Raw genomic sequence first — 210904 nt, forward strand, 5'->3', positions numbered from 1 at the left:
CAAGGAATTGACCAATCCAGATGAAATCTTCCTCGTAGTGGATGCTATGACGGGGCAGGATGCTGTCAATGTTGCTCAAAGCTTTAATGAACAGCTTGGAGTAACGGGTGTTATTTTAACGAAGCTTGATGGTGATACGCGCGGAGGAGCTGCTTTATCTATTCGTGCGGTAACTGAAAAGCCCATTAAGTTTGCTGGGATGGGCGAAAAGTTAGACGCTCTTGAGCCTTTCCATCCGGAGAGAATGGCTTCTCGGATCCTGGGCATGGGTGACGTACTGACGCTCATTGAAAAAGCACAAACAAACGTCGACGAAGAAAAGGCAAAAGAGTTAGAGCAAAAAATGCGGACGATGTCCTTCACGTTTGATGATTTCCTTGAACAGCTTGGTCAAGTTCGCTCCATGGGCCCATTAGATGAAATTATTAAAATGCTTCCCGGGGCTAATAAAATTAAAGGGTTAAGTAATGTCCAAGTAGATGAAAAGCAAATTTCTCATATTGAAGCGATTATTCAATCGATGACAAGCGAGGAAAAACAACATCCGGAAATTATTAGTTCCGGCCGTAAAAAACGGATTGCTAGGGGAAGCGGAACGTCCATCCAGGAAGTGAACCGTCTTTTGAAGCAATTTGAAGAAATGAAGAAGATGATGAAGCAAATGTCCGGCATTCAGCAAAAAGGCAAGAAAAAAGGAATGCCGTTCAAATTCCCATTTATGTAAGAAAAGCGGAAGCGGCCTGATCAGCCCGATAGGAGGTTGGAGGGCTCGACAAGGAGTCGTTCCTCAGACTCCGGCAGAGAGACCGAAACTGCCGTACGGGCTGGCCGCTGCAGCTGGACAAAGAAAAGCAAATTCCGCTTTTTCATCGCAACAAAATAAAATGTAAAGAAAAAAACCTTTACAAACAACCTGATTATTTGTTATTATTTTATCTTGTGTAAAACTATTCGGAGGTGCTTTAAAAATGGCAGTAAAAATTCGTTTAAAACGCATGGGTTCTAAAAGAGCTCCATTCTATCGTATTGTAGTAGCAGATTCTCGTTCTCCACGTGATGGACGTCAAATCGAAACAGTTGGAACATACAATCCAATTTCTCAACCAGCAGAAGTGAAAATCGATGAAGAGCTAGCATTAAAATGGCTTCAAAACGGTGCAAAACCTTCTGACACAGTGCGCAACCTTTTCTCTAAACAAGGCATTATGGAAAAATTCCACAATGCTAAAGTTAGTAAATAAGAGAAATGGAACAGTTAATCTTAGCAATTGTTAAACCACTTGTCGACTACCCTGAACAAGTCGCCGTGGAGGAGAAAGCGGAAGAAAGCAAGATTGTGTATCGTCTATCTCTTCATTCGGAAGACATTGGAAAAGTCATCGGGAAGCATGGCCGGATTGCTAAGGCCGTTCGAACTATTATAACAGCGGCGGCCAACGCCGCCCATCAGAAAAAAGTGTATGTAGAAATAGCCGAATAGGGAGGGATAACCTCCCTTTTTTCATATAAATTTTTAACAAGAAAAGCGGAGCCGACTGCTTTGGGGCGACAAGCATAAGACGAATGGCGAAGTGGCGTTCTTCAGCCACACAGCCAGATCGGCTTATGACCTCGAGCCCCAGGGAGGCGAAGCTGGACAACAAGAAAAGCGGAAGGCGCTCGCTCAGCACGATAGCGGATTGGAGCTCTCGACAAGGAGTCGTGCCCCAGACTCCGACAGAGAGACCGAAACCACCGTATGGGCTGGCCGCTGCAGCTAGATAGAAGAAAAGCGGAAGCGGTCCGATTAGCCCGATAGGAGGTTGGAGGGCTCGACAAGGAGTCGTTCTTCAGACTCCGACAGAGAGACCGAAACCACCGTATGGGCTGGCCGCTGCAGCTAGATAGAAGAAAAGCGGAAGCGGTCCGATTAGCCCGATAGGAGGTTGGAGGGCTCGACAAGGAGTCGTTCTTCAGACTCCGACAGAGAGACCGAAACCACCGTATGGGCTGGCCGCTGCAGCTAGATAAAGATAAAGAGAAACAAAGGCTAAAGGCGCGACATCGTGTCGCAGCGCCCTCACTAGCACGTCGTGTGTATCGAAGCGGAAGTATCTGGCATAGAAAGGAAGGCGAAGGCATGCAGATTTTGCAGACAGTAGTCGTGAAACAAGTATTAACAGAGACACTGAAACAATCGTTGCTTTCATCTTATCAGGATAAAAAAAGCCAGCTTGAAAAAGAATATGAGCAATTACGCTTTGAATTGAAAAAAACAGAAAGACAGCAAAAAAGCAGCCATCAGGAGAAAGCCAGCTTTTTTCAAAAAGAGATGGAGCAGCGGCGGCAAAAGATGGAGAACTTGGAATTTCAACAAAGCCAATTAGATATTCTTCCTCTTGGCAGTGAGTTAAAAGAAAAAGAAGTACAAGCGCTGATCGATGTAAGCATCGGTGACCGCTGGGAAGAAACAGAAAAAACAATCGTCATCAAAGATGGCATTGTTGTGGAGATTCGTTAGAGGTGAATCAAGAATGGAAAAATGGTTTAACGTAGGAAAAATTGTTAACACACATGGAATCCGCGGTGAAGTGAGAGTGATTTCGCGAACAGACTTTCCTGATGAACGATACACAGTAGGCAATACACTGTACTTGTTTATGCCTGGCGAAATGGAAGGCAAGCCACTTATTGTAGCATCCCACCGTAAGCACAAGTCATTTGATTTACTTACCTTTGAAGGGTTTGACGGTTTAAATAGGGTCGAGCCATTTAAGGGCGGACTGCTTAAAATAAAAGAGTCACAGCTTGGAGAACTGAATGAAGGCGAATATTACTTTCATGAAATCATTGGTTGTGTAGTCAAAACTATAGAGGAAGAAGAAATCGGAAAAGTAACTGAAATTCTGACACCAGGAGCCAATGATGTCTGGGTCGTTAAAGGGAAGAATGGAAAGGACTATTATATCCCGTACATTGAACAGATTGTAAAGAAAGTAGATATCAAAGAAAAACTCATCTTTATTGAACCAATGGAAGGATTATTATCATGATGAAGATTGATATTCTTTCTCTTTTTCCTGAGATGTTTGAAGGTGTTCTTCACTCTTCCATATTAAAAAAAGCAGCTGAAAAAGGAAAAGTGGAATACAATGTGATCAATTTTCGGGAGTATGCGGAGGGGAAGCATAAGACGGTTGATGACTATCCATATGGGGGCGGGGCAGGAATGGTACTAAAACCGCAGCCTGTATTCGACGCTGTAGAACAGGCAAAGGCATCTTCCCCTTCGCCAGCTCCACGTGTTATTTTAATGTGTCCGCAGGGAGAACGCTATTCACAAAAGAAGGCGGAGGAACTAGCAGCAGAGAAGCACCTTATTTTTATTTGTGGTCATTATGAAGGATATGATGAGCGGATCCGCGAGCAGCTCGTCACAGACGAAATTTCCATTGGCGATTTTGTTTTAACAGGTGGTGAACTAGCCGCCATGGTCATTACAGACAGTGTCGTCCGTCTCTTGCCCGACGTATTAGGCAACGAGGAGTCTCCTGTACTTGACTCCTTTTCATCAGGGCTGCTTGAGCATCCACATTATACGAGACCGGCTGAATTTCGCGGTTTGAAAGTGCCGGACGTTCTGCTTTCTGGAAACCATCGATTAATCGAGGAGTGGAGAGAGCAAGAGTCCTTACGCCGGACGTGGGAACGACGCCCGGATTTGCTAGAGGATTATCCTTTATCAAATCAGCAGAAAAAATGGTTAACAGAGTGGGAAAAAGAAAGAGATTCTTGATTTGTTGTTTTAAATGTGATAAAATTTTTTCGTGGTTTGTGACAAGGTCCAAGCCCATTACAACGGTGTTCCGCTGCGACTTTATAAAAAGTTGTATTGAGCATCGGTTAGAAGGAGAGGAATAATATGCACAAATTGATTCAAGAACTTACTAAGGAACAACTTCGCACAGATCTTCCAGCTTTCCGTCCTGGAGACACAGTACGCGTACACGTAAAAGTTGTTGAGGGTACACGTGAGCGTATCCAGGTATTTGAAGGGGTTGTCATTAAGCGTCGCGGCGGTGGAGTAAGCGAAACATTTACAGTTCGCAAAATCTCTTACGGCGTAGGCGTTGAACGTACTTTCCCGCTTCACACACCGAAGATCGAAAAGATCGAAGTAACTCGCCGTGGTAAAGTTCGTCGTGCTAAATTGTACTACTTGCGTAACCTTCGCGGTAAAGCAGCTCGTATTAAAGAAATTCGTTAATAATAGTTATGTTGTGAGAGGAGCTTGGAGACAAGCTCCTTTTTCAAATGAAAGAGTTCCTTGCTTTTCTCAATGATGCCCAAAATGATATGATAGTGACATACTAAATTAGGTGGTGACGAATTTGGCAAAGGAAAAAAATGAATTCTGGGAGTGGACAAAAGCTTTTTTGATAGCCATCGGGCTGGCAGCAATCATTCGATACTTTATTATTGCACCCATCGTTGTCGATGGAGAGTCAATGATGCCAACCTTAAATGACGGGGACTGGATGATTGTCAATAAATTAGGAGAACCTCAACGTTTTGATATCGTTGTATTTCATGCCCCTGAACATAAAGATTACATAAAGCGTGTGATTGGTCTTCCGGGTGATAAGGTGGAGTATAAAGATGATAAACTATATATTAACGGGAAATATTATAAAGAGCCTTATTTAGACGAATATAAAGAGCAAGAACCGGGACCGCTTACGCCTGACTTTACCTTACAGGATATTACAGGAGAGGAAACGGTGCCTAAAGGAGAGATCTTTGTACTCGGAGATAATCGCCTGTACAGCAAAGACAGCCGCCATATTGGAACCATCAAGATTGACGAGGTAGTAGGCGATACGAGTGTTGTCTTCTGGCCGTTAAATAAAATACGACTAGTGGATTAAAAGTGTATCTAGGATAGAACGGAGGTGGAAGCTGTGACAATTCAATGGTTTCCCGGCCATATGGCTAAGGCAAGAAGGGAAGTAACAGAAAAACTAAAGCTAGTAGACATCATTTTTGAATTAGTTGATGCTCGCCTGCCGATTTCTTCTCGAAACCCGATGATTGATGAAATCATTCAACAAAAGCCTAGGCTTGTCCTTTTAAATAAAGCCGATATGGCAGATCCAGCGGTCACAAACCGTTGGCTGGCGTATTTTAAAAAAGAAGGTATTCCGGCTTTAGCTATTAATTCCCATGCCGGCAGTGGTCTTGCAGCTATTCACAAAGCAGCGAAGGAAATTTTAAAAGAAAAATTTGACCGCATGAAATCAAGAGGTATAAAGCCAAGGGCTATTCGGGCCATGATCGTCGGAATCCCAAACGTAGGAAAATCTACGCTAATCAATCGATTGGCTAAAAAAAATATCGCCAAAACGGGCAACATGCCTGGCGTAACAAAAGCTCAGCAGTGGATTAAAGCAGGAAAAGAGATGGAGCTTCTTGATACACCCGGTATTCTCTGGCCGAAATTCGAAGACGAGGAAACAGGTTATAAGCTTGCTTTAACAGGAGCTATTAAGGATACGATCCTTAATTTACAAGATGTAGCTGTTTTTGCTCTTCGTTTTTTAGAAACTCGCTACCCGGATCGTCTACAAGAACGGTACGATCTTGATGAGATCCCAGAGGACGTCATCGATCTTTTTAATGCCATCGGCAAACTGCGTGGCTGCTATGCTGGACGTGGTGAAATTGATTATGATAAAACAACGGATGTTATTATCCGCGATGTCCGGGGAGAAAAACTTGGAAAACTAACATTTGACTTTCCGGATGAACAAACTAATTAACAGCGATGAAGGCCCTATTCTAGGGTCTTTATTTTATTTGAAAAAGGCCGATATAAGAAGAAAAGCGAAGACTGTCTAATTAGTTCAATAGAGAATTAGAGTGCTGAGGAGTTAGTTCATACCATTGGATTTTGAAAATGAGGAAGCATGAAATTTTTTATATAGAAACAATATGTGCAAAATTCAAATGATATATTAAATAGTTAGCCAATTAAGTGAATAAAAGGAGTTCATCATGTCCGATTCAGTAAGTGCTATTAAAAATGAGTTGAAAAAAATTAATACAGAAGATCATCCGCAGTTTCAAGAATGGCTGAAAGATCCCCGGAAAGGAGTTCAGCAGGCTATTTCCCAATGGTACCGTCTGCAGAACAAGCGAAAGCAAGAGCAATTACACTATGAACAAATGCTCGAAGAAGAGCGGAAGCTTATGGAGCAGGGGATACATTACATAGCGGGAATCGATGAAGTAGGGAGAGGACCGCTCGCGGGACCGGTTGTAGCAGCAGCGGTTGTACTGCCAAAAGACCTCGAATTGTTAGGCATTAATGATTCAAAAAAGCTCAGCAAGACGAAAAGAGAATATTTTTATAACGAAATAATGGAAAACGCAGACGTAGGTATTGGAATCATTACTGCTTCAGAAATAGATGAAATCAATATTTACAAGGCGACAAAAAGAGCCATGCAAGCTGCTATCGCAGGTCTTTCACAAACACCGGAACATTTACTGATTGATGCGATGAAACTGCCTGCACCAATCCCGCAGACGTCTATTATTAAGGGGGATGCCAAAAGTGTATCTATCGCAGCAGCCTCTATTGTCGCAAAGGTAACGAGGGACCGGTTAATGATGGAGTACGCTCATCGTTATCCGCAATATGCTTTTGAAAAAAATATGGGATACGGTACAGCAGAACATTTGGAGGGACTGAATGCGAGCGGCCCGTGTGAGATTCACCGAAAAAGTTTTTCTCCGATCAAAGAAATGGAACAGCAAAAGAAAAAGTAACGGAGGTGAATAACGTGATTATTCAGCAAGCAGCATTAGCACAAGGTCTGATTGGCAAAGAGAAAACAGCGCAATTACGAGAAGGAGAAATATTTCCTGCTAAAGTTGTCAAGATGCTGCCGAATGGGATGGCTGAACTTTCAACTGGAACGACAACGATGATTGCCAAACTGGAAGTCCCTCTTCAATCAGGGGAACGATATTGGTTCCGGGTCACATCAACGAATGAAGGGGTACAGCTGCAGGTAATTACATCCCCAATGGCGTTATCCGAAAGTATAGCAAAGATGGCCAAGGACTTGTTGCTACAGTTATCGTTGCCGCTAACAAAAGAGAATAAAGCGTTTGTGGAAATGATGATGAAAGAAAAAATTCCTTTAACGAAGGAATTGATTGTTAAAGCAGGGGAGTGGCTGGCAAAGGCACCACTAACGGAAGGATTACAAGTCATCAAAATGATGGCCAAGCTATCTTTGCCAATGACTAAAGATGTGTTTCAGCCTTTGGTGACAGCTCATTCTCCAGCGCCGCTTAGCCAATTAACCGAGGTGCTGGCTGCGAAGCTTCAGCAAATGGAACGGCCTCCAGCCTCGGCCGCTGCCTTAACAAAGTTATTGCAAGAATGGCAGACGCCGCTGGAAAAACATACGACTCAGAAAATCATGGCTGAAGTGATGAAGCAGCTATTTTTGCCGGAAAAAATGTCGGTTTCTAAGGAAGCAGCTTTGGATTTAGTTAAATCGTGGGGAATTATACCGGAGACCGCAGAAACCATAGAGGAGTCTCTTGTTCAAATCATGCGTCAATGGAAGAGAAGAGAAGGGGTCCAGGCGGAAGCAGCAAACCAGCTGCCTTCCAGTCCTAAAGAGGTGCCTTTAAAAGAAGCGCTTAGCTCATTGATCCAGCAGCCAATGAGCAAAGAGTCTTTGCAGAAATTAGAACAGGTACTGTCTACTCATGCGAGAGCAGCGGGAAAAACGGATATTGAGCCTTTGCTTGCTGAAATTAAGACGTTAGTGGACGCTCTCAAGGGCAAGGACCTTAACAATAAACAGTTAGCTGCTATTTTCAAAACTGCGGCTAAAGTGAGCATTCAACACGATCAGCCCCAGGAAGCAATTCGTCAATTGTCCTCCCTCTTTAACAAAGAAGCAGAGGAATTGATCCGTGTCGTTAAAAATGAAACAGCCACTCTTCACGCTTCGCCATTAGCATCGCTTTCGAAAAAGGATATCCTTTTTCAACAAATTGTTCTCGCTTTGGAAAATGATCGGCCGTTTCCTCTAACAGCTAAAGAAGCTCATTCTATCATCAAAGATACCTTTCAATTATTAGGAGTAGATTTAGAAGGAAAACTCGGGTCAAGTAAGCCTGTGGAAGCTGAATTAGAGAAAATGATAAAGCCGCAGCTTCTCCGCCTTCTTAGCGAGAATATACCTGTTCACGTGAGAGAGTCTGCTGAACAATTGCTAGGACGAATGAATGTCCAGCCTCTGTTGTCTACAGAAAATGGGCCACTGCAGCAGTTAATTATGCAGGTGCCGATGAATTTATTCGGGTTTCATACGGAGATGACCTTACAATGGTCAGGAAAAAAAACAGAGGACGGCAAGCTTGATTCCAACTTTTGCCGAGTGCTATTTTATTTAGAACTCGAGCATATAAAAGAAACGGTTATTGATATGCAGGTGCAAAACCGAGTCATTCAATTACAAGTATTTAACGGGACACCGGGATTAAAAGCGGCTGCTGCTGCTCTGATACCTGCTTTAAAAACAGGCATAGAAGAAAAGGGATATCAACTATCCAGTGTGCAGTTTAAGCAACCGCAAAAAAACAAGCAGCCTGCACTTGTAAGAGCAATGGAAGCGCCGTCTTATGAGGGAGTGGACATCCGGATATGAATAAAGAGGCGAAGAGAAAACAGGCGGCAGCGCTCTCTTACCGCCCGGAAAAGAACCAATCACCGGTATTGATTGCCAAAGGGAAAGGAAAAGTAGCCGATAATATTCTTGAAAAGGCCAAAGAACATAATATTCCTATTCAAGAGGACCCGAGTCTTGTCGAACTGTTAGGAAAGCTGGAAATTAACGAATCGATTCCAGAAGAGCTATATCAGGTGGTAGCGGAAGTATTTGCCTTCATTTATAGATTGGACCAATCGAAAAAATAAGTGAATGAGGTTTATCATATGAGGGCAGGGTATTGTATAGAAGGGACTGCGAAAGAACAACCATTTTTTCCATAAAAAGCGCTTACGAACGCTTAAATAATTGCAAAATTCTATAAAAAAGCCGAACAATAACAAAATTAAGTTCAACATCTAGACAGAAATTCCGATCTTATATACAATGGAAACGCAGTCTACTTTTTTTGAGATTGATAGGAGGATGGAGTATGAATATCCATGAGTATCAAGGTAAAGAAATCCTCAGAAGTTACGGGGTAGCCGTTCCAAACGGTAAAGTTGCTTTTTCAGTAGAAGAAGCAGTTGAAGCAGCAAAACAACTTGGCACGGACGTTTGTGTCGTAAAAGCGCAAATTCATGCAGGCGGCCGCGGAAAAGCGGGCGGAGTTAAAGTTGCAAAAAATATTGATGAAGTGCGTACATATGCTGAAGAAATTTTAGGTAAAACGCTTGTCACTCATCAAACTGGTCCAGAAGGTAAAGAAGTCAAGCGTTTATTGATCGAAGAAGGCTGCGATATTCAAAAAGAATATTATGTAGGTCTTGTTCTAGACCGTGCTACTTCTCAAGTCGTATTAATGGCTTCAGAAGAAGGCGGAACGGAAATTGAAGAAGTAGCGGAAGCGACTCCGGAGAAAATTTTCAAAGAGTATATCGATCCAGTAACTGGCTTAATGCCTTACCAAGCTCGTCGTATTGCTTTCAACATTAACATTCCAGCAGAGCTTGTAAACAAAGCAGTTAAATTCATGATGGGGCTTTACACAGCATTTATTGAGAAAGATGCTTCTATCGCTGAAATTAACCCGCTTGTTGTAACAGGTGATGGCAATGTTATGGCTCTTGATGCGAAAATCAACTTTGATTCTAACGCATTATATCGCCATAAAGACATTATGGAATACCGCGATCTAGAAGAAGAAGATCCAAAAGAGATCGAAGCTTCTAAATATGATTTAAGCTATATCTCTCTTGACGGCAACATTGGCTGTATGGTTAATGGGGCAGGCCTTGCTATGGCAACAATGGATATTATTAAACATTACGGCGGCGATCCGGCTAACTTCCTTGATGTTGGCGGCGGCGCGACAGCTGAAAAAGTAACAGAAGCATTTAAAATTATTCTTTCCGATGAAAACGTTAAAGGAATCTTCGTTAACATTTTCGGTGGAATCATGAAGTGTGACATCATTGCTACTGGTGTAGTAGAAGCAGCGAAGCAAGTTGGCTTATCTGTACCACTTGTTGTTCGCTTAGAAGGAACAAACGTTGAGTTAGGTAAGAAAATCTTAAGTGAATCTGATATCGACATTGTTGCAGCTGAGTCTATGGCTGACGGCGCACAAAAAATCGTTGAGCTTGTAAGCAAATAATCCCGGAGTTGACCAGAGAAAGGCAGGTATAGGCATGAGTGTATTTGTTAATAAAGACACAAAAGTAATCGTTCAAGGTATTACTGGTAAAACAGCTCTTTTCCATACAAAACAAATGCTAGAATACGGTACAAAAATCGTTGGTGGTACATCACCTGGTAAAGGTGGAACAGAAGTAGAAGGTGTACCAGTGTTTAATACTGTTAGTGATGCAGTAAAAGCTACAGGTGCGAATGCTTCTGTAATTTATGTTCCGGCTCCATTCGCTGCAGATGCAATTGTAGAAGCAGTAGATGCAGAACTTGAACTTGTTATCTGTATTACTGAACACATTCCAGTATTAGATATGGTAAAAGTAAAGCGTTACATGCAAGGTAAGAAAACTCGTTTAGTTGGACCAAACTGCCCAGGAGTCATTACACCTGGTGAGTGTAAAATTGGTATCATGCCTGGTTACATTCACACAAAAGGACACGTTGGCGTTGTGTCCCGTTCCGGTACATTGACTTATGAAGCAGTACATCAATTGTCACAAGCTGGAATTGGCCAGTCAACAGCTGTTGGTATTGGTGGAGACCCAGTAAACGGTACGGATTTTATTGATGTATTAAAAGCATTCAATGAAGATCCAGAAACAAAAGCGGTTATTATGATCGGTGAAATCGGCGGAACAGCTGAAGAAGAAGCAGCACAATGGGTAAAGGCAAATATGACAAAACCTGTTGTTGGCTTTATTGGCGGCCGTACAGCACCTCCAGGAAAACGCATGGGCCATGCTGGTGCGATTATTTCTGGCGGAAAAGGAACAGCTGACGAAAAAATCCGTGTTATGAACGAATGCGGCATTAAAGTAGCTGAAACTCCATCTGTTATGGGCGAAACATTGATCGAAGTCATCAAAGAAAAGGGCATTTATGACGAGTGTAAAACTCATTAATTTTGCCTGACTATACAACGAAGAGACTGTCCCGAAAGCAGTAAAAAAGGCATTCGGGACAGTCTTTTTTATAGTTGATAGAAGGGCCGAGGAACATTCATTATTAATAGCGTTTTTTATGAAAAGGAGGAACTAAAGCTGGATCTATTAACAAAGAAAATTATTCATTTGCAACACTGCCGCGGTATTGGTTGGAAAGCAATTTATCTGCTTTTGAAACAAGAGAGTGATCTTAAAAACCTTTATCAATATTCCTCTGCGTATCTCTCCAACACACTTGCCATTCCTTCCTCACAATCTGCCGCTGTTGTGGAACAGTTAAGAGAACAGATAATCCAGCCGTTGATTAGTAAATATGAAAGCCAGGGGATCGTGGCTATCCCTATTTATAGCCCTTTTTATCCCGCCCTCTTAAAAACATTGCCTCAGCCTCCTTGGATTCTTTATGCAGCGGGGAACCCGGCTTTGCTTACTCGAGAACGAAAAGTGGCCATCGTAGGGGCACGAAAAGCAAATGAGTATGGACATAAGTCCGTGCGATTATTAGTGCCAAGCCTTATTCAGAATGACTGTGTCGTCGTCAGTGGGCTTGCCAAAGGAATAGATACTTTTGCTCACGAGGAAGCGTTGGCTAACAAAGGAGAAACAATAGCTGTCATAGCGGGAGGCTTTCAACACTTGTACCCTAGAGAGAACATTCCTTTAGCACAAAAAATTATAAAATCGGGTCTGCTTTTATCGGAATATCCACCGGATACAAAGCCGGAAAGATGGCACTTTCCTGCTAGAAACCGAATTATTAGCGGATTATCAGTTGGTTCTGTTATAGTACAAGCGGGAAAGAAAAGCGGCTCGTTAATTACTGCTTACTGTGCTTTAGAGCAAGGGAGGGAAGTTTTTTGTGTGCCGGGAAGAATCGACGATCCGTTGTCTCAAGGAACGAATGAATTAATCAGCGAGGGAGCAAAGTTAGTGCAGACAAGCGAAGATATTTTATCAGAAATTATGTAATAATGAAGGGAAATGTTAAAGAAAAGTCAAACGATTTTCCTTCTTTTATAAAAAAAAGGTTGCTTTTATTCGCAAACTGTATTAAATTTTGCAAAAGAATCAATGAAATAAAAGGATAAAAAATACTTTTAGTGAATAGAGAAAAACAAATAGAAAAACATAATTAAAACACCAATTGATTGACAATTGTCATCAAACCGGCTAATAATGTGTGTTACATCTATTTATTTTCACCTCTAGGGGGAGGTTTATGCATGTCAGAATACTTAGTAATAGTCGAGTCCCCTGCAAAAGCGAAAACAATCGAACGTTATTTGGGGAAAAAATATAAAGTAAAAGCATCCATGGGGCATGTACGCGACTTGCCTAAAAGCCAGATGGGTGTTGATATAGAAAATAACTATGAACCGAAATATATTACCATTCGCGGAAAAGGGCCAGTATTGAAGGAATTAAAGACAGCTGCTAAAAAGGCCAAAAAAATCTATCTGGCAGCTGACCCTGATAGAGAAGGGGAAGCGATCGCCTGGCATTTAGCTCATAGTTTAGATCTGGATACGTCATCCGATTGCCGTGTCGTCTTTAATGAAATTACGAAAGATGCGATTAAGGAATCCTTCAAGCATCCACGACCAATTAATATGGATCTTGTCGACGCTCAGCAAGCACGCCGTATTTTAGACCGGCTAGTCGGTTACAATATCAGTCCGCTTCTTTGGAAGAAAGTAAAGAAAGGACTAAGTGCGGGACGTGTGCAGTCAGTTGCTTTGCGGCTTATTATTGACCGTGAGAAAGAGATTAATCAATTTACGCCGGAAGAATACTGGACGATTGAAGCACAATTTTTAAAAGGAACAGAGTCCTTCTCGGCATCATTTTATGGAAAAAACGGAAAGAAAACAGCCTTAAAATCGGAAGAAGAAGTAAAAGAGATTCTGTCAGCTATTAAGGGAAATCACTTTGAAATCGCGAGTGTCACAAAGAAAGAGAGAAGAAGAAATCCTGCATTGCCATTTACGACTTCTTCGCTTCAACAGGAAGCAGCTCGTAAGCTGAACTTCCGGGCAAAGAAAACGATGATGCTCGCCCAGCAATTATACGAGGGAATTGATCTTGGCAAAGAAGGAACAGTCGGATTGATTACGTATATGAGAACAGACTCTACAAGGGTTTCAGAGATTGCCCAAAAAGAGGCTCGTGAATTTATCGAATCTGTCCATGGGAAAGAATATACGAAAGAGGCAGAGGCAAAAGCGAAAAAAGAGAAAAAAGCAGCCAATGCCCAGGATGCACATGAAGCCATTCGACCGACCAGTGTGCTAAAAGAACCTAGTATGTTAAAAGAATTTTTGTCACGGGACCAACTCAGACTCTATAAGCTCATATGGGAACGCTTCCTTGCTAGCCAAATGTCAGCAGCCATTATAGATACGGTTAGTACAGATCTTGCAAACGGTGAGATTACGTTTCGAGCTACCGGTTCGAAAGTGAAATTCCAAGGGTTTATGAAAGTATATATAGAAGGATCGGATGACGGTCAGGAAGAGAAAGAAAAGCAGCTGCCTAGTCTAGAGAAAGGGGAAAACGTTCAAACAGAAACAATTGATCCAAAGCAGCACTTTACTCAGCCGCCACCCCGCTACACAGAAGCACGACTCGTCAAAACACTTGAGGAGCTTGGTATTGGCCGTCCGTCTACCTTCGCCCCTACGCTCGATACGATTCAAAAACGCGGTTATGTAGCTCTTGATAATAAGAGATTTATCCCAACAGAACTAGGTGAGATTGTCCATGAGCTAATGGTGGAGTTCTTTTCAGATATTATTGACGTGGAGTTCACGGCAAAAATGGAAAAAGACTTAGACAATGTAGAAGATGGACAAGTTGAATGGGTAGAAGTCATCGATGAATTTTACCAAGGATTTGAGAAGCACTTAGTCAAAGCAGAAGAAGAAATGGAAAAGGTAGAAATTAAAGACGAGCCGGCAGGAGAAGATTGCGAAAACTGCGGCAGCCCAATGGTTTTTAAAATGGGCCGTTACGGAAAGTTTATGGCTTGCAGTAATTTTCCTGATTGCCGAAATACAAAGGCGATTGTAAAAGAAATCGGTGTGAAATGTCCAAAGTGTAATGAAGGAAATATAATAGAAAGAAAAAGTAAGAAACGGCGAATTTTTTATGGGTGCGATCGTTTTCCAGAATGTGACTTTTTATCGTGGGATAAACCAATTGAACGAAAATGTCCAAAATGTGAACAGATGCTCGTCGAGAAAAAATTGAAAAAAGGCGTGCAAATTCAATGCACAGGATGCGATTATAAGGAAGAAACACAAGTGTAAAAGCGGGATATCCCCGCTTTTTTACTTGTTTTCGCACATAATACTTTTTTTATGCGAACGTCTGTTGTACAATGCTTTAGGGACATAGATGTACGTACCATTATTTATGAGGAGGCTGAAAACAATGGAACCAGTCGTTAATGTGATCGGAGCAGGCCTAGCCGGAAGTGAAGCAGCATTTCAAATTGCTGAACGGGGTATAAAGGTACGTCTATTTGAAATGCGGCCAGTTAAACAAACACCGGCTCATCATACAGATAAATTTGCTGAGCTTGTCTGCAGCAATTCATTACGGGCGAATGCACTTACGAATGCTGTCGGCGTATTAAAAGAAGAAATGAGAACATTGAATTCAGTGATCATTTCTGCTGCTGATCATTGTTCTGTTCCAGCGGGAGGAGCTCTTGCTGTTGACCGCCACGAGTTTGCTGGTCAGGTAACAGAACGGGTGAAAAATCATCCGAATGTGACGGTATTTAATGAAGAGGTAACGGAGATTCCTGAAGGGATTACCGTAATTGCGACAGGTCCGCTGACGAGTGCAGCGTTATCTGAAAAGCTGAAAGAATTAACGGGAGAGGATTATTTATATTTTTATGACGCTGCGGCTCCTATTATTGAAAAAGACAGCATAGATATGAATAAAGCCTATTTAAAATCCCGTTACGATAAGGGAGAAGCTGCTTACTTAAACTGTCCGATGACAGAAGAGGAATTTGATAAGTTTTATGAAGCGCTTATTTCAGCAGAAACTGTTCCCCTCAAAGAATTCGAAAAAGAAATTTTCTTTGAAGGCTGTATGCCAGTAGAAGTGTTGGCAAGCCGTGGGAAAAAGACATTGCTATTTGGGCCAATGAAGCCTGTAGGATTGGAAGATCCTAAAACGGGCAAAAGACCTTATGCAGTTGTACAATTGCGACAAGACGATGCAGCAGGAACGCTTTATAATATCGTCGGTTTTCAAACACATTTAAAATGGGGTCCGCAAAAAGAGGTCTTGCAGTTGATTCCTGGTCTTGAACAAGCAGAAATTGTTCGTTACGGTGTGATGCATCGCAATACCTTTATTAATTCACCAAAAGTATTGAATCCAACTTATCAGTTTAAAGAACGCAATCAGTTATTTTTTGCCGGTCAAATGACAGGTGTGGAAGGTTATGTGGAGTCGGCAGCGAGCGGTTTAATTGCGGGGATAAATGCTGCACGCCTGGCATTAGGAAAAGATCCGGTAGTGGTTCCGCCAGAAACAGCCATTGGCAGCATGGCTCATTACATTACAACAACAAACGCCAAGAACTTTCAACCAATGAATGCTAATTTTGGTTTGTTTCCTGATCTCCCGGTTAAAATAAGGAATAAGAAAGAAAGATATGAAGCTCATGCTCAACGGGCATTAGAAACAATTCAAACTTTTGTGAAAAGTTTGTAAACTTTCTTGCAAGGGCTGCTTGATTATGATAAGATTTAGTAGCCCTAAGGGGGTGTGTAAATGTCTGAACCTTTTAATAAGTATTTACAACGTTTCATTGAGTTCCTGCGGGTTGAAAAACACTATTCAGATTATACGGTACAATTTTATCGATACGATATTGAAGAATTCTTTAAGTTCACTAGTGAGCAAAGCATTGAGGACTTAAAAGAAATAGAATATTTAGATGCACGGTTGTATTTAACAACATTGCATGACCAACAATTGTCCCGTGCTACTATCGCTAGACGGGTTTCTAGCATGCGCAGTTTTTTTCGCTTTTTATCTAGAGAAAAGGTTATAACGGAAAATCCCTTTGCGCTCGTGCAGCAGTCAAAAGGTGGAAAGAAGCTCCCCTCCTTTTTTTATGAAGAAGAGATGGAAGAGCTTTTTGCTGTGTGTGAAGGAGAGGATCCTTTAGATATTCGTAATAGAGCCATCCTTGAGCTGCTCTATGCAACAGGCATTCGGGTAAGTGAATGCACAGGAATTGAGATGAAACATATTGATTTTGATTTTTCCGTGTTACTTATTAAAGGAAAAGGGAATAAAGAGAGATACGTGCCTTTCGGAAGCTTTGCTCTTGAAGCAATCGAGCGATACATAGCAACTGCGAGAAAATTCTTAATGAAGTCGACAGACCATCACTCTTTTTTATTCGTTAATCATCGTGGCAAACCGCTGACTTCGAGAGGCATCCGGCACATCTTAACAACGTTGATTGAGAAAGCTTCTTTGACAAGGAAAATTCACCCTCATATGCTGCGGCATACATTTGCCACTCATTTGCTGAATAATGGAGCGGATTTACGGACAGTGCAAGAACTGCTTGGGCATGATCATCTTTCTTCTACGCAAGTGTATACTCATGTCACAAAAGAACATTTAAGAAAGACGTATTTAACTCATCATCCCCGTGCGTAAGTAAAGGAGGAATCAAGATTTATGGATCAATTTCATGCTACTACCATTTTTGCTGTGCAGCATAAAGGCGGGTGTGCGATGGCCGGAGATGGACAAGTGACATTTGGAAATGCGGTCGTGATGAAACACACAGCTAGAAAAGTACGCAAGCTATTTAATGGAAAGGTACTGGCGGGCTTTGCAGGATCTGTTGCCGATGCCTTCACGCTGTTTGAACTGTTTGAAACGAGACTTGAAGAATACAACGGCAACCTGCAGCGTGCAGCGGTAGAGCTTGCGAAAGAATGGCGTTCTGACAAAGTGTTGCGCCGTTTAGAAGCTATGCTGATCGTTATGGACCAATCCAATATTCTGCTCGTCTCTGGAACAGGTGAAGTTATTGAACCGGATGACGGCATTTTAGCGATCGGCTCCGGCGGAAACTTTGCGCTCGCTGCAGGCCGTGCTTTGAAAACTTATTCAGGGGATCATTTGTCTGCACGGGAAATTGCCAAGGCTGCTCTAGAGATTGCCGGAGAAATATGTGTCTATACGAATGATCAGATTATCGTTGAAGAACTTTAGTAAAGGAGTGAAGAAGCTTGGAAAATAAATCATTGCAATTGACACCAAGACAAATTGTAGAACGACTTGACCAATATATTGTTGGTCAGAGAGAGGCTAAAAAAGCGGTTGCTGTTGCTTTGCGTAATCGCTATCGACGCAGTTTGTTAAGTGATCAAATTCGGGATGAAGTGATCCCGAAAAATATATTGATGATCGGACCGACAGGGGTCGGGAAAACAGAAATTGCCCGCCGTGTTGCGAAGCTTTCAGGCGCGCCCTTTATTAAAGTAGAAGCAACCAAATTCACAGAAGTCGGTTACGTTGGCCGGGATGTAGAATCGATGGTTCGTGACTTAGCAGAGACGTCTGTAAGGATTGTGAAAGAAGAGAGAATACAGTCTGTACAAGAGCCGGCAAGAGAAGCGGCTAATCGGCGGCTCGTTGAATTGCTTGTTCCGTCAAGAAAAAAAGCAAATAATATGAAGAACCCATTTGAAATGTTATTTGGCGGCGGTGGACAGGAACAACCGAGTCAAGAGGATTCTTATGAAGAAACTTCTATTCGCGAACAGAGAAAGCTTGTAGCGGATAAGCTGGCGCGCGGCGATATGGAAGAAGAAGTCGTTACGATTGAGGTAGAGGAACAGCCGCCTTCTATGTTTGACATGTTCCAAGGATCAGGGATGGAGCAAATGGGCATGAGCATGCAGGATGCACTTGGCGGATTGTTACCGAAAAAGAAGAAAAAGAGAAAATTATCGGTGCGTGAAGCACGAGAAGCGTTGACAAATGAAGAAGCTCAAAAGCTCATTGATATGGATGATGTGACACAAGAAGCTGTTAGACGCGCTGAGCAGACGGGGATTATTTTCATTGATGAAATTGATAAGATAGCCGCTAAAGGTGCCGCCTCCTCATCAGCTAGTGTTTCAAGAGAAGGTGTGCAGCGCGATATTCTGCCGATTGTTGAGGGCTCAACGGTTGTGACCAAATATGGTTCGTTAAAAACAGATCATGTATTATTTATCGCGGCTGGGGCTTTTCATATGTCAAAACCGTCTGACCTTATTCCGGAATTACAAGGCCGCTTTCCGATTCGTGTAGAACTTGGAAAGCTGTCGGTAGAAGATTTTGTTCGTATTTTAGTGGAGCCGGATAATGCGTTAATAAAACAATATATTGCTTTATTAGAAACAGAAGGTATAGAAATTGAATTTTCTGACGATGCTATTAAAAGAATAGCAGAAATTGCCTTTGAAGTGAATCAAAGCACAGATAATATCGGTGCGCGCCGTCTCCATACGATTATGGAAAAACTGCTCGAGGATCTATCATTCGAAGCGCCTGATATTACAATGGAGAAAATAACGATTACCCCGCAATACGTGAATGAAAAGCTAGAAGCTATTTCACGCGATAAAGATGTAAGCCAGTTTATCTTATAAAGTTTTAATCAGATGGATAGAAGGGTACAACAGGAATTAAATGAATTAGTTTAAAATGAGAAAAATAAAAGCATTGATCGGTAAAAGGAAGACCAGTCATTGTAGGAGGATTTAATCATGAATTTGTTAGAAAAAACTAGAAAAATTAACAAGCTGCTTCAAGATGCGGCGGGCAAGCATGTCAACTTTAAAGAAATGGCAGAATCCCTGTCAGGTCTCATTGAAGCGAACGTGTATGTTGTTAGCCGTCGAGGCAAGTTGCTTGGCTTTGGAGTAAACCAGCAAATTGAAAATGAGCGAATGAAAAAAATGCTCGCTGAAAGGCAATTTCCTGAAGAGTACACAAAAAATCTATTTAATTTGGAAGACACCTCTTCAAATCTTGGTGTCGATAGTGAATACACTGCCTTTCCGGTTGAGAATAAAGAACTGTTTAGAAATGGCCATACTACTATCGTACCGATTAAAGGAGCAGGTGAGCGTCTTGGCACGCTAGTTCTTGCCCGTTTAGAAGAGAAGTTCCACGATGAGGATTTAATTTTAGCAGAATATGGTGCTACTGTCGTAGGGATGGAGATTCTTCGTGAAAAAACAGAAGAAATTGAAGAAGAGGCAAGAAGCAAAGCGGTTGTCCAAATGGCCATTAGCTCTCTTTCGTACAGTGAGTTAGAAGCAATTGAGCACATTTTTGAAGAGTTAGACGGAAAAGAAGGTTTACTCGTTGCTTCAAAAATTGCTGATCGTGTAGGGATTACTCGTTCTGTTATTGTGAATGCGCTGCGGAAATTGGAGAGTGCTGGCGTAATTGAGTCTCGTTCACTAGGGATGAAAGGCACATATATCAAAGTGTTAAACGATAAATTTTTAGTGGAATTGGAAAAGCTAAAATCAAATTAAAGTAATAATAAAGCAAAAACCACCTGTTTTCGACAGGTGGTTTTTTGTTGTTTTTTGTCAAAATAGGAAGTTTGTCATTTGCTTCTTGTTGTGGAATTGTGATTAAATGTGTGGGAACGAATTCTAATTGTTCTATTATATGAGTCTTTAAGCCTATATTTGTCATTTTAGTTAAAATTTTATTAATTTATTCGCAAAACCGTAATCTTTCGTGAAATTTAGACAGGATTTATGTTATAGTTTCTAACATGAGATTGAAAATAAAGAGAGTTAGGGCAAAAGATGCTTTCTCTTTAAAATAAAGGAAATAGAGGAAAAAATGTTTCAAAACGTGTTTATAAGAGAAAATATTATTAATATATGTAGACGGAGTGGTGATAAATGAAGATATTTTCAGGTTCATTCAGCAATCTTGAAAAGGGATTAGATTATTCGGCATTAAAGCAAAAAGTAATCGCTAATAATATCGCAAATGCTGATACACCGAATTATAAATCGAAAGATGTCAGCTTTAAGGAGATTTTTGACGAAACAAAGGCTAATGAATTAACTGCTCACCGTACTGACTCTCGTCATTTTTCCTTCCATTCAAGTGCAAGCCATCCCGCTATTATGACGAATCGTAACCTTTCCTTTAATCAGAATGGAAACAGTGTCGATGTAGATAAAGAGATGGCAGATCTTGCCACAAACCAAATTTATTATAACGCTCTTGCTGATCGGATAAGCGGTAAATTTACTTCTCTTTCAAACATTATTAAAGGAGGAAGATAAAAGTGTCCATGTTCCATAGTATGAACACGACTTCATCAGCTTTGACCGCCCAACGACTACGAATGGATGTTGTTTCTTCCAACATGGCCAATATGGATTCAACCCGTGCCCGTCAGATAAATGGGGAGTGGCAGCCGTATCGACGGAAATCTGTCGTTTTCCAACCTCAACAGAGCGGGTTTTCTTCGTATTTGAATCAGGCAATGGGAAGAGAAAATAGTAGGGCAGGAAGCGGAGTTAAGGTCACAAAGATTATCGATGATAACGTGACACCTTTTAAAATGGTGTATGATCCAACCCATCCGGATGCCAATGAAGAAGGGTATGTGCAAATGCCTAACGTTGATCCATTGCGTGAGATGGTAGATTTGATGGCCGCTACCCGTTCCTACGAGGCGAATGTAACGGTATTTAACGCTTCTAAATCCATGATGACAAAGGCTCTAGAGATTGGTAAGTAAAGGAGATAAATAAATGGCTATTCAATCTATTCAAGGAGTAACACCTTTTTTTAAAACAGAGAGGGCTGAAATGAAGCCGGAGGCAACACCTTATAAGGCGCAGCAAAACTTTGCCCACTTTTTGAAAGAGTCACTTAATCAAGTCAGCCAGGCAGAGGCGCAGTCTAATAACTTAACTAATAAATTGATTCGTGGAGAAGATGTTGATCTTCACCAAGTATTAATTGCAGGGCAAAAAGCAAATATAGCTATGCAATTAACAATGGAAGTACGCAACAAAGCGGTGGAAGCTTATCAGGAAGTTATGAGAATGCAAATGTAAAAGCAGAAAGATAGAAACACCCTTTGAATTAGAAGCAACTTAACCGGGGGATTGTGATGAATGAAACGATACGCCAACAATTAACGAGAATAAGAGAATATTGGAGTAGCCGGACGAAAAGGCAAAAGTGGATAGGAATTGGTTCCTTTTTGTTATTCGTGATCGCTATTAGTGCTCTTGTTCTATTTATGACAAGGGAGACGATGGTACCCCTTTACAGCGACCTTTCACCTACAGAAGTAGGAGCGATAAAAGAAAATTTAGATGGCCGGGGAATCAAGTATGAAATTACTGAAGGAGGAACCGGGATATTAGTTCCTGAAGAAACCGTAGATTCATTAAAGGTAGATTTGGCAGCTGAGGGACTACCTAAGTCAGGAAGCATTGATTATGGATTTTTTAGTGAAAATGCTGGCTTTGGGATGACCGACAATGAATTTAACATTTTAAAGCTCGATGCCATGCAGACTGAACTTGCTCACTTGATAACAGGGATTGAGGGAGTAAAAGATGCGAAGGTCATGATTAATCTTCCCGAAAAAGATGTATTCGTGAGAGACGATGGAGAAAAAGCTTCAGCGTCCGTCGTATTGAACACTGAGCCTGGATATCAGTTTGATGAAAAACAAATTCGAGCACTTTATCATCTCGTCTCGAAAACTGTGCCGAACTTGCCACCTGAGAATATTGTTATTATGAATCAAAATTTTGAGTATTATGACCAGCAGGGTGGCGGCAGTTCTTTATCTGGCAATGAGATGGTTCAACAAATGGAAATCAAAAAAAATGTTGAGCGGGATATTCAGCGCCAAGTTCAGAGTATGCTTGGGACACTTATGGGACAGGACAAGGTTGTAGTATCCGTCACTGCGGATATCGATTTTACTCAGGAAAATAGAGAAGAGAACCTCGTTACTCCTGTCGATGAAGAAAAGATGCAAGGAATTCAGATTAGTGCTCAGCGAATTACCGAAACCTTTACGGGGGATAAGGCGGCGGCGGGCGGTGTTCCCCAAGGAGAAGACCCGGCTGATTCACAAGGCTCCACTTATATGGAGGGAGCAGGTGGTTCCGGAGATTATGAACGTTCAGAGGAAACGATTAATAACGAAGTAAATCGTATTCGAAAGAAAATTAAAGAAAGTCCTTATAAGATTCGTGATTTAGGCATTCAAGTGATGGTTGAGCCTCCAAAAGCTAACAACCCGGATTCATTGCCTCAAGAGCGGGTGGATGATATCCAGCAAATGCTTGGTACGATTGTCCGCACATCCATAGATAAAGGGTATAACCAACAGTTAACGGATCAGGATTTAGAGCAAAAAATTGCCGTTTCTGTTCAGCCGTTTAAAGGCAAAGTGACATTTGATGAGGAAAAGCAATCGAGTATCCCTTGGTGGGTATATGTGATTGGAGCGGTACTGCTCATTGTTATCGGAATTTTAGTCTTCCTTATTTTACGTGCTCGTCGCCGAGAAGAGGAAGAGGAATTCGAAGAGGAAATGGACCCAGTTGAAACACTTGAAGATATTAATGAAATTGAAACAGAAGCGTCAGCCCGCAGAAAGCAGTTGGAGAAGATGGCGAAAGAGAAACCTGAAGAATTCGCTAAGCTCCTTCGATCCTGGTTATCGGAAGAATAAGAATCGATTATGTAAAGATAAGCATGTGCTGAATAGGAGGAGTTTATGATGGCTGTGAGAGAAAAAAAATTAACAGGAAAACAAAAAGCGGCCATTCTTCTTATTTCCCTCGGCCCGGACGTATCTGCTTCTGTTTATAAGCATTTATCGGAAGAAGAGATCGAACGGCTCACTTTGGAAATATCAGGAGTGAAAAAAGTCGATGCTGAGGCGAAAGAGGAAGTGTTTGAAGAGTTTCATAATATCGCGCTGGCCCAAGATTATATCACACAAGGCGGCATTGGGTATGCCAAGACAGTTCTTGAAAAAGCGCTCGGCAAAGATCAAGCACAGAACATTATTAATAGACTCACGTCTTCCTTACAGGTTAGACCTTTTGATTTTGCACGCAGAGCAGAAGCAAGCCAGATTTTAAATTTTATTCAAAATGAACACCCACAAACGATCGCTTTAATTCTTTCTTACTTAGATCCACAGCAGGCAGGTCAGATTCTTTCTGAACTGCCTCAAGATGTGCAGGCGGATATTGCTAGGAGAATTGCTATTATGGATAGTACCTCTCCCGAGATTATCAATGAAGTAGAGGCCATTCTGGAGCGAAAGCTAAGTGCTACCGTTACACAAGATTACACGCAAACAGGCGGAGTAGAAGCAGTCGTAGAGGTATTGAATGGTGTCGACCGGGCAACAGAAAAAACGATTCTGGACTCTCTGGAAATTCAGGATCCTGAACTCGCTGAAGAGATTAAAAAGCGGATGTTTGTCTTTGAAGACATCGTCACATTGGATAATCGTTCTATTCAGCGCGTCATTCGTGATTGTGAGAACGAAGATCTATTGCTGTCGTTAAAAGTATCCAGTGAGGATGTAAAAGAGGTTGTCTTCCGAAATATGTCGACGCGGATGGTAGAAACCTTCAAGGAAGAAATGGAATTTATGGGTCCTGTGCGGCTGCGTGATGTAGAAGAGGCACAGTCCCGAATTGTAAGTACAATCCGGAGACTTGAAGAAGCTGGTGAAATTATTATAGCCCGCGGTGGAGGGGATGACATTATTGTCTAGAATTATCAAATCCTACCGGGCCGAACGTACGAGCGAAACGAATAAAGAAATCAAAGTAAAGGTGTTTCACTCCCCGCCTCCCGATTTAGATCAGGGAGAAGGGCTGTCAAATCAAACAGTTTATTTTGAGGAAGACAAAAAAAGGATATTGGAAGAGGCTGAGGCAGCAGCTCGCGATATGATTGCTCAAGCGGAACAGCAACGACGAGAAATCGAACAAGCGATAGAAAGCGAAAAGCAATCGTGGGAGGCAGAGAAGCAAGCGTTAGTTGAACAAGCTTATGAAGAAGGATTTCAGGCTGGTCAAGCCCAAGGACGTAAAGCAGGATACGATGACTATATAGAGTTGATTGAGACAGCAAAAGAAGCGGTGGAATGTTCAAAAAAAGAGTATGAAATGAATGTTCAGCGATCTGAAAAACTCATACTCGATATTGCCATAAAGTCAGCTGAAAGGATTACTAGCCAAAAACTCCAAGAAGACGAGCAAACCTTCTTAACGATGATCAAGCAAGCGCTAAAAGATATGCCAGACCAGAAAGAAATCCAAATACACGTTCATCCGGCACACTATTCGTTTGTCGTTAGTCAAAAAGAAGAAATAGATGCCATGTTTCCAATTGATACACTTTGTTATATTTATCCGAATGAAAAGCTGGAGGAAGACGGCTGCTACATTGAAACGAGTCATGGCCGGATCGAAATCGGACTTGATAGCCAGTTGCAGCAGTTAAGAAAACAACTATTTGAACTTCTTGAAGGTGAAGAACATTGAAGCTATCCAAGTTAGCTCAAAAAATTAGCAGTCTTGATACGTATAAGCGGTATGGACGTATAAAGCGGGTAGTTGGTTTAATGATTGAATCACAAGGTCCAAAATCGTCCATTGGCGATGTTTGTCTTATCTATCCAAACGGAGCAGCTAAAGATCAGATCATCCATGCAGAAGTGATCGGCTTTAAAGATGAAATGGTCATTTTAATGCCCTACAGCGATATAAGCGATATTTCACCGGGAAGCCTTGTGGAATCTTTAGGGCACCCTTTAGCTATTAAAGTTGGCCCTTCGCTGATTGGAAAAGTAGTCGATTCAATGGGAAATCCAATGGATGGAACTTCTCTTCCGAAAACACTTACTTCTGTTGGAACAGAGCAAAGTCCGCCTAATCCCCTTACCCGGCCGCCCATTCATGACCGGCTAGAAGTAGGTGTACGGGCGATTGATAGTATGTTAACCGTTGGAAAGGGACAGCGGATTGGCATTTTTGCGGGAAGCGGTGTTGGCAAAAGCACCCTGCTTGGCATGATTGCCCGCAATACAAAAGCGGATTTAAATGTGATTGCCTTAATTGGAGAGCGCGGGAGAGAAGTAAGGGAATTTATCGAACGCGACCTTGGCCCGGAAGGACGTTCTCGCTCAATTGTTGTTGCAGCTACATCCGATCAGCCAGCCTTAATGAGAATCAAAGGCGCCTTTACAGCGACGGCTATTGCTGAATATTTCAGAGATAAAGGCCTAAATGTCATGTTAATGATGGATTCTGTTACAAGGGTGGCGATGGCGCAGCGGGAAGTTGGGCTAGCAGTCGGAGAACCACCGGCAACGAAAGGTTACACACCTTCCGTATTTGCCATCATGCCGAAGCTGCTAGAACGGACTGGCACAAACGAGTTAGGCACAATTACAGCTTTTTATACAGTGCTCGTCGATGGGGATGACATGAATGAGCCCATTGCTGACGCAGTCAGAGGGATATTAGATGGGCATATTGTCCTTGATCGGGCGCTTGCTAATAAAGGACAGTATCCGGCGATTAACGTGTTAAAAAGTGTGAGCCGGCTAATGAGTCATTTAGCAACGGAAGAACACAAGCAAGCCGCTATTCAAATTAGAGACATGATGAGCACATATTTAAATTCTGAAGATCTCATTAATATTGGTGCTTACAAAAAAGGCTCATCGGCTGAAATAGACCGCGCTATTGAATATTATCCAAAGATCATTTCTTATTTAAAACAGCGGACAGATGAAAAAATTTCCCTAGAAGAAAGCGTAGTATCTCTTATTCAGTTAGCTGAAAGGGGAGAATATTAAACATGGTGTATCATTATAAATTCCAAAAAATACTGCAGCTGAAAGAACGTGAAAAGGAAGAAACACAAACTCTTTATAACGAATCGTTAAAGCAATTCGAAGAAGCAGCTGAGAAGTTATATTCTTTATTAAAGAAAAAAGAAAGTTTGATTGATTTTCAGGAAACAAAAATGGTTAGCGGCTTTTCGATCCATGAAATTCAGCACTACCAGCTTTTTGTTTCTAATCTAGAGCAAACGATTCACTATCAGCAGCAAGTAGTCATAAATGCCCGCAGTAAAATGCAATGGCATGAGCAGCAGCTGCAAGAGAAAAATATAGAAGTAAAAAAATACGAAAAAATAAAAGAAAAAGACTTTGAGAAGTTCAAAGAAAGCTTGTTGGAAGAGGAAAGTAAACAAATGGATGAAATTTCAGCCATTCAATTTATGAACCGTGGAAAATAGGTGAGGGTCTTGGCAAAGAAAAAGAAAAAAGAAGAATTCGTGGAAATAGAAGAAGAGAAAGGATATGGCGTATTTCAATGGATTCTTTTTGTTCTTGTAATTCCATTGCTGTTTGCCATTACGGTTGCCTTGATCGTAATGACTGTAGCGGGTGTAAATGTATTTGAGAAAGCAAAAGAAATAGGAGAACATGTCCCCGTCGTTTCCAAGCTCATAGACGATGGAGGAAACAATGAGGGCGGCCAAACAGACAAGGAAAAGGTCGTTTCGCTTCAAGCGGAAATAAAAAATAAAGAAGCAAAGATAGAACAGCTTGAAAAAAAGCTAAAGACGTCCGATAAAAAAACGGAAGACCTGTTAACAGAGAAAGACCGCTTAGAAATCGAAATAGAGAAATTACGGCAGCAAGGAGATACGGCTGATACAGCTAAAGAGCAGCAGAACGGTGAAAATAAGAAGTTAAGCGACACATATGAAGCAATGGCACCGAAAAATATTGCCAGCATTTTAGTCAATTTGTCTGATAATGAAGCAGTGAAAATTTTAACAGAAATGAGTACAGAAAAGCAGGCGGCTGTTTTAGAGAAGCTTCCTCCGGACAAAGCTGCTAAATACACGAAAATACTTTCAGGCGCTTCCTAGTGGCCGATGATTATAAGAGCAGGGGGATGGCAAGATCGTGATGCAATTAGTAAATGCGCTCTCAGCCCAAACGAATAGACAGCCAACACCAGTCAATGAGCAGGCTGCCTCGACAGGGGATTTTAAAACAATCCTTACTGGACAGCAAAGCAGCACTCCGGTTGAAGAAACCACTGTCAACCCGACACAGACTAGGCTTATGGAAGAAAAGCAAATTGTTGAAGCAACCGGTTTAGAAGGTTTGTTAAATATACCAGAAGCGATTAAATTGATCGCTAAAGAATGGATGGCTGATGGAAAGCAGCCTTCTTTTGAAGAGCTCGCTGCCTTTTTAGGGATGAGTACAGAACAGCTGCAAAAGAGCATCCAAGATTTAACGGACCAGCTTACAGCTTTGGCTAGTACGGAAAAAGCGGGAGCTCTTCCGGTGGAGTCTGCAAAGACAGTCCAAAGCGAGGTACAGAAAGAAGATCCGCCGATTGAATTAGTCGGAGAAGAAGGAATGAATGCCTTATTGCAGGCAATTCAACTATTGGCAGCTGTTCCTTCGAAGGAATGGCCAACGCTTGAAGAAAAGGCTGTGCAAACTGTTTTACAGGCAGGGAAGCTGTGGCAGCTGCTAGGTGAAAAAGCAGATAGTCAAACAAAAGACCTTGCCTCACAAGCGGTATTGAAAACAATGATGAAAGAAGTGGCTGGCAAGTTAGAGAAACTGCTGGCACAGCCGCAATCAGATAACCGGGCAGCCATTTTACAAAAAGCTTTTCAAAGTTTTTTGCAGCCATCAGCAAGCAATACAAAGTTATCCTCTGCTCATCAGTCTAGTACTCCTCAACAAGAATTGATGGATAAGCTAACAGACGGACAAGCAGTACAAAAAACTATAGCTTTATTGCCTGGGAAAGAAGGAACGACGCACATTCAACCATTTTTTCATCCGCTGGGCCGTACGGAAACTTTTTCAATGAGTGTTCAAACAAATCCACGGCCGATGAACATGGAGCAATTTATGGAAAAGTTTTCGCAAATTCTTGGGAACTCTAATTTAGTGAAAATGCCAAATGGGACAAAGCTGCTGTTAAGACTGTATCCCGAGCAGCTCGGAAGCTTGCGCATTGAGCTGCTGCAGCAAAATGGCGTCATGACAGCGAAAATCCTATCTTCCACTCCTGCGGTAAAAGAGCTGTTTGAACAGCATGTAAGCAGCCTAAAGCATGCCTTTAGCCAGCAAAATGTTGCGGTCGATAAAATCGAATTAACATTCAGTCAGGCAGAACCGCAGAAGTTTGATCGTCAGCAACAGCAACAGCACGAGCAATCCCGTCAGCCACAACAGGAAGCAAAATCTCAGGAAACGGATGACGAGCCAACGGAAAACTTTCAAGACTTATTATTAAACATGGAGGTTTAACAACCTATGGCTAAAATTGATCCCAGCTTATACTTAGCAAACAACAAGCAGCAGCCGAAAACAGGAAATAGTGCACTGGGGAAAGATGAGTTCTTAAAGATTTTAATGACACAGCTGCAAAATCAGGATCCGCTCAGCCCGATGGAGGATAAAGATTTTATCGCTCAGATGGCCACATTTTCATCCTTAGAACAAATGACCAACATGGCTACTTCTTTTGATAAATTTTTGCAAATGCAGCAGGCTTCCCAGATGATCAGCTATAATTCGTTCGTTGGCAAAGAAGTGACCTGGCATAAAATTGTGGGAAACAGCGACCCGAACGCTGAACCAGAAGTACAGACAGGAACAGGGACGATCGCTTCCGTTCAGTTTAAAGGAAATGGCGTTCAATTTTTAATGACAGACGGAACGATATTAGAACCGGCTAATATTTCAGAAGTGAAGGGCGGCAGCGGAGCCGGCAGCAGCCATTCACTTGTCGATGCCAGCCATTTGATTGGGCATAAAGTCACCTGGAATAAAGAGGGAGCCGACCAAACAGCCACCGTTCAATCCGTTTCAATGAAGGACGGTGCCATCTGGCTGCAATTAGATAATGGGGAAAAAGTCAGCCCTTCTTCTTTGACGAAAATTGAAAAATAGTCGCTGCCATTTTTTTAAATAAAAACGACAAATTTCACAAAAAAGACCTAATCAAACCGGCCTATGAGCCGATAATAATCAAGAAGCAAGAGGATGGTCAGTCCATTGAAAATAACGAATTGGGTTTGTAAAAGAAGCCCATTCGAAAGGGGAAAAAATAATCAATGCTACGTTCAATGTACTCAGGAATCAGCGGAATGAAAGGCTTTCAAAATAAATTAGATGTTATTGGTAATAATATTGCTAACGTTAATACATTTGGATTTAAAAAAGGCCGTGTTACCTTTAAGGATATGGTGAGTCAGCAGATTTCTGGAGCTAGTGCGCCGGGAACAGCCCGTGGAGGAACAAACCCTAAGCAAGTAGGTCTTGGGGGGCAACTAAGTGCGATAGATACAATTCATACGCAAGGGAGTTTGCAAACAACAGCCAGACCTCTAGATCTATCTATTTCAGGTGACGGATTCTTTTTTGTACAAGACGGCACTGGTGCAACAACGAATGAATATCTTACAAGAGCAGGAAACTTCTATTTAGATAAAACTGGGCAGATTGTTAACTCTGATGGATATTATTTACTTGGAGATACAGTTGATAGTAGCGGTGCTTTGACAGGAACCGCAGGGCGACTCACAATACCCAGTACCGCAAAAAGTTTTAGTATTGGTGCGGATGGTAAAGTAACTTATGTAGAGGAAGGTAGCAGTACACCAAAATTAGCAGGTCAAATTCTTCTTGCCAAAGTAGCGAACCCTGATGGTTTAGAAAAGTTGGGTAATAACCTTTATCAAGTAACTAATAATTCTGGTGATATTGAAACAGCAGACAATAAATTAATTGGAAACGTTCCTGGTACAAAGGGAGCCGGCACAATCGTCTCCGGCACACTAGAAATGTCCAACGTGGACCTTTCTGAAGAGTTCACAGAAATGATCGTGGCGCAGCGTGGATTCCAGGCGAATACGCGTATTATTACGACGTCGGATGAAATTCTTCAGGAGCTTGTGAATCTGAAACGGTAATAGCTGATTTGTAAATGAAGGGGGTGTCAGGGTTGGAGCTGCCGCTTCAACCCTGAAAATCTATTGATTAGTGTAACGAGATTAAATGGCAAGTCGTTTTCGCTGAATGCTCTTTATATTGAAACAATTGAGAGTTTCCCTGATACAACGATTACACTTTCGAATGGAAAGAAATATATTGTGCGCGAGTCGGAGGAAGAGGTAAGAAAGCGGCTGGAGGAGTTTTATCGCCGGGTGCACGTATTAGGGAAAATGGAGCAAGGAGAGATGAAGAGTGGAGACTGAAGCGAAAGCCGGAAAAGGGAATAACAAGCTGCTTACCGTGATGATCGTCATGTTAGCAGTCATTTTATTGATCGGCACCGTAGCAATTATCATTATCTTAAAGTCTTCTAAAGAGGGCAGTGCAAAAGAGCCTGATATTGATGAGGTCATTGAGTCCTCCGTAGATATTCCGGAAATGACGACGAATCTTGCGTCGGATGACTATATCCGCATCTCATTTAAAATTCAGACAGACAGTAAAAAAGCGCAAGAGGAACTAACAAAGCGTGATTTCCAAGCAAAGAATATTATTATTGAAGAGCTTTCTGAAATGAAATCGCAGGATTTAAAAGGGAAAAAAGGAAAAGAACAATTGACAAATCGGCTAAAAGATCAGTTAAATGAAATTATGCAGGATGGAGAAGTGCTTGACGTTTATATCACCTCTTATATTATCCAGTAATACATGACAATTTATTTGATGGAGGTGACAGCATGCCGGGAGAGGTTTTATCGCAAAATGAAATAGATGCCTTGCTGTCCGCTCTTTCTACAGGAGAAATGAATGCGGATGAACTGAAGAAAGAAGAGCAGGAGAAAAGAGTTAAAACTTACGACTTTAAGAGAGCCCTCCGCTTTTCAAAAGACCAAATTCGCAGCTTAACGCGGATGCATGATAATTTTGCTCGAATCTTAACGACTTTTTTTTCTGCTCAGCTGCGGACGTTCGTACAGATTTCAGTCGCATCAACGGATCAAGTCCCTTATGAAGAATTCATCCGCTCTATTCCCAATATGACGGTGTTAAACGTCTTTGAAGTGCCGCCGCTTGATGGGCACGTTCTGATGGAAGTGAACCCCAATATTGCCTACGCTGTTTTAGATCGATTACTTGGCGGCCGCGGAGCAAGTGTTCATAGCGTTGAGGGATTAACGGAAATAGAAACAAAGATTATGTCTAATATATTTGAACGGGCGTTCGAGAATTACCGTGAGGCCTGGGCGAATCTTATGGATATTGATCCACTTATGACAAATTTTGAAGTAAATCCACAATTTTTGCAGATGGTATCTCCGAATGAAACGGTAGTTGTGATATCATTAGATACAACAATCGGTGAAACGACAGGCATGATTAATATTTGTATACCTCACGTCGTTTTAGAGCCAGTTATTCCCAAGCTTTCTGTCCATTATTGGATGCAAAATCCGGACAAAAAAGAAAGACAGCCAGGGGAGTATGAAAATTTACAACGACGAATTCAAAAAGCAGAGGTTCCTATTATAGCTGAACTTGGCGGTACTACTATTATGATAGAGGACTTTTTGGCGCTTGCTAACGGTGATGTCATTGAACTGGAAAAAAGTATTAATGAACCGCTCATCGTAAAAGTGAGCGACATTCCAAAATTTACCGCGCAACCTGGAAAAATGAATAAAAAAATAGCCATTCAAATTCTTGATGATTTCAAGGGGGGAGATGAGGACAATGGGTGACGGCATGCTTTCTCAAGAAGAAATAGACGCCTTGTTAAGAGGTACAGCAGATATAAATGAGGAAAGCGATCATACAATGGAGGCAGCCGCTGCATCGGCTACAGAAATGTATGTAGACTCTTTTGAGCAGGATACCCTCGGCGAAATCGGTAACATTTCATTTGGGAGCTCAGCTACGGCACTTTCTAGTTTGTTAAATCAGAAAGTGGAAATTACAACGCCAACAGTTAGTGTTATCGATCGTCAAAATCTAAAGGATGAATTTCCTCATCCATATGTAGCAATTGAAGTAGAGTATACAGAGGGATTTACAGGGGCGACTAATCTGCTCGTTATTAAACAATCAGATGCAGCCATTATTGCTGACTTAATGCTCGGAGGCGACGGGACCAACCCTGATGAAAACTTAGGAGAGATCCAATTAAGCGCCGTACAGGAAGCAATGAATCAGATGATGGGTTCGGCTGCAACCTCTATGTCAACGATTTTTAATAAGCGTGTTGATATTTCTCCGCCTTCGATCGGTTTAATGGATTTGAATGTAGGGAAAGGCGAAGATGCACTAAAAGAACAAGAACTGCTTGTGAAAATCTCTTTCCGTTTAACGATTGGTGATCTGATTGATTCTAATATTATGCAGCTTGTTCCCTTAGAGTTTGCTAAAGGGCTTGTTCATGAATTAATGAATCCTTCTGTCGAAGAAGCGCCTGCACCGGAAACAGCGAAGGAGCCTGAAGCTCAGCCGGAGCCGGCTCAAACGGTGAATCAGCAATCGACAGCTCCAGCTTCATCTGCTCCGACTCAGCATAATAGCCAGCCGCCTGCACAGACAAATGGACAAGCAGCGAATGCCTCTGTTCAGCAGCCGCCTGTCAATGTTCAGCCTGCTTCTTTTGCTTCGTTTGAACCACCACCACTACAGGAGCATGAAAAACGTAATTTAAGCATGCTGTTGGATATACCGCTGCAAGTAACGGTAGAGTTGGGAAGAACGAATCGATCGGTAAAAGATATTCTGGATTTAACAGCAGGTTCTATTATCGAGCTGGATAAACTAGCTGGTGAACCGGTTGATATCCTTGTCAACAGCCGATTAGTAGCTAAGGGAGAGGTAGTTGTCATTGAAGAGAATTTCGGCGTTCGCATTACAGATATTTTAAGTCAGAGCGACCGTCTAAGAAACTTAAATTAATTTTATTCTGGGGGTTAGTAACGATGGGAAATCGTATTCTAGTTGTGGATGATGCTGCATTCATGCGCATGATGATTAAAGACATTCTCACAAAAAACGGATTTGAAGTAGTGGGAGAAGCCTCTGATGGGGCGCAAGCTGTTGAGAAATACAAAGAATTAAAACCGGATTTAGTTACAATGGATATTACGATGCCTGAAAAAGATGGCATCTCCGCTTTAAAAGAAATTAAGGCAGATGATCCAAATGCTAGAATTATTATGTGTTCAGCCATGGGTCAGCAGTCAATGGTTATTGATGCGATTCAGGCGGGGGCAAAAGACTTTATCGTAAAGCCTTTCCAGCCGGATCGTGTTATTGAAGCAATTTCCAAAACATTAGCATAAAAGCTTAAGAAGGTGCGTTATTTGATCAAACAACTTTTTAAGCCTTTCGCTTTGATCCTCTTCAGTATGGCTCTGTTTGCAGGCAATGTTTCTGTTGCGCAAGCAGAGCCATTTGACAATAATGTGAAAGACTGTTTAGAAAGTCCTAAAAAGTGTGGACAGGAAACAGAACAGCCGAAGGTGGAAAAGCAAGGCAAACAAAATCAACAAATAGAAACAGGGACAGCGGTTGGCGTGACGATTTGGGACTTTTTAAAAATGATAGGAGCGCTCATTTTTGTTCTTGCCCTTATTTATTTTATACTGCGCTTCGTCAATCAAAAAAGCCGTTCTTACCAGCAAACAAAATTAATTCAGCATTTAGGAGGTACACCACTTGGAGGGAACCGCTCGATTCAATTGGTAAAAATAGGAGAGAGGGTTCTAATTCTCGGAGTGGGGGAGAATATTCAACTGCTTCAAGAGATTGACGATGAGGAGGAACGATCCCGTTTTGTTGATCACTATAGCAATCAAATGGAGCAAATGCTGCAGCCACAGGATATTATGACGAAACTAATCAGTAAATGGAAAGGCCAAGAAACACAAAAAAGCGAGAAGCAGGATCCTTTTAAACAAGTATTTGAGAATAAACTGAGTGAGATAAAACAATCGCGCAAGCAGGCCATTTCAAAAATGAACGACAGGGAGAAGAAGCAAGATGAATGAGTTTATGGAGTTTTTCAACAATAGTTCTCCTGATAATGTATCTGCGTCGGTCAAACTTTTTCTCTTACTGACGGTGTTATCGATTGCTCCTAGCATTTTGATTATGATGACATGTTTTACGCGGATCATTATCGTATTGTCTTTCGTAAGGTCGGCGCTCGCAACTCAACAAATGCCGCCGACACAAGTATTGCTTGGGCTTGCGTTGTTTTTAACTTTCTTTATTATGGCTCCTGTATTTCAACAAATAAATGATGAGGCACTTACCCCGTTATTTAATGAAGAAATTAACCTTGAACAGGCATATGACAAAGCAAGTGTACCGCTAAAAGAGTTTATGAGTGAACAGACGAGGCAAAAAGATTTAGAGCTGTTTCTAAACTATTCAGGAGCAGAACGGCCGAAAACCGTCGAAGATATTCCTTTAACCTCTCTTGTTCCGGCGTTTGCTTTAAGTGAAATTAAAACCGCTTTTCAAATTGGCTTCATGGTCTTTATCCCGTTTCTCGTAATCGACATGGTTGTCGCTAGTATTCTAATGTCGATGGGGATGATGATGCTTCCGCCAGTGATGATTTCTCTGCCTTTTAAAATTTTGCTATTTGTTCTTGTAGACGGTTGGTATTTAGTCATTCAATCCTTGCTGAAAAGCTTTTAAGTAGGTGGAATAATGAATTCTGAAATGGTCATTTCTTTAGCTGAGAAAGGTGTTTACACAACGATCATCGTTTGTGGCCCGCTTCTTATAATTGCCCTCGTCGTTGGTCTTGCGGTTAGTATCTTTCAGGCGACGACTCAAATTCAAGAGCAGACGCTTGCTTTTATTCCGAAAATTGTCGCCGTTTTAATAGGTCTTATCTTTTTCGGACCCTGGATGCTCAGTAAAATGCTTTCTTATACGCTTGATATGTTTACGAATTTAACAAGATTTGTAGGTTGATTGAATGGAAGAAATAATACCTGATTTTTCTGTCTTACTATTAATTATCGTCCGTGTTTCAACTTTCTTTATAACGGTTCCGTTATTTTCACATCGGACTATACCAGCCATGCACCGGATCGGGTTTGCTGTTCTGCTTTCCTGGACGATGTACTATACGATAGATGCAGGTCCTCTTGAAATTGATGGCGAGTACTTTTTGTTAATTTTAAAGGAAGCGCTTGTCGGCCTGCTCATTGGCTTAGCAGCGTATATTATGATAGCTGCTATCCAAATCGCAGGAGGGCTGATCGATTTTCAGATGGGGTTTGCTATCGCCAATGTAATCGATCCGCAAACAGGAGCGCAAAGTCCGCTCATGGGGCAATACCTTTACATGTTTGCCTTATTATTGTTGCTTGCACTCAATGGCCACCATTTAATACTAGACGGCATTTTTTATAGCTATCAATACATTCCTGTTGATCAGGTATCACTTCACTTTGGCAACGGAAGTCTCGCTGGATATGTAAGCCGTGCCTTCACTTCCATGTTTTTGATTGCTTTTCAAATGGCCATGCCCGTTGTAGCAACATTATTTTTAGTCGATGTGGCCCTTGGAGTAGTAGCAAGAACGGTGCCGCAGCTTAATATATTTGTTGTTGGCTTCCCGATTAAAATAGGAGTTGCTTTTGTTGTTATGGGAGTGGTCATTGGACTGATGTTTACGATGTTTCAAAAGCTATTTGAACTGATGCTTTATACGATGCGTGACGTAATGACATTACTAGGGGGCACATAAAGTGGAGAAATTGCGGTTAGACCTCCAATTTTTTGCCGGAGAGAAGACAGAAAAAGCGACCCCGAAAAAAAAGCAGGATGCCCGTAAAAAAGGACAAGTTGCGAAAAGTCAGGATGTCACAACAGCGATCAGTCTTCTATCGTTGTTCGGTTTCTTATTCATTGGCTCTTCCTTTATTGGAAAAGAAATTCTTCATTTATTTAAGCATTCACTTCAATATTACCTTACTATGCCAGTGACAGAGTCTAATCTTAAAGTAATTGTTCTTGAAATTATGGGACAGCTTGTCTATATATTAGGACCGGTTATGCTCGTGGCTCTTCTAGCAGGGATGGCGGCGAACTTTTTACAAGTAGGTTTTTTGGTAACAGGAGAGCCGCTGAAGCTAAAGCTCGAGAAGTTAGATCCTATTAAAGGATTTAAGCGAATTTTTGCTGTTAGAGCATTAGTAGAATTATTAAAATCGCTGTTAAAAATTACTTTTGTTGGCGCCATTACCTTTTTTATCTTATGGTCCAATATTGAAGAGGTCATAAAGCTCTCGTTTAAGTCCGTTGCCGATGGATTAAGGACTGTGGGGGTGTTAACGCTGCAAATGGGAGCAGCCGCTTCAGCCGCCCTTCTTTTTCTGGCACTGCTGGATTTTTTATATCAAAAGTATGATTTTGAAAAAAGCATTCGTATGTCAAAGCAGGACATTAAAGATGAATACAAAAACATAGAAGGCGATCCGCTGATCAAGTCAAAAATTAAACAGCGGCAAAGGGAAATGGCGATGAGCCGCATGATGCAGGAAGTGCCGCAGGCCGACGTTGTCATTACAAACCCAACTCATTATGCAATCGCTTTAAAATATGATGAAAAAGAGGCTGATGCACCGGTAGTCGTAGCAAAAGGAGTCGACTACTTAGCTCAGAAAATTAAGTATGTGGCTGGCGAAAATGAAGTAGAGCTGATTGAAAACAGACCGTTGGCAAGAGCACTTTACGATCAAGCAGAGGTCGGCCAGCCAATCCCAGAAGAGTTTTTCAAAGCAGTGGCTGAGATTTTGGCTTATGTTTATCGTCTGAAAAATAAATTGTAAGTTTTGTTGTTAGGAGAGAGAGTAATGAAAGCAAGAGACATCTCCGTATTGCTAAGTGTCATTTTAATAGTAGCGATGCTAATTATTCCGCTGCCGTCATGGCTGCTAAGTGTGTTAATTATTATCAATATTTCTCTTGCGCTTTTAGTGCTGCTCATTTCAATGAATATGAGAGAAGCATTGGAGTTCTCTGTATTTCCATCTTTGCTTTTGTTATTAACATTATTTCGACTGGGGCTAAATGTGTCAACGACGCGTTCTATCTTGAGCAAAGGGGAAGCTGGCGGCGTTGTTGAGACATTTGGGACATTCGTCGTCGGCGGAAATATCGTCGTTGGAATGGTTGTCTTTCTTATTTTAATTATTATCCAGTTTATCGTTATTACAAAAGGATCAGAACGGGTATCTGAAGTAGCAGCCCGCTTTACGCTTGATGCGATGCCCGGGAAACAAATGAGTATTGATGCTGATTTGAATGCGGGTATGATTTCAGAGCAGGAAGCGAGAGAAAGACGGGAAAAAGTCAGCCGTGAATCCGACTTTTACGGAGCAATGGACGGTGCGACAAAATTCGTTAAAGGGGATGCGATCGCAGGTATCATCATCGTGATCATCAACTTAATTTTCGGGATGATTATCGGTGTCGTTCAGCAAGGACTTCCAGCTGCCGAAGCCGCCGCTCGTTATTCACTGTTAACAGTCGGTGATGGAATTGTCTCTCAAGTGCCTGCTCTTTTAATTTCAACAGCAACAGGAATTGTGGTGACACGTGCCGCTTCAACAGGAAATCTTGGAGAAGACATTATGTCACAGCTTCTTGCTTTTCCCGTGATGCTTTATGTGGCAGGCGGTACGATATTCTTGCTTGGTATCGCGACACCTATCAATGATGTGTTAACGATTCCTATTGCTGGTGCCCTCGCTTTTGGCGGCTATATGCTGCAGCGTACACCAAAAAAAGAAGAAGTGGACATATTCGAAGCGGAAGAAGAAATGGAGACAGAGGAATTGAAGAGTCCGGAGAGCGTCGTGAACTTGTTAAATATTGATCCAATTGAGTTTGAGTTTGGCTATGGGCTCATTCCACTAGCTGATGCTAGCCAAGGTGGAGATTTGCTCGACCGGGTCGTGATGATCCGCCGCCAGCTTGCGATTGAATTAGGGCTTGTCATTCCGGTTGTCCGCATACGAGATAATATTCAACTGCAGCCAAATGAATATCGAATTAAAATCAAAGGCAGCGTTATGGCCTCAGGTGAATTACTGCTCGATCATTATCTTGCTATGAGTCCTGGAGAAGATGATGACACAATTGAAGGCATCGATACGATTGAGCCGTCCTTTGGCTTGCCGGCAAAATGGATTACGGAAGAAATGAAAGAACAAGCAGAGATTTTAGGATATACAGTCGTCGATCCGCCGAGCGTCGTCTCTACTCATTTAACGGAAGTCATTAAAGCTAACGCTTATGAGCTGCTCGGCCGTCAGGAAACACAGCAGCTTATTGATCATTTAAAAGAATCTTATCCGATTTTAGTAGATGAAGTAACGCCTAATCCTTTAACAGTAGGGGAAGTTCAAAAGGTATTGGCTAAATTGTTAAAAGAAAATATTTCGATTAGAAATTTGCCAATCATCTTTGAAACGCTAGCCGATTTTGGGAAAATGACGTCTGATACAGATCTGTTAACAGAATATGTGCGTCAGGCACTGGCAAGACAAATCACAGGGCAATATGCCGAGACAGGAGAACCATTAAGAGTTATTACACTGTCAGGGCAAGTAGAAAAGCGGGTAGCGGACAGCGTTCAACAGACGGAGCACGGAAACTTTTTATCACTTGATCCGACTGATTCCCAGCGAATATTAGAAGCGATGGCAGCTCAGGTAGAACAAGTTTCGTTTATGCAGCAGGCACCGATTATTTTATGCTCGCCTGCCATCCGCATGTACGTAAGGCAGCTTGCTGAGCGGTATTTCCCGCAATTGCCAATCTTATCTTATAATGAACTAGAGCCTAATGTTGAAGTTCAAAGCGTAGGGGTGGTGAACTTAGATTGAAAGTGAAAAAATACACGGCATCATCCATGCCAGAAGCAATGAAGAAAATTCGCGCTGAACTTGGAGAACAGGCCGTACTTCTACAATCGAAAACCGTATATACTAGAGGCTTTTTAGGATTATTTAAAAAGAAATTGATCGAAGTGGTAGCGGCGATTGATCCTAATCCACCGCAAGAAGCGATTCGGTTAAAGGAAGCAGTCACGCCTGCTGTTGCAAACAGCAGGCCCCCTCTTCAGTCTAAGACAGAAAAAAATAGCGAAGAGATGCTGAAAAAGGAATTAAATGAACTAAAGGAGATCGTAAAACAATTCTCTAGAGTAGATCATTTATCACTAGATGCTTATCCGGATGAGCTTAAGCTGCCAATTGTAAAATTAAAAAAACAAGAGGTAGCGGATCCGCTGATTACAGAATTAAAGCAAGTCCTTTTAGAAAAGTGGAAGCAAGTAAAAGGACAGGTTAGCGAAGACATAGTTGATGAATGGAGCAGGGAGTGGCTTATTGAAAAAATTAAGCCTTTGCAGCATGAACAGCTGCCTCTTCCGAAAAAGTTTGTGAACATTGTGGGGCCGACTGGTGTAGGAAAGACAACAACACTCGCAAAGATCGCTGCGGAAAGTGTATTGGAAAAAAAACTTAAGGCAGCTTTTATCACGACTGACACCTATAGAATTGCCGCAATTGAACAGTTGAAAACATATGCGGATTTATTGAAAGTACCTGTAGAAGTAGCGTATCAACCAGCTGACATTCAGCAGGCCATTGAAAAATTTAAAGATTATGATGTTGTTTATATTGATACAGCAGGCCGCAATTATTTAGAAGAACAATTTATTAAAGAGTTAAGAGTGATGATTCCTTTTGAAAAAATGGAAAATTATTTAGTCTTATCGCTCACTTCAAAAGAGCAGGATATTCATGCGGTAATCCGGCAATTTTCAGCTGTGCCTATCCATCAGTTTATTTTCACAAAGATGGACGAGACAACGAGTCATGGGGCAATTATAAATGTCATGTGCCAATATGGAAAGGGCGCAGCTTTTCTAGCTAATGGGCAAAATGTACCGGACGATTTGGTCCATCCTGAACCTGAAACAATCGCTGATATTATTTTTGGTGATCGCCTATGACAAATCATGATCAAGCAGCAGAACTACGGAAAAGATTGAACCGGCTGGCAGGAAGAAGAGCTAAGACAATAGCCGTAGTGAGTGGAAAAGGCGGAGTAGGAAAATCAAATATTTCGTTAAATTTTGCGATTGAGTTAACCCAAAATGGTAAAAAAGTGCTAATATTTGATATGGATATAGGGATGGGAAACATCCATGTATTGACGGGACAGTCAGCAGTGTATTCTATTGCTGACTTTTTTGAAAAGGGTCTTTCGCTTGAAGAGCTAGTGTACAAAGACAGTGAAGGCATTTCCTATATTTTAGGAGGGTCCGGTCTTAGTCAATTAATTGAGTGGGACGAAAGTCATCTAAGCCGGTGGCTAAATGATGTGGAGGAACTCCAGCAGCAATATGATTTTTTATTATTTGATATGGGGGCCGGAGCAACAAAGGAAGCGCTCAATATTCTGATGTCAGTAGACGATATAATAGTTGTTACGACTCCTGAGCCGACTGCGATTACGGATGCTTATTCCATGATGAAATACATCCATACTCATGGCGGAGAAAATGCTTTCTATCTTTTATGCAACCGGGCAGATTCAGAGAGGGAAGGACAAGAAGCCGCAAAACGTCTGCAGCAAGCGGTCCACAAGTTTTTAGGAAAAGAAAGCTTTGAATTGGGGGTACTTCCTGAAAGTACAGTTGTAAAAAAAGCTGTCAGCGCACAGACTCCCTTTCTTACTGCTTATCCGAATGCCAAAATTTCCAAGGCATTACAGGAGGCGGTAAGAATATATAGACAGGGACAAGGAGAGTCATTGAATCAATCAGAAACAGCTAGCTTTATATCTAAGCTTCGTCATTTCTTTGTGAAAGGCAGGCGCTAATAATGAGAGAGAAAAAAGTCATCGTCGTTGATGACTCTGCATTTATGAGAAAATTGATTACTGAATTTTTGTCTTTACACCCTGAGCTAGAAGTTGTAGCGACCGCCCGAAATGGCAAAGACGCGATTGAAAAAATTAAAGAATTTAAGCCAGATGTAGTGACGATGGATGTAGAAATGCCCGAGATGGGTGGGCTTGATGCCCTAGGTTATATTATGGAGAACATGCCAACTCCCATTGTGATGCTGTCGAGTTTAACCGGGACAGGTGCAGAGACCACTTTTCAGGCAATGGAAAAAGGAGCCGTTGATTTCATTAAAAAACCTTCAGGGACGATTTCACTTGACCTTCATAGAATTAAAGATGAATTGATTGAAAAAGTACTAGCTGCGAGCAAAGCGAATTTACGTTCCGTGACTTCGGCTGTGCATCCTGTTACTCAAATTCCAGCAGTGCAGAATAAAAAAGATAGGAAACCCGTCAGTAACAGAAAACGAGAAAATGAGCAAAGTCTTGTAGTGATAGGGACGTCAACAGGAGGACCTCGAGCTCTTCAAAAAGTGTTGACTAAGCTGCCGGAGAATTTAGACGCGCCGGTTCTTGTTGTTCAGCATATGCCGCCGGGATTTACAAAATCTTTGGCTGAAAGGCTGGATTCCTTGTGCGCTATTCATGTTAAGGAAGCTGAAAACGGAGAGGTTCTGCAAAAAGGAGTTGCTTATATCTGTCCAGGAAACTTTCATTTAAAAGTGAAGAAAATGGAAGCGATGCTCACCGTGCACCTTGATCAATCACCTCCCATCAGCGGACATCGTCCAGCAGTTGACGTAATGTTTGAATCTGTCAGCAAAGTGACAGGCCTCCATAAGGTTGCTGTTATTATGACTGGGATGGGAGCAGATGGGGCAAACGGGCTAATTAAGCTAAAAGAAGCAGGAAATGTGCAGGCAATTGCAGAGTCTGAAGAGTCATGTGTCGTATTTGGAATGCCACGAGCCGCTATTGCTACCCGCTTGGTGGATTGTACAGTTCCCGTGGAACATATTGCTGAAAAAATTTTAGAGTATATAGGATAGAAAGGGTGAGTGGCTGATGGAAGTGAATCAATATTTAGAAGTTTTTATTGATGAAAGCAAGGAGCACTTGCAGGCGATCAATGAAAACTTGTTATTATTGGAAAAGAATCCAGAGGATCTTGCAATTGTTAATGAAATTTTCCGATCTGCCCATACGTTAAAAGGAATGTCTGCCACGATGGGGTATGAGGATCTCGCTAACTTAACGCATAAAATGGAAAATGTTCTTGATGCGATTCGTAATCACAAGCTTCACGTTACGGCTGATATTTTAGATGTAGTTTTTGCTTCGATTGATGATTTAGAAGCGATGGTGCAGGATATTGCTGCTGGCGGTACAGGTAAGCGGGATGTATCAGACATCGTTGACAAGCTTTTGAAGATTGAAAATGGAGAAACGGCAAATAGCACCGCAGCTTCTGCACAAATAGAAGCCTCTCCTTCCGTCAGTCCTTCCTCTACTGTAAAGTATGATGAATTTGAATACACAGTCATTCAGCAGTCGAAGGAGCAAGGTTTTAATTGTTTAGAAGTGGCTGTAGAACTGCGGGCCGATTGTGTACTTAAGGCAGCTCGTGTATTCATGGTATTTGAAGTACTAGAAAAATGCGGAGAAGTGATTAAGTCAACACCTTCTACCGAAGAGCTTGAAGCAGAGCAGTTTGATGAACGTTTTGTGGTAACACTGATTACACAAGAGCCGGCCGAGGATATTGAGAGCAAGGTGAAAAAGGTCTCGGAAGTTGAACGGGTAACAGTGACTGAGTTTATTGCGCAGCCGTTGGAAACGGAAGAAGCAGAAAGAGAAGTAGCGGCCGCTGCTGCACCGGCACCACCAATGCCAACGGCAATTCCTGAAAAAACAGAAAAGAAAGAAGAGCCAAAGCAGGGGAAACAACAGGCTGTTTCAAACAAAACCATTCGTGTAAATATTGAGCGGCTTGATATTCTAATGAATTTATTTGAAGAGCTCGTTATTGACAGAGGGCGTTTAGAACAAATTTCAGGTGAGCTTAATAATCCGGAGTTAAATGAAACAGTCGAAAGAATGTCTAGAATTTCAGGTGATCTGCAGACGATTATTCTTAATATGCGAATGGTGCCGGTAGAAACGGTATTTAACCGTTTCCCCCGAATGGTACGCCAGCTAGCACGTGATTTGAATAAAAAGATTAATTTAGAAATCATTGGTGCTGAAACAGAGTTGGATCGAACAGTTATTGATGAAATTGGTGATCCGCTTGTTCACTTAATCCGCAATGCGATCGATCATGGAATTGAAACACCTGAAGAACGTAAAGCGAAAGGCAAATCCGAAGAAGGCACTGTTAAGCTCAAAGCCTATCATAGCGGAAATCATGTCTTCATTGAAATTGAAGATGATGGAGCAGGTATTAACAAAGAAAAAGTCCTTCATAAAGCACTTGCAAAGGGTGTAGTGACAGAAGAGCAAGCAGCCTCTATGTCAGATAATCAAATTTATGAATTAATTCTAGCTTCTGGCTTTTCAACTGCTGACAAGATATCTGACATTTCTGGACGCGGTGTAGGCTTGGATGTAGTAAAAACAACCATTGAGTCTCTCGGCGGCTCAATTGGCATCGAAGCGGCCGAAGGAGCTGGTTCAGTCTTCCTTATTCAACTGCCGCTGACTCTGTCCATTATCTCAGTCATGCTAGTAGAAGTAGAAAAAGAAAAATATGCGATTCCGCTATCCTCTATTATTGAGACGGCAATTGTTAAAAAAGAAGACGTTTTAAATGCTCATACACAGCAGGTCATTGATTTCCGAGGAAAGATTGTACCGCTCGTCTTTTTAGAACGCATCTTTGAAGTACCGAAGGAAAATCTGGAAGATGATTTTTACTCTATTGTGATTGTACGCAAAGGGGATAAAATGGCTGGTTTAGTCGTTGATTCCTTTATTGGTCAGCAGGAAGTCGTGCTAAAGTCACTGGGAAATTATTTATCAAATGTGTTTGCTATTTCAGGCGCAACTATTCTTGGGGATGGACAAGTCGCTTTGATCGTAGACTGCAACGCCTTAATAAAATAATGAGTAAATTAAGAAAAGGAGGTCAAACAAATGAGTGAAATCACAGCTCCGTCCATGATCAAAGTGATTGCTTTTCAATTAATGGATAAAGAATATGCGTTTCCTGTCCACCAAGTCCAAGGCATTGAAAAGTTGATACACATTACACGCGTACCAGGGACTGTTCCTTTTATTAAAGGAGTGATCAATCTACGAGGAGTTGTAACGCCAATTATCGATTTGCGTAAGCGATTCGGCTTGCCAGAGAAAGAGTATGACGAACAAACAAGAATTATTATTGCATCTTCTGATGATATTGAAGTTGGCCTCGTTGTAGATAGTGCAAATGATGTTCTGGATATTCCTAAAAGCATTATCGAGCCTCAGCCTGACATTGTGGGGGCCGTGGAAGCAGAATATATTACAGGTGTCGCCAAGCTTGAAAAAAGACTGCTGATTTTATTAAATTTAGAGAGAGTTTTTAAGTAGAGGCAGAGATTATGAATTATATAGAAAAGATTAATACAACCCACTTAGATATATTAAAAGAATTCGGTAATATCGGTGCTGGACATGCTGCTACGGCCCTTTCTACTTTATTAAATAAGCAGATTGACATGAAAGTTCCAAGCGCCCGCATCGTCTCCTTCAACGATATGATGGAAATGGCGGGCGGAGCGGAACAGGAAGTTGTTAGTGTAAGTTTGAGAATCGAAGGCGAAGTCACAGGTAACATGTTTTTTGTGCTCTCTTTACAGCAAGCAGAAAGCTTTATTAGTAACATGACGGGCAATCCAGCTTTTTCTTTTAAGGGAGCGGGAGAGCAAAGTATTGGATTATCCGCTATGCAGGAACTAGGAAACATTCTATCCGGCTCTTATTTATCAGCGCTTGGAGACTTTACTCACCTGCAGATCTATCCTTCCGTACCAGAGCTTGCGATCGATATGTTTGGTGCTATTATTAGCTACGGGCTTGTTGAGTCTTCCCAATATGGAGATTATGCAATTGTCATCGAAACTATTTTAAAGGAAGTAGAAGCAGGGCATACGGATGAAATGAAAGGGCATTTTTTCCTGCTTCCAGATCCCGTGTCATTTGGACCAATATTTGAGGCTCTTGGAGTCGGTTTACATGAGTAGCACTAGTCAAATAGTAAAAGTAGGAATTGCCGATTTAAATATTGTCCGTCCGCCTCATGTGATCCGTACATCGGGACTTGGGTCTTGTGTAGGGGTCGTTATTTACGATGAACGGGCATCAGTCGCCGGGATGGTACACGTTATGCTGCCAGATTCAGCGCTTGCCAAATCTGGTCATATCAACAAGGCCAAATATGCAGACACAGGCATTAATGAATTAATCGCCTTGTTGAAATTAGAGGGAGCCCAGGTCTATAGGTTAAAAGCTAAGATTGCTGGTGGTGCCCAAATGTTTCAATTCAGTTCACAAAACAGCTCCTTCAAAATTGGGCCGAGGAATGTAGAAGCTGTGAAACAAATGCTGCAAACACACAATATACCGATTGTAGCTGAAGATGTCGGCGGGAATAGCGGCCGTACGATTGAATTTGATCCACATAGTTGTGAGCTTCAAATCAGAACAGTCAATAAAGGAAGTCACATTATTTAAGCAGGACATTCGTATGTCCCTTCAGGCTGTTGACAAACGCTCGCTTTCAATCAACCTGAATGTTGAAAATAGACTCTTCCTATAATCTTTTGGGGACATATAAATGTCCCTTTTTCTCTATTTTTAAAATTTATTTGCGTTCTGGCGGTATTTTCTAATAAAATGTGGAAGATAAAGAATAAATAGTCTGACCGTCTTTTTCAGAAAAACTTCTCTGAGAGGTCAATCCGAGGAGGAGAAACGTCAAATATGGCCAAACAGAATAGATATGATGAACAAAAGCTGTGGGCTGCTTGGAAAGCATCAGAGGATCCAGAGGCAGGAAATTTGCTTGTGGAGAAATACATGCCGCTCGTATCTTTCCATTCTCAACGAATCGCCGCAAGCTTGCCGAAAAGTGTGAATAAGGAAGATATTAAAAGTCTTGGCTTGATGGGTTTATACGATGCGTTGAAAAAATTTGATCCGGCTCGTGATTTAAAGTTTGATACGTATGCTTCTTTTCGTATTCGCGGTGCTATCTTAGATGGACTTCGAAAAGAAGACTGGCTGCCGAGAGGAACGAGAGAAAAGGCGAAAAAAATTGAAGCGAAAATTGAAGAGCTAGAACAAAAGCATCTTCGGAGAATTACCGCAGCAGAAGTAGCAGAACAGCTTGATATTCCAGAAGAAGAAGTACATCAGACGATGACAGAGCATTTGTTTTCCAATGTTCTGTCAATGGACGAACAAGTGCATGACAATGAAGACTCAGAAGGAAAGAGTTTTGTTTTAAAAGATGACAAAGCAGATTTGCCCGAGGATGTGCTCGTTAAGGGTGAGCTTGTTCAGGAGTTGACAGGAGAAATTGCTAAGCTGTCAGAGAAAGAACAACTCGTACTCAGCTTATTTTATCATGAGGAATTAACATTAACTGAAATCGGTGAGGTTATGAATCTCTCAACCTCAAGAATTTCACAAATTCACTCAAAAGCGTTATTTAAGTTAAAGAATCAACTTATAAAGATTAATGGCCCTGTACATTAAAGAAAACGTTCTACTCGTAAGGAGATCTAATGGCTACTCTATTTATTTTTATTTCATTTATACTTAATGCTGTTGCTCTTTTTGCAATTATTCTACTGTTTATGAGACAAAATCGATTATATGAAATAAAAAAGCAGCAAGAGAAGCTGGTAGCAGATATGGAAGAAATGATGAATGCTTATTTGCTGGAAATGAAAGAAGAGAACGAGAAGTTAATCAAAGAGCTTTCAGTCTCACAGACAGTGCAGGGCTCTGCTCCAGATAGCAAACGCTCTGTTGCGAAAACTGTCGAAGAGACTAATTTGGACACACGGCTGCAAGAAGAGTCTTTGTCGATTGCTGTTCCTTCCATGCAGCGGGTCCGGGCTGCCAAAGTGTATAGCATGACAAGTAAAACGCCGGAGGAAGTCGAAAAGAAACAAGCTGAAGAAAAAGAGATGCTGCCGAATCAACAAGAAAAGCCTGACGATATCTTTTCATTAAAAGATCAGGGGCTGAGCGTAGAAGAGATTGCTCAAAAATTAAATAAAGGAAAGACAGAAGTAGAATTAGCATTGAAATTTGCCGATGCTGGCAAAAATAGTTGATTGCATTGCCAGGCTGTGGTATATTTACTAACGGTGTTATCACACACGCTCGCGGATTTGTTCAGATGGTGCTGTCTAGCAGGCAGTTTCTGATCAAAAATGATGGGAGCGGAGGGAAAATTAAAAACCATTAGGAGGAACCAAAACATGTCAGTTATTTCAATGAAGCAATTGCTTGAAGCTGGTGTTCACTTCGGCCATCAAACACGCCGTTGGAACCCAAAAATGAAAAAATATATTTTCCAGGAGCGTAATGGAATTTATATTATCGATCTTCAAAAAACAGTAAGAAAAGTTGAAGAAGCGTATAAGTTTGTAAGAGAATTAGCTGAAAACGGCGGAAAAGTTCTTTTCGTTGGAACAAAAAAACAAGCTCAAGAGTCTGTGAAAGAAGAAGCAGAACGTTCAGGAATGTACTATGTAAACCAACGCTGGTTAGGTGGTACATTAACAAACTTCTCAACTATCCAAAAACGTGTGCAGCGCTTGAAAAACATCGAAAAGATGGAAGAAGATGGCACATTTGACGTACTTCCTAAAAAAGAAGTTGTACAATTGAAAAAAGAGCACGAACGCTTAGTGAAATTCCTTGGTGGAATTAGAGATATGAAAGATCTGCCTGATGCACTTTTCATTATCGATCCTCGCAAAGAGCGTATTGCTGTTGCGGAAGCTCGCAAATTAAATATTCCAATCGTTGGTATCGTTGATACAAACTGTGATCCGGATGAAATCGATTATGTGATTCCGGCAAACGATGATGCGATCCGCGCTGTTAAACTTTTAACAGGCAAAATGGCTGATGCGATCCTTGAAGCGAAACAAGGAGAAGAAACAGCAGAAGCAGAAGAAACAGTAGAAGTTGAAGAAACAGCAGCTGCTGAGTAAAAGTTGATAAAAAGGTGATAAGTAGACCTTCTCTTATCACCTTTTTTTAGAAAGAAAAAAGTAAAATTGTGTATCATAAAGAAGCATATGACTCAAAGGAGGAAATGAATTATGGCAATTACTGCTCAAATGGTTAAAGAACTGCGTGAAAAAACTGGCGCTGGCATGATGGATTGTAAAAAAGCGCTAACAGAAACTGATGGCGATATGGAAAAAGCAATTGATTTCCTTCGTGAAAAAGGAATGGCTAAGGCTGCGAAAAAATCTGATCGTATCGCTGCTGAAGGAACAACTTTCATTAAAAGCGAAGGCAACAACGCTGTTATTTTAGAAGTAAACTCAGAAACAGATTTCGTAGCAAAAAACGAAGGCTTCCAAGCACTTGTAAAAGAATTAGCTGACCATTTGTTAGCTAAAAAGCCTGCAAATGTTGAAGAAGCACTTGAGCAAAAAATGGACAACGGCCAAACAGTTGGCGACTTCATCAACGAAGCAATTGCGAAAATTGGTGAAAAGTTAACTCTTCGCCGTTTTGAAATTAAAACAAAAAGCGACAATGGCGCTTTCGGTGAATACCTTCACATGGGCGGCCGTATCGGCGTTTTAACTGTTCTTGAAGGAACAACAGATGCAAGCGTAGCAAAAGACGTAGCGATGCATGCAGCTGCTCTAAATCCTAAATACATCTCTCGTGATGCCGTTTCCGAAGAAGAAGTAGCTCGTGAGCGTGAAGTATTGACACAACAAGCTCTAAATGAAGGCAAGCCTGAAAACATCGTAGCAAAAATGGTTGAAGGCCGTATTGGCAAATTCTTCGAAGAAATTTGCTTAGTAGACCAATCATTTGTTAAAAACCCAGATGAAAAGGTAGGCAAGTTTGTTCAATCTAAAGGCGCAGAAATCACGGATCTTGTGCGCTATGAAGTGGGCGAAGGCCTTGAAAAGCGTCAAGATAACTTTGCTGAAGAAGTAATGAATCAAGTGAAAAAATAATTCTTTTCCATTCTTATGAATAGAAAGAAATTGTTATTGTTAGATGGGGATCCCTTGCCGGTTATTGGTGAGGGATTTCATCTAGAGTTTGGCAATTTTCCACAAGGTTAAAGCCGAGGCAAACCAATAACCATACATACGGAGGTTTACATGAGCGTTCCAAAATATAAACGTGTAGTATTAAAGTTAAGCGGGGAAGCACTGGCAGGCGAAGCTGGATTTGGCATCAACCCAGCAGTTATTAAGTCAATTGCTGAACAGGTAAAAGAAATTGCCGAACTTGACGTAGAGGTAGCGGTCGTAGTAGGCGGCGGTAACATTTGGAGAGGGAAAATTGGCAGTGAAATGGGCATGGATCGTGCAACAGCAGATTATATGGGCATGCTTGCTACAGTGATGAATTCAATGGCTTTACAGGATAGCCTAGAACAGCTTGGCATCGAAACGCGTGTCCAAACGTCCATTGAGATGCGACAGGTAGCAGAACCTTATATTCGTCGTCGTGCGATTCGTCATCTTGAAAAGAAGAGAGTCGTTATTTTTGCTGCCGGAACGGGTAATCCATACTTCTCTACGGATACTACAGCAGCGCTGCGTGCAGCTGAAATTGAAGCAGAAGTGATTTTAATGGCGAAAAACAACGTAGATGGTGTTTATTCCGCTGATCCGCGTGTTGATAAACAGGCAGTTAAATATGACAAGCTTTCCTATCTCGATGTGATTAAACAAGGACTTGCTGTCATGGATTCTACTGCATCCTCTTTATGCATGGACAATGACATACCGCTGATCGTATTCTCTATTACAGAAAGCGGCAATATTAAACGAGCTGTAATGGGCGAAAATATTGGAACAATTGTGAGGGGGAAAGAATAATGGCAAATCAAACAATTGAGCAGATGAAGGAAAGAATGTCAAAAGCGATTCAAGCGTATACGAGAGAGTTAGCTTCTATTCGTGCCGGACGTGCGAATGCTTCTTTGTTAGACCGTATAACAGTAGACTATTATGGGGCTCCAACGCCTATTAACCAGCTTGCTTCTGTTTCTATACCGGAAGCTCGTCTTCTTGTCATTCAGCCTTATGACAAAACAGCAATGGGTGACATTGAGAAAGCAATCTTAAAGTCGGATCTTGGATTGACTCCGTCGAATGACGGGTCTGTTATCCGTCTTGCTTTTCCAGCTTTAACAGAAGAACGAAGAAAAGAATTGGCGAAACTTGTTAAAAAAGAAGCGGAAGATGCAAAAGTAGCGATCCGTAATGTTCGCCGCGATGCGAATGAAGAATTGAAAAAAGCAGAAAAAGCTGGTGACATTACTGAAGATGAGCTTCGCAGCCTGACAGATGATGTTCAAAAGCAAACAGATGATTTTATTAGTAAAATTGACAGCATTGCTAAAGATAAAGAAAAAGAAATTATGGAAGTTTAATGTATGAACCCTCTTCGTTGCAAGAGGGTTTCTTTTTTTGAGCTGAATAAAAAAATACATCCAATTCTACGAAGTAATCAATGAGTAATTTTGGTATTATAATAGGTAATGATTTATTTATAATTTGGTGATGCTACATCGTGGAGGATATTTTATGATCAATAAAAAGAAATTATGGAAGACAACAGATAACCATAATGCTGAAGATCGAATAGAAACAATTAAAAAAGAACCTGTTCCGGAACATGTTGCCATTATTATGGATGGCAACGGCAGATGGGCGAAGAAAAGAGCTTTGCCTAGGATTGCTGGACACCATGAAGGAATGAAGACGGTTAAAAGAATCACGAAACTAGCTAACAAGCTCGGTGTAAAGGTGTTAACGCTCTATGCATTTTCTACAGAAAATTGGAAACGGCCGAAACATGAAGTCGATTTTCTTATGAAATTACCAGAGGAATTTCTCGGCACCTTTTTGCCGGAGCTCATTGAAGAAAATGTTCAAGTACAAATGATGGGTGAGCAAAGCCAGATTCCGAAGCATACGTTGAGTGCTGTAGAAAAGGCGATGGAAAAAACACGTGATAATGATGGCTTAATATTAAACTTTGCTTTAAATTACGGAAGCCGCGCGGAAATTTTAACGGCTGTAAAAAATATTATCCGTGATGCAAAAGATGATATACTATTAGAGGAAAATTTAAACGAAGAGCTCTTTTCTCGCTATCTTATGACGAAGCATTTGAAAGATCCGGATTTGCTGATTCGGACGAGTGGGGAAATTCGCTTGAGCAATTTTATGCTTTGGCAGCTGGCCTATACAGAGTTTTGGTTTACGGATGTGAACTGGCCAGACTTTAAAGAAAATCATTTGCTCGAAGCGATAGAAGTTTTTCAGCGGCGCTCACGCCGGTTTGGCGGTTTGTCGTAACATCATCAGGATTAGAGTTAGGAGTATGAGAGATGAAACAACGTATAATAACCGCTGTTATTGCTGCGGCAGCATTTTTGCCGATTGTGCTTTATGGCGGGTGGCCTTTTATTATATTGGCTTATGTAATGGCCATTATTGGCTTAATCGAAGCATTGAAAATGAAAAAAATTGCTCCTGCTTCAATGCCTGGGCTGCTTTCTATTTTGCTGCTTTGTATCGTATTGATGCCGGAACGCTTAACCAATACGATTGAACAGCTGGGCTATGATAAGCTGCAGCTTGTTACTTTATTTGTATTGCTGCTTTTGGCGTACACTGTTATTTCTAAAAATAGGTTCCATTTTGAGGAAGCCGGATTTACGGTTTTAGCTGCCATGTATGTCGGCTTCGGTTTTTACTATTTTATCGAAACGAGAGAGGCGGGGGCCATATTTGTCTTTTTTGCCCTTCTTATTACGTGGGCAACCGACTCTGGTGCTTATTTTGTAGGCCGGTCTTTAGGGAAACGCAAACTTTGGCCAGAAATCAGTCCGAAAAAGACAGTAGAGGGATCTATTGGCGGTGTGGTGATCGCCATTGCCGTGGCTTTGATTATTGCATTACTCACTGATATGAATATCCCTTTGCCTAAGCTATTAATTGCTACTGCTGTATTATCTGTCTTTGGACAGCTTGGTGATCTGGCAGAGTCGGCTTTAAAGCGTCACTACGGAGTAAAGGATTCAGGAACGCTGCTGCCAGGCCATGGAGGTATTTTAGACCGGACAGATAGCTGGCTGTTTGTTTTCCCGCTTGTTCACTTACTGCATCTAGTGTGATAGCAGAGTTTGTTTGAGGAGATGAAAGAGATGAAGAAATTAAGTCTTTTAGGTGCAACTGGCTCCATCGGTCGTCAGACATTAGATGTGATCCAACAGCATCGTGAGGACTTCTCATTGGCTGCTTTTTCAGCTGGCCGGAACATAGAAGAAACGAGAAAGATTATTCGCGATTTTCAGCCTAAGTTAGTATCAGTAGAACTTCGAGAGGACGCAGAAAAGCTAAAAGCAGAATTTCCCTCCTTGAAAGTGATGTATGGAGAAGAAGGCCTTGTTGAAACGGCTGTTTTTGAAGAAACTGATATACTAGTGAACGCCGTTCTTGGCAGCGTCGGCCTGCGTCCAACTTTACAAGCAATCGAGGCAGGCAAAAAAATTGCGATTGCGAACAAAGAAACGCTTGTGACGGCGGGGCATCTCGTCATGGCAGCCGCACAGAAACATAACGTCGAGCTTTTGCCTGTAGACAGCGAGCATTCAGCTATATTTCAATGTTTGCAGGGAGAGAAAGAAAAAAATATTGAGCGGCTCATTTTAACCGCTTCAGGCGGCAGTTTTCGCGACCGTACACGGGAAGAGTTAAAGGATGTAACGGTACAAGAAGCATTAAACCACCCAAATTGGTCAATGGGAGCAAAAATTACCATTGATTCGGCTACAATGATGAATAAGGGGCTGGAAGTGATTGAAGCTCATTGGCTTTTTCATTTGCCATATGAACAAATTGATGTTATTTTACATCGAGAAAGTATTATTCATTCGATGGTCGAATTTCACGACAGTTCGGTAATTGCCCAGCTTGGCACTCCTGATATGCGTGTACCGATTCAATATGCGCTCTCTTATCCAGATCGGCTGCCGCTGCCTACTGCCCGGCGTTTGAACTTGCTGGAAGCAGGCCAGCTTCATTTTCAGCCGATGGACCAAGAGAGATTTCGGATGCTTGCACTCGCTTATCAAGCGGGCAAGGCTGGAGGCACAGTTCCAACTGTGCTGAATGCTGCTAATGAAGCGGCGGTTGCTGCTTTTCTTGACGGGAAGATTACCTTTCTGCAAATTGATGAAATGGTAGAACGGGCTCTTGAAAAACATCAGTCTATTTCACAACCTGACTTAGAAACCATTCAGCAAACCGACAAAGAAACACGAAACTTCGTCCACTCACTTTTATAAAAAAGGTGGTTATTTATATTGAATACTGTTATAGCGTTTATCGTTATATTTGGCGCCCTCGTTTTTTTTCATGAGTTAGGCCATTTTATCTTTGCCAAGAGGGCTGGGATTCTCTGCCGAGAGTTCGCTATTGGCTTCGGCCCAAAGGTCTTCGCTCATAAAAAAGGAGAAACTATTTATACGCTTCGCCTTCTTCCATTAGGAGGATATGTCCGCATGGCTGGTGAAGATCCGGAGATGGCTGATTTAAAGGCGGGTCATCGTATCGGTGTTCTGTTCAATGAACAGGAGGAAATCGTTAAAATTATTGTCACTGGTAAAGATCGCTATCCCGAAGCACGGGTGATTGAGGTAGAGACAGCAGACCTGGAACATCAGCTTGTTATCAGAGGTTACGAAGATGGGGAAGAAGAACTGAAAACCTTCCCGATCCACCGCGAAGCTGTTATGTTAGAAGACGGAATTGAAAGCCAAATCGCCCCGTGGGATCGACAATTTGCTTCGAAAACACTCGGTCAGCGTTCTATGGCGATCTTTGCCGGTCCGCTCTTTAACTTCATTTTAGCCTTTGTCGTGTTCATTTTAATCGCTATCATGCAGGGAATGCCGACGAATGAGCCTGAGCTTGGCAAGCTGACCTCTGATGGAGCGGCTAAGGAAGCTGGATTAATGGAAGGCGACAAAGTTATCAGCATTAATGGACAAGGCGTAGCGAGCTGGAATGACATCGTCACGATTATTCAAAAGAATCCACAGTCTGAAATTGCCTTTACAGTAGAAAGAGACGGAAAAACGCTGGATATTCCGGTGACTCCGCAAGTACGTGAAGTGGAAAATCAAAAGATTGGTGTTATCGGTGTGCATAGTCCGGTAGAGAAATCCTTCTTCGGCTCCATTGCATACGGAGCGAAAGAAACTTATTTCTGGACGGTGGAGATTGTTCGATTGCTCGGCAAGCTTGTTACCGGACAATTTTCCATTGATATGCTTTCCGGCCCTGTCGGTATTTATGTATCGACTGATACTGTAGCTAAGTCAGGTATTATGAACTTGATGAAGTGGGCAGGTGTGTTAAGCATAAACTTAGGTATTATGAATTTATTACCGCTTCCAGCATTGGATGGTGGCCGCTTGCTATTTTTCCTTGTAGAAGCGTTAAGAGGCAAGCCGATTGACCGTCAAAAAGAAGGAATGGTCCATTTTGTTGGATTTGCCTTGCTGATGCTTTTAATGATCGTTGTGACATGGAATGATATTCAACGATTCTTTTTACAATAAACTAGTCTGAGGTGTATGTGATGAAACAAAGCCAAACGTTAATCCCTACTTTAAGAGAGGTACCGGCTGATGCAGATGTAAAAAGCCATCAGCTATTGTTAAAAGCAGGATTTATCCGTCAAAATGCCAGCGGAGTGTACAGCTATTTACCGCTTGGCAAAAAGGTATTACGCAAGGTAGAAGAAATTGTTCGTGAAGAAATGGATAATGCGGGAGCGGCAGAATTGTTAATGCCTGCATTGCAGCAAGCAGAATTATGGCAGGAATCTGGACGCTGGTATACGTATGGACCAGAGTTAATGCGCTTGAAAGACCGGCATGAACGGGAATTTGCCCTCGGTGCAACGCATGAAGAGGTCATTACAAGCTTAGTTCGTGATGAAGTGAAATCGTACAAGCGTTTGCCATTAACATTGTATCAAATCCAAACAAAATTCCGTGACGAAAAGCGGCCGCGCTTCGGCTTATTGCGTGGAAGAGAGTTTGTGATGAAGGATGCTTATTCTTTCCATACATCGCATGAAAGCCTGGGAGAAGTGTACGACCGGATGTATACCGCTTATTCAAATGTATTTCGCCGCTGTAGCTTAGACTTCCGGGCAGTTATTGCAGATTCAGGGGCAATGGGCGGTAAAGACACCCACGAATTCATGGTGCTTTCTGAAATTGGTGAAGATACGATTGCTTACTCAGATTCATCTGATTATGCGGCTAATATTGAAATGGCACCAGTCGTGACAACGTATGAAAAGAGTGGAGAAGTAGAACGCGAGATTGAAAAAGTGGCTACCCCAGATGCTAAAACAATCAGCAGCGTAGCAGAACTTTTAAATGTTTCTGCAGAGCAATGTTTAAAAACGCTTCTCTTTAAAGTGGACGGTGAGTATGTTGTTGTTCTCGTTCGTGGAGACCACGAAGTGAATGAAATTAAATTGAAAAATTTATTCCAGGCAGATGTCGTTGAGCTTGCTGAGCACGAGGAAGTCAATGAAGTACTTGGCTGCACAATTGGTTCACTTGGTCCAGTCCATGCAAAAGAAGGCGTAAAAATTATCGCGGATCATGCTGTAAAAGCCATTACGAATGGCGTGTGTGGAGCAAACGAAGAAGGCTTCCATTTTATCAACGTCAATGCGGAAAAAGATTACCGTGTCGATCAATATGCCGACCTGCGCTTTATTCAAGAAGGCGATTTGTCTCCAGATGGAAAAGGCAGAATTAAATTTGCTAAAGGGATCGAAGTCGGCCATATCTTCAAATTAGGAACTCGTTACAGTGAAGCGATGAATGCCACATACCTTGATGAGAATGGCCGTACACAACCAATGATCATGGGCTGTTATGGAATCGGCGTGTCCCGGACATTGGCTGCGGTAGCAGAACAGTTTAACGATGAACAAGGATTTATTTGGCCTAAGGCACTGTCTCCTTTTGACGTTCATCTCGTGCCGATCAATATGAAGGATGAGAGTCAGCGTACACTTGCCGAAGAGCTGTATAGTCTGCTTCGGGAAAATCGTTATGATGTATTGATGGATGATCGTGCTGAACGTCCAGGTGTAAAGTTTGCTGACAGTGACTTAATTGGGCTGCCGATTCGGGTAACCGTTGGTAAAAAGGCAGCAGAGGGAATTGTCGAGGTAAAGGTTCGTAAAACAGGTGAAGTATTAGAGGTTCAGAGAAATGAGCTTGCAGCCAAGCTGCATGAGATTTTCCAAACCATCTAATCATCATTTTGCTAGGAGAAAGCAATAGTATATAAATGATAGCTTCCCTGACGGTGGTTAAAAGAGAACAAAGTCTGTAAAGACATTGGCAATGGAGGCGAAGTCTTTTCAGTAACGCCAGGCTAGTTGAGCATGTTTGCCTTTCGGGTGGGAAACCTGTTGACAAGCAAAATGGCCAAGTCGATTAGACGTTCTCCATACAGATGAGCGGTGAAGAAAGTAAGTATTTTTCTAATTGTTTGAAGGCACCTAAAACAGGTGCCTTTTTCTTTCTGATTTTCTGTTAAAATAGAAGAGAACAATAAATTGGGAGGCATGTAAATGAGTGAAGAATCCCAGGGAAGACGACAGCGGTTCCAATTGCTCTTACAGCAATTGAAATTAACGGAAGACGCAGTCGTTCGACATTTTGAGGGAGCTGAGATTGCAAAATTAACGGTGGAGCGGCAAACACAACGCTGGCATTTTTCTTTTGTCACAGAAAGCATTATTCCGTGTCCATTGTTAAAAACTTTTGCCAATGCACTAGATATGGCATTTAAAGAAATTGCACACGTTTCGTTTTCCATAAAAGTGAGAAATGCAGCTCTCACAGAAGAGTTGATTAGTGACTATTGGACTTTTTGTATTAGCCAGCTCGAAGGTATCTCTCCTCCGATGCTTGCCTTGTTAAGTGGGCGTCCGCCTGTTGTGAAAGGAAATAAAGTAATCGTCACGGTCGGCAATGATGCGGAAGGCATGACGTTAAAAAATAAATACGGTGACTGGGTTTGCCGTACCTATCAAAATTATGGTTTTCCTCCGCTTATGTTTGATATAGCGGTTACAGAGAAAGAAACGAATGATGAGTTTCAACAGTTTTTAGAAGCTAAACAAAAAGAAGACGCTGAAAGAGCCATGCAGGCGGTTGCTGAAATGCAGAAGCGGGAAGAGAATGCAGGAGAAGAGGCAGAGACTGCTAGTGGTCCGCTTATGATCGGGTTAACGATTAAAGACGATGCCGAATTTAAAAAGCTGGAAGAAATTCAAGATGAAGAACGCCGGATCGCGATTGAAGGCTATGTGTTCGATGCCGAAACGAAAGAGCTTCGAAGCGGCCGTACGCTGTTGACGTTCAAAATTACCGATTATACCGATTCTATATTAGTTAAAATGTTTTCTCGTGATAAAGAGGATGCCGCTCTTTTCGGCCGCTTGAAAAAAGGCATGTGGGTCAGAGCGAGAGGGACTGTACAAAACGATACGTTTGTCCGCGATCTTGTTATGATTGCTAATGACGTAAATGAAATCGCCCCTGTTATGCGCCAGGATACGGCTCCTGAAGGGGAAAAGCGCGTCGAGCTTCATTTGCATACACCGATGAGCCAAATGGATGCTGTGTCGCCAATTGGTAATTTGGTCGCCCAGGCAGCTAAATGGGGACACAAGGCTATTGCCGTTACGGATCATGCGGTTGTCCAATCATTTCCAGATGCGTTCAGTGCAGGTAAAAAGCATGGAATAAAAATATTATATGGTCTTGAAGCAAACTTGGTAGACGATGGGGTGCCGATCGCCTACAATGACGTTCACCGCTTGCTTGCGGAGGAAACATATGTTGTGTTTGACGTAGAAACGACAGGGTTGTCAGCCGTTTATGACACGATTATTGAATTGGCTGCGGTTAAAATTAAAGATGGGGAAATTATTGACCGCTTTGAATCCTTTGCTAATCCGCATCATCCTCTTTCTGCAACGACTATTAATCTGACAGGGATTACGGACGATCTCGTTCAAAATGCGCCTGAAGTAGAAGAGGTACTAAAGAAATTTAAAGATTGGACAGGGGATGCCATTCTCGTCGCTCATAATGCTTCTTTTGATATGGGCTTTTTAGATGCTGGCTATGTCCGGTATAACCTTGGCAAGTCTTCGAATCCAGTCATTGACACGCTGGAATTGGCCCGTTTTTTGTACCCTGTGATGAAAAACCACAGGCTGAATACGCTGGCGAAAAAGTTCGATGTAGAACTCACTCAGCATCACCGGGCGATTTACGATGCTGAAGCGACAGGCTATTTGTTTTTGAGAATGCTAAAAGATGCGAATGAAAAAGGAATTACGTATCATGATGAGCTAAACACCCATATGGGAGACGGCGGTGCCTACAAAAGAGCTCGTCCTTATCACTGCACCATCCTCGCAAAAGATGATATAGGTTTAAAGAATTTGTTTAAGCTCGTTTCCATCTCACATATTGATTATTTTTACCGTGTGCCGAGAATTCCAAGGTCCGTGTTGCAAAAGCATCGAGAGGGACTGATTATCGGTTCTGGCTGTGACAAAGGTGAAGTATTCGAGAGCATGATGCAAAAAGGGATGGAGCAGGCGGAAAAAGCGGCTAAGTTTTATGATTATCTTGAGGTTCATCCAAAAGAAGTATATAGCCACTTGCTTGAATTAGAGCTTGTTCGTGATAACCAGGCACTCGAAGACATTATCAAAAAAATTGTGGAGCTTGGAGAAAGAATGAAGCTGCCTGTAGTAGCTACGGGTAATGTTCACTATTTAAATCCAACCGATAAAATTCACCGTAAAATCTTGATCAGCTCTCAAGGGGGAGCGAATCCGCTTAACCGCCACGAATTGCCTGATGTCCACTTCCGGACGACAAATGAAATGTTGGATGCATTTAGCTTTCTAGGAAAAGAGACAGCAGAAAAAATCGTCATTGAGAATCCGAATGCTCTTGCAGATCAAATGGCCGAAATTAAGCCCATTAAGGATGATCTGTACACACCAAAGATTGAAGGGGCCGATGAAGAGATCCGGAAGATGAGCTACGACAGAGCAAGAAGCATTTACGGTGAAGAATTGCCGGAAATCGTTGAAGCGCGGTTAGAGAAAGAGTTAAAGAGCATCATCGGCCATGGGTTCGCTGTTATTTATCTCATTTCTCATAAACTCGTAAAAAAATCTTTGGATGATGGTTACCTTGTCGGTTCACGGGGATCAGTCGGTTCTTCCTTTGTCGCGACTATGACGGAGATTACAGAAGTAAATCCGCTGCCGCCGCATTATGTGTGTCCGAAATGCCGAAAGTCAGAGTTTTTCAATGATGGTTCGGTCGGTTCAGGCTTTGACTTGCCTGATAAAAATTGTCCGGATTGTGACATCAGGTATACAAAAGATGGACATGATATTCCGTTTGAAACGTTCCTTGGTTTTAAGGGGGATAAGGTGCCAGATATTGACCTGAACTTTTCTGGTGAATACCAGCCGATTGCCCACAACTATACGAAGGTGCTGTTTGGGGAAGAGTATGTCTATCGTGCGGGAACAATCGGCACAGTAGCGGATAAAACAGCCTTCGGCTATGTAAAGGGTTATGCAGGAGATAATAATTTGCAGCTGCGGGGAGCGGAGGTAGACCGCCTGGCAAAAGGATGTACTGGCGTAAAACGGACGACAGGTCAGCATCCCGGTGGTATTATCGTTGTCCCTGATTATATGGACATTTTTGATTTTTCACCGATTCAATACCCTGCGGATAGTGACAAATCAGAATGGAAAACGACACACTTTGACTTCCACTCTATCCACGATAATTTGTTAAAGCTCGATATCCTCGGGCACGATGATCCGACGGTTATTCGGATGTTACAGGATTTATCCGGCATCGATCCGAAAACCATCCCGACGGATGATCCGGAAGTAATGAAAATATTTAGCGGTACCGAATCATTAGGTGTGACAGAAGAACAAATTATGTGCAAGACCGGAACACTGGGTATTCCTGAATTTGGAACACGTTTCGTGCGGCAAATGCTTGAAGATACAAAACCGACAACGTTTTCTGAGCTTGTGCAGATTTCAGGGCTCTCTCACGGTACAGACGTGTGGCTCGGAAACGCTCAAGAACTCATTCATAATGGCATTTGCGAATTAAGTGAGGTAATCGGCTGTCGGGATGATATCATGGTATATTTAATCTACCAGGGGCTCGATCCGGCTTTTGCTTTTAAAATTATGGAATCTGTCCGAAAAGGTAAAGGATTAACGGCTGAAATGGAAGAGGAAATGCGGGACAAAAAAGTACCGGAATGGTATATCGATTCATGTAAAAAAATTAAGTACATGTTCCCGAAGGCGCACGCGGCCGCTTACGTATTAATGGCTGTGCGGATTGCTTACTTTAAAGTCCATTTGCCGCTTCTCTACTATGCTGCTTACTTTACTGTACGGGCAGAAGACTTTGATATTGATTCGATGGTAAAAGGATCAGCAGCTATTCGGTCTCTTATCGAGGAAATTAACGCTAAAGGCTTGGAAGCTTCTCCTAAAGAGAAAAGCTTGCTGACAGTATTAGAGTTGGCGCTTGAGATGTGTGAACGCGGCTTTACCTTCCAAAAAGTAGATCTATACCGCTCGAGTGCTGATCAATTTGTCATTGACGGCGACTCACTGATCCCGCCTTTTAACTCTATACCAGGACTGGGTACGAATGCGGCTTATAACATCGTAAAAGCCCGGGAGGAAGGGGAATTCTTGTCAAAAGAAGACTTGCAGCAACGCGGGAAAGTATCTAAAACGATTATCGAGTATTTAGACAATCATGGCTGTCTCGCCTCCCTGCCTGATCAAAATCAGCTCTCGCTTTTTTAAGGAGAATGGGCGCCCGGTTGCATAAAATAAAGGGATATGGTATATTTTTAATGGAAATACTAATTGATAACTCTCTTTGAAAGAGTGGGGCATCCCCACTCTTTCGTGTTTGTAAAGGAGTTTCATTCTTGGTCAGGGATTTTATTCAACCAGGGGGTATATATGAGCAAAGTAGTTGAAACAGTTGAACAGTTAGTAACACCAATTACTGAAGAGCTGGACTTAGAACTGGTCGATATCGAATATGTGAAGGAAGGAAAGAACTGGTTCCTTCGCGTTTACATTGACAAAGAAACAGGAGTAGATATTGAGGAGTGTGGAATGGTCAGTGAGCGGCTAAGTGAAAAGCTGGATGAGACAGATCCTATTCCTTATAACTACTTTTTGGAAGTTTCTTCTCCGGGTGCGGAACGTCCGCTTAAAAAAATCCGGGATTATGAACGTGCGGTTGGAAAGCGTGTGCACGTTAAAACATACGAACCGATGGACGGAGAAAAAACATTTGAAGGCACTTTGCTGTCGTTTGAACAAGAAGAGCTTGTGATTGAGTACTTAGTTAAAACGAGAAAAAAGCAAGTGACCATTCCGCTGGAAAAAATAGCGAAAGCTCGTCTGGCTGTCTCCTTTTCTTAAGGGAAAGTGAGTACAGCCGAGCTTTCGGCACACTCGTTTGACGTAACGAAGTAAAGCTGACAGTTTATTATTATGTAAGGGGGCGGAAAGTCCGATGAGCACTGAACTGTATGATGCTCTTTTATATTTGGAAAAAGAAAAAGGGATCGAACGCAATTTAATTATTGAGGCGATCGAAGCGGCACTTGTCTCTGCTTATAAACGAAATTTCAATCAAGCACAAAATGTCCGTGTGGATTTAAATCTTGAGACAGGAACGATGCGTGTTTTTGCCCGTAAAGAAGTGGTAGATGAGGTATTCGATTCCCGCCTTGAGATCGCTGAAGCGGATGCTCGCGAAATCAACCCGTCTTATGAATTGGGGGACATTGTTGAACTTGAAGTAACACCAAAGGATTTCGGCCGTATTGCTGCGCAAACAGCTAAGCAGGTTGTGACTCAACGTGTAAGAGAAGCAGAAAGAGGCATTATTTACTCGGAGTTTATTGACCGCGAAGAAGATATCATGACAGGAATTGTCCAGCGGCAAGACTCCCGCTTTATCTACGTTAGTCTTGGTAAAATCGAGGCGCTTTTACCGCTTTCTGAGCAAATGCCCAATGAAAGCTATAAACCCCATGACCGTATAAAAGTGTACATCACAAAAGTGGAGCGGACAACGAAAGGCCCACAAATCTTTGTCTCACGAACTCATCCAGGCTTGTTAAAGCGGTTATTTGAAATTGAAGTGCCAGAAATTTTTGATGGTACAGTAGAAATTCGTTCGGTTTCCCGAGAAGCAGGCGATCGTTCTAAAATTTCTGTATATGCAGAAAACCCTGAAGTCGATCCGGTTGGCGCTTGCGTAGGGCCAAAAGGAAGCCGTGTACAGGCGATTGTCAATGAATTGAAAGGTGAAAAGATTGATATCGTAAAATGGTCGGAAGATCCGGTCGTCTTCGTTGCCAATGCTTTAAGCCCGTCAAAAGTCGTTGATGTACAAGTTGATGAAGAGGCAAAAGCGACAACTGTTATCGTTCCAGACTATCAATTGTCTCTTGCTATTGGCAAGCGGGGACAAAATGCCCGTCTGGCCGCAAAATTAACAGGTTGGAAGATTGATATTAAGAGTGAAACAGACGCCCGGGAAGCTGGAATTTATCCTCGTGACCACGCGGCATCTCCTGTTGAAGACGAAGGTGCTTATGACTTTTCCTCCGAAGAAATTGAATAAGAGGTGAAGAAAATGACCCGCCCAAAAAAGATTCCATTAAGAAAATGTGTCGCTACAGGTGAAATGAAGGCAAAAAAAGAAATGGTCCGTGTAGTACGCTCAAAAGAAGGAGAAGTGTCAGTGGATGTAACCGGAAAAAAATCCGGCCGCGGCGCGTATGTATCAAAAACAAAAGAAGCTGTGGAATTGGCAAAAAACAAAGGCATTTTATCAAGACAATTAAATGCCGATGTGCCAGACAGTATATTTGAAGAGCTCCTCTCTTATGTAGAAAAGGAGACGAACTAGTTGATGAATGAACCTCAGTGGGCAAAACTGCTGGGATTAGCCAACAGAGCACGCAAAATTATCTCAGGCGAAGAGCTGACAGTAAAGGAAATTCAAAAAGGCCGGGCAAAGCTGGTTCTGCTTTCAGCGGACGCATCACCCAACACAAAGAAAAAAGTACAGGACAAAGCAGCCTATTATCAAGTACCGCTAAGGTGGGTTGATAATCGGCAAGTCCTTGGCCAGGCCATTGGCAAAGAGGCGAGGGTAGTCGTAGCTGTTGTAGACGCAGGGTTTGCTAAAAAGCTTTCCACTCTCCTCGATCATACTATGCGGGGGTGAACATATGAGTAAGCAAAGAGTACATGAATATGCAAAAGAAAAAAACGTGTCAAGTAAAGTAGTCATTGAAAAACTCAAAGAGTTGAATGTAGAAGTCTCTAACCATATGACTGTTATTGACGAGGGGGCTATACAAAAATTGGAAAAATCTTTCGGAAACACAAATAACCAAACTAAATCTAATCCATCTAAACCAAATAAGCCGGCTAAGCCAGGAAACAAAGGGCCAGGTGGACAGAAAAATTCTCAGCAAAAAGGATTTAATCAAGGAAAAGGGAACAATAAAAATCAAGGGAGAGGCAAGCAACAAGGAAACAAACAGCGACAAGCAAAGCCAGTTGCTGCTCCACAGCCGCCAAAGGTAAAAGAACTCCCTGAAAAAATTACGTTCTCAGGCTCATTGACAGTTTCAGAATTGGCCAAGAAACTACATCGAGAGCCATCTGAAATCATCAAAAAGCTGTTTATGCTAGGAGTAATGGCAACGATTAACCAAGAGCTTGACAAAGATGCGATTGAGCTCATAGCAAGCGAATACGGCGTAGAAGTAGAAGAAGAAATTTTAATTGATAAAGCAGATTTAGAAGTTTACTTTGAAGAAGCAAATGAGGAAAGCGAGAAAACAGAACGGCCGGCTGTTGTAACGATCATGGGGCATGTTGACCACGGAAAAACAACCCTGCTTGATTCGATTCGCCATACGAAGGTAACCGAAGGAGAAGCTGGGGGAATTACTCAGCATATCGGTGCTTACCAAATTGAGGTCAATGACAAGAAGATCACTTTCCTCGATACGCCTGGACATGCGGCGTTTACAACGATGCGTGCCCGCGGAGCGAAAATTACAGACATTACGATCCTTGTTGTGGCAGCAGATGATGGCGTTATGCCGCAAACAATCGAAGCGATCAATCATGCGAAAGCGGCTGAAGTGCCGATTATCGTAGCGGTGAATAAAATCGACAAGCCGACAGCTAATCCGGATCGAGTCATGCAGGAATTAACGGAGCAAGGGCTTGTTCCAGAAGCGTGGGGCGGCGATACGATCTTTGTTCCTCTTTCCGCGAAAACAGGAGAAGGTATTGAACAGCTTCTTGAAATGATTCTGCTTGTAGCGGAAGTAGCGGAACTTGAAGCTAATCCGAACCGCCGGGCAATCGGTACAGTGATTGAGGCCGAGCTTGATAAAGGCCGAGGCTCTGTTGCTACACTGCTTGTGCAAAACGGCACATTAAACATCGGAGATCCTATTGTTGTCGGAAATACATTTGGCCGTGTCCGGGCAATGGTAAATGATCTTGGACGTCGTATTAAAACTGCAGGTCCTTCTACTCCAATTGAAATTACCGGCTTAAATGACGTTCCATTAGCTGGAGATCGCTTTGTTGTATTTGAAGATGAAAAAACAGCAAGACAAATTGGTGAAGCCCGTGCTCAGGAAGCATTACAAGCACAGCGCAGCGAGAAATCTCGCGTTAGCCTTGATAATTTGTTTGAACATATGAAACAAGGGGAAATGAAAGACTTAAATATCGTTTTAAAAGCTGACGTTCAAGGGTCACTTGAAGCGGTTGCGGCAGCTCTTCAAAAACTAGAAGTAGAAGGCGTAAATGTGAAAATTATTCATACCGGAGTCGGTGCGATTACTGAGTCCGATATTATTCTCGCTTCTGCATCGAATGCCATTGTGATCGGTTTTAACGTTCGTCCAGATGTGAATGCGAAACGGGCAGCTGAGACAGAAGAGGTTGATGTTCGTCTGCATCGCATTATCTACAAAGTAATTGAAGAGATCGAGGCAGCCATGAAAGGTATGCTCGATCCTGAGTTCCAAGAAAAAATTATTGGCCAGGCAGAAGTGCGCCAAACATTTAAAGTGTCCAAAGTGGGAACCATTGCTGGTTCTTATGTAACAGAAGGAAAAATTACCCGCGATAGCGGTGTTCGCTTAATCCGTGATGGCATTGTTATTTTTGAAGGGGAAGTCGATGCGCTTAAACGCTTTAAAGATGACGCGAAGGAAGTCAGCCAAGGTTATGAGTGCGGCATTACGATTAAAAACTTCAATGATGTGAAAGAGGGCGACATTATCGAAGCCTTTATCGAGGAAGAAATTGAGCGTAAATGATTGGTTATGCTGAGGTAGAATATTTAATTTATGACTCGCACTCCTTAAAGGAAAAGCGGGCAGTGCTGCAGCGTACTGTGACGCGTTTAAAGCAAAAATTAAATGTTTCCGTGGCAGAAATTGATCATCAAGATGTTTGGCAGCGTACGAAACTAGCTGTTGTCACTGTCGCTTCGTCTAGAAAAGCGGCGGAAAGGGAGCTGGCGAATGCCTTGCATTTTCTTGACTCTTTCCCTGAGTGGGAACGGCTCGCTGTTTCCTATGAATGGCTATAGTGAGGTGAGAAGAATGAGTCTTCGTTCAAATCGTGTCGGTGAGCAAATGAAAAAAGAGCTGACGGATATATTAAACCGGAGAGTAAAAGATCCGCGCATTGGCTTTATTACCGTAACAGACGTTGAAGTGACAGGTGATCTTCAACAAGCAACGGTATATATTACGGTGTTGGGCAACGAAGAAGAGCGCGAGGGTACTTTGAAAGCTTTAACGAAAGCAAAAGGTTTTATTCGTTCGGAAGTTGGTCAGAGAATTCGTCTGCGTAAAACTCCGGAGCTGCTCTTTGAAATGGATGAATCGATCGAATACGGCAACCGTATCGATACGTTGTTAAGAGAAATTAACAGCCCTTCCACAGACCACTGATAAATAAGAAGGATCATAAGGTTCTGTCCTCTTCAGTGAATGCAATATAGACGTTTCCTGCTCTATATTCATTTTCTCTTAAGAGGTCAGAGCCTTTTTATGCCTGAAAAAGGAGCGAATCTGTATGGATGGAATACTTCCACTTTGGAAAGAAAAGGGGATGACCTCCCATGACTGCGTATTTAAAGTACGGAAAATTTTAAAAATGAAAAAGGTCGGACATACCGGGACGCTTGATCCCGATGTGGAAGGCGTATTGCCTATTTGTCTTGGGCGGGCAACGAAGCTTGCAGAGTACATTATGAATTCAGGGAAGGTATACGAAGGGGAGGTCACAATTGGCTTTTCTACGACTACTGAAGATGCTTCAGGTGAAATCTTAGAACAACAGCCAGTTCAATCAAGCATTTCGCGAGCAAACATTTTGTCTGTACTGCAATCGCTCACAGGTGAAATTACGCAAACGCCTCCCATGTATTCCGCTGTGAAAGTAAATGGCAAACGCCTGTATGAATATGCTCGTCAAGGAATTGAAGTAGAAAGGCCTTCTAGAAAGGTAACGATCCATGAGCTGGAGTTGTTAGATGATCGAGAATCGTTTGCGGGAGAAACGATTCAATTTTCCTTCCGGGCGGCTTGCAGCAAAGGGACCTATATCCGAACACTGGCCGTGATGATCGGTGAACGGCTTGGCTATCCAGCGCACATGTCAAAGCTTGTCCGTACTTCATCCGGGGGGTTTAGTGAAAAGCAATGTGTCACGTTAGATGAACTTCGGCAGCTTCAAGAAAAGGAAGCAGTCTCTTCTATCCTTCAGCCACTTGAAAGGGGAGTCGATCATTTGCCGAAATGGACAATAAATGATACATTAGCAAAGAAAGTGATGAACGGCTCGGTGTTGGATATTCCGGCTAGCTGGCCTGAACATGCAAAAGAAGCAGCAGTGTTTGAAGAAGGAACTTTACTGGCGATTTACAAGCTGCATCCCGATAAAATGGGAAAAGTAAAGCCTGTTAAAGTATTAGCTGATTGACAGGAGGACAGGTGAAAACGGTGAAAGTGTATATGTTGCATCATCCCCATAACTTAGAGAAAAGCGATTTGCCTCCTTTAGTGATGGCTCTTGGTTTTTTTGATGGAGTCCATACCGGGCACCAGCAAGTGATTCGTGCGGCGGTAGAAAAAGCAAGGGATCAAGGCATAAAAAGTGCGGTGATGACGTTTGATCCTCATCCGTCCGTCGTTCTTGGAAATACACATAAACAAATAAAGTACATTACCCCAATTGATGAGAAAATCAAAAGAATAGAAGCTTTAGAAGTGGACTGCTTATTCATTGTTCGGTTTACTTCTGATTTTGCGGCACTTGAGCCGCAGCAATTCGTGGATGACTATATTATTGGTCTTCACGTGCAGCATGTGGTGGCCGGTTTTGACTATACATATGGGCGATTAGGGAAAGGAACAATGGAAACGATGCCTTTTCACTCACGTGATGTATTTACGTCAACGACAGTAAATAAATGGGAATGTGATGAAGAAAAAGTCAGTTCCACGAAAATTCGCCGGCTGCTTAGCGAAGGGGATGTCGACGCGGCGGCTCGTCTGCTCGGAAGGCCCTACGAAGTAAAAGGAACTGTGATTCATGGTGATAAGCGCGGCCGTAAAATCGGGTTTCCTACTGCCAACGTCGAGGTGGAGGAAGATTATGTAATTCCTGAAAGCGGCGTTTACGCGGTGAAATTGAAAGTCAAGGAAGAATGGCATAACGGCGTTTGTAACATTGGTTATCGGCCGACCTTTAAGAATCCTGATGAGCGCAGTCTATCAGTGGAAGTCCATATCTTTGATTTTGAGCGTTCGATATACGGAGAAGAAGTGGCGGTCAAGTGGTATACCCGGCTTCGCGGTGAGCAGAAATTTAATGGCATTGAGGCTCTCGTTTCTCAAATTAACAAAGATAAGCAGGCTGCTGTCGCTTATTTTGCAGAAGAGAAGTAAAGAGTTGCATTTTTTTGCAACATACGTTATGATTAAAAATGCATTATTTGAACCTTTGCTCAGCATCGCGCCGCTCCAACGCATGCTTGGTAACAGGGGATTTTATAAAACTAAGGAGGAATTACAATGGCTTTAACTCAAGAACGTAAAAATGAAATTATCAATCAATACAAAACCCACGAAAGTGATACAGGTTCTCCGGAAGTACAAATCGCTGTGCTTACAGAGCAAATCAACACACTTAACGAGCATTTACGTACTCATAAAAAAGACCATCATTCACGCCGTGGTTTGTTGAAAATGGTTGGACGTCGTCGTAACCTTTTGACTTACCTTCGTAACAAAGATGTTCAACGTTACCGTGAATTAATTCAAAAGCTTGGCTTACGTCGCTAAGTCGTTCAGAAAGCGGGATTCGTTCCCGCTTTTTTATTAGGAGAAAAACGGTTGGTATTTAATTCCAAAATAAAATGAGAAGACAATTGAGTAACTTCTCTTTTTCCGTGGAAAATATATAAGATAGATAAATTCACCGATATAACTTTGCATGAATCATTCCGAATGTTATGCTAATAGTTAGGATGATACGCAAACACAATATTTTATTGGTATAGAGAGGGGTTCATTTATGGAGCAAGGGAAACAAACATTTTCCATAGAATGGGCAGGCCGTGAGCTGACTGTCGAAGTTGGCCAGGTCGCTAAACAAGCTAATGGAGCGGCGTTGATCCGCTATGGAGATACAGTCGTATTAAGTACAGCCACTGCTTCAAAAGAAGCAAAGCCTTTTGATTTTTTTCCACTAACAGTTAACTATGAGGAACGTTTGTATGCTGTCGGAAAAATTCCAGGTGGTTTTATTAAGAGAGAAGGCCGTCCAAGTGAAAAAGCAACGCTTGCCAGCCGCTTAATTGACCGTCCAATCCGCCCGCTATTTGCCGATGGCTTCCGTAACGAGGTGCAAGTAATCAGCATCGTCATGAGTGTTGATCAAAACTGTTCCTCTGAAATGGCAGCTATGTTCGGTTCTTCCTTATCGTTAAGCATTTCCGATATCCCATTTGAAGGCCCAATTGCAGGCGTAACGGTTGGCCGTGTCGATGAAGAATTTGTGATTAATCCAACTGTTGAACAGCTGGAAAAAAGCGATCTGCATCTCGTGGTAGCCGGAACGAAGGACGCGGTGAACATGGTAGAAGCAGGAGCAGACGAAGTACCTGAAGAAGTGATGCTTGAAGCGATCATGTTCGGTCATGAGGAAATTAAGCGCCTCATTGCGTTTCAGGAGGAAATCGTCAAAGCGGTTGGAAAAGAAAAAATTGAAATTTCTTTATATGAGGTTGACGCAGAGCTTGAACAGCAAGTTCGCTCACTTTGTGAAAAGGATATGATCGAAGCGATCCAAGTGCAGGAAAAACATGCACGTGAAGATGCGATCAATGCGGTAAAAGCGACTGTCGTGGAAAAATTTACGGCTGAAGAAGCAGAAGAAGAAACAATGAAGCAAATCAAGCAAATTTTGGACAAGATTGTCAAAGAAGAAGTCCGTCGTTTGATTACAGTGGAAAAAGTAAGACCAGATGGCCGGAAAATCGATGAGATTCGTCCGTTATCTTCTATGGTAGGCTTATTGCCGCGCACGCACGGCTCGGCTATGTTCACACGAGGCCAAACACAAGTGCTAAGTATTTGTACTCTTGGTGCATTAGGTGATGTGCAGATTTTAGATGGGCTTGGCGTTGAAGAGTCCAAACGTTTTATGCATCATTACAATTTCCCTTCCTTCAGCGTGGGTGAAACTCGTCCATTACGGGCACCGGGCCGCCGTGAGATTGGTCATGGAGCTTTAGGAGAACGCGCTTTAGAGCCGATCGTTCCAAGTGAAAAAGACTTCCCGTACACGATTCGCCTCGTATCAGAAGTGTTAGAATCAAATGGTTCTTCTTCTCAGGCGAGTATTTGTGCCAGCACGATGGCGATGATGGATGCCGGTGTTCCGATTAAGGCGCCAGTAGCCGGTATTGCGATGGGGCTTGTAAAATCTGGTGAACATTACACTGTTCTATCTGATATTCAGGGAATGGAAGATCACCTTGGAGATATGGACTTTAAAGTAGCCGGTACCGAAAAAGGTGTTACAGCCCTACAAATGGATATTAAAATTGAAGGCTTAAGCCGTGAAATTTTAGAAGAAGCGCTGCAGCAAGCAAAAAAAGGCCGTATGCATATTTTAGATCATATGGTATCTGTTATTGCTGAACCACGCAGCGAGCTGTCTGATTATGCACCGAAAATTTTGACGATGACAATTAATCCAGATAAAATCCGTGATGTCATTGGACCGAGCGGAAAGCAGATTAACAAAATCATTGAAGAAACAGGCGTTAAGATTGACATCGAACAAGATGGTACGATCTTCATTTCTTCCGTGGACGCCCAGAAAAACAATGCTGCGAAGAAAATTATCGAAGACATTGTGCGTGAAGTGGAAGTAGGACAGATGTATGATGGTACAGTAAAACGCATTGAGAAGTTTGGTGCGTTTGTGGAACTCTTCCCTGGAAAAGACGGACTCGTTCATATTTCAGAGCTTGCGGAAGAGCGTGTCCGCAAAGTGGAGGACGTTGTTTCACTTGGCGATAAGTTACTCGTTAAAGTAATCGGCATTGACGATCAAGGACGGGTAAACCTTTCGCGCAAAACTGTATTAAAAGAACAAAAAGAAGCAGCAGAAAAACAAGAACAGCAATCTTAATGACAGAACCAGAGGATATCCCCTCTGGTTTTTTCGTATGTTCTATAATTCCTCCATTTTTCATAATTTTAAAACTATGGAGGGAGGCATGGACAATGAGAACAATAAAACATATGATTAGTGTATTAGTCATTGGAATAATTATGTTATTTTTCGTTGAGAGTAAAATGGTCAGCAGTTATCTTGAACAATTAAAATATGAGTCGCAGCTTGTCCATCAGAGCGGGCCATCATTACGCCAGCAAATTAAACAAGAAGCAAAAGATCGCTTTATTGCACCTAAAGATGCTAAAATTGACCGAGTATGGAAAGCGATACCGGGTTATAGTGGTCTCAAGGTGGATGAGAAGAAATCCTATCAATGGATGAAAAAAGAGGGAACATTTCAAGAAAGTCGTTTAATATACAAACAAGTACCACCTAAAGTTCATTTAAAGGACTTGCCTCCTGCCCCGATTTACCGCGGTCACCCTGAAAAGCCAATGGTAAGTTTAGCTGTTAATGTGGCATGGGGAGAGGAGTACTTGCCGGAAATGTTAGAAGTGTTGAAAAAGCATTCAATTCATGCTACCTTTTTCTTCGAAGGACAGTGGGTAAAAAAGCACCCAGACCTAGCAAAATTGATTATAAATGCCGGTCATGAAGGAGGAAATCATTCTTATACTCACCCAGATATGGCACGTCTAAGTGAGGCGCGCGCTAAAGAAGAGATAGAAAAGACAAACAGTGTGATAGAATCAGCAATAGGAACGCGCCCACAGCTGTTTGCACCGCCAAGCGGCAGCTTTACCGATGCGACTGTAGAAGTTGCGCATCAGCTTGGAATGCAAACCATTTTATGGACAGTAGATACGATTGACTGGAAGAAGCCGACCCCTGACGCTCTCATCAATAGGGTCATGAGTCGTATTCACCCGGGAGCTATTATTTTAATGCATCCAACGGAGGCCTCATCTGCTTCTTTAGATACATTAATCAAAGAGATAAAAGCTAAACAATTAAAAATAGATACTGTATCCAACCTGCTAACCGAAACTAGAATTGTTTCTCATACATCATCATCTAGTCATTAACGAACTTCGGCTTGTTACAGCGGCTGAAATAGGAGGATTACATTGATAAAAAAGTTTACTTGCGACAATGGGGTCAGAATTATAATGGAAGAAATACCAACTGTGCGATCAGCAGCGATTGGCATCTGGATTGCCACAGGGTCAAGAGATGAAACGCCAGAAAACAACGGTATCTCCCATTTTCTAGAGCACATGTTCTTTAAAGGCACAGATACGAAGTCAGCGAAAGAGATTGCTGAAAGCTTTGATAGCATTGGCGGTCAAGTGAATGCTTTTACTTCAAAGGAATATACGTGCTACTATGCGAAGGTGTTAGATAATCATGCAGCCTATGCTTTAGATACACTGGCTGATATGTTTTTTAACTCAGCTTTTGCTGAAGAAGAGATGAATAAAGAAAAAAGTGTCGTGCTCGAAGAAATTAAAATGTATGAAGACACACCGGATGATATTGTTCATGATTTATTGAGCAAAGCCTTTTATAAAAACCATCCGCTCGGATATCCGATTCTCGGTACGGAAGAAACGCTTACTTCTTTTACGAGTGAAAAATTAAAACAGTACATGCACGATATGTATACACCTGATCGTGTTGTTATTTCGATTGCGGGCAACGTTTCAGATGAGTTAGTGAAACAAGCTGCGAACCTCTTCGGGTCGTATGAGGGAGGAGAGCGTCCAAGCTATCATGTACCGCTTCAAACATTTACAGAGAAAATAGTCCGAAAAAAAGAGACAGAGCAAGCACATCTTTGCCTCGGATTTGAAGGGCTGCCGATTGGCCATAAGGATGTATATAGCCTAATTGTTTTAAATAATATTTTAGGAGGAAGCATGTCGTCTCGTCTGTTCCAGGAAGTTCGGGAGCAGAGAGGGTTGGCTTATTCCGTTTTTTCCTATCATTCTTCATTCAAAGATAGTGGGCTTGTAACGGTATACGGCGGCACTGGAGCCGATCAGTTAGATGAACTATTTGAAACGATTCAGATGACGCTTGCTACATTAAAAGCAGAAGGAATCAGCAGTAAAGAGCTTCATAACAGTAAAGAACAATTAAAAGGTAATTTAATGCTAAGTTTGGAAAGCACGAATAGCCGGATGAGCCGCAACGGCAAAAATGAGTTATTATTGAAACAACATCGTTCACTCGATGAGATTGTTAGTTTAATCGATGAAGTCACGATGGATAAAGTAAATGATTTAGGCCGTAAAATCTTTAGCAGTGACTATTCAGCTGCCCTTATTAGTCCTGACGGCAAGTTTCCGGCTGCCATTACGATATAACACTTTAAATCCCTTGCATTTTGCAAGGGATTTTTTTATTCATTTCACCGAAATTTTATTTTTTCATACAATGTAGAAGCGAGAAGGAAAGGGAAGGTGAAAACGGTGCTTACAGGACTCCAAGTGGCAGTATTAGGCGGAGATGCCCGCCAGCTTGAAATCATTCGTAAATTAACGGAACTAGATGCAAAAGTCTACCTGGTGGGATTTGATCAGCTAGAACAAAGCTTTGCCGGTGCTGTGAAAGAAAAGCTAGAAGAGCTGCCCTTTAATGAATTAGATGCCATTGTTTTGCCTGTAGCTGGCTTGCAGTCGACAGGTGAAGTCGAAACGGTTTTTTCACCTCATCATCTCCGCTTAACAAAAGATATGCTTGCGAGAACACCGGATCACTGTGTGGTATTTACCGGAATTAGTCCGACCGCTTTGACAAAACTAGCCGAGCAGACAGGAAAAAAACTGATTCGGCTGCTTGATCGAGATGATGTAGCCATTTACAACTCTATCCCTACAGCTGAAGGGGCGGTTATGATGGCGATCCAGCATACAGATTTTACGATACACGGTTCGACTGTGGCTGTTCTTGGCATGGGGAGAGTGGGGATGAGCGTAGCGAGAACATTCGATAGCTTAGGAGCGAATGTAAAGCTTGGTGCAAGGAGAAGTGAACATTTAGCAAGAGCTATTGAAATGGGGCTGACACCATTTTCAATTGATGAGCTTCCTAAAGAAGCAGAGTCTCTCGACATTATTATTAATACGATTCCTTCTTTAGTGATCACGGCACAGGCCATTGCCAAAATGAAACCACATACCCTCATCATCGATCTAGCTTCCAAACCGGGTGGAACCGATTTTCAATTTGCTAAAAAGAGAGGCATAAAATCGATTCTTGCTCTAGGGCTGCCAGGAATCGTCGCCCCAAAAACAGCAGGTCAGATTTTAGCAGGTGTCATAGCAGACCTGTTAAAAGATATCGACATGATGAAAGGAGATTGAATGATGTCACTAAAAGGGAAACGAATTGGGTTTGGGATTACGGGTTCTCATTGTACGTACGAAGAAGTGTTTCCACAGATTAAGAAGCTAGTAGAGCTTGGGGCGGATGTAGTGCCTGTTGTAACAGCGACGATGAAAGGAACCGGCACGCGTTTTGGTGAAGCCGGCGAATGGGTGAAGAAAATCGAAGAGGTAACAGCAAAAAAGGTCATTGATTCGATTGTAGAAGCTGAGCCGCTCGGTCCGAAAACGCCGCTCGATTGTATGGTGATTGCCCCGATCACGGGAAATTCGCTTAGTAAATTAGCGAATGCGATGACAGATTCCCCGGTTTTAATGGCTGCTAAAGCAACGCTGCGAAATTTAAGACCAGTGGTTCTGGGTATTTCAACGAATGATGCTCTCGGATTAAATGGTATGAATATTATGAGGCTGATGCCGGTAAAAAATATTTTCTTTATCCCGTTTGGTCAGGATGATCCAGAGAAAAAACCAAATTCTATGGTGGCAAGAATGGAGAGTCTGCCAGAAACGATTGAAGCAGCCTTAGGAGGAAAACAATTACAGCCAGTTATTATTGAGCGATTCCGTTACGGGAGTTAATTTCTCCCCCTTTTTTCTCTTTTTTTTAGAACTCAGCATTTTGTTGCTCTTTTCGAACTTTAATGTGATAAAATAGTAGCTATCAAAAGGCTATTCCATTTTTTTAACTATTTAATATTGTTTAAAAACTATTACATATGCACAAGTTTATTTGTTCATAGGGAATTTGAAAGGGGAAAAAGAAAAATGAGTACAAAAGGGTTTCACATCGCTCTCGTAGGTGCAACTGGTGCAGTTGGCCAACAAATGCTAAAAACATTAGAAGAAAGAGAGTTTCCAATCCGTCAATTAACATTGCTTTCATCTGCGCGTTCGGCAGGAAAAGCACTTTTTTATAAAGGTGAGGAAGTTATTGTACAAGAAGCAAAGCCGGAGAGTTTTGAAGGGGTCGACATTGCTTTATTTAGTGCAGGAGGCAGCATCTCAAAACAGCTTGCTCCAGAAGCAGTAAAACGAGGAGCGGTTGTTGTAGATAACACAAGCGCTTACCGCATGGATGAAAATGTCCCGCTTGTTGTGCCAGAAGTAAATAAAGAGGATTTAAGAAAGCATAATGGCATTATCGCTAATCCAAACTGTTCAACGATTCAAATGGTAGCGGCACTTGAGCCAATTCGCCAATCATATGGCTTGAAAAAAGTGATTGTTTCTACTTATCAGGCGGTATCTGGCGCAGGAGCACAAGCTATCAATGAAATGTACAGCCAAACTCAGTCTATTCTTGATGGCAAAGAAGTAACACCAGAAATATTGCCAGTAGGAAGTGACAAAAAGCATTATCAGATCGCTTTTAATGCTATTCCTCAAATTGATAAATTCCAAGAAAACGGATTTACATTTGAAGAAATGAAAATGATCAATGAAACAAAGAAAATTATGCATATGCCTGAGCTTAGTGTAGCGGCTACGTGTGTACGTCTTCCTGTAGAAACTGGTCACTCAGAGTCTGTTTATTTTGAAGTAGAGACTCAAGGATTAACTGCAGCTGATATTAAAGATAAATTAAAGGATGCACCAGGAGTAGTACTGCAAGATAATCCAGATGAACAAGTATATCCAATGCCTGCACAATGTGTCGGTAAAAAAGAAGTATTCGTTGGACGTGTGCGCAAAGACTTAGATCAAGATACAGGCTTCCATATGTGGGTGGTTTCTGATAATCTTCTCAAAGGCGCTGCTTGGAATTCTGTTCAAATTGCTGAAACATTGATTGAGATGGAGATCGTAAAGGAAAAGTAATCGTTGGATGATCTCACCACAGAAATGCAGAGGTGTTTATAGTGAAAGTTATCGTACAAAAGTTCGGAGGCACATCGGTTCGCAATGAAGAATCGCGCCACCATGCCAAGCGGCATATTGAATCAGCGATTAAAGAAGGGTACAAAGTCGTGGTTGTTGTTTCTGCGATGGGACGTCAAGGTGATCCTTACGCAACAGATACTCTCTTATCTCTAGTAAACGGAACAGAGATGAAATTGACAACGAGAGAGCAAGATATGCTTCTTTCTTGTGGTGAAGTTATATCAAGTCTCGTTTTTACAAACATGTTGTTAGAACATAATATTAAAGCCTGTGCTATGACGGGTGCTCAAGCAGGGTTTGTAACAAATGAAGACCATACGAATGCCAAGATCCTTGAAATGAAGTGTGACCGCTTATTGAAAACTCTCCACTCACACGATGTTGTCGTCGTTGCTGGTTTCCAAGGAGCGGCTAAGACGGGGGACGTGACTACTATCGGACGTGGAGGGAGCGACACGTCGGCTGCTGCTCTTGGCGCTGCTTTACAGGCAGAATGGGTAGATATCTTTACCGATGTGGAAGGAATTATGACTGCTGATCCGCGCATTGCGACTAAGGCGCGGCCGCTTTCTGTTGTGACCTATAATGAAGTGTGTAACATGGCTTATCAAGGAGCGAAGGTTATTCATCCTCGTGCAGTAGAAATCGCTATGCAGGCAAAAGTGCCAATGCGTATTCGTTCTACTCATTCTGATGGAATTGGTACACTCGTTACGTCTATTACAAAGCCGGATCAGGGACCAGATATCCGTGAGCGTCTTGTGACAGGAATCGCCCATGTAAGCAATATTGCTCAAATTAAAGTACAGGCGAAAAAGGATCAATATAACTTACAGTCAGAAGTATTTAAAGCAATGGCGAATGAGAAGATCAGCGTCGACTTTATTAATATTTCTCCGACGGGTGTTGTGTATACCGTTGCTGGTGATCGAGTGGACCGGGCCGTTGTCGTTTTAAGAGAAATGGGCTATGAGCCTGAAGTAGAGAAAAACTGTGCAAAAGTATCAGTTGTCGGAGCTGGCATGACAGGTGTACCGGGTGTAACGTCCAAAATTGTTACTGCTCTAGCTGAAAAAGGCGTCGGCATCTTGCAATCTGCTGATAGTCACACAACGATATGGGTGCTCGTAAAAGATGAAGAGCTCGTTACGGCTGTTAATGCGCTCCACGACGCTTTTCTTTTACACGAGGACCAATTTGAATATGAAAATAACTAAGCCGGCTGTTTGAAGGAGGAAAATGAGTATGATTTCTTTCGGTCGGGTGTCAACCGCCATGGTGACGCCGTTTGACTCAAAAGAGAATGTTGATTTTGAGAGAACGACTCAATTGGTCAATTACTTAATCAACAACGGAACAGACTCACTCGTTGTAGCAGGGACAACTGGAGAATCTCCGGTTTTAACTGCAGAAGAAAAAGTTGCGTTATTTCGTCATACAGTTAAGGTAGCCGATGGACGAGTACCTATTGTGGCAGGAACCGGCAGCAATAATACACGCCAGTCCATTGAATTAACAAAAAGAGCTGAAGATGCAGGGGTAGACGCTATCATGCTCGTTGCTCCTTACTACAACAAACCGAATCAAGAAGGGCTATACCAGCATTTTAAAGCCATAGCAGCAGCAACTTCTTTACCGGTAATGCTTTATAATATTCCAGGGCGTTCAAGTGTCAATATTGAGCCTGAAACGATCATCAGGCTATCTAAACTGCCTAATGTTGTCGCAGTGAAAGAAGCAAGCGGCAATCTAGATGCAGTAACAGAAATTATTGCAGGCACAGATGACGACTTCCAAGTGTATAGTGGAGACGATGGTCTAACGCTTCCGATTCTTTCTATTGGAGGAGACGGTATTGTCTCTGTTGCTTCACATGTCGTCGGCAATGAAATGCAGCAAATGGTATCTTCTTTCTTAAGTGGTGACCATGAACAAGCAGCCAAAATGCACCAACAGCTTTTACCGCTGATTAAACAATTGTTTGCTGCTCCGAGCCCAGTGCCAGTCAAGACGGCCTTGCAGCTAAAAGGCATGGACGTGGGGTCTGTTCGTTTGCCGCTCGTTCCGCTTACGGAAGCTGAGCGTGCTGCTTTACAAAAATTAATATAGCATAAAAAATTCCCGAAAAGTTCGGTCTCCCGGCTGAGACAGCTGCAGAAAGCTCTTTCTGTTCTGATTTCAGCAAGGAGCTGCTTTGCGGGAATTTTTTGTTAGGAAAGGCAGATAAAAGTTGTTGCTGGATAGATAGTATTGGCTTTACTTTCCTTCATCCTTTATAATAAACATAATGTGATGTGGGGCGGGTGTTCTTAAGTATAGGAGGAAATTTATAGTGAGTAAGAAGAAAAATGAAACGATCAAAGTGATTCCGCTTGGCGGAGTAGGGGAAATTGGGAAAAACATGACTGTTATCGAGGTGGACGAGGAAATTTTCGTGGTAGACAGCGGTTTAATGTTTCCAGAAAATGAAATGCTCGGCATCGATATTGTCATCCCAGATATTTCATATTTAATTGAAAATAAGGACCGTGTTAAAGGCATCTTTCTAACACACGGACATGAAGATGCGATCGGTTCGTTAGGTTACGTATTGCAAAAAATTAAAGCGCCTGTTTACGGAACAAAGCTGACGATTGCTTTAGCCAAAATGCGGCTCCGTGAAGAGAATGTAAAAGAAGAAGTAAAGTATTACACTGTTCATTCAGATACAAAGCTTCGTTTTGATGGGGTAGAGGTCACTTTCTTCCGTACAACTCACAGTATTCCGGATTCTGTCGGTGTCGTGATCCATACTTCAGAAGGATCGATCGTGCACACAGGTGAATTTAAATTTGACCAGGCAGCCAGAGGACTGTATGCACCGGATATTGGGAAGATGGCGCAAATCGGTCAAAGTGGCGTCTTTATGCTGTTGTCTGATTCTACTGAAGCAGAGCGTCCTGGCCATACAACTTCTGAAGAAGTCATTGCCAGCCAATTATCGGATGCTTTTCATATGGCTAAAGGACGGATCATTGTCGCTTCGTATGCTTCCAACCTCATTCGTATCCAGCAGGTATTCGATGCAGCCTATGAGAATGGCCGAAAAGTAGCTGTCAGTGGTAAGAGCATGCAGCGTGTGAACGACGTGGCGATCAAGCTGGGTTATTTGAATATTCAAGAAGATATTCTCGTGAGTTTGCAAGAAATTAGTGAATATCCTGAAGATGAAATTGTCATTTTAACAACTGGTGTCCAAGGAGAACCGATCGAAGCCCTGCAAAAAATGGCCAAAGGCACAAATAAGCACGTGAGAATTAAAGAAGGAGATACCGTTTTAATCACAGCTACACCTTCGCCGGGATTAGAGCTGTTAATGGCTAAAACGGTGAATCTTCTTTACCGTTCTGGAGCAAATGTTGTAACAGGCAATCGCAAAGTCCATGTTTCAGGTCATGGTTTTCAAGAAGATTTGAAATTTATGCTTAATTTGATGAAGCCGCGCTATTTCATTCCTGTTCAGGGAGAATACCGTATGCTCAAAGCCCATGCCAAGCTGGCTTCGCAAACGGGAGTGCCAGCGGAGAATATTTATATCCCTGAAAAAGGGGATGTCATTGAATATAAAAATGGCAAATTGCGTGTGAGCTCAAAAGTGACTGCCGGCAATGTACTTATTGATGGAATCGGAGTAGGCGATGTCGGCAATATCGTATTAAGAGATCGTAAACTTCTTTCCCAAGACGGAATTTTCATTGTTGTCATCACTTTAAGCAAAAAACAAAAGCGAATCGTATCCGGTCCAGAAATTATTTCTCGCGGGTTTGTCTATGTCCGGGAATCAGAAAAGTTAATGGAGCAGTCAACAAAATTAATTACCGACATCGTAGAAAAAAATATGGCTGGCGAATCTTTTGATTGGTCAAGCATTAAGCAGGATATAAGAGACCAGCTTAATTCTTTCCTATTCGAAAAAACAAAACGCCGTCCAATGATCCTGCCCATCATTATGGAAGTTTAGAAAAGCGGAGGGCGCTCATCCAGCGCAATAGGTGGTTGGAGAAATTTTTGAGGGAGTCGTTCTTTGACTCCAACAAACATTTTGAAACCGCCGTATGCGCTAGCGCCCGCAGCTAGACAATAGAAAAGCGGAGGGCGCTAGCTAAGCGGCGACAAGTATAAGACAAGCCGGCAGGAAGGTTGTTCTTTGACCTCTGGAGGGAATGGCTTATGACCTCGAGCCGTTAGTGTCTGGCAAGCTCCTCAAAAGAAAGCATGCTAATGTCCAATAAAGAAAATGAGCATTTGTTTCCATTCTCAAATAAGCCCTCGGGCTTATTTTTTTTATGTCTTGCACTCTTAAGTTCTTTTTGCATAATATCAGCACGGATGAAAAGAATATGCATATACAAGCTAGGTGTCAGAGTGTGCTATCTTTGAAAGGAGCAATGGGATATGGATATAGAAAAGAAAACGATGGAAGAGACAGAGCAGGAAGAGCAGACGGAAAAAAATCAATCGGCTTTAATGGAAAAAATTCAGCAGCTTGGACAGACGAACGTTCCCCAGCTTTCAAACGATTCTCCTGTCCATTGTTTAACGATCATTGGACAGATTGAGGGGCATCTGCAGCTGCCTCCACAAAATAAAACAACCAAATATGAGCATGTTATTCCACAAATTGTGGCGATTGAACAAAACCCATCTATCAAAGGGCTGCTGATTGTTTTAAATACGGTAGGAGGGGATGTAGAAGCCGGACTCGCTATTTCTGAAATGCTTGCTTCTTTATCAAAACCAACTGTTTCTATAGTGTTGGGAGGCGGCCACTCTATCGGTGTGCCGATTGCTGTTTCTTGTGATTACTCGTTTATTGCCTCGACTGCCACAATGACCATTCACCCAATTCGGCTGACGGGTCTTGTGATTGGAGTTCCGCAAAGCTTTGAGTATTTAGATAAGATGCAGGAGCGTGTAGTGAATTTTGTTAAACAGCACTCTTCTATTTCTGAAGAAAAGTTTAAGGAGTTAATGCTGGCAAAGGGAAACCTGACAAGGGACATAGGAACAAATGTAGTTGGAAAAGACGCCGTAGAATATGGGTTAATTAACGAAGTAGGCGGAATTGGAGAAGCGATGAAGAAATTAAATGAGTTAATTACTGCCAAGGAGCAGAGTGGGACGATGATCCAATGATTTTATATACAATCATGCCATATGAGCACATTTACCCAGAAGACGCTCAAGCCAGTAATATGGAGCTGATTTCTTGGAATGGCATTCCGCTTTTTGCAGAGCGTGAAGACAATCGCTATAAAGTGGTCCGCATTCTTAGTACAGATCCAGCTCATTATCTCAATCAGCAAGTAGCGCCTGGACAGTTCATTTCTCCATAAACATCGTTAGATAGATGCGAACAAATATGCTATAATATAGAAAGCAGCCACATAGGCTGCTTTCTTGCTTTTTGTTTTATTCCAATGATTAGGTGGGAGCTATGGCAAATAAAAAGAAGAAGAAATCGTCCAAGCGGACAAAAAAATCAGCACAAATCAAAGAAGCGGTTAAGCTGGAGTTACTCGGTATTATTATTATTGCTTTAAGTCTAATTGGTATTATCAGACTTGGAGTGGTAGGTACAGCGTTCGTTTATTTCTTTCGGTTTTTCTTTGGTCAATGGTATATGATTGGTTTTATTGCAGCAATTGCTTACGGTATGTACATAATGGTAAAGCGCAAAAGACCTCTTTTATTTCGGAGAAAGCAAGTCGGTCTCTACGTGATTATAATTAGTCTTTTACTCTTTAATCACGTGGAGTTGTTTGAACAGCTCGGGAACGGCCGAGCGTTTAAAGAACCGAGCGTAATGGTTAACACGTGGGAATTATATCGAGAGGAATTAAAGGAAGGGATAACAGATAACGATGATCTTGGAGGCGGAATGATCGGCGCCATCCTGTTTGCTGTCTCTTATTTTCTTTTTGATACGCTAGGTACAAAAATTTTAAGTTTTGTTCTTGTGATGATTGGCTTGATTTTAATTACCGGCCGGTCGTTTGGAGAAATTTTTGGAAAGCTGCTGTCATCAGGAGGAAAAAATCTAAAAAAACAGTGGGCTGTTTTTCTTCAAGATATGAAAGATTGGAAGAGTGAAAGAAAATCGAGACGGACAGAAAGGGCCGATCGCGATGCAAGGACATCTGATGTACTAGATGAGCCGCCTTCTCACGTGGAAAAAGACGAGAGAAGTTACTCGGCTCCGGAGCCAATTATTTCGAGCTTCACGGAGCGGGCCTATCAGGAAGAGCCAGAGCTTGTACAAGAGCAGCAGAAAGAGGCAGTAAAGCCAGCGCCGGATGCTGAAAAAGAGGCGGGAGAGGATCGAGCGCCTGCGATGACTTTTACAGAGGTGGAAAACAAAGATTATCAGCTTCCTTCTATTAACCTCTTAACGAGACCGAAGCAAACGGACCAAAGCAGAGAGTATAAACAAATTCATGCAAATGCAGCTAAGCTTGAGAGAACATTTCAAAGCTTTGGTGTCAAAGCTAAAGTAACCCAAGTCCATCTCGGGCCAGCAGTAACTAAATATGAAGTGCATCCTGATATAGGAGTAAAAGTCAGCAAGATTGTTAGTTTAAGTGATGATCTTGCGCTAGCCTTAGCTGCGAAGGACATTCGAATGGAAGCGCCAATTCCAGGGAAGTCAGCGATTGGTATTGAAGTGCCGAACTCAGAAGTAGCGATGGTCTCGCTGCGGGAGGTATTGGAAGCCAACGCCAACGAAAAGCCGGATTCGAAGTTATTGATTGCCTTTGGACGCGACATTACAGGAGAAGCAGTATCGGCCGAATTAAATAAAATGCCCCATTTGCTCGTAGCTGGAGCTACAGGAAGTGGAAAGAGTGTTTGTATAAACGGAATTATTACGAGTATTTTGATGAGGGCTAAACCTCATGAAGTGAAACTGATGATGATTGACCCGAAAATGGTTGAGCTAAACGTTTATAATGGCATTCCCCACCTCTTAGCTCCCGTTGTAACAGATGCGAAAAAAGCTTCCCAGGCATTAAAGAAAGTAGTAGGAGAAATGGAGCGCCGCTATGATTTGTTCTCTCATAGTGGAACAAGGAACATTGAAGGGTATAACACACACGTTAAGCGCCACAATGAAGAGACAGGCGAAAAGCAGCCGCTGCTTCCTTATATCGTTGTCATCGTCGACGAGTTAGCAGATTTAATGATGGTTGCTTCAAGTGACGTGGAAGACTCGATTACTAGGCTTGCCCAAATGGCGCGGGCAGCAGGGATTCATTTAATTATTGCTACTCAGCGCCCATCTGTAGATGTTATTACCGGGGTCATTAAAGCAAATATTCCATCAAGAATTGCTTTCGCTGTATCCTCCATGACAGATTCGAGAACTATTTTAGACATGGGTGGAGCGGAAAAACTTCTCGGTCGAGGCGATATGCTCTTCTTCCCTTCTGGTGCATCCAAGCCAGTTCGTGTTCAAGGAGCATTTTTATCAGATGAGGAAGTAGAAGAGATTGTCGATTATGTGATTTCACAACAGAAAGCACAATATCAAGAAGACATGATCCCCGAAGATACACCGGAAGCGACGACTGAGGTAGAAGATGAACTATACGAAGAAGCCGTTCAACTCGTAGCAGATATGCAAACCGCCTCTGTCTCTATGTTACAAAGACGATTTCGTATCGGTTACAGTCGGGCAGCCCGCTTGATTGATGAAATGGAAATGCGGGGAATCGTAGGTCCATATGAGGGCAGTAAACCAAGAACAGTTTTAATCGCTAAACAGGCAGAAGAACATATGCAATAACGGAAGGCCGCCTAATTTTTGTATTAGGCGGCTTCTTTGCGTAGGCCATGTTCAAATTTTTCTCACATATCATTAAATAATTATAAAAATGCTTATAGGATAAATCGGGGGTTTTTTCATAATTATGCAAGGGAATGGTATACGTACAAAACAAATCATAGGAATAGACGAATTTATCTTTTCATTCAGAACAAAAAATGCTATCTTAAACTTAAATTAGTAGAAATGTTATACATCAGAGGTCTGACGTTGTAAGAAAGTGGGTGGTTATATGACAATAAAGTCGGATAGCCGACATTTGTACCTTCAAGTAATTGACCGATTAAAAAGAGACATTGAAGCAGGGATTTACAAAGAGAAAGAAAAGCTTCCGTCTGAATTTGAGCTCGCTAAACAGCTCGGTGTCAGCCGCGCAACTTTAAGAGAGGCGCTGCGCATTCTTGAAGAAGAAAATGTCATTATCCGCAGGCATGGAGTCGGAACATTTGTAAATGCAAGACCGCTATTTACTTCAGGCATTGAACAACTGAAGAGCGTGACAGACATGATCATTCAAGCGAATATGGAACCGGGAACCATCTTTCTAAATTCGGGTATACAAAGTCCGACTGAAGAAGATAGCCGCCGATTTGATTGCAGTCCTGATGAAGAATTCTTTGTAATCGAGCGAGTACGCACAGCTAATGGAGAACCTGTTGTTTATTGTTTGGATAAAATTCCATTAAAATATTATCCAGAAAGCTATAATTATAGTGATGAATCACTTTTTTCATTGCTCGATCGGACAAGCAGTCGAAAAATTTCCTATGCAGTCGCTCAGATTGAGCCATTTGGCTATCATGAGAAAGTGTCACCCATTCTTCAATGTGAGCCTGAAACCGCCTTACTCATCTTAAAACAGTTACATTATGATGAAATGGATCAACCGATTCTTTATTCAGTTAATTACTTCAAAGCGGATAAATTTAGTTTCCACGTCTTAAGAAAGCGGTCCTAGGCTTGTATCCAACATTTCTACTAACTTTAATTTTTAGGAGGTTATCTTAATGACAAAACGCAAGTTTGGTCTAACCATGTCTCTTGTGCTAGCAGCCGGCACGATTCTTGGTGCATGTGGCGGCGGTAAGGGCGACGAAGAGAAAAGTCAAGGTGATGGTAAAAAGAACGACGATCAGTTTACTGTAGCGATGGTTACTGACGTAGGTGGGGTAGACGACAAATCTTTTAACCAGTCTGCTTGGGAAGGTCTTCAGGAATTCGGCAAGGAAAACGATCTAAAAAGAGGAACAGACGGCTTTGACTACATTCAATCAAAATCCGATGCCGATTATAAAACGAACTTAAATACAGCTGTTCGTAATAAATTTGATCTAGTGTACGGAATTGGCTATAAACTGAAGCCAGCTATTGAAGAAGTAGCTAAACAACGCAAAAACAGCCACTTTGCTATCGTGGATGATGTGATTAAAGGTCAAGACAACGTAGCAAGCATTACATTTAAAGAGCAGGAAGGTTCTTTCCTTGTTGGGGTAGCTGCCGGATTGACTACAAAAACGAACAAAATTGGTTTCGTTGGCGGAACAGACAGTGACTTGATTAACAAATTTGCAGCAGGTTTCCAGGCAGGTGTGAAAGCGGTTAATCCTAAAGCAACTGTGAAAATTGAATACGCTGGTGCATTTGATAAAGCAGACAAAGGTCAACAAATGGCTTCTGCTATGTACGGTTCAGGAATTGATATTATTTACCACGCAGCCGGAGCTACTGGTAACGGAGTATTTACAGAAGCGAAAAATGAAAAACAAAAAAATCCTGAAAAAGATATTTGGGTAATTGGTGTTGACCGCGACCAAGCGGACGAAGGAAAAGTAACGGTTAACGGAAAAGAAGAAAATGTTACATTAACGTCTATGGTTAAACGGGTAGACATCGCTGTAAAAGATTTAGCAACTAAAGCAAAAGAAGGCAACTTCCCAGGTGGCGAGCTGCTTGAATACGGGCTTGAAGATAATGCTGTAAGCATTGCTCCAACACAAGATAACCTAAGTGATGAAGTGAAAAAAGCTGTTCAAGAATGGACAGAAAAGATTAAAAAAGGTGAAGTGGACGTTCCAGTAAAGCCTGAAAAATAATTTGCTATAAAGCTAGTAAATAGATCTGCTCCCGGGGTAAATCCACAGTAGTGCGATTTGCCCCGGCTTAAAAATGGTAACAAGGACGCAACAAAGAGTGCGTGCTTGTTAGGATTTTTAAGCTGGCACTCTTGCTTTTCTAAAGACGCTTAGAAGCGTTGTGTTTTGCAAAAAGTCCTAGGGATAGAAGGTCAGACATCCTACTTGCAATCATTAGTCGTTCATTCATACGATCGCCTGTATGGCAAGAAAAGACCTTATACGAGGAGTGAGTCAGGTGGAATATGTTATTGAAATGCTCGGCATTCGTAAAGAGTTCAACGGATTTGTTGCCAATGATGATATAACACTTCAATTGCGCAAAGGAGAAATCCACGCGTTGCTTGGTGAAAATGGCGCAGGCAAATCCACCCTAATGAACGTTTTGTTTGGCTTGTATCAGCCCGAGAAAGGTGAAATTAAAGTTCATGGCAAGAAAGTTCACATTACAAACCCAAATGTGGCGAATGAACTTGGTATCGGTATGGTGCATCAGCACTTTATGCTCGTCGATACCTTCACTGTTACGGAAAATATTATTCTCGGAAAAGAGCCTAAATCAGGCGGTAAAATTGATATTAAGAAGGCAGAAAAAGAGGTTAGGGAGATTTCTGAACAATACGGGCTGTCTGTAGACCCCACAGCAAAAGTAGCTGATATTTCTGTTGGCATGCAACAGCGTGTTGAAATTTTAAAGACACTTTATCGAGGGGCGGAGATCTTAATTTTTGATGAGCCGACGGCTGTATTAACTCCGCAGGAAATTAAAGAGTTAATTCAAATCATGAAAACGCTCATTAAAGAAGGCAAATCTATTATTCTCATTACGCATAAGCTAAAGGAAATTATGGAAGTTTGTGACCGTGTTACGGTTATCCGTAAAGGAAAAGGCATTGGCACAGTAAATGTAGCGGAAACGGACCCGAATCAGTTGGCAAGCTTAATGGTCGGAAGGGAAGTAACGTTTAAAACCGAAAAGAAGGAAGCCCAGCCGAAAGACAATGTATTAGAGATTAAAGATTTATTCGTGAAGGATTCAAGAGGCATTCAAGCTGTTAGAGGATTGAACTTGGCGGTCCATGCTGGAGAAATTGTGGGGATTTGTGGCGTAGATGGAAATGGTCAGAGCGAACTGATTGAAGCAATCACCGGTCTTCAAAAGGTAGAAAGCGGTTCGATTCTTGTTAGCGGCCAGGATATCACCAATCTTAAACCTCGAAAAGTAACAGAACGAGGGGTAGCACACATTCCTCAAGACCGGCATAAACACGGACTCGTTCTCGATTTTCCGATAGGTGAAAATATAGTGCTGCAAACATACTATCAGCAGCCATTTTCTAAAGCTGGTGTTTTAAATTACAAAGAAATTTATAAGAAGGCTGCCAGCTTAATAAAGGAGTATGATGTACGGACACCATCAGAATATACACCTGCTCGAGCCTTATCTGGAGGAAATCAGCAAAAAGCGATTATCGGCCGTGAAGTAGACCGCGATCCGGATCTTCTAATTGCGGCTCAGCCAACTCGTGGATTAGATGTTGGAGCGATTGAATTTATTCATAAAAGACTTATTGAACAGCGAGATAAGGGGAAAGCGGTGCTTTTAATTTCCTTTGAGTTAGATGAAATTTTAAATATTAGCGATAGAATTGCCGTTATCTATGAAGGAGAAATCGTCGCGATCGTGAACCCGAAAGAAACGACCGAACAAGAACTCGGGTTGTTGATGGCTGGTTCAAAACGAAAGAAAGAAGGTGAGATGAATGTCTAAACGGTTTTCTAATATGGCCGTACCGGTTGTATCGGTGCTTTTAGGATTGATTGCCGGGGCTATTATTATGTTAATCAGCGGTTACAACCCAATTAATGGCTATGCCGCACTCTGGAACGGAGCCTTTGGGGATACATTCTATCTCGGTGAAACGCTTCGGCAAATGACCCCTTATATATTTGCTGGTCTAGCCGTTGCTTTTGCATTCCGGACAGGTTTGTTCAATATTGGTGTGGAAGGTCAACTATTGGTAGGCTGGCTAGCTGCGGTTTGGGTTGGCGTGGCGTTTGATTTGCCAAAAGTCATTCATTTGCCGCTATCTCTGTTGGCAGCTGCAGCCGCGGGCGCACTTTGGGGATTTATCCCGGGATTTTTAAAAGCTCGCCTGCACGTCCATGAAGTTATTGTTACGATTATGATGAATTATATCGCATTGCATGTAACGAATCATTTGATCCGAAACGTAATTAGCGATCAGGCTGATGCAACGGAATCCGTAAAGGAAACAGCTAGTTTAAAATCTCCGTTCTTCGAATCGGTTACAGATTACTCTTCCCTTCATAATGGAATTTATCTTGGCTTAATTGTAGCTATTATTATGTGGTTTATTCTTGAAAAAACAACGCTTGGATATGAGCTTCGTTCGGTTGGCTTCAGCCAGCATGCTTCTCAATATGCCGGTATGAATGTGAACCGCAACATCGTTCTCTCAATGGTGATTTCCGGTGCATTTGCCGGCCTTGGGGGAGCAATGGAAGGGCTGGGGACATTCGGAAATGCTTTCTTGCACTCTGGATTTTCCGGCGTAGGCTTTGATGGCATTGCCGTTGCACTTCTCGGTGGAAATGCAGCCATTGGTGTTGTACTCGCATCCTTACTATTCGGTGCTTTAAAAGTAGGGGCTTTAAATATGCCAATCGAATCAGGCGTACCGAACGAACTGGTTGAAATTGTGATTGCTTTGATTATTTTCTTTGTTGCTTCTAGCTATATGATAAAATGGCTTCTCAGCCGATTTAAAAAGGAGGAGAAATAAGTGGATACATTAACGGTTTTATCCATTATTATTTCATCGTCTCTTTTCGCAGCAGCTCCGCTTATTTTCACTGCGCTAGGCGGTGTGTTCTCCGAGCGTTCCGGTGTAGTAAATATCGGCCTTGAAGGATTGATGATCATTGGGGCGTTTACAGCTATTGTGTTTAACCTAACATTCGCTTCAACTTTTGGCGCAGCTACTCCTTGGGTCGCTTTGATTGCGGCTATGCTTGTCGGAGGGTTATTGTCACTTCTTCACGCAGTAGCTTCCATCACATTTCGTGCCGATCAAGTTGTTAGCGGCGTGGCAATTAACTTCCTGGCTTTGGGCGTATCACTGTTCTTAGTGAAAATGCTTTATGATAAAGGCCAGACAGATATCATTAAAGAGAACTTTAAAAAAGTAGACATTCCAGTGTTAAGTGATATTCCAGTAATCGGCCGATTGATTTTCTCAAATATCTCCTACCCAGCGATTGTAGCCATTGCTTTGGCTTTTGTTTCTTGGTATGTGCTATTTAAAACTCCATTCGGCCTTCGCTTGAGAGCTGTGGGGGAACACCCGATGGCAGCAGATACAATGGGTGTAAACGTGACAAAGATGCGCTATATTGCTGTTTTCATTTCCGGTCTTCTTGGTGGTTTGGGCGGCGGAGTATATGCCCAGTCTATTTCACTCGATTTCAGTCATGCGACGATTACTGGACAAGGGTTCATGGCTCTCGCAGCCATGATTTTCGGGAAGTGGCATCCACTAGGAGCAATGGGAGCTGCCATTTTCTTTGGATTCGCCCAAAGTTTAAGTATTGTTGGATCCAGTATTCCATTTTTGGAAGACATCCCGGCAGTTTACTTATTAATTGCTCCTTACGTACTAACCATTTTGGCCCTCGCCGGATTTATCGGCCGGGCAGATGCACCAAAAGCCTCTGGTACTCCATACATCAAAGGCAGCAGGTAATAAGGAAAAGCGAAACTGGCCGTTTAGACTCGGCAGACATAAGCCGGACCGCCGAAGTGGCGTTCTTCGCCACACAGGCGTGCCGGCTTATGACCGAGAGTCTGGCCAGTGCAGCTGGACAAAAGAAAAGCGAAATTGGCCGTTTAGCGGCGTATGGGCTGGACAGCTCCGCATGAGATAAAGGAAACACGAAGAGCGCAAGCGATTCGATGTTGACTTATCGCAAAGAGGAGCCGGAAGCCCACTAGCCGCTGGCTGATGCAGCTAGACAAAGAAAAGCGAAAGGCGCTCGTTCTGCGTGATAGCGGATTGGAGTTCTCGACGAGGAGTTGCTTTTTCAAACTCTGACAGAGAGAGCGAAATCAGCGTACACGCAAGCGCCTGCAGCTGGACAAAAGAAAAGCGAAATCGGCTGATTAGCTCGCTTTAAAAATATATAATGAAGAAAAACCGCCTCGTTCCGGGCGGTTTTTTTGTAAAGAATATTACTTAGCAAAAGCGTTTCGATTTTCAATTAAACGGGCCTCCTGTATAGTAAAAGTAAGTTTTTCATAAATATGGGCATGAATTAAGGGGTAAACGGATAAAAATATAGACATAGCTGCCGGAAAAGGAGGGTATTTTTGTGACATTAGTCAATGAAAATATTATAAAAAAGCAAGGGTATAACTTGCATGTTGTAAAAACGGATAAATATAAAACGAATACCATTGTGTGGAGAATGAAGGCGCCTCTAGAAAGTGAAACGGTAACGAAAAGAGCGTTGCTTCCTTATGTCCTTCAGAGTAATTCAGAGAAATATCCGACATCTACACATTTGCGTTCTTATCTTGATGACTTGTACGGTGCGAGCTTTTATGTCGATGTAGCAAAAAAAGGAGATTTTCACATTATGAGCTTTTCGTTAGAAGTGGCAAACGAAAAGTTTCTAAAAGCTGGAGAGCCATTACTTGAAAAGGCTTTACAGTTCATGCATGAAATTTTACAAAAGCCAAATGTGAATAACGGTGCGCTCGATAAAGATACAGTGCAAGATGAAAAGCGCAACTTAAAGCAGCGTATCCAATCGATTTACGATGATAAAATGCGCTTTGCGAGCGCTCGTCTTCTTGAAGAGATGTATAAAGGTGATCCGTATGCCCTGCAAGCAAACGGTGAAATTGACGCTGTGGATGAAATTAATGAGACAGATTTGTATAAGTATTATGAACAAGCATTTTCAGAAGATGAAATGGATTTATATATTGTTGGAGATGTGGAGGCTGGCCAGGTAGAAAAAATAGCCGACCGCTTATTTCAATTCAACAGCAGAACTCCTCGTTCTCCCCAAACGGTGAGACAAACCACCCCATCTGCAGAACCGAAAGAAGTAGTGGAAAAGCAGGAGATTAATCAAGGAAAGCTTCATATCGGTTATCGTACCCATATTACTTTTGGCGATGATGATTACTTTGCTCTCCAAATGTTTAACGGTATTTTCGGTGGCTTCTCCCATTCCAAACTGTTTATGAACGTGCGGGAAAAAGAGAGCTTGGCTTACTATGCGGCAAGCCGGTTAGAAAGCCACAAAGGGTTTTTAATGGTTCTTTCAGGAATTGATAGTAAAAACTATAACAAAGCTGTCAAAATTATTAATGAGCAGCTTCAAGCGATGAAAAACGGAGAGGTTTCCGAAAAAGAACTGGAACAGACAAAAGCAGTTATCCGCAATCAAGTGTTAGAAACGCTTGATACTGCTAGAGGCGTAATTGAAATGCTCTACCACAACGTGATGGCAAAAACGGATGTAACGGTTGATAACTGGCTGGAAGCGGCGGAGCGGATGACGATAGAAAAAATTACAGCGGCCGCCAATAAAGTTGAGATGGATACAGTGTACTTTCTGTCGGGAATGGAGGGAGAATAATGGAGAAAATTCTATTTGACCAGCTGCAAGAAGAACTATATTTTGAAAAAATGGATAATGGGCTAGATGTATACGTTCTTCCGAAAAAAGGATTTAACAAAACGTATGCCACCTTTACAACGAAGTACGGCTCTATTGATAATCAATTTATTCCGCAGGGCGCGAATAATTATGTGCGAGTGCCGGATGGAATTGCGCACTTTTTAGAGCATAAAATGTTTGAAAAAGCGGACGGTGACGTATTTCAGTATTTTAGCCGTCAAGGTGCTTCTGCCAATGCTTTTACTTCTTTTACAAGAACAGCTTACTTGTTTTCCAGCACGGATAAGGTAATGGATAATCTGGAGACGCTTGTGAATTTTGTCCAGGACCCTTACTTCACTGAGCAAACAGTTGAAAAAGAAAAAGGCATTATTGGCCAGGAAATCCGCATGTATGATGATAATCCTGATTGGCAGGCTTATTTTGGCCTCATTCAGAATATGTATCACAATCATCCAGTCAAGATTGATATTGCCGGTACAGTAGAATCGATTGCGGACATTACAAAAGATCATTTATACGAGTGCTACCGCACATTTTATCATCCAAGTAATATGCTTTTATTCATTGTAGGACCGGTTGATCCTGAGAAAACGATTCAGTTTGTCAAAGAGAATCAATCGAAAAAAGAGTATCAAGATCGAGAAGAAATTAAGCGTCTAGTAGAAGAAGAGCCAGAAGAAGTACAAGAGAAAAAAAGGGTTCTGAAAATGAACGTTCAGTTGTCTAAGTGCCAAGTTGGCATTAAAGCCGTCGATACAGATTTACAGGGAGAGCCGTTGCAAAAACGAGAGCTGACAATGAATATTCTGCTTGATATACTTTTTGGCAGAAGCTCTCCACTTTATTACCAGCTTTATCGCGAAGGATTAATTGATGAAACTTTTTATTATGATTTTACCCAGGAAAAAGGTTTTGGCTTTGCGATGGTCGGCGGTGATACAACGAAGCCGGAGGAATTAGGGGACCGGATTCAGACGATTTTATTGGAAGCAAAAACAGGAAAGTATTTGACAAAAGAAGCGGTAGAACGATCGATTAGAAAGAAAATCGGTTCTTTTCTCCGGTCAGTAAATTCACCGGAATATATTGCGAATCAATTTACCCGCTATGCTTTTAACGACATGGATTTATTTGAAGTAGTGCCGCTGTTAGAAGCGATTACGCTAGACGATGTGAAGAGCACAGCCGAACGGGTGATTGCAGAAAACCGATTGACTGCCTTTTATATTTTACCAAAACAGGCGTAAAAGCCTAGAGAGCAGCTGGGTTCTTTTTCCGCATGAAAATGGGAAAAAAAGAACCCGGCTGCTTTGTTGTGTACAAGAAAATGGGGGAATAATAAAATGAAAAGATATGCACTTGTCACAGGAGCAAGTGGAGGCATTGGAGAAGAAATTTCTAGGAAGTTAGCGGGAGAAGGCTGGAACTTGTATTTACAGTATTACAAAGGAAAAGAAAAAGTTGAACGATTACAAAGAGAATTAGAAGGAATGGGAGCAGAAGTGATTTCGATACAGGCCGACTTAGCATCGGCTGAGGGTGCCCGATTTCTAGCCAGTCAGTTATTTACATTAGAGGCCGTCGTATTTGCAGGTGGAACGGCCCATTACAGCTTGTTCCAAGAAATTGAAGAGGCTGAAATGGATAAGTTATGGCAGCTTCACGTAAAAAGTCCTATGATTCTTGTCCAACTAACGATTCCGAAACTCCGAAAGGCCATGTCACCCTCGATCGTATTCGTTTCTTCCGTGTGGGGACAGACGGGGGCAGCTTGTGAAGTGGCGTATTCAACAGTAAAGGGTGCTCAAATTGCTTTTGTAAAGGCGTTAGCAAAAGAATTGGCTCCTTCTAATATCCGTGTTAATGCGGTAGCTCCAGGGGCTGTCAATACGCCTATGATGGACCAATTTTCACTAGAGGAAAAAGCCGAAATAGCGGGTGAAATTCCAATGGGACGACTTGGCGCTGCCGCTGAAGTCGCAGAAGCCGTTTACTTTGTTTGTTCCTCTGCTTCGTCTTATATAACTGGCCATGTACTGGCAGTTAACGGCGGCTGGTACACATGATTTGCATGCATAATTTTTTTCTTTAGGGAACAAACTAATGTTGCAACTCAATAAAGGAGGGACAACGACATGTCAGTACTTGAAAATTGGCACGAATGGAAAAACTTCTTAGGAGACAAATTAAATCAGGCGACAAGCGCAGGAATGAACAGCGATCTAGTTAATAATATGGCTTATCAAGTTGGTGATTATCTTGCCAACAAAGTAGACCCTAAAAATGAACAGGAAAGAGTATTATCTGATTTATGGTCGGTTGCTTCAGAAGAAGAGCAAAGAGCAATCGCAAGTATGATGGTCAAATTAGTACAAAATAACGGAAGTCGTTAAGAGAGGGAGTTTTCCCTCTCTTTTTTCTTTCAATAAAGGGATAAATCATATATGATAGTACCTAGACATTATTATTAACGGGCTTTTTGGAAAGCCGCTAGGAGCGTTATTTATGTCCAAAAAAGAATGGTACTTAGAATATAAAATTGTAAAAAACCGTCCGGGGTTATTAGGGGATGTGGCGTCGCTGCTTGGTATGCTCTCTATTAACATTGTTACGATTAATGGGGTGGATGAAGCAAGCCGTGGCCTTTTAATATTAGCGAAAAGCGAAGATCAAATTAGAAGACTGGAGTCCATCCTAGAGACGATGGATACGATTGAAATTGTCAAGTTAAGAGAGCCGAAGCTCAGAGACCGCATGGCTGTAAGGCATGGGCGCTATATTCAGCGAGATGCAGATGACAAAAAAACATTCCGTTTTGTCCGTGATGAACTTGGACTTCTCGTTGATTTTATGGCAGAATTGTATAAAATGGAAGGACACAAATTAATTGGTATCCGCGGCATGCCAAGAGTCGGGAAAACCGAATCGATTGTGGCAGCGAGTGTGTGTGCTAATAAGAGATGGCTGTTCGTTTCATCAACGATGATTAAACAAACGGTTCGTGATCAACTAATTCGGGATGAATATAATCCGAATCATCTTTTTATTATGGATGGAGTTGTGTCAACCAAGCGGGCTAGCGAAAAACACTGGCAGCTTGTTCGGGAAATTATGAGACTGCCTGCAGTTAAAGTGATAGAGCATCCAGATATTTTTGTCCAAAACAGTGAATATAGTTTGGAGGACTTTGATTATATTATTGAACTTCGTCATCATCCTGATGAAGAAATTACATACGAACCGGTAGAAAAAAACAACATGTTTCAGGATATGGACTTTGGTGGGTTTAACTTTTAATTATGGAAGGTGTTATGGGTGACAGAATTAGGAAACCGCTTAAGAGAAGCACGAGAAGCAAAAGGACTGTCCTTAGCAGATGTACAAGAAATGACAAAGATTCAGAAGCGTTATTTAAATGGTATCGAAGAAGGCAATTACGATATGATGCCTGGCAAGTTCTATGTTCGGGCATTTATTAAGCAGTACGCAGAGGCCGTTGGACTTGATCCTGAGCAATTGTTTGAAGAATATAAGAGTGAGATTCCGTCTTCTTATGAAGATGAAATTCCACAAAGAGCGACAAAGGTAGAGAAAGTACGATCAACAGTGCCGGCTGAATCCTCGAAAATTCTCGAATATTTGCCGAGAATTTTAGTGACAGCTTTCGTTGTGGGAGCTCTCTTTCTAGTCTGGTTCCTTATTCCAAAAAGCGATTCTAACGATAAAGCGGTGAAAGAAGAAACAGTTGTGGAGCAGCCGAAAGAACAAGAGAACGAGAAAAAAGTAGCGAAAGAAAAAGAAGAACCAAAAAAAGAAACAAAGAAAGAAGAGAAAGTTCAAGAACCAGCCAAACCTAAGCAAACGTTAACGGCGATAGGTGTGAGCGGCAGAAAAGCAACGTATGAGCTGCAAAACGCAGAAAAATTCGAAGTAACTATTCTATCTAAAGGAGAAACATGGATAGGCGTAACAGACGGAAGTGGGAAAAGCTATTATAACAATATGTTGGCAAAAGGACAGTCACAAACATTTGATTTAACAGGCCAAACATCCGCGAAAATTGTCGTTGGTTTTGCACCTGACACAGAAATCAAAGTGAATGGCGAAACGCTGACATATCAGCTCCCAGCTGCCAAGCAGGTGAGACAGGATGTTATTATTCAAGCGAAACCGGCTGAACAATAATTCGGCAGTTTTTTCGGATAGCTTCTGAACAAAGTTGTTCGTCGATAGAATAGTTGGAGGGTCCATTGTGAATTTACCGAATAAGATTACTGTTTCAAGAATTTTAATGATTCCCTTGTTTTTGGTGATCATGCTCGTTGATTTTAATTGGGGGAACGTGACAGTGTTTGGAACAACTATGCCAGCCGCCCACTTTTGGGGAGCAATGTTGTTCATTTTAGCTTCGACAACCGATTGGATTGACGGCTATTATGCAAGAAAGCTGAATTTGGTCACAAACTTGGGCAAGTTTTTAGATCCACTCGCAGATAAATTGCTTGTTTCGGCAGCACTAATTGTGCTCGTCGACTTTAATTTGGCTGCTTCTTGGATCGTCATTATCATTATCAGCCGCGAGTTTGCTGTAACGGGACTGCGATTAATTCTAGCGGGAGAGGGAGAAGTAGTAGCAGCCAATATGCTTGGAAAAATTAAGACGTGGGCACAAATCATTGCGATTGCCGCTTTATTGCTTCACAATGCTCCATTTGAGTCTCTAGGAATTCCATTTGCAGATATTGCTCTTTGGGTTGCGGCATTCTTTACTATTTGGTCTGGATGGGATTATTTCTATCTTAACCGAGGCGTGTTTAAACATTCAAAATAAGAGAAAAAGCTGTTCCGAAGTAAAGAGTCTCGTCATCTATAGGATTTAACGTCTAACACGATGCTATAGAGAAGAGGCTCCCACTGTTGGAGCAGCTTTATTTTTAGGAAAGCCCTGTTACAGGGAGTGCTAATAATGGATGCATTCTCAAATTCCTCGCATTTAAATGAAGAGGGGGACGATCATGCCTTGTGTACATGAATTCGGCATACTGGATGCGGTTGATAGCCGGAAAAACTACGATGATTATGATCCTCAGAAATACAATTGTATTTCTGTTGATGATGATCTTATCTTTGATTTAAATGAACAATTAGCAACGATGAAAACCTACTTTCATTCGCTTAATCGTCCAGAATATGGATTAGCTTATTGTGGGATAACGATTATTCCGCCTGAATCTTTATCCTTGTTTTATGATGTAGTGACATCCTCAACGTCTTTTAACGAATCCGCCGGTCTTAATGAGCTGGCCTCGAAAATTATACGGGCTGCAAAAGAAAAGAGGTATATGATACATTATGGGATTTGAACTTCATGCTAAGTTCATTCTTTGTTAGATTAGCAGAGGGGTAGTTTTGAGAAAGTCCTCATACATAGCGTTTCCCTTGATTATTATCAACTATCAACTTTAGGAAAGAGAAGGGATGAGAAGAATGAATGCAGAAATTATTGCAGTTGGCTCTGAGCTGCTGCTTGGACAAATTACAAATACAAACGCCCAGTTTCTTTCCCAGCAGTTAGCGGAAATCGGCATTAATGTTTATTACCATACCGTGGTTGGCGATAACGGCAACCGTGTCCTTGATGCCATTAAGGAAGCTGAAAAAAGGGCGGATTTGCTGATCTTTACAGGGGGGCTCGGTCCAACAAAAGATGATTTAACAAAAGAAGTCATTGCTTCTCATATCGGCCGTCCGCTCGTATACAATGAAGAGGCACTAAAGAGCATCGAGAGTTATTTTATTAGAACAAAACGCCCTATGACACCAAACAATAAAAAGCAGGCGCTCGTTATGGAAGGAAGTCTTGTTCTGCCAAACGATCATGGCATGGCGCCAGGAATGATGGTAAAAGGAGAAAACCATTGTTACATACTTTTGCCGGGACCGCCTCGAGAAATGCAGCCGATGTTTACTCAATATGCCAAGCCAGCCTTGTTAGATGTACTCGAGAAAGTGGAGAAGATTGAGTCACGGGTTCTAAGGTTTTTTGGTATCGGTGAATCTGCTTTGGAAACAGAAGTGGAGGATTTATTGCTTGCCCAGCAAAACCCAACGATTGCGCCGCTTGCGGGAGATGGAGAGGTAACACTCCGAATTACAGCCAAGCATGAGTCAGAAGAGACGGCCTTGCAAATGATCAAAGAAGCAGAAGAAAAAATTCTTCGTCGGGTTGGTGACTATTTTTACGGATATAATGATACAACGATTGCCCGGGAACTAGCAGAGCGCTTAAAGGAAACGTCTCATACGCTGGCAGCGGCTGAAAGTTTAACAGGAGGGCTGTTCCAAAGTGAAATGACAGCTGTTCCGGGAGCAAGTACTTTTTTCAATGGAGGCATTGTCTGCTATTCTAATCAGGCAAAGGAGAAGCTTGTAAATGTGAAAAAAGAAACACTTGCAAGTCATGGAGCTATTAGTGAGGAGTGTGCTCTTGAACTGGCAGAGAACGTCCGCCAGCTTCTAGACGCTGACTTCGGTATTAGCTTTACAGGTGTGGCTGGACCTGATGAGGCGGAAGGACAACCGCCTGGCACTGTTTGGATTGGGCTTGCTTCCAAGTATAAACAACCAAGAGCGTTTAAGCTTGACTTGGCAGGGAGTCGTGCTGGAATCAGAAAACGTTCCGTTAAATACGCATGTCATTATTTGCTAGCGGAACTTGCTGAAGATAAGTGAAAAAATTCCGAATATTATTGACTAATCTGATCAATAAGCTATATAATGAGAAACAAGGTTTAGTCATGACTTAATTAAATATAAGTACTCTTATTGAGAGCGGCGGAGGGATTAGGCCCGATGAAGCCCGGCAACCTTCAGACAATTGTCTGAGACGGTGCTAATTCCTGCAGGTAGACGAACCTGAAAGATAAGAGGAGGATCCTATAACAAACCCTCTTCTTCATAAGAAGAGGTTTTTTATATTCCTCGAATCACAAATATTTTATTAAATACATTAGGAGGGTTTGACAATGACGAACAACTGGAATAAAGAAACGATTTTACTTCACGGGGGACAGGTGCCTGATCCGGTCACGGGTGCACGCGCTGTTCCAATTTATGAAACGACTTCTTTTGTTTTTGAAGATACGGATCATGCCAATGCTTTATTTGCTTTACAAAAGCCAGGAAACATCTATACACGTATTACGAACCCAACAGTAGACGTGTTTGAAAAGCGTGTCGCTCTCTTGGAAAAAGGGGCAGCTGCCGTAGCGCTTTCTTCTGGAATGGCAGCTATCTCTTTTTCAATCTTAAACTTGGCCCATGCCGGAGATGAAATTGTAGCGGCAGCTAATTTATATGGAGGTACATACAATCTTTTTGCTAATACGCTTCCTAAATACGGAATTAATGTAAAATTTGTTGATTCGACTGATCCGGAGAACTTCCGCAAAGCGATTACACCAAAAACAAAAGCCCTTTTTGGTGAAATTATCGGTAATCCATCTTTAAATGTGTTGGATGTAGAAAAAGTAGCAGATATCGCTCATGAAAACGGTATTCCGCTTATCGTAGATAATACATTTGCTTCACCATATGGTGCTAACCCGCTTACAAGAGGAGCAGATATTGTCGTTCATTCTGCTACGAAGTGGATCAGCGGCCACGGAACAGTTATTGGTGGAGTAGTAGTAGACGGAGGAACGTTTGACTGGAATAGTGAGAAGTTTCCTGGCTTTACAGAGCCAGACGAATCCTATAACGGACTAAGATTTGCTGACCTTGAAGGACCAGCATTCGCTATTAAACTACGTGTTCAGCTGTTGAGAGATTTCGGCCCTTCTTTAAGTGCTCATAGCGCATTCTTGCTGCTTCAAGGATTAGAGACGCTGCATTTGCGTATTCAACGTCACCATGAAAATACACTTGCGATTGTAGATTATTTGAACAATCATCCGGCGGTGGAGTGGGTATCTCATCCAAGCCTTGCAGACCATCCATCCCATGAATTAGCGAAAAAGTATTTAAATAATACATTTGGCTCGATCGTCGTGTTCGGTATTAAAGGCGGACGGGAAGCAGGCAAAAAAGTGATTGACAACATTAAGCTTTGGTCACACGTAGCCAACGTTGGGGACGGCAAATCATTAATTATTCATCCGGCTTCTACAACTCACCAGCAGCTAAGCAGTGAAGATTTAGCAAAGTCAGGCACAAAAGAAGAAATGATTCGTTTGTCAATTGGATTGGAATCGACAGAAGACTTGATTGCTGATTTAAATCAGGCGATTGAAAAAGCAACGGGCGTAGCGGTCGAGGGCTAATAGGAACTAGAGTAAAATAGAAAGTTTTATAGGCTAAACATTATCTTCTCCTGCTTCTTTATGATAAAATAAAGAGGCAGGAGTTACTTTTTTCTTCTCTTTTTTCCGCTATCTCTTCTTCTTTTTTTCTAGTTTTTTATCCTAATTCTTTTTTCTTTCGGAAACAAAAAAACCGAATAAATGTTCGCTTTTTGCTTGAAATTATCTCAATAAAGAGGTATAGTTAGTATAGGTTCTGAAACAACATGTCTACGTGCATTTATTTAATAGATTGCCAATTTTAAGGAGGAATTTTAGTGAACGATCGTCAAGCAGCATTGGATATGGCCTTAAAGCAAATTGAAAAACAATTTGGTAAAGGGTCTATCATGAAATTAGGAGAACAAACGGATCGGAAGATTTCCACAAGCCCAAGCGGATCGCTCGCTCTTGATGCAGCACTTGGTGTAGGTGGTTATCCACGCGGTCGTATTATTGAAATCTATGGTCCGGAAAGCTCTGGTAAAACAACTGTAGCACTTCATGCTATTGCTGAAGTACAGGCATCTGGCGGTCAAGCTGCTTTTATCGATGCGGAGCATGCGCTTGATCCTGTATATGCTCAGAAACTAGGAGTGAATATTGATGAGTTGCTCCTTTCGCAGCCAGATACAGGGGAACAGGCACTTGAAATTGCTGAAGCTCTTGTACGCAGCGGTGCTATCGATATCCTTGTTATCGATTCAGTCGCTGCTCTCGTACCGAAGGCGGAGATCGAAGGGGAAATGGGGGATTCCCACGTCGGTTTACAGGCGCGTTTAATGTCACAGGCTCTTCGTAAATTGTCTGGTGCCATCAATAAGTCCAAAACGATTGCGATCTTTATTAACCAGATTCGTGAGAAAGTCGGAATAATGTTTGGAAACCCTGAAACAACACCTGGAGGACGTGCACTAAAATTCTATAGCTCCGTCCGTTTGGAAGTTCGTCGTGCGGAAGCATTAAAACAAGGGAACGAAATTGTAGGAAATAAAACAAAAATTAAAGTAGTGAAAAATAAAGTAGCCCCTCCGTTTCGTGTAGCGGAAGTCGATATCATGTATGGAGAAGGAATCTCCAGAGAAGGTGAAATTATCGATATGGGTTCGGAAGTAGATATTGTGCAAAAAAGTGGTGCATGGTACTCATATAATGAAGAGCGCGTAGGGCAAGGTCGTGAAAACGCTAAGCAGTTCTTAAAGGAAAATCCGGCTATTCGCCAGGAGATTATGATGAAGATCCGCCAGCATTATGGGCTGGATGCAGATTTTGTGGAAACGAATGAAGAAGAAGCAACAGAGGAGTTTAGCTTGCTTGACGAATAATCATGAGGAGCGGTGTCAAGGGGACATCGCTCTTTTGTTTTTATCTGTGTAGGGAGAAAGCAGTTGCTGGGGATGAAACCCTTGACAAGAAATTTTCACAACTATAAAATTGAGATGTATATTTTACATTTTTTTCTCTTAAAAATGGAAATTAGAAGCTGTATATTGAAATGTTGACACAATGTACCAGCCGACATGTTAAAAGCATGACAAAAGTTCATAGCAAGAGGAGGTGAAAGGATGGAACCCATTACAATCATCTCCATTTTGCTTGGCCTAATCGTCGGTGTAGTTGTTGGCTATTTTGTTCGAAAATCCATTGCAGAATCAAAGATTGCAGGAGCTAAAAGTGCTGCAGATCAAATTATTGACGATGCGAAACGTGAGGCAGAAGCGCTAAAGAAAGAGGCCCTGCTTGAAGCAAAGGATGAAATTCATAAGCTTCGTACAGACACGGAACTAGAACTTCGTGAACGAAGAAACGAATTGCAAAGACAAGAGAATCGTTTGTTACAAAAGGAAGAGAACCTCGACAGAAAAGATGAATCGCTTGATAAACGCGAATTGCAGCTTGAGAAAAAAGAGGAGATTCTTGCTGAGAGACAACAACATATTGAAGAGATGGACAGCAAAGTGGAAGAGATGATCAAAAAGCAGCAGGCGGAACTAGAAAGAATCGCCAGTCTCACTCGGGAAGAAGCCCGCTCCATTATATTGGATCGGACGGAGCAAGAGCTTGCACACGATATTGCTATAATGACAAAAGAGCAAGAAAACCGAGCCAAGGAAGAAGCAGATAAGAAAGCGAAGTCAATCCTTTCTCTTGCCATTCAGCGCTGTGCGGCCGACCATGTGGCAGAAACAACTGTATCCGTTGTAACATTGCCAAATGATGAAATGAAAGGCCGTATCATCGGACGGGAAGGTAGAAATATCCGTACGCTGGAAACGCTGACAGGTATTGATTTAATTATTGATGATACACCGGAAGCCGTAATCCTTTCAGGGTTTGATCCTATTCGTCGGGAAACTGCCAAGCTGGCCCTTGAAAAACTTGTACAAGATGGACGTATTCATCCAGCTCGTATCGAAGAAATGGTCGATAAGGCACGCAGAGAAGTAGATGAACACATTCGTGAAGTCGGTGAACAAACGACTTTCGAGGTAGGGGTTCATGGCTTGCATCCAGACTTAATCAAAATTTTAGGGCGCTTGAAATATCGTACAAGCTATGGTCAAAATGTACTGAAGCATTCGATGGAAGTCGCCTTTCTTACTGGCTTGCTGGCAGCGGAACTTGGAGAAGATGAGACGCTTGCCCGCCGTGCCGGCCTTCTTCATGACATTGGCAAAGCAGTCGATCATGAGGTCGAAGGAAGCCACGTAGAAATTGGAGTCGAGCTTGCGACGAAGTATAAAGAACATCCGGTTGTTATTAATAGTATTGCCTCTCACCATGGTGATACTGAGCCAACTTCTATTATTGCTGTACTCGTGGCTGCTGCTGATGCACTATCGGCTGCAAGACCGGGTGCCCGCAGTGAAACGCTGGAAAATTATATTCGCCGATTGGAAAAACTCGAGGAAATTGCTGAATCCTATGACGGTGTTGAAAAGTCATTTGCGATACAGGCTGGCCGCGAAGTGCGAATTATCGTGAAGCCTGAACAGGTAGATGATTTACAAGCACACCGACTAGCACGGGACATTCGGAAACGAATCGAGGGAGAACTTGATTATCCAGGCCATATTAAAGTAACAGTTATAAGAGAAACGCGTGCTGTGGAATATGCGAAATAAAGCGGTGTGATCAATCACACCGCTTTCCCTATGGGGAAATAAAGGCGAAGAAAGGAATTTATATGAAGATTTTATTTGTAGGCGACGTTGTCGGGTCTCTAGGGCGCGACATGATTAACCAATATTTACCGAGACTGAAACGTAAATATCAACCAGACTGGACCTTTGTCAATGGAGAAAATGCGGCTTCGGGGCGGGGGATAACAGAAAAGATTTACCGTCAATTTTTAGTAGATGGAGCCGATGTCGTCACTCTCGGTAACCATGCTTGGGATAATAAAGATATTTTTGAGTTTATCGATGACGCAAACGCACTCGTCCGTCCAGCTAATTTTCCTGAGGGTACTCCGGGGAGCGGTTTAGTATTTGTTAAGCGTGCCGGCGTAGAAGCTGCCGTAATTAATCTGCAGGGACGTACCTTTATGCCTGCACTTGATTGTCCTTTTGAGAAAGCGAAAGAACTAGTTGCTAAAGCCCGTGAACGGACCCCTATTATCTTCGTCGATTTCCATGCTGAAGCTACAAGTGAAAAGCAAGCAATCGGCTGGTTTTTAGATGGAGACGTTACAGCTGTAGTCGGTACACATACGCATGTACAAACAGCAGATAATCGTATTTTACCAAATGGAACCGCTTATTTATCTGATGTGGGTATGACAGGGCCTTATGACGGGATTCTTGGCATGGAAAGAGGAGCAGTCTTGAAAAAATTCACCACTGGACTTCCTGTTCGGTTCGAAGTTCCGAAAAGCGGAAGAACGCAGTTGAGTGCTTGTTTAATCGAAGTAGATAGAAAGACAGGAAAAGCAAAAGCGATTGACCGCCTGCTAATTAATGAAGATACACCATTTATTGCTGAGTAACGAATGTGTCCCTTTTTTGGACGAGCGATCGAAAGCAAAGGCTGCATCAAGCCGCTTTGCTTCTAGCTGGGTTTGCTACTGAATGAAGTTCGTAGGCTTTCTTCACGGAAGTCTGTAATACAGGAGCCTGTCCTCGAATATAGTAGGAATGGAAGGACAGCGAACAACTATGTTCACAAAATGAGCATTCGGTATCGTTTAACAAAAGGGGGACAAGAAATGGAGATATTAAAAGTTTCGGCAAAATCTAATCCTAATTCTGTAGCTGGTGCACTTGCCGGTGTTCTTCGGGAAAGAGGGGCAGCTGAAATTCAGGCAATTGGAGCTGGTGCGCTTAATCAGGCTGTAAAGGCAGTCGCCATTGCCCGAGGATTTGTTGCTCCAAGCGGGGTTGATTTAATTTGCATCCCGGCTTTTACAGATATTATGATTGAAGGAGAAGAGCGAACAGCAATCAAATTGATTGTCGAACCTCGATAACATGATAAATACGGATAAAACCCGGCCTTTTGATAGCAGAGGAGAAGAAGGATTGCTCTTCTTTTCCGCTTTCTTAAGGGGGGTTTTTTCTTTTTATAGTTATAATAGAAACGTAGATAGAGTTACTTCTGAAAGGGTGAAAGAGATGATTTTTGATGCTCATTGTGATGTATTATACCAATTACAAAAAGATCCATTAAAAGATTTTAATGATCCTCGTCTGCATGTGACATACAGAGGGCTCAAACAAGCAAAAGCCAAAGTTCAATGCTTTGCGATTTTCTTGTCTCCGTTAGTAAAGCCGCACGATCGCTTTAGGTCGGCTTTAGAACAAATTGATTTATTCTACGAAAAGGTAATCAGTCCTTATCCCGATATGAAAGTGATCACAACAAAAAAAGAATTGGACGAACTAAAAGAAGGAGAAATCGGAGCAGTACTTACCCTCGAAGGCGGTGAAGCGATCGAAGAGGACCCGTTAAAATTAAAAACTTTATATCGGCTTGGTGTAAGGTCTGTTGGTTTAACATGGAACCATACAAATGCTTTAGCGGATGGAGTGATGGCTGCCAGAGGGGGAGGGATCACGGAGCTTGGTGGTGAGGTTGTCCATATGCTGAATGAATGGAAGACTTGGACAGATGTATCTCACTTGTCGGAAAAAGCGTTTTGGGATGTGATGGAACAAGCGGATTATCCGATTGCTAGCCATTCGAATTGCTACAGTCTTTGTCCGCATCCTCGCAACTTGAAGAACGATCAAATTAAAGCACTCATCCAAAAGGACAGCATCATTGGCTTATCATTTGTTCCATTCTTTGTGAAGGATCATGGGAAAGTGCATGCTCAAGATGTAATCAAGCATGTAGAATATATTTGTGAACTCGGCGGTGAAAATCATCTCGGCTTTGGATCAGACTTTGATGGCATTGATGAAACGGTTCAAGGCTTGGACTGTTACGAGGCCTATGAGCGCTGGAGGGAGCTGCTGCAAAAGTATTATTCGGAGAGACAAGTAGAAAAGTTTTGTTGGTTGAATTTTGCAAGCAGATTTCCGAGCTAATTGATACGATTAACTATAGTGATTCCTCTATAAAAGTGATAAACTAAAAAGGTAATAGTCTTGAAGATCCGAATGTACTAAAGGAGTTGTATATTTTATGATAAATCAGCTTTCCTGGAAAGTCGGAGGACAACAGGGAGAAGGGATTGAAAGCACAGGAGAAATCTTTTCTACCGCTTTGAACCGTCTTGGGTACTTTCTTTATGGTTACCGCCACTTTTCATCTCGTATTAAAGGCGGCCATACCAATAATAAAATTCGTGTCAGCACAACCCCTGTCCGCGCAGTGGCGGATGATTTAGATATTTTAGTGGCATTTGACCAGGAAACAATTGATGTGAACCACGGAGAGCTTCATGAGCAAGGGATCATTATTGCTGATGCCAAGTTTAATCCGGTAAAGCCGGAACAGACGAAAGCGGAAATGTATGTGGTTCCATTCACAGAATTGGCAGCTGAGCTCGGTACGTCATTAATGAAAAACATGGTCGCTGTAGGGGCAACCTGTGCCGTTATCAACTTGGATGTGCAAGTGTTTACCAATGTAGTAGAAGAGATTTTTGGCCGCAAGGGAGAAGCCGTTGTTCAAAAGAACATGGAAGCGATCCAGCAAGGCTATAATTATATGCTTGAGCAGCTCGGAGGCAAAGCGGGAATAATGAAGCTTGCACCAGCTGACGGCCAGCAGCGGATGTTTATGATCGGCAACGATGCCATTGCACTCGGCGCGCTAGCCGGCGGTGTCCGTTTAATGGCGGCTTACCCGATTACGCCAGCTTCGGAAATCATGGAATACTTAATTGAGAAGCTCCCGAAAGTGGGGGGAACTGTTATTCAGACAGAAGATGAAATTGCGGCAGCGACGATGGCCATTGGGGCTAACTATGGCGGGATTCGCTCCTTTACAGCTTCTGCCGGGCCTGGTCTTTCTTTAATGATGGAAGCCATTGGGCTTGCGGGGATGACAGAGACTCCGCTCGTTGTGGTCGATACTCAACGTGGAGGTCCATCTACTGGTTTGCCGACGAAACAGGAGCAATCCGATTTAATGGCCATGATTTATGGCACTCACGGAGAAATCCCGAAAATTGTCATGGCGCCAAGCACAGCAGAAGAAGCGTTTTACGATACGGTAGAAGCTTTCAATTTGGCGGAAGAATATCAATGTCCGGTTATTCTTTTATCTGATTTACAGCTTTCTCTCGGAAAACAGACAGTAGCGCCGCTTGACTACAGCCAAGTAGAAATCCGCCGCGGCAAGCTTGTTCAGGAGGAACTTCCGGAACTTGATGCAAAAAGCTACTTTAAGCGTTATGAAGTAACAGAGGATGGCGTTTCTCCTCGAGTCATTCCAGGGATGAAACATGGTATTCACCACGTAACGGGCGTAGAACACGACGAGACAGGCAGACCGTCTGAAGGCGCTGCCAACCGTCAGGCGCAAATGGACAAACGGATGAGAAAACTGGGCCAAATTCGTTTTAACACACCAGTCTATAAAAACGCTCAGCATGAAGACGCCGATTTATTGTTGATTGGATTTAATTCCACTCGCGGGGCGATTGAAGAAGGGATGGAGCGATTAGAGCAAGAAGGCATAAAAGTGAACCATGCTCAAATCAGACTAATTCATCCGTTTCCGACAGAAGAAATCCTGCCGCTGATCGAGTCGGCGAAAAACGTGCTTGTCGTAGAGAACAATGCGACTGGCCAATTGGCGAATATAATCAAAATGAATGTGGGCCACGTTCACAAAGTAAAAAGCCTGTTAAAATATGACGGCAACCCATTCCAGCCGCATCATATTTATGATGGCAGCAAAGAACTTTTCCCATTACAAGGAGCGGTTATAAATGGCAACGTTTAAAGACTTTCGAAATGATGTAAAACCAAACTGGTGCCCAGGCTGCGGTGACTTTTCCGTACAAGCCGCTATTCAGCGGGCAGCAGCTAACATTGGCTTAACACCTGATCAACTGGCCGTCATTTCTGGGATTGGCTGCTCAGGGCGTATTTCGGGATACATTAAATCATACGGTCTTCACGGTATCCACGGACGTTCCTTGCCTATTGCCCAAGGGGTAAAAATGGCGAACAAAGACTTAACTGTCATTGCTTCCGGCGGAGATGGCGACGGATTTGCGATTGGTATGGGGCATACGATCCATGCGATGCGCCGCAATATTGATCTTACGTATATCGTTATGGATAACCAAATTTATGGGTTAACCAAAGGACAAACGTCTCCGCGTTCTGCTCAAGGATTCGTAACAAAGTCTACTCCAAAAGGAGCGATTGAGGGAACGGTTTCTCCAATGGAGCTTGCCCTTACGAGTGGCGCTTCTTTTGTGGCTCAAAGCTTTTCAACGGATTTAAAAGATTTAACCGCCATCATTGAAGCGGGTATTAACCATAAAGGCTTCTCGATCATTAACGTATTCAGTCCATGTGTAACATATAATAAAATCAACACATATGACTGGTTTAAAGAAAACTTGACGAAGCTTTCAACTATTGAAGAGTATGATCCTTCTAATCGTGAGTTAGCGATGAATACGCTCATGCAGCACAATGGTCTTGTAACAGGCATCATTTATCAGGATAAGGAAAGACCTTCTTATCAGGAATTAGTACATGGCTATGCAGATGAACCTTTAGCCAGTCAAGATCTGCAGCTCGGCGATGAGATGTTCAACGATTTAGTAAAAGAATTTATATAATAAAAAAATCCGCCAATGGCGGGTTTTTTTATTCGTTATAATGATTTAGAAGAAAGTCCGTTATAACGCTTTCTATCTAGTTAAATTGTCGATATTCATCTATTGTTTAATCAAATGGAAAGCTATATACTAAAATAATGTGTACCGCTTAACAAAAGATCGTTCTTACTTAAAATATTTTATCCTCGTTTTTATTAGTAGTAGAAGAAAGGAGTTTTTCTGATGAATGAAGAGCAGCGTCTGCAGGGACAACAAGTGAAAGAGACTAATCCAACGGACAAAAAATCCGAAAAGGATTACAGCAAATATTTTGAAACAGTATTTCTTCCACCCTCTCTAAAGGAAGCGAAAAAGCGGGGGAAAGAGGAAGTTAATTACCATAATGACTTTAAAATTGATGAGCAGCTTCGTGGCATGGGTACGGGGAAAAAGTTTTACATCCGTACGTATGGCTGCCAAATGAATGAGCATGATACCGAGGTAATGGCTGGTATTTTTATGGCCCTTGGCTATGAAGCAACGGATACGGTAGAAGATGCGAACGTTATTCTGCTTAACACTTGTGCGATTCGTGAAAATGCTGAAAACAAGGTGTTTGGTGAGCTTGGCCACCTAAAACATTTAAAACAGCAACGCCCTGATTTACTTCTAGGTGTGTGTGGATGTATGTCTCAGGAAGAGTCGGTTGTTAATAAAATTTTAAAAACATATAACCAGGTTGATATGATCTTTGGTACACATAATATTCACCGGCTTCCCCAGATTTTAAATGACGCTTATATGTCTAAAGAGATGGTCGTTGAAGTGTGGTCAAAGGAAGGCGACGTAGTAGAGAATCTTCCAAAAGTACGCCGTGGAAATATTAAAGCATGGGTTAATATTATGTATGGATGCGATAAATTCTGTACGTATTGTATTGTCCCTTACACACGCGGAAAAGAACGGAGCCGCCGTCCGGAAGACATTATTCAAGAAGTGCGTCATTTAGCGGCACAAGGCTACCAGGAAATTACATTGCTTGGGCAAAACGTAAATGCCTATGGAAAAGACTTCGAAGATATAAAATATGGTCTTGGCGATTTAATGGATGAGATTAGAAAGATTGACATTCCACGCATACGTTTTACAACGAGCCATCCGCGTGACTTTGATGATCACCTCATTGAAGTATTAGCGAAAAAAGGCAACTTAATGGACCATATTCACCTGCCAGTACAGTCAGGTTCTACAGATGTATTAAAAATTATGGCGCGTAAGTATACTCGCGAACAATTCCTTGAACTTGTTCGTAAAATTAAGGCAGCCATTCCGGATGTAGCTTTAACAACGGATATTATTGTCGGTTACCCGAACGAAACAGAGGAGCAATTCGAGGAAACGATTTCGCTATACCGTGAAGTTGGTTTCGAATCGGCTTATACATTTATTTACTCTCCACGTGAAGGGACACCGGCCGCAAAAATGAAAGATAATGTTCCGATGGAAGTGAAAAAAGAGCGTCTACAGCGGCTAAATGCGGTAGTAAATGAGTTATCAGCTGAAGCACTGAAGAAGTATAAAGGACAAATTGTGCCTGTACTCGTTGAAGGCGAAAGTAAGAACAATCCTGATATTTTAGCTGGATATACAAATAAAAATAAACTAGTGAATTTCAAAGGTCCAAAAACAGCAATTGGCAAAATTGTAAATGTGAAAATTACAGATGCAAAAACCTGGTCCTTAAATGGAGAAATGGTAGAAACGCATCAGTTGGCTGAGGTGGAGTAAAATGGCGAAGTATACAAAAGACGATATTCTGACGCAAGCAGTAGAGCTTGCTAAGATGATTGCAGAAACAGATGAAGTGGCATTTTTCAAAGAAGCAGAAGCAAAAATTCATGAGAACCAAAAAGTTCGTGAAAAAATTGCCAGCTTAAAAAGCCTGCAAAAGCAAGCAGTCAATTTTCAGCATTATGGTAAAACAGAAGCCTTGAAAATGGTAGAAGAAAAAATGCTGAAAGTTGAGCAGGAATTAGACGAAATCCCTGTCGTACAGCAATTTAAGGAATCGCAAGTAGAAGTGAACGATATTTTACAAATCGTTACGTCTGCGATCTCCAACACAGTAACGGATCAAATTATTGAATCAACGGGCGGCGATTTGCTTCGTGGCGAAACAGGAGCCCAAGTTAAAAACAGCACACCAGGAAGCTGCAGTTAATTTAATAATGGACAGGCACCGGCCACTTCGGCGGGTGCTTTTTTTGCTTAAGATCATTCATTTAAACCCATCAGATAGTCGGCTTATTTCCTAATAGCTGCCTGCTTATTCTGTTATAAAAAGGTCTTCATTTTAAATCTCGTTTTGTTAATTTTGCATGTTCTAGGCACATGTCTTGGGCTTAGTGCATATGTATAGATAGAGAACAAGCGAGGAGGGACGCTCGAATGGCAGAATATAGAGAGATTATTACAAAATCGGTCGTTGCAAAGGGCCGAAAGTTTACTCAGACGCACCACACCATTTGTCCGCCACATCACCCATCGAGCATTTTAGGCTGCTGGATTATTAACCATGAGTATAAAGCAAAAAAGATGGGGAAAAAAGTGGAGATTCACGGAACATACGAAATTAACGTCTGGTATTCACATCATCACAATACGAAAACGTCGGTTGTAACGGAGAAGGTAAGCTACAAGGATGTTATTAAGTTGAAATACCGTGATGAAGATTGTTTTGATGATAATGAAGTGTTGGCGAGGGTGTTGCAGCAGCCTAATTGCTGTGAAGCAGTTTGTTCACCAAATGACAATAAAATCATCGTCCAGGCTGAGCGCGAATTCATCGTTGAGGTGGTCGGAGAAACGAAAATTTGTGTAGCGGTTCACCCGGATGGCTGTGAAGAAGATGATTGGAGCCACGAAGTTGAAGACGAAGACTATGAAGAATTGGATACAGATTTTATCGATCATAAAAAAGAGGATTAATAGAAGGTGCAGACTCCGTATGGAGCCTGCACCTTTTCTATTGACTGGCTGAAAGCAAAAACAGCAAAAATATGATATAATATAAAGTTGAAAATAGATAGGCTTTCTTGAAAGGGATTGGACATATATGGAACAATATACGCCGATGATCCGGCAATATTTAGCGATAAAGGCACAATATGAGGATGCCTTTTTGTTTTTTCGTTTAGGTGATTTTTATGAAATGTTTTTCGAGGATGCAACAAAAGCGAGCCAGCTGCTGGAGATCACGTTAACGAGCAGAGATGGAGGGTCATCTGAACGCATACCGATGTGCGGGGTGCCTTATCATTCGGCTGCTGCTTATATTGAACAATTAATTGAACTCGGGCATAAAGTAGCGATTTGTGAACAAACCGAGGATCCAAAGCAGGCAAAGGGAGTAGTAAAACGCGAAGTCGTTCAGCTTATCACCCCTGGAACTGTTATGGAAGGCAAGGGCCTTCACGATAAAGAAAATAATTATATTGCCGCTCTCTTCTGCGAGAATGCCGATACATACAGCCTCGCTTTTTGTGACTTATCTACTGGTGAAAGCCGGACGACCGTATTAACGACAGTAGATGAAGTGCTGAACGAGTTGTCTACTTTACAGGCAAAGGAAGTAGTGATTGCACCGGACTTAGAGGAGGAAGTAAAAAAAGTATTAAAAGAGCGGCTGAGTGTCACCCTTTCTCATCAAGATCCACTGCCAGAAGAAGACGGATTTGCTTCTTTAATGGAAGAAGTTTCGGCTCCTGCAATGAGACAAGTGACGAACCTGCTTTTTCATTATTTGCATCGTACACAAAAGCGGAGCCTTACACATTTACAGCCTGTTGAGGTCTATGAAGTTCATCAATTTATGAAAATTGATTTTTACTCTAAGCGCAATCTTGAGTTAACAGAAACGATTCGTTCTAAAAACAAGAAAGGTTCTCTGCTTTGGCTGCTTGATGAAACGATGACGGCGATGGGCGGCCGCATGTTGAAGCAATGGATTGATCGTCCGCTTATTAATCAGCAGCAAATTAACGAACGCTTGTCAATGGTAGAGAAGCTGCTCCACGCTTTCTTTGAACGCCAGGAAATTCGGGAAATGCTGAAAGAGGTATACGATCTTGAAAGGCTCGCAGGGCGGGTCGCATTTGGCAATGTAAATAGCCGTGACTTGATTCAGTTAAAGAAATCCTTGCAGCAAATTCCAGCGCTCAAAGACTTGCTGCTTCGGATTGAAAATGATGAAATTCAAGCACTTTCTAATAAAATGAATCCGTGTGAAGAACTGACAGATCTGTTGGAGCAAGCTCTCGTTGATAATCCGCCCTTATCTGTAAAAGAGGGCGGCATGATCAGGGATGGCTTCCATGCGGAGCTTGATGAATATAAGGATGCAAGCCGCAACGGAAAAGACTGGATTGCCAATTTGCAGCAACAAGAGAGAGAGAGAACGGGCATTAAGTCATTGAAAATCGGCTATAACCGTATTTTTGGCTACTATATTGAGATTACAAAAGCTAATCTTCATCTGCTTCAGGACAGCCGGTATGAACGTAAGCAAACGTTAGCCAATTGCGAGCGTTTCATTACACCAGAATTAAAAGAGAAAGAAACACTTATTTTACAAGCAACCGAAAAAATCATTGAGTTAGAATATGAGCTGTTTATTGAAATTCGGGAACAAGTGAAAGCCTTTATCCCTGAACTGCAGGAGCTTTCCCGGCTTGTCAGTGAACTAGACGTACTGCAATGCTTTGCTGAAGTAAGTGAGAAGCGGAAATATGTTAGACCAGAGTTAACGAACAGCCGGGAGCTTGTCATTAAAGAGGGGCGCCACCCAGTGGTTGAAAAAGTGATGGACTCCCAGGAATACGTTCCAAATGACTGCTTTATGAACAGCGAGCGGGAAATGCTGCTCGTCACAGGTCCAAATATGTCAGGGAAAAGCACCTATATGAGACAAGTCGCTTTAACCGCGATCATGGCTCAAATCGGCTGTTTTGTTCCGGCAAGAGAGGCAAAGCTGCCTATTTTCGATCAAGTGTTTACGAGAATTGGAGCAGCAGATGACCTGATCTCCGGCCAAAGTACGTTTATGGTAGAAATGCTGGAGGCTAAAAATGCTATTACCCACGCAACTAACCAGTCTTTAATTCTATTTGATGAAATTGGGCGCGGGACATCCACCTACGATGGCATGGCACTGGCACAGGCAATCATTGAATATATTCATGAACATATTCAAGCGAAGACACTTTTTTCTACTCATTATCATGAATTAACGGTTTTGGAAGAATCACTTTCACAATTAAAGAATGTACATGTCAGTGCTGTAGAGAAAAACGGCCGTGTTGTCTTTCTTCATAAAATTAAAGAAGGGGCAGCCGATAAAAGCTATGGGATCCATGTCGCGCAGCTAGCCGAGCTTCCTCGTGAATTAATTGATCGGGCGAATGAAATTTTAGCGGAACTAGAACAGAAGGAACAGCCAGATTTACTAAAGCAGGAAAAGAAATCATCCAATAAGGTTGCCGAGTCAAGTGGGCAGCTGTCTTTCTTTAGCGAGCCTGTTGCCGTTTCTGCTCAACAGCCAGATCATAAAGAGAAAAAGATAATCGAAGAATTAAAGTCCTATGATTTACTCGAAATGACACCGCTTGATGCCATGAATGCACTTTATACACTGCAGAAAAAACTAAAGAAATAGTCAGACAAAGAAAAGCAGGTGAAGCAAATGGGAAAAATTATTCAGCTTGATGATACGCTTTCGAATAAAATTGCAGCCGGTGAAGTGGTGGAACGTCCTGCCTCTGTCGTGAAGGAGCTTGTCGAGAATTCAATTGATGCCGACAGTACCGTCATTGAGATCGATGTAGAAGAGGCTGGTCTTGAAAGCATCCGTATTCTTGATAACGGAGCGGGAATGGAGCCGGATGATGTATTAAAAGCTTTTTCCCGTCATGCGACAAGTAAAATTAAAGATGAAAATGATTTATTCCGTATCCGGACGCTTGGCTTCCGGGGAGAGGCACTGCCGAGTATTGCTTCTGTGTCCGAACTTTCGATGACGACGGGAACAGGTGAAGGGCCGGGAACCGAAATTATCCTGTCAGGAGGAATTGTTCAAGAACATGGGCCAGCCGCAAGCCGCAAAGGAACCGATATAAAAGTATCCGGATTGTTTTTTAATACGCCGGCCCGCTTGAAGTATATGAAAACCATTCATACAGAGCTCGGAAATATAACAGATGTAGTGAATCGGCTTGCTTTAGCTCATCCTGAGGTAGCCATCCGGCTTCGGCATAATGGAAGAGAGCTTTTGCGGACGACAGGAAATGGAGATGTCCGTCAAGTGCTTGCAGCGATTTATGGGCTGAATACGGCGAAAAAGATGATCCCGCTATCCGCTTCTTCTCTCGATTTCCAAGTGGAAGGCTGGATTTCTTTACCGGAAATTACCCGTGCTTCGAGAAACTATCTTTCTGTTATGGTTAATGGAAGATTCATTAAGAATTACAGCCTGGCGAAAGCCATTCAAGAAGGCTATCATACGCTGCTTCCAATTGGAAGGTACCCGATTGCTCTAGTCAACATCGTGATGGATCCGATTCTTGTCGATGTAAATGTTCACCCTGCCAAGCTGGAAGTGCGTTTTAGTAAAGAACAAGAGCTCCAGGAAGTCGTGACAGCCGCCATACGGGCCGCTTTTCAAAAAGAAACGTTAATTCCTTCCGCAGCACCGGCAGTGAAACAAGCAAAACCGATCTCCCGGCAGCAGGAACTTTCTTTTGATGGCAGCCGCAAACAAGTCGAAAAAGAAAGGAGCTCTCCGAAAGCTATTCAGCCAGTTTCCGCACTGCGCCGTGAAAACTTGCTGCCAGCGGATAAAATGAAAGAGCTATATACGAGAGAACTTTACGAAGTGAAGACGGATCAAACGGAAGATTATGCCTCCGCAGAGATGAGAGAAGAAGAGGAGAGTATGGAACAGGCTGAATTTGTCTCTGCCGTTATGGTGGAGGCGGATACTGTTGCGGAGACACCTTTAGAGGAAATAGCGAATGAAACGAAAGAAAGCAGACTGCCGCCTCTTTATCCGATTGGGCAGATGCATGGCACGTATATTTTTGCCCAGAATGAAAAAGGACTGTATATGATTGACCAGCATGCCGCCCAGGAAAGGTTGAAATATGAATTTTTCCGGGAGAAAGTAGGACAAGTCGAAAAAGAATTGCAAGATATGCTCGTTCCGATCACACTGGAGTACTCAGCTGATGATTGTATTAAAATCTCGGAACACCTGCAGGATTTAGAAAGTGTGGGTGTATTTTTAGAACCGTTTGGCGAGAGGGCCTTTATTGTTCATTCCCATCCGCAGTGGTTTCCTAAAGGGGAAGAACAGCAAATGATTGAGGGTATTATTGAACAGATGCTCTTTATGAAAAAAGTTGACATAAAAAAGCTGCGGGAAGAAGCAGCTATCATGATGAGCTGCAAAGCGTCTATTAAAGCAAATCATCATCTGCGCAACGATGAAATCCAGCAGCTGCTCGATGACCTGCGCCATAGCAGTGACCCATTCACCTGTCCGCACGGCCGGCCGATCATCATTCATTATTCTACGTACGAAATTGAGAAGATGTTTAAGAGAATTATGTAAGGAAAAGGGCCAGTCCTCCGACGCATTAGTGTGTTGGAGGACTGGCCCCAACATGTTGGTCACGTTTTAAATTGCTGGCTGGCTAGTTTTTGATAAAGTGCATGAGTGTGAGACAGTGTTTCGTGTGTGCCAATGCCGGTAATCTTTCCATGTTCGATGACGACGATTTGATCGGCGTTCACGATGGTAGACAGGCGATGGGCAATGACGAGAGTTGTCCGGCCGGTCATTAATTGGTCGAGTGCTTTTTGAACAAGCCGTTCTGAATCACTGTCTAAGTTAGAAGTAGCCTCGTCAAGAAGCAGAATTTGCGGGCTGCGCATAAAAGCTCGGGCAATGGCGATCCGCTGTCGCTGGCCGCCTGAGAGCTTGATGCCTCGTTCACCGACCGCTGTCTCGTATTGATCAGGAAACCTCTCAATAAACTCCGCCGCATTCGCTAGCTTTGCTGCTTTCTTTATGTCTTCCTCTTTAATGTCTCCCTCCATGCCGTAGCAAATGTTGTCATGGATCGTGCCGGACATAATTGGGCTTTCTTGAGAAACATACCCGATGGATGTGCGCCATGAGTGAAGGTTAAATTCATCGATAGGATGTTTCCCTAATAAAATTTTTCCACTCGAAGGTTCGTAAAAACGTTCAAGCAAGGCAAAAAGAGTCGTTTTCCCACTGCCGCTCGGACCAACAAAGGCGGTTGTTTTTCCTGCTGGAATTTGAAGGTTCATCTCCTTCAGGACCGCGTGATTGTCATCATAACCGAAGCTAACATTGTTAATGGACAAATTCTGTGCCGGCTGTGTGACAGGTAAGCCTGCTGTTTCCGATTCTTTTTCTAGTGTGAGAATGGATTGAATTCTGTCAGTGGCTCCCATTGCTTTTTGAAAAGCAGTGAAAAAAGAGGCCATTTGGCTAAAGGGAATCACAATTTGAAACATATAAATAATAATAGCGACGAGTGAACCGGCTGTTAGAGCCCCAGAGGCAACCCGCACGCCTCCGTAACCGATTAATACGACAAGCACAAGCATCATCACCACTGTCATAAAAGGAGAAATAACAGCCTGAATACGAGCTTCTTTTAAGCCATAACGAAAAAGCTCTTGAATTCGGGTAAATCCTTTTGCTCCTTCTGCTTCTTCCGCACTATACGCCTTAACGAGGCGAATATCTGTGAGCACCCGGCCGAGATCAGCTGAAAAGCCGGCCATTTCCGTTTGTGTATCTTTGGAAATACGGTACATTTTCCGTCCGAGCGGCATGATAATCAAAATAGAAACAGGAACGGCGAGCAACATAATCACCGTCATTTTCCAATCAATGAAAAGTAAAATAACGACGGCGCCGGCAATCGAAATGATGCCAGTGACAAAGGAAACGAGGTGCTGGACAATCAATGTTTTCACTGTATTTGTATCTTGTGTAATCCGGCTCATCGTTTCCCCGGATTCCTGTTCATCAAAATAAGAAACAGGCAGTTCAAGTACCTGGTTCCATAACCGTCTCCGCACTGAAGAAACAACGGCCTCTCCAATGTAACTCATTAAATAATAGGAGAAGCCGCCGGAAATCGTTTGAACGAGAAAGCTGCCGGCAAGAAAAAGAATGACGGATAGCTGCAGCTTATTGTGAGCGAGCTGGTCAACAAGGTCCTTTGTAAATAAAGGAACGATTAAACCGGCTGTTGTTTCAGCTATATTCAACAGGATCGCAGTGAAAATGAGCCACTTTGGCAGACGAGTTCTTGTAAATAAGCGCACAAATGGTTTCCACTGCTGAAAGTTTGTTTGTTCAGGCTTCTCTACTTTCTATCTTCTCCTTTTCCGAATAATACGTCATGACTTGTTCGAGCCACTTTTCTTCTTCAGGGCTGAATAGACAAGGAAACAACCATGGGTCTTCTTCAAGTTCAGTGGCAAAAAGCTTTTCCAGCAGCTCAAGATCATCACCAGCTACTTCTGTTGCCAGTTCCATCAATTCTGTTACCAATTGTTCAACAGTCCCGCTTGTCGGGTCTGAGAAAGCAATTCCCTTTATGCGTGAAAACAAATACATCGCCTTTTTTCACTTTTTTCCTGGTTGCTCTTTACTCGGTCGAATAATCTATCTATGTATGGTGCAGGGACAAGAGATTTCATCCAGCTTTTGTGGTGATCTTCCATTTGAACATGATTAATCATCGAAATGAATATATCTGTATGCAGGGGGCCGCCTTTTTCCATTTGATCAATCGCGAGATTTAGCAGCCTGATTACATCATTTAGCTGTTCACGCTTTTTTTCCATAAGATCGCGTTGAAAGATCAGTGAGTCTTTTTCATTCCATGTGTCTTTATGAATAAAATTGGCAATGTCCTCAAGTGAAAATCCTAAAAATTTGAGAGAAACAATTTTTTGAAGCGTCCAGAGATCTTGTTCCTCATAATAACGATAGCTGCCCGTTGTCCGTTTGGCTGTTAAAATACCGATTTCATCGTAATATTGCAAGGTTCGAGCTGTCAGGCCGCTTAATTTTCTAAACTCGCCAATCGTATACCTTTTCTCCATCTTGCTCTCCTCCATCCATTTGCTAGTTTCATTCTAAAACATGACGTTACGTGAAGTGCAAGGGTAAGTTAAACTTTTCCAAAATAGCCTAAAATAAATCATTTCGTATAGTTAACGCTCTATACGTTCGAAGGGAAATAGCCTAATATAGAAAAAGAGATTGTAGACAACAGTACTTCAGGTTATGTGAACACGTGTGTCTTACCTTACGAGGGCTCCGACACGAGAGCAATGAAGGAAGCGAATGTTTGTTAACAGCCTGAAAGAAATGTGGGCTCTTTATGGATTAGGATGCTGCAGGACTGTTCTACGGAATGTACAAGAGGTGAAAAAAGTTGTGATAGTAAATGCAGGTGAAAGTTTTCGATTACGTGTGCTCGTTAGTATTATTGCTATCTCCGGATTCAGCCAGGGGATGCTGCTTCCGCTAATCGCTGTGTTGTTTGAGAAGGAAGGGCTATCCGCTTCGTTAAACGGATTAAATGCGACCGGCTTATATATTGGAATATTGCTTGTTTCCCCGTTTATGGAAAAACCTTTACGGCAATTTGGCTATAAACCAGTGATTGTTGGGGGAGGATTGCTCGTGATCGTCGCACTCTTTGCCTTTCCTTTATGGAAATCTTTTTGGTTCTGGTTTATTTTGCGGCTGCTGATCGGGATAGGCGATCATGCTCTTCACTTTGGCACGCAAACATGGATTACATCCTTTTCTTCGCCGGAGCGGCGCGGCCGAAATATTTCGCTTTATGGGCTATTTTTTGGCCTGGGCTTTGCCGTTGGTCCGCTGATGACGGGACTCATCCATTATAGCGAATCTTTGCCGTTTATTCTTTCGGGAGCGCTTTGTCTTGTTTGTTGGGTCTTCTTATTTTTCCTTAAAAATGACTTCCCAGAGCAGCATGTGGAAACCAATTCAATGTGGGAGACGCTAAAGCGGTTTAGGGAAGCTTCCCGGTATGGCTGGATTGCATTCCTGCCGACATTTGCTTATGGATTTTTGGAATCCTCGTTCAATGGCATTTACCCCATTTACGGTGTACGGACAGGGTTATCTGTTCAAGAGATTTCTGTTATTTTAATGTCCTTTGCGATCGGCGGCATCGTTTTTCAGTTTCCGTTAGGGGTATTGAGTGATAAGTATGGGAGGAAACGAATACTAGCCGTTGTTCTTTTGTCAGGGACCGTGTTGTTCTCAAGTGCTGCTTTTATTGACCATTTTTATTATTTGCTATTAGCTTGTATTTTCCTTGCTGGTATGTTGGTTGGCTCTACGTTCAGTCTCGGCATTAGTTTTATGACGGATTTAATGCCGAAACAATTTTTGCCGACAGGAAATCTGCTGTGCGGCATGGCCTTCAGCATCGGCAGTTTAACTGGCCCTTACTTAGGCGGACTGGCTTTGCAGCTGTTTAAAAGCATTAGCTTTTTTACCGTCATCGGCAGCGTCTTTTTATTCGTGACACTCATCTTTTTTCTATACGGCAGAAAGCCTGTCAATAAGGAGAAAACAGTACCGTTATAAAGAATAGATAGTGGAAAAACATGAGGGGAGGGAGAACGATGGAGCAATTTATTTTATCGCTTGACCAGGGGACGACGAGTTCGAGAGCCATTCTCTTTAATAAAAAAGGGGAAATGGTGCATGTCGCACAAAAAGAATTTAAACAGTACTTCCCGCATCCGGGCTGGGTAGAGCACAATGCGAATGAGATATGGGGAACCATTTTGGCCTGTATTGCGACTGTTTTATCAGAAAATAACATTAGTCCACAGCAAATTGCCGGAATCGGTATTACGAACCAGCGGGAGACAACGGTCGTATGGGAAAAAGCAACGGGCAAGCCCATTTACAATGCGATTGTTTGGCAATCGCGGCAGACGGCGGCCATTTGCAATGAATTGAAGGAGCAGGGGCATGATGCTTTGTTTCGTGAAAAAACAGGGCTGCTGATTGATGCTTACTTTTCGGGAACAAAGGTGAAATGGATTCTTGACCATGTGGAAGGCGCCCGTATGCAAGCCGAGAACGGCGAGTTATTATTCGGGACGATTGATACATGGCTTATTTGGAAACTATCCGGCGGTCGAGTTCATGTCACGGATTATTCTAACGCTTCCAGAACGTTAATGTATAATATCCATGATTTGAAATGGGATGAAGAGCTGTTAAAACTATTAACAGTCCCTGCATCCATGCTTCCTGAAGTGCGGCCGTCTTCCGACATTTATGGCCATACCGCTCCTTATCATTTTTTTGGAAAAGAAGTGCCAATTGCAGGAGCAGCCGGTGACCAGCAAGCGGCTTTGTTTGGGCAGGCTTGTTATGAAAAAGGCATGGCGAAAAATACGTATGGCACCGGCTGCTTTATGTTAATGAACACCGGAGAAAATGCCGTTTCCTCAAAACATGGCTTATTAACAACTATTGCCTGGGGAATAGATGGCAAGGTAGAATATGCTCTTGAGGGCAGTATTTTTGTAGCAGGATCGGCTATTCAATGGCTGAGAGATGGTCTCCGAATGATAAAGGATGCGAAGGATACCGAGAAATATGCCGTCCGAGTTGACTCTTCCGAAGGGGTGTATGTCGTTCCGGCCTTTGTTGGACTCGGAACGCCGTATTGGGACAGTGAGGTGCGCGGAGCCGTATTTGGTTTAACAAGGGGAACATCAAAAGAGCACTTTATCCGGGCAACGTTAGAGGCGCTTGCCTATCAAACGAAAGATGTCCTCGACGCGATGAAAGCAGATTCGGGTATTTCCTTAAAAGCACTTCGTGTAGATGGCGGAGTCGTTAAAAATAATTTCCTTATGCAATTTCAAAGCGATATGCTCCGCGTACCGGTTGAGCGCCCGACTATTAATGAAACGACCGCACTTGGTGCCGCCTACCTTGCTGGATTGGCGGTAGGATTTTGGCAAAGCCGTGATGAAATTTCGTTCAATTGGCAAATGGAAAAGAAATTTAAACCGGAAATGTCAGAAGATAAACAGCTAAGTTTGTATCATGGCTGGCAAAAAGCAATAGAAGCCGCTTTATTGTTTAAGATGTAGAACTTTTAGGAAAGCAGCTCATATAAATAGTAATGAAATAGACTAGTGAAAGAATGGAGATCTGTCTGCGTAACGATACGTATTCGTTGTGTTTTGACAGGTCTCTTTTCCGTTTGCTCTGCCGAAGATAGGGTATTTTAAGGATTGGAGGGAAGCTGATGATATTTTCAAATTTGAAACGTAGGGAGTGGCTGGATTCTCTGCAGGCAGAAGAATATGATCTTCTTATTATCGGGGGTGGCATCACAGGTGCTGGTATCGCACTTGATGCTGCAGCAAGAGGAATGAAAACGGCAGTCATAGACATGCAGGACTTTGCAGCAGGTACTTCGAGCCGTTCAACCAAGCTTGTTCATGGCGGATTGCGGTATTTGAAACAGTTGGAGATTGGTGTCGTAGCCGAGGTGGGCAAAGAGCGGGCGATCGTCTATGAAAATGGACCGCATGTGACAACTCCAGAGTGGATGCTTCTTCCGATGCATGAAGGGGGAACATTCGGCAAATTCACGACAGGAATTGGTTTGCGCGTGTATGATTTTCTAGCCGGCGTTAAAAAAATGGAACGAAGAAAGATGCTGACAGTGGAAGAAACGTTAAGAAAAGAGCCGCTTATCAAGAGAGAAGGATTAGTTGGCGGCGGATATTATGTTGAGTATCGTACAGATGATGCCCGTCTGACGATAGAAGTTATGAAAAAAGCAGTTGAACGAGGAGCGGCAGCGGTTAATTATGTAAAGGCAGAGACATTCACATATGAAAATGGCAAGGTGACGGGCCTTCAGGCAAAGGATCTATTGACGGACCAACAGCTGGAGATAAAAGCAAAAATCATCGTAAATGCTGCAGGCCCGTGGGTGGATGAAGTCCGTAAACAGGACTACTCTATTAACAATAAGCATCTTAAGCTCACAAAAGGTGTTCATATTGTCATCGATCAATCGAAGTTTCCGTTAAAACAAGCGGTGTATTTCGACTCTCCAGACGGAAGAATGATTTTTGCGATTCCGCGTGATGGAAAGACGTATGTCGGTACGACAGATACGTTTTATGATAAGGAAATCGCTCAGCCAAAAATGCTCGCAGCAGACCGCGATTATTTGCTAGAAGCCATTCATTATATGTTTCCTGACATACAAATCCATGCTGAAGATGTAGAGTCGAGCTGGGCAGGTGTACGTCCATTGATCTATGAAGAGGGTAAAGATCCTTCAGAAATATCGAGGAAAGATGAAATTTGGGAAGCGGAAAGCGGATTAATTACCATTGCGGGCGGCAAGCTGACCGGTTATCGGAGGATGGCAGAAACGGTTGTAGATCGAGTGTCCACGCGATTAAGCAGCCAAACGGGGAAAACCTACAGAGAGTGCCAGACAAAGCATTTGCCGGTATCAGGCGGCGACATTGGAGGGGCCGCTAAGCTTCGTTCGTTTATTGAAGAAAAGAGCGAGGAGGCTGTGGCATCCGGACTCTCAAAGCAAGAGGGAGAATATTTGGCGGGCATGTATGGGTCTAATGTAGACCAGGTATTTGCCTGTATAAAAGAAACGGCTCAAACGGATCTTCCGAGAGTCATGTATGCTCAGTTAAAGTATGCGGTCCATCATGAAATGGTATGGAAGCCGGTAGATTTCTTTATCCGTCGAACAGGAAAGCTATTTTTTCAAATACATGAGGTGAAAAAATATAAAGAACAAGTAGCTGCTGCGATGGCAGGGTGGTTCTCCTGGCCATCCTCTATCACTCAGCTTTATTTAGCGGAACTGAATGAAGAAATAAACGCCGCACACAGACCGATTGATAGCCGTCAGTAATAGCAAATGTTGCATGGCGAAAACTGATTTTCTTTTTTAGGTTTAAAAATAAAAAAAACGGTGAGAATGGAGTATTAGCTTTAATAACTGATTGTACGTATGGTACGATAAGAGAAAAATCGGTAAAGGCAGTGAAAAGATTGCATCAGCGGGAAAAACTTATCGTGATCATCGGACCGACTGCGGTCGGTAAAACGGCGTTAAGCCTTCATTTAGCTAAGCGCTTCAAGGGAGAGGTCATCAGTGGGGATTCCATGCAAATTTATAAAGGAATGGACATCGGCACCGCTAAAATTACTCCTGAAGAGATGGATGGGGTTCCCCATCATTTAATTGATATTAAAGAGCCTGATGAGTCGTTTTCGGCCGCTGAATTCCAACAGCTAGTCAGGAAAAAAATAATAGAGATCAGCGATAAAGGATGTTTGCCTATTATTGTTGGCGGCACTGGTTTGTATATTCAATCCGTTATCTATGATTATCAGTTTTCGGAAACCGGCGGCGACCCGCAATTGCGTGAGACGTTAGAAAAAGAAGCTGAACAACTAGGAAAAGAGGCTCTTCATGAGAAGCTGAAGAGAGTAGATCCAGAAGCGGCCGCTGCGATCCATCCAAATAACGTAAGAAGAGTTATTCGTGCAATGGAGGTCTTTCAGACAACGGGAAAAAGGATGTCTGAGCAGCAAAGCCATCAGCCGGATGAGTTACTGTACGAGACAGCGTTAATCGGACTTACGATGGACCGGGAAATGCTTTATAGCCGTATTAATCAGAGAGTAGACATCATGATGGAAGCAGGCTTGCTTGAAGAAGTAAAACGGCTTTGGGAAAACGGTATCCGAAGCGGTCAAGCTGTGCAGGCGATTGGCTATAAAGAATTGTTTGGCTATTTAAAAGGTGAAGCAACGTTAGAACAGGCTGTCGAGCAATTAAAACAAAATTCGCGTAATTACGCTAAGCGCCAGCTCACCTGGTTCCGAAATAAAATGGATGTGGACTGGTTTGACATGTCAAATCAAGAGAAGCGTCCGGAAAAAATAAAAGAAATTTCGGATTTTGTAGCAGGAAAGCTGCATTTAAAATAGAATTAGTAATAAGTACAGATAGAAAGAGGAGGAAAAGATATGAAACAAGGGATCAATATCCAAGACCAATTTCTAAATCAGCTTCGAAAAGACGGGACGCTCGTCACAGTATTTTTATTAAATGGATTTCAATTGCGTGGCTACATAAAAGGTTTTGATAACTTTACTGTTTTGTTTGAATCAGACGGAAAGCAGCAGCTTGTTTATAAACACGCTATCTCTACATTTGCTCCTCAACGAAACGTACAAATTTCTTTAGAAGAACAAGAATAATGACCATTTAAACGTGTACAGGCTTTTGTACACGTTTTTTATATGCAGAAAGACGTATGTTTACTTTTAGCATGAATAGACTGTAAAGAGGGAAATTATTTCTTGGGAAAGCGCAAAAAAAGACAATATGCGACGGCCTCCGTCAAGCTTGGTGGGGTGATAGAGATGAAGCAGCCAATCCGTATGAAAGACAACGGCCAAATTAATGTTGTGCTGCACACCAAAAATGACCGCATCCAGCAGCCAGTCCATGAAGAACGCTCTTATACATGGTCTAGTTCTTCTGAGCATGCGGTATTAAAAAGGGTGGAAAGTGAACTGGATGCTTTAGTTGGACTTGAAGACTTAAAGAAAATGATCCGGGAAATTTATGCTTGGATCTTTATTAGTAAAAAAAGAGAAGAAAGCGGTTTGAAAGCAGGTAAGCAAGTATTGCATATGATGTTTAAAGGAAATCCAGGCACAGGAAAAACAACAGCTGCCCGTATTATTGGAAAATTGTTTTTTGAAATGAAGGTGTTATCTAAAGGACATTTGATAGAAGCAGAGCGTGCCGATCTCGTCGGTGAATATATCGGGCATACTGCACAGAAAACAAGAGAATTAATCAAAAAAGCGATGGGAGGCATTTTATTTATTGACGAGGCTTACTCATTAGGGAGGGGAGGCGAAAAGGATTTTGGCAAGGAAGCCATTGATACGCTCGTTAAACATATGGAAGACAAGCAAAACGATTTTATCTTAATATTAGCGGGATACCCAAGAGAGATGAATCACTTTTTCACCTTAAACCCTGGATTGGAATCCCGTTTTCCACTCGTCTTTCAATTTCCTGATTACCGGCCGGAACAGCTAATGGCGATTGCGGAAAAGATGGCTGCCGAAAAAGAATACAAATTTAGCAAAGAAGCCAAAATGAAGCTGCGCGAACATTTTACAAGGGTAAGAGAAGGGAATTATCAAACATTCTCCAATGGCAGATATGTTCGTAATTTAATTGAAAAAGCTACACGAGCACAAGCTGTTCGCCTGCTGAATGATAGTAACTATAAATATGAAGAATTATTGATGATCGAATCAAAGGATATTCAATTTAAATAACCATGAGTACAGTAAAACATAATTGATTTAAAAGTGGAACCGCCATTTACTAGGCGGTTTTTTTAGGTAAAAAGAATCGTTTTTCATTTTAAATCGAATTAAACTCTTGAAGGAATGCCACCTTTTGTTTACATTATTTTTTATTTTCAGATAAAATAATTGTCAATCAGGTTTTTCCTATGATAATATCTAGGAAAAGGTGGTCAAAAATGAAAAAGAAGACATTAAAAGAGAGAATTATAGAAACTGCACTCGTTATGTTTGAAGAGCAGGGTTATCATGGAGTGACCGTCGATCGAATTGTTGCAGAAAGCGGTAGTTCCAAGGGGGGGTTTTACCACAATTTCAAGTCAAAGGATGAGTTGTTGTATCACATCCACGATGTTTTTATTTCCTATGTGCTTGACCGCGCCAAGGAAGCGTATGCTAATTACAGCACTCCTGCCTCCAGGCTGTGCGCGATTGTCCTGTCGTTTACGAAAGTATTTGATCTCTATAAGCCTCATATTACGGTTTTCTATCAAGAAAGCACCTATTTAAAAGGAGATTTTCAAATACGAATTAACGAAAAACGGGATGAATATCGGAAAATCATTTTACAGATTATCCGAGAAGGTCAAAAGAGCGGCGACTTTCGCCCAGAAGTATCTGCTGAGATTACAACGATGGCGATTATTGGCATGGTGAACTGGACTTACAAATGGTTTAACAAAGAGGGAAAACTATCTATTGAAGATATCGGAGGAATTTTTAACGATTTGCTCATGCATGCGTTGCTAACAGAAAAAGGGATGGAAAACGAAGATATTAAAGCCTATTTACTCAACAGTCAGCCGGTTAATTAATAAGCTGGCTATTATAATCGGTTTTAAAGACCGACTAGTCTGTCTCTAAAATAAAACGGTAAACAAGGGGGACTTCACATGAATTTTGAATTAACGAAGGAACAGCAAATGCTAAAGGAAATGGTGAGAAATTTCGCAGAAAAAGAAATCAAGCCTTATGCACAGGATCTTGACAAAACATCAGGATTTAATGAACAGGCATTTAAGAAGATGGGGGAACTAGGATTGCTTGGCATCCCCTTTCCGGAAGAGTATGGGGGATCTGGCGGGGATACCGTTTCTTATGCGATTGCAGTAGAGGAAATCGGCAAAGCATGCGGCGGTACTGGACTAAGTTATGCAGCGGCCATTAGTCTTGGCGCGAGCCCAATTTTTTATTTTGGAACTGAAGAACAAAAGCAGGAATGGCTCGTTCCAATGGCGAAAGGAGAAACATTGGGTTCTTTTGGATTAACTGAACCAAACGCAGGATCAGATGCTGGAGGAACAAGAACGAAAGCGGTGCTTGATGGGGATGAATACGTCATAAATGGTGAGAAGTGTTGGATTACAAACGCCGGTTTTGCCCGTCAGATTATTGTAACCGCTGTCACAGGAAAAAGAGAAGATGGAAAAAATATTATCTCAGCTATTATCGTACCTGCCGATGCACCAGGCGTTACCATTTCATGTAACTATGAGAAAATGGGGGTTCGCGCTTCTAATACGTGCGAAATCGTATTAGAAAACGTTCGTGTACCAAAAGAAAACCTGCTGGGAGACAGTCAAAAAGGATTCAGCCAGTTTTTATATACACTGGATGGCGGCCGGATTTCTATTGCTGCTTTAGCTGTTGGAATTGCGCAGGCTGCTCTAGATAAAGCGCTTCAGTATGCGAAAGAGCGTGTGCAGTTCGGTCAGCCAATTTCTAAATTCCAGGCGATTCAGTTTAAGCTGGCGGACATGGCGACAGAAGTAGAATTAGCTCGCAATCTTGTATATAAAGCCGCCTGGCTAAAAGATCAAGGAAAGCCATTCGGAAAAGAAGCAGCCATGGCCAAGCTATTTGCTTCAGAAACGAGTTTCCGTACGAGTAATCAGGCCATTCAAATTCATGGCGGCTACGGTTACATGCAAGAGTACGATGTGGAAAGATTTTTGCGTGATGCTAAATTACTCGAAATTGGAGAGGGCACTTCGGAAATCCAACGTCTCGTCATTGCACGTCATCTTGGCTGCTAAAAGATAAGAGGGGGAAGGGTGTCATGAGCGAATTGATGCAGGAAACAATAGGAGAACTATTAGCAAAAAGAGCCAAACAACTTCCACAACACGAAGCACTTGTCTATCCAGATCGGGGTATTCGTTATACGTACAGCGAATTTGACCAGCTATGCCGGAAAGCAGCACGAGGCTTGATGGCGCTTGATATTGACAAAGGAGAGAATTTGGCCGTTTGGGCAACAAATGTTCCTGAGTGGGTCACCTTGCAATTTGCGACGGGAAAAATGGGAGCCGTATTGGTAACGGTGAATACCAATTACCGCGCTGCGGAACTTGAATATTTATTGAAGCAATCAGAGAGCCGGACGCTTGTTTTAATAGAAGATTACCGCGGGAATTCTTACATTGATACCATCTATGAAATCTGTCCTGAGTTACATTCCTGTGAACCTGGGAAATTATTGTCTAAGCGGCTGCCTCTATTGAAAAATGTTGTTGTCTTAAGTGAAAAGCGGTACAACGGCACGTATAGCTGGTCAGATATTTTAGAGATAGCAGACCAGGTGACAGAAGAGCAGCTTGATGCAAGAACAGCTGAGTTAACAGCGGATGAAGTGATCAATATGCAATATACATCCGGGACGACAGGTTTTCCTAAGGGAGTCATGCTGACACATAGCAATTTAACGAATAACGCTTTCCATATTGCCGGTTGTATGGAGTTAACAAAAGACGATCGTCTTTGTATCCCTGTTCCGTTTTTCCACTGTTTTGGATGCGTTATTGGAACGATGGCCTGTGTAACGGTTGGTGCTACGATGGTTCCTGTCCAAGAGTTTGATCCTGAAACTGTACTAGCAACGGTAGAAAAGGAAAAGTGCACGGCTCTGCATGGAGTGCCGACGATGTTTATTGCTGAATTAAATCATCCGAATTTTCAAAACTATGATTTAACCACTCTTCGTACAGGAGTGATGGCCGGTTCAAATTGTCCAGTAGAAGTTATGAAAGCCGTCATGAATAACATGCATATGAAGGAAATAACCATATGTTATGGTCAAACAGAATCTTCGCCGGTTATTACGCAAACAAGAACAAATGACCCTGTTGAACTGCGGGTAGAAACCGTAGGGCGGGCACTGCCAGATGTAGAAGTAAAAATAGTTGAACCAGGTACATCAAAGGAGCTTCCGCCTAATACGCAAGGTGAGCTTTGTACACGGGGCTATCACGTAATGAAGGGATACTACAACAATCCTGATGCGACGGAAGAAGCGATTGATAAAGAAGGATGGCTTCATACAGGCGATCTCGCTGTAATGGATGAAAATGGCTATATCAGGGTGACCGGACGTTTAAAAGACATGATTATCCGCGGCGGTGAGAATATTTACCCGCGTGAAATTGAAGAGTTTTTATATACGCATCCGAAAATACTCGATGCTCAAGTAATTGGGGTGCCAGATGAAAAATACGGTGAGGCATTAATGGCTTGGATTATTTTAAAAGAGGGAGAGACAGCATCTTCAGATGAGATTAAAGCCTATTTTAGAGATAAAATTTCCCGTCATAAAATTCCAAAACACATTATGTTTACGAAAGAATATCCGATGACAGCTTCAGGAAAAATTCAAAAGTTCAAACTGCGAGAACAGTCGATGAGCTTATTGAAATAAAGCGGAAGGAGCGATCCAGTTGTTTTCAAAAATACTAATTGCTAACCGCGGAGAAATCGCTTCGCGTATTATCCGTACGTGTAAAAAAATGGGGATCAAAACAGTAGCCGTGTATTCTGAAGCAGATGAGAACGCCTTGTTCGTCCAACAAGCAGACGAGGCTTACTGCATTGGCAAACCTCAAGTAAACCTTAGCTATTTAAATGCTGATGAAATTATCCGCGCAGCAAAGCAAAGTGGAGCAGAAGCGATTCATCCGGGATATGGGCTTCTGTCGGAAAACGCTGTATTTGCCCAGAAGTGTTCAGACGAAGGGGTCACTTTTATTGGGCCTGCTCCCGATATTTTAGCGGCAATGGGAAGCAAGATTGAAGCACGCAAAGCAATGAAACAAGCGAGTGTTCCGATTATTAAAGGAATCAATATTCCTCTTCAAGACGAGGAAGAGGCAAAGGCGGCAGCGGAGTCTATCGGTTATCCGCTTATGCTTAAGGCTTCAGCAGGCGGCGGCGGTATCGGTATGCAGCTTGTCCATTCAGAGGAAGAGCTCGTTAAGGCATTTGCGGGAAACAAAAAGAGAGCGGAATCTTTCTTTGGTAACGGAGATATGTTTTTAGAAAAATATATCGAAGAACCACATCATATTGAAGTGCAAATCTTGGCGGATACACATGGGCATGTTATCCCTTTGTGGGAGCGGGAATGTTCCATTCAGCGCCGCAATCAGAAAGTAGTGGAGGAAGCTGTTTCTCCCTTTATTAGCGAGAAAACGAGAACGAACATGCTGGATGCCGCTGTAAAAGCAGCTCATCATATCGGCTATACGAATGCCGGCACAATTGAATTTTTAGTAGATGCAAAAGAAGATTTCTATTTTCTGGAAATGAACACCCGGCTGCAAGTTGAGCACCCGGTAACAGAAGAAATTACTGGACTGGATCTTGTAGAAGAGCAGTTAAAGGTCGCTGCCGGCGAAAAGCTGGAATTAACACGGGAAACCGTAAAAAGAAACGGTCATGCGATTGAAGTGCGCATTTACGCAGAAGACCCAAAAACCTTTTTTCCATCGCCAGGCCAGATCACTGCTTTTGAATTGCCGCAGGGAGAAGGAGTGCGCAATGAATGTGCGGTCGAGGCTGGTTCGGCCGTTACTCCATTTTACGACCCGATGATTGGGAAGCTGATCACGTGGGGGCCAACCCGTGAAGAAGCGTGTATTCGTATGCAGAAGGCACTTGAACAATACAAAATTGAAGGCATTAAAACAAATTTACCGATGCTGAGAAAAATTATTAGCCATCAACAATTTTTAAAAGGAACGACAACGACTCATTTTGTGAATGAATATTATTTGCCAGAATTAACAACAACGTAATAAAAGGGGAGATTACATTGGCAACAGTACAAGCAAGCATGGCAGGAAACGTGTGGAAAGTTCTTGTATCAGAAGGAGAGGAAGTAAAAGCTGGGCAGGATGTCGTCATTTTGGAATCAATGAAAATGGAGATTCCGATTGCGGCCGAAGAGGATGGAACGGTTCAAAAAATTCATGTGAATGAAGGAGACTTTGTCAATGAGGCAGATGCGCTCGTTGATGTTGAGTAGGAGGAAAGCTCGTTGAAACTTCCTGAAAAAGTGACGATTAAAGAAGTTGGCCCTCGGGACGGCTTGCAAAACGAACCGCATCAGATCAGCACTGAACACAAAGTAGCCTGGATCGATCATCTATCGGAAAGCGGGCTATCTTATATAGAAGTCACCTCTTTTGTTCATCCAAAATGGATTCCGCAGCTGGCAGACGCTGCGGAGGTGCTCTCTTCTATTCAAAGAAAACCGGGTATTGCCTATGCTGCTCTTGTGCCGAATATGCATGGATTGCGGAGAGCGCTCGAAGGGAATGCGGATGAAGTTAGCGTGTTTATGTCGGCAAGCGAATCGCATAACAAAAACAATATTAATAAGACGATCACAGAGACATTGCCGGTGTTAAAAGAAGTTGTATCAGAAGCGAAGCGGGCTGGAAAAACAGTACGCGGGTATGTATCAACTGTTATTGCTTGTCCGTATGAAGGCATGATCCCGCCTGAGCAGGTAAGAGAAATTGGTGCCCGATTGTTTGATATGGGGATTGATGAATTGTCGCTCGGTGAAACGATTGGGGTAGCAGCCCCTACAGATGTAGAACGTCTGCTTGACATCCTTCTTCCTGAATTCGGCCCAGATCGCCTCGCTATGCATTTTCATGACACGAGAGGAACGGCCCTTGCGAATGTTTCTAAGGCTCTTGAAATGGGCATCTCTACATTTGACAGTTCTCTCGGCGGTTTAGGCGGCTGCCCGTATGCCAAAGGAGCATCAGGAAATGTAGCGACAGAGGACTTGGTTTATATGCTTGATGCAATGGGCATTGAGACGGGAGTTCGCATGGAAGCGCTAATAGAGGCAGGCGAGCTAATGGAAGCTATTTTAGGGAAGCCATTAAAGAGCAAACAGCTAGAAATATATCGCAAAGTAGAGAAAGGGTGAAAGGCATGGGGGAAACCGTTAATGTCACAAATCATGAACAAGGAGTCGCTATTGTGACCCTGAATCGCCCTGAAGCAGCGAATGCACTATCGAGGCAGCTATTGTACGATCTTCACGATGTTCTTCATCAACTAAAGCATGATCCGGAAGTTCGGGTTGTGATTGTGACAGGGACAGGAGAAAAAGCTTTTTGTGCAGGAGCAGATTTAAAAGAAAGAAGAGGAATGAATGAGGCTGAAGTAAGACAAATAGTCAGTTTGATTGGCTCAACAATGAGTGAGGTAGAAGCATTGCCCCAGCCGGTGATTGCCGCGATAAATGGCGTTGCTTTTGGAGGAGGGCTAGAACTTGCCTTAGCTTGTGATATCCGGATTGCTTCTAGTCAAGTGAAGATGGGGCTAACGGAAACCTCTCTTGCCATTATTCCGGGAGCAGGCGGAACGCAAAGACTGCCTCGCCTCATCGGCACTGGCAAAGCAAAAGAATTGATTTTTACCGCGCGAAGAATTACCGCTCACCAAGCTGAACAGATTGGTCTTGTCGAGCACATAGCTGATCCTGAAAATCTACTTGAAACAGCGATTCATTTAGCAAAGGAAATAGCCGTAAACGCTCCGCTAGCTTTATCTCAAGCGAAAACAGCAATCAATCAGGGGATGCAAACCGATATTGCCACTGGACTGCAAATTGAAAAGCTGGCGTATAATACATTAATTCCAACAGAAGACAGGTTAGAAGGATTGCGGGCATTTGCAGAAAAACGGCCACCAGCATATAGAGGAAAGTGAGGAGAAGGCAGTGAACGAAACAGAATTAAAGACAGACTATCGTGAAAAGAAAGAAACGATCCTGACGGGCGGACAAGAAAAGTATCATGAAAAAAATGCAGAACAGGGAAAACTATTTGTCCGTGAGCGTCTGCAGCTGCTTTTTGATGATGGCTTGCAGGCAGAAGATGGTTTATTCGCTAACATGATGGCTGGTGACCTGCCGGCAGACGGCGTCGTGACCGGTGTTGGAAAAATTAACGGGCGTACGGTGTGTGTGATGGCGAATGATTCGACGGTTAAAGCCGGATCATGGGGGAAGCGAACAGTAGAAAAGATCATCCGTATTCAAGAAACGGCCGAGAAGCTTCGTTGTCCGATGCTTTATCTTGTTGACTCGGCGGGGGCTCGAATTACCGATCAGCTTGAAATGTTCCCGGGCCGCAGAGGAGCAGGCCGTATTTTCTATAATCAGGTTAAGATGTCTGGGAAAGTACCGCAGATCTGTCTGTTATTCGGTCCTTCAGCAGCAGGGGGGGCTTACATTCCAGCTTTTTGTGACATTGTCGTGATGGTAGAAGGAAATGCTTCCATGTATTTAGGGTCGCCTCGTATGGCGGAAATGGTCATTGGAGAAAAAGTAACACTTGAACAAATGGGCGGCGCAAAAATGCATTGTTCCGTTTCGGGATGCGGTGATGTACTGGCTAAAACAGAAGAGGAAGCGATTGCCTATGCTAAAAAGTACTTAACATACTTTCCAGACAATTACACAGAGAAGCCTATTCCAAACGAGCCAAAAGCATCCGCTGCCTTCGAAAAATCAATCGAAGAACTTATTCCTCAAAATCAGAATGCACCGTTTGATATGTACCAGCTGATTGAACGCTTGATCGATGAAGACAGCTTCTGCGAAATTAAGAAATTATTTGCTGCTGAGCTGATTACGGGTCTTGGCCGGATTAACGGACAGCCAGTCGGCATCATCGCCAACCAGCCGCGTGTAAAAGGCGGAGTGCTCTTCCATGATTCAGCTGATAAAGCAGCTAAATTTATCAGCTTATGTGATGCTTTTCATATCCCGCTCTTATTTTTAGCCGACGTTCCTGGATTTATGATTGGTACGAATGTAGAAAAAGCCGGCATCATTCGCCATGGAGCAAAAATGATTTTTTCGATGAGCGAAGCAACCGTGCCAAAACTGACGGTTATCGTCCGTAAAGCGTACGGGGCGGGACTATATGCAATGGCAGGGCCAGCTTTTGAACCGGATTGCTGCTTAGCACTGCCGACAGCTCAAATTGCGGTTATGGGACCAGAAGCAGCGGTAAATGCTGTTTACGCGAACAAAATTGCTGCATTGCCGGAGGAAGAAAGAGCGGCATTCATCAATGAGAAAAGAGAAGAGTATCGTCGGGATATTGATGTGTATCGTCTTGCCTCTGAACTGATCATTGATGACGTTGTCGAGCCAAATAAACTCCGTGATGAGCTGTCTGCCAGACTCGACGTCTACATGTCCAAATATATGGTTTTCACAGATCGTAAACACGGAGTCAATCCTGTCTAATAAAAGGAGGGGAACGGGATGAAGAAAATCTACGCTGATTTCCATGAAGCAGTATCCGGAATTCAAGATGGAATGACCATCATGGTCGGCGGCTTTGGGTTATGCGGCATACCTGAAAATTTAATAAAGGCCTTAGCCGACTCTGGAGTGAAAGATCTAACCGTTATTTCGAACAACTGTGGGGTAGATGACTGGGGTCTTGGATTACTGCTAAGAAATAAGCAGATTAGAAAAATCATTGGTTCCTATGTTGGTGAAAATAAAGAATTTGAGCGGCAAATGCTTGCAGGGGAGATAGAGGTAGAATTAACACCTCAGGGGACGCTTGCCGAAAAAATCCGTGCAGGCGGTGCTGGCATCCCGGCGTTCTTTACGCCAGCGGGTGTCGGAACTCCCATCGCGGAAGGAAAAGAAGTCCGAGAATTTAATGGCAAAGAATACTTACTTGAAGAGTCACTAACAGCTGATTTTAGTCTTGTAAGAGCTTGGAAAGCCGATAAAAAAGGAAATGTAATTTACAACAAAACAGCTCGAAATTTTAATCCAATGATTGCCGCTGCCGGTCGAGTGACCATCGTTGAAGCAGAAGAAATTGTAGAAACAGGTGATCTCGATCCCGATTTTATTCATACGCCAGGAATTTACGTGCAAGCATTGATTCATGGTGAGCAAGAAAAGCGAATTGAAAGAAGAACGATTCGTCAATGAAGGAGGGGTATGAATGGATACAAGAGAAAAGATTGCAAGGCGGGCAGAAAAGGAGATTGAGAGTGGGAACTATGTCAACCTAGGCATTGGAATGCCGACCCTCGTTGCCAACTTTATTTCTGATAATAAAGAAGTCGTGCTGCAGTCTGAAAATGGTCTGCTTGGTATTGGCCCTTACCCAAATGAGGAAGAAGTGGACGCTGATTTAATCAATGCTGGAAAAGAAACGGTTACAGCGATTCCGGGCTCTGCTTATTTTGACAGCTCTGAGTCTTTTGCCATGATACGCGGGGGACATATTGATGTAGCGATCCTTGGTGGAATGGAGGTTTCCCAACAAGGTGACCTAGCCAACTGGATGATCCCAGGGAAAATGGTAAAAGGAATGGGAGGAGCTATGGATCTCGTCCACGGTGCCCGTAAAACGATCGTCATTATGGATCACGTAAATAAACACGGCCAATCCAAAATTTTAAGAGAATGCAAGCTCCCTTTAACCGGAAAAGGGGTAGTTCAGCGCATTATTACGGATCGGGCTGTTATGGACGTAACGCCAAATGGTCTCGTGTTAATGGAAGTAGCGAAGGGATATACGGCGGATGAGATTCTGCAATGTACAGAAGCTGAGATGACAGTTTCAGAAGAAGTGAAGCTTGAGGCATTTTAATAGAGTAAAAGCCTTTCAAATAAACTTTGAAAGGCTTTTACTTTGTTAATGAAGTGCTCTTTTAGGCAGCTTCCAGTTTAGTTTATAGGAGACGATGCGAAGAGCCGTAATCGCTATAAACAGTATGATTAGTTCTGTAGCAGATACGGCTGCTTTTAACCCAATCAATAGCCCAGCTAGTGCAGCCCATACGCCATAGATTTCGTCATGCAAAAGAGCCGGCTTTCTTCCTGCCAGCAGATCGCGTACAAGTCCTCCGCCGCTGCCGGTTAGCACGGCCGCAACAATCACTGCGCTCATTGGATGGTTCATTCCTACCGCATACAGCGCTCCCTGGACCGCAAAAGCAGATAGACCGATCGCGTCAAAAAAGTTTCCCCATACAGGCCAATGCTTTAACAAGTTATGGGGGAAAAGAATAGTTGCTGTGATCGACAGCAGGGCAATTTGAAAGAAAGCTCCTTGCTCCCATAAAGCAGAGACAGGTACGCCAATTAATAGGTTACGAATAGCCCCGCCTCCAAAAGCCGTAATCATTCCCAATATATATACACCGAACACATCGTAATCTTCCTCCATCGCTACCACAGCACCGGAAATAGCGAAAGCAATCGTTCCGATGACTGTCAAGATGTCCCAAGTCATTCCCACAGATGTCACTCCTTACTAAAGTGTTCCCGGCAATCTATTATAGTACCAGAACGAACAAAGAACCAGCCTATCTTTTCATAAGCTGAAATTTTTTTAAGTTTTACAAAACAGTCTAGGCTCATTAGTATTTTAACGGCCTTTTTGGTAAGATGAGGAATAGAAAATGATAAGGAAAGAAGGAAACTAATTGACGAAAAACGAAAGAGAAAAAGTCATTCTTGTAGGGTGTCAGCTAACAGATGATACAGAACAGTTTTTGTACTCTATGGAGGAGTTAAAGTCATTGACTGAAACAGCGCAAGGAGAGTCTTTAGCGATGATTACGCAGAAGAGAGAACGCGTTCATCCTGGCACCTATATTGGTAAAGGAAAAGTAGAGGAATTACAAAGACTCGAGGAAGAGTTGGAGCCTGATATTATTATTTTTAATGATGAGCTATCCCCGAGTCAGATTCGAAACTTATCCGCTGGGATGTCTGCCCGTGTAATCGACCGCACGCAGTTGATCCTTGATATATTTGCCCGTCGCGCCCGTTCAAGGGAGGGGCAGCTGCAAGTGGAGCTCGCACAGCTTCAATATTTACTGCCGCGGCTTGCAGGACAGGGAACGGCGCTTTCCCGTCTTGGTGGTGGAATTGGTACGAGAGGTCCCGGAGAAACGAAGCTGGAAAGTGACCGTCGTCATATCCGCCGTCGTATTGACGAGATTAAGCGGCAGCTCCAAACAATTGTTCATCATCGTGAGCGGTATCGCAGCCGGCGCAAAAAAAATAAAGCATTTCAGATCGCTCTTGTCGGTTACACAAATGCTGGGAAATCAACGCTGTTTAACCGGTTGACTGCCGCTGATTTACTCGAGGAAAACCAGTTATTTGCCACGCTTGACCCTTTAACGCGGAAATTAGTGCTGCCAAGCGGGTATCAAGCGATTTTGACAGATACTGTTGGGTTTATTCAAGATTTGCCGACAACACTAGTCGCAGCTTTTCGTTCTACGCTTGAAGAGGTGAGTGAAGCGGATTTATTATTGCACGTCGTAGACAGCTCTAATCCTGACTTTATGCAGCACCAGCGGACCGTAAGGGATTTACTGCAACAGTTAGAGATGGATCATTTGCCAGAGTTGACAGTTTATAATAAAAGAGATGTACAGCATGGGGAATTTGTTCCTTCTTCAGACGCAGAAAACATCCTGATCAGTGCTGTCAATGAAGAGGACCGCCTAAAATTAAAAGAAGTAATTGAGGGCATGATGAAAGAGCAAATGTCTCCATATAATGGCCGGATTCCATCCTCTGCCGGTAAGCTGATTGCTCAGCTTAAAACGGAAACGATTGTAGATTCAATCGATTTTGATGAAGAAAATCAATTTTATCGTGTAAAAGGATTTGCTTCTAAGGATCATCCGATCACTGGAGAAATTATTAAATACACATAATGTAGAGGGAGAACACGCATGTTTGAATTATTAACACAAGGAAAAACGATACAGCCAATAGCTGAGGAGGCTGAAGCGCAGATTGCCGGGGTACACCGAGATATAGAAAAAACGGCTGAGTTAAACCAATTCCGGGTGCTCCAAAGTTTTAGGAAGCACCGGGTAAGTGAATTTCACTTTACGCCATCTACAGGCTACGGCTATGATGATAGCGGCCGAGATACACTTGAAAACATTTATGCCGATGTGTTTGGAGGAGAAGCGGCCCTTGTCCGCCCGCAGATTATCTCGGGGACACACGCTATTTCTATTGCTTTATTCGGCATATTGCGTCCTGGTGACGAACTTCTTTATATCACAGGCGATCCATATGACACATTAGAAGAAATAGTTGGGATTTCCGGTAAAGGAAATGGCTCATTAAAGGAATTCGGCATTTCTTATCGCAGTGTTCCGCTTGCTGAGAGCGGCCGCCCGGATTTTGACGCGATTCAAGCGGCGATTAAACCAAATACGAAAATGATTGGTATTCAGCGCTCTAAAGGATATGCGGTTCGTCCGTCTTTCACAATTGCGGATATTCAAGAAATGATTCAGTTTGTGAAGAAAATTAAAAGCGATGTCATTGTGTTTGTTGATAATTGTTACGGAGAATTTACGGAGGACCGCGAGCCTTGCCATGTCGGGGCAGACCTTATGGCTGGATCATTAATTAAAAATCCGGGAGGCGGTCTTGCCAAAACAGGTGGTTACATAGCAGGAAAGGCAGAGCATGTAGAGAGCTGTTCTTACCGAATGACGTCACCGGGAATCGGTGCAGAAGCAGGAGCGAGCTTGTACAGCCTGCAAGAAATGTATCAAGGGTTCTTTCTGGCTCCGCATGTTGTAGCAGAGAGTTTGAAAGGCGCTATTTTCACAGCAGCCATGCTAGAGAAAATGGGGATGAATACGTCTCCTAAATGGAATGAAAAAAGAACCGACCTCATTCAAGCTGTTCAATTCGATGATCGCGAGAAGATGGTGGCTTTTTGCCAGGCCATTCAAAGCGCTTCTCCCGTCAACTCTCATGTGACTCCATATCCAAGCTATATGCCGGGCTATGAAGACGATGTCATTATGGCAGCAGGAACCTTTGTCCAAGGAGCAAGCATTGAGCTGTCTGCCGATGGGCCGCTGCGCCCGCCTTTTGCTGCTTATGTGCAGGGCGGGCTAACGTATGCCCACGTAAAGATTGCCGTCTGCTATGCGTTAAATGAATTAATAGAAAAAGACTTATTATAAAAAACGACTGCCAAAAGCAAAAGACTTTTGGCAGCTTCATCAACAGCGGTTATGAACATTAGAGCTTTCTAGAAAGTTATTTTACCGAACAGGATGCAATAGAGCTTAGACTAGACGCAGTCTAAGTTCTTTTTGTGCATGATACGTGTCTGCTGTTTATCGTAGGAATGAAAGGTGAGGTGTTAAAGATGATAACTGGTTTGTGTGAGGCGTGTCAAAGAAACGAAATCAATGTGATAGAAGCGTGCGATGACCCCGATCAGCCATATAAATTATGTAATCAATGTCACGATAGGCTATTAAAATATTCATTACGCCCTATTGAATGGTATAACTTAGCGGTTGTCCATTCTCCCAATAAATTTTCATTGCACGATGACTTTTACGGAGAAGACGGAGAAGCTTGCCAACCGGAGGAAGATATAGTTGTAACTAAAAAAGATAAAGCACCAGCATTAGGAGACGTTCGAAATGACTTAGAATCCTTATTAGATTTTTCAATAACTAGATGGTTTCTTGAGGGTGATGTAATAAATGCCCTTAAAAAACATGATACCCACAAGACCTTAAGTTCCGTAAAAGCAAGGTTTTATGGAACAGAGAATTACGAAGTGAAATTTCGAATGCTAGAAGCAGCAGCCGATGTTCTAGGTGCTTCTGCTTCGGGATGGGTAAGGAAACTTTGGGAGAATTATGACGAAGAGTTCCTTTATCCAATTTCTTGGGCAACAGCCAGCAGCTTACCGACCGAAGAGGGATTAAATAATATATTTGGGAAACTGAAATTAGTAAGTGAAAAGGAATTGCCGATAGCGGCTTTTACCTGCCTGTACCGTTTTCGTTCGATTATTATACTTGATTGGATTGAGTCAGCTTGCACAATTTTTAACGACAATTGGGGAAGGTTGGCAGCCGTGTGTTTTCCAACGTGGGAGCGAATGAAATCTTGGCTAAACCAAGGAAGACCTTTAAGTTTAATTGCACTGGATACAATGGCGAACTGTGTTAAAGGTTATGGCGATATTTATGTTGAGCAATTTTCTCCTAGGATACTTGCGACAGACAAAGATGAAGTAGATCAAATATTAAATGATTATTATCAAAACGATGGTGTTCCTCGTGTCAAAATGAAAGTAGCCAGAATAGTGGAGAACAAACAAGAAATATTTGAATAAAACGTTTCAAAGCAAAAGGGCTATTTCGACAGCCCTTTCTTTAACTACCGATCACTTTAATAGAAGAAGCAGCAAAAAGCCCCTCTTATAAGGTGTCCGCGGTATCACCGCCAGCTCCTATTAAATAAAGGCGATGCCGCCTAATATAATCAATGCCAACGGCCCTAGTAATATGATCACATTCCCTGCAAATGAAAATTTTATCAGGGAACTATGCTCATAATCTTTCGAACTTTTTTGATCCATTATGATAGAAACGGAAAAAAGAGAAATTAGCGAGGTGGCGGCGGCAATAAAAGCAAAATAATCTGCTCGTACAAAATATAAGCTAACTACTAGTAAATCTAGAATAAATAATAAAACTAGAACCTTAGTTTGTTTCAAACCGATCCCTCCCTAGATACCAATAATTAACGCTATTTTGATGATTCTCTTATGAATGATTATTATTTTTATGAAAGTATGGAAGAAGAGACAAAAAAGGATTGCTGTAAAGCAGTCTTTTTTCTTTTCTAACTTTTTAAGAGTACACTGAGAAAAACAATGAAGAATATAAGGATTTTTTGATATCGACTAGTTGATATTCTAGGCAAATCGATGTTTTAGTGTTCCTAGGATGTTGATCCAATAGTAACTCGTATTCCGATTTATTCCAAATGATTAAAAAGCTATGTAAAAAGAAGAATATCTTGCAGCCCTTCTTTTTTATTCGAATTACTCGATCGACTTACAAACTTAGGAATTATACTGTTTGAAACAGAAGAGGTGTCAAAGGAGTGGCCATTATTTTCAAGTGAGAAGAAAGTTGATGATTTGCTAAAAATAAAATTCGAATTTATGAAGGGAGTGGTAATAGTGGATTGATTTATGTAAAATCTTGATTTTATCCTCTAGGTTGAAAATAAGCCGATTGAGCAGATCAAGCGAAAGTCAATCTTCTCCCAGACTGTAGCTATCAAAGGAAAAAGGATTTTTTTATAAAAAAATTTTCATGTTAGAAAAGCTAACATGGGTTTGACAGATAAAATCACAGGGTATAAAATAAACAACATGAAGAAAGGAGGGATCATTGATGAGCAGTAAAATTAGGCGTTCGATGCCTTTATTCCCGATAAGCACGGTCATGAAACTAACCGATTTATCCGCGAGGCAAATACGCTATTACGAAGAACATCAACTGATTCATCCAGAACGGACCGCAGGCAATCGCCGCCTCTTTTCTTTGTATGATATTGATCGTTTGCTCGAGATTAAAGACCTGCTGGATGAAGGGATTAACATGGCAGGAGTGAAAAGAATTTTATTGAGGGAAGATGAGAGCATACATAATCAATTAAAAGCCGATTTACAAAAAGAGAAAAAGGTTTCTAGCGATGAAGAAGTAAGAAAATTATTGCGCAAGGAATTTATTAACGCTGGGCGTTTTTACCGAAACGATCTCCCGCCCGGAGACCGATTTCGTTATTTTCATTAAATAAACACACCGTATGATTTTGAGGAGGAATTATTTTTATGGGCAAGTACACAAAAGAAGACATTATGAATTTAGCGAGAGAGGAAAACGTTAAATTCATCCGCCTGCAGTTTACTGATATTTTAGGAACGATTAAAAACGTGGAAATTCCGGTAAGCCAATTGCCAAAAGCACTTGATAATAAAATGATGTTTGATGGATCTTCTATTGAAGGATTCGTGCGGATTGAAGAATCTGATATGAACCTTTATCCAGACCTTGATACGTGGGTAGTGTTCCCATGGACAGCTGAAAAAGGAAAAGTGGCTCGTTTAATTTGTGATATTTATATGCCAGATGGCACACCTTTTGCTGGGGATCCGCGCAGTAACTTAAAGAGAATTTTAAAAGAAATGGAAGAGCTTGGCTTCTCTAATTTTAACTTAGGACCTGAGCCTGAATTTTTCCTTTTTAAATTAGATCAAAACGGCGAGCCGACATTAGAGCTTAATGATAACGGCGGTTACTTCGATTTAGCGCCGACAGATCTTGGTGAAAACTGCCGTCGCGATATCGTGCTTGAGCTAGAAGAAATGGGCTTTGAAATCGAAGCTTCTCACCATGAAGTGGCACCAGGCCAGCATGAAATTGACTTTAAATATGCAGATGCCCTAACAGCTTGTGATGAAATTCAAACATTTAAACTTGTTGTTAAAACCATTGCCAGAAAACATGGTTTGCATGCGACTTTCATGCCGAAGCCATTGTTCGGCGTAAGTGGATCAGGCATGCACTGCAACATGTCTCTGTTTAAAGATGGCAAAAACGCATTCTATGATGAAAATGGCGAACTGCAATTAAGTGAAACAGCTTACCAATTTATCGCAGGCACCATCAAACATGCGAAAGGATTTACAGCTATTACGAACCCGACTGTCAATTCTTACAAGCGTCTCGTACCTGGTTATGAAGCACCTTGTTATGTTGCTTGGTCTGGCCAAAACCGCAGCCCGCTTATCCGTATTCCATCCGCACGCGGCATGAGTACACGTGTAGAAGTGCGCAGCGTAGACCCAGCAGCAAATCCATACTTAGCGATGGCTGTTCTTCTGCAAGCAGGACTAGACGGTATTAAAAATAGTATGACACCACCGCCTGCTGTTGACCGCAACATCTACACAATGAACGAAGAAGAAAGAGAGCGCGAAGGTGTAGAAGATCTTCCGGGCACACTAGCAGAAGCGCTTCGCATGCTGAAGAAAGACGAAGTGATTCAAGCAGCACTCGGTGATCATATTCTTGAACATTTCATTGAAGCAAAAGAAATCGAATGGGATATGTTCCGCACACAAGTTCATCCTTGGGAACGTGAACAATATATTCAAATGTATTAAGAGTGAAAAAACCCTTGAGCCTTTTGGTTCAAGGGGTTTTTGCGGTTGGGTGGAAAAAGTTTGATGGATGCTTTTATGCACGTTACTTTTTGATGAATGGATGGCTAAATTTCTATCATTTTGGATGGTTAACACTTTTGTATGTCCATATACAATGAAAGTGTTTTAACGTATTGAACAAATTATACTATTAATGAATATGCCTATATAATGAGAGGTGTGTATACTTTGAGTGATTCCTATATGAGTCTTGCTATTGCATTAATTATTATTCTCGTAGTAATGGCTGGTGTTTCTACTCTTTTATTAACAGGGAAAGGCGACGAAGATTATAGAAATAAAACAAGCCGAAACACGATGAACTTAAGCTTGATTTATCTTGTGGTCCTGGTCCTTTCTTTTATGGCTGTTGGGGTGTACATCAAATGGTTTGCTTAAATTAAACGTGTTGTATATTCTATGCCTATCGTCTTTATCAGACGATAGGTTCCTTTTTTGGCAAGAGGGGATACTACTCAAGGAAAGTGTATTGTATTGCTTATAACTTCAGAAGCAACTAAAGTTTGTCTATTCAATTAAGTAAAGGGGAGGGCTGACTAGATGGATTGGAAACCAGATAGAAAAGCCAAAAAGCCTATTTATAAGCAGCTTGCTGAATATATTGAAAATGGAATAGTCGACGGAACCTTTCCTCCAGACAAACCTTTGCCGTCAGAAAGGCAATTGGCTAGTGAATTAGGTGTTAATAGAAGTACAATAGTATCAGCGTACGATGAATTAGAGGCAAATGGATTGATTGAAAGAAAAAGAGGAAAAGGGACAACAATCAGTAAGGATATTTGGGGGATTACTAAAAAACGTGTACCAAGCTGGAATCGGTATGTTGAAGCCGGATCGTTTTTACCTAATTTACCTGTGACACAAAGAATTCGCAAAGAAATGACGGCTCAAAAATTAATTAATTTGGCTAGTGGAGAACTGTCAGAGGACCTCTTTCCAACAAACTCTTTGCAGGAAATTATGTCGTCGAAAGTTTTTTCCGGAAGTCTCGGTTACGATCATCTTCAAGGCAGTGAAACGTTAAGAGAGACGATTGCCAAACACATGAAAGCTTATCGAGAAATTGAGACGAATCCTTCCTCTATTTTGATTACCTCCGGTGCACAGCAGGCTTTGCACTTGGTGGTACAGTGTCTCTTGAAACCAGGTGATGCCATTGCCTTAGAGGAGCCATCCTATCACTATGGCCTCCCAGTGTTCAAATCTGCAGGATTAAGGTCTTTTTTCTTGCCTGTAGACAAGGACGGGATAAATCCTGATGATTTACTCTCTTTACATATGAAACATCGGATTAAGATGATATTTTTAAATCCTGCCTTTCAAAATCCAACTGGTGCCTTTCTTCATAAAAATCGCCGAAAACAAATACTTGAATTATCGTCTGAATATGGAATTCCAGTGGTTGAAGATGACCCTTACAGTTTAACGTCTTTCACAGGGGAAGGTGCCTCTCCTGTGAAATCCATGGATCATCATGGGAACGTTTTATATATTAGTTCTTTATCAAAAGTTGTTGCTTCTGGCTTAAGAATTGGATGGATTATCGGCCCGAAGCCGGTAATTGAAAGATTGGCAGATGCCAAGCAGCAAGTAGATTTCGGACATGGGAGTTTTACGCAATGGATTGCAAACGAATTTCTAGAATCTGATCATTTTAACAGCCATATTAGAAATTTAGTTAAACAGCTGAAGAAGAGACGAGATCAAATTGTCACAAGTTTAGAGTCTTATTTAGAGGGACAAGTTGACTTTCAGGTCCCTGAAGGAGGCATTCATTTGTGGTGCAGGTTAAAGAAGGAACATAATGAGCTGCTATTACTGGAGGAGTCAATCAAGAGAGGAGTTGTTTATGTTCCTGGATCAACCATGGGATCAAGCAAAGGATATGTCCGTTTCACCTACGCAAGAGAAACGGAAGAGGGCATAGCCGAAGGAATCAAAAGATTTGCAGCTGCTTTTCATACGATTTAGGAAGAAAATGAGCTATACGAGGATCGTCACTCTCTTGTTTGGAGGGGGTGGGTAGGCAAAACAGTTCTACGTTGAGGGATGATATATATATGTAAATGAACGGATGGATAATATAGTGTATTAAATTGTATAGGAAGACTTCTCTTTTATTGCATCTATATTAAAATTCTTAGTTGAAATAACAAATTTTTGTAGGCAATCAGATCGAAGGCTATAAGAAACAATTTTTTCCTTGTACTGCTTTACTACATCCACGTGATCATCGTACCTATAAACAAAGAGATGCACATCTTTGTTGCTTCTTTGTATGTTGATAACAAACGGAATAATAGTAGTCTCTGGGTGTAGAAAAAATTTTTCATTACCTGGAAACACATCATATTCTTTTAAAAATGCAGCGTCGTTAAAATAGTTAATAAATCTAATTTTTTCTCTTTCTTCTAAGGGCTGTTCGTTAAATGTGATACTAACCTCTTCTGGATTCAGTTTTGGGTGAAGGGCGAATTTATTTAAAATCCATCCTACGATTGCACTTGGAGGGCTCATTAATAATTTAATCATGCACCCAATCGCTAATGAAATAGCAACAGTCCACGTCATATCGGATCAACTCCTTGAGTAATGATGTTAAGTAACTAATTTATCTGGAGCTACTTGTTTTAAGCATTGATGTATAGATTAGGGCTATCACAAAATATAATAAGGTAATTGTTAATGTAACGAACCATCCAATTCTCCAGTGTTTTACCCAACCACTTAATTGGAACGTTTTATTTTTCCGGGTTTAATAAATAAAATGTAAGAAGGTTGTAATGATCACTTACTATGTAAATTAATTCTCTTCTTGCCTATATTCTTTTTGAAAGCCTCATGCTAAAATGAAAAAAATGGGTAGAAAGCGGGACTTTTTGCATATGGCTAATTCTAAATTAGAGGATGTTCGGAGGAGAATAGTAAAAACATTTCATAGAGATGATTTCAAGGAAAATGAGGATTTTGTTAAATCGAATACCATTCTTTTAATGCATAGATTGAAAATAACGTCTATTATTTTACTCGTTTTATATGCTTATTACTTATACGTGGACACTGTTTTATTTAAAGATCTTAAAGATGCTAGTTATAGATATACGCTTATAGCGATCCATTTGGCTGGTTTTCTTTTATCCACTTTTTATCTCTGTTTTTATCGTATGATTAAAAATAAGGAGTCGTTTTTAACATCAAAAGGACTGGCTTTCATTATTAATACGTATGTTTTATTTTATGTTTTAATGGGCGCCATTGCTTCTCTTAATAGTCAAAGATTGACAGGAAATGTCGATGCCTATGCCATTATCATTATTAGTGTTGCCGCTATACTTCCTATAAGACCGACACATACATTTTTTATTTTCTTGTTCAGCCATATTGCTTTTCTTATAGGCCTTTCTATCATAAGTGAAGATAAGTACATTGTTATCACCAAACAAATTAATACAACCGTTGCCGCAATGATAGCCTTTTTTATTGTAGTGACGCTTTATTCAAATAGAAGAAAGGATTTTATGAATGAAGTAAAAATAAAAAAGAATGAAGAGAGTTTTCGAAAGTTATTTGATGTAAATCCATATCCGCTCATTCTCACTACCATCCATGACGGCAAAATTGTGTTGATGAATCAAAGAGCTAAGGATTTTTATCAACAAGTATTTGAGCAGAAAGAGCAAGCGGATGGAACACTCATCTATAAAGATTTGGAAGAAAGGTTAACTATCGTTAACAACCTTATTAAATATGGAAGCATAAAAAATCATATTATAGAGCAAAAAGCAGCTTTTAATTCGACGAGATGGCTTTCTGTTAATTATGAGTTGATTGATTATGCGAATGAGAAGCATATTCTAGTGGGGATAACCGATATAACAAATTTTAAAGAAGTAGAAAGTGAACTTAGGAAACATGCTTCAGTGGATATGCTGACTGGTATAATAAATAGAAGAAGCGGAATGGAAATTTTACAAAATGCATGTTTAAATGCGCAAAACCAATACATGGAGTTTATTTTGTGCTTTATTGATATAAACAATCTAAAAGAGGTAAATGATCGACACGGCCATTCTGAAGGGGATAATTTAATCAAGACGGTTTGTGGGGAAATTACCAAGCATATAGAAAAAGAAGACGTCTTTTTTCGGTATGGCGGAGATGAATTTATCATCGTCTTTTTTAATAAGCAAATGTCTGACGTCCATAAAATATGGGATACTATAATGAATGATTTTGAAGAAATGAAGCGATTACAGAATAAGCCATATAACATCTCAGTTAGCTATGGATGCTATTATTATAAAACGGGAACGAATGTTTCTGTAGAAGAAGCTGTTGAGCTTGCAGATATAGAAATGTATAAAGAAAAATCTAAATCTAAACAAAATAAATATTCAATCTAGAATATAGTGGAGAGGATAGAGAAAGTCTACTTTGTCTACCATTTTTCATATGAAAAGGTGGCTGTGTTTAGAATGCAAGTCCACCCTCAAGAACGTAAAACATACACTTACATGAAGCCCTTGTGCGAAAATCACATCAAGGGCTTTTCTTGTAGTAAAATTAAAGGCTTTTATCAAAAGTGGTTTTAGTCTCTTTAGGCAATGGTTTGCTAAATAAGAAAGAACGCATATCAATTACAATATGAAGAATGATCGGAAACAAAAGGGAGCCGGTCGCTAAATAGGAACGAGCCAATACGAAGCCGATTAACCCTGTGAGAAGGAAGCCTTTCCACCCTTGATAAATGTGAGCAAAACCGAAAATAACAGCAGAGATAATCATGATTTGAAGAGTGCTCATTTCGATTGACCAGTTTGATAGGTAATGAATCACAAACCCCCGGTAAATAATTTCTTCACAAATCCCAGCGGTCACTGCTACAAAAATAGATACATTTCTCTCCGATGTACTCGTGGGAAGCAAATAATCAATTTCTGATACTTGCTTATTTAATAGCTTTTGGTAAAAAGGAAGTTTCATTAGAACAAAGATTAAAACGGCAACCCCTGTGAGAAAGCCGAAAATCATTCCTAAAACCTCTGAACGATGCTGATCTGGAAAGGTTAGACCTATATCTTTAAGAGTTGTAGCAAAAAGGGAGGTAAATAAAAGAATGATAGCGACTACTGTCCATTCTGAATAGATGACGAATTTAAAATAGCGTAATCTTGAAGCAGCATCCTTTTTCTCCTTTAACGTCTTTGTATATTTTACGTCTAGGAAAGGATAGATAAAAATAAGAAATATCAATAACAAAGATCCAAAAATAAACAACGACATATAAGTATCCTCCTAATTTATGTACCAATTATCTCATGAAAAGGAAAGAGAATACAACTAACTGCCTATATCTAGTGTGATAAGGCATACTTTTAGACATGCTCATTATTTTTTCCTGAAGGATCTTTTAATTTTTCAATGCTGTGGCAAGACATGACGTTTTCTGCTTTTCTCGTTATAGTAGGAATGGGGAGAATAAAATACTTCACAATAAAGGGGATAAGTAAATGATCGAAAAGCGCTTTGATTCTTCATATGAGTATGTTCGTCAGCTTGATCAACAAGATAAGCTCGCACCATTTCGCAAGGAATTTTATCTTCAAGAGGGGAGTATCTATCTTGATGGGAATTCGTTAGGGGTGCTATCGAAACGGGCAGAAAAATCGTTACTCAATTTGCTGGATTCATGGAAACGATTTGGTATTGATGGTTGGACTGAAGGGGATGAACCGTGGTACAACCTTTCCGAACGGTTAGGAGAAAAAGTAGCGCCATTAGTCGGGGCAAATGCTGAAGAAGTCGTCTTAACTGGTTCTACCACGACCAATCTGCATCAAATGGTCGCCACCTTTTATGAACCGAGAGGCGAAAGAACAAAAATACTGGCGGATGAACTTACTTTTCCTTCTGATATATATGCACTGCAAAGCCAGCTTAGGATGAAAGGCTATAATCCAGAAACGCATCTAATCCGTGTAAAAAGCCGGGATAAGCGTTTAATCGAAGAGGAGGATGTAATTAAAGCGATGACAGAAGAAGTTGCTTTAATCGTTTTATCAAGTGTCCTCTATCGAAGCGGACAAATTCTGGATATAAAGCGTCTCACAAAAGCAGCCCATGAGCGTCGTATTCTCATTGGCTTTGATCTTTGCCATTCGATTGGGACAATGGAACACCAGTTGAGTGAATGGGAAGTAGATTTTGCAGTTTGGTGCACGTATAAATACTTAAACGGTGGACCAGGCAGTATTGGCGGGTTATATGTAAATAAAAAACACTTTGGCAAATCGCCGGGTCTTGCCGGATGGTTTGGTTCGAATAAAGACAAACAATTTGATATGGAGCATACGATGATACCGGCAGAAACGGCAGGCGCCTATCAAATTGGAACACCCCATATATTAAGTGTGGCGCCATTGATTGGTTCGCTGGACATTTTCGCGGAAGCTGGTATAGCAAACCTTCGAAAGAAGTCTTTATGTATGACAAGCTATATGATGAAGCTAATTTCCCGGGAATTAGCGGGTGTGCACTTTAACATAGGCAACCCGTTAGAGGATAAAAGACGCGGGGGGCACATTTATTTGGAACATAAAGAAGCAGCGCGGATTTGCAAGGCGCTAAAAGTGAATGGGGTGATCCCGGATTTTCGGGCGCCGAATGGCATTCGTTTTGCTCCTGTTCCTTTATATAATTCGTATGAAGATGTATGGAAAGCCGTGCGAATTTTAAAGAAGGTTATGGAAGAAGGACAATACAAGCAATTTGAAAATGAACGCGGCATTATTGCGTAATAGATAGAAAGCTTAATCGGGGGGATTGTTCTGTCTCTGGCCTTTGAATGGTCAGGGGCTTTTTTATGTCATTCTAGTAATCTAGCTATCCCTTGACTTCAAGATATATGGAAGTAACACGGTTACGCTCTTTTTAAAAAATATTATTATTTCTTAACTAGAACAATCATATCGTCTTCGGTTTGGTCATAGGATAGATTAACACTCTAGTATTCTTCTAAAAAGATAAAACTCCTTTTAGCAACGGGAGCAAAAAGGAGCTTACCTTGTTATTAATGAATATCTCGGTAGACACCAATGACTTTTCCGAGAATAGTAGCGGAAGACAAAATGATCGGTTCCATAGATGAATTTTCAGGTTGAAGGCGAATAAAGTCTTTTTCTTTAAAGAAGCGTTTCACAGTTGCTTCATCGTCTTCGGTCATGGCTACAACGATGTCGCCATTCTTGGCTGTCTGCTGTTGGCGTACAACAACATAATCGCCGTTCAAAATTCCTGCCTCAATCATACTATCACCCATAATTTCCAGCATAAATACGTGTTCATCGGCTGGTGCAAGCCGCTCTGGCAAAGGGAAGTATTCTTCAATATTTTCGATGGCGGTAATCGGCATTCCTGCTGTTACTTTCCCGATTAATGGCACATTGATTACTTTTTGTCTCGGTACCATTTCTTCTATTTCTAATATTTCGATAGCACGCGGTTTGGTTGGATCGCGGCGGATTAGCCCTTTGCTCTCTAGGCGAGCAAGATGGCCGTGAACAGTAGAACTGGATGCGAGTCCGACGGCTTCACCAATTTCCCGCACAGAAGGCGGATAGCCTTTTGATTTGACTTCAAGCTTTATAAAGTCCAAAATATCCTGCTGCCTCTTTGATAATTTAGTCATTTGTCAGCACCTCTTAGATTTTATCTATTTCCTGTATTATACCATGTCGGTTTTTAGGATACAAACATAAGTTCGAATAAAATCTTGACACAAACAGATGTTCTTACTAAAATAAGAATAACATACGAACGAGTATTCGCTTAAAGGGGATGTTTAGTGGTGAAAGTATTTGTTAAAGAGAATTTTTTTGTTCTTTTATTTATGACTGTTACAATAATAGCGGGAATAATGCTAATCTTTAGTATGAGTGAAGACCAAATTCCTTACAAAGAAATCACTGTACAAGAAGGAGATTCTCTCTGGAGCATCGCGAAAGAGTATAATAGCGGACAAGAAATGAAAGAAGAAGACTTTATCATGTGGATACAAAAAGAAAACAGGCTGCACTCTGTGAAAATATTGCCGGGAGATACTCTTGTTATCCCGATTGTTTCGCACTCCTCTCACACCGGAGGCCAAGTTGCATTTAAAGGGGAGTAATATAAGTGAAAGCGATTATTTATTGCCGTGTCAGTACTAAAAAGGAAACTCAAGAAACCTCACTTCAGCGTCAGGAAGAAGAACTGCTGAGTCTTGCTGCAAGAAAGGGATATGAAGTAGCCGCTGTAATTAAAGAGCAGGTGAGCGGCTATGAGCTGGACAGGCCGGGAATGCTTGATTTATTGGATCAAGTAAAAAAAGAACCGATTGATGCTGTGCTCATCCAAGATGAAACGAGAATTGGAAGAGGCAACGCAAAGATCGCTTTATTGCATTGCTTGTTTAAAGAGGAAGTAAAAGTATTCAGTATTGCGGACGACGGTGAATTACAGCTTTCTGAATCAGATTCTATGGTTATTCAAATTGTGAGTATGGTAGAGGAGTACCAGCGGAAAATTCACAATTTAAAAATAAAACGGGGGATGAAGAGAGCTGTCGAAAACGGCTTTCGTCCGGAAGAGAATTTAAAAAACAGAGGAAATCCGGCCGGCAGGGAAAGAAAAGAAGTACCAATAGAAGAAATTGTCCGTCTGCGCCGCAATAATTTAACGTTTGAGGAGATAGCCGCGACTTTAAAAGGGTTTGGCTATCAAGTATCTAAGGCAACCGTTCATAGAAGATTTAAAGAATATGCCGAACAAGCTGAAGAAGAGCTTGAATAGGCATCTTTCTTGTTTGTTCCTTCTCTTTTTAATACAATAAAGCCATCAATAAAATGAAGAAGAAGAAAGGAGAGTCTGCTAATTTTAAAACTGGATTAGCAGTAACCCCAACTATGCTTTCTGAAGAGAAACTTGCCCGTATTAATGAACTTTCTAAGAAATCAAAAACGGAAGGATTAACTCCTGAGGAAAAGGTCGAGCAGACGAACTTGCGTCAGGAATATTTAACTGCCTTTCGTACCTCAATGAAGAATACGGTGGAAACAGTCCGGATTTTTGATCCTGAAGGCAATGAAGTAACGCCTAAAAAAATTAAAGATATTCAAAATCGAAAAAAAATGCATTAAAAGAGCTGGCCTAAACCAGCTCTTTTTGCTATTTAAATAAAATAAACAAGATGAATTGTAAGGTAAAACGCTGTGATTAGAAGAGAATAAGCAACACAAACAAGCGAACAATAAAGAAAGAAGCTGTTTGTCAACAGCTTGATCCAATAGATCTTCGCAGACATCTTGTATATTTTGAGAAACACCTATATATTAAGAAGGAACAATATTTGTAATGAAAGGGAGTTTTCCATGTTTGATACAGTTGATCAGCTAGCAGTGAATACGATCCGCACGCTTTCCATAGATGCGATTGAAAAAGCAAATTCCGGACACCCTGGTTTGCCGATGGGGGCTGCTCCAATGGCTTATACGCTTTGGAGCCGTTATATGAACCACAATCCTAAAAATTCAAAGTGGTTTAACCGTGACCGTTTCGTTTTATCAGCGGGCCATGGATCTATGCTTCTATATAGCCTGCTGCATTTATCAGGTTATGACTTATCAATGGATGAAATTAAGAATTTCCGTCAATGGGGCAGCAAAACACCAGGACATCCAGAATACGGACATACAGATGGTGTGGAGGCAACGACAGGTCCGCTTGGACAAGGAATTGCGATGGCTGTAGGTATGGCAATGGCTGAAAGACACCTGGCTGCCGTTTACAATAAGGATCAGTATAAAGTAGTAAACCATTATACATACACACTTTGCGGTGATGGAGACTTGATGGAAGGAGTGGCTTCTGAAGCTGCATCTCTTGCCGGCCACTTGAAGCTTGGCCGTTTAATCGTTCTGTACGATTCGAACGATATTTCTCTTGACGGCGAACTGAATAAATCTTTCTCTGAAAGCGTAGAAGACCGCTTTAAAGCATATGGATGGCAATACCTCCGCGTGGAAGATGGAAACAACATGGAGGAGATTGCGAAAGCGATTGAAGCAGCACAGCAGGATGAAACACGTCCGACAATGATTGAAGTAAAGACTGTGATCGGCTATGGTTCCCCTAATAAATCAGGCAAGTCCGATGTGCATGGTGCTCCGCTTGGTGAAGATGAACTAAAATTAACGAAAGAAAATTATAAATGGACATTTGAACAAGATTTCCATGTGCCTGAAGAGGTATACAGTCGTTTTGAGGAGTCGATTGTTCAAAGAGGAAAAGCAGTTGAACAAGAGTGGGAGCAGTTGTTTGCAGAATATAAAAAGCAATTTCCTGAGCTTGGACAACAGCTTGAAGCCGCTATTAATGGCGAGCTAGCGGAAGGCTGGGATCAAGATATCCCAACTTATGAAGAAGGAAAGGCTTTAGCGAGCCGTGCTTCATCAGGAGAAGTGTTAAATGCGATTGCTAAAAATCTTCCAACTTTCATTGGTGGATCGGCTGACTTGGCGGGTTCTAATAAAACAACGATTAAAAATGAGAAAGACTTTTCATCAGTTGCTTATGAGGGCCGTAACATTTGGTTCGGCGTTCGGGAGTTTGCAATGGGAGCTGCTATGAATGGCATGGCCCTCCATGGCGGACTGCAAGTGTTCGGCGGCACATTCTTCGTGTTCTCTGATTATGTCCGTCCAGCAATGCGTCTTTCTGCTTTAATGGGATTGCCTGTCACATATGTATTTACTCATGACAGTATCGCGGTAGGAGAAGACGGCCCAACGCATGAGCCGATTGAGCATTTGTCTGCCCTCCGTTCTATGCCGAATCTTTCTGTGATCCGTCCAGCAGATGGAAATGAAACAGCAGCCGCTTGGAAGTTAGCCGTTTCATCTAAATCAACACCGACTGTTCTCGTGTTGACTCGCCAAAATCTGCCGACGATCCAAGGCACTTCCGAAACAGCAGAAGAAGGAGTAGCTAAAGGAGCATACGTTGTGTCTGCAGCTCAAAAAGAGCAAGCTGATTTACTGTTATTGGCTACAGGATCAGAAGTCAGCTTAGCAGTAGAAGCGCAAAAAGTGCTTCAACAAGAAGGAATTGATGCGGCGGTTGTCAGCATGCCGTCATGGGACCGTTTTGAAAAGCAAAGCACAGAATATAAGCGTTCTGTTCTTCCAAAAGAAGTGAAAAAGCGTCTTGCTATCGAAATGGGTGCTTCTCTAGGCTGGGAACGTTATACAGGGGATGAAGGAGATATGATCGCGATTGACCAATTCGGTGCCTCTGCCCCAGGAAACAAGGTTATAGAAGAATACGGATTTACGGTTGAAAATGTCGTATCCCGAGCAAAAGCTTTGTTAAATAAGTAAGAAAATAGATATAGAAGGCCGGTTTGCCCGTGGAGCAAACTGGCTTTTTCGTATAGGAAACAAACTTTGCGATTCCGGAATCGCCTATTAGAACCGAATCGACAAAACTAGTGAACGTTTTTTCCAAAATTCAACAACTTTGATAAGGGTTCTTTCTTATAATGAGGAAAAGGACAAGCAGGAGGTAAAATTAATGAGAACCTATCAAATTTATTGGATTGGAGAAGAATTCGCTCATTACTTTTACGGGCGTGAGCAAAACTTTTTTCAGTTGTTTTTTGAAAGCTCTACGGGAAAGAAAAATGAAAAAAGTATAGTAGAGAAACAAATTCAATACATTACGAAAGAATTTTCAATGCGGTCTCTTGCCTCTGTTTTAAAAGAAGCCTTAATGGATAAAGACAGCTTTGCCGTCGAAAAAAATAATCTTTTCACGATTGAGCTTCCAGAAAAGAAAGGAAAAGCGATGTTATCCGCTGAAGAGAAATGTTTGCATTTAAAAGCGTTAGGGAGTTATGAAGCGGAAACTGTTTTCTTTTATTCCCTAAAAAAATTGAATGCTTGTTTGTTTGCTGTCGATTTTGAACGCAAGAATTATGGCTGGCTTGCGCCGATTAAGAAAGAAAATTTATTTAAGTAAAGAAAATTTCTCTTTCATGTTGTATAATGTCTTTTGGTTTAGTAAACTTTTAGTAGACGACATGAAGGAGGAAGTAGTTTATGTGGTATGTACTCGTCGGGATTCTGGCTTTAGCTGCCGGAGTTGCGCTAGGATTTTTTATAGCCCGTAAATACATGATGGACTATTTAAAGAAGAATCCGCCAATTAATGAACAAATGCTGCGAATGATGATGATGCAAATGGGCCAAAAGCCTTCGCAGAAAAAAATAAATCAAATGATGGCACAAATGAACAAGCAATTTGATAATAAATAAATGGCGCTCAGTTATGAGTGCTTTTATTTTTAGATTTTGTAAAAATGAACGCAAAAAATGAGCAGATGTGATTTAAACTCTGCTCATTTTTAATTTGGCATTTGTTTTGGATAAAAAGGGGGAGAGGAATGAACGTATTTGCGGTCATAGTCATTTAATAAAAGATCAAGCTCTTGGCTACATTTTACGGCAAGCGGAGAGTTTAATCCTTTAATGGTGACAATCTGAAATAGCTCCAACCGCTTTTTCTCGATAGCATCCAATAGGTCGTCTTTGTGCACGGCAGAAGGTCCTTTCTATAATAATAATTGGGAAGTGTTTATCGGTTTCTCTAGTATACCCAATCTTTTACTTTTTTTCAAAAACAAAGTTATTCCTTTTAAGAATTTTCTTTTTCTTCAAAAGTAAGCAGACACAAATTATTCATATCTCTTTTTTTCGATTCCTGCTTAAAACTTTGTTACAATATCAATGAAAGGCAGGAGGTTTCATTGAACGATCTTAACTTTTTTTTAGCCTTCGGTGCAGGGTTTCTCAGTTTTATTTCGCCATGCTGCTTGCCACTTTATCCCGCATTTCTTTCTTATATTACCGGCATGAGTGTCAGTGAACTAAAAAATGAGAATAAAATGCTGCAACGGAGGAGTTTGCTGCATACGCTCTTTTTCTTGCTGGGATTTTCTCTAATATTTATATCTTTAGGCTTTGCCTCAAGCTTTGTCGGCAATATTTTGTCACAATATCAAGATTTGATTAGGCAAATCGGTGCCATCTTTATTGTCTTTTTTGGTTTAGTCGTTACAGGTATCTTACAGCCAAAGTTTATGATGACGGAGCGAAGACTGGAATTTAAAAACCGTCCGGGAGGCTACTTAGGTTCGCTGTTAATAGGCCTCGCTTTTGCTGCTGGTTGGACGCCGTGTACAGGCCCAATTCTCCTGTCTGTATTTGCTCTAGCAGCAAGCAATCCGGGATCAGGACTTTTATATATGATTGCTTATACGCTAGGGTTTTCCATTCCCTTCTTTATCCTTTCTTTCTTTATCGGACGGATGAAGTGGATTCGGAAACATAGCGGGGTCATTATGAAAGTGGGCGGTTACATTATGATTGTAATGGGGATTGTCCTGTTCTTCGATTGGATGACAAAGATTATTATATTCCTAAGTCCGTTGTTTGGGGACTTCACTGGATTTTAATTTTGCTTATGTATTAGATTGCCTTCCTCTCTATAAACATGTATTATTTATGATAAAGAGAGTCGTAACATTATTTCCCAGTGGAGAGGGAGGCATTCGGCCAGTGGCAGGGGTATTAGTCGTAGATGATACAAAATTTATGAGAATGACATTGATAGATATGCTAACAAATTTACAGCATGAAGTTTTAGGAGAAGCTGAAAACGGTGAGGAAGCGGTGCAGCAATATCAAAAATTGAAGCCAGATATTGTAATTATGGATATTACGATGCCTGTCATGAATGGTATTCAAGCTTCCGAGAAAATCCTATCAGAATTTCCTGAAGCAAAAATTATTATTTGTTCAGCTATGGGGCAGCAGAAAATGGTAATGGAAGCAATTGAAGCGGGAGCAAAAGACTTTGTTACCAAGCCCTTCGATGAGGTTCGTGTAAATGAAGCATTACGCCGTTTGCTTGATTAAGCTGTTTTCACAGAAAACAGCTTTTGTCTTTTCATGAAAAATTGATTATAATAACTTAGCAAATGTTTAAGATAAGGAATGATGAAGATGATGCTCTTTGCTTCATCCGTTTTAGCGGTAGTTATGGGGATCACAGTCATATTTGTTCGTATGAAAGCTGCGAAGAAACCCACTTCGGCTAATAAAATTATGCTGCCGCCACTTTTTATGAGTACAGGAGCCTTAATGTTTGTCCTGCCGGAGTTTAGGGTGACTCCGTCGGAATTATTGGAAGCCGTAGCCGTAGGCATGTTGTTTTCCATTTTATTAATTAAAACTTCAAATTTTGAAATTCGCGATGATGATATTTATTTAAAGCGGTCAAAAGCCTTTCCGATTATTTTAATTAGTTTATTAATTATCCGAATTGTCGGCAAGGTCGTATTAAGCTCCACTATTCACCTTGGTCAATTAAGCGGAATGTTTTTTATTCTTGCTTTTTCAATGATTGTTCCATGGCGGATTGCTATGTATCGACAATATCGCAGCCTGCGGACAAAATTAGATGAAGAGTCACTTAATGAAAATCCACTTTCATGAAAAAGAAGCTTGTGCTATTGCCACAAGTTCTTTTGAGAGTACAGACAAAGTCTAGTTTCAATATCTAAGGTTAATTAAAAATGCTTGTCTTTCGAGGCGCGAAGCCTGGCGAGGAGCAGAGTGACCATGAGGGTCATGAGCACCGTAGCTAGGCGAGCAGCGAAGAAAGAGAGCGTTTGTCAACAGCCTGAAAAGAGCTTGCGCTATTGCCGCAAGCTCTTTTTTTAAAATAAGTGTTTATAAGGAGTGAAATCAATTTTCATTTCATTTAGTTTTTTACGTAAAAACTTATGATCTCTTTTCGGAGTAGCCACAATATATCCCCGTATGACTAAATCTTGTGTAATCTTTCTTGCTTTTTCTTCTAACGCCAATTCACCGATTTTTCCAGCAATCTTCTGGCGTGCCACATCCCGAAAAAGTTCAGGTACGGGACTGACTAATTCTTCTAACAACTCTTTCTCCGGCTGATTCCACAGTTTTCTTGTCTGAGCCACATAATATTCTTCCCAATCCATGTCTGATTTTCCATCTGATTTAGGCAGCCGTTTTAAAAATTTGCGAAACATAAAAAATCCGCCGATGGCAAAACTGCCAACTAGGATGATAACCCATAAAAGTATAAAGTAAGAAAACCAACCTTGCAGCATGACGCTAACCTCCAAGTTTCTCTTCTATCGCTACTAATTATAGACAAAGGAGAAAATGGATACAACCGTAAATACTGGCCTCTTACTAAAATATAACAGCTTTTAAGCATGAAAAATTCAATATACTGTCCGTTTACAGAAAGAAAAGCAATTTGCTTTCTTGATAATTTTCGATACTATGAAGAGAGAGACTTGATTAGAGGTGACAGAAGTGAAGTTTATACATACAGCGGACTGGCACTTAGGAAAACTTGTTCACGGTGTTTATATGACAGAGGAACAGCGCGAGGTTTTGCTTCAGTTTACTAAAGTAGTAGAAGAAGAGAGACCAGATGCCGTAGTGATTGCTGGTGATCTATACGATCGGTCCGTGCCGCCAACGAGCGCTGTTGAATTATTAAATGAGATGTTATTTAAAATTAATGTAGAATTGGAGACACCGATTGTAGCGATTTCAGGTAACCATGATAGCTCTGAACGTCTTTCGTTCGGCTCCTCGTGGTTTCAGCATAGTCAGTTTTATTTAAAAGGAAAGGTCGATGATCAATTTTCACCTGTTCGGATTAATGAGGTGAACTTTTATTGTGTACCTTATGCAGAGCCAGGCACGATCCGTCAGCTGCTCGGAGATGATTCGATTCATACTCATCAAGACGCTATGAAATGTTTAATAGGCAGATTAGAAAAAGAAATGAATTATCGAGAAGTAAATATTTTCGTTGGTCATGCTTTTGTCCTTGGAGGAAAGACGACAGATTCGGAAAGAACGCTGTCCGTAGGAGGCTCGGGTTGTGTTGATGCCAGCTTATTCGCCCCGTTCCATTATACGGCACTTGGCCACTTACATAGTCCTGATGCGATTAAACATGAGAAAGTTCGTTATTCCGGTTCTTTGCTGAAATATTCATTTTCTGAAGTAAAGCAGCGTAAAAGTATTTCTATTGTGACGGTTGATGAAAGAGGAACCGTTTCAATCGAAGAAAAAACGCTTCGGCCAAAGAGAGATATGCGTGCGCTAGAGGGAACAATGGAAGAGCTGCTGGATCCTGCCCGTATCCAAAGAGAAGCTGCAGAAGACTATTTAAAAGTAACCTTGCTTGACCGAGGAGCTATTATTGATCCGATGGGGAAACTACGGCAGGCTTATCCCAATATTCTTCATCTTGAAAGGCAGATCGACATCATCGATCAGCGCAAAAGAGAAAGCTATGAAATGAATCGTGAAGAGAAAAAGTCTGATATTGCCCTTTTTGCTGATTTTTACAGTCAGATGACGACAGATAGTTTTACAGATGAAAAGAAAAAAATTATGGAGAAAGTTATTCAAGAGGCACAGCTGGAGGCGAATCAAAGATGAGGCCCGTTAAATTAATTATGCAGGCATTCGGCCCTTATGCAGGAAGAGAAGAGATTGATTTCAGAAAACTGGAGAATCGGACGATGTTTGTCATTTCAGGCAGAACTGGCTCCGGCAAAACGACTATTTTTGATGGCATTAGTTTTGCGATATATGGCCGGGCAAGTGGAGAAGAGAGAACAGGAACCGATCTCCGCAGCCAATTCGCCAAAGACAGCATGTTAACGGAAGTGCATTTGGAATTTTCTTTGAAGAATCGTCATTACCAAATCTATCGTGCCCCCCAGCAAGAGAAGAAAAAAGAGCGTGGCGAGGGGGTTCGGACGATTACGGCAAAAGCTGAACTTTACGAAATTAACGACCAAGGAGAAAAAAAGTTAATTGCTGCTAACGTTCGGGATGTAGATGAGAAAATTAAAGAAATCATTCAGCTTGATGCCAATCAATTTAGACAAATACTGATGATCCCACAAGGAGAATTTAGGAAGCTCCTGATCTCAGACAGTAAAGAGAAGGAAAAAGTACTGCAGCGTCTTTTTCACACTCAGTTTTATAAATTAATAGAAGATAAATTAAAGAAGCAAGCAGATGAATTAGGAAAGAAAGTGGAAAACGGACAAAAAGAGCGTGCTCAATTACTAGACAGTATTGAACCTTCAACTGCTGAAATGACAGAGCTGCTCAATCAAGAGCTCCGTAATGAAACAGCGATCCTTTCACAATTAAAAACAGATATTAACGTATTAACAGAAAAATTAACTGGGATGACTGAGACGATTGAACAGCAACAAAACGTCCGTGATGAATTAACGAGGAATATTCATCAAGCAAAGCATATTATTCAGCAGATCGCCCGTAAAGAGGAGTTAGAAGTTGAAAAAAAAGAGTTAGAAGCTAAAAAACCCGTAATAAATCAAAAGATAGAAGAAATTGAATGGGCAGAGAAGGCAGAAAAATTAGACCATCAGGAAGATTTATGCCGACAGTTAAAAAAACATCTTGATGACGATGAAAAAAGAGCGGAAGAAGCTCAGGCTGCCACAGCTGATTATCAAGTAACTCTAAAAAAAGCCGCACAACAATGGGAAGAAGAACAGGCTAGAGAAGCAGAGAGAAAGACAGCAGCAGAAGAGTTGAACAAGCTGCTAGCGCTGAAAGAGTCTATCTATTCTCTTGATGAAAAAAAAGCCGAGCTGAATCGCTTAGAGGTCCAAGTTAAGACATATGAAAAGAAAAGAGAATCGCTTGCTGCCCAGTCCATGACAATGGAAACAAGAATAGGAAAACTGGAAGAGGCACTAGCTTCACTAGATCATTGGCAGAAAGCTTTGTACGACGAAGAAAAGAAAAAGTATCAAGTGGAAGCCCAGATGAAATTAATTGAAAAAATAGCGAAGATTACAGAACGAATCACTCATCTAGAAGAGCAGGAACAACAGAACCAACAATTAAACGAAGAAAAAGAGCAAAAACTGCAAGCGGCAAGATTCCGTGTGGAACAGCTGGAGGGAGACTGGCAAAAACAACAGGCAGGTATATTAGCGCAATCACTTGTCGACGGTGAACCATGTGTTGTCTGTGGTTCTGCCAATCATCCACATCCGGCGAAAGCTCATGGAGATGCTCCGGAAAAAGAAGAAATTGAAGCAGCTAAACAAATAGTGGCACAAGTGGAGAAAGAGCTGCATGAAGCTGCTGGCGAACTTGCCCGCACTCAAATTCATCTGCAAAAAGAAAAAGAAGTGTTAGAAGAGCTTATGCAAGAAACAGTAGAAGCAGCTTTAAAAGTAGATTGGGAACATATAGCTGATCAAAAAGCGCAATTGGCAGCTAATCAAGCAGCTATTGAGCGGTCTATTCACCAGGCGAATGAACAGCTTTTGCAGAAAAAAGAGTGGTCCGAAGAACGCAATCAGTTGAATGGACAGTGGAAAGAGCTACGTGCAGAATTGATGACCTGTCAGCAAGAGGAGCTAAAAGCACGTGAAGTATATGCGGCCAAACAGTCACAGGTAGAAGACTTGCTGAAAACGATTCCTCTGCCGCTTCAACAAAGAAACGCTTATGAGCGAGCAGTAAAGCAGGCGGAAGAGAAAAATGAATCTTTAGCTAAGCGGTTAGAACAAGCTCTAAAAAGAAGGCAGGCTGCAGAAACAGCACTCGCCGCAGCAAAAGCTGGACTAAAGGAAATAGAAAGTACGATTGCTCAGCAAAAAGAGCGTTTAAATACTGAACGTATCCGGTTTAAACAGTTAATGGAGGAACACCAATTCCATGACTTTAAACATTACTCAGCTAGTAAACGGACGTCTGAAGAGCTCAAACAGCTGCAGCAGGATATCCATTCTTTTAATGAGCATTTCCGTTCTGTATCCGATCTATTGCAAGAGTTCACGGAGAGCCTTACTGGTATTGAGAAGCCGAATCTTTCCGCGTTAATGGCCAAAAAAGCTGAAGTTGATGAGCTGCTAGCGAATCAAGACAAGGAACGCCTAGCTCTTAACCATTTAATTATCAGCTGCAAGCGGATTGAAGAAAGAGTAGAAATAATTAATAAACACTTACGAGGGCTAGAACAAGACTATAGCTTAATTGGTCATCTTTATGATATAACGCATGGGAAGAATGTGCATAAACTAACATTTGAAAGATATGTGCTCGCTTCTTTTCTTGATGATATTTTAGTTGTAGCCAATGAACGCCTCGTTAAAATGACGAGCGGCCGTTACACGATGCATCGTAAAACAGACCGGGCCAAAGGAAATGCCCAAAGTGGTCTTGAATTGCTTATTTTTGATCAGTACACTGGCCAAGAAAGACACGTAAAAACGCTGTCGGGCGGTGAAAGCTTTAAAGCGGCATTAGCACTTGCTCTCGGTTTGGCAGAGATCGTGCAACAGTATGCCGGCGGTGTCTCCTTAGAAACGATGTTTATTGATGAAGGATTCGGTACGCTTGATCCTGAGTCGCTGGATCAAGCCATTGAAGCACTGATGGAGATCCAAGATTCTGGCCGGCTCGTCGGTGTTATTTCCCATGTGCCGGAGCTTAAAGAAAGAATCGACGCTCGGCTTGAGGTCATGACTACACAAAGCGGCAGCTATACACAGTTTCAATTATCGCTTTCCTCTCCGCAAATGGTCTAAATGGACAGGGCTGTTCATAAATTATTCAAGATAATAAAGGGCTTCCCGTTGTATTTATTGTCCATATGCCATAACATTACGTTAGACTAATTAGAAAATTGCAGGAGGGAAAACAGTTTGAAGCACTTGCGTTCTTTTTTTATCGTAGCTGCGCTTTCGGTTGTGTTACTTATCGCTGGCTGTGGCAAGAAAGAGTTTGAAAGTAATATGGATGTCAAAATGCAAAACTTTGAACATACAAATCAAAATAATAAAAAAGTGGGTTTGAACGATTTAAAAGGGAAAGTATGGCTCGCTGATTTAATTTTTACTAGCTGCACGACAGTGTGCCAACCAATGACAAAGAATATGGCGGATCTTCAAAAAATGCTGGAGAAAGAAGGGGTAGAGGATTATCATATCGTTTCTTTCAGTGTAGACCCGGAAGTTGATACACCTGAAAAGCTAAAGGATTACATTTCTCACTTTGAAGTTGATGAGAAAAAATGGGATTTACTTACAGGGTATGATCCGGAATACATTCGTGAGTTTGCAGAAAAAAATCTTCAAACACTAGCAGTTCCTGACCCGAACTCGAACCAAGTCATGCACGGTACAAGCTTTTATTTAGTGAATAAAGAAGGCACAGTAGTGAAAAATTATAGCGGGGCAGAAGAAGTTCCTTTTGAAGAGATTGTTCAAGATGTGAAGACTTTGGTTGAACAAGACTAAGTTTTCTGTTATGGGAGAAGGTTGTTTCAGCTGTTTAGCTATGGAAACGGCCTTCTTTATTTTGTTGGATTTTGACAGATAAAGCGAAAAAATAGTGAAAAAATCATTTGATAAAATAAAAACAAGACTTGACTTTGTAAAATTAACAAAAAATTCACAATCGTTTAATTGATTTTTTTCTTCATTTTGGGTAAGATAGTTACACAGAAGTTTTTCTGAAAATTTTAAAAAGGGGTGAAATTTATGAACTATGGCGTTTATAAGTTTGGTTCGTTTAACCAAGTGAAGTGTGAGTGCGGGTGGGAAGGAGTCCGTGCTGACTTGAAAAAAGCCTTTGTTGTGCTTGAGCAAACGAAGTGCGGCTCCATTTTCGACGCAGAAGACGTGTATATTTGCCCGAATTGCGACTCACGAAAATATTAATATTCTCCCGATCACTAGCCTTCTAGTATTCATTTCCCATTCACCTGCCAATTTAGCAGATTGTCTGCTAATCTTATAATTTCAGCATTTTAACGGAGTATGCCCATTCCCGGCAGCTCCGTTTTCCTGTTAAAGGGAAATATATCTTTTAACATAGGCTCTGTTTTACTTCGTTGTAGATTTTCGCTGCAGGCGAATGCCTTCCATTACCTTTGGTGAAGCTTTAAAATAAAAAGTTTTATAATTGAATGGATTATTCAGTTAAAAAGAGCTTTCAAGCAGAGCTGTCTAATAATATAATGTTTGTACAGAATGAAACTATAGAAAGAAAGTGGTTAGGTGGAAAAATTAACTGGAAATTTTTTCTCTAAAGAATATGAATCTCTTGAAGTACTCGCTGATTTAATCAGTGAAGAACTCGAGTGTCCAATTACTATAGAGGATAATAATCACCGCATTATCGCCTATAGCCGACATGAGGATGAAGTGGATCCTGTTAGGATTGCGACTATTATGCGCAGGCGTGTGCCGGAAAATGTTATAAATAGTTTATGGAAGGTTGGCGCTATACCGAAGCTATTTGAAACAGAAGAACCGGTGATCGTTCCTAAAATTGACCAGGTAGGAATAGGAGAACGTGTAGCTATTTCGGTGCGGAAGAATAAGGAAGTAGTAGGCTTTATTTGGGCGCATCCGCGCAAGCCGTTTAATGAAGAAAAAATCCTCATCTTGCAGGAAGCAGCCAAGGCAGTAAAAAATCAGCTTATTCAACGTCAAAAGCAGAAAACGGAAACGGAAAAGAATTATGAAGAACTTTTTTGGAAGCTGCTAACAGGTCACTTCACCCGGCTTAGAGACTTGGAACAAGTAAATGAGCGGTACAATCTTATGTTAAAAGGGCAGTTGGCTGTCGTTATTTTTGACTTTTTAAAGCCCATTAGTCAACCTGTTGAACAGCAAACGAATTATCTAGTGGAAACGATGCAGCAGCTTCCTATCGTAGCAAGAACATTTGATAATGGACAATTGATTTTATTAGTAAGACTGCCTGATAAGGATCAAGAACAGGCTATTTCTGATTTTGTCAACAATTTGACAGCTAAAATTAAGGAACGTCAGAAAATCTCAGGAATTGTTGCAGCTGCAGGCAGTACAACTGATAATCCGCTAGAGTTAGCGAAAAGCTATCAGGAAGCATTATATGTATTGAAAGTCAAACAGCAGTTTCCATTAGCCGCTGCCTCCATTTTTAGCTATGAAAAACTCGGTGTGTTTCAATTTATTGAAGACCTTGCTGTGATTAGAAAGAAATCTGGCTATAAAAATCCAGCAATCGAAAAGTTGAGTAACTATGATCGAGACCATCATGCTAACTTGCAGGAAACGATTTTTGTTTTCTTACAGCACGACGGAAATGTGAATGATGCAGCAAAAGCATTACATATCCATGCTAACACGCTTGCTTATCGATTAAAGAGAATAGCAGAGATAGCGGGGATTAACTTAAAAGACGCTAATCAAAAAATTACTTTATATTTAGATTTACTCATTCAACAATTAGAGGAATAAAGTTTGTAGAAAAACACAAAAACATCTCTCTGAATTTTCTATTTACAATGATGAAATAATGCCAAATTTATCATAATATAGACGTATATTGAAAAGAAGGGGAGATGTTAAGATGATTATTGGTGTTCCTAAGGAAATAAAAAACAATGAAAACCGCGTTGCAATCACGCCAGCTGGTGTTACTACTCTAGTGAATGCTGGACATACAGTATTAGTAGAAAAGGATGCGGGTCTTGGAAGCGGTTTCACTAACGAAGAGTACCAAGAATTTGGTGCACAACTAATCGATTCAGCTAAAGATTTATGGGCTCAAGCAGAAATGGTATTAAAAGTAAAAGAGCCAATTGAGTCGGAATACCAATATTTCCGTAAAGATTTATTGTTATTTACGTATCTTCATCTCGCAGCGGAACCGGCTTTAACAAAGGCGCTAGTAGAAAATGGGGTAACTGGTGTTGCTTATGAAACAGTGTCAGTGAATCGCACTCTTCCTTTACTTTCACCAATGAGTGAAGTGGCAGGCCGTATGGCAGCGCAAATTGGTGCTCAATTCCTTGAGAAAAACAAAGGCGGCAAAGGTGTCCTTCTTGGTGGAGTACCGGGAGTAAAGAAAAGTAGAGTGACTGTAATCGGCGGCGGTATGGTTGGAACAAACGCAGCAAAAATTGCATCCGGCCTTGGAGCCGAAGTCACAATCATTGACTTAAGCGCAGATCGTCTTCGTCAGCTTGAAGATATCTTTGGCTCAAGTGTGCAAACATTAATGTCCAGCCCAGTGAATATCGCTGAATCAGTGAAAGAATCTGATCTTGTTATTGGAGCGGTATTAATTCCGGGTTCAAAAGCACCTAAGCTTGTTACAGAAGAAATGGTCAAAGCAATGTCCCCAGGATCTGTAATCGTAGACGTAGCAGTAGACCAAGGTGGTATTTTTGAAACAGTTGATCACGTAACAACACATGACAACCCAACTTATGAAAAACACGGCGTTGTACATTATGCGGTTGCTAACATGCCTGGAGCAGTTCCACGTACGTCTACAGTGGCATTAACGAATGTTACAATTCCTTACGCTTTACAAATTGCTAATAAAGGATTTAACCGAGCTATTCAGGACAACCCTGCATTAAAACTTGGTGTAAATACTTATAAAGGTCATGTAACCTATGAAGCAGTAGCTAAAGATCTTGGTTATGAATTCAAAGCAGTAGAAGAATTAGCGTAATGATAAAAAACCTGTCGTTGTTTGACAGGTTTTTTTTTAACCTTACAAATGTATCAATTCTGTTAAATACTGTAAAGTCTAACTTTTTAGCAAGGCCGCTATGGTATAATTTTTATTAGATGGCAAATGCGATTAGTAAAAGGCTAGGTGATGAAAAATATTTGGCAAACGCTCTTTTATTAAAACAACTTATTTTACAAAACTCTTTCCTCTAACTATTCTCGTTATGTTTCTTTTTTTTGGGCCGCTCTTTTATTATTATACAGATTACAAGGTTGAACAGGCTTACGCAGATAAACTAAAAGTCATTTATCAGTTAATGGATAGGAATGCATTCAAGGCAGAAACAATTGTTTCCAGCTATTCAAGTGGACAAGGGGTAGTCAGTCGTTATGGAGAAGGGATTGTAGCTGGAAAAAACAATTCTTTTGAATATGTTCAAGATGAGCAAATAGTTCAGTCGTTAGAGCAGGAATCAGCAAAATGTCATGATTTATTATCCGAGTTGCCGGATCCGCCTAAAGAAATGATGGAAGCCTATTCAGCGCTGCTTGATGCCCATATCACTTATAAGCAATATATTCGGTTAGCCTTGCATCCCCAAGAACCATCTGCTAAGTTTGTTCAAAAAGAAAGAAAATTAAAACAAGAGCTGAACAGTAGTTTAGCTCTTGTGAAAAATAGTATAACACAACTGTAGAAAGAGCGATCTCGTGATGATCGCTCTTTCTTCATAGCTTACTTCATCACTTAGCTGGGATATTGAGGGCCTTTAGCTGCGTTAAAATGGAAGATTGGTCTCCAATAATAATTTTTGGCTGCTTAGACGGATCAATCCAGCGCATAACATTTAATAGTTGTTTCTCACTGAGAGCCACACATCCGGCTGTTGGACTCGTAGACTGGCGCCATCTGTGGAGAAAGATCGCACTGCCTTTGCCTTTAATGACAGGGGTGCGGTTGTAATTAATAATGACGGCATATTTGTATAAATAATGGTTCATCCGTTCATAAGATTTCCAACGTTTATTAGGATTTCCCCTATAATATACCCACTTATTATAGTCAGGCGAAGTTGGATCATCTATCCAATAATGATAGTTATTCGTCTGAGTGTAGCGCATTTTTAGATTAGCCGGTTTAGAAGCAAACCCAAAGCTTTCACCAATAGAGAATAAGCCAACAGGCGTCCGGCCATCTCCCTCTTTCTTTGAGCTAGACAAGCCATTCTTTCCGATAACAGCAGCCGATTTATGAACTTGTACCCATTTGTTTCCTCTCTTTTCGTATGTCCGCAGCAAAGCCTGGTAACTGTTTGTTTTTCCTTCCACTACAATGAACTGATGGCTGTCTTGGACAAGAGATAATTGTTCTGTTAGCTTTTTTTCAAAAGTAGGGCTGTCAGCAGCGGCAGGCAAAGAAGGAAATAAAAAGACGAAGCAGACAACGGATAAAATCGGTACCAATAATTTCTCCATATGTTCCTCCTGTTTTTAACTATTATACTATGATGCTAACAGCAGAGGTACCAAAAATGGAATAAAAAACAACAGCCCTAGGGCTGTTGCAAGTAGACCTTATTTTATTTATCTCAACCTTTAAAGCCGGTATTTGCTTTTACAGACACCTCAGCAAACTTGCGGGCATCCGCTTTAGCAGAAAGTACAGTGCCGATATATCCAGCAAGGAATCCGGCTGGAATTGAAACGATCGCTGGATTCGTTAACGGGAAGATCGGATTGCCGACAAGAATAGCTGTTCCTTCTGGACCTAATACGTTGGGGCTAATTGCTACTAAGATAAGAGCTGAAAGCAGTCCTGTTAACATGGCAGAGACGGCACCCGTTGTATTGAAGCGCTTCCAATAAATTGTGTATAAAATAACAGGAAGATTGGCACTAGCTGCGACACAAAAGGCAAGGGAAACGAGGAAGGCCACGTTCATTTTTTGTGCAAACAAAGCGAGTACAATGGAAAAGATAGCGACTGAAATGGACGCATAGCGAGCAGCGAGCATTTGCTGTTTTTCAGTAATCTGTCCTTTTTTAATAATTTGACCATAAATATCATGGGCAAAGGCGGAAGCACCTGATAAGACCAGTCCGGCTACTACAGCCAGGATAGTAGCAAACGCTACGGCAGATACGAATGACATGAGCATATCCCCGCCTAACGCTTGGGCAAGCAAAGGTGCTGCCATATTTCCTGCGGCGTTAGCAGCAATGATTTCATCAGCCCCTACAAAAGCTGCCGCACCGAAACCAAGGAAAATGGTAAGGATATAGAAGACACCGACAATCCAAGTGGCGTAAATAACAGAGCTTCTTGCTGTTTTTGCATCTTTTACAGTAAAGAAGCGCATGAGAATATGTGGAAGTCCAGCTGTACCAAATACTAAAGCCATGGTGATGGACATCGTATCAATGGGGTCTTTGTATTTGATTCCGGGGTTCAAGTAGTTTTCCCCATGTGAAGTAGCTGACTTCATATCAGAGAACATTTCGAAAATATTAAAATGAAATTTCATTAGTACGAGAACAGAAATGATAACGGTTCCAATCATTAGCAGTACAGCTTTAATGATTTGTACCCAGCTCGTGGCGGTCATTCCTCCAAACAGTACGTAAACAGTCATCATGACACCAACAATTAAGACAGCAATCCAATAATCAATCCCTAATAGCAACTGGATGAGCGCACCTGCTCCGACAAGTTGGGCGATCATATAAAAGATTACGATCGTAATCGTACTGAGAGCTGCAGTAGCCCTTATTTTCTTCTGGTCAAAGCGGGCATTAATCATATCTGCCAGTGTGTATTTACCTAAATTACGAAGTGGCTCAGCTACTAGATAAAGCACAACCAAATAGGCAACGAGGTAGCCGATACTAAAAAAGAAACCATCAAAGCCATTGAGAGCAATAGCTCCAGCTATTCCAAGAAAGGATGCTGCTGACAAATAATCTCCAGCAATAGCTAATCCATTTTGCCAGCCGGTAAGCCCGCCGCCCGCCGTATAAAATTCACTTGCAGTATTCGTCCGTTTGGCAGCAAAGTAAGTCACTACAAGTGTTAATCCAACTATTCCAACGAAGAAAGCTAATCCAATGATACTCATAATGATTAATCTCCTTTTCTCTCTACTTGAAAATCACTTAAAATATCATCAGACATTTGATCAAATTGATTGGCTTTTTTTACATAAATCATACTAAGGGACCAAGTCATGATAAATTGAGCAAAAGCGAAAACCCAGACCCATGAGATAGAACCGATCGCCGGTTTGTTCAAGATAGTTGAATAGGATGTAAGAAGCGGCAATGAAAAATAAAATAGCAGAAAGAAGATCGAAAGAGGGACAAGAAACTTATTTTTCGTTTTGACCATGTGCTTAAATTTTTTGCTTTCGGCAATCTTTTCGTAAGTAGTTTTCTCTTCGGTGAGTGGTAAGGGGGTTAATTTTTGATTTCCCATGAACATCCTCCTAAAGTGAATTTCCTGAAATTATTTAAATTTCAGAATTATAAACCAATTTTAAGAAATTTTTCCTTGTTTCGCAATATCTTCAAGAAAAACAGACTAATTAGTTTTAGACATGATTCGACAATCACTTGTTTATAAGCGATTTTCTTGGCGTTAATGTCTTCTTCTGTTATTTTGATATATAATAATAATCAAGTATCTTGAATAGATTGGACGGATTAATAATGATAGAAGGCCGACAATTGGCACATTCACTTGTGTCTCTTAAAGGAACTCATTTACGATTTGTATATGTCATACTGCATAATTTAAACTTTTGGGATCTCGTTTCTTCCAAAACAAAAGATCTTGTCACGAAAGAGCAATCTGCTCATTTTTATGATTGGCTGAAGCGGGAAGCAGACAAGTTAAATGTAGTGGAAGACCAAGAGCTGCAATTAGACTTATTGCTAGAGTTAAGCAAAACGCTTAAGCTTTCCATGCGTCTGCTTGATGATCCGTATAAAGTCGTGAAACAATGCGATGAAATTGTAGAAGAGGCTTTCCAACAGCTTCAAAAACAATATAAAGATTTTTCGAGTGTGTTTGAGCAGTTTGCCAATAAGAATAAAGTAGAGTTTCTAGTTCATTGGGAAATGACACAACTATATGTCCATATGAATGCCCAGCAATCGAAAAATGATAAAGAAGCACCAACCGTTATTTGGGTAGAAGAGATTTTAAAATTTGTTGAGCATATGCCTTCCTACCAGCAGGAGCAGGTTAAGGACCGTATTCATGTAGCAGAGTGGACAGCAGAAGAGCTACAGTTGCTTTTAATACAAGATCCTTTTTCTGTCTTCACAGCAATTGTCGAAAAAACAGGATTCGGCTTTTATAAATATTTGCTTCAATGCTTCGCAACAAAACGGCCTGCAGCTGTTCTTGAACCACAGGAAGCGGCTTATTTTTCATGGATGATGAATCCAGACTTACTCTTATCGCTTATTTTTAAAGGAGATGGCATTCTGTATCGCTATCAAAATTTGCTGTTTAATAAAGGATTGCTTCCTATGGTTTTACTGGAAACGATCTTGCCTTATTTAGCAGACAAAGAAACAGAAGAAGAGGAAGACGAGGAGCTTGCTGTCGTTACCTACTCTTGGAACAAGCGGTTTGCCGAATACAGAAAGATGCTCCGCTCGGTAAATGAAATGGTACAAAAACAAAATGACTGGAAAAAAGGACTCGACATTTTACGCGAGGAATTAAAGGAAGCGGAAGCTGTATTCCGTCAAACAGAAACCTATAATCTGCAGCTCCATGAACAATTAACCCAGCTCTTAAAGCAGGATCCGGCTCGCCCTTATTTCGGTGAACTTAGTGTGAAAAACAACCGTTTGCAAGAGGATTTAAAGAAAATTGAATCAAAATTAGCAAAACAGGAAAACATAAAAAAAGGGATTATTGGGTCTGTTACTACCTTTATTAAATCCAGTTACCACCAAACGACAAAAGCACAAGTTGAAAAGAAAATTGATAAATTGTTTGATGAGATGACAGCGTTAGTATTGGATAAATACCATGATTATGAACCAAATCTCATACAGGAAATTCATCGTTCTAATGCTGAACTGTCAGAACTCAATCTTAATAAGCAAGAGATTCAGCGTAAAATTGAAAAGTTTACAGAAAAATTAGCAGAGGTCAGAAAACAAGAAAAACAAATGAGAAGCGCTATTGCTGAGGCGGAAAAGCGAACGCATGGATTGGCGCAGTTGTATAAGAGTGAAATGGAAAAAGAAAGAACTTCCTATGTTAATGAGCTATAATCATAGGCAAAGTATGTTTTCAACATCTCAGGTTGATTGAAAACATGTATCTTTTAAAGTGTAAAAGCCTGGCAAGGAGTGGAATGATCATCAAGGCCGCAAGTATTGGGCAGCCCGGGCGAGTAACGAAGAAAGAGAGGATTTGTCAACAGCCTGAAAGCTCTGCCAGCATTAGCCGGTAGAGCTTTTTCATCCTTAGAAAAGCTCGCTTCACTTGATTGATTCTTGAATTTTTGTTAGGGTTATAAAGGTTGTCGAATAAGCGCAGAGAAAGTCTGCATCCATACTGCCCATTCCCATGTGCATTACTCAGCTTAAGAAAGGAAAGGAGAATTTTGTGCAAAAAATTTCAAATGTATTTTGGATTACCCTCGCATTAGTGCTCGCTTCTGTTGTATTTGGTGTTGCAGCGCCAAGTACATTTGAGCAAGTAACAAGCAACGTTCAAACGTTTATTACATCAGCTTTTGGCTGGTATTATTTAATCTTAGTTTCGATTATTGTATTATTTTGTTTACTATTAATCTTTAGCCCTGTAGGAGCTATCAGGTTAGGCAAGCCTGGAGAAAAGCCCGATTATTCCACTTCTACATGGTTTGCTATGCTGTTTAGTGCAGGTATGGGAATAGGCTTAGTATTTTGGGGGGCAGCAGAGCCCTTGAGCCACTTTGCAATTGATCCTCCTTTAGCAAAAGCAGGATCAGATGCAGCGATAAAAGAATCAATGCGTTATACATTTTTTCATTGGGGCATTCATGCCTGGGCTATTTATGCTGTTGTGGCACTGGCGTTGGCCTACTACCAGTTCCGTAAAGGGGAGCCTGGCTTAATCAGTGCTACACTTGTGCCTATTCTAGGAAAGAAGGCAAGGGGACCGCTCGGTACAGCTATTGATGTAATGGCTGTATTTGCGACAGTAGTAGGAGTAGCTACAACGCTTGGCTTTGGTGCAGCCCAGATTAATGGCGGCCTTTCTTACTTGTTCGGTATACCAATTAATTTCTTCGTTCAATTGCTTATTATTATCATAGTGACCATTTTATTTATGGCGTCTGCTATGAGTGGATTAGGAAGAGGAATTAAAATATTGAGCAATGCGAACATGTTCTTAGCCATTGCTTTGTTGGCACTTATGCTCATCCTTGGTCCCACTCTGTTTATTATGAATTTATTCACTGATACACTGGGCGCCTACCTGCAAAATTTAGTGACGATGAGTTTTCGGATTGCGCCTTTAAATGAAGAGCATCGAACCTGGATTAACGGCTGGACTATTTTCTATTGGGCCTGGTGGATTTCATGGTCGCCATTTGTTGGCATCTTTATCGCTCGTGTATCTAAAGGAAGAACGATTCGGGAGTTTTTAATTGGCACTCTCATTATGCCAGCGCTTGTGAGCTTTTTGTGGTTTGCCGTGTTTGGCTCCGCAGCGATCGACCTGCAAATGTCTGGAGCTGTAGATTTAACGAAGCATGCGACTGAAGAAGTGCTATTTGCGGTTTTTCATAGTTTTCCATGGTCTGCTGTTCTGTCGGTAGTAGCCATTGCTTTAGTCAGTACATTCTTTATTACATCAGCAGATTCAGCCACCTTTGTACTGGGAATGCAAACAAGCCACGGTTCACTTACCCCTCCAAATCGGATAAAGCTCGTCTGGGGTGTGGCTCAATCGCTTGTAGCGGTTATTCTCTTATACAGTGGAGGGCTGCAGGCACTGCAAAATGCTCTTATTATAGCTGCCCTTCCATTCTCAGCGATCATGATATTGATGATGGTGTCATTATATCGATCATTAGCGAAAGAAAGAAAAGAGATGGTAAAGGCCCTTCATCCTTCTAAAAAGTAACGTTTTAAAGAGGACCGTTCTGCCGGATGCAGAGCGGTCCTTTTTTTGCTCGGTATCGTTATTGCTTGCAGATTCCTCTATAGTTCTCTAATATAAATGACGAATCGACTTTCTAGTAGGGAGAACAGCATGAAGAAGAGGAAGCTTAAAAAATCGGTAAAAAGAAAATTATTTTTTTTGTTATTTATGATTGTGATGATATACGCCGCGCTTCATCAACAGGGCGGTCCTGCAAATACAGCTATTGAACCATCCATCCCAAAGGAATTTATCCCCATATATCAAGCGGCAGAGAAGGAATATGGTGTGCCATGGCAGTTGTTGGCGGCCCACCACCGAGTAGAGACTAAGTTTTCGAAAATGGATCCTATGATCTCTCCCGTAGGAGCGGAGGGGCCGTTGCAATTTATGCCGTGTACGTTTGTAGGCTGGAGCCACCCATCATGCAGCGGACTCGGAAAAGGAGATATTCCTGAAAAAGACAAGGTTAACCCTGCCGTCATTAAAAAGTATGGAGGGTATGGAGTTGATGCAAATGGTGATGGAAAAGCAGATCCTTTTGATGTGGAAGATGCCATTTTTAGTGCAGCTGCTTACTTGAGGGCACATGGAGCAGCTGATGGCCAGTTGAACAAGGCCATTTACTCTTATAATCATAGTGAAAAGTATGTAGAAGAAGTGCTGCACTATTTTTATGCCTATACAGCTAATAAATAGAGAAATGAGGAAAACAGATTTATTATGAGCAGATTTATATTAATTTTATGCCTGGCTATTTTATTTATTATGAGCGGCTGTGCGGCTGGAGAACAGCCAGCAGATACTTCAAAACAATCCCCAGAAAGCACAGAGAATGTTCAAAAACAGGAGCATTCATCTTCAGAAGCCTATGAAGGCGAAACGGAATCTAAGAATCGTCTAACAGGCACTGTCGTGTATGTAGTTGATGGAGATACTTTTGATGTTAAGCTATCGAATGGTAAAAAAGAACGAGTCCGAATGACGCTCGTGGATACGCCTGAAACGAAGCATCCACGTCTAGGAGTCCAGCCTTTTGGTCCAGAAGCTTCGGCTTTTACGAAAAAACTGTTAACAGGTCAGGATGTATCTTTAGAAATGGACGTGCAAGAGCGTGACCGTTATGGCCGGGTGCTTGCCTATGTATGGCTCGATGGGCAGCTTGTGAATGAGCAGCTGATTGCAAAAGGACTAGCACGGGTAGCAATCTTTCCACCAAATACGAAATATGTTGACCGCTTTGAGAAAGTGCAGCAAAAAGCACGTGAGCAACGGCTCGGCATTTGGTCAGTGGAAGATTATGTGACGGATCGCGGGTATAATGCAGAGCCTTCTAAAAAAGAAGAGAGTGCCTCTCCGGCGGGTAACTGTCAAATCAAAGGCAATATTTCGAGTTCAGGTGAAAAAATTTATCATGTGCCTGGAAATCAGTCATATGAAATAACGAAGCCGGAACAAATGTTTTGTACGAAAGAGGAAGCAGAAGCGGCTGGTTTTAGAGCAGCTAAAAGATAAGAAAGGATCACCTGCACTTTTTTCCCTATGAGGCATAAGATGGTATGACAAAATAAAATAGGGGAGGGGTACATGATGAGTAAACCTAACAAGCCAGAACAAAGAGAGGGCATGACAGAGCAAGAACGTCAGGAGCGGTTGCAGCGTGTTCATGAATTTTGGTGGGGGAGAAGACCGCCAGCCAGAGAAGAAGAGGAAAAAGGAAAAAAGCAATGACTTTACAAAACGGCCTTGATAGGTCGTTTTTTTTGTATTGATTAATGAAAGTGCCTTCTTTCACGAACTGAGCATCCACTTCAGTCATCAGACGAGAATGGGGATAGGAAGTCTTTGCAATGAGAGAATGGTGAAAAGCTAAACAAGAAGATCATTTCTTTCCATGAGAGAATGCAATAACACTTATCACATAATCAAAATAATAACGAATGAAAACTGTGATACGTTTAATTTAACTAATACGGAGGTGATCGGATTGGAAGCACGAAAATTACAACCTGCTCCACAAGAGAGACCAGCACAAAAAAGTAAGTTCCAAAGAGTGATAAAAGGGGTTGCCTTAACTTTACTTATCGCTATTACAGCGGGCTTCATTGCCAAGCTGCCATTTTTTCAAATTATGGGGATCATGATTTTATCTATTTTGATCGGTATGGTTTGGAAAAACACAATTCAAGTTAAGCCTGATTATCAAGAAGGCATTCAATTTAGCAGCAAAGTGCTGCTGCGGGCAGGGATTATTTTACTCGGTTTCCGTTTAAACTTGCTCGATATCGCAGCAGCCGGTTACGCTGTATTGGCAACAGATGTGCTTGTTATTACGTTTACAATGTTATTTATTCTTTTGCTAGGCAAGGTATTCAAGCTAGACAAACATTTATCGATGTTAATTGCAGCAGGTACAGCAATTTGCGGTGCAGCTGCCATTATTGCTGTAGCACCGATCATCAAAAATAAACAAGAACATACAGCGATTGCTGTTTCTTGTATTGCTATTTTAGGGACAGTCGGTGCACTGATGTATATTTTCTTATTTCCCTATTTGCCCATTAGTAAGTATGAGTATGGTGTATTAACAGGAGCGACCCTTCACGAGCTTGCCCATGTTGTGGCAGCAGCTGTGCCAGGAGGAGCGGAAAGCAGCCAGTCTGCTGTCATCGTAAAGCTTGGAAGAGTGCTCTTATTAATACCTGTCGCCCTATTAATTAGTTTTATTATGAATAGAAAAGAATTGGCGGAGAAGGGGCTAAAAAGCTTGCCGATTCCTTGGTTTATTTTTGGTTTTCTATTTGCTGGCTTTATTAATACGCTTCAAATCGTTCCCGAAAGCATCGTCACCTATTTACTACTATTAAGCGTATACTTGCTTGCAATGGGAATGGCGGGGCTTGGATTGAATGTGAATTACAAAGATTTTGCAAAGGAAGGATTGAAGCCAGTAGGGGTAGCAGTCGCGGGTTTTGCAGGACTGTTAGCGCTCTCTCCTTTGATTTTATTTATCTTTCGTATGATTTAAGTAAAAAATCCCCTGGTGTTCATTTATAATGAAAGAGGGAACAGAGGGGAGCGGAAAAATGAATCTAGAGTATTTGCGATTATTTTATGCAGTAGCAAACAACAAAAACTTTTCGCAGACGGCAAAGGAGCTGCATATCTCTCAGTCATCTGTCAGTCTGCAAATTAAACATTTAGAAGAGATGCTGCAAACTAAACTATTTGAACGCACAACGAAAAAAGTCGAATTAACACCGGCTGGACAAATACTATATAAGAAAGCGAAGAAATTGCTGTTCTTAATGAATGAGATTCAAAATGAACTGCAGGAGCTAAAGGGAGAAGTAGCCGGCCATTTAAATATTGGAGCCAGCCTTACCATCGGTGAGCACGTTCTCCCATTTTTAATTGCCAATTATAAAAAGCTTTATCCGCTCGTTGATGTCCACTTAAAAATGTGTAACTCCGAACAAATTATTGAAAAGCTTTATAAACACGAACTAAATTTGGGGTTTATTGAATCGATGCTGTCTTACCCTAATTTGAAACAAGTGCCGTTTCAAGAAGATGAATTAATTTTGATCGCTTCTTGTTCTTCCAACATTATCGAAGGAAACAGCATATCAAAAGAAGAACTGGTTTCGCTGCCCTTCATTATTAGGGAGAAAGGTTCTGGAACGAGACAAGTCATCGAAGGCAGCTTAAGAAAAAATGAAGTAAATCCTGATAATTTAAGAACAGTATTGGAGTTGGAACATACTGAATCTATTAAGAGTGCAGTAGAGGCAGATATCGGCATCTCTATTATTTCAAAGTCAGCTGTAAAAAAAGAATTGCAGCTGGGCACTTTAAAAGAAGTAAAGATTGATGGAGTGAAATTAACGAGACAATTTTATATGGTTTATTTTGAAGAGGCATTGCAGCTAACAAGCGAGAAGTTAATTGAGCTTGTTTTCTCACAGTCTAGCAGTGCATGTCATTAACAGGTGTCGACAAAATTCTATCTAGGAATTTTGTCGACACCTGTTTTTGTGCAGGATAATTTTACAAATTTGTGAAATCGTCATAAGATGGAGAGAAGGAAAGTTTAGCATGTAAAATGAAAAGGGCACTTTGTTTGTAATCTAGGGTCACTATTTTTTTGTAAAAGTAAAAACTAAAGGGAAAGGGGTATTCATGTGGAGAAGCTAAATCCAAAAGATCCGGTGCCGCTTCATATTCAACTAAGAAACAAAATAGAAGGGTTGATTAATGAGGGCCACTATCGCAACAAAATTCCGAGTGAGCGGCAGTTAATGGATGAATATGAAGTGAGCAGAAGTACGGTAAGAGAGGCGGTTGCTCATCTTGTTCGGGAAGGCATCGTGGAAAAAATTCATGGAAAAGGTACCTTTATTTCATCAAAAGCAATTCAAGATTGGCTTGGCTCCTTAACGAGTACAACTGAAACGATACGGAAAATGGGCATGGAGCCCGGAGCTAAGCTTGTTACGCACGGAGTGGTGAACCCGCCTGATGACATTGTTGAAGCTACGGGTCTTAAAATAGCCTATTTTATCAAAAGGGTCCGATACGCTAACGATATTCCGCTGGCGATCGAAGTGCAATATTATCCTGTCGAAATCGGCAGTAAATTAGCTGAGCTTGATATTGATAAGGGAACTCTTTTTGATTTGATGGAAGAAAATCTCGGTATTCAATTTGCTGAGGCTGAGCAATTGATCACAAGTGGCTTTTTAAGTGCCGAGGACGCTGAGCTGTTAGAGGTTCCAGACTCATTTAATGTGTTAAACACAGAGCGGAAACTGATAGATCACTCTGGGAAGCTACTTGAATATTATGTTGCTTCTTTCCGATCAGATATGTATTCATTCCGAATGAAATTAAGCAAAAAGAATAGTTAGCTAGAGGGCAGCCGTACAAAGTGCAAGTCTGCTCTCTGACGGTCATCCCTTTATTCTTTGTCTATTAAAAATGCAGATAAGTATAAAGAGAATTTTCAATAAATAATATTTTTAGAATTGATTGAATATTTTCAAAACGTGTGTTTTAATATAAATAACAACAAGGACATACACAAACTGGTACGGACGACCTGATGACAGGATGTGACAAAAAGGAACAAGGGGGAGACGGGGGAAGCACTTATAAAAAAGCGTCGTTCTGGTAAATTCGCTGCAGCAGCAGCTGAGTTTAATAGATAAGCTAGTGATCAATAACTGGTTAAAGGGGGCAAACATGATGACTCAATTGGAAGTCAAAGATAATCAAAAGCTGATTGAACAGGATAACAATCACTTATGGCATGCGATGAGCCGACACGTAGAAGGCGGCAAGCCAATGATTGCTGAATCAGGCGAAGGAGCTTGGTTCACGGACCTTGAAGGAAAACGCTACTTAGATGGTGTTTCAGGGCTATGGTGCTTGAATTTAGGCCACGGACGTGAAGAGATTGTGGAAGCAGCTGCAGAGCAAATGAGAAGGCTTTCTTATTTCCCGCTTACGCTGAGCCATCAGCCGGCGATTGAGCTATCCGCAAAGATTAGTGAATTGTTAGGGGACTCATATAAAACATTTTTCTCAAATAGCGGATCGGAAGCAAATGAAACCGCCTTCAAAATAGCCCGGCAATATCATCAGCAAAACGGAAACCCGGGGAAATATAAATTCATTTCCAGATATCGGGCTTACCATGGATCGACTCTTGGAGCGATGAGCGCTACAGCTCAGGCGAATAGACGAGTAAAGTACGATCCAGGTGCGCCAGGTTTCCTCCATGTTCCGCCTCCTTACAGCTATCGCTGCCCATTTGGAGAGGAAGTAACAAATTGCGACAAAGTAGCTGCAGACCAAATTGATCAAATGATTACATGGGAAGGCGCTGAAACTGTAGCTGCGGTCATTATGGAGCCGTTTATTTCGGGGGGCGGAGTCATTGTTCCTTCAGGCGAATATATGCAAAGAGTAGCTGAGATTTGTAAAAAGCATGATGTGCTTCTCATCGTCGACGAAGTCGTTTCAGGCTTTGGGCGCACAGGCAAAATGTTCGGCTTTATGCATTCAGAAGGTGTACAGCCGGATATCGTAACAATGGCGAAAGGACTTACTAGCGGATACTTGCCGCTTGGCGCAACTGCGGTACATTCCCGCATTTATGAAAAATTTAAAGCAACAGGTGCCGACAATCACTTCCGTCATGTTTCTACATATGGGGGACATCCGGCAAGCTGTGCAGTGGCACTGAAAAATATTGAAATCATTGAAAGAGAAAACATTGTTGAAAGAGTGGCCCGACTTGGCGAAACCATTTTAGGCAAGTTGAATGAACTGGCTGACCATCCTTTTGTCGGTGAAGTGCGTTCTAAGGGATTCTTATACGGGGTGGAGCTAGTAAAAGACAAGTCAACAAAAGAACCGATTGCTGATGAGGTGATTGGCGGCATTGTGGCTAAATGTAAAGAAAAAGGCTTGATTATTGGCCGAAATGGTGACACTGTGCCAGGCTTTAATAACGTTCTAATTGTGGCACCGCCGCTTTCTTCTACAGAAGAGGATTTACATTTCGTCGTCAACACTATTTTTGAAGTTTTTAATGATACTAAATAATTTTATTTATATAAAATAATTAACGAAGAGAAGGGTTGGATTGTAAATGGCAAAAGCAGAAAAAGAATTAGAAGTATTGCAAACAAAAAAACTTAAAATGACACCGAGTGAGGCAATTGTTGAAACGCTTCTTGCAGAAGGCATCGATCAAATGTATGGAATTTTAGGATCAGCGTTTATGGATATGCTTGATTTGCTGCCAACTGCCGGCATCAAATTCATCCCTGTCCGCCATGAGCAAAGTGCTGGCCATATGGCTGATGCTTTCACTCGAGTAACTGGAAAAGCTGGAGTTATTATCGGCCAAAACGGACCTGGTATTACAAATATGGTTACATCCGTTGCTTCTGCAAATATGGCTCATACACCGATGATTATCATTGCTCCAACTGCTGGTACGAAGACAATTGGATGGGATGGTTTCCAGGAGTGTGACGAAGCTTCTGTATTCGAAAAAATCACAAAAGCAACTGTAAAAGTAACTCACCCAAGCCGCGTGGCAGACTGCTTGCGTACAGCTTTCCGTCTTGCTTATGCAGAAAGAGGACCAGTTCTTTATCATATCCCACGTGATTATTTCTACGGAGAAATCGAAGATTATATCCTAGAGCCTTCTCAATACCGTGTTGAGAAAAAAGGATTTGGTGATTCTAAAGCAATTGATGAAGCTGTTGAATTGTTACTGCAAGCTAAGAAACCTGCAATTATTTCAGGCCGTGGCGCAGTAGATGCGAATGCAATAGACACAGTAGTAGAACTTGCTGAGTACCTATCCGCACCAGCAGCTGTTTCATACATGCACAATGATGCATTCCCTTGCGATCATGAGCTTGCAGTTGGACCAATCGGTTACATGGGATCAAAAGCAGCTATGAATTCACTGAAAGATGTTGATGTTCTTTTAGCAATTGGTACGAGATTGTCTGTTTTCGGAACACTGCCATGCTATGATATTGACTATTTCCCTAAAAACGCTAAAATTATTCAAATTGACATCAACCACCGTAACATTGCAAGAACGCATCCTGTAGCAGTGGGCGTTTTAGGCGATGCACAAGATGCAAGCCTTGAAATTTTAAAACGCTTAAAAGAAAAGCGTGAGACAAACGAGCGCAATGAACAACGTATTCAAGAAATCGCTGCACTTAAACAAGAGTGGGAGCAAGAGCTTGTAGATCTTGCAATGGTACCAGGAAACCCAATGAACCCAAGAAGAGCGCTATTAGAAATTTCTCGCGCGATTCCAGAAACGGCAATTGTAACATCTGATATCGGTAATACGTCTTCAACAGCTAATGCTTATTTGAAATTTACACAACCACGTAAGCATATTGCTGCATTAACATTTGGAAACACTGGTTTTGCTTATCCTTCAGCCATTGGAGCAAAATTAGCTGCACCTGATTGCCCAGCTCTTGCCATCGTAGGGGACGGCGCATGGGGTATGAGCTTGCATGAAGTAAGTACGGCTGTTGAACAAAAACTACCTGTTATTGCTTGCGTATTTAATAACGGTGCATGGTGTGCAGAAAAGAAAAACCAAGTAGACTTCTACAACAACCGTTTTGTTGGAGCTGATATTGAAGGACCAAATTTTGCTGAAGTAGCACAGAGCATGGGGGCAGAAGGCGTTCGCGTAGATAACCCGGAAGATCTTCAAAAAGCGCTTGCTGCTGCGTTGAAATCTGATAAACCAACAGTTATTGATATTTTAGTAGACGGCACTCAGTTAGCGCCGCCATTCAGAAAAGACGCACTGCAAATGCCAACTCGTCTTCTTGAAAAGTATGCGCATCTCGATCACAAAAACTGGTAATCAAAAAAGGGGCTTTTTCTAGAAAAAGCCCCTTTTTTAAAAAAAATGTTTCCTTCTTTTAAAAAAGGGTTATTAAAACTATTACCGCCGCTTGCTTGCTACTCTTCAACAAACAGTTTATATGGTAAAATAATGTTTGAATTGGATAGAGTTACGTTTTTATTTATACTTAGTAAACCTATATGTAAACGCTTACTAATAAGCATTCACGGAAAAATACCGAAAGTTGGTGGATAACTTGGAGCATCAACAAGAAGAACTAAAAGCTGGTCTTAAGCAAAGACATTTAACAATGATATCTTTAAGTGGAGTTATTGGAGCTGGTTTATTCGTAGGAAGCGGTATTATTATTGGTAAAACAGGTCCCGGTGCTATTTTATCTTACACATTTGCTGGTCTGATCGTTGTTTTCGTCATGAGAATGCTTGGAGAAATGGCTACTGTCAATCCAAACACGGGTTCCTTCGCCGTCTACGCAAGAGAAGGGATTGGAGAGTGGGCAGGTTATACGACAGGTTGGTTATATTGGTTTTTCTGGGTTATTGTTATAGCGTTAGAAGCAGTAGCAGGGGCAGCCATTATCCATGATTGGCTTCCTTCAGTTCCGGTGTGGTTAATCAGTCTGAGCTTAATTGTATTGCTGAAGCTGACCAACATTTTTTCCGTTAAATCATTTGGTGAATTCGAATACTGGTTTTCTATTATTAAAATAGTAAGCATTATTCTATTTTTATGCTTAGGAGCAGCCATTATTTTTGGGCTCGTGCCAAGCATCAAATCACCAGGAATGTCTAATCTTACTAACTTAGGCGGTTTTATACCTAACGGGATAGAGTCAGTCATTGTCGGTATTGCGATTGTATTTCATGCTTTTGTAGGGGTTGAAATTCCAGCTATCGCAGCAGGCGAAACTTCTGATCCCGTGAAGTCAGTAAGAAAGGCATTGAATAGTGTCGTGTGGCGTATTTCGATTTTTTACATCGGCTCTATTGCTATTCTAGTAACGCTGTTGCCATGGAGTTCAGCGGGATTATTAAAAAGCCCATTTGTGTCTGTACTTGAAATGATGGGAATCCCTTCTGCAGCACTTATTATGAATATAGTCGTCCTCACAGCCTTGCTTTCCTGCTTGAATTCAGGACTTTATACAAGCTCTCGTATGCTATATTCTCTTGCTCAGAGAGGAGACGCCCCAAAAGTATTTTCAAAGATAAGTAAAAATGGCGTTCCTGTTTTTGCGGTAATAGGAAGTACAGTATTTGCTTTCATTAGCACCATTTTTAGTTATACGTCCCCGGATAAAATATTTTTCTTCCTAGTAAACTCTTCGGGTGGGGTTGGTATCCTTGTCTATTTAGTTATTGCGATCTCTCACCTGCGTTTAAGGAAAAGAATTGAAAAAGAAAACCCAGAAGCCCTTAAGGTTAAAATGTGGCTGTTCCCTTATTTAACGTATGCGACAATTGCTGGCATGGTATTTGTATTAATCTTAATGGCATTTGTTGAGTCACAGCGTCCGCAATTCATTTTTACGTCGTTGTTTAGCATCATAGTTATTTCTTCTTTCTTTGTAACGCGGCGAAAGAAAGAAAGTCAGAAAGAAGAAGAAATGCCTATGATATCGAACATGCCAAATCCGGAAAAAGTAAAAGATCTATAGGACAAGCACATATTCTGTAAAACAAGAAACCCTGAATCGTTTAGATTCAGGGTTTCTTGTTTTATCATAGGGTTGAAAGTTAGGCAAGTACTAATTCTTTATCCTCAACAGCAGCCGTGCCATTGACGATTTGCTCTACTTCCCAGCCCTCGAGCGTTTCCTTCTTCAATAAAGCGTCCACTAATTCATGGAATTGTTCTTCACGTTCCGAAATCAGCTGTTCAGAGATCGAAAGGGCTTTTTGGAATAAATCCTGCATTTTAGTTTCCCGTTCCATCTTGACAAACGTTAAGGTAAAGCCATCTTGCAGCACACCCATATCGACCATTTGTTCAATGATTTGTTTCGCTTGTTGAACATCACCGCTTACGCCGATGCTGTGTTCACCAAGAAACTTCCGTTCGGCTGTACCGCCTGAAAGAATCATAGCTACTTGATCGAGCAGCTCGCTTGCAGTAGATAAGTGAAGCTCTTTCGGGATCGGCGCTACATAACCGAGTGCCTGTCCTCTTGGAATAATCGTTGCTTTTCTTACGGATCCTGGCTTAGTAGCAGCAGCGACTAAAGCATGGCCTGCCTCATGGATGGCTACGCGGCGTTTTGTTTCTGGATCCTGCAGCGTGCGGGAAGTGCTTCCGAGAATGGTACGATCTAACGCATAATCAAGATCACTCTTTTCAATCATATCCCGGTTGTTGCGGATAGCACTGCGGCTGGCTGTTTCGAACAGTGAGCTTAATTCTGCGCCTGAAAATCCAGATGTGCTTTCTGCTAAATCACTAAGTGAAGCATGGACATTTTCAGCGAGGTTCTTGCCTTTAATGTGGATGTCAATAATTTCTCTTCTGCCTTTCGTATCGGGTAATGGTACGAGGAAAGAGAAATCAATACGTCCCGGGCGTAGAAAAGCTTCATCGAGCATATCTTTTCTATTTGTTGCCGCGATAAACAAGATATCATCATTTGAATGTCCACCATCGAGTTGAACGAGCAATTCTGTTAATGTCTTTTCTGATTCTTCGCCGCCGTGAGCTTTACGACGGCCGGCAAGCGCATCAACCTCATCAATGAAGATAACAGCTGGTTTTTGCTTTCTCGCCTGTTCAAACAAGCTGCGTACACGAGAAGCGCCTACACCGACAAATAATTCAGTAAAAGCCGATCCACTTGCTGAAAAGAAGTGGGCGTTTAATTCTTTTGCAATTGCTTGAGCAAGTAGAGTTTTACCAGTTCCCGGTGGACCATATAACAAAATGCCTCTTGGCGGTTTTACGCCGATTCCAGCTGAGCGTTCAGGGTTCTTTAATATAGACAGCGTTTGCTTAATTTCCTCTTTCATTTCTATTGAAAGACCGCCTACATCATCTAAGGTGATAGAAGGAAGGGGACGGGCTTTAGACAAACTATTCTTCATTGCTTTTGTCGAGGAATTAGCACCAGAACGTCCTTTTTTATAGAGAATGGCAGCTCCTGCAATAATGGCAACTAACACACCGCCGATAATCCAATTGTCGTAAGGTCCTTTATTAGAATAAGAGTAACGAATATTATATGTTTCAACCAATCTGTCTACGGATGAGCTTCCTGGAGAAGTATAAGAGACATATTGGTGATCTTTAGTCGTAAGGTAAAGAGCGCCATCTGGTTTTTCCTGCAAGGAAACAGGGGCCCCCTTTTGTTCTTGTATAATTTTTTCCATAGAGGAAAAAGAAACCGTGACTGCTTTATCAACGTCTTTTAATGACCAAGAAATCGCCGCCACGATGATGGCGATTAAGGCGAACAGCGGAAAAAGCTTCTTCATTAAATTGGACTTAGCTTCCACTCAATTCAACTCCCTAAATAAAATATATTTCTATTATAAGTATTTAAACTTATATATAAATGAGTAAAAAGTAATGTATATTTTGTCAAATTAAAGAAAAATAGTCAATGGTCTAATTGATCAAAAGAATAAACGGGCAAAAAGACTTAAAAATAATTTAATTATTTATAAATGATTGTATAAAGATAGATAGGACTATGTCCACAATTATGCTTAGAAATTGTAAAAAAGAAGAAAAATTTTTTAGCGTATGACTTTATAACATGTGAAATAAGCGGTCATCAATATGATTGATAAATTGTTTGCATAACAAGTTTTTCATTTAACATGAATTCTTTCACCGGCGGCCAATACCCTATGTTGTCTTTATACTTGCGAATGACCAACGAGACGGTTTGGCAATAGCGGCCAAAAGATAGGTGGATACAAAAGGTGTGAGGATAGAATTTTTATTTATATCCAAAATAAAGACAATTCGTTTACGAATAGAACTGTTTTTTAAAGTCAGGTGAAAAATGCATGAAGAAGATTTTTCAGATTTATAGAACAGACTGGCAAAGGATTTTTAGTGTACCGACAGGAATTTTGCTCACTGTCGCAATCATGATCTTGCCTTCTGTCTATGCCTGGGTGAATATAAAAGCGATGTGGGATCCCTACAAAGATACATCCCAGCTAAAAGTAGCGGTAACGAATCTTGATAAAGGCGGGGAGGTCAGAGGGAGAAAATTAGCTATTGGAGAAGAACTAGTCGATCACTTAAAGGAAAATAAAAAGTTAGGCTGGACATTTGTCTCTCGAGAAGAAGCTGAGCGGGGAGTTAAACACGGAGAATATTATGCAAGTTTGCTCATACCGCCAGATTTCTCAAGTAAAATGGCTAGTGTGCTGTCTAAAAATCCTAACCGAGCAGAGATTATTTATATTGTCAACGAGAAGCTTAATGCTGTAGCCCCGAAAATTACTGAAAAAGGCGCAGCTGGCGTAGTCGGACAAATTAGCGAGAATTTTACGCGTGCAGTTAACGAAGCTGTTTTAACGGAGTTTAACAAGGTGGGGATTGAGCTCGAACGAGAACTGCCCACCATCCGAAATATAGAAAACAAGATTTTTGCCTTGGAAAAGAGGCTGCCAGAATTAAGGGAAATGGGGAACCAGGTGCTAGCTCTTGATGAGAAAATGCCGGAAATAAGAGAGAAAAGCGAAAAGATTGTGGAGCTGGAGAGGCAGCTTCCGAAAGTTAGCCAATTGGGAAACAGTATAATAAAGGTGGAAGAGCGCCTCCCTAAGCTGCGGGAAGCAGGAAATGAAGTGCTGTTTATTCAAAAGAAGCTGCCTGTGATCCAATTAGCCGCCAAAAAAGTTGTCGAGATGGATGCAAATTTTTATAAAATAGAACAAGCGCTGAATAAAGGAATAGAGGATGCCCAAAAAGCAAACGAAATCATTATGATTGCTCAGCAAGAGCTTCCTAAGGCAGCAAAAATAGCTGAAGGGGGAAGCGCTTTTGCCAGTCAGCTCAATGAGTTTTTACAGAGGAATGATGGAGCTTTTAATGCGGTTGCCCCAGTCATTAAGCAGAATTTATCTCTTTTGCAGCAAACAGCAGATTCTACAGCTCAGCTGACCGAAGCGATCCAAATGAAAGATTACGACCCACAAAAGATAATTCAAACAGCAGAGATTTTAAAAACACGCCTGCAAACAGGTTCTGCTGTGATGGATAGGACAACAAGCCTTCTTACTAGGCTCGACCAATACACTGATGGAAGTCGGTTAAGTAAGGTTGTTGGCCGACTGAACGAGATCAATCAGAACTTTCAGCAGCAAACGGGCGTGCTGGATAAAGTCGAAACGGCTGTTAAAAATGGGCAGGAACCGACAAAAGAACAGGTGGAATGGTTGCACACGCTGGCCGTATCAGCCAGCAGTATACTGGGGAACACTTTAGAAGCTTACGATACTGAAATCGTACCGGGAGTCAATCAATCGTTGGCTAAGCTGAAGGAAACCGCTACTGCCTCGTCAGAAGCGCTGAAATTTGCCAAAGCGAAGCTGCCGGATATTCAGCTGATCCTCCGTGACGCCCAATCAGGTGTACAATTTGGCTTGGAGGAACTAAAAAGAATCAAAAACGAGCTGCCGCGTATCCAGAAGGAGGTTCACCAGGCAGCCTCCGCTATAGAGGGGAAAATGGATAACTTTACGGCAGCGGTAAACGAAGCAGCTCTTTTTGTGAGAAATGATTTGCCGTCCGTTGAAGAAAAAGTGCATAAAGCGGCCGATTTTGTGCGGAATGATTTGCCAAAAGCCGAACAAGAAGTACGAAAAGTATCCCGCATTATTCAAACCAAGCTTCCACAAATGGAAAAAGCAATCGACCAGGCGGCTGATCTTATCCGGACAGACTTGCCTGAAATAGAAAACTCCATCCATGACGCTGCTAATAAAATAAGAAAATTTGAGAGTGAAAGGAATTTAGGAGACATTATTCAGCTGTTGAAAAATGATGTCAAGAAAGAAAGCGACTTTTTAACGAAACCGATCCAATTAAAAGAGGAAAGAATGTTTCCCATCCCAAATTACGGATCAGCGATGTCGCCTTTTTATACGACGTTGTCTCTTTGGGTAGGAGCGATGCTGCTTATTTCCCTATTCCGAACAGATATAGAAGATGGAGAAGATACGTATCGAAGTTATCACATTTATTTTGGAAGGCTGCTGACATTTTTAACGATTGGCATTTTTCAAGGCTTTATCGTCAGTCTAGGGGATATCTTCCTTCTCCACGCCTATGTAGTGGAAAAGTTCTGGTTTGTCCTATTTGCCATTTTAACGAGTATCGTATTTGTAACGATAACGTATACACTTGTTTCTGTTTTTGGAAACATCGGAAAAGGATTGGCCATCATTATCCTCGTTCTGCAATTTTCTAGTTCAGGAGGGACATTTCCGGTTAGCCTGACACCAGTATTTTTTCAAAAGGTGAATCCGTTTGTGCCGTTTACTTACGCAGTCAGCCTGCTTCGAGAAGCGGTGGGAGGCATAGTGCCAGACATCGTTCAGAGAGATTTACTGGCCCTTTTGTTTTTCTTTGTGATCACGATCCTCTTTGCTCTTGCATTCAAAAAGCCGTTGAGCGGGATCACGAGTAAGTTAGCTAAAAATGCTGAGAAGACAAAAATTCTCTCTTGATGATGAAATAGAATGCCTTAAAAGCCGTACTAAATGGTTTTTAGGGCACTTTTTTCTTATTCATTATATAATGAAGAAAGGAAAGAGATGAGGAGGGAGAGACATTAACGAAGTACAATCAAGGACAGCTATTCGCTTTGAACGGGCTGGGAAGTTTTATATGGATGGCAAAGAAAAACGCAGAGTCTTGCAAGATATTACAGCAGACGTGCCAGCCGGGTCCGTCGTTACGCTTGTGGGGCCTTCAGGATCAGGGAAAAGCTCGCTTTTATCTTTATGTAATCTTTTATCAACCCCTGATGAAGGTGAAATTTGGGTACAGGATAAGGAAGTGCGGACGTGGGATATAAAGAAGCTTCGCCGCCATGTTGGTCTTGCTTTTCAAACCGCTCCCATGCTTCCAGGTACAGTGCTTGATAATTTACTTAGTGCCGCTCGTCTGCATCATTTTTCTTTTGAAGAACCAGAGCGTTTAATTCAATATGTTGGACTGCCGGAGAATATATTAAAGCGTGATGCGAGAGACCTTTCTGGAGGACAAAAGCAAAGGATCGCCTTAGCTAGAACTCTCGTTAATGAGCCGGCGGTTCTATTGCTGGACGAAATAACGTCGGCCTTGGATCCGATAGCTGCAAGAGAAATTGAGGAGTTAATTATTAGCATACATAAAGAGAAGCAAAATACGATTTTATGGGTGACACATGATTTAGAGCAGGCGAGAAGAGTGGGAGATTTCACTTGGCTCATTGTGGAAGGGCAAATTATTGAACAAGCCGCTACTTCTTTATTTTTTTCCTGTCCAGAGAAAGAGCAGACCCGCTTGTTTTTACAGAGAGAGCATGTAGAGGAGATAGAGCCATGAGTTTATTTACTTTATCTTTGTCCCTTGTCTTTGTTGGCCTTGCGATCTTGCTATCGAATGGATTTAAACTTGGACTAGAAAAGGATATTGTTATTGCAACGGTTCGTTCTTCCATTCAACTGCTGATTATTGGTTACGTACTGACCTTTATATTTTCTGCAGACAATCCATTTTTTATGGTGCTCATGATTTTATTAATGATCCTGGCTGCCGCCCAAAATATCGTAAAGAAGAAGCATCAAATTCCAGGCCTAATGTGGCGGGTGATTGTGACATTATTGACCATTGAAGCAGTCGCCATGCTGTTTTTAATAGGCTTAAACATTATTCCTCCTGCTCCAAGATATGTGATTACATTCAGCGGAATGATCATCGGCAGCTCTATGGTGATTGCTAATTTATTTTTGAACCGATTACGAGCAGAAGTGAGGAATCGAAAGGAAGAAATTGCTGTCATTCTTTCACTAGGAGGAACAGCCGGACAAGCGATGGCAGCTATTCTAAAAGATGTCATTCGCGCCAGCATGATTCCTACCATTGAAAGTACAAAAACAATGGGACTTGTCCAGCTGCCCGGAATGATGACAGGGCAAATCATTGGCGGAGCAGATCCTGCCGAAGCCGTGCGGTTTCAGCTCGTTATCGTCTTTTCATTGCTGGCAGCAGCAGCTTTAACGAGTATTATTTTAAGCAGACTTGTTTATCCGGCATTATTTAATGAATACGAGCAGCTGATCTTTAAGGAATAAGCAGTTAAGAACAAATATAATTATGTGTAAAATTCAAATATAAACCCATAAATTACCTCCATAAAAAACCGTAAGATCGGAAAAGATAGTGCATGTATCACTATTGAAAAGGAGGATCATGTCATGAACAACAGACCAAAACCGGATGACAGATCAAACAATGTAGAAAGATTACAGGAAATGGTGCAAAATACAATCGAGAATATGGAAAGAGCAGAAGAAACAATGATGAATGCTGGTCCGGACCAACGGGAAGCAATCGAACAGAAGAATGAAAATAGAAGAGAGAGCATCGCTGGCATGCGCGAAGAAATCAAGGATGAAGCAAGAGCACGTGAAAACGGGCAAATAGAAGGATAACAAAAAGGACGCGATAGCGTCCTTTTTGTTATCTAAAACTTTACATAGTATTTTATCATTATCTTGAATTGGTGTTTAGAAAACTAAAAAGTCTCCTCAGTTTTTCTTATTGTTTCTTTCATTTGAACAGCTGTCAGCACTCCTGCCATTAAAGGAAGAAACGGCCCAATGTACGTTGAGAACATCAGCAATAACGCCGCTGATTAGCGCCCCAAAAGCATAGCCGCTGTCACGCCAGAAACGGTAAATTCCGGTAGATGAAGCTCTCCAGCTGGGAGGAACAATATCACTAATAGAGGCAATAAGGGTAGGGTATACCATCGCCGTTCCCATTCCTAATAGAATAGCTCCAGTAATCCATAACGAATAGGTGTGAACGAATAGAATCCACCAGAGAGAAAGCCCTTGAAGCCACATGCCGCTGGTAATGAAGTATTTCCGTCCAACTTGATCACTTAAAAATCCTGTAAAAAGCTGAAAAAATCCCCACGCTGCGGGATAAACAGCTGTAATAACAGCGATTTGCCCCACGGTTAATCCTTTTGAAGCGAAAAAGAGGGGGAATAGTCCCCAAGCCATGCCATCTTTTAAATTAGTGGATAATCCTGCAAAACTGATGCTGGCTAGATTGGGATCTTTCCAGGATGTTTGCCAAAATGCCTTTTTTAAATTATTTGTAGTCGGTTCAGCTTGCTTTTGTATTTGAAGTTGCAGCTGTTGCTCCGTATCTTTCACCGTAAGTGAAAGGAGGAATCCAATTATAACAATGCCGATACCGATATAAAAGGGCTCAGGCCGCAAGGAATAAGTAGAGGCTATATATCCTGAAACAAGGGCAAATAAGGCGACTCCAATATAACCAGCAAATTCATTTAATCCAACGGCTAATCCGCGTTGTGTCGGTTTTGCCAGGTCGATTTTCATGTTGACGGTCATAGACCATGTACATCCCTGATTGATTCCTAAAAGGATGTTAGCCAAGATAATCATCCACCAAGACGATGCAAAAATGACGAGTAACGGCACGAATAATCCGACACCCCATCCTAGCAACAGGACTTGCTTCCGTCCGATTCGATCGGCCAGATTTCCAACGAAAAAATTAATAACCGCTTTGGAAAAGCCAAAGCTAATGATGAATGATAAAGACGCACTGGCTGAAGCAAGGCCAAATTGTTCTTCCCCTATAAGAGGCAGAATCGTTCTTTCAAGCCCCACCATAGAACCTACAAATAAATTAATGACAATTAATAAAGAAAACGGTAAAAAGTTTTCTTTTATTCCCACTTCACTATTACCCAATTGATTCACCTCCTAGAAAACGACTAATTTTTTATCATCTATTTCTTTTGAATCCTATTTTTCTTATCGTGAGGAGCCGTAAGTATATATAACGAATTCATTCATCGTTTTCCTAACGATTGTAGGCTTATTAGGTCTACTTTTCATTTTATATACCATATGCGGTATATAAAATGAAAGAAGACAGTCTATTCAAGTCGCAGCTATGCTGCTATATAAGAAAGGATTGAATTTAACAGAAAATGTTGCACTTCTTCCACTTGGGATTCGTAAGATAGTATGAATGAAATGGGGAGGGAAGAGAGATGTCTGAGATGTATTATTATGATGCTGCAGATAGACAGACGAATCAGTTGAGTGCCAACATTGAAAAGGCGATTAATGGGGAATATACTGCTATTCAATGTTATGCAAAGTTAGCCGAAATGGCTCCCAGCAAGGGGGTAAGACAACAAATCCTTGAAATACGCGAGGATGAAAAAAGGCATTTTCAACAATTTGTGCAAATGTATACCCAATTAACTGGGCGTCAGCCGCAGCCTAAGATTTTAGAGCGTTGTCCTAATAAATACATGAAAGGGTTAGAATTTGCCTTAAAAGATGAGCAGGAAACAGTAGACTTTTATTTAGACATCGCCGATAGAGCCCCTAGCCAATATATTAGGGAGACTTTTCGCAGAGCGGCAGCAGATGAACAAAATCATGCCGTTTGGTTTTTATACTTTTTTACGAAAGGAAGAAGCTAAACAACAAAAGTGCAAGAGTTTCCTAGCGCAAGCAGGGTCTCTCGCGCTTTTTTTATATCCTTAGAGGAAAAAACATTGGCTTCCTCTGTAAGAATCATTAACATTACAATTTCTATCCACATTAGTGCAATTTTACTTATGTGAAAAATTCAAAAAATATTGTGCTAAAAACAAAGCGAATAGGAAACATTATTTTTGTATGGACGTTAAGAGAAGCTGTTTTATGCTAATGGGAGCATGTTTTTTATTGTTACGAAAGGGAAATGGATGATGTCAAGAACTATCAATAGAAGAACTGGGAGGTACATATGTTCAGCGAAAGAGTCGACGTAGCGATTTTGGGTGGTGGACCTGGCGGATTGAGCGCAGCCTTAGTGTTAGGAAGGTCCTTGAGAAAAGTAGCGCTAATTGATGAAGGAAAACCGAGAAACCAGGTAACGGTTAAATCGCATGGGTTTCTGACGAGAGACGGATTACATCCTTCTGCCATTAGAGACATTGCCCATGAACAAATGAAGTATTACCCCAACGTCCAAATCTCAAAAGATGTCGTTCAGCGTGTTGAAAAAACGAACGGACTTTTTGTGACAAAAACAAAAAAGGGGAGCACCATATTAAGTAAAAAAGTGATCGCTGCTATGGGAATGAGAGATCATCTGCCAGATATCCCCGGCATAAAGGAAGTGTATGGGAAAACCTTGTTTCATTGTCCTTATTGTGACGGCTGGGAGCGAAAAAATGAGCCGCTCGCTGTGTTTGGCAACGGAGAAGCGTTAATCCCTTTTGTAAAGATTATTTATAACTGGAGCAAGGACTTAATCGTTTTCACCAATGGAAAGGCCGAGATCAGTGATGAAGAAAAGCAGGAGCTTATGCAGCATAAGATTCATATAAAAGAAACGCCCATAACAGCTATCAGATCAAGTGATGGAAAAATGGAACAGGTCATTTTAAAAGGTGGAGAAGCTATCAGCAGAAAAGGCGGATTTATGGTGACGACTGGGGAAAAGCAGGCTTCTATGATTCCTGCTCTGCTAGGTGTTCCTCTAAATGAAAAAGGGGAATATGAAACAGATGAACACGGACAAACAGCCATTGACGGGCTATTCGTTATTGGGGACGCGAAGAACACATTTACAAGTCTTATCGGTGCTGCTAGCCAGGGATACGAAGCCGGCGTAAGAATTAATACCGAATTTGCATTGGAAGAATGGGATCAAAGTGGCTGTTCCTCCTAATTTTTGGGGCAAATAGTGAGGCAAGAGAGACTGTATGTTTCTCTCTCAGTGGTATACGCTAAGTAGTAGATTGATCGATAAAAGGAGAGCCTGGTGAAATGGATCGTTGTTTACAAACGATCCATTTCACCGGACACTTGCTTTTACCGAATTTGCAAAACTCCGAGATGTTCTGATAAAAAAGTGGATTAAGGGCTCTTTCCACCTAGTCATCAACGCTAATTAGGAAATGGAATTTATATAGGAATGAACATGCTTTCTTAAAGCGAGCAATGGATTTTGTTTCAGCAATACATTCAGCACCCAAGAATAAAGATACGTGAAAATAAAGCCAACGATAATAGCGGACCATCCAAAGACAGCAAAACCGAAGACTAGCACGCCAATATTAATAAAACGAATCGACTTGGCTATGTCTACCTTGTTGTTTCTTTTATGCAAGATAAGCGCAATGACGTCCATTCCAACGGTAGAGGAATTTGTTGAAATACAACAATAATAGCCCAAAGCAATAAAAACGCAGGCGAGCAAGATGTCAACGCCAATATTAATCGTGCATTGGAAGGGGAGGCTGTAGAATAAGGAAAACGAAATGGCGTAAAACAAACTGCTAACAATAGATTTGAAAAAATTCTCTTTTCCTAAGAATAGTAAGGAGACAATTAACAATAACCCTGTCATGCCATTGCTTACATATAGTAGTGGAATATGTAAAGCTTTATCTACGATCATGGATAAACTTGTGACTCCGCCATTTATAATATGATGGGGTACCATCCACTTGGCGTAAGCAAATCCTATAAAAATATTTCCTATTAAAATGATGGATAAGTCTGCCGTAAGTGACTGTCTTTCCTTCATCTTTTCTCCCTCCTTTTGCCTCAAATAAAGTATATATAACTTTACCCTTTCGGCTGCACTGCTAATGAAAAAAGGTTTTCCCCTCATTTACTTATCCGGAACACTTGTTATATCTACATACGATATAAAAAAACTTTTTTCCTGTTTCTCTGTTATGAGAATCCTTCATAGGAGTTAGTTTATTTAATCATAAGTAAACGATGATTGAGAAATTTGCGTTTGAGATACAGCTTTTTGGAAAGTAATGTACATATTAATAAAGGATTCCACGTCATGTTTATCGAAGCACCCTAATTTTACCAAGGGTGCATCAGTATGTATAATGAATAGCAGTGAGTGATGGAAGGAGGAAATACTTATATGAAACGATTAGCTGTATTTTGTGGTTCAAGTAATGGAGCATCGCCCCTTTATATTGAAGGGGCGAAGGCTCTCGGAAAAGAGCTTGCTAAGCGTCAAATCGATCTTGTCTACGGAGGCGCTAGTGTAGGAGTGATGGGAGCGGTTGCTGATGCGGTTTTGGAAGCAGGCGGACAGGTCATTGGGGTAATGCCGAGCTTTCTTGATGAAAAAGAAATTTCTCATAAGAATTTATCGCAGCTGATTATTGTAGAATCGATGCATGAGAGAAAGGCTAAGATGGCAGAATTAGCGGACGGATTTATTGCTTTGCCGGGTGGGCCGGGGACGTTAGAAGAATTCTTTGAAATCTTTACGTGGGCTCAGCTGGGATTACACCAAAAACCATGCGGCCTCTTGAATATTAATCATTATTACACTCCTCTTGTTACACTATTTAATCACATGGCGGAAGAACAGTTTCTACAGGAAAAATATCGTGCCATGGCTATCGTGGATGCTGATCCAGAAGGGATGCTTAATCAATTTACTACCTATCAGCCGCCTTCAGTTAAAACGTACATAACCAAATCTCAAACTTGAGGGTGTGAGAAAAGTTTATTCTGAAGGGCTGGAATTTATAAGCAGAATGGGATTATTTACGGAAGGAGGATGAAAGGGGAGTGCGTTTGGAGCCTTTTCCATTCCAAGGAAATGTGTGAGGAAGGAACAGTGTATGGTTGAATGCCAAACCGTTTAATGTTCCTTCCTGCTTTTCCCTATAGGGCTATGAAAAGAGGACATTTTTCTCTTCTTTTGTCCCCTCTTTACCGAAATGGATCATTTATTCTCTCACTATCAACCTTGATCATATGTTTTTCTGCTGTTGATTTACAAAAAATGCTTTATTTATAATTCAAACCATTTGTCTAGACAAATATCTTTACTCTTGCGATGGACAAATTCATTTGTTTTGCCGTTGTACTGATAATCAACTTTAAGGCGATCTATGTTTTGGATCATGTCTGTTAAAGAATATAACAAATATTGAATCTCTTCTTCTCTTGCAGTTGGGTGGATTGAGACGCGCACCCAGCCTGGTTTGGAAGATAAATTTCCTTTATCGATTTCATCTGTCATATATTTTGAGTGAGCTTGATCTATGTTTAGCAAAAAGTGGCCATATGGGCCTGCGCAGGAACAGCCTCCCCTTACTTGAATGCCATATAAATCATTGAGCAGCTTAACGGCAAGATTATAATGAACATTCTTAATACAAAATGAAACAATGCCTAACCGTTTTTTTATATGAGAATCCAGCACAACAACGTTTTTTAGACCCGCCAATCCTTTCATTAATAAACTGGTTAGATATTTTTCTCGCTTTAGTATATGGTCTATTCCCATCTTTTCCTTTAACTGAATAGCAAGGGCTGTTCTGATGGCTTGCAGGAAACCAGGAGTTCCTCCATCTTCTTTTAGTTCAATATTATCTACGTATTTTCGCCCTCCCCATGGATTTGTCCAGGTAACTGTGCCGCCTCCCGGGTTATCTGGTATGTTGTTTTTATACAAGGACGAATCAAAAATTAAAACGCCGGAAGCTCCTGGCCCTCCTAAGAATTTGTGAGGGGAGAAAACGATAGCATCTAATTTTTCTTCTTTATCTTTTGGATGCATATTTATTTTTATATAAGGGGCAGAAGCTGAAAAATCAATGAGACAAATGCCGCCGTATTGATGCATGAGCTTTGCCATTTGATGATAGGGGGTCACGACACCTGTTACATTAGAACAAGCAGTAAAGGCACCGATTTTAACCTTTCTATTTTGAAAATGTATTAATGATGATTCAAGATTCTTTAAACTAATTTCACCGTTATGATTTGGAGTGACCACGACGACATCGGCGATCGTTTCCAGCCAACTTATATGGTTTGAATGATGCTCCATATGGGTGAGGAAGACTACCGGTTTGTCTTCTTTTTTTATTTGGATAAAAGGACGATAGGCCTCTGCAATTTTCAATCCAATGATTCTTTGAAATTTATTAATAACCCCTGTTGCCCCACTTCCTTCAGTTACAAGGACATCGGTTTGTTTTGCATTTACATGACGTTTAATGAGGTGGAGAGCTTGCTTATAGGCTTTTGTCATTGTTATGCCTGTTATATTAGCTTCGGTATGTGTGTTCGCTGTATAGGGACCGAACGTATGAATAATCCTGTCTTCAATCGGGTGGAACATTCTCCCGCTCGCTGTCCAATCGAAATACACTATTTTCTTTTCTCCATACGGGCCATGAAAAGTTTCTTCAACGCCTACAATGTTTTTTCTAAATTGATCAAAATAACGTTCCAAATCTTGCTGGTTATGTTCACGACTAGTTGTTTTGATTTAAACTCCCTCCTTATCATCATTTGTGCTTTTCCCATAATGAAATATATTCATCCGTCGGCATTCGAGTGTATGTTCATTAAAAAGTAAATGAGAGTTTTTTGTAGTTTCATTATGTCTTTATTTCTCTTGCTCCAATTTGTCATAAAAGAATGATAAAAATCATTTGCTGATCAGAACATTTGTTCTTATAATAAAAATAAAATGGAATGATGTTGTGGGGGGAGTTGGCGTTGTTGTATAACGATCGCAAAATGTTGAAGTGGCAAGGGTTTAGGCTATCTGAGCACGTTGAACAATTAAAACAGGTAAAAATACAAAAGAAGAGAGTAATCGTTGATGAGCAGACAAGAGAGCTTTTCGACTGGATGATCCATATTTCTTATAGTTCGCAGCAGCCTCTGCTCGTTTATTTAAATACCTTTGGCGAGCCCTATACTCAGGTGTCAGGGATTGTGGAATCGGTGAACCATCCATCAGGCTATCTATTTTTAAAGGGAAAAGGCAGCTTTGCAATAGAGGACATTGTGTCCATGGAGTTTGCTAGGGCTGAGGATGAGGGACATGGTGATTGATTATGATTTATTACCGAAGCGATCCATTCTGTGTATAGACGTAAAATCCTTTTTTGCCGTGCGCCCATAAGGGTATATTAGTATCGCCACCAAGTGGTATTAGATTAAAGAGAAATCTAATTGACTAGCCGTCTAACCTCTAGCTGAAAAGCAACAGGGAACATAGCATGACGGAAAAGCTGGTGTACTTTGAAATTAGCTAGAAGTGGGACCAGCAAGGTCATTTGTGACATGGTCAAGGCTAAACTGCTTTAAATCCAGTTTCTTAGCTTGATAAGGTGAGGTATACGGAATTGCAGAAAATCTGTGATCAAATGCTAATTGACGCGTATACGAAAGTTATTAGAAAAGTTAGAGGCAAAGACATTTCTACTCTTTATAACTTTCCTGAGTACTAGACGGTACGTTAAAGAAACGAACGGAAACCTAAATCACAATAATAGTACTAATATAACTAAATGGGGATTGCCTAAGCTGGAATGCTTAATAAGCTATGTGCAATGCCGTAAGGTGAGAAATTTCAAGGGAAGGACTCCCAAGAAAGATGGCACTGAATATCCAGTATGGTAACGGAGTTATCGTAGTAATCTGAGCAAGGGAAAGCCTTGTACATGGTGAAGGATAACAGGCTATTTGATTGATAAAAGAATGGAGGTATGCGAAATGCAGAACGCCGATACAATTTTATCGATATTGGAGAAACAAACAATTAATAACAAGAATTTTGAATACAAACGCTTATATCGAAACTTATTTAATGCAGACCTTTTTGTTAGGGCCTATGGTAATATTCAATCTAAACCGGGAAATATGACACCTGGGGTAGATAACAAGACTATAGATGGGTTCAAAATGCAATGGATAGAAGACACAATAAATTTCCTCAAAGAAGAAAAATACTATCCGTTGCCTGCTAGAAGAGTATATATTCCAAAAAAGAATGGTGGAAAAAGACCGTTAGGTATTCCTGCCTTCATGGATAAATTAGTACAAGAAGTACTGCGCATGATACTTGAAAAAATTTATGAGCCGACTTTTGATGCTAATTCTCATGGCTTTCGACCAAATCATAGTTGCCATACAGCCCTTTACCAAATTAAAAAAACATGTAAAGGTACAAACTGGATTATAGAAGGTGACATCACAGGTTGCTTTGATAACATCGACCATGAAATACTCATGAAAATCCTTTCAAAAAGAATCAAGGATGGCAGGTTTTTGGAATTAATACGACGTTTCTTAAAAGCAGGTTATTTTGAGTTTCAGAAAAAAAGAAATTCAATATCTGGAACCCCACAAGGCGGAATACTTAGCCCATTATTGGCTAATATTTATCTTAACGAACTAGATATATATATGAATAAACTGTGCACACAATATAACAAGGGAGTAAGACGAAAACAAAGTCTCGAATATCATAGGATGGTTTGTAATAGGCACAATTACCTCAAAAGAGGTAAGAAGAAAGAAGCGAAAAGATTGCATAGAGAGATACTCCAGACTAATCCTGCTGACAGCTTTGATACTAACTATATTCGGGTAAAGTATGTTCGATATGCCGATGATTTTTTGGTATGTATCATAGGAAGCAAGAAACTATCAGAAGAGATTAAGCTCAAACTCAAAGAATACCTAAAAAATAATCTAAAACTGGAGTTAAACCAACAAAAAACTTTTATTACGAACCTTAAAAACGAAAAAGTTAAATTCCTTGGATACGAGCTAACTAAAAGTCAGGAAAATTCCTTGCAAACACGTGATGTTACAGGTCGGAAAAAGAGACATATAAACGGGTCAATACAACTTCTGGTTCCATGGCAAGTAATTACAGATAAATTGAAGCCCTTCAAAAAAGGAGAAAAAGCCGTAGGATTTCCAGCTAGAAGAAATTTACCTGTCCTTGATATCATACAAACCTATAATGCAGAAATTAGAGGTCTATATCAATACTACTGTCTCGCGACAAATGTATCTAGGGAGCTTGCTAGATTTCAATATTATCACTACTATAGTTTGGCCAAAACTATAGCTGGCAAGGAAAATATTAGCGTAAAAAAGGTACATGATAAATATGGTGTCGAGATAGAACGAAAAGATAGAACCGGAACAAGGAAAATCATTGGTTACACGTATAATACTTACAAAGGTAAACGTACTATCACCTATTACAATGGTGGATTAAAAAAAGTTGACCGACCTATCTCCGATATGTCCGATACCTTTGGGAACCATTTTAAAAGCGGACAATTATTACAGAAGCTTGCAAGTGATTGTTGTGAATTATGTGGAACAAAAACCGAAAGGTTAGAAGTGCATCATATTAAGAAGTTAAAAGATATAAAGCGTAAGTATTCAAAACATGGGAAAAGAGTACTGAATTGGGTATTGCTCATGAGTGTTATCAATAGAAAAACTCTTGTAGTTTGTGAAGAATGCCATAAGGAAATACACAATGGCACTTTGAAAAAAAGTTTCCCAAATAAATAGCTGGAAAGCCGTATACATTGAAAAGTGTACGTACGGTTTGGAGGGGAGTCCACAGAAACCTGCTAACGAAATTTAGTAAGGCGCTGGGTGCTTACCCTACAGTGTGGAAGCGGTTCGGCGCAAAATACACCCTTTGGATGCGCATATCATTGTAGTTTCGGATAAAAAGCGCCCCGGGTCTGTCGTGTTGGCGTCTTCTCCACGTGTAAAGAGAGAATTGGGCATTAAAACAGGATCAAGAATGTTCGAGATCCCCGATGATGAGCGGCTGATGATTGTAGAGCCTTCGATGAAGCTTTACCTTAAAGTAAATAGTATGATTATCGAGATTTTCAAGCGGTTTGTGCCGGTCGAAGATTTGCATATTTACAGCATTGATGAGGTTTTTCTGGATGTTACCGCATCACGGAGACTGTTCGGGAACAAATTTGAAATAGCTAAGAAGATCCAGCGTACGATTTTTAAAGAGCTGAAGCTGGTGGTCACGGTTGGGATTGGCGATAACCCTCTTTTAGCTAAGCTGGCCCTTGATAACGAAGCGAAAAACGCGCCTGGCGGAATCGCTTATTGGTCTTATCAAAACATAGAAGAAACGATTTGGAAAATTCCCCGTTTGGGAGATATGTGGGGGATTTCGCACGGGTACATAAAGAAATTAAACAATGTGGGGATCCACTCTGTTTACGATCTTGCACACGCTGATAAACATAAACTGAAAGACCGTTTTGGCATCATGGGCTTGCAACTCGTGCGCCTATAAGGGCATATACATGAATTTGCCAATAGCACGGCAACAGGTTAGATTGCAACGACCTGTCATCACTCAACTTATCCGAAAGGGAAACCGGACGGGGAGTGTAGCATGTTGAGAAAGTCATAAGTTGGCTAGGTATCCAGCCACGACTGAATGGCGAGATGAAATCCGCAGACAAGGATGAAGGTTAAACTACTTGAATGACAGTCTGAGTCGTTAAAAGGCCGACCATGACGGAAGATACCTATTAACGTCATGCAGTCTATGGGAAGAAGAAGTAAAGTTGGGCTTCTTCCAAGCAATCCAAAGACTGGACAATCCTAATAAAGGTTAAAGGGCGAACGTCACATCCGAAACTGCAAAATTGCTTTGTCTATATATGTCTAAATAGGGATTACCTAAATCGGAAAGCCCATGAGGGCTATGGTTGTAGAACCTGAATATCCGACAAGGTAACGGAGTTCCCGTAGTAGTCCGAGACAGGGAAAGCCTGTTACATGGCGAAGGGGAGCAGCTTGTCTGTTTAATACAAAGATTGGAAGGAGCGAGAGGCTCATGAGAAATCCAGACATCGTGTTAAACAATTTAGCTTCTAAATCTAAGGATTTTAATTACGTTTATGACCGTCTTTACAGGAACCTTTACAATCCGGAATTTTACTTGAAAGCATATGCGAAAATTTATGCTAAACCAGGTAACATGACGGCAGGTTCAGATCACAAGACGATCGATGGTTTTAGCCACGAACGTATCAATAGGCTAATTGATTCACTCAAAAATGAAACATATCAGCCACAGCCATCCAAAAGAGTTTATATTCCTAAAGCAAATGGCAAAAAGAGACCTTTAGGGATTCCGTCTTTCGATGACAAGTTGTTGCAGGAAGTCGTCCGGATGATATTAGAAGCAATTTATGAAGGCACTTTCCAACACAGCTCACATGGTTTCCGTCCGAAACGAAGTTGCCACACGGCACTTGAAAAAGTCCGCAAGACGTTCACGGGGGTTAGATGGTTTATTGAAGGAGACATTGAATCCTTTTTCGATAATATTGACCATCATACACTGATCGGCATTCTGGAAAGAAAAATCGGTGACGCTAAGCTTATACGTCTTATCTGGAAATTTTTCAGAGCGGGTTACATCGACGACTGGAAATTTCATAATACGTACAGTGGTACACCACAAGGCGGCATTATCAGTCCCCTGTTGTCTAACATTTACCTTAATGAGCTAGACCATTTCATTAAGGAATATACACAAAGGTTCAACACAGGAAAGCAAAAAGCCGTAAATAAAGAGTATAAATGCCGGGAGTACCTTGTGTACAGGCATAGGAAAAAGCTAAAAGAGATATGGTGCGGCTTAACTGAAGAACAAAAAAGAGCAGAGCTTAAAACATACAAGTCGCTGAAACAAAATCTTTTAGCAGTAAACTTCGCCGACCCCATGGACGTCAACTATAAAAGAATGCAGTATGTACGGTATGCGGATGACTTTATCATTGGCGTAATCGGGAGCAAAGAAGACTGTTTGAAAATCAAAGAAGACCTGACGGTTTTCTTAAAAGAAAAACTGAATCTCGCTCTTTCAGCGGAAAAGACGTTGATTACAAACAGTTCACGAAAAGCCCGCTTCCTCGGTTACGATATCCAAGTTAAAAGAAGTTCTCATACCATGACGGATGTAAGAGGAAACCTAAGAAAAACGCACAACCTTAAATGTAAACTCTATGTGCCACCCGAAAAGTGGATCAACAAGCTAAAGGAGTATAAAGCCTTAAAAATCACATCGGATGGAAAGCTGAAGGCAACTCATAGACCGTACCTATTAAATAACGATGACCTTGAGATCATCAGTATTTACAACGCAGAAATCCGTGGCTTGTACAATTACTACAAAATCGCGAATAATGCTCATACCTTAAGCAGTTTCTATTATTATATGTGGTACAGCTTCCTAAGAACCTTTGGCGCAAAGTATAAAATGTCAGTAGCAAAAATACTTGCCAAGCAGAAGTTCAATGGAAAATTAGGAATTAAATATGAAACAAAAAACGGTGTGAAGATACGGTATTTTTACAATGAGGGCTTCAAAAGAGTGAAGGAAGTTAGCTTTGGAGAAGTGGATACTCATCCGAAAACCATAAAATACAATGGACGTACAAGCTTGGTAGGAAGATTAAACGCCAACAAATGCGAATATTGTGGAGACGTTACAGAATCCTTAGAAGTACATCATGTGACCAAACTGAAAGAGCTCGAAGGAAAAGCAGTTTGGGAACAAAAAATGATCTCAAGAAGGAGAAAAACGATGGTCCTATGTGTTGATTGTCATCGAAAACTCCACAATGGAAAGTTAAATTGACAAGTGGAAAGCCGTATACGCCGAGAGGTGTACGTACGGTTTGGAGGAGAGCACAAGGAAACCTAACATAGTAATATGTCAAGGCGCTAGGTGCTTATCCTACTATTACCATGCCTGGGGTGTGGACTACAGCATTTTATCTGAAAAGGTAAAAATGAGAGAAAAGTCTTTTTCCAAGAGCCAGATACTGCAGCGGGATTACTATATGGAAGAAGAAATTGTCCTCGTGATCCGGGAAATGGTCGATGAAGTGGCGATGCGGCTGCGCGCCAATAATGTAGCCGCAGGTAAAGTGGCATTAGGCCTTGCGTATTCAAGGGATATAGAAGAAAAGGGATGTAAGCACCAAAGATTATTACATAGAGGAACAAACAGCACGAAGGAATTGACGGTTTATTTTATTCAGATTTTTAAATGTTACTGGCGTGGCCAGTCGGTTCGGCAGATTTATGTCGTGTGCGGCAAATTACAGCCAGCCATATATGAACAACTGGACCTGTTCACTTCTAATGAACAGCTGGAGCGGAATCAGATGCTGGATGAAATAATGGATACTATCAGGCTTCGCTACGGAAAAGATGCGATTTTTTGGGCTTGCAGCTTAATGAAAGGAGGCACGTTTTTAAAGCGGGCTAACCATGTGGGCGGACATAAAGGCTGACAGAGCTGTGTTCTCGTCTTTTAATTTGTATGTATAAGTTGCTCTGCATCATTTCTTTAAATATTATATTAATAGAGAAGAGAGAAGGGCTTTTGTTTTTGCTCTCCATTTCCTTTAGCTTAGGAGCGCTTTTAGGAAATGGAAGAAGTGTGGTGATCATATTGGTGACGGCTATTGTGATCATCGCCTTTTCTTTTTAGCGTTCCATTTCCTGACGCCTTCCCTCTGTTTTGCTCAATTATAATTTATTCATATCATCACTTTATGTATTGTTAATAATATATCGAGCTTCAGGTTGTCGACAAAGTTGACAGCCGTTTTTTATGATTGTTACTCTACCGATCTATAGTGCCTTTTCTTGTGTTATAAAACAAGAAATTCCCCCTTTTTCTTCAAATAACTTTTTGAAAAAGGGGGTTATCTACATATTAAGCAGGCCTAAACCTTCTTTTTTAGATATTACCTTCTCGGATTTGTTTAATGGTTTCTTCGAGCCAATAAATAGTGTGATCCGCTTTAGAGGAAAAATACCCGCCAAGAAATTTATTAAGGTTTTCATTCCTTTTATTTTGCTGAATGGGTTTTTCAAAATTCATCATCCGTTCCCAGCGAGCCGTAAAATCCTTTAATTTTTTTTCTAGTATGTTTACTATTTTTTCACGATCGACATATTTAAGATTGGCTAAGCCTATTACCATATCACTGATCGTCTCGGCACTTTCAAACAATTTGTAGATTTTTTTAGGGAGTTCTTCACGGCCTTTAGCTGTAATCTGAAATACTTGTTTATCAGGTCGGTGTTCTTCTTTGATGATTTCTACTGGCTCAATTAAACCTTGTTTTGCTAGGGAATCAAAGTGATAGTATAGTTTGCTCTCTGTTAATCCGCTTAATTGGTCTAATGGAATAGGTTCTGAAAGTTGTTTTTTCAACTTGTAAGGATAGGTGTTTTCCTTCATTAGTCTGCTTAATATAAAAATTTGGATACTCATTCTTTAGCCTCCTTTAAGAGTAATGGTTCCTGCTTTTAGTAAAGCTATACTGTTATTTTAGCCGCTTTGTCTATACTGTCAGCTTTTTCTGCTGGTAGTGGTTTGTGAACGATCGCTACGATGAGAATGTTGAGTAGTAGAGCAATTGCCCCAACCGCAGCCATTGACCAAATATAGGGACTTGGACTAATGCTGCTATATAGGTTAGCAAAGTACGCTTGAACCGAATAGTACATTGGTGAAATGTGGCTCATCCATTCATATGGTAAATACATCATATCACGTGTAAGTGTAGCGCCATTGGATAATGTTTGCATCAATAAAATTGGCAAGTTTAATATCATCCCTCCTTCGCCGACTAGGAAGATTAAAGTAGCCGTGAAGTTGAAACATACCATATAGTTTAAGATTTGCTGTCCTAATAAGCCAAAGAAAAGGTCACCGCTCGGTTTGTTAACTAAATAGGCTACTCCCGCAGCAAGCAGTGACGATACAACGGCAATCAATAGAGCTGTTAATTGAACATAAAAGAATAATCGTGTCTTACTTGCTTTTCCACGGCTTGACTTAAATGCACCTACTAATTGCATAGCCCCGATCATCGCGCCAACATAACCAGCCATTGTTAAAAACATTGGCAGCATATTATTATTCATGCCGCCTGGTACTTCATTGATTGTCACCACATTTCCTACATAAGCTGTTTCGATTTTTTCTGCTAATTTAGCGGCTTGCTTCTCTGGTACATTAAAATTCATTAATACACCTTGGGCTGTTTGTTGTGAGAATTGCTGACTTAACTGATTGTTGATTTCCGTAACGACTGACTTCATAGTCGATGAAACGACAGTCGCTCCCGCTTCATTAATGGTGAAATCAATGCTCGATGACGTTTTGCCATTTTGCATATCAGTAGAGAATGTTTTAGGGATATGCACGACTAATGCTAAATCATTTTTTTTCAAGTCTTTTAACGCTTGATTATTCGTTAAATCAGTCTCGATTTTCTTGAAAGGTAAATTTTCTCGTAATTGGTCGGCGATCTTTGCCCCGTATGCACCGGCATCATTATTGACGATGGCAATCGGTAATTTATCAACGTTTCCTGGTATGGCTGCATAGCCAGGCAAGAAGATGCCCAGCATGGCAATCGCATAGAAAACTCCCATGAAAATGGCACCAATCGAGCCTTTTGATTTTAAGAATTGAGTAAATTTCATATGTGTGTTCCTTCCTTATATCAGATTGTACTTTAAGTTAATTAGTTTAATGAAAGTACTTTAATTTGAGTATGATTTAGTTTAATTCTTTCTTTTTAGGAAGTCAATCATTTTGTATGAGAGAAGGAGAGTCTGTTGGTTTCAGAATTACATCTATTCTGGTGTCGAAATAGATGAAGAGAAAGAATATAAGAATTTCTTTAATACAAAATATTAAATAAAAGCAGAATAATGTCGAAATAAAGAGGTGAATACATTAGAAAGAGCAGGTGCTTGCATTGTTTAGGTCGGTTAAAACGAAGGTCATCAGTACGGTTATGATCATTTTTATTGTGGCAATTGCTGCTATGTTGATCATTGTCGGCATGCAAATTACAAAAAAAACCGAAGAGAGTGTGATTGGTCAGAGCAAAGCGCTTACTGATGAAATGGGCAACAGCATTGAATATTTTCTTCAACAGTACGAGAGAAGTTTATATGAATTGGCAGATTCAAAAGCTGTAAGAGACTACACCAACTATTATTCTGAAAAAGATCCGAAACGAGCTCAACTTACTTTAAAAGCGATAGACGAGGAATTCGGTTCTTTTACGGAACACTTTAAAGAGTCTTCTTTTATTTATTTAGCTTTTCCAACGAAGCAAATGAAAATGGTGCCATCTGCTGAGTTTGAAGATGGATTTGATCCGACTACAAGGGTTTGGTACAAAGCGGCGGTAGAGGACACCGATAAGGTACATTGGTCAAAGCCCTTCGTGGACGTAATCTCTGGAGAGCAGGTGATTTCTGCTTCAAAGGCGGTTGTGAAAGACGGAAAGACCGTTGGTGTCCTTGGGGTTGATATTAAGCTTTCCTCTATCTCCGAGAAAATTTCTCAAAGTAAACTAGGTTATCATGGCTATCCTTTCATTATTGATTCGGATGGAGTCGCAATGGTCCATCCTAGTGAGCAGGGAAAGAATGTAATGAAGTACCCTTTTATTAAAGAGATGTATAAAGCGGGGAAAAAAGAGGGTGTAGTTCGTTACGAGTTTAATGGAGGAAATCAGGTGAATATTTATCATACTCTGCCTGATTTAGGGTGGAAAATAGGGGCGATTTATTCAGAAAAGGCATTAGGCAGCGTTGCAGGGGAATTGCAACGATTATTAATATGGATTGCACTTTTTACAATTGTACTAGCTTTTATTACTTTATATCTTATGTTAAATCGGATTATTAATCCTATTCAAAGCTTGAAAAAAGCTATGGAAAAGGTGGCAGAGGGCGATTTGACTGTGCGATCAAAAGTAGTATCGGCAGATGAAATTGGCCAGCTATCCAGCTATTTCAACAAGATGGTAGACAATATGGGGAATCTGATTTCTGTTGTTCATTCCTCTGTGTCAAATGTGCTTCAGTCTGCTGAAAGCCTGAGCGCTGCTTCTGAAGAAACGAATGCAGCAAGTGAGCAAACCGCTTCGGCAATTAATGAGATTGCCATAGGAGCCGCGAAGTCAGCTGAAGATGCGGAAGAAGTAAGTGTGAATTCAGAGCGTCTTGGCAGCCAAATTAACATGATTAGTGAAAAATCAGCTGCTATGACAAATATTGCCGATCAAGCAAATGGGATGAACCAGAATGGACGTCAACAAATGCAGAAGTTAAGGGGATCATTTGATGATTGGAAAACGAATTTACAGTCGATGGCTGAAGTTATTGGTCAATTGGATACTAAGATTAAAGCCATTGGGCAAGTCATGGAAACCATTACAGAGGTGTCTGCCCAAACCAACCTATTGGCGTTGAATGCCAGCATTGAGGCGGCACGAGCAGGTGAGCATGGCAAAGGATTTGCTGTAGTGGCAGAAGAGGTACGGAAACTGGCAGAACAATCAGCTCGGGCTACAGAAGAAGTGAAAGAAACGGTTGGAGAACTGCAGGAAGGTTCTCAAAGAGTAACCAAACAAATGATAGAAACAAGTGAAACCTTCCAGCATCAAGAAACCGTTGTTCATGACACCGATACTACATTTGAAAAATTGTCATTACTAATGGACGATATGCAGCAAGCCATTGATTCAGTTTATACAGAAGTTCAAAGAGTAGAGAGTCATAAAGAAGAGGTAGCCAAAACGACTCAAACGATGGCCGCTACTTCTGAAGAAACTGCAGCGGCATGTGAAGAAGTCAGTGCTTCTACCACTGAACAGCTGCGTACTATTCAAACGGTTGCAGAATCAGCTGAACATCTGACAAATCTTAGCTATCAGCTTCAACAAGCCATTAGCCGATTTAAGATATAACTAATAGGCCAGACAGTTTTGCTATAAGGCACTAAGGGGTTGCCTATCCGGTCAGAAAGCAGAATAAGTAATGAAAAATAGATAATGCAAAAAAGCCCTCTCATAGAATGAAGTGAGAGGGCTTTGTAATGCCTGTATTCCATTAGCGATCGCCAGTACTATTCAACTAACAGGGTCGAAAGAGAAAGTGATAGAAACAGATCATCCATTAAAATTAGAAGGTGATCATTAAGTAGAAGAATGGCAGAAAACTTATAAGGAATGTCTACTTATGTACTGACAGTTGAGGATTCAATCAATTGGTCGTTTAGATCTTTTAACTCAAAGAATTAAAGGAGATAAAAAGGTAGGTAGGCTTCATAGAGACATCATACAAAATCACATGTATAATCGTTATTGGGAAATAAAAACAGTGAAAATGTGATTGACTTTATTTTCAGCTCCATGTTATATTGATTGTCGGCTGTTAAAAACAGTCGTTCTAGCAATTTGAAAAAACAAAAAAGTAGTTGACTTTAGTTTTGATAATTGTTATTATAATATAGCTGTCGCTGATAACGACAACGAATTGATCTTTGAAAACTGAACAAAATACATGCCAGTAAGTTAATTCTTATTTTTAATTATGAGCAAGTCAAACATCTTTTTGGAGAGTTTGATCCTGGCTCAGGACG

Annotated in this window: 195 protein-coding genes, 2 pseudogenes and 1 riboswitch (1 of these 198 only partly in view); of the genes and pseudogenes, 178 read left to right on the forward strand and 19 right to left on the reverse strand. The window is 41.5% G+C overall.

The window, feature by feature from the left end:
- From ffh to mutL, 112 genes are all read left to right on the forward strand, one after another.
- A protein-coding gene (gene ffh, locus AC623_RS05965; RefSeq protein WP_049661476.1) for a signal recognition particle protein crosses the window boundary here: on the forward strand, nucleotides 1–724 show its 3' portion. The gene continues 626 nt to the left of window position 1, outside the view; only the last 724 of its 1350 coding nucleotides appear in the window; its start codon lies beyond the left edge, outside the window; it ends in the stop codon at nucleotides 722–724.
- 244 nt (nucleotides 725–968) lie between these two features.
- Nucleotides 969–1241: a 30S ribosomal protein S16 gene (gene rpsP, locus AC623_RS05975; RefSeq protein ID WP_041099936.1), complete on the forward strand. Its 273-nt coding sequence runs from the start codon at nucleotides 969–971 to the stop codon at nucleotides 1239–1241.
- A gap of 5 nt (nucleotides 1242–1246) precedes the next feature.
- Entirely contained in the window at nucleotides 1247–1480 is a 234-nt protein-coding gene (locus tag AC623_RS05980) for a KH domain-containing protein (RefSeq protein WP_049661480.1), read from the forward strand.
- 639 nt (nucleotides 1481–2119) lie between these two features.
- Nucleotides 2120–2500 (forward strand): YlqD family protein, encoded by a 381-nt coding sequence (locus AC623_RS05985; protein ID WP_049666312.1) that lies wholly within the window; start codon nucleotides 2120–2122, stop codon nucleotides 2498–2500.
- 13 nt (nucleotides 2501–2513) lie between these two features.
- Nucleotides 2514–3032: a ribosome maturation factor RimM gene (gene rimM / locus AC623_RS05990; protein WP_049661482.1), complete on the forward strand. Its 519-nt coding sequence runs from the start codon at nucleotides 2514–2516 to the stop codon at nucleotides 3030–3032.
- A complete protein-coding gene (gene trmD / locus AC623_RS05995; RefSeq protein WP_156187104.1) occupies nucleotides 3032–3775 on the forward strand; it encodes a tRNA (guanosine(37)-N1)-methyltransferase TrmD in 744 nt (247 codons plus the stop codon). Before rimM ends, trmD begins: the two co-directional genes overlap by 1 nt.
- 126 nt (nucleotides 3776–3901) lie before the next feature.
- Complete coding sequence (gene rplS / locus AC623_RS06000) at nucleotides 3902–4246, forward strand: 50S ribosomal protein L19 (RefSeq protein ID WP_049661486.1); 345 nt, start codon at nucleotides 3902–3904, stop codon at nucleotides 4244–4246.
- Between the two features lie 124 nt (nucleotides 4247–4370).
- The gene (lepB, locus tag AC623_RS06005; RefSeq protein ID WP_049661487.1) at nucleotides 4371–4907 is read left to right on the forward strand and encodes a signal peptidase I; all 537 of its coding nucleotides are present in this window, start codon (nucleotides 4371–4373) and stop codon (nucleotides 4905–4907) included.
- Nucleotides 4908–4940: 33 nt separating this feature from the next.
- Nucleotides 4941–5798, forward strand: a complete 858-nt coding sequence (ylqF, locus tag AC623_RS06010; protein WP_049661489.1) for a ribosome biogenesis GTPase YlqF — start codon at nucleotides 4941–4943, stop codon at nucleotides 5796–5798.
- A gap of 232 nt (nucleotides 5799–6030) precedes the next feature.
- A complete protein-coding gene (locus tag AC623_RS06015) occupies nucleotides 6031–6810 on the forward strand; it encodes a ribonuclease HII (protein WP_442853560.1) in 780 nt (259 codons plus the stop codon).
- A 14-nt stretch (nucleotides 6811–6824) separates the two neighbouring features.
- Nucleotides 6825–8714, forward strand: coding sequence for a hypothetical protein (locus AC623_RS06020; protein WP_049661491.1), 1890 nt, complete (start codon nucleotides 6825–6827; stop codon nucleotides 8712–8714).
- Nucleotides 8711–8983, forward strand: a complete 273-nt coding sequence (locus AC623_RS06025; protein ID WP_049661494.1) for an EscU/YscU/HrcU family type III secretion system export apparatus switch protein — start codon at nucleotides 8711–8713, stop codon at nucleotides 8981–8983. The genes AC623_RS06020 and AC623_RS06025 overlap by 4 nt, the downstream gene beginning before the upstream one ends.
- Nucleotides 8984–9207: 224 nt before the next feature.
- Complete coding sequence (sucC, locus tag AC623_RS06030; protein ID WP_049661495.1) at nucleotides 9208–10371, forward strand: ADP-forming succinate--CoA ligase subunit beta; 1164 nt, start codon at nucleotides 9208–9210, stop codon at nucleotides 10369–10371.
- Between the two features lie 34 nt (nucleotides 10372–10405).
- Nucleotides 10406–11308, forward strand: coding sequence for a succinate--CoA ligase subunit alpha (gene sucD, locus AC623_RS06035; RefSeq protein WP_049661497.1), 903 nt, complete (start codon nucleotides 10406–10408; stop codon nucleotides 11306–11308).
- 213 nt (nucleotides 11309–11521) lie between these two features.
- Complete coding sequence (gene dprA, locus AC623_RS06040) at nucleotides 11522–12319, forward strand: DNA-processing protein DprA (RefSeq protein ID WP_231603382.1); 798 nt, start codon at nucleotides 11522–11524, stop codon at nucleotides 12317–12319.
- A 254-nt stretch (nucleotides 12320–12573) separates the two neighbouring features.
- Nucleotides 12574–14658, forward strand: coding sequence for a type I DNA topoisomerase (topA, locus tag AC623_RS06045; protein ID WP_049661500.1), 2085 nt, complete (start codon nucleotides 12574–12576; stop codon nucleotides 14656–14658).
- Between the two features lie 124 nt (nucleotides 14659–14782).
- Complete coding sequence (gene trmFO, locus AC623_RS06050) at nucleotides 14783–16087, forward strand: FADH(2)-oxidizing methylenetetrahydrofolate--tRNA-(uracil(54)-C(5))-methyltransferase TrmFO (RefSeq protein WP_049661501.1); 1305 nt, start codon at nucleotides 14783–14785, stop codon at nucleotides 16085–16087.
- Between the two features lie 60 nt (nucleotides 16088–16147).
- Complete coding sequence (xerC, locus tag AC623_RS06055; RefSeq protein WP_049661503.1) at nucleotides 16148–17050, forward strand: tyrosine recombinase XerC; 903 nt, start codon at nucleotides 16148–16150, stop codon at nucleotides 17048–17050.
- 21 nt (nucleotides 17051–17071) lie between these two features.
- Nucleotides 17072–17614: an ATP-dependent protease subunit HslV gene (hslV, locus tag AC623_RS06060; RefSeq protein WP_049661505.1), complete on the forward strand. Its 543-nt coding sequence runs from the start codon at nucleotides 17072–17074 to the stop codon at nucleotides 17612–17614.
- A gap of 32 nt (nucleotides 17615–17646) precedes the next feature.
- Nucleotides 17647–19041, forward strand: a complete 1395-nt coding sequence (gene hslU / locus AC623_RS06065; protein WP_231603589.1) for an HslU--HslV peptidase ATPase subunit — start codon at nucleotides 17647–17649, stop codon at nucleotides 19039–19041.
- Between the two features lie 117 nt (nucleotides 19042–19158).
- Nucleotides 19159–19938, forward strand: coding sequence for a GTP-sensing pleiotropic transcriptional regulator CodY (gene codY, locus AC623_RS06070; protein ID WP_049661509.1), 780 nt, complete (start codon nucleotides 19159–19161; stop codon nucleotides 19936–19938).
- Between the two features lie 381 nt (nucleotides 19939–20319).
- Complete coding sequence (flgB, locus tag AC623_RS06075; protein ID WP_049661511.1) at nucleotides 20320–20712, forward strand: flagellar basal body rod protein FlgB; 393 nt, start codon at nucleotides 20320–20322, stop codon at nucleotides 20710–20712.
- A gap of 2 nt (nucleotides 20713–20714) precedes the next feature.
- A complete protein-coding gene (gene flgC / locus AC623_RS06080) occupies nucleotides 20715–21173 on the forward strand; it encodes a flagellar basal body rod protein FlgC (protein WP_049661512.1) in 459 nt (152 codons plus the stop codon).
- Between the two features lie 13 nt (nucleotides 21174–21186).
- Nucleotides 21187–21495 carry a flagellar hook-basal body complex protein FliE gene (gene fliE / locus AC623_RS06085; protein WP_049661514.1) on the forward strand — a complete coding sequence of 103 codons (309 nt, stop codon included), beginning with the start codon at nucleotides 21187–21189 and terminating at the stop codon, nucleotides 21493–21495.
- A gap of 56 nt (nucleotides 21496–21551) precedes the next feature.
- Complete coding sequence (fliF, locus tag AC623_RS06090) at nucleotides 21552–23138, forward strand: flagellar basal-body MS-ring/collar protein FliF (RefSeq protein ID WP_049661515.1); 1587 nt, start codon at nucleotides 21552–21554, stop codon at nucleotides 23136–23138.
- Between the two features lie 48 nt (nucleotides 23139–23186).
- Nucleotides 23187–24200, forward strand: coding sequence for a flagellar motor switch protein FliG (fliG, locus tag AC623_RS06095; protein ID WP_049661517.1), 1014 nt, complete (start codon nucleotides 23187–23189; stop codon nucleotides 24198–24200).
- A complete protein-coding gene (gene fliH / locus AC623_RS06100) occupies nucleotides 24193–24975 on the forward strand; it encodes a flagellar assembly protein FliH (protein WP_049661519.1) in 783 nt (260 codons plus the stop codon). The genes fliG and fliH overlap by 8 nt, the downstream gene beginning before the upstream one ends.
- Nucleotides 24972–26294: a flagellar protein export ATPase FliI gene (fliI, locus tag AC623_RS06105; RefSeq protein WP_049661520.1), complete on the forward strand. Its 1323-nt coding sequence runs from the start codon at nucleotides 24972–24974 to the stop codon at nucleotides 26292–26294. Before fliH ends, fliI begins: the two co-directional genes overlap by 4 nt.
- Nucleotides 26295–26296: 2 nt before the next feature.
- Nucleotides 26297–26740 carry a flagellar export protein FliJ gene (gene fliJ, locus AC623_RS06110; protein ID WP_049661522.1) on the forward strand — a complete coding sequence of 148 codons (444 nt, stop codon included), beginning with the start codon at nucleotides 26297–26299 and terminating at the stop codon, nucleotides 26738–26740.
- A 9-nt stretch (nucleotides 26741–26749) separates the two neighbouring features.
- A complete protein-coding gene (locus AC623_RS06115) occupies nucleotides 26750–27382 on the forward strand; it encodes a MotE family protein (protein WP_049661524.1) in 633 nt (210 codons plus the stop codon).
- A 40-nt stretch (nucleotides 27383–27422) separates the two neighbouring features.
- Nucleotides 27423–28793 (forward strand): flagellar hook-length control protein FliK, encoded by a 1371-nt coding sequence (locus AC623_RS06120; RefSeq protein WP_231603591.1) that lies wholly within the window; start codon nucleotides 27423–27425, stop codon nucleotides 28791–28793.
- A 6-nt stretch (nucleotides 28794–28799) separates the two neighbouring features.
- Entirely contained in the window at nucleotides 28800–29438 is a 639-nt protein-coding gene (gene flgD / locus AC623_RS06125) for a flagellar hook assembly protein FlgD (RefSeq protein WP_049661528.1), read from the forward strand.
- Nucleotides 29439–29602: 164 nt separating this feature from the next.
- Complete coding sequence (flgG, locus tag AC623_RS06130; RefSeq protein WP_049661530.1) at nucleotides 29603–30460, forward strand: flagellar basal body rod protein FlgG; 858 nt, start codon at nucleotides 29603–29605, stop codon at nucleotides 30458–30460.
- 63 nt (nucleotides 30461–30523) lie between these two features.
- Nucleotides 30524–30745, forward strand: coding sequence for a flagellar FlbD family protein (locus AC623_RS06135; protein ID WP_049661531.1), 222 nt, complete (start codon nucleotides 30524–30526; stop codon nucleotides 30743–30745).
- A complete protein-coding gene (gene fliL / locus AC623_RS06140; protein WP_082174339.1) occupies nucleotides 30735–31187 on the forward strand; it encodes a flagellar basal body-associated protein FliL in 453 nt (150 codons plus the stop codon). Before AC623_RS06135 ends, fliL begins: the two co-directional genes overlap by 11 nt.
- A gap of 32 nt (nucleotides 31188–31219) precedes the next feature.
- Entirely contained in the window at nucleotides 31220–32221 is a 1002-nt protein-coding gene (gene fliM, locus AC623_RS06145) for a flagellar motor switch protein FliM (protein ID WP_049661533.1), read from the forward strand.
- Nucleotides 32214–33413 (forward strand): flagellar motor switch phosphatase FliY, encoded by a 1200-nt coding sequence (fliY, locus tag AC623_RS06150; RefSeq protein ID WP_049661535.1) that lies wholly within the window; start codon nucleotides 32214–32216, stop codon nucleotides 33411–33413. Before fliM ends, fliY begins: the two co-directional genes overlap by 8 nt.
- A 23-nt stretch (nucleotides 33414–33436) precedes the next feature.
- Nucleotides 33437–33799: a response regulator gene (locus AC623_RS06155; RefSeq protein ID WP_041099994.1), complete on the forward strand. Its 363-nt coding sequence runs from the start codon at nucleotides 33437–33439 to the stop codon at nucleotides 33797–33799.
- 21 nt (nucleotides 33800–33820) lie between these two features.
- Complete coding sequence (locus AC623_RS06160; protein ID WP_049661537.1) at nucleotides 33821–34507, forward strand: flagellar biosynthetic protein FliO; 687 nt, start codon at nucleotides 33821–33823, stop codon at nucleotides 34505–34507.
- Nucleotides 34500–35165, forward strand: a complete 666-nt coding sequence (gene fliP / locus AC623_RS06165) for a flagellar type III secretion system pore protein FliP (protein WP_049661539.1) — start codon at nucleotides 34500–34502, stop codon at nucleotides 35163–35165. Before AC623_RS06160 ends, fliP begins: the two co-directional genes overlap by 8 nt.
- A gap of 12 nt (nucleotides 35166–35177) precedes the next feature.
- Nucleotides 35178–35447 carry a flagellar biosynthesis protein FliQ gene (gene fliQ / locus AC623_RS06170; protein ID WP_049661540.1) on the forward strand — a complete coding sequence of 90 codons (270 nt, stop codon included), beginning with the start codon at nucleotides 35178–35180 and terminating at the stop codon, nucleotides 35445–35447.
- 4 nt (nucleotides 35448–35451) lie between these two features.
- Entirely contained in the window at nucleotides 35452–36228 is a 777-nt protein-coding gene (gene fliR, locus AC623_RS06175) for a flagellar biosynthetic protein FliR (RefSeq protein WP_049661542.1), read from the forward strand.
- A 1-nt stretch (nucleotide 36229) separates the two neighbouring features.
- The gene (flhB, locus tag AC623_RS06180; RefSeq protein WP_049661543.1) at nucleotides 36230–37312 is read left to right on the forward strand and encodes a flagellar biosynthesis protein FlhB; all 1083 of its coding nucleotides are present in this window, start codon (nucleotides 36230–36232) and stop codon (nucleotides 37310–37312) included.
- A 24-nt stretch (nucleotides 37313–37336) separates the two neighbouring features.
- Nucleotides 37337–39373 carry a flagellar biosynthesis protein FlhA gene (flhA, locus tag AC623_RS06185; RefSeq protein WP_049661545.1) on the forward strand — a complete coding sequence of 679 codons (2037 nt, stop codon included), beginning with the start codon at nucleotides 37337–37339 and terminating at the stop codon, nucleotides 39371–39373.
- Between the two features lie 2 nt (nucleotides 39374–39375).
- Nucleotides 39376–40506, forward strand: coding sequence for a flagellar biosynthesis protein FlhF (flhF, locus tag AC623_RS06190; RefSeq protein WP_331457015.1), 1131 nt, complete (start codon nucleotides 39376–39378; stop codon nucleotides 40504–40506).
- A complete protein-coding gene (locus AC623_RS06195) occupies nucleotides 40503–41378 on the forward strand; it encodes a MinD/ParA family protein (protein ID WP_049661548.1) in 876 nt (291 codons plus the stop codon). The genes flhF and AC623_RS06195 overlap by 4 nt, the downstream gene beginning before the upstream one ends.
- Nucleotides 41379–41380: 2 nt before the next feature.
- A complete protein-coding gene (locus AC623_RS06200; RefSeq protein ID WP_049661550.1) occupies nucleotides 41381–42454 on the forward strand; it encodes a protein-glutamate methylesterase/protein-glutamine glutaminase in 1074 nt (357 codons plus the stop codon).
- Between the two features lie 16 nt (nucleotides 42455–42470).
- On the forward strand, nucleotides 42471–44510 hold the full coding sequence (locus tag AC623_RS06205; RefSeq protein ID WP_049661552.1) for a chemotaxis protein CheA: 2040 nt from the start codon (nucleotides 42471–42473) through the stop codon (nucleotides 44508–44510).
- A gap of 30 nt (nucleotides 44511–44540) precedes the next feature.
- Nucleotides 44541–44978, forward strand: coding sequence for a chemotaxis protein CheW (locus AC623_RS06210; protein ID WP_049661553.1), 438 nt, complete (start codon nucleotides 44541–44543; stop codon nucleotides 44976–44978).
- An 11-nt stretch (nucleotides 44979–44989) separates the two neighbouring features.
- Nucleotides 44990–45631, forward strand: coding sequence for a chemotaxis protein CheC (locus AC623_RS06215; RefSeq protein WP_049661555.1), 642 nt, complete (start codon nucleotides 44990–44992; stop codon nucleotides 45629–45631).
- Nucleotides 45624–46121, forward strand: a complete 498-nt coding sequence (locus AC623_RS06220; RefSeq protein ID WP_049661557.1) for a chemotaxis protein CheD — start codon at nucleotides 45624–45626, stop codon at nucleotides 46119–46121. Before AC623_RS06215 ends, AC623_RS06220 begins: the two co-directional genes overlap by 8 nt.
- A 249-nt stretch (nucleotides 46122–46370) precedes the next feature.
- Complete coding sequence (locus tag AC623_RS06225) at nucleotides 46371–47147, forward strand: FliA/WhiG family RNA polymerase sigma factor (RefSeq protein WP_049661558.1); 777 nt, start codon at nucleotides 46371–46373, stop codon at nucleotides 47145–47147.
- A gap of 29 nt (nucleotides 47148–47176) precedes the next feature.
- Nucleotides 47177–47734: a hypothetical protein gene (locus tag AC623_RS06230; protein WP_049661559.1), complete on the forward strand. Its 558-nt coding sequence runs from the start codon at nucleotides 47177–47179 to the stop codon at nucleotides 47732–47734.
- Between the two features lie 147 nt (nucleotides 47735–47881).
- Nucleotides 47882–48622, forward strand: coding sequence for a 30S ribosomal protein S2 (gene rpsB / locus AC623_RS06235; protein ID WP_049661560.1), 741 nt, complete (start codon nucleotides 47882–47884; stop codon nucleotides 48620–48622).
- 111 nt (nucleotides 48623–48733) lie between these two features.
- Nucleotides 48734–49615: a translation elongation factor Ts gene (gene tsf, locus AC623_RS06240; protein ID WP_049661562.1), complete on the forward strand. Its 882-nt coding sequence runs from the start codon at nucleotides 48734–48736 to the stop codon at nucleotides 49613–49615.
- Nucleotides 49616–49765: 150 nt separating this feature from the next.
- On the forward strand, nucleotides 49766–50491 hold the full coding sequence (gene pyrH, locus AC623_RS06245) for a UMP kinase (protein ID WP_049661564.1): 726 nt from the start codon (nucleotides 49766–49768) through the stop codon (nucleotides 50489–50491).
- The gene (frr, locus tag AC623_RS06250; RefSeq protein WP_049661565.1) at nucleotides 50491–51048 is read left to right on the forward strand and encodes a ribosome recycling factor; all 558 of its coding nucleotides are present in this window, start codon (nucleotides 50491–50493) and stop codon (nucleotides 51046–51048) included. The genes pyrH and frr overlap by 1 nt, the downstream gene beginning before the upstream one ends.
- A gap of 154 nt (nucleotides 51049–51202) precedes the next feature.
- The gene (locus AC623_RS06255; RefSeq protein ID WP_049661567.1) at nucleotides 51203–51979 is read left to right on the forward strand and encodes an isoprenyl transferase; all 777 of its coding nucleotides are present in this window, start codon (nucleotides 51203–51205) and stop codon (nucleotides 51977–51979) included.
- A gap of 32 nt (nucleotides 51980–52011) precedes the next feature.
- On the forward strand, nucleotides 52012–52800 hold the full coding sequence (locus AC623_RS06260) for a phosphatidate cytidylyltransferase (protein ID WP_049661568.1): 789 nt from the start codon (nucleotides 52012–52014) through the stop codon (nucleotides 52798–52800).
- A 30-nt stretch (nucleotides 52801–52830) separates the two neighbouring features.
- Complete coding sequence (dxr, locus tag AC623_RS06265; protein WP_049661570.1) at nucleotides 52831–53973, forward strand: 1-deoxy-D-xylulose-5-phosphate reductoisomerase; 1143 nt, start codon at nucleotides 52831–52833, stop codon at nucleotides 53971–53973.
- A gap of 18 nt (nucleotides 53974–53991) precedes the next feature.
- Nucleotides 53992–55251: an RIP metalloprotease RseP gene (gene rseP, locus AC623_RS06270; protein WP_049661572.1), complete on the forward strand. Its 1260-nt coding sequence runs from the start codon at nucleotides 53992–53994 to the stop codon at nucleotides 55249–55251.
- Nucleotides 55252–55271: 20 nt separating this feature from the next.
- Nucleotides 55272–56978, forward strand: a complete 1707-nt coding sequence (locus AC623_RS06275; protein WP_049661574.1) for a proline--tRNA ligase — start codon at nucleotides 55272–55274, stop codon at nucleotides 56976–56978.
- A gap of 321 nt (nucleotides 56979–57299) precedes the next feature.
- Nucleotides 57300–61622: a PolC-type DNA polymerase III gene (locus AC623_RS06280; RefSeq protein ID WP_049661575.1), complete on the forward strand. Its 4323-nt coding sequence runs from the start codon at nucleotides 57300–57302 to the stop codon at nucleotides 61620–61622.
- Between the two features lie 162 nt (nucleotides 61623–61784).
- Nucleotides 61785–62255 carry a ribosome maturation factor RimP gene (gene rimP, locus AC623_RS06285; protein ID WP_049661576.1) on the forward strand — a complete coding sequence of 157 codons (471 nt, stop codon included), beginning with the start codon at nucleotides 61785–61787 and terminating at the stop codon, nucleotides 62253–62255.
- A 94-nt stretch (nucleotides 62256–62349) separates the two neighbouring features.
- Nucleotides 62350–63468 carry a transcription termination factor NusA gene (gene nusA / locus AC623_RS06290; protein ID WP_049661579.1) on the forward strand — a complete coding sequence of 373 codons (1119 nt, stop codon included), beginning with the start codon at nucleotides 62350–62352 and terminating at the stop codon, nucleotides 63466–63468.
- A gap of 12 nt (nucleotides 63469–63480) precedes the next feature.
- Nucleotides 63481–63756, forward strand: coding sequence for an RNase P modulator RnpM (gene rnpM / locus AC623_RS06295; protein WP_049661580.1), 276 nt, complete (start codon nucleotides 63481–63483; stop codon nucleotides 63754–63756).
- A 3-nt stretch (nucleotides 63757–63759) separates the two neighbouring features.
- Nucleotides 63760–64077, forward strand: a complete 318-nt coding sequence (locus AC623_RS06300; RefSeq protein WP_049666315.1) for a YlxQ family RNA-binding protein — start codon at nucleotides 63760–63762, stop codon at nucleotides 64075–64077.
- Between the two features lie 4 nt (nucleotides 64078–64081).
- Complete coding sequence (infB, locus tag AC623_RS06305) at nucleotides 64082–66205, forward strand: translation initiation factor IF-2 (RefSeq protein ID WP_049661582.1); 2124 nt, start codon at nucleotides 64082–64084, stop codon at nucleotides 66203–66205.
- Nucleotides 66202–66480: a DUF503 domain-containing protein gene (locus AC623_RS06310; protein ID WP_049661584.1), complete on the forward strand. Its 279-nt coding sequence runs from the start codon at nucleotides 66202–66204 to the stop codon at nucleotides 66478–66480. The genes infB and AC623_RS06310 overlap by 4 nt, the downstream gene beginning before the upstream one ends.
- A 13-nt stretch (nucleotides 66481–66493) precedes the next feature.
- Nucleotides 66494–66847, forward strand: a complete 354-nt coding sequence (gene rbfA, locus AC623_RS06315; RefSeq protein ID WP_049661585.1) for a 30S ribosome-binding factor RbfA — start codon at nucleotides 66494–66496, stop codon at nucleotides 66845–66847.
- Nucleotides 66848–66971: 124 nt separating this feature from the next.
- Nucleotides 66972–67880, forward strand: coding sequence for a tRNA pseudouridine(55) synthase TruB (truB, locus tag AC623_RS06320; RefSeq protein WP_049661587.1), 909 nt, complete (start codon nucleotides 66972–66974; stop codon nucleotides 67878–67880).
- Between the two features lie 20 nt (nucleotides 67881–67900).
- Nucleotides 67901–68848, forward strand: a complete 948-nt coding sequence (gene ribF, locus AC623_RS06325) for a bifunctional riboflavin kinase/FAD synthetase (protein WP_049666317.1) — start codon at nucleotides 67901–67903, stop codon at nucleotides 68846–68848.
- A 126-nt stretch (nucleotides 68849–68974) separates the two neighbouring features.
- On the forward strand, nucleotides 68975–69244 hold the full coding sequence (gene rpsO, locus AC623_RS06330) for a 30S ribosomal protein S15 (RefSeq protein ID WP_049661588.1): 270 nt from the start codon (nucleotides 68975–68977) through the stop codon (nucleotides 69242–69244).
- 232 nt (nucleotides 69245–69476) lie between these two features.
- Entirely contained in the window at nucleotides 69477–71603 is a 2127-nt protein-coding gene (gene pnp, locus AC623_RS06335; protein WP_049661590.1) for a polyribonucleotide nucleotidyltransferase, read from the forward strand.
- 95 nt (nucleotides 71604–71698) lie between these two features.
- Entirely contained in the window at nucleotides 71699–72676 is a 978-nt protein-coding gene (locus AC623_RS06340; protein ID WP_049661592.1) for a polysaccharide deacetylase family protein, read from the forward strand.
- A 42-nt stretch (nucleotides 72677–72718) separates the two neighbouring features.
- Entirely contained in the window at nucleotides 72719–73960 is a 1242-nt protein-coding gene (locus tag AC623_RS06345; protein ID WP_049661593.1) for a M16 family metallopeptidase, read from the forward strand.
- Between the two features lie 105 nt (nucleotides 73961–74065).
- A complete protein-coding gene (dpaA, locus tag AC623_RS06350; protein WP_049666319.1) occupies nucleotides 74066–74959 on the forward strand; it encodes a dipicolinic acid synthetase subunit A in 894 nt (297 codons plus the stop codon).
- The gene (locus AC623_RS06355) at nucleotides 74960–75562 is read left to right on the forward strand and encodes a dipicolinate synthase subunit B (protein ID WP_197090945.1); all 603 of its coding nucleotides are present in this window, start codon (nucleotides 74960–74962) and stop codon (nucleotides 75560–75562) included.
- 186 nt (nucleotides 75563–75748) lie between these two features.
- Nucleotides 75749–76801, forward strand: coding sequence for an aspartate-semialdehyde dehydrogenase (gene asd, locus AC623_RS06360; protein ID WP_049661596.1), 1053 nt, complete (start codon nucleotides 75749–75751; stop codon nucleotides 76799–76801).
- A gap of 41 nt (nucleotides 76802–76842) precedes the next feature.
- Nucleotides 76843–78081: an aspartate kinase gene (dapG, locus tag AC623_RS06365; RefSeq protein ID WP_049661598.1), complete on the forward strand. Its 1239-nt coding sequence runs from the start codon at nucleotides 76843–76845 to the stop codon at nucleotides 78079–78081.
- A gap of 28 nt (nucleotides 78082–78109) precedes the next feature.
- The gene (gene dapA / locus AC623_RS06370; protein ID WP_049661600.1) at nucleotides 78110–78973 is read left to right on the forward strand and encodes a 4-hydroxy-tetrahydrodipicolinate synthase; all 864 of its coding nucleotides are present in this window, start codon (nucleotides 78110–78112) and stop codon (nucleotides 78971–78973) included.
- Nucleotides 78974–79196: 223 nt separating this feature from the next.
- A complete protein-coding gene (locus AC623_RS06375; RefSeq protein WP_049661602.1) occupies nucleotides 79197–80864 on the forward strand; it encodes a ribonuclease J in 1668 nt (555 codons plus the stop codon).
- A 455-nt stretch (nucleotides 80865–81319) separates the two neighbouring features.
- Nucleotides 81320–82039, forward strand: a complete 720-nt coding sequence (locus tag AC623_RS06380; protein ID WP_095407485.1) for a ClpP family protease — start codon at nucleotides 81320–81322, stop codon at nucleotides 82037–82039.
- Nucleotides 82036–82239: a YlzJ-like family protein gene (locus AC623_RS06385; protein ID WP_049661606.1), complete on the forward strand. Its 204-nt coding sequence runs from the start codon at nucleotides 82036–82038 to the stop codon at nucleotides 82237–82239. Before AC623_RS06380 ends, AC623_RS06385 begins: the two co-directional genes overlap by 4 nt.
- Before the next feature lie 101 nt (nucleotides 82240–82340).
- Nucleotides 82341–84689 (forward strand): DNA translocase FtsK, encoded by a 2349-nt coding sequence (locus tag AC623_RS06390; protein WP_049661607.1) that lies wholly within the window; start codon nucleotides 82341–82343, stop codon nucleotides 84687–84689.
- Between the two features lie 271 nt (nucleotides 84690–84960).
- Entirely contained in the window at nucleotides 84961–85686 is a 726-nt protein-coding gene (locus tag AC623_RS06395) for a GntR family transcriptional regulator (protein ID WP_049661609.1), read from the forward strand.
- Nucleotides 85687–85735: 49 nt separating this feature from the next.
- Nucleotides 85736–86821: a BMP family lipoprotein gene (locus tag AC623_RS06400; protein ID WP_049661610.1), complete on the forward strand. Its 1086-nt coding sequence runs from the start codon at nucleotides 85736–85738 to the stop codon at nucleotides 86819–86821.
- 277 nt (nucleotides 86822–87098) lie between these two features.
- On the forward strand, nucleotides 87099–88631 hold the full coding sequence (locus AC623_RS06405) for an ABC transporter ATP-binding protein (RefSeq protein ID WP_049661612.1): 1533 nt from the start codon (nucleotides 87099–87101) through the stop codon (nucleotides 88629–88631).
- The gene (locus tag AC623_RS06410; protein ID WP_049661613.1) at nucleotides 88624–89667 is read left to right on the forward strand and encodes an ABC transporter permease; all 1044 of its coding nucleotides are present in this window, start codon (nucleotides 88624–88626) and stop codon (nucleotides 89665–89667) included. The genes AC623_RS06405 and AC623_RS06410 overlap by 8 nt, the downstream gene beginning before the upstream one ends.
- A complete protein-coding gene (locus AC623_RS06415; RefSeq protein ID WP_049661614.1) occupies nucleotides 89668–90627 on the forward strand; it encodes an ABC transporter permease in 960 nt (319 codons plus the stop codon).
- 625 nt (nucleotides 90628–91252) lie between these two features.
- Entirely contained in the window at nucleotides 91253–92533 is a 1281-nt protein-coding gene (gene yfmF, locus AC623_RS06420; protein ID WP_049661616.1) for an EF-P 5-aminopentanol modification-associated protein YfmF, read from the forward strand.
- Nucleotides 92533–93825 (forward strand): EF-P 5-aminopentanol modification-associated protein YfmH, encoded by a 1293-nt coding sequence (gene yfmH, locus AC623_RS06425; RefSeq protein WP_049661617.1) that lies wholly within the window; start codon nucleotides 92533–92535, stop codon nucleotides 93823–93825. The genes yfmF and yfmH overlap by 1 nt, the downstream gene beginning before the upstream one ends.
- Before the next feature lie 96 nt (nucleotides 93826–93921).
- Nucleotides 93922–94644, forward strand: coding sequence for an elongation factor P 5-aminopentanone reductase (gene ymfI / locus AC623_RS06430; RefSeq protein WP_049661619.1), 723 nt, complete (start codon nucleotides 93922–93924; stop codon nucleotides 94642–94644).
- 69 nt (nucleotides 94645–94713) lie between these two features.
- Nucleotides 94714–94971: a DUF3243 domain-containing protein gene (locus AC623_RS06435; protein WP_049661621.1), complete on the forward strand. Its 258-nt coding sequence runs from the start codon at nucleotides 94714–94716 to the stop codon at nucleotides 94969–94971.
- A 112-nt stretch (nucleotides 94972–95083) separates the two neighbouring features.
- Nucleotides 95084–95875, forward strand: coding sequence for a YmfK family protein (locus AC623_RS06440; RefSeq protein ID WP_049661622.1), 792 nt, complete (start codon nucleotides 95084–95086; stop codon nucleotides 95873–95875).
- Between the two features lie 18 nt (nucleotides 95876–95893).
- Complete coding sequence (locus tag AC623_RS06445; RefSeq protein ID WP_049661624.1) at nucleotides 95894–96763, forward strand: helix-turn-helix domain-containing protein; 870 nt, start codon at nucleotides 95894–95896, stop codon at nucleotides 96761–96763.
- 67 nt (nucleotides 96764–96830) lie between these two features.
- The gene (pgsA, locus tag AC623_RS06450) at nucleotides 96831–97409 is read left to right on the forward strand and encodes a CDP-diacylglycerol--glycerol-3-phosphate 3-phosphatidyltransferase (protein WP_049661625.1); all 579 of its coding nucleotides are present in this window, start codon (nucleotides 96831–96833) and stop codon (nucleotides 97407–97409) included.
- A gap of 184 nt (nucleotides 97410–97593) precedes the next feature.
- Nucleotides 97594–97941 carry a hypothetical protein gene (locus AC623_RS06455; protein ID WP_049661627.1) on the forward strand — a complete coding sequence of 116 codons (348 nt, stop codon included), beginning with the start codon at nucleotides 97594–97596 and terminating at the stop codon, nucleotides 97939–97941.
- A gap of 124 nt (nucleotides 97942–98065) precedes the next feature.
- Entirely contained in the window at nucleotides 98066–99310 is a 1245-nt protein-coding gene (locus tag AC623_RS06460; protein ID WP_049661628.1) for a competence/damage-inducible protein A, read from the forward strand.
- 87 nt (nucleotides 99311–99397) lie between these two features.
- A riboswitch (SAM riboswitch) is annotated at nucleotides 99398–99507 on the forward strand.
- 96 nt (nucleotides 99508–99603) lie between these two features.
- Nucleotides 99604–100899 carry an O-acetylhomoserine aminocarboxypropyltransferase/cysteine synthase family protein gene (locus AC623_RS06465; protein WP_049661629.1) on the forward strand — a complete coding sequence of 432 codons (1296 nt, stop codon included), beginning with the start codon at nucleotides 99604–99606 and terminating at the stop codon, nucleotides 100897–100899.
- A 296-nt stretch (nucleotides 100900–101195) separates the two neighbouring features.
- On the forward strand, nucleotides 101196–102242 hold the full coding sequence (gene recA, locus AC623_RS06470) for a recombinase RecA (protein ID WP_049661631.1): 1047 nt from the start codon (nucleotides 101196–101198) through the stop codon (nucleotides 102240–102242).
- A gap of 240 nt (nucleotides 102243–102482) precedes the next feature.
- Nucleotides 102483–104042, forward strand: coding sequence for a ribonuclease Y (rny, locus tag AC623_RS06475; protein WP_049661632.1), 1560 nt, complete (start codon nucleotides 102483–102485; stop codon nucleotides 104040–104042).
- Between the two features lie 62 nt (nucleotides 104043–104104).
- A complete protein-coding gene (locus AC623_RS06480; RefSeq protein ID WP_049661634.1) occupies nucleotides 104105–104905 on the forward strand; it encodes a TIGR00282 family metallophosphoesterase in 801 nt (266 codons plus the stop codon).
- 219 nt (nucleotides 104906–105124) lie between these two features.
- Entirely contained in the window at nucleotides 105125–105385 is a 261-nt protein-coding gene (spoVS, locus tag AC623_RS06485) for a stage V sporulation protein SpoVS (protein ID WP_041100119.1), read from the forward strand.
- Nucleotides 105386–105530: 145 nt separating this feature from the next.
- Nucleotides 105531–106448, forward strand: a complete 918-nt coding sequence (locus AC623_RS06490) for a dipeptidase (protein WP_049666322.1) — start codon at nucleotides 105531–105533, stop codon at nucleotides 106446–106448.
- 97 nt (nucleotides 106449–106545) lie between these two features.
- Nucleotides 106546–108315 (forward strand): 2-oxoacid:acceptor oxidoreductase subunit alpha, encoded by a 1770-nt coding sequence (locus AC623_RS06495; RefSeq protein ID WP_049661635.1) that lies wholly within the window; start codon nucleotides 106546–106548, stop codon nucleotides 108313–108315.
- Nucleotides 108302–109168, forward strand: coding sequence for a 2-oxoacid:ferredoxin oxidoreductase subunit beta (locus AC623_RS06500; RefSeq protein ID WP_049661636.1), 867 nt, complete (start codon nucleotides 108302–108304; stop codon nucleotides 109166–109168). Before AC623_RS06495 ends, AC623_RS06500 begins: the two co-directional genes overlap by 14 nt.
- A gap of 222 nt (nucleotides 109169–109390) precedes the next feature.
- On the forward strand, nucleotides 109391–110935 hold the full coding sequence (gene miaB, locus AC623_RS06505; protein ID WP_049661638.1) for a tRNA (N6-isopentenyl adenosine(37)-C2)-methylthiotransferase MiaB: 1545 nt from the start codon (nucleotides 109391–109393) through the stop codon (nucleotides 110933–110935).
- A 1-nt stretch (nucleotide 110936) separates the two neighbouring features.
- Nucleotides 110937–111368: a RicAFT regulatory complex protein RicA family protein gene (locus AC623_RS06510; RefSeq protein WP_049661639.1), complete on the forward strand. Its 432-nt coding sequence runs from the start codon at nucleotides 110937–110939 to the stop codon at nucleotides 111366–111368.
- A 227-nt stretch (nucleotides 111369–111595) separates the two neighbouring features.
- Nucleotides 111596–112135 carry an outer spore coat protein CotE gene (locus AC623_RS06515; RefSeq protein WP_049661640.1) on the forward strand — a complete coding sequence of 180 codons (540 nt, stop codon included), beginning with the start codon at nucleotides 111596–111598 and terminating at the stop codon, nucleotides 112133–112135.
- Between the two features lie 127 nt (nucleotides 112136–112262).
- Nucleotides 112263–114860 (forward strand): DNA mismatch repair protein MutS, encoded by a 2598-nt coding sequence (gene mutS, locus AC623_RS06520; protein ID WP_049661642.1) that lies wholly within the window; start codon nucleotides 112263–112265, stop codon nucleotides 114858–114860.
- Nucleotides 114861–114887: 27 nt separating this feature from the next.
- Nucleotides 114888–116813 (forward strand): DNA mismatch repair endonuclease MutL, encoded by a 1926-nt coding sequence (gene mutL, locus AC623_RS06525; RefSeq protein ID WP_049661643.1) that lies wholly within the window; start codon nucleotides 114888–114890, stop codon nucleotides 116811–116813.
- A gap of 59 nt (nucleotides 116814–116872) precedes the next feature.
- Here mutL and AC623_RS06530 read toward each other — a convergent pair whose 3' ends face one another.
- The 3 genes from AC623_RS06530 to AC623_RS06540 are packed head-to-tail and all read right to left on the reverse strand — an operon-like array spanning nucleotide 116873 to nucleotide 119356.
- Entirely contained in the window at nucleotides 116873–118570 is a 1698-nt protein-coding gene (locus AC623_RS06530; protein WP_049661645.1) for an ABC transporter ATP-binding protein, read from the reverse strand.
- Nucleotides 118571–118601: 31 nt separating this feature from the next.
- Nucleotides 118602–118859 carry a hypothetical protein gene (locus AC623_RS06535; RefSeq protein ID WP_156187000.1) on the reverse strand — a complete coding sequence of 86 codons (258 nt, stop codon included), beginning with the start codon at nucleotides 118857–118859 and terminating at the stop codon, nucleotides 118602–118604.
- Entirely contained in the window at nucleotides 118844–119356 is a 513-nt protein-coding gene (locus AC623_RS06540; RefSeq protein WP_049661647.1) for a MerR family transcriptional regulator, read from the reverse strand. Before AC623_RS06540 ends, AC623_RS06535 begins: the two co-directional genes overlap by 16 nt.
- A gap of 415 nt (nucleotides 119357–119771) precedes the next feature.
- Between AC623_RS06540 and AC623_RS06545 the strand changes: the two genes are divergently transcribed.
- From AC623_RS06545 to AC623_RS06620, 16 genes are all read left to right on the forward strand, one after another.
- Nucleotides 119772–120881: an MFS transporter gene (locus AC623_RS06545; RefSeq protein WP_231603593.1), complete on the forward strand. Its 1110-nt coding sequence runs from the start codon at nucleotides 119772–119774 to the stop codon at nucleotides 120879–120881.
- A 38-nt stretch (nucleotides 120882–120919) separates the two neighbouring features.
- On the forward strand, nucleotides 120920–122413 hold the full coding sequence (gene glpK / locus AC623_RS06550; RefSeq protein WP_049661649.1) for a glycerol kinase GlpK: 1494 nt from the start codon (nucleotides 120920–120922) through the stop codon (nucleotides 122411–122413).
- A gap of 158 nt (nucleotides 122414–122571) precedes the next feature.
- Nucleotides 122572–124224, forward strand: a complete 1653-nt coding sequence (locus tag AC623_RS06555; protein ID WP_049661650.1) for a glycerol-3-phosphate dehydrogenase/oxidase — start codon at nucleotides 122572–122574, stop codon at nucleotides 124222–124224.
- A 140-nt stretch (nucleotides 124225–124364) separates the two neighbouring features.
- Nucleotides 124365–125309, forward strand: coding sequence for a tRNA (adenosine(37)-N6)-dimethylallyltransferase MiaA (gene miaA / locus AC623_RS06560; RefSeq protein ID WP_049661652.1), 945 nt, complete (start codon nucleotides 124365–124367; stop codon nucleotides 125307–125309).
- Nucleotides 125310–125348: 39 nt separating this feature from the next.
- Nucleotides 125349–125582 (forward strand): RNA chaperone Hfq, encoded by a 234-nt coding sequence (hfq, locus tag AC623_RS06565; RefSeq protein ID WP_049661654.1) that lies wholly within the window; start codon nucleotides 125349–125351, stop codon nucleotides 125580–125582.
- Nucleotides 125583–125747: 165 nt separating this feature from the next.
- Nucleotides 125748–126683, forward strand: a complete 936-nt coding sequence (gene spoVK / locus AC623_RS06570) for a stage V sporulation protein K (RefSeq protein WP_049666327.1) — start codon at nucleotides 125748–125750, stop codon at nucleotides 126681–126683.
- A gap of 209 nt (nucleotides 126684–126892) precedes the next feature.
- Nucleotides 126893–127528 carry a TetR/AcrR family transcriptional regulator gene (locus tag AC623_RS06575; protein ID WP_049661655.1) on the forward strand — a complete coding sequence of 212 codons (636 nt, stop codon included), beginning with the start codon at nucleotides 126893–126895 and terminating at the stop codon, nucleotides 127526–127528.
- A 78-nt stretch (nucleotides 127529–127606) separates the two neighbouring features.
- Nucleotides 127607–128749, forward strand: coding sequence for an acyl-CoA dehydrogenase (locus AC623_RS06580; protein WP_049661657.1), 1143 nt, complete (start codon nucleotides 127607–127609; stop codon nucleotides 128747–128749).
- A gap of 23 nt (nucleotides 128750–128772) precedes the next feature.
- Entirely contained in the window at nucleotides 128773–130407 is a 1635-nt protein-coding gene (locus tag AC623_RS06585) for an AMP-binding protein (protein WP_231603385.1), read from the forward strand.
- Between the two features lie 19 nt (nucleotides 130408–130426).
- Nucleotides 130427–131782 (forward strand): acetyl-CoA carboxylase biotin carboxylase subunit, encoded by a 1356-nt coding sequence (locus tag AC623_RS06590; RefSeq protein ID WP_049661658.1) that lies wholly within the window; start codon nucleotides 130427–130429, stop codon nucleotides 131780–131782.
- Nucleotides 131783–131799: 17 nt separating this feature from the next.
- A complete protein-coding gene (locus AC623_RS06595) occupies nucleotides 131800–132012 on the forward strand; it encodes an acetyl-CoA carboxylase biotin carboxyl carrier protein subunit (RefSeq protein ID WP_049661660.1) in 213 nt (70 codons plus the stop codon).
- Nucleotides 132013–132024: 12 nt separating this feature from the next.
- On the forward strand, nucleotides 132025–132933 hold the full coding sequence (locus tag AC623_RS06600; protein ID WP_049661662.1) for a hydroxymethylglutaryl-CoA lyase: 909 nt from the start codon (nucleotides 132025–132027) through the stop codon (nucleotides 132931–132933).
- 5 nt (nucleotides 132934–132938) lie between these two features.
- Nucleotides 132939–133721, forward strand: a complete 783-nt coding sequence (locus AC623_RS06605; protein ID WP_049661663.1) for an enoyl-CoA hydratase — start codon at nucleotides 132939–132941, stop codon at nucleotides 133719–133721.
- A gap of 10 nt (nucleotides 133722–133731) precedes the next feature.
- Complete coding sequence (locus tag AC623_RS06610) at nucleotides 133732–135270, forward strand: acyl-CoA carboxylase subunit beta (protein ID WP_049661664.1); 1539 nt, start codon at nucleotides 133732–133734, stop codon at nucleotides 135268–135270.
- Nucleotides 135271–135288: 18 nt separating this feature from the next.
- Nucleotides 135289–135978 (forward strand): CoA transferase subunit A, encoded by a 690-nt coding sequence (locus tag AC623_RS06615; protein ID WP_049661666.1) that lies wholly within the window; start codon nucleotides 135289–135291, stop codon nucleotides 135976–135978.
- Between the two features lie 13 nt (nucleotides 135979–135991).
- Entirely contained in the window at nucleotides 135992–136645 is a 654-nt protein-coding gene (locus AC623_RS06620; protein WP_049661668.1) for a CoA transferase subunit B, read from the forward strand.
- Nucleotides 136646–136690: 45 nt separating this feature from the next.
- Here AC623_RS06620 and AC623_RS06625 read toward each other — a convergent pair whose 3' ends face one another.
- The gene (locus AC623_RS06625) at nucleotides 136691–137290 is read right to left on the reverse strand and encodes a trimeric intracellular cation channel family protein (RefSeq protein WP_049666329.1); all 600 of its coding nucleotides are present in this window, start codon (nucleotides 137288–137290) and stop codon (nucleotides 136691–136693) included.
- A 193-nt stretch (nucleotides 137291–137483) separates the two neighbouring features.
- Between AC623_RS06625 and hflX the strand changes: the two genes are divergently transcribed.
- From hflX to AC623_RS06640, 3 genes are all read left to right on the forward strand, one after another.
- Nucleotides 137484–138734 carry a GTPase HflX gene (hflX, locus tag AC623_RS06630; protein WP_049661669.1) on the forward strand — a complete coding sequence of 417 codons (1251 nt, stop codon included), beginning with the start codon at nucleotides 137484–137486 and terminating at the stop codon, nucleotides 138732–138734.
- A gap of 18 nt (nucleotides 138735–138752) precedes the next feature.
- Nucleotides 138753–140015, forward strand: coding sequence for a methionine gamma-lyase family protein (locus tag AC623_RS06635; RefSeq protein ID WP_049661670.1), 1263 nt, complete (start codon nucleotides 138753–138755; stop codon nucleotides 140013–140015).
- A gap of 188 nt (nucleotides 140016–140203) precedes the next feature.
- Entirely contained in the window at nucleotides 140204–141190 is a 987-nt protein-coding gene (locus AC623_RS06640; RefSeq protein WP_049661672.1) for a hypothetical protein, read from the forward strand.
- 120 nt (nucleotides 141191–141310) lie between these two features.
- Here AC623_RS06640 and AC623_RS06645 read toward each other — a convergent pair whose 3' ends face one another.
- Nucleotides 141311–141574 (reverse strand): hypothetical protein, encoded by a 264-nt coding sequence (locus AC623_RS06645; protein ID WP_049661675.1) that lies wholly within the window; start codon nucleotides 141572–141574, stop codon nucleotides 141311–141313.
- A gap of 688 nt (nucleotides 141575–142262) precedes the next feature.
- On the opposite strand from AC623_RS06645, the gene AC623_RS06650 reads away from it, so the two are divergent.
- The 4 genes from AC623_RS06650 to pdxR all read left to right on the forward strand — a co-directional run bounded on the left by AC623_RS06650 (nucleotide 142263) and on the right by pdxR (nucleotide 146068).
- The gene (locus AC623_RS06650; RefSeq protein ID WP_049661677.1) at nucleotides 142263–142664 is read left to right on the forward strand and encodes a MerR family transcriptional regulator; all 402 of its coding nucleotides are present in this window, start codon (nucleotides 142263–142265) and stop codon (nucleotides 142662–142664) included.
- 38 nt (nucleotides 142665–142702) lie between these two features.
- Complete coding sequence (gene glnA / locus AC623_RS06655) at nucleotides 142703–144037, forward strand: type I glutamate--ammonia ligase (protein WP_049661678.1); 1335 nt, start codon at nucleotides 142703–142705, stop codon at nucleotides 144035–144037.
- Between the two features lie 228 nt (nucleotides 144038–144265).
- The gene (locus AC623_RS06660) at nucleotides 144266–144475 is read left to right on the forward strand and encodes a hypothetical protein (protein ID WP_231603387.1); all 210 of its coding nucleotides are present in this window, start codon (nucleotides 144266–144268) and stop codon (nucleotides 144473–144475) included.
- Between the two features lie 162 nt (nucleotides 144476–144637).
- A complete protein-coding gene (gene pdxR, locus AC623_RS06665; protein WP_049661681.1) occupies nucleotides 144638–146068 on the forward strand; it encodes a MocR-like pyridoxine biosynthesis transcription factor PdxR in 1431 nt (476 codons plus the stop codon).
- Nucleotides 146069–146188: 120 nt separating this feature from the next.
- On the opposite strand, the gene AC623_RS06670 is transcribed toward pdxR, so the two are convergent.
- Nucleotides 146189–146668, reverse strand: a complete 480-nt coding sequence (locus AC623_RS06670) for a YfmQ family protein (protein ID WP_049661682.1) — start codon at nucleotides 146666–146668, stop codon at nucleotides 146189–146191.
- A gap of 314 nt (nucleotides 146669–146982) precedes the next feature.
- On the opposite strand from AC623_RS06670, the gene AC623_RS06675 reads away from it, so the two are divergent.
- The gene (locus AC623_RS06675) at nucleotides 146983–148500 is read left to right on the forward strand and encodes a GGDEF domain-containing protein (protein ID WP_049661683.1); all 1518 of its coding nucleotides are present in this window, start codon (nucleotides 146983–146985) and stop codon (nucleotides 148498–148500) included.
- A gap of 160 nt (nucleotides 148501–148660) precedes the next feature.
- On the opposite strand, the gene AC623_RS06680 is transcribed toward AC623_RS06675, so the two are convergent.
- On the reverse strand, nucleotides 148661–149380 hold the full coding sequence (locus AC623_RS06680; protein ID WP_049661685.1) for a CPBP family intramembrane glutamic endopeptidase: 720 nt from the start codon (nucleotides 149378–149380) through the stop codon (nucleotides 148661–148663).
- A 227-nt stretch (nucleotides 149381–149607) separates the two neighbouring features.
- Between AC623_RS06680 and kynU the strand changes: the two genes are divergently transcribed.
- Nucleotides 149608–150894: a kynureninase gene (gene kynU / locus AC623_RS06685; RefSeq protein ID WP_049661686.1), complete on the forward strand. Its 1287-nt coding sequence runs from the start codon at nucleotides 149608–149610 to the stop codon at nucleotides 150892–150894.
- A gap of 272 nt (nucleotides 150895–151166) precedes the next feature.
- On the opposite strand, the gene lexA is transcribed toward kynU, so the two are convergent.
- A complete protein-coding gene (lexA, locus tag AC623_RS06690; protein ID WP_049661688.1) occupies nucleotides 151167–151784 on the reverse strand; it encodes a transcriptional repressor LexA in 618 nt (205 codons plus the stop codon).
- 159 nt (nucleotides 151785–151943) lie between these two features.
- On the opposite strand from lexA, the gene yneA reads away from it, so the two are divergent.
- The 6 genes from yneA to AC623_RS06720 all read left to right on the forward strand — a co-directional run bounded on the left by yneA (nucleotide 151944) and on the right by AC623_RS06720 (nucleotide 156447).
- The gene (gene yneA / locus AC623_RS06695; RefSeq protein ID WP_156187001.1) at nucleotides 151944–152264 is read left to right on the forward strand and encodes a cell division suppressor protein YneA; all 321 of its coding nucleotides are present in this window, start codon (nucleotides 151944–151946) and stop codon (nucleotides 152262–152264) included.
- Nucleotides 152265–152269: 5 nt separating this feature from the next.
- Nucleotides 152270–152926 (forward strand): YneB family resolvase-like protein, encoded by a 657-nt coding sequence (locus tag AC623_RS06700; protein WP_049661690.1) that lies wholly within the window; start codon nucleotides 152270–152272, stop codon nucleotides 152924–152926.
- Nucleotides 152927–153039: 113 nt separating this feature from the next.
- On the forward strand, nucleotides 153040–153273 hold the full coding sequence (locus AC623_RS06705) for a DUF896 domain-containing protein (RefSeq protein WP_049661692.1): 234 nt from the start codon (nucleotides 153040–153042) through the stop codon (nucleotides 153271–153273).
- 231 nt (nucleotides 153274–153504) lie between these two features.
- Nucleotides 153505–155511, forward strand: coding sequence for a transketolase (tkt, locus tag AC623_RS06710; protein ID WP_049661693.1), 2007 nt, complete (start codon nucleotides 153505–153507; stop codon nucleotides 155509–155511).
- Nucleotides 155512–155704: 193 nt separating this feature from the next.
- On the forward strand, nucleotides 155705–156151 hold the full coding sequence (gene sirA, locus AC623_RS06715) for a sporulation inhibitor of replication protein SirA (protein WP_049661694.1): 447 nt from the start codon (nucleotides 155705–155707) through the stop codon (nucleotides 156149–156151).
- Between the two features lie 80 nt (nucleotides 156152–156231).
- Nucleotides 156232–156447, forward strand: coding sequence for a YneF family protein (locus AC623_RS06720; RefSeq protein ID WP_049661696.1), 216 nt, complete (start codon nucleotides 156232–156234; stop codon nucleotides 156445–156447).
- Between the two features lie 89 nt (nucleotides 156448–156536).
- Here AC623_RS06720 and AC623_RS06725 read toward each other — a convergent pair whose 3' ends face one another.
- Nucleotides 156537–156728 carry an aspartyl-phosphate phosphatase Spo0E family protein gene (locus AC623_RS06725; RefSeq protein ID WP_049661697.1) on the reverse strand — a complete coding sequence of 64 codons (192 nt, stop codon included), beginning with the start codon at nucleotides 156726–156728 and terminating at the stop codon, nucleotides 156537–156539.
- 210 nt (nucleotides 156729–156938) lie between these two features.
- On the opposite strand from AC623_RS06725, the gene AC623_RS06730 reads away from it, so the two are divergent.
- The 3 genes from AC623_RS06730 (at nucleotide 156939) to AC623_RS06740 (ending at nucleotide 158688) form a co-directional block, all read left to right on the forward strand.
- Nucleotides 156939–157646 carry a cytochrome c biogenesis CcdA family protein gene (locus AC623_RS06730; RefSeq protein ID WP_049661698.1) on the forward strand — a complete coding sequence of 236 codons (708 nt, stop codon included), beginning with the start codon at nucleotides 156939–156941 and terminating at the stop codon, nucleotides 157644–157646.
- Between the two features lie 103 nt (nucleotides 157647–157749).
- Nucleotides 157750–158109, forward strand: coding sequence for a response regulator (locus AC623_RS06735; RefSeq protein ID WP_049661700.1), 360 nt, complete (start codon nucleotides 157750–157752; stop codon nucleotides 158107–158109).
- An 87-nt stretch (nucleotides 158110–158196) separates the two neighbouring features.
- The gene (locus AC623_RS06740) at nucleotides 158197–158688 is read left to right on the forward strand and encodes a CcdC family protein (RefSeq protein WP_442853527.1); all 492 of its coding nucleotides are present in this window, start codon (nucleotides 158197–158199) and stop codon (nucleotides 158686–158688) included.
- Nucleotides 158689–158912: 224 nt separating this feature from the next.
- On the opposite strand, the gene AC623_RS06745 is transcribed toward AC623_RS06740, so the two are convergent.
- Complete coding sequence (locus AC623_RS06745) at nucleotides 158913–159338, reverse strand: DUF2621 domain-containing protein (protein ID WP_049661704.1); 426 nt, start codon at nucleotides 159336–159338, stop codon at nucleotides 158913–158915.
- A gap of 211 nt (nucleotides 159339–159549) precedes the next feature.
- Here AC623_RS06745 and AC623_RS06750 point away from each other — a divergent pair, with 211 nt between their 5' ends.
- The 7 genes from AC623_RS06750 to AC623_RS06780 all read left to right on the forward strand — a co-directional run bounded on the left by AC623_RS06750 (nucleotide 159550) and on the right by AC623_RS06780 (nucleotide 168469).
- On the forward strand, nucleotides 159550–160695 hold the full coding sequence (locus AC623_RS06750; RefSeq protein ID WP_049661706.1) for an exonuclease SbcCD subunit D: 1146 nt from the start codon (nucleotides 159550–159552) through the stop codon (nucleotides 160693–160695).
- A complete protein-coding gene (locus AC623_RS06755) occupies nucleotides 160692–163841 on the forward strand; it encodes an AAA family ATPase (RefSeq protein WP_049661707.1) in 3150 nt (1049 codons plus the stop codon). The genes AC623_RS06750 and AC623_RS06755 overlap by 4 nt, the downstream gene beginning before the upstream one ends.
- Before the next feature lie 117 nt (nucleotides 163842–163958).
- The gene (locus AC623_RS06760; RefSeq protein WP_049661708.1) at nucleotides 163959–164552 is read left to right on the forward strand and encodes an SCO family protein; all 594 of its coding nucleotides are present in this window, start codon (nucleotides 163959–163961) and stop codon (nucleotides 164550–164552) included.
- Nucleotides 164553–164795: 243 nt separating this feature from the next.
- On the forward strand, nucleotides 164796–164975 hold the full coding sequence (locus tag AC623_RS06765) for a hypothetical protein (protein ID WP_049661710.1): 180 nt from the start codon (nucleotides 164796–164798) through the stop codon (nucleotides 164973–164975).
- Between the two features lie 339 nt (nucleotides 164976–165314).
- Nucleotides 165315–166544 (forward strand): PucR family transcriptional regulator, encoded by a 1230-nt coding sequence (locus AC623_RS06770; RefSeq protein WP_049661711.1) that lies wholly within the window; start codon nucleotides 165315–165317, stop codon nucleotides 166542–166544.
- 112 nt (nucleotides 166545–166656) lie between these two features.
- On the forward strand, nucleotides 166657–167769 hold the full coding sequence (gene ald, locus AC623_RS06775) for an alanine dehydrogenase (protein ID WP_049661713.1): 1113 nt from the start codon (nucleotides 166657–166659) through the stop codon (nucleotides 167767–167769).
- Nucleotides 167770–167995: 226 nt separating this feature from the next.
- Nucleotides 167996–168469 (forward strand): hypothetical protein, encoded by a 474-nt coding sequence (locus AC623_RS06780; protein WP_049661714.1) that lies wholly within the window; start codon nucleotides 167996–167998, stop codon nucleotides 168467–168469.
- Between the two features lie 46 nt (nucleotides 168470–168515).
- Here AC623_RS06780 and AC623_RS06785 read toward each other — a convergent pair whose 3' ends face one another.
- The 3 genes from AC623_RS06785 to AC623_RS06795 form a co-directional block, all read right to left on the reverse strand.
- Nucleotides 168516–169247 (reverse strand): L,D-transpeptidase family protein, encoded by a 732-nt coding sequence (locus AC623_RS06785; protein ID WP_082174342.1) that lies wholly within the window; start codon nucleotides 169245–169247, stop codon nucleotides 168516–168518.
- Between the two features lie 113 nt (nucleotides 169248–169360).
- Complete coding sequence (locus tag AC623_RS06790) at nucleotides 169361–170887, reverse strand: solute symporter family protein (protein WP_049661717.1); 1527 nt, start codon at nucleotides 170885–170887, stop codon at nucleotides 169361–169363.
- Between the two features lie 5 nt (nucleotides 170888–170892).
- Nucleotides 170893–171243: a DUF485 domain-containing protein gene (locus tag AC623_RS06795; protein WP_049661719.1), complete on the reverse strand. Its 351-nt coding sequence runs from the start codon at nucleotides 171241–171243 to the stop codon at nucleotides 170893–170895.
- 251 nt (nucleotides 171244–171494) lie between these two features.
- Here AC623_RS06795 and AC623_RS06800 point away from each other — a divergent pair, with 251 nt between their 5' ends.
- The 11 genes from AC623_RS06800 (at nucleotide 171495) to AC623_RS06845 (ending at nucleotide 185015) form a co-directional block, all read left to right on the forward strand.
- On the forward strand, nucleotides 171495–173063 hold the full coding sequence (locus AC623_RS06800) for a hypothetical protein (protein ID WP_049661721.1): 1569 nt from the start codon (nucleotides 171495–171497) through the stop codon (nucleotides 173061–173063).
- Nucleotides 173064–173400: 337 nt separating this feature from the next.
- Nucleotides 173401–174909, forward strand: a complete 1509-nt coding sequence (locus tag AC623_RS06805) for a glycine betaine uptake BCCT transporter (protein WP_049661723.1) — start codon at nucleotides 173401–173403, stop codon at nucleotides 174907–174909.
- Nucleotides 174910–175038: 129 nt separating this feature from the next.
- Complete coding sequence (locus AC623_RS06810; RefSeq protein WP_049661725.1) at nucleotides 175039–175626, forward strand: lytic transglycosylase domain-containing protein; 588 nt, start codon at nucleotides 175039–175041, stop codon at nucleotides 175624–175626.
- A 24-nt stretch (nucleotides 175627–175650) separates the two neighbouring features.
- Entirely contained in the window at nucleotides 175651–176442 is a 792-nt protein-coding gene (locus AC623_RS06815; protein WP_049661726.1) for a thermonuclease family protein, read from the forward strand.
- A gap of 75 nt (nucleotides 176443–176517) precedes the next feature.
- Nucleotides 176518–176658 carry a hypothetical protein gene (locus AC623_RS21360; protein ID WP_156187002.1) on the forward strand — a complete coding sequence of 47 codons (141 nt, stop codon included), beginning with the start codon at nucleotides 176518–176520 and terminating at the stop codon, nucleotides 176656–176658.
- A 256-nt stretch (nucleotides 176659–176914) separates the two neighbouring features.
- Nucleotides 176915–177955 carry a YeiH family protein gene (locus tag AC623_RS06820; protein WP_231603389.1) on the forward strand — a complete coding sequence of 347 codons (1041 nt, stop codon included), beginning with the start codon at nucleotides 176915–176917 and terminating at the stop codon, nucleotides 177953–177955.
- Nucleotides 177956–178013: 58 nt separating this feature from the next.
- Nucleotides 178014–178916 (forward strand): selenium metabolism-associated LysR family transcriptional regulator, encoded by a 903-nt coding sequence (locus AC623_RS06825; RefSeq protein WP_049666338.1) that lies wholly within the window; start codon nucleotides 178014–178016, stop codon nucleotides 178914–178916.
- A 195-nt stretch (nucleotides 178917–179111) separates the two neighbouring features.
- Complete coding sequence (locus AC623_RS06830; protein WP_049661728.1) at nucleotides 179112–179837, forward strand: GntR family transcriptional regulator; 726 nt, start codon at nucleotides 179112–179114, stop codon at nucleotides 179835–179837.
- Between the two features lie 334 nt (nucleotides 179838–180171).
- Complete coding sequence (locus tag AC623_RS06835) at nucleotides 180172–181539, forward strand: aspartate aminotransferase family protein (protein ID WP_231603390.1); 1368 nt, start codon at nucleotides 180172–180174, stop codon at nucleotides 181537–181539.
- A gap of 46 nt (nucleotides 181540–181585) precedes the next feature.
- A complete protein-coding gene (xsc, locus tag AC623_RS06840; protein ID WP_049661731.1) occupies nucleotides 181586–183355 on the forward strand; it encodes a sulfoacetaldehyde acetyltransferase in 1770 nt (589 codons plus the stop codon).
- A gap of 238 nt (nucleotides 183356–183593) precedes the next feature.
- Nucleotides 183594–185015, forward strand: a complete 1422-nt coding sequence (locus AC623_RS06845; RefSeq protein WP_442853528.1) for an amino acid permease — start codon at nucleotides 183594–183596, stop codon at nucleotides 185013–185015.
- Nucleotides 185016–185094: 79 nt separating this feature from the next.
- Here the strand turns inward: AC623_RS06845 and AC623_RS06850 are convergent, their stop codons facing one another.
- A complete protein-coding gene (locus AC623_RS06850; RefSeq protein ID WP_049661732.1) occupies nucleotides 185095–186840 on the reverse strand; it encodes an AAA family ATPase in 1746 nt (581 codons plus the stop codon).
- A 519-nt stretch (nucleotides 186841–187359) separates the two neighbouring features.
- On the opposite strand from AC623_RS06850, the gene AC623_RS06855 reads away from it, so the two are divergent.
- From AC623_RS06855 to tlp, 4 genes are all read left to right on the forward strand, one after another.
- Nucleotides 187360–190035, forward strand: a complete 2676-nt coding sequence (locus tag AC623_RS06855; RefSeq protein ID WP_049661734.1) for a YhgE/Pip domain-containing protein — start codon at nucleotides 187360–187362, stop codon at nucleotides 190033–190035.
- Nucleotides 190036–190195: 160 nt separating this feature from the next.
- Entirely contained in the window at nucleotides 190196–190897 is a 702-nt protein-coding gene (locus AC623_RS06860; protein WP_049661735.1) for an ATP-binding cassette domain-containing protein, read from the forward strand.
- On the forward strand, nucleotides 190894–191646 hold the full coding sequence (locus tag AC623_RS06865) for an ABC transporter permease (RefSeq protein ID WP_049661736.1): 753 nt from the start codon (nucleotides 190894–190896) through the stop codon (nucleotides 191644–191646). Before AC623_RS06860 ends, AC623_RS06865 begins: the two co-directional genes overlap by 4 nt.
- Before the next feature lie 123 nt (nucleotides 191647–191769).
- Entirely contained in the window at nucleotides 191770–192006 is a 237-nt protein-coding gene (gene tlp / locus AC623_RS06870; RefSeq protein WP_049661738.1) for a small acid-soluble spore protein Tlp, read from the forward strand.
- Nucleotides 192007–192089: 83 nt separating this feature from the next.
- Here the strand turns inward: tlp and AC623_RS06875 are convergent.
- A pseudogene (locus AC623_RS06875) lies at nucleotides 192090–193227 on the reverse strand (MFS transporter).
- Between the two features lie 395 nt (nucleotides 193228–193622).
- Between AC623_RS06875 and AC623_RS06880 the strand changes: the two are divergent.
- Complete coding sequence (locus tag AC623_RS06880) at nucleotides 193623–194054, forward strand: ferritin-like domain-containing protein (protein WP_049666340.1); 432 nt, start codon at nucleotides 193623–193625, stop codon at nucleotides 194052–194054.
- A 308-nt stretch (nucleotides 194055–194362) separates the two neighbouring features.
- Nucleotides 194363–195292, forward strand: coding sequence for an NAD(P)/FAD-dependent oxidoreductase (locus AC623_RS06885; RefSeq protein ID WP_049661739.1), 930 nt, complete (start codon nucleotides 194363–194365; stop codon nucleotides 195290–195292).
- Nucleotides 195293–195514: 222 nt separating this feature from the next.
- On the opposite strand, the gene AC623_RS06890 is transcribed toward AC623_RS06885, so the two are convergent.
- Complete coding sequence (locus tag AC623_RS06890) at nucleotides 195515–196153, reverse strand: YitT family protein (RefSeq protein ID WP_049661741.1); 639 nt, start codon at nucleotides 196151–196153, stop codon at nucleotides 195515–195517.
- Nucleotides 196154–196513: 360 nt separating this feature from the next.
- Between AC623_RS06890 and AC623_RS06895 the strand changes: the two genes are divergently transcribed.
- On the forward strand, nucleotides 196514–197095 hold the full coding sequence (locus tag AC623_RS06895; protein ID WP_049661742.1) for a TIGR00730 family Rossman fold protein: 582 nt from the start codon (nucleotides 196514–196516) through the stop codon (nucleotides 197093–197095).
- A gap of 306 nt (nucleotides 197096–197401) precedes the next feature.
- Here the strand turns inward: AC623_RS06895 and AC623_RS06900 are convergent, their stop codons facing one another.
- Entirely contained in the window at nucleotides 197402–198889 is a 1488-nt protein-coding gene (locus AC623_RS06900; protein WP_049661744.1) for an aminotransferase class V-fold PLP-dependent enzyme, read from the reverse strand.
- A gap of 236 nt (nucleotides 198890–199125) precedes the next feature.
- Between AC623_RS06900 and AC623_RS06905 the strand changes: the two genes are divergently transcribed.
- The 5 genes from AC623_RS06905 (at nucleotide 199126) to AC623_RS06925 (ending at nucleotide 205733) form a co-directional block, all read left to right on the forward strand.
- Nucleotides 199126–199464 (forward strand): hypothetical protein, encoded by a 339-nt coding sequence (locus AC623_RS06905; protein ID WP_231603395.1) that lies wholly within the window; start codon nucleotides 199126–199128, stop codon nucleotides 199462–199464.
- 663 nt (nucleotides 199465–200127) lie between these two features.
- Nucleotides 200128–201951 (forward strand): group II intron reverse transcriptase/maturase, encoded by a 1824-nt coding sequence (gene ltrA / locus AC623_RS06910; RefSeq protein WP_197090947.1) that lies wholly within the window; start codon nucleotides 200128–200130, stop codon nucleotides 201949–201951.
- 103 nt (nucleotides 201952–202054) lie between these two features.
- A complete protein-coding gene (locus tag AC623_RS06915; RefSeq protein ID WP_082174344.1) occupies nucleotides 202055–202711 on the forward strand; it encodes a Y-family DNA polymerase in 657 nt (218 codons plus the stop codon).
- 549 nt (nucleotides 202712–203260) lie between these two features.
- The gene (locus AC623_RS06920) at nucleotides 203261–205072 is read left to right on the forward strand and encodes a reverse transcriptase domain-containing protein (protein WP_049661748.1); all 1812 of its coding nucleotides are present in this window, start codon (nucleotides 203261–203263) and stop codon (nucleotides 205070–205072) included.
- A gap of 154 nt (nucleotides 205073–205226) precedes the next feature.
- Nucleotides 205227–205733, forward strand: coding sequence for a DinB/UmuC family translesion DNA polymerase (locus tag AC623_RS06925; protein WP_082174521.1), 507 nt, complete (start codon nucleotides 205227–205229; stop codon nucleotides 205731–205733).
- A 452-nt stretch (nucleotides 205734–206185) separates the two neighbouring features.
- Here AC623_RS06925 and AC623_RS06930 read toward each other — a convergent pair whose 3' ends face one another.
- A complete protein-coding gene (locus tag AC623_RS06930) occupies nucleotides 206186–206725 on the reverse strand; it encodes a PadR family transcriptional regulator (RefSeq protein ID WP_049661750.1) in 540 nt (179 codons plus the stop codon).
- Between the two features lie 44 nt (nucleotides 206726–206769).
- Nucleotides 206770–207945: a YhgE/Pip domain-containing protein gene (locus tag AC623_RS06935; protein WP_049661753.1), complete on the reverse strand. Its 1176-nt coding sequence runs from the start codon at nucleotides 207943–207945 to the stop codon at nucleotides 206770–206772.
- A gap of 365 nt (nucleotides 207946–208310) precedes the next feature.
- Between AC623_RS06935 and AC623_RS22240 the strand changes: the two are divergent.
- Nucleotides 208311–209285, forward strand: a pseudogene (locus tag AC623_RS22240) (HAMP domain-containing protein); the annotation flags it as partial.
- 9 nt (nucleotides 209286–209294) lie between these two features.
- Nucleotides 209295–210230, forward strand: a complete 936-nt coding sequence (locus tag AC623_RS22245) for a methyl-accepting chemotaxis protein (protein ID WP_442853561.1) — start codon at nucleotides 209295–209297, stop codon at nucleotides 210228–210230.
- Nucleotides 210231–210904: the final 674 nt, after the last annotated feature.

Source organism: Bacillus sp. FJAT-27231 (genome assembly GCF_001183975.1).
GTDB lineage: Bacteria > Bacillota > Bacilli > Bacillales > Domibacillaceae > Pseudobacillus > Pseudobacillus wudalianchiensis.

Bases quoted from the DNA above. Each gene is read 5' to 3' on its own strand.
- rpsP (WP_041099936.1), top strand. From the start codon at position 969: ATGGCAGTAAAAATTCGTTTAAAACGCATGGGTTCTAAAAGAGCTCCA.
- AC623_RS05980 (WP_049661480.1), top strand. From the start codon at position 1,247: ATGGAACAGTTAATCTTAGCAATTGTTAAACCACTTGTCGACTACCCT.
- AC623_RS05985 (WP_049666312.1), top strand. From the start codon at position 2,120: ATGCAGATTTTGCAGACAGTAGTCGTGAAACAAGTATTAACAGAGACA.
- rimM (WP_049661482.1), top strand. From the start codon at position 2,514: ATGGAAAAATGGTTTAACGTAGGAAAAATTGTTAACACACATGGAATC.
- trmD (WP_156187104.1), top strand. From the start codon at position 3,032: ATGAAGATTGATATTCTTTCTCTTTTTCCTGAGATGTTTGAAGGTGTT.
- rplS (WP_049661486.1), top strand. From the start codon at position 3,902: ATGCACAAATTGATTCAAGAACTTACTAAGGAACAACTTCGCACAGAT.
- AC623_RS06025 (WP_049661494.1), top strand. From the start codon at position 8,711: ATGAATAAAGAGGCGAAGAGAAAACAGGCGGCAGCGCTCTCTTACCGC.
- sucC (WP_049661495.1), top strand. From the start codon at position 9,208: ATGAATATCCATGAGTATCAAGGTAAAGAAATCCTCAGAAGTTACGGG.
- sucD (WP_049661497.1), top strand. From the start codon at position 10,406: ATGAGTGTATTTGTTAATAAAGACACAAAAGTAATCGTTCAAGGTATT.
- topA (WP_049661500.1), top strand. From the start codon at position 12,574: ATGTCAGAATACTTAGTAATAGTCGAGTCCCCTGCAAAAGCGAAAACA.
- trmFO (WP_049661501.1), top strand. From the start codon at position 14,783: ATGGAACCAGTCGTTAATGTGATCGGAGCAGGCCTAGCCGGAAGTGAA.
- xerC (WP_049661503.1), top strand. From the start codon at position 16,148: ATGTCTGAACCTTTTAATAAGTATTTACAACGTTTCATTGAGTTCCTG.
- hslV (WP_049661505.1), top strand. From the start codon at position 17,072: ATGGATCAATTTCATGCTACTACCATTTTTGCTGTGCAGCATAAAGGC.
- codY (WP_049661509.1), top strand. From the start codon at position 19,159: ATGAATTTGTTAGAAAAAACTAGAAAAATTAACAAGCTGCTTCAAGAT.
- flgB (WP_049661511.1), top strand. From the start codon at position 20,320: ATGAAGATATTTTCAGGTTCATTCAGCAATCTTGAAAAGGGATTAGAT.
- fliE (WP_049661514.1), top strand. From the start codon at position 21,187: ATGGCTATTCAATCTATTCAAGGAGTAACACCTTTTTTTAAAACAGAG.
- fliF (WP_049661515.1), top strand. From the start codon at position 21,552: ATGAATGAAACGATACGCCAACAATTAACGAGAATAAGAGAATATTGG.
- fliG (WP_049661517.1), top strand. From the start codon at position 23,187: ATGGCTGTGAGAGAAAAAAAATTAACAGGAAAACAAAAAGCGGCCATT.
- fliJ (WP_049661522.1), top strand. From the start codon at position 26,297: ATGGTGTATCATTATAAATTCCAAAAAATACTGCAGCTGAAAGAACGT.
- AC623_RS06120 (WP_231603591.1), top strand. From the start codon at position 27,423: ATGCAATTAGTAAATGCGCTCTCAGCCCAAACGAATAGACAGCCAACA.
- flgD (WP_049661528.1), top strand. From the start codon at position 28,800: ATGGCTAAAATTGATCCCAGCTTATACTTAGCAAACAACAAGCAGCAG.
- flgG (WP_049661530.1), top strand. From the start codon at position 29,603: ATGCTACGTTCAATGTACTCAGGAATCAGCGGAATGAAAGGCTTTCAA.
- fliM (WP_049661533.1), top strand. From the start codon at position 31,220: ATGCCGGGAGAGGTTTTATCGCAAAATGAAATAGATGCCTTGCTGTCC.
- fliY (WP_049661535.1), top strand. From the start codon at position 32,214: ATGGGTGACGGCATGCTTTCTCAAGAAGAAATAGACGCCTTGTTAAGA.
- AC623_RS06155 (WP_041099994.1), top strand. From the start codon at position 33,437: ATGGGAAATCGTATTCTAGTTGTGGATGATGCTGCATTCATGCGCATG.
- fliP (WP_049661539.1), top strand. From the start codon at position 34,500: ATGAATGAGTTTATGGAGTTTTTCAACAATAGTTCTCCTGATAATGTA.
- fliQ (WP_049661540.1), top strand. From the start codon at position 35,178: ATGAATTCTGAAATGGTCATTTCTTTAGCTGAGAAAGGTGTTTACACA.
- fliR (WP_049661542.1), top strand. From the start codon at position 35,452: ATGGAAGAAATAATACCTGATTTTTCTGTCTTACTATTAATTATCGTC.
- flhA (WP_049661545.1), top strand. From the start codon at position 37,337: ATGAAAGCAAGAGACATCTCCGTATTGCTAAGTGTCATTTTAATAGTA.
- AC623_RS06195 (WP_049661548.1), top strand. From the start codon at position 40,503: ATGACAAATCATGATCAAGCAGCAGAACTACGGAAAAGATTGAACCGG.
- AC623_RS06200 (WP_049661550.1), top strand. From the start codon at position 41,381: ATGAGAGAGAAAAAAGTCATCGTCGTTGATGACTCTGCATTTATGAGA.
- AC623_RS06205 (WP_049661552.1), top strand. From the start codon at position 42,471: ATGGAAGTGAATCAATATTTAGAAGTTTTTATTGATGAAAGCAAGGAG.
- AC623_RS06210 (WP_049661553.1), top strand. From the start codon at position 44,541: ATGAGTGAAATCACAGCTCCGTCCATGATCAAAGTGATTGCTTTTCAA.
- AC623_RS06215 (WP_049661555.1), top strand. From the start codon at position 44,990: ATGAATTATATAGAAAAGATTAATACAACCCACTTAGATATATTAAAA.
- AC623_RS06220 (WP_049661557.1), top strand. From the start codon at position 45,624: ATGAGTAGCACTAGTCAAATAGTAAAAGTAGGAATTGCCGATTTAAAT.
- AC623_RS06225 (WP_049661558.1), top strand. From the start codon at position 46,371: ATGGCCAAACAGAATAGATATGATGAACAAAAGCTGTGGGCTGCTTGG.
- AC623_RS06230 (WP_049661559.1), top strand. From the start codon at position 47,177: ATGGCTACTCTATTTATTTTTATTTCATTTATACTTAATGCTGTTGCT.
- rpsB (WP_049661560.1), top strand. From the start codon at position 47,882: ATGTCAGTTATTTCAATGAAGCAATTGCTTGAAGCTGGTGTTCACTTC.
- tsf (WP_049661562.1), top strand. From the start codon at position 48,734: ATGGCAATTACTGCTCAAATGGTTAAAGAACTGCGTGAAAAAACTGGC.
- pyrH (WP_049661564.1), top strand. From the start codon at position 49,766: ATGAGCGTTCCAAAATATAAACGTGTAGTATTAAAGTTAAGCGGGGAA.
- frr (WP_049661565.1), top strand. From the start codon at position 50,491: ATGGCAAATCAAACAATTGAGCAGATGAAGGAAAGAATGTCAAAAGCG.
- AC623_RS06255 (WP_049661567.1), top strand. From the start codon at position 51,203: ATGATCAATAAAAAGAAATTATGGAAGACAACAGATAACCATAATGCT.
- AC623_RS06260 (WP_049661568.1), top strand. From the start codon at position 52,012: ATGAAACAACGTATAATAACCGCTGTTATTGCTGCGGCAGCATTTTTG.
- dxr (WP_049661570.1), top strand. From the start codon at position 52,831: ATGAAGAAATTAAGTCTTTTAGGTGCAACTGGCTCCATCGGTCGTCAG.
- AC623_RS06275 (WP_049661574.1), top strand. From the start codon at position 55,272: ATGAAACAAAGCCAAACGTTAATCCCTACTTTAAGAGAGGTACCGGCT.
- AC623_RS06280 (WP_049661575.1), top strand. From the start codon at position 57,300: ATGAGTGAAGAATCCCAGGGAAGACGACAGCGGTTCCAATTGCTCTTA.
- rimP (WP_049661576.1), top strand. From the start codon at position 61,785: ATGAGCAAAGTAGTTGAAACAGTTGAACAGTTAGTAACACCAATTACT.
- nusA (WP_049661579.1), top strand. From the start codon at position 62,350: ATGAGCACTGAACTGTATGATGCTCTTTTATATTTGGAAAAAGAAAAA.
- rnpM (WP_049661580.1), top strand. From the start codon at position 63,481: ATGACCCGCCCAAAAAAGATTCCATTAAGAAAATGTGTCGCTACAGGT.
- AC623_RS06300 (WP_049666315.1), top strand. From the start codon at position 63,760: ATGAATGAACCTCAGTGGGCAAAACTGCTGGGATTAGCCAACAGAGCA.
- infB (WP_049661582.1), top strand. From the start codon at position 64,082: ATGAGTAAGCAAAGAGTACATGAATATGCAAAAGAAAAAAACGTGTCA.
- AC623_RS06310 (WP_049661584.1), top strand. From the start codon at position 66,202: ATGATTGGTTATGCTGAGGTAGAATATTTAATTTATGACTCGCACTCC.
- rbfA (WP_049661585.1), top strand. From the start codon at position 66,494: ATGAGTCTTCGTTCAAATCGTGTCGGTGAGCAAATGAAAAAAGAGCTG.
- truB (WP_049661587.1), top strand. From the start codon at position 66,972: ATGGATGGAATACTTCCACTTTGGAAAGAAAAGGGGATGACCTCCCAT.
- rpsO (WP_049661588.1), top strand. From the start codon at position 68,975: ATGGCTTTAACTCAAGAACGTAAAAATGAAATTATCAATCAATACAAA.
- pnp (WP_049661590.1), top strand. From the start codon at position 69,477: ATGGAGCAAGGGAAACAAACATTTTCCATAGAATGGGCAGGCCGTGAG.
- AC623_RS06340 (WP_049661592.1), top strand. From the start codon at position 71,699: ATGAGAACAATAAAACATATGATTAGTGTATTAGTCATTGGAATAATT.
- AC623_RS06355 (WP_197090945.1), top strand. From the start codon at position 74,960: ATGATGTCACTAAAAGGGAAACGAATTGGGTTTGGGATTACGGGTTCT.
- asd (WP_049661596.1), top strand. From the start codon at position 75,749: ATGAGTACAAAAGGGTTTCACATCGCTCTCGTAGGTGCAACTGGTGCA.
- dapA (WP_049661600.1), top strand. From the start codon at position 78,110: ATGATTTCTTTCGGTCGGGTGTCAACCGCCATGGTGACGCCGTTTGAC.
- AC623_RS06380 (WP_095407485.1), top strand. From the start codon at position 81,320: ATGGAAGAGACAGAGCAGGAAGAGCAGACGGAAAAAAATCAATCGGCT.
- AC623_RS06385 (WP_049661606.1), top strand. From the start codon at position 82,036: ATGATTTTATATACAATCATGCCATATGAGCACATTTACCCAGAAGAC.
- AC623_RS06390 (WP_049661607.1), top strand. From the start codon at position 82,341: ATGGCAAATAAAAAGAAGAAGAAATCGTCCAAGCGGACAAAAAAATCA.
- AC623_RS06395 (WP_049661609.1), top strand. From the start codon at position 84,961: ATGACAATAAAGTCGGATAGCCGACATTTGTACCTTCAAGTAATTGAC.
- AC623_RS06400 (WP_049661610.1), top strand. From the start codon at position 85,736: ATGACAAAACGCAAGTTTGGTCTAACCATGTCTCTTGTGCTAGCAGCC.
- AC623_RS06410 (WP_049661613.1), top strand. From the start codon at position 88,624: ATGTCTAAACGGTTTTCTAATATGGCCGTACCGGTTGTATCGGTGCTT.
- yfmH (WP_049661617.1), top strand. From the start codon at position 92,533: ATGGAGAAAATTCTATTTGACCAGCTGCAAGAAGAACTATATTTTGAA.
- ymfI (WP_049661619.1), top strand. From the start codon at position 93,922: ATGAAAAGATATGCACTTGTCACAGGAGCAAGTGGAGGCATTGGAGAA.
- AC623_RS06435 (WP_049661621.1), top strand. From the start codon at position 94,714: ATGTCAGTACTTGAAAATTGGCACGAATGGAAAAACTTCTTAGGAGAC.
- AC623_RS06440 (WP_049661622.1), top strand. From the start codon at position 95,084: ATGTCCAAAAAAGAATGGTACTTAGAATATAAAATTGTAAAAAACCGT.
- AC623_RS06455 (WP_049661627.1), top strand. From the start codon at position 97,594: ATGCCTTGTGTACATGAATTCGGCATACTGGATGCGGTTGATAGCCGG.
- AC623_RS06460 (WP_049661628.1), top strand. From the start codon at position 98,066: ATGAATGCAGAAATTATTGCAGTTGGCTCTGAGCTGCTGCTTGGACAA.
- AC623_RS06465 (WP_049661629.1), top strand. From the start codon at position 99,604: ATGACGAACAACTGGAATAAAGAAACGATTTTACTTCACGGGGGACAG.
- rny (WP_049661632.1), top strand. From the start codon at position 102,483: ATGGAACCCATTACAATCATCTCCATTTTGCTTGGCCTAATCGTCGGT.
- AC623_RS06480 (WP_049661634.1), top strand. From the start codon at position 104,105: ATGAAGATTTTATTTGTAGGCGACGTTGTCGGGTCTCTAGGGCGCGAC.
- spoVS (WP_041100119.1), top strand. From the start codon at position 105,125: ATGGAGATATTAAAAGTTTCGGCAAAATCTAATCCTAATTCTGTAGCT.
- AC623_RS06490 (WP_049666322.1), top strand. From the start codon at position 105,531: ATGATTTTTGATGCTCATTGTGATGTATTATACCAATTACAAAAAGAT.
- AC623_RS06495 (WP_049661635.1), top strand. From the start codon at position 106,546: ATGATAAATCAGCTTTCCTGGAAAGTCGGAGGACAACAGGGAGAAGGG.
- AC623_RS06500 (WP_049661636.1), top strand. From the start codon at position 108,302: ATGGCAACGTTTAAAGACTTTCGAAATGATGTAAAACCAAACTGGTGC.
- miaB (WP_049661638.1), top strand. From the start codon at position 109,391: ATGAATGAAGAGCAGCGTCTGCAGGGACAACAAGTGAAAGAGACTAAT.
- AC623_RS06510 (WP_049661639.1), top strand. From the start codon at position 110,937: ATGGCGAAGTATACAAAAGACGATATTCTGACGCAAGCAGTAGAGCTT.
- AC623_RS06515 (WP_049661640.1), top strand. From the start codon at position 111,596: ATGGCAGAATATAGAGAGATTATTACAAAATCGGTCGTTGCAAAGGGC.
- mutS (WP_049661642.1), top strand. From the start codon at position 112,263: ATGGAACAATATACGCCGATGATCCGGCAATATTTAGCGATAAAGGCA.
- mutL (WP_049661643.1), top strand. From the start codon at position 114,888: ATGGGAAAAATTATTCAGCTTGATGATACGCTTTCGAATAAAATTGCA.
- AC623_RS06540 (WP_049661647.1), bottom strand. From the start codon at position 119,356: ATGGAGAAAAGGTATACGATTGGCGAGTTTAGAAAATTAAGCGGCCTG.
- AC623_RS06545 (WP_231603593.1), top strand. From the start codon at position 119,772: ATGCTGCTTCCGCTAATCGCTGTGTTGTTTGAGAAGGAAGGGCTATCC.
- glpK (WP_049661649.1), top strand. From the start codon at position 120,920: ATGGAGCAATTTATTTTATCGCTTGACCAGGGGACGACGAGTTCGAGA.
- AC623_RS06555 (WP_049661650.1), top strand. From the start codon at position 122,572: ATGATATTTTCAAATTTGAAACGTAGGGAGTGGCTGGATTCTCTGCAG.
- hfq (WP_049661654.1), top strand. From the start codon at position 125,349: ATGAAACAAGGGATCAATATCCAAGACCAATTTCTAAATCAGCTTCGA.
- spoVK (WP_049666327.1), top strand. From the start codon at position 125,748: ATGAAGCAGCCAATCCGTATGAAAGACAACGGCCAAATTAATGTTGTG.
- AC623_RS06575 (WP_049661655.1), top strand. From the start codon at position 126,893: ATGAAAAAGAAGACATTAAAAGAGAGAATTATAGAAACTGCACTCGTT.
- AC623_RS06580 (WP_049661657.1), top strand. From the start codon at position 127,607: ATGAATTTTGAATTAACGAAGGAACAGCAAATGCTAAAGGAAATGGTG.
- AC623_RS06585 (WP_231603385.1), top strand. From the start codon at position 128,773: ATGAGCGAATTGATGCAGGAAACAATAGGAGAACTATTAGCAAAAAGA.
- AC623_RS06605 (WP_049661663.1), top strand. From the start codon at position 132,939: ATGGGGGAAACCGTTAATGTCACAAATCATGAACAAGGAGTCGCTATT.
- AC623_RS06615 (WP_049661666.1), top strand. From the start codon at position 135,289: ATGAAGAAAATCTACGCTGATTTCCATGAAGCAGTATCCGGAATTCAA.
- AC623_RS06620 (WP_049661668.1), top strand. From the start codon at position 135,992: ATGGATACAAGAGAAAAGATTGCAAGGCGGGCAGAAAAGGAGATTGAG.
- AC623_RS06625 (WP_049666329.1), bottom strand. From the start codon at position 137,290: ATGACTTGGGACATCTTGACAGTCATCGGAACGATTGCTTTCGCTATT.
- AC623_RS06635 (WP_049661670.1), top strand. From the start codon at position 138,753: ATGTTTGAATTATTAACACAAGGAAAAACGATACAGCCAATAGCTGAG.
- AC623_RS06640 (WP_049661672.1), top strand. From the start codon at position 140,204: ATGATAACTGGTTTGTGTGAGGCGTGTCAAAGAAACGAAATCAATGTG.
- AC623_RS06650 (WP_049661677.1), top strand. From the start codon at position 142,263: ATGAGCAGTAAAATTAGGCGTTCGATGCCTTTATTCCCGATAAGCACG.
- glnA (WP_049661678.1), top strand. From the start codon at position 142,703: ATGGGCAAGTACACAAAAGAAGACATTATGAATTTAGCGAGAGAGGAA.
- pdxR (WP_049661681.1), top strand. From the start codon at position 144,638: ATGGATTGGAAACCAGATAGAAAAGCCAAAAAGCCTATTTATAAGCAG.
- AC623_RS06670 (WP_049661682.1), bottom strand. From the start codon at position 146,668: ATGACGTGGACTGTTGCTATTTCATTAGCGATTGGGTGCATGATTAAA.
- AC623_RS06675 (WP_049661683.1), top strand. From the start codon at position 146,983: ATGGCTAATTCTAAATTAGAGGATGTTCGGAGGAGAATAGTAAAAACA.
- AC623_RS06680 (WP_049661685.1), bottom strand. From the start codon at position 149,380: ATGTCGTTGTTTATTTTTGGATCTTTGTTATTGATATTTCTTATTTTT.
- kynU (WP_049661686.1), top strand. From the start codon at position 149,608: ATGATCGAAAAGCGCTTTGATTCTTCATATGAGTATGTTCGTCAGCTT.
- lexA (WP_049661688.1), bottom strand. From the start codon at position 151,784: ATGACTAAATTATCAAAGAGGCAGCAGGATATTTTGGACTTTATAAAG.
- AC623_RS06705 (WP_049661692.1), top strand. From the start codon at position 153,040: ATGCTTTCTGAAGAGAAACTTGCCCGTATTAATGAACTTTCTAAGAAA.
- tkt (WP_049661693.1), top strand. From the start codon at position 153,505: ATGTTTGATACAGTTGATCAGCTAGCAGTGAATACGATCCGCACGCTT.
- sirA (WP_049661694.1), top strand. From the start codon at position 155,705: ATGAGAACCTATCAAATTTATTGGATTGGAGAAGAATTCGCTCATTAC.
- AC623_RS06720 (WP_049661696.1), top strand. From the start codon at position 156,232: ATGTGGTATGTACTCGTCGGGATTCTGGCTTTAGCTGCCGGAGTTGCG.
- AC623_RS06740 (WP_442853527.1), top strand. From the start codon at position 158,197: ATGATGCTCTTTGCTTCATCCGTTTTAGCGGTAGTTATGGGGATCACA.
- AC623_RS06745 (WP_049661704.1), bottom strand. From the start codon at position 159,338: ATGCTGCAAGGTTGGTTTTCTTACTTTATACTTTTATGGGTTATCATC.
- AC623_RS06755 (WP_049661707.1), top strand. From the start codon at position 160,692: ATGAGGCCCGTTAAATTAATTATGCAGGCATTCGGCCCTTATGCAGGA.
- AC623_RS06765 (WP_049661710.1), top strand. From the start codon at position 164,796: ATGAACTATGGCGTTTATAAGTTTGGTTCGTTTAACCAAGTGAAGTGT.
- ald (WP_049661713.1), top strand. From the start codon at position 166,657: ATGATTATTGGTGTTCCTAAGGAAATAAAAAACAATGAAAACCGCGTT.
- AC623_RS06780 (WP_049661714.1), top strand. From the start codon at position 167,996: ATGTTTCTTTTTTTTGGGCCGCTCTTTTATTATTATACAGATTACAAG.
- AC623_RS06785 (WP_082174342.1), bottom strand. From the start codon at position 169,247: ATGGAGAAATTATTGGTACCGATTTTATCCGTTGTCTGCTTCGTCTTT.
- AC623_RS06790 (WP_049661717.1), bottom strand. From the start codon at position 170,887: ATGAGTATCATTGGATTAGCTTTCTTCGTTGGAATAGTTGGATTAACA.
- AC623_RS06795 (WP_049661719.1), bottom strand. From the start codon at position 171,243: ATGGGAAATCAAAAATTAACCCCCTTACCACTCACCGAAGAGAAAACT.
- AC623_RS06810 (WP_049661725.1), top strand. From the start codon at position 175,039: ATGAAGAAGAGGAAGCTTAAAAAATCGGTAAAAAGAAAATTATTTTTT.
- AC623_RS06815 (WP_049661726.1), top strand. From the start codon at position 175,651: ATGAGCAGATTTATATTAATTTTATGCCTGGCTATTTTATTTATTATG.
- AC623_RS21360 (WP_156187002.1), top strand. From the start codon at position 176,518: ATGAGTAAACCTAACAAGCCAGAACAAAGAGAGGGCATGACAGAGCAA.
- AC623_RS06825 (WP_049666338.1), top strand. From the start codon at position 178,014: ATGAATCTAGAGTATTTGCGATTATTTTATGCAGTAGCAAACAACAAA.
- AC623_RS06835 (WP_231603390.1), top strand. From the start codon at position 180,172: ATGATGACTCAATTGGAAGTCAAAGATAATCAAAAGCTGATTGAACAG.
- xsc (WP_049661731.1), top strand. From the start codon at position 181,586: ATGGCAAAAGCAGAAAAAGAATTAGAAGTATTGCAAACAAAAAAACTT.
- AC623_RS06855 (WP_049661734.1), top strand. From the start codon at position 187,360: ATGAAGAAGATTTTTCAGATTTATAGAACAGACTGGCAAAGGATTTTT.
- AC623_RS06860 (WP_049661735.1), top strand. From the start codon at position 190,196: ATGGATGGCAAAGAAAAACGCAGAGTCTTGCAAGATATTACAGCAGAC.
- AC623_RS06865 (WP_049661736.1), top strand. From the start codon at position 190,894: ATGAGTTTATTTACTTTATCTTTGTCCCTTGTCTTTGTTGGCCTTGCG.
- tlp (WP_049661738.1), top strand. From the start codon at position 191,770: ATGAACAACAGACCAAAACCGGATGACAGATCAAACAATGTAGAAAGA.
- AC623_RS06880 (WP_049666340.1), top strand. From the start codon at position 193,623: ATGTATTATTATGATGCTGCAGATAGACAGACGAATCAGTTGAGTGCC.
- AC623_RS06885 (WP_049661739.1), top strand. From the start codon at position 194,363: ATGTTCAGCGAAAGAGTCGACGTAGCGATTTTGGGTGGTGGACCTGGC.
- AC623_RS06890 (WP_049661741.1), bottom strand. From the start codon at position 196,153: ATGAAGGAAAGACAGTCACTTACGGCAGACTTATCCATCATTTTAATA.
- AC623_RS06895 (WP_049661742.1), top strand. From the start codon at position 196,514: ATGAAACGATTAGCTGTATTTTGTGGTTCAAGTAATGGAGCATCGCCC.
- ltrA (WP_197090947.1), top strand. From the start codon at position 200,128: ATGCAGAACGCCGATACAATTTTATCGATATTGGAGAAACAAACAATT.
- AC623_RS06920 (WP_049661748.1), top strand. From the start codon at position 203,261: ATGAGAAATCCAGACATCGTGTTAAACAATTTAGCTTCTAAATCTAAG.
- AC623_RS06925 (WP_082174521.1), top strand. From the start codon at position 205,227: ATGAGAGAAAAGTCTTTTTCCAAGAGCCAGATACTGCAGCGGGATTAC.
- AC623_RS06930 (WP_049661750.1), bottom strand. From the start codon at position 206,725: ATGAGTATCCAAATTTTTATATTAAGCAGACTAATGAAGGAAAACACC.
- AC623_RS06935 (WP_049661753.1), bottom strand. From the start codon at position 207,945: ATGAAATTTACTCAATTCTTAAAATCAAAAGGCTCGATTGGTGCCATT.
- AC623_RS22245 (WP_442853561.1), top strand. From the start codon at position 209,295: ATGGGGAATCTGATTTCTGTTGTTCATTCCTCTGTGTCAAATGTGCTT.